Source organism: Paenibacillus sp. PAMC21692, from assembly GCF_014303795.1.
Classification (GTDB): Bacteria; Bacillota; Bacilli; order Paenibacillales; family Paenibacillaceae; genus Pristimantibacillus; species Pristimantibacillus agaridevorans.
Genome location: NZ_CP060293.1, coordinates 225343 through 456028 on the forward strand (window position 1 = coordinate 225343; position 230686 = coordinate 456028).

The 230686-nt window shown below is 53.0% G+C and carries 175 protein-coding genes, 1 pseudogene and 1 other annotated feature (2 of these 177 running past the window's edge); of the genes and pseudogenes, 56 read left to right on the plus strand and 120 right to left on the minus strand.

Going from position 1 to position 230686, the window contains the following annotated elements:
- A protein-coding gene (locus H7F31_RS00990) for an MMPL family transporter (RefSeq protein ID WP_187102620.1) crosses the window boundary here: on the minus strand, positions 1 to 1711 show its 5' portion. Its footprint begins 1487 nt before the window's first position; 1711 of the gene's 3198 nt are visible here — the first part of the coding sequence; it begins with the start codon at positions 1709 to 1711; its stop codon lies beyond the left edge, outside the window.
- A gap of 27 nt (positions 1712 to 1738) precedes the next feature.
- Positions 1739 to 2221 carry a MarR family winged helix-turn-helix transcriptional regulator gene (locus tag H7F31_RS00995; protein ID WP_261800256.1) on the minus strand — a complete coding sequence of 161 codons (483 nt, stop codon included), beginning with the start codon at positions 2219 to 2221 and terminating at the stop codon, positions 1739 to 1741.
- A gap of 190 nt (positions 2222 to 2411) precedes the next feature.
- Here H7F31_RS00995 and H7F31_RS01000 point away from each other — a divergent pair, with 190 nt between their 5' ends.
- Complete coding sequence (locus H7F31_RS01000) at positions 2412 to 5039, plus strand: EAL domain-containing protein (RefSeq protein WP_187102621.1); 2628 nt, start codon at positions 2412 to 2414, stop codon at positions 5037 to 5039.
- A gap of 182 nt (positions 5040 to 5221) precedes the next feature.
- On the plus strand, positions 5222 to 6889 hold the full coding sequence (locus H7F31_RS01005) for a carbohydrate-binding family 9-like protein (protein ID WP_187102622.1): 1668 nt from the start codon (positions 5222 to 5224) through the stop codon (positions 6887 to 6889).
- A gap of 1111 nt (positions 6890 to 8000) precedes the next feature.
- On the opposite strand, the gene H7F31_RS01010 is transcribed toward H7F31_RS01005, so the two are convergent.
- From H7F31_RS01010 to H7F31_RS01025, 4 genes are all read right to left on the minus strand, one after another.
- A complete protein-coding gene (locus tag H7F31_RS01010) occupies positions 8001 to 9809 on the minus strand; it encodes a glycoside hydrolase family 20 zincin-like fold domain-containing protein (RefSeq protein ID WP_187102623.1) in 1809 nt (602 codons plus the stop codon).
- A 77-nt stretch (positions 9810 to 9886) separates the two neighbouring features.
- Entirely contained in the window at positions 9887 to 11458 is a 1572-nt protein-coding gene (locus H7F31_RS01015) for an extracellular solute-binding protein (RefSeq protein WP_187102624.1), read from the minus strand.
- 88 nt (positions 11459 to 11546) lie between these two features.
- A complete protein-coding gene (locus H7F31_RS01020; RefSeq protein WP_187102625.1) occupies positions 11547 to 12416 on the minus strand; it encodes a carbohydrate ABC transporter permease in 870 nt (289 codons plus the stop codon).
- A 16-nt stretch (positions 12417 to 12432) separates the two neighbouring features.
- Complete coding sequence (locus H7F31_RS01025; RefSeq protein ID WP_258235230.1) at positions 12433 to 13290, minus strand: ABC transporter permease; 858 nt, start codon at positions 13288 to 13290, stop codon at positions 12433 to 12435.
- 452 nt (positions 13291 to 13742) lie between these two features.
- Between H7F31_RS01025 and H7F31_RS01030 the strand changes: the two genes are divergently transcribed.
- The 5 genes from H7F31_RS01030 to H7F31_RS01050 all read left to right on the plus strand — a co-directional run bounded on the left by H7F31_RS01030 (position 13743) and on the right by H7F31_RS01050 (position 19005).
- Positions 13743 to 15995: a helix-turn-helix domain-containing protein gene (locus H7F31_RS01030; protein ID WP_187102627.1), complete on the plus strand. Its 2253-nt coding sequence runs from the start codon at positions 13743 to 13745 to the stop codon at positions 15993 to 15995.
- A 118-nt stretch (positions 15996 to 16113) separates the two neighbouring features.
- Positions 16114 to 17031 carry a decaprenyl-phosphate phosphoribosyltransferase gene (locus tag H7F31_RS01035; protein WP_261800257.1) on the plus strand — a complete coding sequence of 306 codons (918 nt, stop codon included), beginning with the start codon at positions 16114 to 16116 and terminating at the stop codon, positions 17029 to 17031.
- Between the two features lie 17 nt (positions 17032 to 17048).
- Entirely contained in the window at positions 17049 to 17375 is a 327-nt protein-coding gene (locus H7F31_RS01040; RefSeq protein WP_187102629.1) for an EamA family transporter, read from the plus strand.
- Entirely contained in the window at positions 17365 to 17682 is a 318-nt protein-coding gene (locus tag H7F31_RS01045) for an EamA family transporter (RefSeq protein WP_187102630.1), read from the plus strand. Before H7F31_RS01040 ends, H7F31_RS01045 begins: the two co-directional genes overlap by 11 nt.
- A 30-nt stretch (positions 17683 to 17712) precedes the next feature.
- Entirely contained in the window at positions 17713 to 19005 is a 1293-nt protein-coding gene (locus H7F31_RS01050; RefSeq protein ID WP_187102631.1) for a DUF6080 domain-containing protein, read from the plus strand.
- 86 nt (positions 19006 to 19091) lie between these two features.
- On the opposite strand, the gene H7F31_RS01055 is transcribed toward H7F31_RS01050, so the two are convergent.
- From H7F31_RS01055 to H7F31_RS01065, 3 genes are all read right to left on the minus strand, one after another.
- On the minus strand, positions 19092 to 21161 hold the full coding sequence (locus H7F31_RS01055) for an ABC transporter ATP-binding protein (protein WP_187102632.1): 2070 nt from the start codon (positions 21159 to 21161) through the stop codon (positions 19092 to 19094).
- Between the two features lie 32 nt (positions 21162 to 21193).
- A complete protein-coding gene (locus H7F31_RS01060) occupies positions 21194 to 22939 on the minus strand; it encodes an ABC transporter ATP-binding protein (RefSeq protein ID WP_187102633.1) in 1746 nt (581 codons plus the stop codon).
- A 1400-nt stretch (positions 22940 to 24339) separates the two neighbouring features.
- Positions 24340 to 26925 carry an ATP-dependent DNA helicase gene (locus H7F31_RS01065; RefSeq protein ID WP_187102634.1) on the minus strand — a complete coding sequence of 862 codons (2586 nt, stop codon included), beginning with the start codon at positions 26923 to 26925 and terminating at the stop codon, positions 24340 to 24342.
- Positions 26926 to 27137: 212 nt separating this feature from the next.
- Here H7F31_RS01065 and H7F31_RS01070 point away from each other — a divergent pair, with 212 nt between their 5' ends.
- From H7F31_RS01070 to H7F31_RS01090, 6 genes are all read left to right on the plus strand, one after another.
- Positions 27138 to 27413, plus strand: coding sequence for a hypothetical protein (locus tag H7F31_RS01070; protein WP_187102635.1), 276 nt, complete (start codon positions 27138 to 27140; stop codon positions 27411 to 27413).
- Between the two features lie 19 nt (positions 27414 to 27432).
- Complete coding sequence (locus H7F31_RS01075) at positions 27433 to 27612, plus strand: hypothetical protein (protein WP_187102636.1); 180 nt, start codon at positions 27433 to 27435, stop codon at positions 27610 to 27612.
- Positions 27613 to 27771: 159 nt separating this feature from the next.
- Positions 27772 to 27975, plus strand: coding sequence for a DUF3885 domain-containing protein (locus H7F31_RS34090; protein ID WP_261800258.1), 204 nt, complete (start codon positions 27772 to 27774; stop codon positions 27973 to 27975).
- 51 nt (positions 27976 to 28026) lie between these two features.
- Entirely contained in the window at positions 28027 to 28971 is a 945-nt protein-coding gene (locus H7F31_RS01085; RefSeq protein WP_187102638.1) for a copper amine oxidase N-terminal domain-containing protein, read from the plus strand.
- Positions 28972 to 29125: 154 nt separating this feature from the next.
- Positions 29126 to 29233 carry a DUF5946 family protein gene (locus tag H7F31_RS34525; RefSeq protein WP_397374627.1) on the plus strand — a complete coding sequence of 36 codons (108 nt, stop codon included), beginning with the start codon at positions 29126 to 29128 and terminating at the stop codon, positions 29231 to 29233.
- Between the two features lie 263 nt (positions 29234 to 29496).
- Positions 29497 to 30708, plus strand: a complete 1212-nt coding sequence (locus H7F31_RS01090; protein ID WP_187101916.1) for an IS4 family transposase — start codon at positions 29497 to 29499, stop codon at positions 30706 to 30708.
- A gap of 515 nt (positions 30709 to 31223) precedes the next feature.
- On the opposite strand, the gene H7F31_RS01095 is transcribed toward H7F31_RS01090, so the two are convergent.
- From H7F31_RS01095 to H7F31_RS01115, 5 genes are all read right to left on the minus strand, one after another.
- Positions 31224 to 31409 (minus strand): hypothetical protein, encoded by a 186-nt coding sequence (locus H7F31_RS01095; protein WP_187102639.1) that lies wholly within the window; start codon positions 31407 to 31409, stop codon positions 31224 to 31226.
- A gap of 137 nt (positions 31410 to 31546) precedes the next feature.
- On the minus strand, positions 31547 to 31771 hold the full coding sequence (locus H7F31_RS01100) for a hypothetical protein (protein ID WP_187102640.1): 225 nt from the start codon (positions 31769 to 31771) through the stop codon (positions 31547 to 31549).
- Positions 31772 to 32071: 300 nt separating this feature from the next.
- Entirely contained in the window at positions 32072 to 33382 is a 1311-nt protein-coding gene (locus tag H7F31_RS01105; RefSeq protein WP_261800259.1) for an ABC transporter substrate-binding protein, read from the minus strand.
- A 178-nt stretch (positions 33383 to 33560) separates the two neighbouring features.
- Complete coding sequence (locus tag H7F31_RS01110) at positions 33561 to 34394, minus strand: carbohydrate ABC transporter permease (protein WP_187102642.1); 834 nt, start codon at positions 34392 to 34394, stop codon at positions 33561 to 33563.
- The gene (locus tag H7F31_RS01115) at positions 34394 to 35311 is read right to left on the minus strand and encodes a carbohydrate ABC transporter permease (RefSeq protein ID WP_187102643.1); all 918 of its coding nucleotides are present in this window, start codon (positions 35309 to 35311) and stop codon (positions 34394 to 34396) included. Before H7F31_RS01115 ends, H7F31_RS01110 begins: the two co-directional genes overlap by 1 nt.
- A 185-nt stretch (positions 35312 to 35496) precedes the next feature.
- Here H7F31_RS01115 and H7F31_RS01120 point away from each other — a divergent pair, with 185 nt between their 5' ends.
- Entirely contained in the window at positions 35497 to 37410 is a 1914-nt protein-coding gene (locus H7F31_RS01120) for a cache domain-containing sensor histidine kinase (RefSeq protein ID WP_187102644.1), read from the plus strand.
- Positions 37407 to 39092: a response regulator gene (locus H7F31_RS01125; protein ID WP_187102645.1), complete on the plus strand. Its 1686-nt coding sequence runs from the start codon at positions 37407 to 37409 to the stop codon at positions 39090 to 39092. The genes H7F31_RS01120 and H7F31_RS01125 overlap by 4 nt, the downstream gene beginning before the upstream one ends.
- 290 nt (positions 39093 to 39382) lie before the next feature.
- Here H7F31_RS01125 and H7F31_RS01130 read toward each other — a convergent pair whose 3' ends face one another.
- The 4 genes from H7F31_RS01130 to H7F31_RS01145 all read right to left on the minus strand — a co-directional run bounded on the left by H7F31_RS01130 (position 39383) and on the right by H7F31_RS01145 (position 43152).
- Positions 39383 to 39598, minus strand: coding sequence for a cold-shock protein (locus H7F31_RS01130; RefSeq protein ID WP_087571338.1), 216 nt, complete (start codon positions 39596 to 39598; stop codon positions 39383 to 39385).
- Positions 39599 to 39954: 356 nt separating this feature from the next.
- A complete protein-coding gene (gene yidC, locus H7F31_RS01135) occupies positions 39955 to 40872 on the minus strand; it encodes a membrane protein insertase YidC (RefSeq protein WP_187102646.1) in 918 nt (305 codons plus the stop codon).
- On the minus strand, positions 40797 to 41165 hold the full coding sequence (locus H7F31_RS01140; protein ID WP_187102647.1) for a hypothetical protein: 369 nt from the start codon (positions 41163 to 41165) through the stop codon (positions 40797 to 40799). The genes yidC and H7F31_RS01140 overlap by 76 nt, the downstream gene beginning before the upstream one ends.
- Before the next feature lie 115 nt (positions 41166 to 41280).
- Positions 41281 to 43152, minus strand: a complete 1872-nt coding sequence (locus H7F31_RS01145) for a leucine-rich repeat domain-containing protein (RefSeq protein ID WP_187102648.1) — start codon at positions 43150 to 43152, stop codon at positions 41281 to 41283.
- A 175-nt stretch (positions 43153 to 43327) separates the two neighbouring features.
- Here H7F31_RS01145 and H7F31_RS01150 point away from each other — a divergent pair, with 175 nt between their 5' ends.
- The gene (locus H7F31_RS01150; RefSeq protein ID WP_187102649.1) at positions 43328 to 44509 is read left to right on the plus strand and encodes a DUF4062 domain-containing protein; all 1182 of its coding nucleotides are present in this window, start codon (positions 43328 to 43330) and stop codon (positions 44507 to 44509) included.
- Positions 44506 to 44775, plus strand: coding sequence for a hypothetical protein (locus tag H7F31_RS01155; protein WP_187102650.1), 270 nt, complete (start codon positions 44506 to 44508; stop codon positions 44773 to 44775). Before H7F31_RS01150 ends, H7F31_RS01155 begins: the two co-directional genes overlap by 4 nt.
- Before the next feature lie 64 nt (positions 44776 to 44839).
- On the opposite strand, the gene H7F31_RS01160 is transcribed toward H7F31_RS01155, so the two are convergent.
- On the minus strand, positions 44840 to 45643 hold the full coding sequence (locus tag H7F31_RS01160; protein ID WP_187102651.1) for a phytanoyl-CoA dioxygenase family protein: 804 nt from the start codon (positions 45641 to 45643) through the stop codon (positions 44840 to 44842).
- Between the two features lie 114 nt (positions 45644 to 45757).
- Here H7F31_RS01160 and H7F31_RS01165 point away from each other — a divergent pair, with 114 nt between their 5' ends.
- Positions 45758 to 46561: an AraC family transcriptional regulator gene (locus H7F31_RS01165; protein ID WP_261800260.1), complete on the plus strand. Its 804-nt coding sequence runs from the start codon at positions 45758 to 45760 to the stop codon at positions 46559 to 46561.
- Positions 46562 to 46636: 75 nt separating this feature from the next.
- On the opposite strand, the gene H7F31_RS01170 is transcribed toward H7F31_RS01165, so the two are convergent.
- The 10 genes from H7F31_RS01170 to H7F31_RS01215 form a co-directional block, all read right to left on the minus strand.
- Complete coding sequence (locus H7F31_RS01170; protein ID WP_397373664.1) at positions 46637 to 48193, minus strand: extracellular solute-binding protein; 1557 nt, start codon at positions 48191 to 48193, stop codon at positions 46637 to 46639.
- A gap of 67 nt (positions 48194 to 48260) precedes the next feature.
- Complete coding sequence (locus H7F31_RS01175; RefSeq protein WP_187102652.1) at positions 48261 to 49121, minus strand: carbohydrate ABC transporter permease; 861 nt, start codon at positions 49119 to 49121, stop codon at positions 48261 to 48263.
- Complete coding sequence (locus H7F31_RS01180; protein WP_087571389.1) at positions 49115 to 50029, minus strand: ABC transporter permease; 915 nt, start codon at positions 50027 to 50029, stop codon at positions 49115 to 49117. Before H7F31_RS01180 ends, H7F31_RS01175 begins: the two co-directional genes overlap by 7 nt.
- A gap of 157 nt (positions 50030 to 50186) precedes the next feature.
- A complete protein-coding gene (locus tag H7F31_RS01185; protein WP_261800262.1) occupies positions 50187 to 51968 on the minus strand; it encodes a cache domain-containing sensor histidine kinase in 1782 nt (593 codons plus the stop codon).
- A gap of 34 nt (positions 51969 to 52002) precedes the next feature.
- Complete coding sequence (locus tag H7F31_RS01190) at positions 52003 to 53556, minus strand: helix-turn-helix domain-containing protein (RefSeq protein ID WP_261800263.1); 1554 nt, start codon at positions 53554 to 53556, stop codon at positions 52003 to 52005.
- 235 nt (positions 53557 to 53791) lie between these two features.
- Positions 53792 to 54667 carry a carbohydrate ABC transporter permease gene (locus H7F31_RS01195; RefSeq protein WP_187102653.1) on the minus strand — a complete coding sequence of 292 codons (876 nt, stop codon included), beginning with the start codon at positions 54665 to 54667 and terminating at the stop codon, positions 53792 to 53794.
- A 19-nt stretch (positions 54668 to 54686) separates the two neighbouring features.
- Positions 54687 to 55646 (minus strand): ABC transporter permease, encoded by a 960-nt coding sequence (locus H7F31_RS01200; protein WP_087571328.1) that lies wholly within the window; start codon positions 55644 to 55646, stop codon positions 54687 to 54689.
- Between the two features lie 394 nt (positions 55647 to 56040).
- The gene (locus H7F31_RS01205; RefSeq protein WP_187102654.1) at positions 56041 to 57588 is read right to left on the minus strand and encodes an extracellular solute-binding protein; all 1548 of its coding nucleotides are present in this window, start codon (positions 57586 to 57588) and stop codon (positions 56041 to 56043) included.
- A 172-nt stretch (positions 57589 to 57760) separates the two neighbouring features.
- A complete protein-coding gene (locus tag H7F31_RS01210; protein ID WP_187102655.1) occupies positions 57761 to 58318 on the minus strand; it encodes a hypothetical protein in 558 nt (185 codons plus the stop codon).
- Between the two features lie 38 nt (positions 58319 to 58356).
- Entirely contained in the window at positions 58357 to 59880 is a 1524-nt protein-coding gene (locus H7F31_RS01215; RefSeq protein WP_261800264.1) for an extracellular solute-binding protein, read from the minus strand.
- A 148-nt stretch (positions 59881 to 60028) separates the two neighbouring features.
- On the opposite strand from H7F31_RS01215, the gene H7F31_RS01220 reads away from it, so the two are divergent.
- A complete protein-coding gene (locus H7F31_RS01220) occupies positions 60029 to 62353 on the plus strand; it encodes an AraC family transcriptional regulator (protein ID WP_187102656.1) in 2325 nt (774 codons plus the stop codon).
- A 219-nt stretch (positions 62354 to 62572) separates the two neighbouring features.
- On the opposite strand, the gene serS is transcribed toward H7F31_RS01220, so the two are convergent.
- From serS to H7F31_RS01245, 5 genes are all read right to left on the minus strand, one after another.
- On the minus strand, positions 62573 to 63859 hold the full coding sequence (serS, locus tag H7F31_RS01225; protein WP_187102657.1) for a serine--tRNA ligase: 1287 nt from the start codon (positions 63857 to 63859) through the stop codon (positions 62573 to 62575).
- A 540-nt stretch (positions 63860 to 64399) separates the two neighbouring features.
- The gene (locus H7F31_RS01230; protein WP_261800265.1) at positions 64400 to 65368 is read right to left on the minus strand and encodes an ROK family protein; all 969 of its coding nucleotides are present in this window, start codon (positions 65366 to 65368) and stop codon (positions 64400 to 64402) included.
- Between the two features lie 38 nt (positions 65369 to 65406).
- Positions 65407 to 66600, minus strand: a complete 1194-nt coding sequence (locus H7F31_RS01235; RefSeq protein WP_187102658.1) for a glycoside hydrolase family protein — start codon at positions 66598 to 66600, stop codon at positions 65407 to 65409.
- 11 nt (positions 66601 to 66611) lie between these two features.
- A complete protein-coding gene (locus H7F31_RS01240; RefSeq protein ID WP_187102659.1) occupies positions 66612 to 67487 on the minus strand; it encodes a MurR/RpiR family transcriptional regulator in 876 nt (291 codons plus the stop codon).
- A gap of 10 nt (positions 67488 to 67497) precedes the next feature.
- Complete coding sequence (locus H7F31_RS01245) at positions 67498 to 68214, minus strand: N-acetylmannosamine-6-phosphate 2-epimerase (RefSeq protein WP_187102660.1); 717 nt, start codon at positions 68212 to 68214, stop codon at positions 67498 to 67500.
- A 282-nt stretch (positions 68215 to 68496) separates the two neighbouring features.
- Between H7F31_RS01245 and H7F31_RS01250 the strand changes: the two genes are divergently transcribed.
- Entirely contained in the window at positions 68497 to 70089 is a 1593-nt protein-coding gene (locus H7F31_RS01250; protein ID WP_187102661.1) for an FAD-dependent oxidoreductase, read from the plus strand.
- Between the two features lie 66 nt (positions 70090 to 70155).
- Positions 70156 to 72717, plus strand: a complete 2562-nt coding sequence (locus H7F31_RS01255) for a TIM-barrel domain-containing protein (protein ID WP_261800458.1) — start codon at positions 70156 to 70158, stop codon at positions 72715 to 72717.
- A gap of 69 nt (positions 72718 to 72786) precedes the next feature.
- Here the strand turns inward: H7F31_RS01255 and H7F31_RS01260 are convergent, their stop codons facing one another.
- On the minus strand, positions 72787 to 74361 hold the full coding sequence (locus tag H7F31_RS01260) for an extracellular solute-binding protein (RefSeq protein ID WP_187102663.1): 1575 nt from the start codon (positions 74359 to 74361) through the stop codon (positions 72787 to 72789).
- A gap of 154 nt (positions 74362 to 74515) precedes the next feature.
- On the opposite strand from H7F31_RS01260, the gene H7F31_RS01265 reads away from it, so the two are divergent.
- The 6 genes from H7F31_RS01265 (at position 74516) to H7F31_RS01290 (ending at position 85071) form a co-directional block, all read left to right on the plus strand.
- On the plus strand, positions 74516 to 76768 hold the full coding sequence (locus tag H7F31_RS01265) for a helix-turn-helix domain-containing protein (RefSeq protein WP_187102664.1): 2253 nt from the start codon (positions 74516 to 74518) through the stop codon (positions 76766 to 76768).
- Positions 76769 to 77011: 243 nt separating this feature from the next.
- Positions 77012 to 80791, plus strand: a complete 3780-nt coding sequence (locus tag H7F31_RS01270; protein ID WP_187102665.1) for a DUF4838 domain-containing protein — start codon at positions 77012 to 77014, stop codon at positions 80789 to 80791.
- Positions 80792 to 80819: 28 nt separating this feature from the next.
- Positions 80820 to 82301 (plus strand): ABC transporter substrate-binding protein, encoded by a 1482-nt coding sequence (locus H7F31_RS01275; RefSeq protein ID WP_261800266.1) that lies wholly within the window; start codon positions 80820 to 80822, stop codon positions 82299 to 82301.
- 125 nt (positions 82302 to 82426) lie between these two features.
- Positions 82427 to 83377, plus strand: coding sequence for a carbohydrate ABC transporter permease (locus H7F31_RS01280; protein ID WP_261800267.1), 951 nt, complete (start codon positions 82427 to 82429; stop codon positions 83375 to 83377).
- 13 nt (positions 83378 to 83390) lie between these two features.
- Positions 83391 to 84227, plus strand: a complete 837-nt coding sequence (locus tag H7F31_RS01285) for a carbohydrate ABC transporter permease (RefSeq protein ID WP_187102666.1) — start codon at positions 83391 to 83393, stop codon at positions 84225 to 84227.
- Between the two features lie 34 nt (positions 84228 to 84261).
- Complete coding sequence (locus tag H7F31_RS01290; RefSeq protein WP_187102667.1) at positions 84262 to 85071, plus strand: alpha/beta hydrolase; 810 nt, start codon at positions 84262 to 84264, stop codon at positions 85069 to 85071.
- Between the two features lie 212 nt (positions 85072 to 85283).
- Here the strand turns inward: H7F31_RS01290 and H7F31_RS01295 are convergent, their stop codons facing one another.
- The 4 genes from H7F31_RS01295 to H7F31_RS01310 form a co-directional block, all read right to left on the minus strand.
- Positions 85284 to 85541 (minus strand): DUF2164 domain-containing protein, encoded by a 258-nt coding sequence (locus tag H7F31_RS01295; RefSeq protein WP_187102668.1) that lies wholly within the window; start codon positions 85539 to 85541, stop codon positions 85284 to 85286.
- A gap of 35 nt (positions 85542 to 85576) precedes the next feature.
- Positions 85577 to 87718: a GTP-binding protein gene (locus tag H7F31_RS01300; RefSeq protein WP_187105160.1), complete on the minus strand. Its 2142-nt coding sequence runs from the start codon at positions 87716 to 87718 to the stop codon at positions 85577 to 85579.
- A 345-nt stretch (positions 87719 to 88063) separates the two neighbouring features.
- Positions 88064 to 88597 (minus strand): YceI family protein, encoded by a 534-nt coding sequence (locus H7F31_RS01305; protein WP_187102669.1) that lies wholly within the window; start codon positions 88595 to 88597, stop codon positions 88064 to 88066.
- A gap of 1024 nt (positions 88598 to 89621) precedes the next feature.
- Positions 89622 to 89870 carry a hypothetical protein gene (locus tag H7F31_RS01310; RefSeq protein WP_187102670.1) on the minus strand — a complete coding sequence of 83 codons (249 nt, stop codon included), beginning with the start codon at positions 89868 to 89870 and terminating at the stop codon, positions 89622 to 89624.
- A gap of 421 nt (positions 89871 to 90291) precedes the next feature.
- Between H7F31_RS01310 and H7F31_RS01315 the strand changes: the two genes are divergently transcribed.
- From H7F31_RS01315 to H7F31_RS01345, 6 genes are all read left to right on the plus strand, one after another.
- A complete protein-coding gene (locus H7F31_RS01315; RefSeq protein WP_187102671.1) occupies positions 90292 to 92436 on the plus strand; it encodes a multicopper oxidase family protein in 2145 nt (714 codons plus the stop codon).
- A gap of 86 nt (positions 92437 to 92522) precedes the next feature.
- Positions 92523 to 93026 (plus strand): hypothetical protein, encoded by a 504-nt coding sequence (locus H7F31_RS01320; protein ID WP_087572182.1) that lies wholly within the window; start codon positions 92523 to 92525, stop codon positions 93024 to 93026.
- 30 nt (positions 93027 to 93056) lie between these two features.
- Positions 93057 to 93557 (plus strand): hypothetical protein, encoded by a 501-nt coding sequence (locus H7F31_RS01325; RefSeq protein WP_187102672.1) that lies wholly within the window; start codon positions 93057 to 93059, stop codon positions 93555 to 93557.
- Positions 93558 to 93620: 63 nt separating this feature from the next.
- Positions 93621 to 95930 carry an ATP-binding protein gene (locus H7F31_RS01330; protein WP_187102673.1) on the plus strand — a complete coding sequence of 770 codons (2310 nt, stop codon included), beginning with the start codon at positions 93621 to 93623 and terminating at the stop codon, positions 95928 to 95930.
- Between the two features lie 20 nt (positions 95931 to 95950).
- Entirely contained in the window at positions 95951 to 96790 is an 840-nt protein-coding gene (locus tag H7F31_RS01335; protein ID WP_187102674.1) for a futalosine hydrolase, read from the plus strand.
- Between the two features lie 693 nt (positions 96791 to 97483).
- A complete protein-coding gene (locus H7F31_RS01345; protein ID WP_187105161.1) occupies positions 97484 to 98377 on the plus strand; it encodes a 1,4-dihydroxy-6-naphtoate synthase in 894 nt (297 codons plus the stop codon).
- 172 nt (positions 98378 to 98549) lie between these two features.
- Here H7F31_RS01345 and H7F31_RS01350 read toward each other — a convergent pair whose 3' ends face one another.
- The 4 genes from H7F31_RS01350 to H7F31_RS01365 form a co-directional block, all read right to left on the minus strand.
- On the minus strand, positions 98550 to 98786 hold the full coding sequence (locus H7F31_RS01350; protein ID WP_187102676.1) for a small acid-soluble spore protein H: 237 nt from the start codon (positions 98784 to 98786) through the stop codon (positions 98550 to 98552).
- A 95-nt stretch (positions 98787 to 98881) separates the two neighbouring features.
- Positions 98882 to 99220, minus strand: coding sequence for a VOC family protein (locus tag H7F31_RS01355; protein WP_187102677.1), 339 nt, complete (start codon positions 99218 to 99220; stop codon positions 98882 to 98884).
- Positions 99221 to 100120: 900 nt separating this feature from the next.
- Positions 100121 to 100510, minus strand: coding sequence for an ArsR/SmtB family transcription factor (locus tag H7F31_RS01360; RefSeq protein WP_187102678.1), 390 nt, complete (start codon positions 100508 to 100510; stop codon positions 100121 to 100123).
- 5 nt (positions 100511 to 100515) lie between these two features.
- Complete coding sequence (locus H7F31_RS01365) at positions 100516 to 100944, minus strand: SRPBCC family protein (protein ID WP_187102679.1); 429 nt, start codon at positions 100942 to 100944, stop codon at positions 100516 to 100518.
- Between the two features lie 273 nt (positions 100945 to 101217).
- Here H7F31_RS01365 and H7F31_RS01370 point away from each other — a divergent pair, with 273 nt between their 5' ends.
- The 5 genes from H7F31_RS01370 (at position 101218) to H7F31_RS01390 (ending at position 104186) form a co-directional block, all read left to right on the plus strand.
- Complete coding sequence (locus H7F31_RS01370; protein WP_087572175.1) at positions 101218 to 101796, plus strand: beta-class carbonic anhydrase; 579 nt, start codon at positions 101218 to 101220, stop codon at positions 101794 to 101796.
- 308 nt (positions 101797 to 102104) lie between these two features.
- Complete coding sequence (locus H7F31_RS01375) at positions 102105 to 102959, plus strand: lipase family protein (RefSeq protein WP_187102680.1); 855 nt, start codon at positions 102105 to 102107, stop codon at positions 102957 to 102959.
- A gap of 100 nt (positions 102960 to 103059) precedes the next feature.
- Positions 103060 to 103509 carry a hypothetical protein gene (locus H7F31_RS01380; protein ID WP_187102681.1) on the plus strand — a complete coding sequence of 150 codons (450 nt, stop codon included), beginning with the start codon at positions 103060 to 103062 and terminating at the stop codon, positions 103507 to 103509.
- 6 nt (positions 103510 to 103515) lie between these two features.
- Positions 103516 to 103974 (plus strand): hypothetical protein, encoded by a 459-nt coding sequence (locus H7F31_RS01385; RefSeq protein ID WP_187102682.1) that lies wholly within the window; start codon positions 103516 to 103518, stop codon positions 103972 to 103974.
- A gap of 17 nt (positions 103975 to 103991) precedes the next feature.
- Positions 103992 to 104186, plus strand: a complete 195-nt coding sequence (locus H7F31_RS01390) for a hypothetical protein (RefSeq protein ID WP_187102683.1) — start codon at positions 103992 to 103994, stop codon at positions 104184 to 104186.
- 181 nt (positions 104187 to 104367) lie between these two features.
- Here H7F31_RS01390 and H7F31_RS01395 read toward each other — a convergent pair whose 3' ends face one another.
- The 10 genes from H7F31_RS01395 to H7F31_RS01440 form a co-directional block, all read right to left on the minus strand.
- A complete protein-coding gene (locus H7F31_RS01395) occupies positions 104368 to 105555 on the minus strand; it encodes an anhydro-N-acetylmuramic acid kinase (protein WP_261800268.1) in 1188 nt (395 codons plus the stop codon).
- Between the two features lie 355 nt (positions 105556 to 105910).
- A complete protein-coding gene (locus H7F31_RS01400; protein ID WP_187105163.1) occupies positions 105911 to 106825 on the minus strand; it encodes an N-acetylglucosamine kinase in 915 nt (304 codons plus the stop codon).
- A 606-nt stretch (positions 106826 to 107431) separates the two neighbouring features.
- Positions 107432 to 108577, minus strand: a complete 1146-nt coding sequence (locus H7F31_RS01405; RefSeq protein WP_187102684.1) for an exo-beta-N-acetylmuramidase NamZ family protein — start codon at positions 108575 to 108577, stop codon at positions 107432 to 107434.
- 276 nt (positions 108578 to 108853) lie between these two features.
- Entirely contained in the window at positions 108854 to 109561 is a 708-nt protein-coding gene (locus H7F31_RS01410; protein WP_087572756.1) for a PIG-L deacetylase family protein, read from the minus strand.
- Positions 109558 to 110529 (minus strand): GNAT family N-acetyltransferase, encoded by a 972-nt coding sequence (locus H7F31_RS01415; protein ID WP_187102685.1) that lies wholly within the window; start codon positions 110527 to 110529, stop codon positions 109558 to 109560. The genes H7F31_RS01410 and H7F31_RS01415 overlap by 4 nt, the downstream gene beginning before the upstream one ends.
- Before the next feature lie 211 nt (positions 110530 to 110740).
- Positions 110741 to 111601: a carbohydrate ABC transporter permease gene (locus tag H7F31_RS01420; RefSeq protein WP_187102686.1), complete on the minus strand. Its 861-nt coding sequence runs from the start codon at positions 111599 to 111601 to the stop codon at positions 110741 to 110743.
- Between the two features lie 18 nt (positions 111602 to 111619).
- Positions 111620 to 112519, minus strand: a complete 900-nt coding sequence (locus H7F31_RS01425; protein WP_187102687.1) for a carbohydrate ABC transporter permease — start codon at positions 112517 to 112519, stop codon at positions 111620 to 111622.
- Between the two features lie 321 nt (positions 112520 to 112840).
- Positions 112841 to 114289 (minus strand): ABC transporter substrate-binding protein, encoded by a 1449-nt coding sequence (locus tag H7F31_RS01430; RefSeq protein ID WP_187102688.1) that lies wholly within the window; start codon positions 114287 to 114289, stop codon positions 112841 to 112843.
- A gap of 156 nt (positions 114290 to 114445) precedes the next feature.
- Entirely contained in the window at positions 114446 to 115360 is a 915-nt protein-coding gene (gene murQ / locus H7F31_RS01435) for an N-acetylmuramic acid 6-phosphate etherase (RefSeq protein WP_187105164.1), read from the minus strand.
- Between the two features lie 1073 nt (positions 115361 to 116433).
- Positions 116434 to 117297, minus strand: coding sequence for a MurR/RpiR family transcriptional regulator (locus H7F31_RS01440; protein ID WP_087572761.1), 864 nt, complete (start codon positions 117295 to 117297; stop codon positions 116434 to 116436).
- A 323-nt stretch (positions 117298 to 117620) separates the two neighbouring features.
- Here H7F31_RS01440 and H7F31_RS01445 point away from each other — a divergent pair, with 323 nt between their 5' ends.
- Both H7F31_RS01445 and H7F31_RS01450 read left to right on the plus strand, forming a co-directional pair.
- Positions 117621 to 118910, plus strand: a complete 1290-nt coding sequence (locus tag H7F31_RS01445; RefSeq protein ID WP_187102689.1) for a 6-phospho-beta-glucosidase — start codon at positions 117621 to 117623, stop codon at positions 118908 to 118910.
- A 23-nt stretch (positions 118911 to 118933) separates the two neighbouring features.
- Positions 118934 to 119929 (plus strand): N-acetylglucosamine kinase, encoded by a 996-nt coding sequence (locus H7F31_RS01450; protein ID WP_187102690.1) that lies wholly within the window; start codon positions 118934 to 118936, stop codon positions 119927 to 119929.
- Between the two features lie 167 nt (positions 119930 to 120096).
- Here the strand turns inward: H7F31_RS01450 and H7F31_RS01455 are convergent, their stop codons facing one another.
- The 7 genes from H7F31_RS01455 to H7F31_RS01485 form a co-directional block, all read right to left on the minus strand.
- Entirely contained in the window at positions 120097 to 124842 is a 4746-nt protein-coding gene (locus H7F31_RS01455; protein WP_187102691.1) for an InlB B-repeat-containing protein, read from the minus strand.
- Between the two features lie 389 nt (positions 124843 to 125231).
- The gene (locus tag H7F31_RS01460) at positions 125232 to 126176 is read right to left on the minus strand and encodes an NAD(P)/FAD-dependent oxidoreductase (RefSeq protein ID WP_397373682.1); all 945 of its coding nucleotides are present in this window, start codon (positions 126174 to 126176) and stop codon (positions 125232 to 125234) included.
- 174 nt (positions 126177 to 126350) lie between these two features.
- Positions 126351 to 126974, minus strand: a complete 624-nt coding sequence (locus H7F31_RS01465) for a flavin reductase family protein (protein ID WP_187105166.1) — start codon at positions 126972 to 126974, stop codon at positions 126351 to 126353.
- Between the two features lie 133 nt (positions 126975 to 127107).
- On the minus strand, positions 127108 to 127728 hold the full coding sequence (locus tag H7F31_RS01470) for an alpha/beta hydrolase (protein WP_261800459.1): 621 nt from the start codon (positions 127726 to 127728) through the stop codon (positions 127108 to 127110).
- Positions 127729 to 127737: 9 nt separating this feature from the next.
- A complete protein-coding gene (locus tag H7F31_RS01475; protein ID WP_187102692.1) occupies positions 127738 to 128721 on the minus strand; it encodes a VOC family protein in 984 nt (327 codons plus the stop codon).
- An 88-nt stretch (positions 128722 to 128809) separates the two neighbouring features.
- The gene (locus tag H7F31_RS01480) at positions 128810 to 129295 is read right to left on the minus strand and encodes a MarR family winged helix-turn-helix transcriptional regulator (protein ID WP_187102693.1); all 486 of its coding nucleotides are present in this window, start codon (positions 129293 to 129295) and stop codon (positions 128810 to 128812) included.
- 419 nt (positions 129296 to 129714) lie between these two features.
- The gene (locus tag H7F31_RS01485) at positions 129715 to 130923 is read right to left on the minus strand and encodes an IS4 family transposase (protein WP_187100809.1); all 1209 of its coding nucleotides are present in this window, start codon (positions 130921 to 130923) and stop codon (positions 129715 to 129717) included.
- Between the two features lie 419 nt (positions 130924 to 131342).
- On the opposite strand from H7F31_RS01485, the gene H7F31_RS01490 reads away from it, so the two are divergent.
- The 3 genes and pseudogenes from H7F31_RS01490 to H7F31_RS01500 form a co-directional block, all read left to right on the plus strand.
- Entirely contained in the window at positions 131343 to 132554 is a 1212-nt protein-coding gene (locus tag H7F31_RS01490; protein WP_187101916.1) for an IS4 family transposase, read from the plus strand.
- Between the two features lie 438 nt (positions 132555 to 132992).
- Positions 132993 to 133409 (plus strand): hypothetical protein, encoded by a 417-nt coding sequence (locus H7F31_RS01495; protein WP_187102694.1) that lies wholly within the window; start codon positions 132993 to 132995, stop codon positions 133407 to 133409.
- An 18-nt stretch (positions 133410 to 133427) separates the two neighbouring features.
- Positions 133428 to 134204, plus strand: a pseudogene (locus tag H7F31_RS01500) (IS4 family transposase); the annotation flags it as partial.
- Positions 134205 to 134833: 629 nt separating this feature from the next.
- Here H7F31_RS01500 and H7F31_RS01505 read toward each other — a convergent pair.
- From H7F31_RS01505 to H7F31_RS01525, 5 genes are all read right to left on the minus strand, one after another.
- Positions 134834 to 136249 (minus strand): MATE family efflux transporter, encoded by a 1416-nt coding sequence (locus H7F31_RS01505; RefSeq protein WP_261800269.1) that lies wholly within the window; start codon positions 136247 to 136249, stop codon positions 134834 to 134836.
- A gap of 102 nt (positions 136250 to 136351) precedes the next feature.
- Positions 136352 to 137458, minus strand: coding sequence for a GerAB/ArcD/ProY family transporter (locus tag H7F31_RS01510; RefSeq protein ID WP_187102697.1), 1107 nt, complete (start codon positions 137456 to 137458; stop codon positions 136352 to 136354).
- Complete coding sequence (locus H7F31_RS01515; RefSeq protein WP_187102698.1) at positions 137455 to 137706, minus strand: hypothetical protein; 252 nt, start codon at positions 137704 to 137706, stop codon at positions 137455 to 137457. Before H7F31_RS01515 ends, H7F31_RS01510 begins: the two co-directional genes overlap by 4 nt.
- Positions 137707 to 137713: 7 nt before the next feature.
- Positions 137714 to 138913, minus strand: a complete 1200-nt coding sequence (locus H7F31_RS01520) for a Ger(x)C family spore germination protein (protein WP_187102699.1) — start codon at positions 138911 to 138913, stop codon at positions 137714 to 137716.
- A 21-nt stretch (positions 138914 to 138934) separates the two neighbouring features.
- Positions 138935 to 140512, minus strand: coding sequence for a spore germination protein (locus H7F31_RS01525; RefSeq protein ID WP_187105168.1), 1578 nt, complete (start codon positions 140510 to 140512; stop codon positions 138935 to 138937).
- Positions 140513 to 141036: 524 nt separating this feature from the next.
- Between H7F31_RS01525 and trpS the strand changes: the two genes are divergently transcribed.
- A complete protein-coding gene (trpS, locus tag H7F31_RS01530) occupies positions 141037 to 142026 on the plus strand; it encodes a tryptophan--tRNA ligase (RefSeq protein WP_187102700.1) in 990 nt (329 codons plus the stop codon).
- Positions 142027 to 142103: 77 nt separating this feature from the next.
- Here trpS and H7F31_RS01535 read toward each other — a convergent pair whose 3' ends face one another.
- The 3 genes from H7F31_RS01535 to H7F31_RS01545 form a co-directional block, all read right to left on the minus strand.
- The gene (locus H7F31_RS01535) at positions 142104 to 143999 is read right to left on the minus strand and encodes a helix-turn-helix domain-containing protein (protein ID WP_187102701.1); all 1896 of its coding nucleotides are present in this window, start codon (positions 143997 to 143999) and stop codon (positions 142104 to 142106) included.
- 26 nt (positions 144000 to 144025) lie between these two features.
- A complete protein-coding gene (locus H7F31_RS01540) occupies positions 144026 to 145138 on the minus strand; it encodes an MBL fold metallo-hydrolase (protein WP_187102702.1) in 1113 nt (370 codons plus the stop codon).
- Between the two features lie 574 nt (positions 145139 to 145712).
- The gene (locus H7F31_RS01545) at positions 145713 to 146456 is read right to left on the minus strand and encodes a MerR family transcriptional regulator (protein WP_187102703.1); all 744 of its coding nucleotides are present in this window, start codon (positions 146454 to 146456) and stop codon (positions 145713 to 145715) included.
- A gap of 188 nt (positions 146457 to 146644) precedes the next feature.
- Here H7F31_RS01545 and H7F31_RS01550 point away from each other — a divergent pair, with 188 nt between their 5' ends.
- Entirely contained in the window at positions 146645 to 146944 is a 300-nt protein-coding gene (locus tag H7F31_RS01550) for a hypothetical protein (RefSeq protein WP_187102704.1), read from the plus strand.
- A gap of 1040 nt (positions 146945 to 147984) precedes the next feature.
- Here H7F31_RS01550 and H7F31_RS01555 read toward each other — a convergent pair.
- The gene (locus H7F31_RS01555) at positions 147985 to 149283 is read right to left on the minus strand and encodes a glycosyltransferase family 4 protein (protein ID WP_187102705.1); all 1299 of its coding nucleotides are present in this window, start codon (positions 149281 to 149283) and stop codon (positions 147985 to 147987) included.
- A complete protein-coding gene (locus H7F31_RS01560) occupies positions 149234 to 151204 on the minus strand; it encodes a CotS family spore coat protein (RefSeq protein WP_261800270.1) in 1971 nt (656 codons plus the stop codon). The genes H7F31_RS01555 and H7F31_RS01560 overlap by 50 nt, the downstream gene beginning before the upstream one ends.
- 351 nt (positions 151205 to 151555) lie before the next feature.
- On the opposite strand from H7F31_RS01560, the gene H7F31_RS01565 reads away from it, so the two are divergent.
- Positions 151556 to 152644, plus strand: a complete 1089-nt coding sequence (locus H7F31_RS01565) for a Gfo/Idh/MocA family protein (RefSeq protein WP_187102706.1) — start codon at positions 151556 to 151558, stop codon at positions 152642 to 152644.
- A gap of 103 nt (positions 152645 to 152747) precedes the next feature.
- On the opposite strand, the gene H7F31_RS01570 is transcribed toward H7F31_RS01565, so the two are convergent.
- The 10 genes from H7F31_RS01570 to H7F31_RS01615 all read right to left on the minus strand — a co-directional run bounded on the left by H7F31_RS01570 (position 152748) and on the right by H7F31_RS01615 (position 168511).
- Positions 152748 to 154118 (minus strand): SH3 domain-containing protein, encoded by a 1371-nt coding sequence (locus tag H7F31_RS01570; protein ID WP_187102707.1) that lies wholly within the window; start codon positions 154116 to 154118, stop codon positions 152748 to 152750.
- On the minus strand, positions 154105 to 154650 hold the full coding sequence (locus tag H7F31_RS01575; RefSeq protein WP_256975639.1) for an RNA polymerase sigma factor: 546 nt from the start codon (positions 154648 to 154650) through the stop codon (positions 154105 to 154107). The genes H7F31_RS01570 and H7F31_RS01575 overlap by 14 nt, the downstream gene beginning before the upstream one ends.
- A 166-nt stretch (positions 154651 to 154816) precedes the next feature.
- Positions 154817 to 155911 carry an NAD(P)/FAD-dependent oxidoreductase gene (locus tag H7F31_RS01580; RefSeq protein WP_187102708.1) on the minus strand — a complete coding sequence of 365 codons (1095 nt, stop codon included), beginning with the start codon at positions 155909 to 155911 and terminating at the stop codon, positions 154817 to 154819.
- Positions 155908 to 156906 (minus strand): ABC transporter substrate-binding protein, encoded by a 999-nt coding sequence (locus tag H7F31_RS01585; RefSeq protein WP_187102709.1) that lies wholly within the window; start codon positions 156904 to 156906, stop codon positions 155908 to 155910. The genes H7F31_RS01580 and H7F31_RS01585 overlap by 4 nt, the downstream gene beginning before the upstream one ends.
- 109 nt (positions 156907 to 157015) lie before the next feature.
- A complete protein-coding gene (locus H7F31_RS01590) occupies positions 157016 to 158695 on the minus strand; it encodes a helix-turn-helix domain-containing protein (protein WP_187102710.1) in 1680 nt (559 codons plus the stop codon).
- 264 nt (positions 158696 to 158959) lie between these two features.
- Positions 158960 to 162202 (minus strand): DUF6259 domain-containing protein, encoded by a 3243-nt coding sequence (locus tag H7F31_RS01595; RefSeq protein ID WP_187102711.1) that lies wholly within the window; start codon positions 162200 to 162202, stop codon positions 158960 to 158962.
- Positions 162203 to 162243: 41 nt separating this feature from the next.
- Positions 162244 to 163944: an extracellular solute-binding protein gene (locus H7F31_RS01600; RefSeq protein ID WP_187102712.1), complete on the minus strand. Its 1701-nt coding sequence runs from the start codon at positions 163942 to 163944 to the stop codon at positions 162244 to 162246.
- A 99-nt stretch (positions 163945 to 164043) separates the two neighbouring features.
- Positions 164044 to 165702 (minus strand): response regulator transcription factor, encoded by a 1659-nt coding sequence (locus H7F31_RS34450; RefSeq protein WP_187102713.1) that lies wholly within the window; start codon positions 165700 to 165702, stop codon positions 164044 to 164046.
- Complete coding sequence (locus H7F31_RS01610) at positions 165702 to 167453, minus strand: sensor histidine kinase (RefSeq protein ID WP_187102714.1); 1752 nt, start codon at positions 167451 to 167453, stop codon at positions 165702 to 165704. Before H7F31_RS01610 ends, H7F31_RS34450 begins: the two co-directional genes overlap by 1 nt.
- Before the next feature lie 98 nt (positions 167454 to 167551).
- Complete coding sequence (locus tag H7F31_RS01615) at positions 167552 to 168511, minus strand: alpha/beta fold hydrolase (RefSeq protein WP_187102715.1); 960 nt, start codon at positions 168509 to 168511, stop codon at positions 167552 to 167554.
- Between the two features lie 143 nt (positions 168512 to 168654).
- On the opposite strand from H7F31_RS01615, the gene H7F31_RS01620 reads away from it, so the two are divergent.
- The 5 genes from H7F31_RS01620 (at position 168655) to H7F31_RS01640 (ending at position 175309) form a co-directional block, all read left to right on the plus strand.
- A complete protein-coding gene (locus H7F31_RS01620; RefSeq protein WP_187102716.1) occupies positions 168655 to 169527 on the plus strand; it encodes a helix-turn-helix domain-containing protein in 873 nt (290 codons plus the stop codon).
- A gap of 142 nt (positions 169528 to 169669) precedes the next feature.
- On the plus strand, positions 169670 to 171319 hold the full coding sequence (locus H7F31_RS01625) for an extracellular solute-binding protein (RefSeq protein WP_187102717.1): 1650 nt from the start codon (positions 169670 to 169672) through the stop codon (positions 171317 to 171319).
- Between the two features lie 93 nt (positions 171320 to 171412).
- Positions 171413 to 172324 (plus strand): ABC transporter permease, encoded by a 912-nt coding sequence (locus tag H7F31_RS01630; protein WP_187105170.1) that lies wholly within the window; start codon positions 171413 to 171415, stop codon positions 172322 to 172324.
- Between the two features lie 15 nt (positions 172325 to 172339).
- Positions 172340 to 173221: a carbohydrate ABC transporter permease gene (locus H7F31_RS01635; RefSeq protein WP_315970546.1), complete on the plus strand. Its 882-nt coding sequence runs from the start codon at positions 172340 to 172342 to the stop codon at positions 173219 to 173221.
- Between the two features lie 30 nt (positions 173222 to 173251).
- Positions 173252 to 175309 carry a TIM-barrel domain-containing protein gene (locus H7F31_RS01640; RefSeq protein WP_187102719.1) on the plus strand — a complete coding sequence of 686 codons (2058 nt, stop codon included), beginning with the start codon at positions 173252 to 173254 and terminating at the stop codon, positions 175307 to 175309.
- Between the two features lie 131 nt (positions 175310 to 175440).
- Here the strand turns inward: H7F31_RS01640 and H7F31_RS01645 are convergent, their stop codons facing one another.
- From H7F31_RS01645 to rlmN, 6 genes are all read right to left on the minus strand, one after another.
- Complete coding sequence (locus H7F31_RS01645; protein ID WP_187102720.1) at positions 175441 to 176868, minus strand: glycoside hydrolase family 32 protein; 1428 nt, start codon at positions 176866 to 176868, stop codon at positions 175441 to 175443.
- 116 nt (positions 176869 to 176984) lie between these two features.
- Positions 176985 to 177413 (minus strand): DUF1801 domain-containing protein, encoded by a 429-nt coding sequence (locus H7F31_RS01650; RefSeq protein ID WP_187102721.1) that lies wholly within the window; start codon positions 177411 to 177413, stop codon positions 176985 to 176987.
- Between the two features lie 191 nt (positions 177414 to 177604).
- The gene (locus H7F31_RS01655; protein WP_315970547.1) at positions 177605 to 178777 is read right to left on the minus strand and encodes an aminotransferase class I/II-fold pyridoxal phosphate-dependent enzyme; all 1173 of its coding nucleotides are present in this window, start codon (positions 178775 to 178777) and stop codon (positions 177605 to 177607) included.
- Positions 178778 to 178833: 56 nt separating this feature from the next.
- Positions 178834 to 179073, minus strand: a binding site (T-box leader).
- A gap of 190 nt (positions 179074 to 179263) precedes the next feature.
- Positions 179264 to 180613, minus strand: a complete 1350-nt coding sequence (locus H7F31_RS01660) for an ABC transporter permease (RefSeq protein ID WP_187102723.1) — start codon at positions 180611 to 180613, stop codon at positions 179264 to 179266.
- On the minus strand, positions 180610 to 181356 hold the full coding sequence (locus tag H7F31_RS01665) for an ABC transporter ATP-binding protein (RefSeq protein ID WP_187102724.1): 747 nt from the start codon (positions 181354 to 181356) through the stop codon (positions 180610 to 180612). The genes H7F31_RS01660 and H7F31_RS01665 overlap by 4 nt, the downstream gene beginning before the upstream one ends.
- 2201 nt (positions 181357 to 183557) lie before the next feature.
- A complete protein-coding gene (gene rlmN, locus H7F31_RS01670; RefSeq protein WP_187102725.1) occupies positions 183558 to 184619 on the minus strand; it encodes a dual-specificity RNA methyltransferase RlmN in 1062 nt (353 codons plus the stop codon).
- A gap of 210 nt (positions 184620 to 184829) precedes the next feature.
- Here rlmN and H7F31_RS01675 point away from each other — a divergent pair, with 210 nt between their 5' ends.
- Positions 184830 to 185693, plus strand: coding sequence for a pentapeptide repeat-containing protein (locus H7F31_RS01675; protein WP_187102726.1), 864 nt, complete (start codon positions 184830 to 184832; stop codon positions 185691 to 185693).
- A gap of 6 nt (positions 185694 to 185699) precedes the next feature.
- Here the strand turns inward: H7F31_RS01675 and H7F31_RS01680 are convergent, their stop codons facing one another.
- The 22 genes from H7F31_RS01680 to H7F31_RS34530 all read right to left on the minus strand — a co-directional run bounded on the left by H7F31_RS01680 (position 185700) and on the right by H7F31_RS34530 (position 212858).
- Positions 185700 to 186824, minus strand: a complete 1125-nt coding sequence (locus tag H7F31_RS01680; protein ID WP_187102727.1) for a TlpA family protein disulfide reductase — start codon at positions 186822 to 186824, stop codon at positions 185700 to 185702.
- 23 nt (positions 186825 to 186847) lie between these two features.
- Entirely contained in the window at positions 186848 to 188035 is a 1188-nt protein-coding gene (locus H7F31_RS01685) for an S-layer homology domain-containing protein (RefSeq protein ID WP_187102728.1), read from the minus strand.
- Between the two features lie 145 nt (positions 188036 to 188180).
- Positions 188181 to 188531, minus strand: coding sequence for an MmcQ/YjbR family DNA-binding protein (locus H7F31_RS01690; protein WP_187102729.1), 351 nt, complete (start codon positions 188529 to 188531; stop codon positions 188181 to 188183).
- A gap of 114 nt (positions 188532 to 188645) precedes the next feature.
- On the minus strand, positions 188646 to 189389 hold the full coding sequence (locus tag H7F31_RS01695) for a Bax inhibitor-1/YccA family protein (protein WP_187102730.1): 744 nt from the start codon (positions 189387 to 189389) through the stop codon (positions 188646 to 188648).
- A gap of 794 nt (positions 189390 to 190183) precedes the next feature.
- Positions 190184 to 190750 carry a hypothetical protein gene (locus tag H7F31_RS01700; RefSeq protein ID WP_187102731.1) on the minus strand — a complete coding sequence of 189 codons (567 nt, stop codon included), beginning with the start codon at positions 190748 to 190750 and terminating at the stop codon, positions 190184 to 190186.
- Between the two features lie 5 nt (positions 190751 to 190755).
- The gene (locus tag H7F31_RS01705) at positions 190756 to 191415 is read right to left on the minus strand and encodes a hypothetical protein (protein WP_187102732.1); all 660 of its coding nucleotides are present in this window, start codon (positions 191413 to 191415) and stop codon (positions 190756 to 190758) included.
- 633 nt (positions 191416 to 192048) lie between these two features.
- Complete coding sequence (locus H7F31_RS01710) at positions 192049 to 192918, minus strand: carbohydrate ABC transporter permease (RefSeq protein ID WP_087568251.1); 870 nt, start codon at positions 192916 to 192918, stop codon at positions 192049 to 192051.
- A gap of 42 nt (positions 192919 to 192960) precedes the next feature.
- Positions 192961 to 193833 (minus strand): carbohydrate ABC transporter permease, encoded by an 873-nt coding sequence (locus H7F31_RS01715; protein WP_187102733.1) that lies wholly within the window; start codon positions 193831 to 193833, stop codon positions 192961 to 192963.
- Positions 193834 to 193871: 38 nt separating this feature from the next.
- A complete protein-coding gene (locus H7F31_RS01720) occupies positions 193872 to 195203 on the minus strand; it encodes an extracellular solute-binding protein (protein WP_087568249.1) in 1332 nt (443 codons plus the stop codon).
- Positions 195204 to 195639: 436 nt separating this feature from the next.
- Entirely contained in the window at positions 195640 to 197184 is a 1545-nt protein-coding gene (locus tag H7F31_RS01725; RefSeq protein ID WP_187102734.1) for a response regulator transcription factor, read from the minus strand.
- The gene (locus tag H7F31_RS01730) at positions 197184 to 199067 is read right to left on the minus strand and encodes a sensor histidine kinase (RefSeq protein ID WP_187102735.1); all 1884 of its coding nucleotides are present in this window, start codon (positions 199065 to 199067) and stop codon (positions 197184 to 197186) included. Before H7F31_RS01730 ends, H7F31_RS01725 begins: the two co-directional genes overlap by 1 nt.
- Positions 199040 to 199186, minus strand: coding sequence for a hypothetical protein (locus H7F31_RS01735; RefSeq protein WP_187102736.1), 147 nt, complete (start codon positions 199184 to 199186; stop codon positions 199040 to 199042). Before H7F31_RS01735 ends, H7F31_RS01730 begins: the two co-directional genes overlap by 28 nt.
- On the minus strand, positions 199173 to 199940 hold the full coding sequence (locus tag H7F31_RS01740) for an HNH endonuclease (RefSeq protein WP_261800271.1): 768 nt from the start codon (positions 199938 to 199940) through the stop codon (positions 199173 to 199175). The genes H7F31_RS01735 and H7F31_RS01740 overlap by 14 nt, the downstream gene beginning before the upstream one ends.
- Before the next feature lie 166 nt (positions 199941 to 200106).
- On the minus strand, positions 200107 to 201798 hold the full coding sequence (locus H7F31_RS01745; protein WP_187102738.1) for a ribulokinase: 1692 nt from the start codon (positions 201796 to 201798) through the stop codon (positions 200107 to 200109).
- Positions 201799 to 201903: 105 nt separating this feature from the next.
- Positions 201904 to 203622, minus strand: a complete 1719-nt coding sequence (locus H7F31_RS01750) for an extracellular solute-binding protein (protein ID WP_187102739.1) — start codon at positions 203620 to 203622, stop codon at positions 201904 to 201906.
- 33 nt (positions 203623 to 203655) lie between these two features.
- Complete coding sequence (locus H7F31_RS01755) at positions 203656 to 204555, minus strand: carbohydrate ABC transporter permease (RefSeq protein ID WP_187102740.1); 900 nt, start codon at positions 204553 to 204555, stop codon at positions 203656 to 203658.
- Positions 204556 to 204584: 29 nt separating this feature from the next.
- Positions 204585 to 205487, minus strand: coding sequence for an ABC transporter permease (locus H7F31_RS01760; protein WP_187102741.1), 903 nt, complete (start codon positions 205485 to 205487; stop codon positions 204585 to 204587).
- The gene (locus H7F31_RS01765; RefSeq protein ID WP_187102742.1) at positions 205484 to 206581 is read right to left on the minus strand and encodes a glycoside hydrolase family 172 protein; all 1098 of its coding nucleotides are present in this window, start codon (positions 206579 to 206581) and stop codon (positions 205484 to 205486) included. The genes H7F31_RS01760 and H7F31_RS01765 overlap by 4 nt, the downstream gene beginning before the upstream one ends.
- Positions 206582 to 206674: 93 nt before the next feature.
- Positions 206675 to 208312 (minus strand): response regulator transcription factor, encoded by a 1638-nt coding sequence (locus H7F31_RS01770; protein ID WP_187102743.1) that lies wholly within the window; start codon positions 208310 to 208312, stop codon positions 206675 to 206677.
- 10 nt (positions 208313 to 208322) lie between these two features.
- The gene (locus H7F31_RS01775; RefSeq protein WP_187102744.1) at positions 208323 to 210062 is read right to left on the minus strand and encodes a sensor histidine kinase; all 1740 of its coding nucleotides are present in this window, start codon (positions 210060 to 210062) and stop codon (positions 208323 to 208325) included.
- A 124-nt stretch (positions 210063 to 210186) separates the two neighbouring features.
- A complete protein-coding gene (locus H7F31_RS01780) occupies positions 210187 to 212658 on the minus strand; it encodes a fibronectin type III domain-containing protein (protein WP_187102745.1) in 2472 nt (823 codons plus the stop codon).
- Between the two features lie 131 nt (positions 212659 to 212789).
- Complete coding sequence (locus H7F31_RS34530) at positions 212790 to 212858, minus strand: AraC family transcriptional regulator (RefSeq protein ID WP_187105171.1); 69 nt, start codon at positions 212856 to 212858, stop codon at positions 212790 to 212792.
- Between the two features lie 218 nt (positions 212859 to 213076).
- Between H7F31_RS34530 and H7F31_RS01790 the strand changes: the two genes are divergently transcribed.
- Positions 213077 to 213943: an AraC family transcriptional regulator gene (locus H7F31_RS01790; protein WP_187102746.1), complete on the plus strand. Its 867-nt coding sequence runs from the start codon at positions 213077 to 213079 to the stop codon at positions 213941 to 213943.
- Positions 213944 to 214404: 461 nt separating this feature from the next.
- Here H7F31_RS01790 and H7F31_RS01795 read toward each other — a convergent pair whose 3' ends face one another.
- The 8 genes from H7F31_RS01795 to H7F31_RS01830 all read right to left on the minus strand — a co-directional run bounded on the left by H7F31_RS01795 (position 214405) and on the right by H7F31_RS01830 (position 224252).
- A complete protein-coding gene (locus H7F31_RS01795) occupies positions 214405 to 215613 on the minus strand; it encodes an IS4 family transposase (RefSeq protein WP_187100809.1) in 1209 nt (402 codons plus the stop codon).
- Between the two features lie 560 nt (positions 215614 to 216173).
- Positions 216174 to 217334 carry an ABC transporter permease gene (locus H7F31_RS01800; RefSeq protein WP_187102747.1) on the minus strand — a complete coding sequence of 387 codons (1161 nt, stop codon included), beginning with the start codon at positions 217332 to 217334 and terminating at the stop codon, positions 216174 to 216176.
- Positions 217335 to 218510 carry an ABC transporter permease gene (locus tag H7F31_RS01805; RefSeq protein WP_187102748.1) on the minus strand — a complete coding sequence of 392 codons (1176 nt, stop codon included), beginning with the start codon at positions 218508 to 218510 and terminating at the stop codon, positions 217335 to 217337.
- Between the two features lie 30 nt (positions 218511 to 218540).
- Positions 218541 to 219485 (minus strand): ABC transporter ATP-binding protein, encoded by a 945-nt coding sequence (locus H7F31_RS01810; protein ID WP_187102749.1) that lies wholly within the window; start codon positions 219483 to 219485, stop codon positions 218541 to 218543.
- Between the two features lie 122 nt (positions 219486 to 219607).
- Complete coding sequence (locus tag H7F31_RS34535; RefSeq protein WP_397373704.1) at positions 219608 to 221032, minus strand: sensor histidine kinase; 1425 nt, start codon at positions 221030 to 221032, stop codon at positions 219608 to 219610.
- Positions 221032 to 221646 carry a response regulator gene (locus tag H7F31_RS01820; protein ID WP_397374633.1) on the minus strand — a complete coding sequence of 205 codons (615 nt, stop codon included), beginning with the start codon at positions 221644 to 221646 and terminating at the stop codon, positions 221032 to 221034. The genes H7F31_RS34535 and H7F31_RS01820 overlap by 1 nt, the downstream gene beginning before the upstream one ends.
- 663 nt (positions 221647 to 222309) lie before the next feature.
- Positions 222310 to 223188, minus strand: coding sequence for an N-carbamoylputrescine amidase (aguB, locus tag H7F31_RS01825; protein WP_187102751.1), 879 nt, complete (start codon positions 223186 to 223188; stop codon positions 222310 to 222312).
- A gap of 29 nt (positions 223189 to 223217) precedes the next feature.
- The gene (locus tag H7F31_RS01830; protein ID WP_187102752.1) at positions 223218 to 224252 is read right to left on the minus strand and encodes an agmatine deiminase family protein; all 1035 of its coding nucleotides are present in this window, start codon (positions 224250 to 224252) and stop codon (positions 223218 to 223220) included.
- Positions 224253 to 224431: 179 nt separating this feature from the next.
- Here H7F31_RS01830 and H7F31_RS01835 point away from each other — a divergent pair, with 179 nt between their 5' ends.
- A complete protein-coding gene (locus H7F31_RS01835; protein WP_187102753.1) occupies positions 224432 to 224866 on the plus strand; it encodes a hypothetical protein in 435 nt (144 codons plus the stop codon).
- A 315-nt stretch (positions 224867 to 225181) separates the two neighbouring features.
- Positions 225182 to 225949, plus strand: coding sequence for a class I SAM-dependent methyltransferase (locus H7F31_RS01840; protein ID WP_187102754.1), 768 nt, complete (start codon positions 225182 to 225184; stop codon positions 225947 to 225949).
- 293 nt (positions 225950 to 226242) lie between these two features.
- Here H7F31_RS01840 and H7F31_RS01845 read toward each other — a convergent pair whose 3' ends face one another.
- The 4 genes from H7F31_RS01845 to H7F31_RS01860 form a co-directional block, all read right to left on the minus strand.
- On the minus strand, positions 226243 to 227268 hold the full coding sequence (locus tag H7F31_RS01845; protein WP_187102755.1) for an SGNH/GDSL hydrolase family protein: 1026 nt from the start codon (positions 227266 to 227268) through the stop codon (positions 226243 to 226245).
- Between the two features lie 158 nt (positions 227269 to 227426).
- Positions 227427 to 228200, minus strand: a complete 774-nt coding sequence (locus H7F31_RS01850) for a hypothetical protein (protein WP_187102756.1) — start codon at positions 228198 to 228200, stop codon at positions 227427 to 227429.
- A complete protein-coding gene (locus H7F31_RS01855) occupies positions 228190 to 229479 on the minus strand; it encodes a hypothetical protein (protein WP_187102757.1) in 1290 nt (429 codons plus the stop codon). Before H7F31_RS01855 ends, H7F31_RS01850 begins: the two co-directional genes overlap by 11 nt.
- Before the next feature lie 123 nt (positions 229480 to 229602).
- On the minus strand, positions 229603 to 230145 hold the full coding sequence (locus H7F31_RS01860; protein ID WP_187102758.1) for a LemA family protein: 543 nt from the start codon (positions 230143 to 230145) through the stop codon (positions 229603 to 229605).
- A gap of 145 nt (positions 230146 to 230290) precedes the next feature.
- Here H7F31_RS01860 and H7F31_RS01865 point away from each other — a divergent pair, with 145 nt between their 5' ends.
- Positions 230291 to 230686 carry the start of a DUF3137 domain-containing protein gene (locus tag H7F31_RS01865; protein ID WP_187102759.1) on the plus strand. Its footprint extends 684 nt past the window's final position, so 396 of the gene's 1080 nt are visible here — the first part of the coding sequence; the start codon lies at positions 230291 to 230293; its stop codon lies off the right edge, out of view.

Below are 230686 nucleotides of genomic sequence, written 5' to 3' on the forward strand. Positions count from 1 at the left end.
GGGCGCTCGCCCGCGCCTGTTCCAAGCCCGCCGTCAGCTCCCGGGCGCCAGCCGAGCCGTCTTTCAGCCCCTGCTCGATGGCGCGCAATCCCGCCGCTAGCTGGTTCAAGCCCTCTCGCAGCTCCTCCGTGCCCGCTGCAAGCTGACCTGCGCCGTCCGCCGCCTCCGCAAGCTTCGGCGCGTTATCTCCCAGCGCGCTGCGGGCTTCCGCCAGACCGCTGCTGATCTCGCTCAATCCGTCTCCGCTCTTGCCGAGACCATCGTCGAGCGTCAGCACCTGATCGGAGACGAGGAAGTCCTCCAGCACTTGCCCCGTCGGACGAGTCGCGCTGCGAACCGTCTGCACGCCTTCTACCTTGGAGAGCTCGCGGCTTACTTGCTCGAGCGCCGCAAGTCCTTCCGGCGTATCCAGCGGCCGCTCCGACTTTACGATGACGTCCGTCGGCAGCGTCTCGCCGGGGCTAAAGCCCTCTGCTATAACATTAAAACCTTTGACAGAATCGTATTTCTCCCCGATCTCGTCAAGCGAGTTAAAGGAGATCGTGCCCTTATACGCCGCGAGAAACGGCACGATCAGCACGAGCAGAATGACAAGCGCCCATACCGGACGGCGCAGCGAGAAGCTGCCCACCGAGCCCCAAAGACGGCTTTGCTTGTGCTCCAGCGACCCCTTTGCCGGCCAGAACAGCGCGTTGCCGAGCGCCGAGAGGAAAAACGGCACCAGCGTAAACAGCGCCAGCAGCAGGATGACGATGCCCACCGCGACCGCAACGGCGGACTGGTACAAGACGAACGTCGAGAAGCCGATGGAGGCAAATCCGACGAGGACGGCCAGCCCGGAGAAGAGTACGGTTTTGCCTGCCGTCTTGTACGTATGAATGATAGCTTCGGTACGGTCTCCGCGATGAGCCAGCTCCTCCTTGTACCTGCTGATCAGCAGGATGCAGTAATCCGTCCCGATACCGAATAAAACGGCCACCAAGAAGATCTGGGTGAAGTTTGACAGCGGGAAGTCCGCGTATTCCACAAGGAAGGAAACGATGGACTGCGACACCAGATAACTGAAGCCTACCGCCAGCAGCGGCACGAGCGGCGCAGCGGCGGAACGGAACACGATAAACAGGATGACCAGAATGAAACCTACCGTAATATACTCCGTCTTCTTAAGCCCTTCCTCCGAGCTCTGCACCACGTCTTCGCTAATGATCCACTCGCCCGTATAGTAGTGGTCCAGCGATACGTTATCGATGGCCGCGTACAACTCGTCGCGCACGGTCCCGAGCCCGCGGTCGCCCGCGCTGACATTCAGCAGGGCCAGCACGGTACTGCCGTCTTCCGACACCATCTGATCCGCCAGCTCGGGAATATCGAAGTGGGTCGTCAGGTCGAGTATGCCGAGCGCCTTGCCCTCTTCGCCTGCCAGTCTTCCGATGGTGGCCTTCGCCTCCGCCAGGCCCTCTTCGCCAAGCCCTCCTTCCTTATGGAAGATAAGCACCGTGGACATGCCTCCGGCCTCTCCCTCCGCTCCTGCCGCTGCTCCGATCTCCGCAGCGAGTTCGCCCGCAAGCTTGGAGGAATAGCCGTCCGGCACCGTAATCTGCCCCTTCGTCCGGACCAGCTCCGCCATGTTCGGAGCGGTAAGCATCAATCCGGCCGCCGCGACCACCCATAACGCCAATACAAGCCACTTGAATTTCAGTACATACCTCATGTTTCCACTCCCTCTCCCTCTATCTTTCTATTCCTTGCCCTCATTGTTCCCGAGTCCCGCCGTGCCCGCCATCACGTCCGCCAGCTTCTCGAAGGTAGAGATGAACCGCTCAGCCTCCTCCCCCTCAAAATGATTCATAATATCCGCCAACATTGCTTCTACACGCGCATCTATCGACTCGCACAGCATCTTCCCTTCCTCCGTGAGGGTCAGAATGACGATTCGGCGGTCGCTCTCTTCGGATAATCTGCGGATAAACCCCTTATCGGACAAACGAGAGATGATCGCCGTGATGGAGCTCTTGCCCACGCCGAATACCTCGGCCAGCTCGGAAGGCGTGCTGCGCCCGTTGAATTGCATAAACCTGATCATGTTGAATTGATCCACGGTGAGTTCTGCCGGCATCAAATCCTTGAGCAGCGCGTACAATTTCCGTTCTACGGTAAAGTGGGCGCGTTCGTACCTGTGGATCAATTCTTTGATCATGTCGCCATGACAGTTATTCGACAATTTTTCTTACCTCCACCATTTAGTTCTACTGTCTAACTATTCGATAGTAGAACTATACCAGATGATCGTCCCATCATGCAACTTCCACATTTGTAGGGAGGATGCAGGATTTTAGAAAATTTTGTCGAATTATAGGTGAAATTAGCGGATAACTCTACATTTAAACACTAACCCGCATCGGAGGCCGCAAGTGACTAATTCCTCATCTAATCATCCCGGACAAGGGCTGTACATTCCGCTGCTTTGCCTAATGACGGCACTAGCCATTTTGAGCGAATGGGGCAAATTTCAATTTATATATGGAATTATTTTCACATTTACCAGTCTGTTCACCCTGATTTCCTTGCGCATGTTCGGTCCGGGGAGAGGCATAATCGTCGCCGCTATCGCTTACGGCATCGGCTCTATTTGGCTGGGACAACCCTTCATTAACCTTCTGGGCATTCTGGAGGTTGTCATTGTCGGCCTCCTGCTGCGGCGTTATCCGGGACGATTATTCGCGATGGATGCCGTTTACTGGTTTATTCTCGGCATCCCGCTAACCTATGCTTTCTACGCGCATGAATATGCCGGCGGCTTTGATAATATTCGCCTATTCGTTGGTATTGTCGTGATTAACGGACTGTTCAACGCTTTGTTCGCCGAGATAATTCATCAATATTCGCCCAAACATCGACTTCTCGGATTTCTCGATTCCGGCCGCAAGCCAAGTACATTCAGCCAGATTCTCCTCCACTTTGCGGTTGGCATCGTTATGATCTCTTTCCTGCTCAATATGATGGTCAACACCGTCAGTTCCTTCAAGGAAGTCGGCATGAACGTGCAGATTCGGGCCAAACAAACCATCTACGCGCTCTCGAAAGAATGGGAACACGCCTCTTCCGATATCCCTTGGATCGAACAGCGTACGGAGCAGTTGCAAGCCGCCATGGACCGTTATTCGTCAAGCTTCTTCAATATCAGTCTGGTCGATAACAAAGGGACCGTTATCGCTTCCAACGTCCATTCGCTGCTCGGAAACAGTCGAATACCCGAGAGCAACCGCACCTATTTGCGAATCTCGGACAAGCTTAAATTTTCCGAGCATACTCCCCGTGTCCACAGTCTGGTCGCGACGACATGGGGCGATGAGCACTTTCTTTACGAGGAAGCGCTGCTTGATGGCTCCGGCCGTATCCTGATCGAAGTGCAGCTTAGCAGCTACCAGAACTATTTGTATAACAAATATGAGGCTCATCTTCTATTTCTGGCCATAGCCGGCCTCGTCGCCGCCCTATTCTCTCTGTTCATCCAACGCACAATCTCCGGAAGCTTGCAGCGACTTGCCGGGGCGACTACGAATCTGCCGCTTAAGCTGAAGGAGCATCATGAGCCCGACTGGCCTCGCAGCAACATTTTGGAGATCCATTCGCTCATCTCGAACTTCAAGCATATGGCGAGCAACCTGCGTCACTTGTTCACCGAGACGCAGATGAGCAACGAGCGGCTGCAGGCGCAGGCGGAGCTGCTGCAGCAATCCGAAGAGCGGCTCCATCTGCTCGCTTACTACGATGTGCTGACGGGACTGCCGAACCGCTTGCATTTCACTAAGCATCTGCAGGAATTAATCGATCTCGAACACGCGACCGGCAGCGGCCTTCGCATCGGCGTGTTTTTCGCCGATATTAACCGATTCAAGCAGATCAACGATACGCTCGGTCATTCTGCTGGCGACGAGCTGCTAAAGCTCGTGGCGCATCGATTTATGAATTACCCCGGCAAAAAATGCGACGTCTTCCGCCTCGGCGGCGATGAATTCGTGTTTATCTACGCCTACAAGCACGAAGCGGAGCTTGAGCTAGGGGCGCGCGCCATCTGCAGCTCCTTCGACGAGCCGTTTATTGTTGAAGGGAAACCGCTGTTCGTCAAGATCAGCGTCGGCATCAGCAAGTATCCCGAGGACGGCGCCGATATGGACACCGTAATCCGCAACGCGGATATTGCCATGTACCATGCCAAAGAAGAGGGCAACGGCTATTACCGATTCTTTAAGCCAAGTCTCGCGCCGCTAGTTGAAGAGAAAATGCAGATCGACAACGGATTGTACAAGGCGCTCAAGGAGGAGCAGTTCTCTCTCCACTACCAGCCCAAGATGAACGCGGCAACCGGCGAGCTATGCGGCATCGAAGCGCTCATCCGTTGGAGCCATCCGGAGCTTGGCATGGTTCCTCCCGACAAATTTATTCCGCTTGCGGAGGAATCCGGCTTCATCCTTGAGATCGACAACTGGGTATTCCGGGAAGCATGCCGGCAGAACAAAGAATGGCAGGATGCGGGGCTTAAGAAGATCAGCGTATCCGTTAATATTTCCGCTCGTCACTTCTTTCAGGGCAACCTCAAAGAAATGGTGGAGCGCGGCCTTGCGGATACAGGACTGGATCCGCAATATGTCAGCCTGGAAATTACGGAAGGCGTGTTCATGCGAAATATGGAGCAGGTCATCGAGACGATTTTATATTTGCGCGGGCTGGGGATCCAGATTTCCATTGACGACTTCGGCACGGGTTACTCCTCGCTGAACCAGCTCCAGCGTCTGCCGATCTCCGACGTTAAGCTGGACCGTTCGTTCATACGCGGCATTACAAGCGACGAGAAGAAGTCCTCCATCGTCAAAGCGATTATCGATCTCGTGCACAGCATGAACATGAAAGTCGTCGCGGAAGGCGTCGAGACGGCAGACGAGTCGCAATTCTGCAAGGACCTTCGCTGCGACGAACTGCAAGGGTATTTGTTCAGCCGTCCGCTTCCCGCGGAGCAACTGAAGGAGCTGTTGAAGTAGATGAGGTCAACCATGCGCTCGCACGGAGCGCTGCTAAATGACAGCCAGGCAGCCGATTGCCCGGCTGTCATTTTCCTTAAACACGGCATATAAATCACTAAATTAGCCGATAGGCAGGGACGACTCTCCATGATAAACTATTGGCATTGATGCACAATCAGGTACTGGGGGAGTACGTTACTATGACATATCGGGTAGCGCTGGCAGGATGCGGCGGAATTGCGGTAAACCATTTGGACGCGTTAAGACAGTTAAATGAATCGGGCGGCAGGGTTGAAGCCGTTGCCGCTGCGGACCTGGACAAAGGCCGCCTGCAGGCCGCATCGGAGCGTTACGACTCCGAGCTCAAGCATTACGAGGATTACAAAGAAATGATCAGAACCGAGCGGCCGGACATCGTCATTGTAACTCTTCCGCATTACTTGCATGCGGAAGCCGCTTGCTTCGCCGCGCAGGCGGGCTGCCACGTTCTTCTGGAGAAACCAATGGCGCTGAATACCGAGGAATGCAGCCAAATTATGGTGCAGGCCCGGCTAAGCGGCGTTACGATCCTGGTCGGGCATACGCAGCGTTACTTGGCCCATAACCTCCATGCCCGCCGCTTGATTCGGGAAGGCGGTCTGGGACAGCTGTTCATGGTGCACGACGTGAGACATGCCGATTATTTCGCCGAGAGTCGGCCGGACTGGTTTCTCCGCAAATCCTTGTCGGGAGGCGGCATGGCGTTCAATCTCGGTTCGCACTCCATAGACAAGCTCGTCTGGCTGGCGGACAGTCCCGTTGCCTCGGTCACGGCCAACATGACCTACCATGGAAATCGGGGGGACGTAGAAGGAAGCGTCATGGCGTACCTGCGGCTTCAGAACGGCGTAACGGCCACAGTCGTACAGTCCGGCTACAAGGGAGCCTCCGCCAACTATACGGAGCTGCTGTTCACAAACGGTTCGTTGCGGCTGGAGACGGGACAAGCCCTCTACAAAAGTAATGGAGGGGTCTACGAGCTTTTGGACACGCCTTCGGATTCCGAACCGTTTATCCTTCAGCTGGAGGATTTGCTGTCCGCTATCGAAACAGGCACTTCCCTCTCGTGCACAATGGAAGAGGCTGCGCATATCGTCGAGGTGCTTGAGGGCATATACCGCTCCCACCGGAGCGGACAAGAGGAGCGTATTGGGAATACTGCCACAAGGACGCCGATATCGGGGGCGGAGGCGTTCGCGACCATCCCTCCGGCTCGCCTGTCGGCTCACGGCGCCTGGTCGGATGCCCATGATGGCGGAGAGCTCGCTATACTGCACTACCATTGGCTTCCCGATCAACATGGACCAAAGGCTCGCGCCAGCGTGTCCTACACGGAGGATGAGCTGCAGATCTGCCTGCGAGCGTACGAGCGCGATCCGCTCGTACGCTATAGAAAGCAGAACGATCCGGTCTACACGGACAGCTGCCTGGAGTTTTTCTTGCAGCCCTCTCCCGATACGGACGATCGTTTCTTGAACCTGGAGTTAAACGCCGCGGGAACGATACTGGCCGGCTTCGGCAAGGATCGGCATGACCGTGTCTATCTGGCTCCCGGCGAGATGCCGCCCCTGCATATCCGCGCGGAGACGAACCTCCGCGACCCGATTACCGGCGAGTGGTATTGGAGCGTCAGCATGCGCTTGCCCATGTCCTGGCTTACAAGCTTGGTCCCGAGCTTCCGGCCCATTTCCGGGGCGAGGATGCGCGGCAACTTCTACAAATGCGGCGATGAAACCGCACAGCCCCATTACGGCAGCTGGTCCCGCGTCCGTTCGGACACGCCCGATTTCCATCGCAGCGAGGACTTTGGCTGGCTCATATTGGGCTGACGGCATACTCCAGCCTCGGCCTCGGCTTCAGCTTCGGAGCGGAGCAGCTATGCTGGATTGCGTGGCATCCTTCTCGCTTGGGTCAACCTATGCCAATCCTTGCAAGCAGCACAATAAGGGGGCTGTCCCGAAAGCCGATTTGTGATTTTCGTGCCCTTTTGAAGTTTGATTTTTTCAAGAAAAAGGACCTCATTCCCGACTTTACAGTGGAATTCGAGGTCCTTTCGCGTATAAACTGGAACGTTCCCGTTTTTTCTTTTGCGGGAGCCGTTAGCTGTAACCCGAAAAAGTCGGGTTACTGAGCCGCACGGAGCGACTTTGCGAGCTGTAACCCGAAAAAGTCGGGTTACTGAGCCGCATGGAGCGACTTTGCGAGCTGTAACCCGAAAAAGTCGGGTTACTGAGCCGCATGGAGCGACTTTGCGAGCTGTAACCCGAAAAAGTCTGGTTACTGAGCCGCATGGAGCGACTTTGCGAGCTGTAACCCGAAAAAGTCGGGTTACTGAGCCGCACGGAGCGACTTTGCGAGCTGTAACCCGAAAAAATCGGGTTACAGAGCCGCAAGGAGCGTCTTTGCGAGCTGTAACCCGAAAAAATCGGGTTACTGAGCCGAGCGGAGCGACTTTGCGAGCTGTAACCCGAAAAAGTCGGGTTACTGAGCCGAGCGGAGCGACTTTGCGAGCAGTAACCCGACAAAGTCGGCTTACTGAGCCGCACGGAGCGTCTTTGCGAGCTGTAACCCGAAAAAGTCGGGTTACTGAGCCGCACGGAGCGACTTTGCGAGCTGCAACCCGAAAAAGTCGGGTTACTGAGCCGCACGGAGCGACTTTGCGAGCTGTAACCCGAAAAAATCGGGTTACAGAGCCGCATGGAGCGACTTTGCGAGCTGTAACCCGAAAAAGTCGGGTTACTGAGCCGCACGGAGCGACTTTGCGAGCTGTAACCCGAAAAAATCGGGTTACAGAGCCGCACGTAGCAACATTGCGAGCTGTAACCCGAAAAAGTCGGGTTGCAGAGCCGAGCGGAGCGACTTTGCGAGCTGTAACCCGAAAAAGTCGGGTTACAGATCCGCTCGCGGCGACATTGGGCGCTCTTTTTGCAATTGTCCCCGTTAATCCTCCATATTCATGCCTATCTCCCGGTAGATTGTACGTTCCAAGTAATCGTGCAGGTAAAATCGCGACAATACGAAATGCGCGGCCATATCCGCGGGCTGGTAACGCTCCAGCGCGGCCTGCATTCGCGGCCTGACATCCTCGCGGTCCCGCCTGTTGCGCTGATAATTGTTCAGCAGCGAGCGGCGTTCGGCTGCATCGCCGGGAAAAATCTCCCAGCGGTAGACGTACTTGTGAATCGCCCGCGACCGATCCGTCGCTGTCTCATAATCACGCATGACCGCGATCAGCTCCGCATAGTCACGGTTCAGCCGTACTTCGTCAAGCAGCTTCGGGATCATATCGTAATAGTCCTCAAGCCTGTAGTTGCCCAGCTTCGCATGGCCGGCGGAAGGCTCGATGCCGTGGAACGCATGGAGGAACCGATCGATAAACGTCTCAGAATCGCCGCCGCCGCTTCTGTTCCAGAACAAATCGGCATGCAGCAGCATGGGGTACCACGTCGTCTCGAACACGCCGTACGGCACCCCAAGGCTGAACGGCCCGGTCCAGTTGGTCGCGACCACACAATCGAAGTCGAGCTTTTCCGCCGTCCCGGCCCATTGCAGTAGATTATCGGTCCGATTTCCGATCACGGGGTAATTCTGGTGCTCCGCCCAATCGAAGCTGCGGACGGCCGGCGCGCCCATAACCCCGACGCCCAGATTGCGGAACTTATCGGCGATCGCTGAGACTTCCGCCTCGATGTTGCGGCCGTTGTAGATCCAGATCATCGCAACGCCGCGACGGTCCAGCTTCCGCAGTTCTTCTTCGGGACACTTGGCCAGCATGTCGTGCCAGAAGATCGGAATGCGGCCGCGGTCCGCCGCGAACGCGATCAGCCGGTTCAGGAAAGCGATGAACGCCCGCTCGCGCACGCCTTCGAAACGCTCCAGGCAGGTCTCGCATTCGCATAAGCTGTACACCTCGTCGCACCCGAGATGAATATAGCGGGAATCCGGATGACGATCCATCATCTCCCCGAGCAGACCCGTCACCAGCTCGTACGCTTCCTCTCGGGACGGGCACAGCTCCCCAATCGATTGCTCCGTTTCGCGCAAATGCTTATAGCGGTCGTGGCGCAGCACGTATTCGAGATGGCCGAAGCACTGCTGCAGCGGAATAATCTCGATATAATGCTCCTCCGCCTCCCGCTTCAACTCCTCGAACCGGGCTCTGCTTAATGCGTGTTTCGGATGCACCAAATGCGGATAGGTCTCGAACGGGAATTTATCTTCATATTCGATCAAAATCGCGTTGATCTTAAAGCGGGCGAATTCCGCTAAATAGGAGACGAGACGCTCCGGCTTGGAATACGTCTGCCTCAGATCATAATTCATGCAACGGATCGCCGTGTCCGGCCAATCTTCGATGAGCGCGGAAGGGACGGGATTGCCCTGCTCCATCATCTGGCGGAATGTCTGAAGCCCGTAATACAAATGGGGAGCATCCGCAGCCCGGATACTGGCGCCGTCCACGCCTATTCGCAGGGAGTAGCCCTCTTTTCTCACGGATGCCGTCCCTGCCTCCATATCGGTATCCAAGGCGCAGGGCGTCTCCCCTTCTGCGCGGGAGATCCGGACCTTATAGCCTGGAGCTCCCGTTTCTACTGTAACAGCCGCACCGGGCAGCAAGCGTCGGCAATGCCTCTCCAGGCGAAGATCCTCCTGCTCCATCGACAGCTCGACGAGGAGCGGGCCCTCGCATGAAAAACCCGCCTCCCCTTTGTATTCCAATCTCTTCACTTGAGGTAGTAACGATATCATGCCAGGTCTCCTCCATTGCGCCTTCTATGCCGGCCCTGGCGCAAACCGTCTACACGACAGGGCCGGCGTCATTCACCTTATTTCAGCTCCACGCCTTGTACGCGATCGTAAGCGATTCGATAAGTCTCCAGCAACTTGTCGACGCCGAGGTTCTTAATCTCCTCCACATACTTATCCCACTCCTCCAAGCTTCTGGAGCCGGTAATAAACTTCGCGAGACTCTCATCGCGGTGCTTCTTGATCGCCTGTCCCGTCAGCGAGATAATTTCGTTTTCGCTCTCCGTAAAGGCCGGACGAGGCTGCATCGCCGGAAGGTCGTATTTGGCCGCTTCCGTATAGGCCTTCTGCAGATCCTCGGAGAACAACGACAGATGCGCATCGTAATCGATCCACGTATACGTTCCGCTCGTCTGCAGCCCTGTCGCCTTGCGCATTTCGGTAACGTCCGTAAATTCCGGCTTGAACTTGTTCGCTCCGCCTTCCTTATCGAACGTTTCACCCTCGACGCCCCAGCTCGTGAGCGTGCGTCCTTCCTCGGAATAGAAGAAGTCCATGTACTGCATGACGCTCTCGATATTTTTGGATGTCGACGCCACTGTCAGGCCGCCTTCCATGTAGTGGAAGTACGGATTCTGCTGCTTGCCTCCCGGCAATCCCGCCGGCGGCGCCATAAATTGCATGTTGAATTCCGGATTCTCCTTCTGCATGGCATTGTTAAAGAAGTCAACGCGGCTGATGTAGTCGATCGTCACGAACGCTTGGCCGGTCGACATCATGTCCTGCCACTGCTTCGTCTGCAGAGAGAGGAAGTCCGGCGGAATGAGTCCCTCGTCGTAGAACTTTTTCCACATGCCGACCATTGCTTTGTAGTTGTCCTCTACCGGACCGTAACGCCACTCCTTCGCATCGAAATCGAAGTATGCGCCTTCGCCCGTCTCGAAGTTAACCGTCATATTCGTATTCATCTCATCCGGGATTTGGCCGTAGCGGATCGACAACGGGTAGCTGTCCGGGTACTTGGCTTTCAGCGTCTTTAGCGACTCGTAAAGCTCGTCGTACGTCTTCGGAGCCGCCAAGCCTTCCTTCGCGAATACATCCTCGCGATACAGCCAGATCATGCGATTCGTTTCGCCGAATCCTTGGTTCGGGAACATGTACATCTTTCCATCGTGGGATAAAGCGGCTTTTGCTTCCTCCGGATATTGCTCAATCCATTTCTTGAGATTCGGCATCCCGTCGACATATTGCATAATGTCCACGAGCGCTCCGTCCTGCCCGAATTTATTGGATTCGCGGCGGTTCGGCATATACATCAAGTCGGGCATTGTCTTGGATGCAACTACGAGGTTTAGCGATTCGCCCAGTTTGCCGGAAGGCGTCTGCACGTTGAGCGTCACGCCGGTTTTCTCCTTGAGCCACTTCCAGATCGGCCAATCTTCCGAATACGGGAACGTTGCGTTGTTGTCGAGCAGCGCGGTAAATGTCTTGTCAACCGGCGCGGACTGGCCCCCGTCTGCCGTAGCGGACGGTTGTGAGCTTGCGTTGCCTCCCGTGGCGCCGTTGCCGTTATTGCTGCCGTTGCTCGAGCATGCAACGAGCGACGAAGCCGCTAAAAATGCGGATAGAATGAGCGCTAACGATTTTTTCATAGTACCAACTCCCCTTAAATAATGGTTGATAGATTGCGAATGCCAAGCGCGGGTTCCCCCGCACCTTGCCAGCCGGAGCAAAGGAACGTCAGCCTTTGACCGCCCCGATCATGGCCCCCTTGACGAAATACTTCTGAATAAAAGGATACACTATGAGAATCGGAAGCGTCGAAACCATAATGGTCGCGTACTTTAACGATTCCTCAACGATTTGATTATCACCTCCAATTCGGGTTACGTCTCCCGAGCTGACGCTACCGGCCAGGACCAGGTTCCGCAGGAGCACCTGCAGAGGGAAAAGATCCGGCGTACGCAAGTACAGGAGCGGGTAGATGAAATTATTCCACAAGCCCACCGCGTAGAAAAGGGCGATTGTAGCGAAGGAAGCCTTGGACAACGGAACAATAATGCGCAGGAAGATGCCTATGTCATTAAGGCCGTCCATGCGGCCGGACTCCTCCAGTTCCTTGGGAATGCCGGAGAAGAAGGTCCGCATCAAAATCAGGTTCCAGGTGCTGACGGCTCCCGGAATAACCATGCCCCACAACGTATCGACGAAGCCCAGCGAACGAACGACGAGAAAGGTCGGGATCATGCCGCCTCCGAAAAACATCGTGAACACGATCATCATCATAAGTCCTTTGCGAAACGCCATATTCGTGCGCGACAGCGAGTAGGCGCCCATCGAGGTGACGATCAACGCGATGGTTGTGCCAACCGCCGTATAAACAACCGTGTTTTTGATGGCGTTCCACATCTTGGGGTCGCCAAGCACGATCTCGTACATGTTGAAATTCAAGCCTTTGGGCAAAATCGTTACTTCGTTTCTCATCACGTACGCGTCGCCGCTCAAGGATACCGCAAGCATGTGAAGGAACGGATATAACGTCACGACGACGACAAGCAGCAGCACGGCCGTGCTGACGACATGATATAAACTTAATCGCTCCAGCTTCATTTTCGTTCTCCCCTCGCTACCATAAGCTCGTCTCGCTGACGCGGCGGCTTACGAAGTTGGCCGTATAGATGAAGATCAGGCTGATGATGCCCATAAACAAGTCTATCGCGGCGCCATAACTGAAGTTGCCCTGCTCCATGCCGATCCGGTACACATAAGTGCTGATAATGTCGGCCGTCTCGTAGATGGCTGGATTCTGCAGAAGAAATACCTTCTCGAAGCCGATCTCGAGCACCGAACCGATATTCAGGATGAGCGTGATAACGATCGCAAACGAGATGCCCGGCAGCGTGACGTGCCACAGCTTGCGCATACGGCTCGCGCCGTCGATGCTGGCCGCCTCGTAGAGCTGCGGATCAACAGCGGTAAGCGCGGCCAGATAAATAATCGTCTCCCAGCCGATATGCTGCCAAATCTCCGACAGCACGTAGATCCACCGGAACATCCCCGGCTCGTTCATGAAGTTGATCGGCTCGAAACCAAGCGCCGTTATCAATTCATTGATCAGACCGCCCGTCGGCGACAGAAACATGATGACCATGCTCGCGACGATGACGTTGGAGATGAAGTGAGGCAGATAGCTGACCGTCTGCACGAACCGCTTGAACGCCGCCTTCCGCACCTCATTAAGGAGAAGCGCGAGTATGATCGGGGCAGGAAACCCTAAGGCCAGATTCATGATCCCGAGCAGGAACGTGTTTTTCATTAGCAGCAGGAAGTCTGGATTTTCCAGAAACATTCGGTAATACTTAAAGCCAACCCAATCGCTTTCCCATACGCCCCTGAACAGATTATAATTTTTGAACGTAATCACGAGCCCGAACATCGGCGCGTAACGGAAGACGAGATAATAAATAAGGCAAGGCAGGAACATCAACCACAAATATTTGTTGTTCCGCCACAACCGCCTCAGCTTGCCCGGCCGACGCCGGTTCAGCACAAGAGCTTCCTCCATGCCGGACGTAACACTCGTATGAGCCATACACATTTCTCCTCGACTTTTGATGAATGTAACGCTATCTGACACAAGCGTCGTGGACCTTGTGATTGAAGTATACTTCCCGTCGACAGGTGAAATAAATCCTCACATTAGGCTTGAAATCACCATTCCATCGAATATCGGCAGAGATGAGTATAAATGATGAAAAGTGCATATTGTCCGCTTAAGCTCAGAACCAGTATGATAGAACTTATTAAAGCGGGTACCCGCCCTTATCGCTTCGTCGCAATGCCCGGCATCCGCGGCAATCCAGCAAGGAATTCATGCAATAGAGGATAGATCCGCAAATCTGCATAGTCCGCCGTTGCCAGGAGGTGCGTTTAACGATGACCCTATTGTTCAAGCTCAAGCAAGGTTTTGCATCCAATTCGCTGCTCGTCAAGCTGATGATCAGCTTCCTCAGCGTCATCTTGGTGCTCGCGGCCTTTAACGCGTTCTCCTTCCTTTATTTGCGCAACAAACTTTATGACGAGATCGTCCGTTACAATGAGCTCGGCATCAAGCAGACGGTGGAGAGCTACGAAAACCACTTCCGCTTGACTCAAAATATGATTCTTTCGCTCACCCAATCCGATCGCTGGACCGCCAACATCGGCATTTTGAGCGATGTATCCAACAATCGCCGCTACGACAAGGTCAACGAGGTCAAGAGCGACCTCTTTGAGCTGTACAGCAACCCGTTCCTTCATTTCGACAACTTCATTCTCTACTTCAAGGAAGGCGGCTACGTCCTCGAGAAGGAGGGCACAAGCAGCATGGAGGATATGTTCGGGAGCTATTATGCCAGCGAAGCTTACCCGCCGGAATTTTGGAGCTCCTTCGCCGCCGACAACTATTTCATGCGGATCTTGCCTGCGGCAGTTTTTACGGAACGGTCCATGAACAATGTCCGCTCGCTTGGGCTGCAGCTGCCCGTCGTTATCAAGGCCGCGCCGTACAAGGAAGTGTACTGCATCATCATGATGAATCCTCGCAAGCTCAATACCGCCTATGCGAACACGGGAGAGCCCTTCTACATCCTCGACGAGGAAGGCCGGACGCTGTACGCTTCTCATCCTTCCGTTGAGGTGCGCAGTCCCGCTTCCTACGAGAAGGGCAAGCGCCACGAACGAAGCGGAGGGCATTATTACTTCTATGAGCAAGGCGCGGACACCGGCTTCACCTACGTGCGCGTCGCGCCGATCGAGAGCATTATGTCGGAGATGATGAAGCTGAATATCCTTCTCGTAACGCTTCTCGCCGCGGCCGTGCTCGTCAGCGTTTTCGGCTCCGCGCTGTTCAGCCTCCGGCTGAACCATCCGCTCAAACGCATTATCGCCACGCTCGAGCGCAAGCAGACGATGCCCGTGCCCGCCAGTTCGATCAAGGAATTCGCGATTATCAGCGACCGGATGAGCAGTATCATGAACGCCAACGAGCGGATTCAGGAGGACCTCGATAAAAAAAATTCGCTGGTTCGCCAATACGCGTATACGAACAAAGTCAAGAACATTCCGATGAACCTGAACCTTACCGAGCTCGAGGACGCGGTGCAACTGAACGAGCCTTACGCCGCCGTCCTGTATGAAATCGGGTTTACGAACACGGATTCCGAATACGATCAGGAGATCCAGCTGCTACGGAAGCTCGTCCACGGACTGTTCGCCGGACTCGGCGAGGAGCCCGTCACGCTGCAGATCGAGCACAACCAGCTGATGTCTCTGCTCTTCCAACCGGGCTCCATCAATGAAATCCACCGCGTGCTGAATTTGCTGAAGGAGCTGCTGCAGGTCGAAGACTATCTTTGCCTGACGATCGCCGTCAGCCCGATCTATCCGGAGGATATGCCGATTACGCTCGCGTACGAGCAGCTGTTGCAGTTGTTGAAGGAGAAGAGGCTGACGGGGGAAACCCAAATCATCGCCGAACCTCGTTCCCCGGGCACGCGTGCCCTTCCGTTGAAAGTCACGCAGCGCGAGGAACTGCAGTCCCGGCTTCTGTCCGGGAGCGAGGACGCCGTATTCGAGTGGGTGGAGCGACATCTGGAGCAGCTTACGAAAAAGGATGCCCCCGCAGCGGACTTTCTGTCCTATGCGCGAGGAGTGGCGGAGCAGGTCGAGAAGGCGCTGGCAAAGCTTAACGTGCCCGAGTCCGCTGTCGACGGCAAGCTGCACGATTACGATGCCCTCGGCCGGTTCTACTCCGCCGATCAGTATAGGCAGTGGTTCCGCGAGCTTATCCGCCCCGCCATGTTCGCCATCCGGGCGAGGACGGAGACGAAAGACCCTATCACGAGCTTCGTCACGGATTATTTGAACAGCCATCTCCGAGAGGATATCAATCTTGATCTCGTCGCCGATAAGCTAAACATTACGCCCGGCTACCTCTCCAGCTACTTCAAGGAGAAGACGGGCACGAACTTCAGCGATTACCTGAACGATCTGCGGATCGGGCGCGCCAAGGAGCTTCTCCTGAATCTGGAGCTGCGTATCCAGGATGTGGCGTCCGAAGTCGGATACCATAACGTCAATTCGTTTATCCGCATGTTCAAGAGATATTCCGGCATTACGCCCGGGGAATACCGAAAGCGGAACATCTGAGGCCTCTTGCGAGGTAAACATAGACAAGCATGCTTTTTTTTGATAAAGTACCTAGAGCTATCGCCAATCAATTATTTCCATTTCGCATATGAATGCCATGAGACAGGAGGTTCTCGTCTTGCAACTATCGAATTCCAACACAGCGAAGGCCGAACGCTATCATAGAAGCTCTAATCCCGCAGCTCTGCTCGTCCTGCAATTAAGACCGAGACAATGGACCAAGAACCTCCTTATTTTTGCCGCTTTATTATTTTCCTATCAGACTATGAATCTCTTTTCTATACTGAATACGATTTTGGGGTTTATACTATTTTGCTTCGTTTCCGGTTGCGTGTATATTCTGAACGACTATGCGGATAGGGAATCTGATCGCAATCATCCGATCAAACAATTTCGTCCGATGGCATCGGGAGCATTAAATCCGAATGTTGCGCTGATCTTCGGAGGGGCTCTGCTGATTGCCTCTCTGGTAATCTCTTATTACCTTAATCCGCTGTTCACTTTGCTTTTAGCCGCCTATTTTATTATGAACGTCCTTTATTCGTTTAAATTGAAACATGTCGTCATTATCGACATTATGATTATCGCCGCCGGATTCGTGCTGCGCGCGATCGCGGGCGGACTGGTCATTCATGTCCCTTTTACGCCATGGTTCCTGATGTGTACAATGCTGCTGTCCCTGTTTCTTGCAATCGGCAAGAGACGGCATGAGCTGTTCCTCCTTCAGAACGACAGTACGACACATCGGAAGGTGCTTGACCACTATTCTTTTGCGTTGCTTGATCAATTGATCGGCATCGTTACTGCCGCCACCATTATCAGCTACTCCCTGTTTACTTTCACATCCGGACGAACGATTCACTTAATGTGGACCATTCCATTTGTGATCTATGGAATCTTTAGATATCTGTATTTAGTTCATATCGAAAATAAGGGCGGGGCGCCAGACCGTATATTATTAGAGGATAAACATATTTTAGTCACGGTTATTTTGTATGTGATCAGCGTGGTATGCATTCTGGCGTTTTTGGAATAGCTTCTGGAGGTCGTACGATGCTTCACGACAGTCCCTATATGGGGAGAATACTAATGATTGTCTCCGCCTTATTAACGGCTACCGGACAGTTTTTCTGGAAACTCGGAATCTCCCATCTCATCTATATGATTCCAGGCTTCTTATGTTACGGCGCGGGGGCTTTGTTTATGATCAAAGCCTTCTCGCTTGAGAAACTTTCCGTTTGCTACCCTTTGATGTGCACAAGCTATCTGTTCGCTTTGGCTTACGGAAGTATTTTTCTGGGAGAGACGATTACTTTTCAAAAAGCTATAGCAGTCGTTTTGTTGGGGATTGGAGTGACTTTGACATCCTATGATAAGTAATTGGCTGTACGTCCTCCTTCTGGCGATGACTTTCTGCGGAGCGCTTGGGGCAGCATGCTTTAAATTTTTTGCCGTCAACAAACGAAAGCTTTATGTGCCGATCGGTCTTCTGTTTTACGGCTTAGGCGCCTTAATCAACATCTACTTATTAACCGAGCTCCCTTATACGATTGTTCTGCCGGCCAACGCGCTTACCTTCATATGGACATTGATCTTTGCGAAATGGATCTTTAAAGAATCGATTGGTCGCTACAAGATGATCGGCATGATTTTCATCGTTTGCGGGTTAATCATCTTGCTTGCATGACATTACTATTACAACGAATGGTGGGCCGTTATGAGCTTTTGGAGTTTCCTGTTCAGAGATCGCAACCATAATTATTACGCTTTGGGGCTGTTCGTCAGCTTCTTTCTTTTTTATCTCGTTATCAATAGTCCCTATATCTTATATATGGAGCAGAATGAGTCGGAATTGCTCGCCCGAAGTCCGTTTTATGGCGTACCCTTTACGCTGAATTTGTTTAATTTCGATCCCTCTCTCTACTACGGATACGATAATGCTTCTATTATCCATCCGTTCATCAACTTTTTATCCGGTTCGTTGTCTTCCTTATCCGATTATCTATCCGGCAATCGCTTCTTCCTTGTTATTCATTCGGTCATCAATGCGCTGAGCGTGGTTTTGATCTATTATTATTTGCGTAAAACGGATACGATCAATATCATCGCCTTGTTGTTCGCTTTATTTTTTGGAATGAGCTCCTACACGATCTATACGGCGCTGATACCGGATTCCTACATCTACGCGCAGTTTGTCATTTTGCTGTCGCTGCTCTATTTGTTCTATAGCCGCAAGGAGGACCGGTCGCGCATACTTCCTACGGCGTTGCTGGCGGTGACCAACTTCGGCATTACATCCACCAATATCGTTCCGTTCTTCGGAGCTTTGTTCGTAAATATGTTCCAAAAAAGAAAGTACGGCTTCTTGGCGAAATTCGCCTGGATCGTGGTTTATTTCTTGATCGGCGTTGCTTCGCTTACCTTGCTTCAAGTCATCATCGGCTCGTCCTGGATTCACAATTGGCTGCAAAGTCTTAACAACGGCGGCTTTAGTTACACTGCTCCGTTCTCCTTCAGCCAACATTGGAAAGCTATTTATATGCTGGTGATAAGTCCTGTTCTAACGCCGGACATCACTTTGGTCAGCCCGGGCATTGTAGCTTTTGCAACCGATCTGCTGCAGCCGTATCCTCTCTACGTTACCATCATAGGAGCAGCCCTTATTATTATGGCTATTTTGGGATTCATTCGCAGTATCGCAACAAAGGAACCATGGGTCCTTGCGCCTTTCCTGCTTTTCGCGTTCGGCCTTCATATCGTAACGGGGTACGGCCTGGCTACCTTTAACAATGATCTGTATTTGTACGCGGGACATTATTTATTCGTCTTCTTTCTATTAAGCGCCAGATTCGTGACTTCGATCAACCACAACCTGACCAGGAACCTCTTTATTGGCATAATCGCGGTGTTTATTCTGGCAACTGCTGCGAATAATATCGTGAAGCATGGGGAAGCTCTGGAAGTAATCCAGTCGTCCTATTCCGAATTGAAGGATACAACTGCGGAGTAGCTTTCGAGTCCATGAATTCGAAGAAGAGGCTGTCACTTTTGTGACAGCCCCTTCTTGGCGCGTTGGCATGAAGTTGTACACGTATGCTAAGCCGGCTGAGCCGCCCCGCCCTGCTGCAGCTGATACATCGCGTAATATTTGCCGCGATGCTCCATGAGCGCGTCGTGGTTGCCTCGTTCTACGATAACGCCGCGGTCAAGCACCAGGATTTGATCCGCTTGGCGGATCGTCGACAGCCGGTGCGCGATGACAAACGTCGTGCGGCCCTTCTTCAGAACATCAAGCGCTGCCTGAATAATGGCCTCCGTCTCCGTGTCGATGCTCGCCGTCGCTTCGTCCAGGATCAGAATCGCCGGGTCGTAAGCAAGCGCCCGCGCGAATGAGATGAGCTGGCGCTGTCCGGCGGAGAGCGTCGCCCCCTTCTCGATAACCGGCGCGTCGATCCCCCCCGACAGACTCATGAACATATCGTACGCGCCGACGTCCTTGAGCGCCTGCACGATCTGTTCCCGGCTGATGGCCGGATTGTCCAGGCTGACGTTCGAAGCGATCGTGCCCGTAAACAGGAACGGATCCTGCAGCACGATGCCCATATGCTGGCGAAGCAATTGCTTCGGAATGTCGCGTACATCTTTGCCGTCGACGACAATTCGCCCCTGGTTCGTGTCGTAGAACCGGAACAGCAGGTTCAGGATGGAGCTTTTGCCCGAGCCCGTGTGACCTACCAGCGCCACCGTCTCGCCCTGGCGGGCGTGGAAGGAGATGCCCTTTAGCACGTAGTCGTCCTTCTTGTAGGCGAACGTGACGTTGTCGAACTCGACGTCGCCCTTGTACCGCTCCATCCTGCCCGACGTTACGTCGATCCCTTCTTCGTCCATCAGCTTGAACACGCGCTCCGCCGAGACTCGTGCCGTCTCCAGATTGGACAGCTGGTTGACGATGCCGACGATCGGCGCGAACATCCGGTTCATATAATCGACGTAGGCGTACAACACTCCGACCGTGACCAGCGCGCCAAGCGTGCCGCCCCAGAACATCCAGATCACGATGAGGAACAACACGTTCCTTACGACGTTGACGAGGTTGTGGGACGTGATGGAGTTGAGGCTGAGCAGCTTGTTCTGGTACTTGAAATAGTAGTTGTTCAGCTCTTCGAATTCCTTTGTCGTCTCCTTCTGACGCCGGAACGCCTGGATGATCGTCATCCCTTGGATGGACTCGTTGATCATCGCATTGATCTCGCTGAGCTTCGTCCGGATAATGCGGTTGTATTTGGCCGCGAACTTGCGGTAGACGATAATCCACACGATCAGAATCGGCACGAGCGGCAGCGTGATAAGCGCCAGGCGCGTATCCAACAGGAACAGCGCTCCGAAAATGCCCACCATGTAGATCGTCCCCGTGAAAAAGTTCGCAAGAACCCCTACGTACAACTCGCGGATGGCCTCCGTATCGTTCGTCACGCGGGAGACGACTTGGCCAGCTGCCAGATTGTCATAATATTGCACCGGCAGCCGCTGCGTGTGCGCGAATACGTCGCCGCGCATGCGACGCACGATGCGATTCGCTGACGTCTGCAGCAGCAGACGCTGCCCGTAAGCGAACATCGCAACCAGAATAAGCAGGCCGAAATACATCGCAGCGAGCCGAAGCAATCCCGGCACCTCCGGCTTGTAGAAGGCGTACAGTTCCTTATTTGTCAGCTTCTGCACCGGAAAGTGCGCAGATGCGCCCGTATCGGGATCGGTAACGGTCATGAGGCCGCCGTCTACTTTCTTGGCGCCGTTTTGCGTCAGCTCCCCATCGAGGAAATAATAGCTCCGACCGACTTGCAGGACGCGCACTTCCTTGCCGGCTGCCGCCGCTCCGGTCGCTTGCCCTTGCGACTCGCCGCCGGTTCCTCCGCCGTCCGACTCGAGGCGATCTTCCCTGACGTACCACTTGCCCTTATATTCAACGGCGTAAGCCCGCTCGCCCTGCACCTCGTGCCAAGGCTTCTCGATGCCGAGGATGTTCTGGTCGATCATCCGCTTCGCGATCAGCGGACCCGTCAGTTCGGCTGCCACGGCCAGCACGAGCAACAGCATCGCTAGCAGGATCGGCTTCTTATATAACATGGCGTATTGAAACAACCTCTTGCCCGTTGGTGTGCCCATCGTTTTTCACGCCTCCCATCTCTTCGTAAAATTTAATTCTCGATTGTCGCCTCAAGCTGCTGACGATCATATTGCTCCTTATACCAGCCACCGCGCTCCAGCAGCGTCTCATGCGTGCCTTCCTCTACGATCCGTCCATCGTCCATAACGATAATCCAGTCCGCATGCTGCACGGCCGACAGCCGGTGCGTCGTAATAAGCGTAGTCTTGCCCGCGCGTTCCGTCCGAATGCCCTCGATAATCTCGGCTTCCGTCTTCGCGTCAACCGCCGACAATGCGTCATCCAGCATCAGGATGTCAGGATCCGCGATCAGGGCGCGGGCAATGCTGACCCGCTGCTTCTGACCGCCGGACAAGGCGACGCCCTTCTCGCCGACCATCGTATCCAGCCCCTCAGGCAAAAATGCGATATCCTTCGCGAACGAAGCCCGCTCCAGCGCCCGCTGAAGCTCCTCCTTCGTCGCGCCCGAGCGCCCGAAGAAGATGTTTTCTCTAATCGTCTTCGAAAACAGAATCGGCTGCTGCGGCACGTAGCCGATCCAGCCAAGCACTTTGTCTTTCGATAATCCTTCGATTGGTTCGCCGGACAGCTTGAGCGCCCCCTTGCCTACGGGGTACTCGCGAAGCAGCTGCTTCAGCAGCGTCGTCTTGCCGCTGCCCGTACGTCCCACGATGCCAAGCGTCTGTCCTTGCTTTAGCTCGATTGCAACGCCCGACAAGTTGTCGGTCTCGGACGACGGATATTTGAACGTCACGCGGTCGAACTCGATTTCCGTCGGCTCGCTTACCTCGGCAAGCTCCGAAGCATCCTTTACGTCCGGCTTGTAGCCGAGCGTCTCGTTGACCCGGTCGAGCGAGGCATTGCCGCGCTGCATGATGTTGATCAGCTCGCCAATGGCGAACATCGGCCAGATGAGCATCCCCAGGAAGATATTAAAAGAAACAAGCTCGCCGAGCGTAATTTCGTTCCGGAACACGAGGAAGCCGCCGTAGCAGAGGCCGATCAGGTAACTCGTGCCGACCAGAATTTTCATTGTCGGTTCAAAGAGCGCGTCGATGCGGGCTACTGCGATATTTTTGCCCATTACCTCATCAGTCTTGGCGCCGAAGCGGGCTTCGCTGGCTTCTTCCTGCACGAAAGCGCGGATGACGCGAACGCCGGATACGGATTCCAGCACGCTGTCGTTCAGCTCGCCGAACGCGTCCTGCGCGTCCGTGAACCGCTCGTGAATCTTCTTCCCGTAGTATGACATCGCGATCGCCATTAGCGGCAACGGCAGCAACGCCGCCAAGGTCAGCTTAAAGCTGATTCCCACCGCCATCACAAGCAAAATGGTGATCATGAACAAGGTGGAGTCCACGAGCGTCAGAATGCCGAAGCCCGCCGTCGTCGCTACCGCGCCAAGATCGTTCGTCGAGCGCGCCATCAGGTCGCCCGTCCGGTTGCGTTCGTAGAACGTCGGCGTCATTTTGAGAAAATGTCCGATCAGGCTGGAACGCAGCATCCGCTCCAGCACGAAGGCGCCGCCGAACAGCTTGTAGTGCCACACATAAGTAATCAGATACCCGACAACCGTCAGCCCGATCCACAAGTACATGATGCGGTTGAATTCCGGCGTCCCAAGCGTGCTCTGGCTGATGCCGTCCACGATGTAGCCGAGAAGCCATGGCGGGATAATGTCGATAATGCCCGTCAGCACGAGCAGCGTGATCGACAGCGTGTATCGCTTCCAGCTTAGCTTGAAAAACCAGCCCAATTTCGTTAATACGCTGAACATTGTTAACCTCACACCTTCCGTTCGAACCTCTTGAATATAAAAAAAGCATGCCGCCGTAAGCGACACGCTTCCTCGTCTAATGGAGTCCGCACCCGCATAGCGGGTTCGCGAAAGCTCCTATCGACGCAGAAAAGGCGCATAGTTACGGCAACGTAACCACACGCCTTCGATCCAGGGGGAACCCCCTATGTATCAAAGAGACAACGCGCGCGAGTAGATTACGTCCATGAAATATAGCTGATGCAAATGCGCATCATGATGGATGGCGTTAAAACGTCCATTGTTATCCATAGCTCGTAATCCCCTCTCCCGTTATCTTCCGTTCGTATAGTCGGTTCACTCAAGCACGCTATGCCTCTCGGACATCAGCCGTTGCTTGAATCCACTTTGTCACTTTAACATCGGAAGAAAACACTGTCAATTGTAATCTTCGCTAAAATTATTTTTTACCGAATTGGCAATCGGAAAGGCCGAGGGCAGAGGTTTGCTCAAATTATAGGGATCTAAGCTCCCTCTATACTTGACCTATAATGCACGGAAACGTTACGAGTTCCTCCACCATAGGAGGGCGTAGCCGTTTCGCCTTGCCGCATAGGAAAGTATCCATTTCTAGTCGCTACAGGGCTTGAAATAGGACACCTTAGAAACGAGAATTAAGGAGTCCAAGTGCTCTGACGGTAGCGACGGCTTGTTTACGACGCTCTCAGATGCAGATTAGTTTTGCGTAGTTTGCGCTGATATAACGGCTGCGTGCTAGGCACGAATTGGAGGCGGATGGTGGTGCTGGTGCTGGTGCGGACCCTTGGGTATTTTCACGAACGGTACAACAATTGTGCTAAAATACACAATTTAGATGAGGTTAGAGAAATTTATTCGTACATTTGTACATATATACACAAATTTTGGTTCAGAGAGGTCCCGAACGACGTTGTGAAGCGAAAATTTGTGTATTTTTGCACAATTCGCTGTGCAGGGGTCCTGTTTGTTCAAGAAATTGGGGATAAATGCACAAATATTCAGAGAGGCCGATGTTCGGGGCATGCCATGTTCAAGCCCGGCAACGAGATTTTCTAGGGGAGATGACGAAACTTAAAACGTTGTCCTCATATAGGAAGCATTTTGCCATACTTGTTCTATATCCGTACGGATTGGTAGTGGGGCTATTCAAGAGTTCGTAGGTGGGACGCAACTGGCTGGGACAGTGATCCATGAATGCAGATAGGCGGGCAATGAGGAGCGTTTTGGATTAAAGTCTGTATCATCTTGTTCAAGAGTCGCAAAAGTGTCCCCTCGAAAATCCTGAAAGAGAATGTTCGAGGGGACACTCCAACCGTATGTGACGAGCCCGTTATGTCTACGCTATGTGGCCAAACTCGAACGTAAAGGACCGTCAGGGTGGTTTATCCCTGACGGCTTTTTCCACTGGCGAGGCTTGCCAGCCACTCCTCCGGCAGCAATCTGCGATAGGACGGCTGCAAATATCGATCGTCCACGAGCGTAATCGTGCCGCTGTCCGTCTCCGTCCGGATGAGTCTTCCTCCCGCCTGCAGCACCTTGTTCATGCCCGGGATGACATAGGCGTAATCGTAGCCGCTCTTGCCCTCGCGTTGGAAAAAGTCCCGGAGCAGATTGCGCTCCAGTCCGAGCTGCGGCAAACCAACGCCGACCACGATGACCCCGATCAGCCGATCGCCCGGCAGATCGACCCCTTCGGAGAATACGCCGCCCAGCACCGCGAAACCGATCAATGTCCGGTCGCCTCCCGGCTGGAAGTCCGCCAGGAACGCGTCGCGCTCCTCCTCGCTCATGTCCGTGCGCTGCAGCTTGACGACGGCTCTCGAATCCGTTCCCTCAAGCTTGGTATATGCATCGTAGACGTCCTTCATATACGCATAAGAAGGGAAGAACACAAAATAATTGCCCTTGCGCTTGCCGGCCGTATCGGCGATAAGCTCCGCTATTGGTCCGTAAGAGTCGTTGCGGTCCTGGTAACGCGTCGAGATGGGACGCACGTCGACCTGCAACCGTTCGCTCTCGAAGGGGGACGGCAACGCCAGCGTATAGTCCTGCTCGGAAGCGCCGAGCATGTCCATGTAGTAACGGACCGGGGTTAGCGTAGCGGAGAAATACACATGCGACCGGTAACCCTTGGCGGTCTCCTTGAGCAGTTCGGACGGGTCCATGCAGAACAGCTTCACCCGCATGTCGAGGCGCGTCACCTCCGCGAACGTGGCGAAGCGCTCGTCGTAGAGCTTGGCCGTGCGAAGGAATTGCTGCACGGCGAAATACGCGTCCAGCAATGTAGTATCGCCGTCACCGCCCCCGTTGCCGCTTAAGGCATTCGCGCCGGGAGCACCCGGAATTACGCCGGTGTGGCCCGCGCCTAATGCGCTTGACACGCCTGATGCGTCTGGCGCGCCTGGTGCGCCTGCCAGCGCAGATGCCATATTGCCGCTGCCGACGCCGAAGCCTCCCGTTGCCCCTTGGCCGAAGGCTCCCCCATAACCGCCCTCCAACACCTGCTCGGCTGCCAAGGCGAAGCGCTCCGCATGTTTTACCAACTCGTCCGGCAGCATATCGGATACGATGGGCTTGTCCTTATTGTCCTCGATCGACTTGCGAAGCGCGACAAAATATTCATTGATCGCCTTCGAAGCTTCGTATAGGCCGCGATGGCCGCCCTTCTGCTCCCGCTGCAGCGTCTGGAACGGCCATCTCGTCAGCTCCGCCGAGAAGATATCCCTTGCTCGATCGACCAGATTGTGAGCCTCGTCGACGAGCAGAGCCGTCGCCTTTTTTCCTTCGGCGTATTGCCGCTTAAACGAGATGCGAGGATCGAACACATAGTTGTAGTCGCAGATGACCGTGTCCGAAGCGTACGCGGCATCAAGAGACATTTCGAAAGGGCAGACGGTATGTTTCCTGGCGTATTGCTCGATCGTGGCGCGCGACATGATCGTCTCATGCTCCAGCATATCGAGGATCGCGCCGTTAATGCGGTCGTAGTAGCCGTCGGCGAACGGACAATGCTCCTTGTCGCAGCGCACCTCGTCCTGGAAGCAGATCTTGTCCTTCGCGGTAATGGTGACGGAATGGATGTGCAGCCCTCTGTTCTGCATATGCCTAAGCGCATCCTCCGCCGCTGCCCGCGTCGTCGTACGCGCGGTCAAATAATAAAGCCGCTTCAGCAGCCCGCCGCCTATCGCTTTGATGGCGGGGTACGTCGTCGAAATCGTCTTGCCGATGCCCGTCGGCGCCTTCGCGTAAAGCGACACGCCCTCCCCGATCGTCTTGTAGACCGCCCCCGCCAGCTTGCGTTGTCCTGCACGGTAATGGTCGAACGGAAAGGCGAGCGCATGAATGCTGGCATCCCGCGTCTCCTCGTGTCGCTGCTTCAGCTTGGCGTAAGGCGCATATTGCCGAAGTATATGCATCACTTGCTTTTCCAGCTCGTCGAAGCTTGTTTCCCGATGGAACCGCCGCGTCTCTCCCGTATCCTTGTGCACGTAGGTGAGCTGAATGCCGATAGTCGGAAGCCCCTCATCACGCGCATACATATAGGCGTAAAATAAAGCCTGCGCCCAATGGACCGGCTTGTCCTCCAGGGTTGCGAGGTCGGCCCGCGTCGACTTGATCTCGTCGATCGTCGGCGCGGGTTCCGTCGCAAGCAGCCCGTCGCAACGGCCGTCCACCGCGAACATCAGACCGTCGCAAAAAATCTCGGTGCTAAGGTAGACTTCCTTCCGATCACCTTCGCCGTATGTTTCCTGTATCCGCTGATGCGCCTTCGTTCCCTCTTGCAAGGACTCCATGGATTGCATCCGGGAGTCGATGCTGCCGCTCAGGAACACATACTCCACAAGCTGTCGGACCGGCAGCGCCACCGAGTACGGAGGCTTCCCGCTCTGCTTTTCGTCATCCCGACGCTCCGGCTCCCGTTGAACGGATTCGCGCTCCTCTGCCGCCTTCTCCTTCGTCTCGTCCATTGCCAGCCGCCCCTCTAGAACATTTGTTCCGCCATTGTACCATACTTTTAAAGAGGAGAGGGTAATTTAACATTGCGTTTTCCAACTAATTACTGGAAACTATAAGAGGGGTGAATTCGTTGAGGCGAAGCGTTTTTTTATTGATTTGTTTAAGTCTGATTCTGGCAGGATGCGGGGGGACGACTAAGTCCATCAAGGGAGACATTGACAGCATGGCAACCGGTACGATGCAAGTGGGCTGTTCCGATGAAGCGAACAAGGGGAAATTGGGGGTAAATGACATCGGTTACTTGTGCTCTGTTACCATTACAGATCAAACTAATTTCCGAGATGAAGAAGGCAATTCATTAACAGAGAGCGACCTATCAATTGGATCAACCGTCAAGATTATTCTTACCGAGCCCGTCAATATCAGGCGCAGCTTCGAAAAAGAAGAGCCGCTCAATCTTGCAGCAAAGGAAATCATATTGATCCAGCCAGACGTTTAAGGAGGGAATTCCACCTGCTATGGACAGAGATAAAAATAAAGAAATCGACGAACTGAAGCAGCGGATCGCTACACTCGAGAATCAGGTTAACAACACTCCTCGGAGATCGAATCTTTGGAGATTCGGCATAACTTTTATCATTGTTTTATTTGCTTTAATGGTTTCTATTGGCGTGTTCCAGTTTGTTGCCGTCAAATGAGCATGGCACAAGGTCGCTACACCATACGCTATCAAGAAGGAGACACCCACATGCACCAAGCACCAAACTATTATCGAGTGGGCTGATGACGAGGAAGATGGATGGTCTGCCTACCGATATGTATTAGAGTGCAAAACATCCGATCTTAAACCGGCAAACTTGCTTTCCTCAGATTATAGAATCTATATCTTCAACGCGACACGGGATACCATCTTTCACTTTTACGACAGCAGAGGCTTGGACATCGTGTCGAACGCAACGGGACCGCTTCAAGCGTTATATCATACCTATAATGACTGGATTCTGGATTATGACCGGGAGAGGGTCGACCATGTGTTCCACCGTTATTCATTCGGAATATGAGGATTAAAGAGGATTTTACAGGCTGAATACACAAGTAGAGGATGAGTGCTTATGTTTAAATTATTCAAACGCCCCGCAGGGTTACTATTAATCATGACCATGTTATTTGCAGGGTCCGGGATTGTTCATGCTCAAGCTTCAACAACCTCTCATCCCCCCGTCCGCGTTGTATTAGACGCCAACACCATGACTTTCGGCGAACAGCCGTTTATCGAAAAATCCACAACCCTCGTTCCCTTCAGGCCGATCTTCGAGAAGCTGGGACTTACCATTGGATGGGATCCCGACACTCGCACGGTTACTGGGGAAAAAGAAGGTATACATATTGAATTACAAATCGACAATCCGGTTGCCAAAGTTAACGGCAAATCCATCACATTGCCAGTAGCGCCTAAGCTGAAGAATAAAACGACCTTCGTTCCCCTTCGCTTCATCTCGGAATCCGTTGAATCCAAGGTAGAGTGGGATTCAGCGAATCGAACAGCGGTCATCTATAGCAAAAATCGCTATGCCAGCGCAGATGGCCAATTCCAGTTTAACGCCTATGGTCTTTGGAGAAACATGTCCGGTCTCGAAAACATCGTTGCTGAAGACGACGAATTGGTTCAAGATTACATTAGCGTGGAAGAGGCCGGGCAATTGCAATTGGCATTGCGTTACTTTAACCACACGATGTTATTTATTGCCGCCGACCCTCTAACCGACGAAACTAGGGATATGAAGCTGGACTCCTACTTAGATCGTGCCAAAGACACGGCATCCCTATCCAGTAAAGATATCGTGGAGGAAAAACAAATCGAGTTATTCGGTTACGATGCTCTGCAATTGACCTACGTTAACCATCTAGACTGGGACAAACGTATCGACACTCTCGTCGTGTTCAAGACAGGCTCCCGGTTTTATAGCATCCGAAACTCCTCGTACGAGGTAACCTATAAAAATTCGATTCAAGATTTTGAAGATATCCTGGAAGACATGGAATTTCGGGAGCAGTAATCGTTAAGTCGACGTTAAGTCGATTTCAACTCGTTCTTCCATCCATGGGTAAGGAGTACAACCATGTCCGAAAGCAAGGGTTCTAATCAAACTTGTCAGGATGCGGAGCCCCGATGAATGACAGATTGGTTGCTGAGGCAAGCTAGGGATCATTATTTCATGGGAATATGATGATCCCGCTTTGCAACGCGAACATTTTTATATCGTCGCTTGTTATAAGCTTCAACACCCTGCCAGATATACGGAAGATGCAATAACGTGATCTACGCAACGCATACACAATCCATCCATTTCCACAAATTAATAGGAAATGTTCCCTCTATTTAAAACACGCTAACTGATAAAAGGAACTTAGACGGACAAACTCCACTAGCGTTGCATCAAAGCTTACACTGCAAATAAATTTTCTAAAAGTAACTAATTTTGTAATTTTGTGTTCCTTTTTCATGGACAAAGCATGAAAAAAACTCCATTGTAATGAGGTAGGATACCGATCCATACACCCAATACAAAGGAGTAGCCGTAATGAGTGTATCGGATAAACAGGTCGTTCGTCAATGCCTTTCTCTTTTACCTTTGCAAGATTTTGTTGCCCCTTTTCTGGATTACCGGAAACAGTTCAAAACGGTTCAGCTGCTCAAACTTTTTATCACCGGGCAATTGCTGAACTGGGACTCCCTTCGTACCATAGAAAGCGCTATTCGCTCGGATGAAGGGTTTCAGGCTGAGTTTCAAGTGAAAAGCATCAGCAAGTCTCAGCTTTCACGTCGCATGAATAGCCTGCCCGTCGAGATTACACAAGCTTTGTTTGCTGCCGTGGTGCATGCCCTTCGAGAGCCGATCAAACCTTCTTTAAAGGGAAAGAAGCCCGTGTTGGCTATCGTCGATTCCACAAGCCTTCGCATGCCGCCTGTCTTAGGCGATTGGGCGTATGTGACGGAGAAACAAAACAGTGTAAAGGTCCATACTCGCTTGGTGTTTATCGATGAGCATACCGCGTATCCTGACCATATCGTGCCCTCCACGGGCAACATAAGCGACTTTTCAGGGTCGGATGATCTTGTTGTGGTCGATCCCAACGTGCTTTATGTCATGGATCGCGGTTACGTTTGTTATGTCAGGATGGAGAAATGGGTGACGAACAAAATCGATTTCGTCATTCGGCTTGCGAATCATCACTACGCCGAGGTTCAAAGCGAAAGACCGTCCACGGGTGAACGCTCTACCATCGTTCGCGATGCCGTGGTTATCCTCGGTAACCAGCCTAAAACTAAAATGAGAACACCACTACGCCTCATTGAGTTCTACGATGATCAAGGCCGGTTTTATCGGATCGCAACAACCAGACATGACCTACCTGCAGAAGAACTGATGGACGTCTATCGCAATCGCTGGCTAATTGAACTGTTCTTTAAATGGCTGAAGCAGCATCTGAAGTTCGCCAAACTCTACAGCTATCAACCGGACGCGGTGTGGAATCATATTTATCTAGCATTGGTCGGATACGGATTATCGTATCTGGTTAAACGTGAGCTCCATACGACGCATTCAACATGGGATATTCTCCGACTCATTCGCTTGTATGCGACGAAGAGGTGGTCGGCCTTTCTGACAGAAGTACACAGAATCCCAAAAGCCTGTAAGGTAACCAAACGAAAGACGGGTCCACCTAAGCTGCGAGAAGCCACGGAAACGCCTGGTGTGCGAGTACAACAGCCAAAGAAAAGAAATAGGTAATTTTTTTTGGAAAGGTAGCCTACGCTTAGGTGGAGCTGTCTTTTAATTGCAGGTAACATAAAACTTTGTGAAAATCAGCACGTTGTAGTGTTACAACGTGAGTGTGGAAGCATTAATGCAACGCTAGTGGACAAACTCCCACTAATATCGCTCAAAGTGCTCCACCTATACCGCATTCAATCAATTAGATGGCACATTTCCCTTTATTCAAGCCAAAAACCCTCATTCGGCGGATTTAGCGGGAGGTTTTCCCTTTACTCAACCAAATCAACAAAAAACTGGATACTCAACTGCGTTTGACATCAGCCTTTCACTCCCCGCTACTTCGACGGCATGCTCACAGCGAGTATTGCAAAATAAAAAGCGGCAAGGTGAAACGGCACCGTCGTCCTTTGGCGGCGTGGCGCGTTTCATTCCGAGAAATATAGAGATAGTATGGCGAAATCATATACTTTCCTATATTTCAAAGAAAAACACCGATCTCGGCAGTAAGCGCAAGGTCGGTGTATCGGGCGTTATTGGCGCCGCTTCTTGGCAATTCTTGTGTAGACAATGAGTGCGGCTACAATCATGGCAATAAAACCGATACTCTCTGCCGACTCCGGCTGCATCCCGAAAACCATGCACAGATTGGTAACCAGACTCTTCACGAGAAGAGCTGTCGCAATCAAAAGAATTGGACGAATAAAATTGTATTTCATGGAATGCAACACTCCTGCCAACGAATGTTCTAGATTCTAATCACACTAGAAAGTTGAAATCGCTTTATTCTAGTGCAACTGCGGCAAGTATACCAGCTTCTTGGCAGATAGTCCAACTCATTCGAGCTTATTCCCCATCACATTTCTTCTCGCGACTGCTTTCGATGCTTCGGCAGTGGAACCTCATCCTGAAACAAACCGAATTCCGCGTCAATATCCCGCTCTGTCACGAGTCCATTGTGACCGACACCATGCGGGCCAAACCGATCCTGTCCTTTCCCGTCTATCCCGGATTTCCGTCGCCCATGCGCACGTTCATTTTCCTCCGCCATACCGGCATCAACTCCCTCATGCAGATTCACCAAGGCTCCTTCATTACAGATTCACCAAAACTGCTTCACCAAGCTCCTTCAATACAGATTCATCAAAGGGGTCATCAAAGCTCCCTCATCGCAAAATTATGCGTATAGCCTGCCCTACCCAGCCATCCTTTATAAGCAAGCCATCCATTATTCAAACCAAGCTATCCTTTATTAGCAACCCAAGCCTTCCTCCAAAAACCGTCTTCCAGCAAACCAATAAAAACCCGGCCCCGAAGCACTGGCCTAAGCCCATACTTCGTTGCCGGGATATCCCGATTGCGGATTGCCAATTGCCGTTGCTTACTTCTTCACAATATCCTGCACCGCTTTATCCAGCTTGCCGAGCAGGTCGTCGGCCGAGATTTGACCGCCGAGGTACTCCTGCATCGCCGCGCCCCATTGCTGCGTGATGCCGTCCGGCAGATGATCCCAGTGCCAGCCCAGAACCCGATCGGGATGCTCCTGCGAGAAGGCCGCGAAGTCGCCCGCGATATCGCCGATGGCTTCCGCGTTCGCCTCGATGGACGTCAATGCCGGCACGAATTTAAAGTCGGTGGAGATGTAACGTTTGCCCGTCTCTGAGGTCACCATCCAGTTCAGAAACGCTTTGGCTTCCTCGGCCTGGTCGGACTTGCTGTTGACGATCCAGTTGTTCGGCACGCCCGTAAATACATTTGCCGTGTCGCCCAGCAGCGGCACCGGCATCATGCCGAGATTAAGATCCGGGTCCACTTCGTCGATCATGCCTTGAATCCAGTTGCCATGCTGGATAATGGCGTATTTGCCGGTTGCAAATTCGGCAACCTGCGTGTTGTAGTCCGTCGTCAGCGCATTGGCCTGGCCGTTCGCAAACATAATGTCGACAAGCTTGATCCATTCTTTCATGGTCGGATCATCCTTCAGCGTCGCTTTGCCTTCCTTTACGTCGGAGATGAACGCCGCCGGATCTTCATGGTTCGCCAGCGCCATGTTCAGTGTGTGAATGCCCATCGACCACCACTCGGACGTAAGCGCGAACGGCGTAATGCCCGCCGACTTAAGCTTCTCTACCGCAGCGGACAACTCGTCTACGGTCTTAGGCAAATCCGAAATACCCGCCTGCTCGAACAAATCCTTATTATACGTGAAGCCGTAAGCTTCCAGGTTCATCGGCATGCCGAGCAGCTTGCCGTCGCGCGAAATTTGCGCCTTCGACGCTTCCACGAGATCCTTCGCCCACGCCTCGCCGCTCAGATCCGCAGCGCGATCCACGTAAGGATCGAAGCCCGCCCAGCCGCTGGAATTGAAAATTTCCGGTTCCTCGCCGGCCGCCAGCTCCGCCTTGAGAAGCGCGCTGTAATCCTCGCCTCCGCCATGCGTCTCCACGTCTACCTTTACGCCGGTCTCCTTCTCGTACTCCGCCGCCAGCTTCTCCAGCGCTTCGGCGATTTCGACTTTAAATTGGAAGATCTTGATCGTGACGTCTTTCTTCGGCGCCTCGGTAGCCGCGCCCTCGCCCGCATTCGTATTGGTTCCGGCGTTCGCGCCGCCGGCATTGTTGTTGCCGCAACCGCTTGCGAGTCCCACCAGGAGCGCTGCCGAAGCCAACGCCATCGTCATCTTTTTCTTCATCTTCATGACCTCCCATGAAATAAATGTGCGTGACCTCATACCCTATTGTCCAGTTGCTTCGCGATCTACTTACATCGTCATTATAAGCCTCTCCGTTCCTCGCCAGACACCGACAAAATTGAACGGTTAGGGGTAAAATCTTGATTACTTCGGGCGGAAAACTTTGATTAGTTACCCGTTACCCTTTTACGGAGCCTGCCGTAATGCCTTCGATAATATGCTTCTGCAGCAGGAGGAAGAATATAACGACCGGAATCGTGCTCAGCGTGAGCGCAGCCATGGCCAGATCCCACTTTCGTAAATATTGGCCGAAAAATTTCTGCACCGCAAGCGGGATGGTGGTCATCGCGTCGTTAATGACGAGCACCGGCAGCAGGTAGTCGTTCCAGATCCACAGCACGTTCAGAATCATGACCGTGACCGTGATCGGCTTCAGCAGCGGGAATACAATCCGCCAGAATACGCCGTAGGGCGAGCAGCCGTCGACGACCGCGGCCTCCTCGATCTCAAGCGGCACGGACTTGATGAAGCCGTGATAAAGGAACATCGACAAGGAGATCCCGAAGCCCATATAACAGAGCACGATGCCGTACAGCTCGCCGCGAAGTTCGAACAGCGACGTGATTCGCATCAGCGGCAGCATGACCGACTGGAACGGAATGATCATGGCGGCGACCAGCACCGTCAGCAACAGCTTGTTGAACATTGTCGGCCTGCGTACGAGACGATAGGCCATCATAGAGCTGATCACGACCAGCGCCAGAACGCTGATAGACGTAATAATAACCGAGTTCATAAAGACGACGGGGAAATCGATGGCGACCCACGCTTTTTTGAAATTCGTGATGGCCCAAGTCTCGGGCAGCGAAGCCGCATTAAGCAAAATGTCCTTGAGTTTCTTGAACGAATTGACGATCAGGAAGTAGAACGGCCCCAGAAAGAGCAGCGCTGCCAACACGCCGGCAATCTCTAGCAGCAACGTGGCGGAAGTGTATCTCGATCTCGTCTCCATCAGGCTTCCACCTCCCGTTTCTTGGTGAACCAGACCTGCGTAATCGTGATGAGCGCGACGCAGAAGAAGAAGAGCATCGCCTTCGCCGTCCCCAAGCCGTAACGATTGTTCACCAGCGCCTCGCGATAGATGTTCAGCGCGATCGATTCCGAGGAGTTGCCGGGACCTCCGCCGGTCAATGAGAGGTTAAGGTCAAACATTTTAAACGCATTGGACGTCGTCAGAAATAAACAGATTGTAATCGCTGGCATGATGAGCGGAACCAGAATGGAGCGCAGAATTTGCCAGCGGTTGGCCCCGTCGATGCGTGCCGCCTCCATAAGGTCCTTGGGAACGCCGATAATCGCCGCAATGTAAATGATCATCATATAGCCAGCCGTCTGCCATACGAAGACGATGACTATGCCCCAAAATGCCGTCTCCGGCGTCCCCAGCCATTGAAGCTTGAAGAAGCCGATGCCCGTAGCCTCTCCGATCGCGCCGAAGCCGCGGACGAAGATGAAATACCAGATGTAGCCCAGCAGCAAACCGCCGATCACGTTGGGCAGGAAGAAGATCGTGCGCAGCACGCCTTTGCTCCTAAGATTCTGCGTTAGCAGCAGCGACAGCAGGAATGCCAGCGCATTCGTCACCGTGACGGCCGCCAGCGTGAACTTCGCCGTAAACCAGAAGGCTTGCCAGAATCTTGGATCATCGGTCAGGATACGCGTTATATTGGTCATGCCCGTCCACTTGGCATTGCCAAGATCAAGGCCGTTCCACTCCGTGAACGTATAATAGAATCCCATGCCGAACGGGATCAGCACGATGATGATAAATGCGATCAGTCCCGGTCCGACGAATACGGTCTGCTGCAGCCACTCGCTCCAGTTCGCGCGCTTCGCGGCCGGCTTGCCGATAGTTTTGCCAGATGCCATAGGTCATCGTCCCTTCTTTCGTTGTGTGCTCTTAGTATAGAACTTAAAGCGGCACCCGGAGACGGGCAATGATGATGAGAAGGGTGGAATATATTGACCGGAATACGTTCATTCGGTTACTGTTTATTCAGGCAAAAGTTATGGCGGTCCCCGACCATCATGCCCGAAACGAGGTGAGCTGCGCAATGTTAAGAAAGCCCTTCCATACGATTCGCCAGAAGTTGATGGCGCTGCTGCTGATCGTGACGATTCTGCCCATTGCCACATCTATGTTCATCTCTTACAAGGCAACTACGGAATCCGTCACTCGGGAAGCCATCTCGAATAACAACAGGCTGCTTTCTCTCGGCAAGACGAATACGCTGAACTATATGAGCAATATTAACCAGAAGTCCCTCGCCGTATACAACGCCATGAACGTGCCGCAATCGCTGTACTACATTCTGGAGCACGGCATGGAGGACGAGGTGTTCCCTAATGATCTCACCGACGTCATCCGAAATCGCAATCTGCTGAAGGATCATCTCTACAATATTTTTCAGAGCGTGAGCGAATTCCATAAAGTGCGGCTGTACGTGGTCAAGCAGAATACGACCTATCTGCTCTGGGCTGACGATCTTAAGGTTGGCCGGCATCCCGAGCCGCTCGACATCGAGACGACCAAGGCGTATATCGAGCCGGCGCATGCCAGCCATAATTACGGCTTGGACCTAAAGTCTTCGCCGGACGACGAGCCCGTGTTCACGCTCCACCGCCCCATTATTCGCGCGCCAAGCGATGAGCTGCTCGCGGAGCTGTCCATCGATGTGAGGCTCAGCGTCCTGGCTTCGCTTAATGCGCAGCTGTACGATGCCGGCAAGGAGGCATTCTACATCGCGGACAGCGAGGGCAAGCTCGTATTGTCCTCCCCCATCGGGGACAAAGGGACAAGCATCGGCGTTCAAGAAGAGTCGGAGAAGACCGCCGATAACAAGGAGAAAGAGCCGGCAGGACCCGGAACGGCGCTCATGGACACCATCTTGTTGTCCGGAGCGGATACCGGCCACTTCGAATGGAAGCAAGACGGCTTCGACGGCATCGTCTTCTATGATCGGATCGTGACGCCTTTTATGGACTGGTACCTTATCAAGCAAACGCCTTACCAGCATCTCTACGGCACCGCGAACAGCATCGCCAAGCTAAATACCGCCGTTGGCGCCGCATTCCTCGGCATCGTCGTCATCGCGACGCTGATCATCTCCATCCGGTTTACCAAGCCGTTGCTGCGGCTGATCGGCTATGTAAACAAGATCGAAACGGGCAATCTAAACGTCTCCATCGATATCGAGACAAATGACGAGATCGGTCTGCTTGCCAAGCGGTTCCGCTCCATGATGGGCAAGATCAATCACCTCATCATGACGGAATACCGCCTGGAGATCGCCAGCAAGACGAACGAGCTCAAGGCGCTGCAGGCGCAGGTCAATCCCCACTTCCTGTACAACGCTTTGCAATCCATCGGGACCGTATCGCTCCAGAACGGCGACACGAAGGCTTATTCGCTTATTACGTCGCTCGGCAAGCTGATGCGCTACCAGATGAACAACATGGACGACTCGGTAGAGCTCAGGAGCGAGCTTGATTACGCCGCCGCTTATCTCGAGCTTCAAAAGCAACGCTTTGATACGACTCTGGAGATAGAACTGCGAATCGACGAAGCCAGTCGTGACATCCATGTGCCGAAAATGATTCTCCAGCCTCTACTCGAAAATTTCTTTAAGCATGGCTTTCAGCATTCGTTCGAAGAACCGTCGCGGCTGTTGGTCTCAAGCTCCTTGCTGAACGAGCCAAAGCGGCTTGTCCTCACCGTAAGCGATAACGGCGGCGGCATGGACGAGGACCGGCTGCGAGAGCTGCAACATGAGCTTTCGATGGCTGGCCTGCAAGCCGCAAGCCATCGGAAGGGCGAGGATGGAGACAGCGGCATCGGGCTTCGCAATATTATGGCGCGGCTGCGGCTGCAATCCCATCCCGAATCGACGATGACGCTCTCCCACGCCCAGCCGCACGGCCTGTCCATCACCATCCAAATTCCGCTTGAAGGAGGCCACGAAGCATGAAAGCTCTCATCGTCGACGACGAGAAACATGTACGCGAAGCGATCAAGCTGCTCGTCGATTGGAATTCGTACGGCATCGAAGACATTTACGAAGCGCGCGACGGCATCGAAGCGAGTGAGCTGATCGGAAGCCTGCAGCCGGAACTGGTCTTTACCGACATGATGATGCCGGGCATGGACGGCTCGACGCTGCTCTCCTGGGTCGCCAGCCATCATCCCGGCAGCAAGACGATCGTCATCAGCGGCCACGATGACTTCCAACTCGTTCGGGGAGCCGTCAAATCCGGCAGCGTGGACTATATTCTAAAGCCGATCGATCCCGAGCAGCTAAACGGAGCGATTGCCAAGGCCATCGAGGCTTGGCGCGCCGAGGAGCGGGAGCGGGCGATGAGCCGGGCCGTCCATATAGAGCTTAACCAACTCAAGCCCGTTTATCTGGAGCAGTACTTCTCTTCGGTGCTCAGCGAGCCCGGAGCCCAGGGAGGCTGGCCCCCCGCGGTGCTTCGAGAGCTGCGTCTGGCGGCGCCGGTCCCGCTTGTTCGTGCGGCCGTGGCCAGCCTATCGCTGTCCGCGCCCGGCATACGCGAGAAGTTCCCCGGCGATCAGGAGCTGATGTTTTTTGCGCTAACGAATATTTGCAACGAGATCCTTCTGGAGAGGGAGGCTGGTTATGCCTTCCGGTACTGGGGCAAGGAGCAGGAGCTGGTCTTGCTCTTCTGGGGCGAATGCGCCGGGGCGGCGGTCTTGCTTGGGGACATTCGAGAAGCTATGCGGCTGGCTATGAAGGCGTCCTTCGACTTCGGGCTGGGGCAGCCTGCGGCGTTCCCTTCGGAAGCGCTGACCTCCTACCGGCAAGCGAGACTAGCCCTGCTGCGCCGCAATGTCCTGAGCCGGAGCAGCGATCATGTCGTCTCCTTCGACGATACCGGGAGTAAGCGCGGCGCAACCTTGCTCTCCTTCCACGATCATGAGGAGCAGCTCCGTTTCGCGGTCCAAAGCGGCAACAGGGACCAGCTGCGGCGGGCGCTCGACGCATGGTTCTCGGTCATCGAGGGGAGCGGTTATCTGTCCTTCGAGGGTTTGCTGGACTGGCGTGAACACTTCGAGCGGACGAAGGCAATCTGGCTGGGGGAATCCGATGGTGGCGACACCGTGCTGGCGGAGAAGCCGGCTACCTCGGAGGAGAAGCTGCTTCATGGAAAGGAAGACGAGACTAAGAGCAGAGATAACGGCCTCTCGACGACGAGACCGCTTCCGCTTCATCCTTCGGGAGGTTTTCACTACGAGGCCTGGAAGGAAGCAGTGACCGAGGAGATGGAGACGATCTCCAAGCTGCTCTCGTCGGCCGACAAGGAGAAGGGGATCATCCACGAGATCGCGTTGTTTCTGGAGCAGCATGCCCATGAGGATATTACGCTGCAGGACGTCGCTAGCCGCTTCTTCCTTAGCCGCGAGTATATCTCCCGCAAGTTCAAGCAAGAGATGAACGAGAACGTCTCCGATTATATCGCGGGCATCCGGATGAAGCGGGCCAAGGAGCTGCTCGGCAATGCCAGTCTGCGAATATCGCAAATCGCGGAGCAGGTCGGCTTTCAGGACGAGAAGTACTTCAGCAAGGTGTTCAAGAAGTGGACCGGCTGCACGCCCGGCGACTATCGCAAGCAGCACTACGGCGGGCGGTAGGAGCGACGGCACGAATGACGACAAGTCCTGGCCAATACCGTGGGTACTCCGCCTGCGCATCTAAGGCCTGTCCGATGCTGCTGGGCCACTCCGACTACGCATCTGAGGCCTTTCATGCCGGGGCCATTACCCATCCGCGCAAGCGCAGTCCGTCATGCGATACGCGGCCAGCAACCGACCATAGCCGCTAAACCGCCTATACGACAACAACCCCGGGCCGTCGGCATCGCCGCGTTCCGGGGTTGTTCCTGCTTACGTTGCTAATGCATTCTTCGCCGAACCAATGCTTGCTAGCCTTTCATCTCGGACACAACTGCCGTCGAATTGACGATCGCAGGCAGCATTCTTTCGCTGCTGACCATCGGCGCGTTACACATCAGGCAAGTCGGAGTACGATCGAACGAAAAGTTGTCTCTCATCCAGCTGTTGCAGCCTTCCGTCTCGCATGCCCATATTTTCGTGTTTTCCTGCGGGATTTCTTCTAGCGGTTTTTTACGATTATACATGGCCAAGCCTCCTTCGCGCTTTCGCATTGACTCATGCCCGGTCCGGACGAGCAACACCGCCAAAAAACGGAAAACTGCCCCCACTTTTGCGGGTAGGGCAGTTTTCGTCTATAAGGCCGGCCTCGTTTGTGGAAAGGTCATGCCTAGCATTTTCAAATATCGATTATTGTACCATGTTCGCCCATAAAAGGCAAACGATTCGGCCCCGGCCCCGACTCCGTAATGACTTGAACCTCGGGAGCAGGATTAGCAGGCTTTATACAACCGGACAAGTTATTTATACGCAATTCGGGGTGAAATTATGTGGGACTTTAGGCATATATCCCCATTTTGCTCCATCCCTTCACTTCCGCCTATCAGGCCTTGCCGCTTTCCGCCGCAACGCCTTTCTTTTTCGTAGCACCTTTGCCGTTGCCAGGGTTGCCAGGGTTGCCCGAGTTGCCCGGTCCATCCGGGCCGACCTTCGTCTCCGGCTTAAACAGCTTGCCCAACAGAAAGGACTGGGCGATCATAAACAAGCCGCCCGTGACCCAGTACAGCGAGATCGCCGCCGGCGCGAACATCGCGAACGCCCCCATCATAATCGGCGAGAGATAACCCAGGAAGGCCAGCTGTTTGGCCTGATCATTCGTATTGCCGGCCTGGGTGACCTTGAATTGTATGAAATAGACGATGGCGGCGATGATCGGCAGAAGCATATCCGGTTCGCCGAGCTTGAACCACAAGAAGGAATGGGTGGACAGCTCCGGCGTCATCCGTATCGCGGAGTACAGCCCCATCAGAATCGGCATCTGGATCAGCATGGGCAGGCAGCCGATCGCGAGCGGATTCACGTTATGCTTTTGATACAGCGCCATCATCTCTTGCTGCTTCTTCGCCAGGCTGTCTGCGTCCTTCTTGTCCTTGTATTTGGCTTCGAGCTCTTTCAGCTCCGGCTGAAGCGCCGCCATCTTGCCCTTCATCGTCATCTGCGACTTATACTGGCGAAGCATGAGCGGGAACAAGACAAGACGGATTATGATCGTGATCGCCATGATCGCCAGCCCGTAACTGTCCTGGAACAGGCCAGCCATCCAAACGATGAACTCAGACAGCGGATAAATGACGTAGTGGTTAAACACGCCAGGCGTGTCTCCGTTAATTTCGCCCGTCGTATTGCCGCAGCCGGTAAGGGCGAACAGGCTCACGAGCAGCAGCGTTATACCGATAATTCGTATCGTCTTGGAACGGGACGGGAATGCGGCGGTTGATCCGGTTGATTGATTACTTGGCATATATAGCCTCCTCGTTGGTTGTGTGGTTGCGTCTCCAACGAGGACGTGCAGGCCGAATCGTCATCATCCGGCGCCGACTTTCGCTTCACATAGCGGATCAGCCAAAGGCCGACCGCCATGACAAAGGTCGCCAGCTGCGGCAGGGCGATGATCCATATTTGCATCTTTGCGGTGCCCTTCGCGTATTCCGCGCTTGCTTCCCGCAGATGGATGCTGTACGAATAAGCGATCGTGCATAACAAGCTGATCGAAAATAAATACGGCAGCCAATCGTGCAGCTCCAGTTCCAACATCTTCGCATTCCCTCCCTTCCGTATTCGTTAATTCCATTCTAAAGCATCTCTGCCGATAATCATACGTGACGATTATGGAATGGCAACAAAATTTCGGCAGTCTGCTTCATCAACATTAATAAATCAGGATTCCTTTATCCAGAACCGACTTGTTCTGCGCTTGATTGCCCAAAAGATATACTTTCTGCAGATGGGGCAGATGCGCTAGAGGCTCTACATTGGAGATGGCGTTATTCTCCAAATGAAGCACCTCTATTCGTTCCCAGTCCTTCATGAAATCCAGCGTTTGAATGGAATCGTCCTGCATGGTAAAGGATCGCAAAGCCGCCATATCCGCGAAATAATGCATCACGTTCTCCGCATCGTTCAACCAGTCGCCATTGCCTATGCGAAAGGACGGCTGATTCAACGTTAAATGCTCTAGCGTGTTATTGGCAAAGGATTCCTGATCATCGAATTGAAAACTGCATTCCGTGCAGGTAATCGCCTTTACATGCTGCAATTGGAATAACGCGCTTGTTTCCTCAAAGAAATAGGTCTCGTTGAAATGCAACGTGCGCAGATCCGTCAGTCGATTTAACGATGGAATACCTGTGAAATTCCCGCTCTCCTTTAACGAAAGCTGTTCCAAACGCGGGTATTTCGCCAAATCCGCTCCATCCAGGTCTTCGCTGAATAGATCAACCGTTAACGATTGCAAAACAGGCGCGGTTAATTCCAATAGGAGCTTGCTTTGCAGTTCGGCCTTCTTCAAATTCGGCAAAGAGATCGGCGATTTCGCGCCGTGATAACCCGTTAAGGACAGCTCGGTCAGCGAAGTCAAACTATTAACGGCTTCAACCGACTCCAGCTTGTGCGGAGACGTTAATCGCAGGCTCGTCAATGACGTTTTATCCCTAAGGCGTTCTAAATTCGTGATAGGAACATAATCAAGATCAAGCGATTGCAAGTTAGGCATGTTTTGCATAAAATCGATCGTTTTTAAATTTTCCACCATCGACAGCTTTAGTTCCTGCAATTGACTCAGCGAATACAACGCGCTGAAATCCGTCTCCTTGCTATAGTTTACGGACAAGGATTTCAAACCGGTCAGCGAGGACAACCATCCCAAATGATCGACCGCCGTCAAAGATAAGGATTGCAACGGAAGCTGATTCAGCAAGTGGAAATCCGTAACGGTTTCGTCGACGTAAGAAATTTCGAGCGTTTGCAGCTTCGGAAACTTTAATAATAGGGCCAATTCTTCGTTGCTTCGAATTTGCGTCGAGAGTTTTACGATTTGGGAGTTATCGCCAAAGTAGTTCGCGATTCGCCGAAAGGATTCATTAAAGCCGCCGGCATATGCCTTTATTCCTTGCAGATGGCGGAAACCTACATCCGTTCCTTGCGAAACCTCGTACTCGTTCATCAGATTCAACTCGGCTAGTCCGCTAAAAGCCTCGAAGTCCTTTTGCTCGATCCTTTGCGTATTCAATAGCTTGTCGTGAATCGCGTAGTCGATGAATTCAGCCTGCCCGTTGGTGAACGGATCGTCCATGCTATAGGTGAACCGCCACCGGTCTTCTTCATCATGGCGAACCGACAAATAACGGATCTTCGCGATTTCTTCCTCCGTAGGCATCGCATCGCCTTTATCAAACACATCCCTCAAAAAGAAAAGAAGCACTTCGCTTTCCGGCATGGTTCGGACCGTGGATGTTGTTGCGCCGCTTTGCTCCGCCGGATTGCCGTTCAAGAAAAAATAGCCGGCTATTAACCCGATGAGCATAATGGGCATGATCCATAGCTTCCTTAGATTCGTGCCGGGGCGGGCAGCTCCGGAGGAAGGAGCCGTCCCGTAATAATGATTAATCGTTTGGTCCACATAGTACACGTTGTTTTCCTTCAACAATAACTCCGCATCGCAAAATAGGCATTTATAGATCTGCCCTTCCTTATATTCGATCTTCCCGTTGCAATTCGGACAATTCAGTTTGATCACATTCACCCGCGGCCCTCCAATCTTGAAGACGTTACTTTAAATCAAGTTTATTATTACGGAGCCGAAATTCCAATAGTTTCAGGAATTAGATGCGGATTTCAAGCGTCTATTCTCGTTTTTCCCGCGCTCAATCTATGATATGATGGGACAAACTACTTTTTTTAACAAGGAGAACCAATTCGTGCCCACATCATCCAAAATTTTCATTAGCTCTGTTGCTCAAGATGCCATCACGCATCTTCGGATAGGTGCATTTGAGGAATTGTCGAGATTGGGACACGATCCTCAGATGTTCGAAAAGAACTTCGGCCCATGGCCGAATTTCCAGACAGGCGTTGATCATTGCTTGAAAAAGGTCAGCGAATGCGACTTGTACTGCCTGTTTATCCATACCAAGGGCGGCTCCATGACGTCGAACGGTTATACGGTTACCCATCTGGAATATTTGCGAGCCGTCTCCGACAGCAAGATGATGATGCTTTATTGCGAAAGCACGATCATGGATGCCTACTTCAAATTCAGATGGATCATCGCCAAATACATCGAAGAGTTTAAACTTTCCCAGGGTAGAATGCCGCACAATAACGAGGTCGTGGATTTCCTGGAGATGGAGTCGGAGAAAAATCCGGCGTCCGGCATCCCGTCCAAACATCAAATCGATACCTATGTCTGGGTGCTGCTGCATGATATCGTCATGGTCAAAGGCCATTATGTCGAGAAGCTCTCGTGGGGACATACGGTTCCATGGGCATCCTATCTAAGCGATCTGCTCCAGCAAGGACTTCAGCTTCTTCCGAAAAGATCGTTGTACGAGGAAAGCTCCCAGCTCGCCCTCGCCTTCGGGGATTTCACTTCGTTCGCGAAACAAGTCGTATCGGACCATGTCCGAATCAGCGAATTGCTGGAAGGGCGCCGGCTGCTAAACCGTTCCATCCGCATGCTTACACGCTCGGAGATTACGGCCGGCCCGGTTAACGGAAGCATCGGGAGCGTCAAAGCCTGCTCCGCCATCTGCTTGTTTCATCACGAAGGGAACTCGCTGACGGTGCAGTACTACGCAGGAGACACGAACGGGAATTACGACTTCGAGGTAGGCGACCCCAGCTCATTTGTATCCTATACGTACAATAACCTGCAGGACGGTGTACCGGGGTTGTTTTATTGGGAGTCGAGGCGGCTATTCTATCTGACTTACAAGCTGGGGGAATACGTGATCTCGTACCATTTCCCGGAGGATACCGCCTGGAGCTCGCAGCTGTACGCCGACTACACGGATGATATCATTAATGGTATACTGAACACACACGCTAACGGAATGATCATCGAATTATTGAATTCTCTTATAGGGGGGTTACAGAAATGAGCAAAAAACCGACTCGCTTGCCGGCCGCGCAAGACGGATGGCATGCCCAAACAACTGCCAACGCCCTGTCCCCTGATAAAACCGTCATCGCCGTCAACAAACAAGGAACCGTCCTGCATATGCAGAGAAACGGCATGTCCGCCATCGGCAAGGACACCTTGCTGTTCGTCCCGACCACTCGTTATACGGACAACATCATCCATCATAAGCATCAACGCTTGAATGAGCTTAACAATACGTTGACCGGTCTGACCGTAGAAGGTTAACGGCTCAATCCGCACGCCTAATACAATGGCCCTCGCCTGGAATCCAGGGAGGGCCATTTTACATTCAGTTAAGCATGAATGACTTGAGTGGTACCATGGATTCCTCGGGAACGTAGTATTTAAATTTATTATCACTTATTTGACCAAGCAACTGGCGGCGAATAGGATCAGCATCCTTAAGAAGCTCCTCTGAAGCAACATGATAGTCTATAGGTCTCATCCATATTGGGCTGTAGCCTAAGAACAGCTGTCTTCTCGTATATTCCGATGTGTTGGGCGAACCCGCATGCCATAAATTTTGGGCAAATATAAACACATCTCCCGGTTTTCCGCATACTTGCTCCTCACCGTCCAGCTGTTGACGCACATCCCTGTGATTGGGGTCATACGGCTTTTTATGGCTGCCCGGAATTACTTTTGTATTGCCTCGATTAGGCTCCGACATATCACTCAATATATAGCAGGCTTTGATGTAGTAAGTCGCGGTCAGCCTTTCTATAACCGGAAACTTTGGATTGGGTCCGTCCTGATGCCAGTCGATAAAGCTCTGGGATGTTGTTTGCACGTCATTTGGATTTGGTTTTCGAATTGTCAGATGTGATATATGAAGTTGGATATTATAGCCTAGCAAATTAACAATCAAGGGGAGAATGGTTGGCTCATCGATTAACGAAGCTATTTCTGGATGAAGCTCGACGCTATTATAAATATTATAAGCTAGCGACTCCGGCTCATTCTCGATGATTGTATCGATGACGGAATTCAAGCGAGCAACCTTCTCCTGTGACAGAACGCTTGGTATAACCAAATAACCCTTCTCGTTAAATTGATTCATTAACCCTTTGATGTCAAGCTGTTTGATACTCATTTCCTCGCCTCCCACTTGTAATTAGTTTCATTATATTTGATTGTATTTCCTGTTATAATGGATAAAATAAATAATTTTCTTGTATATAATTTCAATGCTCAAGGGGGCCAGCCAATGGTGGAGCGCGATCAGTTTCAAGAGCCGAATTTAATTTATCATGTGTATATTAAAGATGCTGTGCAATTTCAAAAAACACATGATACTTATGATCATTGGGCCTTATTTATTGTCGAGTCCGGCGGCTTTGAATATAGGCTGGGAGAGCAAAGCGGCAATGCCGTTCAAGGCGATATGGTGCTCTGTCCCCCTGGCTTAACCTTCTATCGCGCTACTGATGGACTCTCTTTTCATCTAATCGGTTTTCATTGGCTTACTGCTGCTTATGAGGTGGATTTAGACCCTCTCGCATTTCCTTATACAGGTAAGCTCCGCCTAATGAATAATAAAAGATTAGTATCCACAATTGCACAATTACGCGAAGCTGGTTACTTAAATTCGAATGTAGTTCTTCCTTATAAAAAACATTTGCTGCGAGATTTACTTTATACGTTGCAAATAGAGCTATACGATCAAAACTTAAATCAACTGTTTACCGAGGACCCGCTTCTCCAGCTTGTAGTCCATAAGATTAAGCAGAATGCCGAATTCGGTGTATCGTTAAAATCAATTGCATATGAAATAGGAATTAGTCAGGTACAGTTAACAAGGCTATTCAAGCAGGAATTTCGAATTTCGCCTAATGCCTACGCAACGAATCTTAGGATGGATAAAGTGAAGAAACTACTGATTAATTCGTCGCTCACTCTTGAACAAATCTCGGAGCATTGCGGCTTCGCCGACGAGCATCATTTGAGCAAAAGCTTTAAGAAACAATTTGCCATTAACCCCTCGGCTTACCGTAAAACTTATCAAGTATAGTCAAACTAAATTCTTAGAATTAGAAGAAGACAAGCAGAATATGAATACCTCCGCTTGTCTTTCTAGTTCAATTCGTTAGCTGCCGTAGCCTAGCTGATTGAGTTGCGCTTTAGCGCTATCTAATAACAATGTATAATTCATCGATGTCTCTAATGTTTTGAGGAAATCTTCATACTCTGTTAGAGGACGCTTGTCATAAACAAATTTTGCGATTTCTTCTTCGATAAATCGATCGGCATCTGCCGCGTTAAAACCTTCAGGAATATCAATAAACCCGTTTAACGCCTCAATACGCTTCTGGTCATTGGCAAATTTTATCGATTCCGACTGAAGCGCGAACTTCGCTTGCAAATATTCCATCTCCGGCCTTCCAGTAAATTGGTAGAGCCAAGAGTGTCCTACCTCGCCCGCTTTATCCGTCATTTTCAGCGTGCCGTCTTCTAATGTGAAATGAGTGTCTTTCACCCCGAATTGGACAAGAAGCGATCCTCCGTCAGGATCCGAAATATAGTTCAACAGATCAAAAACTCGCTGCAGCTTCTCAGGGTCCTTCTCGATCGCTTTCGGAATAGCAAATCTACCCGCAGTGGCCCCTATATCCCATGAAGAGTCGTTTTGTCCTCCAGGTCCAACCGGTGCTTCTATTTGCAGCCACTCGGCATTTGGATTTACAGTCTTAATTTGCTCTACGAATTGTTCCTTTGTCATATTAGGCCAATCGATGTGTACGATGCCGGCTTGGCCTTTAATGGATTTCTCCTGATGCTGCAATCCGGTGTTAGCCAATAGTTCAGGGTCAACAGATCCAGAAGAGATCATTTGTTTGATAAACGCCAAAGCATCTTTCATTGCCGGATCGTACAAAGCATTTAATACTGATCCATCCTTAACATAAAAGTTTCCTGGGGATCCAACGCCGAATGCTCCGAACACGGGTGCAAAGGCGCTTAATTTCCCTCCGGTTAGACCGAAAGTGTCTTGTTTACTATTGCCGTCAGGATCATTTTTAGTAAATGCTTCCGCAACTTTTGCCAGCTCTTCAATCGTTGTTGGAACTTCTAATTTTAATGTATCCAACCAATCCTTGCGAATCCAATAGGTGTTGTAAGGGATTTGGGGCGATTTCGAGATAGCATATACTTTCCCGTCAACCATTCCCTTCTTAACCGTTTCTTCTCCAATGAAATCAATTGTTTTCTTTAACTGATCCATGTATGGCGTCAAATCAAGCAGGAGTCCTTGTTTCGAGAATTGAAGCAGCTGTTGACGGCTCAACATAAACAAATCCGGAAAATTACCCGACGCCATACGAACGTTTAATTGATTCGTATAATCGTCTCCTGAAGGATATACCGTTAAATTCAAATCGATATTTAATGCTTTGTCCAGTTCTTGTTTGATACTGTCTTTGTCCGGGGCCGGCAGATTATTTCCGGTTTCGATAATTTCAAGCTTGATCGTTTTATTGCTTGCTTCAGTTGGCGCTGCTGAGGCTGGAGCACTAGGCTTCTCCGTATTTGTAGGCGCGGTTCCTGTATTCTTGTTCGAATTACTCCCTCCCGAGCACGCAGCGAGCATCACAATTAGAAGTGTTATGGATAAAAGAATGGATAAACCTTTTCTCATTTTCATATCCCCTATCTTTAATGTGTATATTGAATAGGCGCGCATAGCTGGCCAGTTATCTATGCAGCCTAAATCAACCTTTGATAGATCCGAGCAGCATTCCTTTTGTAAAGTGCTTCTGGAGGAAAGGATATATGACAATAACGGGCACGCTTGCAATCATTACCGCAGCCATCTGCATGGTCTGCGTCGGCATCATATTCTCTGCGTTCTCAAGCGGCTGTTGGCTTTGCATTAATAATTCTCTAACGATAACCTGCAGCGGGAACAACGTACGATCCGTCACGTAGAAGATAGCTTGGAAAAATTCATTCCAATGCCCGACTAAATAGAACAGGCCTACAGTTAGCAATACCGGTATAGATAGCGGCGTCACAATCTGAATCAGAATACGAAACTCCTTGGCTCCATCCATTCTTGCGGATTCGAACAGTTCCTCGGGTAATCCCTCAAAAAAGCTTTTCATAATAAGCACATTAAAGCTCCACACCGCATTAGGAAGAATCATGGCCCAAATCGAATCCAACAAACCAACGGATTTGACTACCAAGTATGTGGGGATTATACCTCCGCTGAATAATAAGGTGAAAACAATCATCAGAAGAAAAAAGTTTCTTGCAGGCAAATTTCTTCGTGATAAAGGATAGGCCATTAAGCTGGTTAAAATGATATTAACAGCCGTCCCTACTACAGTGATCCATATCGTTATTTTGAAAGCTTGCGGAATATTGGATTCTGTAAGCAATGTTCGATAAGCCGTAAATGTAATTTCTCTCGGAAATAATATAAAGCCTCCGTTGCGAAGCACTTCGCCAAATGGGGTTATCGATACGGATATGACATACAAAATCGGTAGAATGGCCGCCAGCCCGCAAATAATGAGTATGAGATATACGAATGAATCAAAAAGCTTGTCATCCAGCCTCTTTACCAAATTGCTTCACCCCATTTCTTCGCGATCTGATTAGCGATAACGACAAGGACTAATCCAATGACCGACTTAAACAAACCGACTGCCGAAGCCAGACTAAAGTTCAATTGCTGTAAACCAGTACGGTACACCCATGTATCGAGAATATCCGCGACGGGATACACTTGAATATTGTATAAAATATAAATTTGATCGAAGCCCGCATCAAGTAAATGGCCGAGCTTAAGAATAAAGAGAAGAACGATAATGCTTCGAATTCCAGGCAACGTTATATGCCAGATCATACGAAGACGATTTGCGCCATCCACTTTGGCGGCCTCATAAAGCGTAGGGTCGATTCCGGACATTGCCGCCAAATAGATAATCGCCCCCCAACCCAAATTTTGCCATACCTCTGAGCCGACAAGAATACTTCGGAAGTAATCGGTTGATGTTAAAAACGGGATAGAGGTTCCGCCCGCTTCTACAATCCAACGATTGATTAATCCGCCATTTTGCGAAAACAACGTTAATAAAATTCCGAAAATAATGACCCATGATAAAAAATGCGGCATGTAAGTCAATGTCTGTACAATTGATTTCAACCAACGCACACGACACTCATTCAATAAGATTGCCATAATTATGGGAGGCAAAGTGCCCCAAACAAGCTTGTAAATGCTGATTAATAAAGTATTGCTTAACAATTGACTGAAATAGGGGGATTGATAAAAAGTTTGAAAATGTTTGTACCATGGGTTTATCCACGGACTTCCCGTTATTCCTTCCATAATTGCATAGTCCTTAAAAGCGATTATGACGCCATACATCGGAAGATATCGGAAAATAATAAAGTAAATGACGCCAGGGAGCAACATGATGTAGAATGCCCGGAAACGCCAGATGACTCGCATCATGGATTGCAATTTCATTAGTGGAACAAGCTGCGCCCGCGGGGATTGTTTAAAACCGGATTTGGCTTCCATTGCTTCCCTCCTTCATGTATGCGTTTTCATTTTATGAATTAAGTATAGTTTTTTTACAGGGAACACCGATATACATAAAATCAGTAAAAATGTTTGAATTTAGTTAATCCCAAATGCCCAGATTTTCTTCATTCTCACTTAGCAGCGGTATGTCTAATCGGATAATGGTTCCTTTTCCTTTAACACTTCTTATACGCATGCCATACTGCTCGCCATAGTGAATTTGAATTCTCTCATGTACATTTCGCAGACCAATCCCTGTAAATCTAAATCGTGATCGTTCATGTTCATTTGAATCATCTAACAGCTTCTTCACTTCATCACTCGAAATACCGACTCCATTATCACAAACATAAAATCTGACAACTCCCTTTTCCAGCCTTCCTTTAATTAGAATGTGGCCGCCATTTTTCGGCGTAAGTCCATGGAATAAAGCATTTTCTACTAAAGGTTGAAGCGTTAGCTTTAAAATACGGTATTGTAAAAGGCTCTCCTCGCAATGAATCTCGTATTGATACTGATCCCCATATCTAATTTGTTGAATATACATATACATACGTAGACATTCGAGCTCCTCCTCAATTGGAACAAACTCAGATTGCCTATCGAAGCTGAAGCTAAGCAGCTTGATTAAAGATCGAATCGTCTCGCGAACCTCATCGATCCTTTGCTGCTTCGCCAAGCTGCTAATACAACCGAGCGTATTGTACAGAAAATGAGGAGCGATCTGGCTGCGCAGCATTTTAAGCTCGTATCCCTTCTTCGATTCTTCCGCTGACTTCGTTTTTTTAAGTAAAACTTGAATTCTCTCCAGCATGGCATTATAGCTTAGCATTAACCTTCCAATCTCATCTCTTCTCGTTACCGGCAGCTTCGTTACGACCTGCAAATCGTTGAGCCTATCCATCCTCTCAACAAATCTGCGAATAGGCATCGTAAAGGAACGGCTCATTAAATAGGCGCTAATCAGCAATATGATAATCCAAATGAAACTTGCCGTTCTGTAGTTGTCATTTAACCTTTGCAAATCCTTGTAGAAATAATCCTCCTCGATAAAAGCCGCTAATGACCAGCCTAATCGATTCGAGGTCGATTTCACAGCAACTAATGACTTCATATCATCCAACAGGATGCTGCTTACCCCCAACTTAAGAGAAACAAGCTGCTCCTGAAATTCCGACTGTAATACTGGCGGGTAGGTCGCATGTTGATAGGGCAGCAATTTATCGCTAATTCCCAGTCGATTAATAACATTTCCATCCTTCGTAAACAGCACATAGGATTGATTGTTCTTGGGTGTAATTTGCATGGATAACATTTCCAAATCCACTTCCGCTACTACAACGCCTTTAAATTTTGTTTGGGCATCCAATATTGGGAGAACATAAGCCAGCGTGTGTCCAGACAAAGGAGAGTAATACGGCTCACTGACATTTATTCCGCCATAATTTTGCAACGCAAGCTCGTAAAGCTCCTGCAAATGAGGATTGCCTATTATGTCGTAAAAAACCTGTGAGCTAGCATATACCTTGCCATCCGTTCTAATCATATATAGTGATTTGGCTATTGTATTATTTCTAGAAGCAAAGGTCCGCAGTGTCTCAAGAGCTTTTTCTTCGTTATTCTCCTCAAGCAACTCAGACTGGGTTGATAGAAGCAATAAAATGTTTTCCACATTGTCCAGACTGGCATCTATATATTGGTTCGTTCGACTCACCAACAGCTCGGCGTCATTAATCATTTGATTACGGAGCAAGCTCTCGGATTCATGCAAATTTCTCCATGCCAGCAGCATAAAGAGGGTTAAAGTCACAATAAACATATAAATGAACTGCTTCGTAGCTAAGCCCAAGCTACCATACCAGCGTAACAGCCTCAGCATCATTCTCTCCCCCGAACTTGTTTTTTAGGAATGAACTTTATACTTTGCGCTTATAGTCAGTCGGAGAAACCCCTGTCCAATTACGGAACATGACTGTAAAGTACCTATAGCTGGGAATGCCAACCTCTTCAGCGATTTCATACACTTTCATATTCGTTTGTTTAAGAAGCTCTACAGCCTTCTCCATTCGCATTTGCGTAATATATTGCGTCACCGAGGTCCCTGTTTCTTCGCGAAACAATCGACTGACATATTGCGGACTTAAACCAACCTGCTCGGCAATAATTGGAAGGGATATTGGTTGCTTCATATTGTCTTTTATCCACTGAAGCGCTAATCGAATTTCATGACGCGAATGTGTTTTCCCATTCTCGATCTCTATGATTCTCCTGCATACTATGTCAATAAGCTGAGATAAGCTTTTGACTTCCAGCATGGACGTTATATTCAAAAGAAGCAGTTCCCCTCCTCCTTGCTGATTGATCCACTCAACGAGCCAGCCTATTAAATATTGCTTTAACTGTTCTGGTTGAACCCGCAGAAACATACACCATTCGAAAAACGCATTCTTCATGCACTCCACTAGCGACTCCGAATTCCAAGCAGCTTTTCTAAGCATCTCGGTCATTTCCTTAATATGCATCTCTGTCATAGCTTGTAATGGCTGCGGATGACCGTAGTAGACAAGGTTATCTTCTACACGATCGTAGAATAATGCTTCTCTCCACAGCGTAGTATTTTCGACCGATTGGACGAGCTCGTCGCTCGAAGCAAAAAACTCGCTAATAACAACTTGAATACGATGCTTATCATCAACTAAAGAAGCCCCATCAGTCATTAAAGATACTAGTTGTTGTACTCGTGCCTCAATAGAAGGTAAGAGAGGCGTAATTTCCTTTCCGGATAACGTCATCATCACAAAATACTCTTGCTTGCGTACGGTTAACCATGTTATACAATTTGAATCAGAACTCTCCATGTCAGAAAACATTTGTTCCATTTGTGGTTGAGCTGCTAAAAACACAGAATCCGGCGCATCAAACATAAAGTGAACCAACACATAGGTAGTCTGGCCATCTAACCGAATTGCGCTCCAATCTGCGTAATGCAATGGATGGCCTTGGAGCAGCTTTTCGAAAAGCGCGGCTTGCAGTTGTCTTAACTCGGATTTTTCATTATCCAGAGACTTTCGTTCTTTTGCGACAGCTTGCCTAACTTTATCCAAAGCTCGTTTCATTTCCTGCTCATCAATAGTAGCCTTCAACATATATTCAAGAGCGCCTATGCGGAGCGCCTCCTGTGCATAATGAAATTCACTATGACATGTCAGCAAAATAATTTGTACAATTGGGTATCTCTTTTTTAGTTCGCGTATAAGTATGATTCCATCCATAACCGGCATTGTTATATCTGTAATGACAACATCCGGGACAAAAGTCTCGCAAATCCTTAACGCCTCTTCTCCATTGCTAGCTTCCCCAATAAGTACAGCGTCGCAATCCTCCCACGGAAACATCCGAAGCTCCTGTCTTAATGGCAACTCATCATCGACAATTAAAACATTTAAGGGCCTCATGGACATAAATGACATAGAACCATCCTCTCCTGATCCTTCATTTCCTGTAAGCGCAATCATAGTATCGAATATTATAGCTTATGCCCCTGTGCCCGACAATCAATCGATTTTCAACAAAAAAACAAGCTACCTGGAAGCTTGCCGGTAGCTTGTCTATGCATCTACTTGAACATCACACGAAAGACTCGTCATCATTCACTTGCAGCATTCCCTTCCTATTTCTAGGTACCCTCCCGCAACTCGCTGACCGTTATCCCTTAATGGAACCCAGCATGGCGCCCTTGGCGAAATGCTTCTGCAAGAAAGGATATACGAGCAAAATCGGCAGCGTCGCCACGACAATGACGGCCATCTTGATCGTCTGATCCGGCGGCGGCACCGCGGAGTCCAGATCGGAGCTGTAATCCATGCCGCTGGCAAGCACGACAATCTGGCGAAGAAGAACCTGAATCGGCCATTTCAGACTATCGTTGAGATACAGGATGGCGCTCAAGTAGGTGTTCCAATACGTTACTGCGTAAAAAAGAGATAATGTAGCGATCGCCGGCATGGACAACGGGAGCACGATCCGGAACAGGATGCCGAAGTCGCTGCAGCCATCGATCTTCGCCGATTCTTCCAATCCCTCGGGGATGTTCTGGAAGAAATTGCGCATGATAATGAGGTTAAACGCGCTGATCGATGTAGGAACAACTAACGCCAAATAGCTGTCGATCATGCCGAGCTCGCGTACCACCAGGAACGTTGGGATAAGCCCGCCGCTAAACAACATCGTAAATACGACGAGGAACATAATGCCTCTGCGTCCGTCCAGGTCGCGCCTGGAGAGCCCGTAGGCCATAAGCGCCGTCAGCAGCATGCTGAACAGCGTACCAAATACCGTAATGCCGATGGAGACACCCATCGCCCGGAAGATGGTGTTCGTCGAGAAGATGAACTTGTAGGCGTCGAAGCTCCACACTGTCGGGAACAAGATAAACTTCTTGACCGCCATCTCGGCGCTCGTCGTGAAAGAGCCGGCTACGACGTGCAAGAACGGAAGCACCGTCACCAGCGCGATGATCGCGAGCAACGTATAGTTGACGGCGGCGAACACGCGTCCGCTCACCGTTCTGTCTTCCACCATGGGGTTAGCCTCCTCTACTTTAATAAACGCCCTCTTCGCCCATGCGCTTCGCCAGCTTGTTCGCCAAGACGACCAGCACGAGCCCGATAAATGACTTGAAGAAACCGATGGCCGTGCTGTAGCTGAATTGGCCTTGCTGCAGCGCCGCCGTGTAGACATAGGTATCGATAATCTCCGCAACGTCGCGGTTCATGGAATTCAGAAGCAGATACACATGCTCGAAGCCGAGCTCGAGGACATCCCCGATCTTTAGGATGAGCAGGATAATGATAACGCTCCGGATCGCCGGCAGCGTAATATGCCAGACTTGCCTGAGCCGGCCGGCGCCGTCCATGCGCGCAGCCTCATACAGCTGCGGGTCGACCGACGCGATCGCGGCCAAATATATGATCGTTCCCCAGCCCGCCTCGCGCCATATCACCTGGATGATATAGGTTGGCCGGAACCATTCGGTGCTGAGCAGGAAATTGATTTTTTCGAAGCCGAGGTAGGCCAGCATTTCATTAATGATGCCTCCGTCCATGGTCAGCATGACGAAACCGATGGACACGATAATGACCCACGACATGAAATGGGGCAAATAAACGAGCGTCTGAAAAAAACGTTTGAAAAACGTGATTCTTACTTCGTTCAGCATCAAGGCGAGCAGGATCGGAATCGGAAAATAAAAGAGCAGGTTCATGCCGAATAACAGAAGCGTATTGGTCAGAATCTTCATAAAATCCGGTTCGGTGAACAGTCTTTCGAAGTGCTTGAGGCCAACCCACTCGCTTCCCGCGAAGCCCCAATGCGGCTTGTAGTCCTGGAACGCGATGGTGAGTCCGAACATGGGAACGTACTTGAATGCAATGAAATACAGAATGCCCGGCAATATCATGACATAAAGCCATTTGTTCCGCCAAAGGCGTCTCTTCAGTTCGCTGCTGCTGCGGGGCTTTGCCGCTCCTTGCTTGATCTCCGTTGCTGCTGCGTGCTGCATGCTGGTTCTTCCTTTCCTGGGGAGTGGTTGCGGCCGCCCTTGAGAAACAAGGGAGGAGGATAGACGGAGCAAAAGGCTCGCCATGTCGGCCATGGCTTCGCGACATCAGGGCTCGCCGCCCGTTTGCGGTCCGTTAGCGACATCATGACTCTCAGTCCGCTTGCGGTCCGTTCGCGACGCCATGACTCCCAGTCCGCCTGCGGTCGTCCGCGACATCATGGCTCGCGGTCCGCCTGCGGTCCGTTCGGGACGCTATGACTCCCAGTCCGCCTGCGGTCGTCCGCGACATCATGGCTCGCGGTCCGTTTGCGGTCCGTTAGCGACACCATGACTCGCGCCTCGTCATCCTCCTCTTTGCCCCTACTTGCTTAATGTCCGCTTATCCGCTTATTGCTTATTGCTTGAACGCCGCCGAGAACTCCTCGATCATTTGCGCGCCGCCGCGGCCTTTCCAATCTTCGATGGCTTTGTCGTAGCCGGCTCTGTCGATGTCTCCGTAGATGTACTTGTACGTCGCGTCCTTAATCAGCTCTTGCAGTTGCGTGCCCTTCTCCGTAAATGTCGCGGAATCCAGCGGCGCCGTCGGATCGTGCACCGCGACCTTCTCGCTCTCCACAATAAGCTGCTCCGCATGGACGCGAACCGCCAAGTCGTGGAAGCCCTCCAGCATGCCGTTTGTCTCCGGCTCGCCAATGACGCTGTCCTTGTAACCTTTGACTTCGCGCTCCGTCAGCTCCGCGTTGTCGGAAGCCTTGGCCTTGCCATCCTGCACGTTATAATGCGTGCCTTCGATGCCCCAGTACATCAGGTTGGCCACTTCCGGCGTCATCATCTTGTCGAAAAACGCCAGCACCTTCTTAAGCTGCTCCTCGTCCTTGATCGCACCCTTAGGGAACAGCACGACGTTGTTATAGCCCGGAATCGCCCAAGACGCATTCTCGCCGTTCGGTCCCGTCACCACGTTTTGCACCTCGATGACCGCATCTGGAACGTTCTTCACGAGATCCTTGTTCAGCGAGTTGACGTCTTGCAGAGAACCGATATAGACGCCGGCTTTGCCGCTCGTGAACAGGTTGATCTGGTCCGTCTTGCTCGTCGCCGCGAAGTCGACGTTCATGAGTTTGTTGTCGCGGATTTTCTTCATGAAATCCATCGTCGCCACGTACTGGTCGAACGCGAACTCCGGCTGCAGGCCGCCGTCCTTCTCGCCCCAGTTGTTAGGCGTTCCGAAGTAGGCGGAGAGCGTCTTGAACGCGCCGTAGATGAGATCGTTGCGGTCCGTCAAGCCCAGCGTGTCGTTCTGGCCGTTTTTGTCCGGATCGCCATTCGTAAACTTCTCGATCATCGCGTACAGCTCGTCGATGGTGGTCGGTGCGCCAAGGCCGAGGTTATCCGCCCAATCCTTGCGGTAGATGATGCCTTGGCGGGCCAGCGGACGTCCGATGTAAAGAGAATACAGTTTGCCGTCGACCTTCGTATTGTTCAGAATCTCCGGCTTCAGCTTGTTCAGGTTCGGGAATTCGGCGAGGTAAGGACCGATCTCCCAGAACTGGCCGTCGCGGATCGCGCCTTTCATCTGCAGGAAGGTCGCCTGGTTCTTCAGATACGTCACTTGCGGCAGGGAGCCTGTCGCGAAGGAAGCGTTCAGTTTCTCTTCGTACGTGTCCGCAGGGAAAAATTGATAAGTCAGCTTCGTGTTCGTCAACTTCTCGAGTTCTTTCTTGATCGTGTCCGGCGGCGTCTCCGAGATATTAAGCGGTAGCATGATCGTGATTTCGGTTGGTTTCTCCGGCTCGGCCGGTTTTTCCGTCGCCTGTGTCGCGCCTCCGCTGCTTTGAGTCAGGTCTGGGGTGCTTGCGTTATTGCCGTTGCCTCCCGAACATGCGGTTACTATCATGCTAAGCGTGAGGATGCTGCCCAATGCAATGGCTTTTTTGTTCATTCGCCTTGACCTCCGATTTGTTTGGTTGGATGCATTGCCCCTAACTGGGACGATTAGAGCGTAGCATCGCCGCAATCGGTGCCGAAACAATCATTTGCTCATATCGCCGCTTCCCGCCCGCGCCTCTGAGGTAATGATTATCGGGCAGCGGAGATGACACTCCGACCAAGCTCTAACCCGACTTCCCCGGGTTGCAGCTTCCAAAGTTGCTCCGGCGAGGCCTGGAACCCGATTTTCTCGGGCTATTGCGCTCGGCAGCGCCTGCTCTGCTCCTATAGCCCGATTTTCTCGGGCTATTGCGATCGGCAGCGCCTGCTCTGCTCCTATAGCCCGATTTTCTCGGGCTATTGCGCTCGGCAGCGCTTGCCCCGCTCCTATAGCCCGATTTTCTCGGGCTATTGCGCTCGGTAGCGCTTGCCCTGCTCCTATAGCCCGATTTTCTCGGGCTATTGCGATCGGCAGCGCCTGCTCTGCTCCTATAGCCCGATTTTCTCGGGCTATTGCGCTCGGCAGCGCTTGCCCCGCTCCTATAGCCCGATTTTCTCGGGCTATTGCGCTCGGTAGCGCCTGCCCCGCTCCTATAGCCCGATTTTCTCGGGCTATTGCGCTCGGCAGCGCTTGCCCCGCTCCTATAGCCCGATTTTCTCGGGCTATTGCGCTCGGCAGCGCTTGCTCCGCTCCAATAGCCCGATTTTCTCGGGCTATTGAGATCGGCAGCGCCCTGCAGCATACGAAAAGGCCCTCCCATACACCCGGGAGGGCCTTCTATCATTTCGCGTTATACGCTTCCGTATATTCCTTTATAATATCCGATCCGCCCTGCAGCTTCCATCGCTCCACTTCCCGGTAAAAGCCATCCTCGTCCAGCTTGCCCAACATATAGTTGTAGGTGGCGTCGGAGATAATCTTGTACAGCTCCACGCCGCGCTCGTCATAGGTCTTGGACTCCAGCCCGTTAGTGGGATCCGGCACGATAAACTTCTCGTTGTCCGCCGTATACCTCTCGGCTTCCTCCTGCAGCGTCTCTTGCTCGCTAACATCCTTGACGTTGGGATTGCTGAGATCGGCGATCATGAGCACATACAGTCCGCCCGCCTCTGTCGTACGTATCTGCGTCATCTCCTCGGGTAACAGCACCTTGCCGTCCTTCAACAAATAATGTTTGTCCTCCATGCCGTATTTGAGCAAATTCGCCACGTCGCCATCCATCGTCCGGTCGTAGAACGCCAGAATGTCCAGCAGCTCTTCCTCGGTGCGGATCGCCTTCTTCGAAAACAGATACAGCCCAAAATAATTCGGAATCGACCAAACCCTGTAACCCTCTGGACCCTGAATACGGTTCACCAGCGTAAATTTTGCCTTCGGATTAAACAGTTGGGCCTCATCGGACAAACGCTGCACGTCCTGCATGCTGCCAATGTATACGCCCGCCATCCCGCGAATGACGAAGTCGCGCTGCATCTCCTTGCTGGTTACCGCAAAATCCTTGTTGATGAGCCCTTCATCATACAATCTTTTCATATAGTTCATCGTGTCGAGGTAAGCGGCGGATTCGAATTCCGGTACAAGCCCGCCCCCCGCGCCATCCGTTCCCCAATTATTAGGCGTGCCGAAATAAGAGCCCAGCGTCTTGAACGCGCCAAACACAAGGTCGTTCCGGTCCACCAGACCGAAGGTGTCGTGCTTGCCGTTGGCATCGGGATCGTTGTGCGTAAACTGCCGGATCACCTCATACAGCTCCTCCAGCGTAGAGGGTTTGGCCAGCCCCAGCACGTTCAGCCAATCCTCGCGGATGATGATGCCCTGTCTGGACGAAGGCCGCTCCGTGTATAAGCCATAAAGCTTGCCGTCCACGGCAGTCTGGGCAAGGATACCCTTGTCGAGATGCTTCAGGTTCGGAAAACGCTCCAGATAAGGACCGATCTCCCAGAAGGCGCCGGATCGGATCGAATTCTTCATGAACATGTAGTCCGTATGTTTGGCGAATGTTACCTTTTTGAGCGAATTCGTCGTCAGAGCGGTATTCATCTTGTCGGTGTAGATGCCGTCCGGTACCCAGTTGATCTCCAGCTGCGTGCCCGTCAACGTCTCCAGCTCGTTCATCGTTTCTTCACTCGGCGAGTGGGGAAAGTGCAGCGGCGCCATAATCGTTAAAACGGGTTTGTCGTCTTCGCCGCCGCTCGACTTTTTGTCATCGCCGCCGGTGCAAGAAGCGCATAATAGAAGCAGCGGCAATATTGTCAGCATGAGCTTGCGGAAGCGGCAGACAGCTGGTCTCTGTAGCCCTGACATCGAAATCCCCCTTGTACTTGCGGCCTGCAGCCGACATAATCTAAGCTAATGATCATCGCCAGAGAAGATGATTATTGTCCCGCATGTATGCGTTTACTAAAATAGTGGTAACAGCGACGCAATCTAGAGAGAGAAGGTGGAGAAGTCCGTGCGTTCATTGTCCTTTCTTAGCAAGTTGACGATCTTCGGCTGCCTGCTTGGCACCATTCCGGTTATCTTCATCGGGTCGTTCTCCTACATGACGTCGTCCAAGGAAATTCAGGAAAACGTCGCCAGCGGCAATCGCCAGTTGCTGATGCAAATTAACTCCAATGTAGAGCAGAAGCTCACGACTGTCAACCACACGCTAAATCAGGTGATTCATTCCACCGTCCTGAAGCGGGCCATTCAGGGGCCGCTGTCGGCGGACGACTTCATGACCTATAACGATATCCAGAATGAGATCCGGTATATGCAATCTTTTGACACGAAGCTGGAAGATGTCATTCTGATTAACGAGCGCCACAACTGGATGGTTAAAAACTCCGGTCTCTATGCGTTCGACCGCTACCCTTTCCAGGAACAGCTGGCTTCGCTGCGAAATACGCCGGAGGGCGTGTCCTGGGTGCTGACGCCTTCGGAATGGTTCTACTCCGAGGAGAATGCCCGCGGCACCGCCGCTTGCCCATACAGTATCAGCCTGGTGAAGAAGTTGCCAACGTCGGGTTTGGAGAAATACGGCCTCGCCGTCGCCAATATTCCCGCCTGCAGTTTGCAGGATCTCGTTGAGCTGGAGACGTCGGACGCCACGCTCGCGCACATGATCATTCTGGATGAAGAGAACCGGATTCTGCTGCATAGCGACCCTTCCCTCATCGGACAACCGGCCGAGGCCGCGGGAATGCCCGCCGAGCGCCTGACCGACGCGGCGGGGGACTTTGTCGTCGCCGGAGAGCAGGGCAAACAATCCGTTACGTATTACCGGTCCGAACTAAACGGCTGGCATTACCTGTCGGTCTCCTCCATCTCGGCCATGACCAAGGAATCCGTCAAAATCGGCGCCTACACGCTGTACATCTGCCTGTTTATGCTGCTCGTGTCGCTGCTTCTTGCCTGGATCGGATCCCGCCGCATGTACTCGCCCATCCAGCTTCTGCTCGCCCAGGTCGGCGAGCGCATGACGGACGGGCGCGCAGATAGGCGGAGCCGCAACGAATTCCAGGTCATCAGCGAACGCGTGCAGGGGTTGTTCCAGTCCAAATCCCAACTGGAGAAAGAGGTCCAGCAGCACGTGCAGCAAGCGCGCGCCTTCTTTCTGATGCGCGCGCTGCAAGGCAACGTTCGGGGAAGCTCCATGCCGGAGAAACTTCGGCAGTTCGGCTACGGCGAGCAGCTCGAGAGCTGGCGGTCTATGGCCGTCATGGCGCTGCAGATCGACTTTCAGGAGGACAGCCGTTATACCAAAAGCGATCTGGAGCTGCTGCTCTTTGCTGTCCAAAATATCGTAGAAGAGCTGGTGCCGTTGCAAGGCCGGCTGGCTCCCGTTGCCATGGACGGCACAATCGTCGTCGTGGTTGGGAGCGCCACCGAGGATGCCACGGGGTTCTCCGAGGAGATGTATGCCGTTACGGAGCAGGTACAGAGCCAGGTTGCCGGTTACTTGAACGTGCAGATCAGCATCGGCCTCAGCCTCTCTTTCACGGCCTTCGATCATCTCTCCGTCGCATGCCGCGAAGGGATCGAAGCGCTTAAGCAGCGGATGAAGCTCGGTACGGGCATTATTATTCAATACGAGCATTTCGAGCAGCAGGAGGGCAAGCCGTTTTGGGGGATTGGCTACCCTTCGTACATCGAGAACGAGCTGCTCGACGCGATCAAGCTGGCCGAGAAAGACACCGCCAAGGAGCTGCTGAAGCAATTCCTGCAAGCCGTTTTCGCGGAGGAGCACAGTCCGCAGGAATACCAGATTCCGCTCGCGCGGCTGCTGAACAGTCTGCTTGTCGTCATGCAGGAATCCGGCGTCGGCCTCGGCCAGATTCATCCCATGAAGAGCTCGCTGCTGGAGGAGCTGCTCAAGCTGCCTACGCATGCGGAGATCGAGGAATGGTTCTGGACCGGAGTCGTGCATCCCATGGTGAAGGTGTTCCGGGACAGACGCGAGGCGCAATACCATAACATTTCGGAGAAAATCATCGATCTCGTCCAGCATCATTACGATTCGGATCTGACGCTTGAGGAATGTGCGGCACGTCTGCATTACAACGCCAATTACTTGAGCAGCGTCTTCCGCAAGGAGACAGGCCATTCGTTCAGCGAATATTTGACGATGTACCGGTTCAACATGGCGAAGCGCTGGCTGTCGGACAGCGAGATGCCGATCAAGGATATCGCCGCTCGGCTGCGCTACAACAACCCGCAAAATTTCATCCGCTCCTTCCGCAAGCAGGAGGGCGTCACGCCGGGCCAGTACCGCGAGCGGAAGCGGAGCGGGTAAGGTGCGAGTAAGGTGCGAGTAAGGTGCGAGTAAGGAGTAGGCAAGGAGCCGGTAAGGTGCGGGTAGGAAACCCGCTAGGGCAGAGGGATAGGCATATGGCCTTAACGAAACGAGCAACGTAGAAAAGCCAAAGAGCCCGGACGTGCAGGTAGACAAGCCTGCCCGATCCGCACCACGCGCAGCTCTCGACCCTTGGCGGTGCCAGCTACCGCCCGCCTCTTACCTCTCCGGAGCGGCCAGCTCCGCCCTCCCGCCCATATAGGGTCGCAGCGCCTCCGGAAGGTAGATCGAGCCGTCTTCGCGCTGGTGATTCTCCAGCAGCGGGATCAGGATCCGCGGGCTGGCTACGGCCGTGTTGTTGAGCGTATGGCAATAACGAAGCGTCCCCTCCTGGTCGCGGTAACGAATGTTCGAACGACGAGCCTGAAAGTCGAGCAAATTCGACGACGAATGCGTTTCGCCGTAAGCGCCGCGGCTCGGCATCCAGGTTTCCAGATCGTATTGCTTATACGTCTTTTGCGACATGTCGCCCGTACAGACCGCCATCTGGCGATAAGGCAGCTCCAGCATGCGGAGCACCGTCTCGGCATGCCCCGTAATTTCTTGAAGCATGGTCTCCGAATGCTCCGCGTCCGCTCGGCAAATGACTACCTGCTCCACCTTGGCGAATTGATGCACGCGATAGAGACCGTGCACGTCCCGCCCTGCCGAGCCGACCTCGCTGCGGAAGCACATCGAAGCCGCGGCCAGCTTGATCGGCTGGCCGACATCCACAATCTCGCCCGCATAGAACATGACCAGCGGCACCTCCGACGTCCCCACCAGGTAACGCTCTTCTTCCGCAATCCGGTACGTCTGATCCTCCCCTTGCGGGAAGAAGCCGGTCCCCTTCATCGCTTCCGCCCGAGCCATCAGCGGCACATCCAGCGGAGTGAAACCTCGCTCCACCAGCAGGTCCAGCGCCATCTGCTGGACGGCGCGATGCAGCAGCACGCCCGTCCCGGTCAAATAATAATGCCGGCTGCCCGCCGTCTTCACTCCTCGCTTGACGTCGACAAGTCCGTGCAGCTCCGCAAGCGCCATATGATCCCGCCATTCGAAGTCGAAGACCGGCGGCTCTCCTACCCGCTTCAGCTCCACATTGTCCTCATCCGACTGCCCGATCGGCGTATCCGGCGATACGATATTCGGCACACGTTCAGCCAGATTCTCTAAAGCGAGCAGGACGTCTTCCAGCTCTCGCTCCAGTTCCCCGATGCGGCCGTTTAATTCCCTCACTTCGGCGCGTCCTCGTTCCGCGTCGTCACGATTGCCGCCCCGCATCCATCCGCCGATCGACTCCGACAGCTTATTGCGCCGCTCTCTGAGTCCATCCGTCTCGCCTTGCGCCCTCTTCCTGGCGTCGTCCGCCTCCAGCAGCTCCGCAATCGACAATTTGATTCCCTTGAGATCCGCCGTCCGCTGTACTTCAGCCGCATGCTCCCTGATCCACTTCATGTCCAACATCGTGACACCGCTCCTTTGTTTGTTAGGGCGTATCTGAAAACCCGCTCAGGGGCATCTTTCACCGCCTTTCCGCCCCCTGCTTCGTCACTTTTGCTTGACGTACCCCCGGTACGCCTTCACAAAAGTTCCTTGTATGGAACGAAAATTCGGCAAAATCTGCTCCCCTCGGAGTATTCAGACACGCCCTAGCTATGCCTCAAACCTTCAAAAAACACAAAAAGCGCCCTCATCCCACTGGGACGAGGAGCGCTTATACTCGCGGTGCCACCCAAATTGACCAGACAGACAATGGCCATGTCCGATCCTCTTTGTTCCGCGGTAACGGGCGGATTCCGGTAAACTTAGGAGGACGCTTGACCAAAGCGGCGAGGGATCAACCACGCCTGCTCCGCTCCTTGCGGTACTCTGAGCTGCTATCCTCTTGACGAATACGCCTCCGAGTTGGATTCTCTTCACGGGCATAATGTCGAATTCGATTTTTACGTATTATAGCTTATGCGATCGGTCTTGCGCAAGTCTTCGAACCGAATACGGCTTCGACTACGACCATCCTGCGTTCCACTCGTCCAACGCCAATCGGGCGGCCCCAAGCAGTCCCGCTTCATTGCCTAACACTGCGGGTCTTACGCTAATCGCTTGCTCCGTGCAGGAGCCAAGCTGCGCCAACAGATCCCTCCACCACAATCGATGCGTATCCATAATTCCGCCGCCGATGATGATTAGCTCCGGATCATATAGATTCTGCAGAGAGACCAGTCCGGTTGCCAAATCGGACACAAATCGGCTAATAACGGCTCGCGACTGTTCATGTCCCAGCTCCAGTTGCCGCAACAGCTCGCGACTGTCCCATCCGCGGTCCACGAGCTTCGCCGAACGGTTGAGGGCCGTTCCGGAAGCATATTGCTCCAGACAGCCGGACTGACCGCAGTTGCAAGCCGTGCCGCCGGGATGCAGGATCATATGTCCGATTTCTCCCGCTCCGCCGCGCGGGCCCGAAATCAGCTTGCCGTCATGCACGAGGGCTCCCCCTACTCCGGTACCCAATGTCAGCAGCACATAATGCCTGGCCTCCCGTCCAGCACCAAGCCAGCCTTCTCCCAGCGCAGCCGCGTTGACGTCGTTGTCCACGAATACAGGCAGCGACAGCCTGGCTTCCATTACCGATTTCAACGGCGTGCCCATCCAACCCGGCAAATTATCGGTCGCATAAAGCACCGCCCCCGTTCGCCTGTCGATTCGGCCGGCCGCGCCGATGCCAAGCGCTCCGATTTCCCCTCTATAATCGTTCCGAAGCTGACCGACCACTTCCTCCATGCAGGCGAGAATAGCCTCTTTGCCTTGGCTCACGGGCGTCGCAGCTTGAGCCAGTCCGATTATCCCGCCATCCGGGCTTATGATGCCCGCCTTGATGTTGGTACCACCGACATCCATCCCTATGACATGCATCCCGTCCTTGCCAGCCGCCGCGCGCTCCTGTGCTTCAACCATTGAATCATCTCTGCCGCTCAACTCTCCGCCCACCTTTCACTTGCCTTAACCGGACTGAACTATTTTTGCGAAAGCTCAAGCAAGCGCAGCAAACCAAACATATTATTCGTCGCGGTCCAGCCGGTATAAACCGAATACATGCCGCCTTCGTCGATATGGTTGTTCTGGTCGGCCCTGCCGTCCCATTGCCGGGTTGCGGCATTGTAGGAGCCACGCCAAGCCCCGTCCCACAGCGGCGATTCGCCTTTGCACTGGATGTCCGTCAAGAAGTTTGCCAGCTTGCGCGCGCCTTCTTCATAGTTAACATCGCCGGTAGCCTGCCACGCCTCTATGAGCGCCATCAAAGCGAACCCTTGCGTATAGACCAGATCGCATAGATTTTCGTTGTTTTGCAGTGCGGCATCTTTCGTCTGGGCGTCGTTGTTCAAGATTCCGCCGCTTCCATGCTGCAAGGAGAGCGTATAGGCGCCCGCCTTCTTCAGCGCTGTTGCAAAACGCTCATCCTTCGTCAGACGGTACGCCACGCTGAAGCTATATAACGCTTTGGCCGTCTCGGAGGACAGAGGTCTCCAATCTTCGGTCAGTTCCAGCTCGTAGGATGTCTTTATCCTGCCGTCTTCAAGCTGAAGCGCGAGCAAATAATCGTAAGCTTTCAATGCCGCCGTTTTGTACTTCTCTCCGCCTGTAGCTTGATGCAGAAGCAGGAAGCCGGCCGCAAGCCACAGCACAAAGTCCGGCCCTTTCGCAAGCTCCCACGTTTTGCCGTCCTTCCGCACAAAATTGCCTTCGGAACGCTGGATGCCTATCCAGTAATCAGCTACTTTCACCGCGCTTTCCAGCAGGCGCGGATCCCGGTCGATTTCGTAGGCATGGAGCAACGCGATCATAATCCGGCCGTTGTCATTTTGGTAAAGCTTTTTCCCCGAATCCGTTACGGTATTCCCCTCTACCAAAAAGAACGGAAAACTCCCGTACCATACAGACAAAGGATCGTTATCCTGCGCGCGCAGCACCCATTCCTTGATCTTCGCGGCCAGCTTCGCGTAACGATCGGAGCCGGTGATCCGCTCGTACACCGTTAAAGTTCTGAGCAGCTCCGTATTGCAATCTGGCCTGACCCAGTTGACCCTTATATGCTCATTGATCCGAATCCGTTCGTACATGCCGTGATAGCCGCCGTCGAACGTCAGCATTTGCGACTCGATCCACTCCATGCACGTTTCTACGCTTGTCAAATACGTTTGACTGTTCATGTCCTGCCTCCTTAATATAGCTTGTCCGCTACGGCATTGGCCGTCTTCATGATCGCTTCCGAAGTCCTCTCCTTGGAGAGAGACTCTACAATGGCGGACAACATGTCAATGGCCTGGATTTGCGCGATTTTCGTCGAAAGCGCCCCTCCCTGAAGCGGCGATTCCTTGGTGGGCACCAACAAAATCGCATCGGCAACCTGCGTAATCGGCGACCTGGCGTGACTGGTCAGGCAAATGACGGTGGCGCCGCCCGCCTTCGCCTTCTTGATCGGATCGACCAGATCCTTAGTGCTGCCCGACGTTGAGATGCCGAACACAATATCGTCTTTGCCTAGCAGCGACGCCGACATCGCAATAATATGCGCGTCTTGTTGCACCGTCACGGGCAAGCCGAGCCGCATGAACCGGTAATACGCGTCTTGGGCGGTGATGCCCGACGAACCTACGCCGATAAAATGAACGCGCTTGCCCGACAGTAACCACTCTGCGGCCTGCATCAGCGATCCCGGGTCCAGCAAGGCTCTCGTATCCGCCATGACCTTCGTATGAATGGCGGTGACGCGGTTCATGATGGAGAGCGGGTAGTCGTCCTCCTCCTCCACCTCCTCCTCGGTCTCCGCTTTCACCGCATTTAGCACCGTAACGGTGATAGAGAGCTTGAACTCATGATATCCGCTAAAGCCCAAGCTCCGACAGAAGCGAATGACCGAGGTTTCGCCAACGCCGGCCTTCTCGGATAGATCCGTTACCGTATAATGAACGGCCGCTTCCGGATCGTTCAGCACCGTATCCGCCACTTTCTTTTCGGCTTTCGTCATGGACGAATATAAGCTTGAAATCGTTAGCAGCGTGTTGGCATTCCCCTTAATTGATGTTTTTTTCTTCATTTCCCGCCACCTACTTCTTCCGGGCTGGTTGCGAATATTCGCCGAAACCACGGATCACATGGACAAACTGTTTCGTAATCTCCCGCGGCCGCGTAATCGCCGTCCCGACGACTGTCGCGTACGCGCCGGCGCGCAAACATTCGAGACATTGGTCCGGCGTCCAAATCCGCCCCTCCGCCAATACGGGAGTGCGGTTCAAGTCCGCGAGCCGCTTAACCAGCGCAAGATCGGGTTCCGATTGTTGCTCGCTATACGGCGTGTAGCCGGATAATGTCGTCGATATCAGATCGACGGCCAATTCCATCGCATGGACTCCCTCCTCGAACGTAGAGATGTCCGCAACGATTGGCACCTGCGGATAAACCGCCTTGATCTCGGCAATAAATTCGGCAATGCTTCTGCCGTCCGGCCTTGGCTGCGAAGTTGCGTCTATGGCGACCATATGGGCTCCGGCTTCAACGACAGCCTTCACTTCTTCCATCGTTGGCGTAATATACACATCGGAATTGTCGTAATCGCGCTTGTATAGTCCGATCAGCGGCAAAGACACCGCTTGCCGGATTGCCGCGATATCCGCCGGCGAATTGCAGCGGATCGCGACAGCGCCCCCCTGTTCCGCCGCCACGGCCATTGCCGCCATATGCGATGCTCCGAATAACGGCTCATCCTCCAGCGCCTGGCACGAGACGATACATCCATGCCTGAGACTTTTGATCATTGCATTCATGGGTTCACCTGCCGATTATGATTTGGTCCTATTCTAGCATATACTCCTGCAATAAAAAAGAACTTTTCTCTTTTTCATAAGTTATAAAAAGAAATTATTTTTATTTTGTTCACCCCTATCCTCTGCCAGTAGCCGCCGTGAGAACTCTCGCTTCGAGAATGAAAACTACATGATTCCAAGGTCATCAAAGTATCATTTTTGGTCATCATCTTCACTTATTCCAGGATCTTGTCGGAGATATAATGTAGGTGCATTGACTTTATAAATTCGGAGGGTGAGACTATGTTACGCGAAACGAATGCCGATGTCGTTATTATCGGGGGGAGTCTGGGCGGCTGCGCTGCCGCTCTTGCAGCAGCGGCTATGGGGAAAACGGTCTTGATGACGGAAGAAACGGCCTGGATTGGAGGACAACTGACCAGTCAGGCGGTTCCTCCCGACGAGCACCAATGGATCGAACAGTTCGGTTGCACGTCGAATTACCGTAAATTTCGTAATGGAGTAAGGGAATATTACCGAAGGAATTTCCCGCTGTCCGATCAAGCTGCCGCGGATCCGCTCCTGAATCCGGGCAACGCCAAGGTTAGCCGCATAAGCCATGACCCCCGAGCAGCGCTTGCAGTGCTTCTGGAAATGCTTGCACCGTATATGCACAGCGGAAAGCTGGTCGTGATGACGCATTGCCGGGCGGAAGCGGCGGAGACGGATGGAGATCGCATACGCTCCGTCACATTGCGGAACGTATTATCGGGAGCAAGCACGATCGCTGTAGGGCAATATTACCTGGATGCCACGGATTGCGGGGATCTGCTTCCGCTTACCGGAACGGAATACGTTACGGGGTCGGAATCCCGTTCCGAGACAGGAGAGCGGCATGCGCTTGACGGCCCTGCCGATCCCCAGGACATGCAATCCATCACGCATTGTTTTGTCGTCGATTATTTGGAAGGCGAGAATCATACAATCGACAAGCCCGCCGATTACGAGTTTTGGCGATCGTATCGTCCCGATTTTTGGCCGGATCGATTGCTAAGCTTGGCCGGTGTTCGACCGACTACCCTGGAGCCCGTTTATTACGATTTATTGCCGGGAGGCAAAGGTTTGTCGTTCTGGGAAGGCTTCTCTTTGCTTACTTATCGGCGTCTTGCGGACAAAAACAATTTTTTGCCAGGCACTTTTCCCGGGGACGTTAGTGTTGTCAATTGGCCGCAGAATGATTATTTTCTGGGTTCGATCATAGATGTCAGCGAAGAGGAGAAATCCCGTCATCTTTATCAAGCCAAACAATTGAGTTTGTCGCTTTTATATTGGTTGCAGACGGAAGCGCCGAGACCGGACGGCACATGCGGATATCCGGGATTTCGTCTTCGTCGGGATGTCTTCGGAACAGAGGATGGTATGGCTCTGTATCCATATATTCGCGAGTCGAGAAGAATCAAAGCGGAATTTACTATACTGGAGCAGCATATTAACCCGCAAGACCGATCTAATGGCCAGGCGGAGAATTTTCACGATTCTGTTGGCATCGGTTACTATGCGATGGATCTTCACCCGAGCACCGGGAACCGGCATTATATTCATTTGCCGGCTCTGCCATTCCAGATCCCGTTAGGCAGCATGATTCCTGTACGAATGAACAATTTGTTGCCTGCCTGCAAAAATATTGGCACGACTCATATTACGAATGGCAGCTATCGTCTGCATCCGGTGGAATGGAACATCGGGGAAGCGGCAGGCGCTCTTGCCGCGTTCTGTCTGGAAAGGAATGAGACGCCGCGCAACGTGCGCAACAACCAAAAGCTGTTGACGGAGTTTCAAACCGTATTGCAACAACACGGGGTCGAGCTTGCCTGGCCGGAAAACATTATGAATTGAAATCGCATACTATTGGAAATGTGCTAAAATGAACAAAAAACCGTCGGGGGGATTTTTGTGAAAAGCATGTTGACTTCGGAAACCATTCTAACCGGAGAAGGGATGTATCTGCAGATTGCAGCGGCAGCTCCGTTCGCCTTCCATGTTCGAGTGAGCCGGACAGACTGCTTTGACGCAAGTCCCCCTTTGACTTGGCTCGACACGGATCGTTTGATTCCGCAAGTTGCCTGCCGGGTTACGGAGCAAAATGAGGAAAGGGTCAGTCTTAGCGTGGAGGAGGCTGTCATCCAGGTCAATCGGCGCACGGGGGAGATCGCGTTTCGGGACAAAGGGGGCCGTCTGCTGACCCGACAGGACCAGCCGGCTTATGGGGGCGATCCGGATGGCTTCGAAACGGCGTTTGTTTTGGCGGAGGAGGAGCGCCTGTACGGATTGGGCGACCAGTATGACACCCCGTTGATGAAGAGAGGTCATAAGATTTCTATTCGTTTGCGAGACAATCGTGTACATGCCCCTATCCCCTTCATTATGTCAACCGCCGGCTGGGCATTGCTTGTCGATAGCGACCGGGAACATGAATTCGATGTCGGTTGCGACTTGCCGGACATTCTGCGCGTTCGCGGGAAGCAGGAAGAACTGGCCTTTTATTTGATAGCCGATCGCGATCTGGCCGGCTTGCTCGACAAGTACACGAAATTGGTCGGCTCTTCGTATATGCTGCCGATCTGGGCATATGGGCTATCATTCGTCTGCAACCGGCAGACGACGGCGCGCGATATGATTGAGGACGCTTTGAAATTCAGACGCGATCATATCCCTTGCGATATGATCGGGCTGGAGCCCACCTGGATGGACAAACCTTTCGATTACGGGACATCCATCAATTGGCACCCCGATCGATTCTATATTCCGGCATGGATGCCGGAGGGCGCGCACACGTTTCTGGGAGTTCTGCAGACGATGGGTTTCAAATTAAGTCTTGGTCTTCCGCTCCGAGAAAATTCCGATATCGGGGAACCATCCCGCCGAGATGCAAAGTGGTACAAGGATCTGGAGCGGTTTGTCGCTCAAGGCGTAGACGGGTTCAAGCTATGCACGGAGGTTCAGATAGGAGAGCAAACGTATCATCCTTCTCTCCCGCAAAAGCCGGAAGATTCTTCTAGCTTGACACATCCGGGTTCAGTGAGCCGCATCCTATTCGAAGGATTCGCGGGACAAACGGGTCGTCGGCCGATGATCTATTCGCCAATCGGATATACGGGCATTCAAAAATATGCGGCGATGTGGTCGGGAGGAAGAAGCTCGCCGCATTTGACCGTTCTCAATATGGGTTTATCGGGTATACCGCATATGAGCGTCGCTATAAATCTGCATACGCCCGAGGGAATTCACTTTGGTTTTTTGCAGCCGTGGGCGAACGTGAACAGTTGGGCATATTGGCGCCATCCTACGCTTCTCGATCAGAATCTGCTGGACATTTTCCGGAAATACGCTGTATTGCGTTATAAGCTGATACCTTATATCTATTCTGCGGCGCGCATCGCCGTTAGTAACGGGTTGCCGATTGCCCGGGCGATGCCGCTGGCGTTCCCGCACGATTCCCGTTCGGATTCTCTGCCAAACCAATATATGTTTGGAGACAACCTGCTCGTCGGGGTATACACGGACCGGGTGTATTTGCCTGCCGGCGAATGGTTCGACTTTTGGACCGACGAACGATATTTCGGATCAAGCGAGGTTGTCTGTCGCCTTCCCGCTCATGCGGGTGGTCCCCTGTTCGTACGTGCCGGGTCGATCATACCGATGTGGCCGGAGATGGACTATGTCGGGCAGAAACCACTCGATCGGTTGGAACTGCATGTGTACCCTGGCAGAGAGGGCGAATTCACCTTATACGAAGACGATGGGCAGACGTTTGGTTACTTGCAGGGGGAGTCGGCGATTACAAAAATGACTTGCCATGTCAACGAGGAGCGCATATTGCTGGAGATTGACCGGCGGAAAGGACAATATGCCGGAATGCCGAAGCAGAGAATCTGGAGCGTTGTTTTTCATTCTGCGGAAAAGCCGTCCGCAGTGACCGTTGACGATTCGGAATGGCGCGAGACGACAGCCGGGCGCAAGGGGCTCCCTCCCGACTGCTGGTCCTATCAACGGAAATCGAGTACGCTCCGGATGACTCTGAATGAACCGGAAAACCAGTTGACCGTGCGTGTCGAATTGTTGTACGGCGCTTTGCAAACGACGAAGGAGAAACCCCGGCGTGACCATACAAGGCGTACGGCCACGGAATTGGAGAATAAAGTCGAGGTCGGACAAATATATAAACTCGCAAGCCAGGTAACGGATATGATCAAGCTCGAAATTGACCGTGAATTAAGGTTGCATGAGATCGCTTCGCGCTTGCATGTCAGCCCTGCCTATTTGAGCCGCTGTTTCAAGAGAGATGTCGGGTTATCCTTTTCCGACTATGTGCTGGGGCAGAAGATGGCGCTGGCCAAGGAACTGCTGTTGTCCGGGTCTACTGTCGCGGTTGCCTCGAACCTCACCGGTTACAAGGAAACAAGTTATTTTATTCGCGTGTTCCGCAAATATTGGGGAATGACTCCCGGCGAGATAAAATTGTAAGTACTTATTGCAAATGCGGGTCGGGAGCCATACGTTTGGAGCTTCGTCCCGCGACAGTTCCCCGCCATGTTAGCGATTTATGCGCGCTGCCCGAATTTTCTCCTCGTACTGACGAAAAATTTGATGTCCTTCGTAGAAGTCCATAATTTCCTGACGATATTCCGACCAGTATTCCCCCGATTTGTCGGAGAAAAGCATCTTGACCTGCAATTCATTTTGCCTCGAGCGCATAGCGTCAACATCTATACCAAGAGGGGGAGTGAGCGTAGTTCCCAATCCTTCGCGTACAGGAAAGGATACAAGCGAGCGGTAAACCGACTTATCCCGCTCGGTGATCCGAGGGTCTAAAACGGTAAGCCCCAACACTTCGGGAGTTCGGGGAGTAAAAAAACTCCATATTTCAAATATATCCCCCATTTCTTGCACGTCTTTTTCAATAACATCCGTCATTAATGTAATCGTGTTTCCTTTACGCGTGTAATGTTTTCCTTCCATGCCGTAATGGGTCAGCAAAAATCCTTCTTCGCCTGCCATCCAGTCAAGAATATCGACGATCCTCTTTAATTTTTCCGGATTCTGACCTGCGGCGTTATTGGAAAAAACAAACGAATAGTCGGGTGTGACGCTTGTTCGCAACGGCTGATTGCCGAACGGATTAAAGGGCACCCAATCCGCGGCAGGGTTGCTCTCCTTACTGCGCGCCTGGACGCTTCTTGGGTTGGAATCAAAAGCGAAATCCGCCGTTTCGCCCATTATGACCCCCACTTTGCCCTGAATGGCTTTCTCCACGGGTTTGTTTCCCTTATTTAGAAACCAATCCGGGTCGACCACTCCTTCGTCAATCACGTTAAGAATGTCATCGACAACTCGTCCGACACGCAGGTCCGTCTGCATATCCACCAGATGATCGTCCCCGTAGTACGACGGGAATAACAATCCGTTCTTGACATATTCCGGCCATTCCAGCGAGATGGATACCCCGTTCCCGGCTGTCGAAAAACCGTAGGTATCGTCGAGGCCGTTCTTGTCCGGATCGTTGAAGGTAAACGCTCTCAAAACATCGACGTATTCCTCGTAATGGTTCGGAATGTCCATGCCGAGATTGACCAGCCAGTCTTTTCGTATATAATAAGCCCGGTACGATTGTTTGTCATAAGGAACCGGAGCACGCGCAAATTTATTCTGCATCTGGTATTCGCGCAGTTCCTTTTCACTGATCCAGTGCTTAAAATAGTTTGGCATGGTATCCGGCGAAATGTAGTGCGTCATGTCCGCCAATACGTTGTCCAGTATATATTTGGCGCCCCCGTCCGGTCTGGAGACCAGCCACATATCCGGAGGATCGTTGGAAGCGAGCAATGAAGCGATGGTTGAATTGTATTCATCGCCAGGCGCCATCACGGTAACATCAAGGTCGACATTAAATCTCTTTTCGATCTCCTGCCGCACGACATCGCTCGCCGGATCAGGCAAGCCGGCCGAGGATGGAGCGTCGATAAAAAGATTCAAGGAATGTTTGTCTAATGAATGGTATGCCGTCGGGGATACGGGAGTCTGGGCATTGCCGCTGTCCTTCATCCCGAAATTGATCAGGATAACGCCAAGAATCGTGAACAGGGCAAGACTCATTTTGACAAATTTCACTGTATCTCCTCCCACTTGCCATGCTGCTATAATCATACTCATTATAACAGACAAAATAAACAAAATTTCAACCATAGCAAAGATTATTCGTTGCAGGGCTATATCATTGAAGGTAGAATGTGACCTAATAAACTACGAAGCTCCGGAGGCTCCTATGCGAATCAATCGGTTAAACCGAATCCAGTTGTCCTATTTGCCGGTTTTTTTCGTCATCTGCTTAAGCCTGTTGTTTATCGCATATTTGACTCTGAGCGAGGTAAGCAAACAATCTGCGCACAAGGCCAACAACATGTTAGCCCACAACGTGATGCAGATGATCGACAATTCGTTGCAATCGATTGATCTGGCAATAGATCGGCAATTGCTCGAGAATGATATGATCTCTCTTTTTTTTCAAGAAACATCTATTCGGGACAGGCAATATTGGGATTATCGTACGGCAATCGTATTGAATGAGCTGCTGGAAAGCCATCCGCTTATTGACTCTATCTATTTGTACCGGACAAGGGACAATATGGTTTTAAGTCCCACAACTTTTATCAGGCTGGATGAATTCGGAGACAAGCAGTTTGTTGGCCGGAAGCTTTCTTCGCTGCAGCCGTTCCGCTGGACGAGTAACCGCGAATATCGCGAGCAATCGGGAGATTCGACCGTTGATGTGGTCAGTTTGGTCAAGTATGCCAATCTATCCGACCGCAGTTTGGTCGTGGTCAATGTCAGCACGGAACGATTAAGCCATTTGATTCGCGGGATGACGCCGTCAGGGTTAAATTATTTCGAGCTGTCGGATGTCGACGGCGGGGTTGTTGCTACGCGTGATTGGCCGAATGCGATGAAAGAACGATGGAGAGAACGCCCGGAGAGCGGCGCGGAATGGTCCAATGCCCAATCCGAGTATACGGGGTGGACGGTTCGCAGCGGCGTTTATGAAGGCGGCATCATGCAGTGGGTGTCGACCCTGTTTTACGTATGGATAACGCTCGGGTTTCTGACTATTGCCGGGGGAATAATATGGCTCATCTTTGTAACGCGCCGGAATTACCGGCCGATTCAAATGATTTCGCAGCGCATGACCGAATACTTTCAGCAGAAGCGGCAGGAACTGACGCTTCCCGACCGGGACGATGAATTGAAGTATATCGAGACAGCAGTCAACAAACTGCTTGATCAATCCAGCTTGCTGCTTGAACAGAACAAAGAAAATCTCGCTTACCGCAAGCGGCATGTGTTCCTGCAATTGCTGGAAGGAGCGGTTTCGGGACAAACGAATGAATGGCGGCAAGAAGTCGAGCAGTTCGGCGGGGCGATCGATCATGGCAGATTGCTTGTTGCCATCGTCGAAATCGACGGTTACCAGGACATTTCCGGCAAATATACTTCCCGGGATCTGTACTTGCTAAAGCATGTCATGTACTCGGCGCTTGATGAAATGGCGGAGACGGAAACATGCCGTGTATGGTCGGAATGGATAGAGCGCCATCAGCTAGGCGTGTTGTTCATTATGGAACATGGCGGGAATGCAGACGAACAGGCGCTAACGCTATTGGAGAGATTAAAAGCATGGGTTAATCGGCATTTGCCTTACACGGTTACGGTAGGCGTAGGAAACTGGCAAGAGGATGCCGCCAATGTGGTCGAATCGTACGAAAGCGCGTTGGAAGCGCTGAATTATAAAGCCTCTCTCGGAATGAACCGGATTATCAAACACACGGATATCGCCGCCAAACCGCCGCTTGAAATACTTAAACAATCGCAGCGCGTCCGTGCCGTCGGCCAATCTTTTCGGTCAGGGGAAGTGGACTGGGAACGTCATTGGCACGAATTGTTCGAGGAATGGCGCGAACAGTTATTTACAAAAGATGAGTTGCTCGGGATGTTAAATTACCTCATCTACCAGTTGCACAAAGAAATCTCGGAACTTCCCAAAGAATTTCAAACGATCTGGAACGATGGACCGCATGCGCAATTAAACGGAATTATGGGACGGCAGGAAACGTTGGATACGATACAAAAAGAATGTTTTGGAGTTCTTCAGGATACTTTCAGAAGAATGAGCGATTTGCGGGAGAGCAAACATAATCATCATTTGATTCGCGGCGTAAAGCAATATATCCATGAACACTACAATGATTCGAATCTGTCCCACGCCCATTTGGAAAAAGAGTTTGGTTTGACTGCCAGTTATTTGAGCCGGTTGTTCAAGGAGGAGTTCGGGGTAAAATTTATTGACTACTTGTCGCAGACCCGGATCGAGAAAGCGATCGAGCTGCTGAAGGCATACCCGGACAAGACGGTTCAGTCCATCGCGGAGGAGGTCGGCTATATGCATGGCATAACGTTTATCCGGGCGTTCAAGAAATATACGGGAAGCACGCCGGGCAACTATCGGAAGGACTTGATTCCATAGATTTCAATTAAAGTCGCACCGGTCAAAAAACGTCGCAGAAACGGCTTCGAAGCTTTCGAGGCCGTTTTTTAATTTTTGTCGATACGGTCAAAAAGGCTATATATACGGGTGAAAATGGAGGTGTTATGGTTAGTCCCGGGTGACGGAACTGCATTTGGAAAGCGAAGGGGGAGCGCCGTTGAATTGATATGAAAAGGCTTTCGGCTTTAGAAGAACATACTTCTGCTTCAAGGAGGATGATCCATGCTTTACGTTAAACGGTATGCACGAAACGTTATAACCAAGCTGCTTGTTGTCTTATTGTTGACTTCCACTCTGTCGCTTGGAGGTTTTCAAGCACCCGGGAAAATATACGGGGCTGCGCCGCAGATAACGGACATCGATTCTTCTTATGCCCGGAAAGAAATTGAGCAATTAACGGCGGCAGGCATTATCAATGGGTACAAAGACGGTACGTTTGCTCCTCTAAAGCCGATTACGCGAGCGGAGCTGGCGAAAGTCATGGCGCTTGTATCGGGTTTGCCGGAACAGCCCGATGAAGCCACGCGGTTTTCCGATGTTGCGGAAGGCAGTTGGCATCGCGGCTACATTGGCGCTCTTGTCGCGGCAGGCATTGTCCAAGGGACGTCGGCTTCGACTTTCTCGCCGGACTCTTATGTGACAAGAGAACAATTGGCCGTTTTGTACATTCGCGCTTTTGGACTGGAAAAACAAGCGCTCAAGGAACGGAACGCGGTTAAGTGGTCCGACGCCGAAAGCATTGCCGATTGGGCGAAACCTTATGTCGCCCTGGCTTTCCGCATCGGATTTTTGAAAGGGATCGCGGGTAACGATGGATCGCTCCGTTTCGCACCGCAAGATTTTGCGGAACGCCAGGCGGCGGCCCGGCTCGCATTCGAATTTATGACGAATTACGAAGCTTACAGACAAGCGGGAGAAGGGCAGAACGAACAAAGCCCAACAACGGCTCCCACGTCCACTCCGGAACCGTCCCTCAATCCGTCGCCGACTCCTGCATCATCGTCTGGACCGGCCAACGAGCCGACACCGGCGTCAACGCCCGCACCCACGGATGAGCCGACATCAGAGCCGACGACGACACCTACGCCGGAGCCGACGTTGCCGCCGCTGGAGATTGTTCGTAACGGACAGGCCAATGCGGTAATCGTGGTGGACGACACGGTTTATGAGAGAGAAGAAATACCGGAGCCAAACGGCATCCGGGGCTGGAAACAAGAATACGGGACAGGAAGTATTGCCGTAAGCGATGAGCGCAGCCACTCCGGCATCAAGAGCCTTCATATCCAAGCCGCGGATAACGGGTCCTACGGGATAATAAGCGATCCCGTCGCGATAACCGGAGGCGTCTCCTATACGCTCTCGGCAGCCGTCTATCGCGAATCCGGCAGAGATCCTCAAGTCTTTATTCGTTACTATGACGCCAATAAAGTCAGGATCGCCCAGCAAGGATCAATTCGGGCAGTACCTTTGGCCGAATGGCAGGACGTGTCGTACACCGCCGCGGCGCCGCCGTCGGCAGCCTACGCAGCGGTGATCCTGTTCACCAGCATGGCTCCTGCCAATCTCTACTTCGATGATGTAACGCTGAAGTCGGCCAGCGACGAAAACATGCCGATAACGAATCCGGGTTTCGAGCCGATCGTTTCCAGCAGCAGCCCTGCCATTGATACGCTTGTCGAATACGTGCATAAATCGACAAACACCCTTTTGCCCGTTCTAACGGAAGCGGAATATTTGAGCGAAGGAGTCGATCCGGATACGATCGTGATCCGTCTCGGCACCGCCCAAAGCGTTTCAGGCAATGATCCGGCGCTGGATGTTTTGCTGGTGGGGCTGAATCGCGACGGCTTTGTTATCTATCCGCAAGAACATCAGGTCGTCATTGCGGGAGCCGGAGTTTGGGGAGCCGTCAACGGCGTCAACAACTTCTTGGAGCGATATGCCGGCGTGCGCTGGCTTATGCCCGGACCTGACGGCGAGGATGTTCCGCAGCGCAGCGACCTGTTGGTTGCCAGAGATATCGTACGCGAAGAACCGGCATTCGATTTTCGGGTGTTCAGTCCTCTGCATGCCAAGCCGAACAACAGCGTAAGCGTGTGGCAGGAGCAATACAAATGGGCGCAGAGAAACGGAATGCAAGGTTTCTATAACGCTCCGATCAGCTTTCATCACAATATGTATAATTTATTCCCAATATCCAAGTACGGGGTGAGCAATCCGGAGTTTTATCCGAATGGCATACCTCCGGCAGCGAATTCGATACAAGGATGGCAGCCGTGCTTTTCGAATCCGGATACGATCGAAGCGGCGGTTACGGAGATTCTTGCCTATTTCGAGGCGAATCCAAATTCGCAATCGTATTCGCTCGGTACTAACGATGGAAACGGTTTTTGCGAGAGCGACCCGGTTCCCGTCTACTTCAATTGGGTCAATCAGGTTGTAGAGCGCGTGCTGCAGGTTTACCCGGACAAGTGGTTTGGATTTCTTGTTTACCAGGCGATTGACAGACCTCCATCGTTTCCGTTGAACCCGCGCGTTATTCCTTTTATTACGAAGGACAGGACTGCTTGGCTTGATTCAGATCAGAAGGCACAGGATTTGGCGGATCATGACAGCTGGCTGGAGGTTACGCAGCAGGTCGCATACTATGATTATATTTATGGCAGTCCCTATCTTGTGCCGCGCGTATACCCGCATTTGATGGCAGACAATTTCCGAATTGCCCACAATCGGGGAGTGACATCGCTATACGCCGAGCTGTATCCGAATTGGGGCGAAGGAGCAAAGGCATGGGTAGCCGCGAAGCTGCTTTGGGATCCCGAACTGAACGTCGATGCACTGCTCCAGGAATGGTATTCGCGGGCAGTTGGCGCAGCAGCGGCTCCTTATCTGGAAGATTATTATGAGCATTGGGAACAATTCTGGACGGAACGGGCGATCGAAGAACCGTGGTTTTTGCCCGGCGCCATTTATCAAACCTTTCATAATCCGTCTTATCTGGAGGCAGTCACAGCGGAAGACATCGCGATTAGCAGAGGACTGCTGGAACAGGTCGTTGCGAACGCGGGCACGGATAAGCAGCAAGCCAGAGCAAATCTGCTTATGAAAGCCTTCGAGTATTACGAAGCGTCCGTCCTGAGTTATCCGCAAGCCAATGAGCCGCCTGCCGATACGGCCGCAGCGCTTGTCTTGCTGGAAGAAGCTGTAGACAACTTTGAAGAAAGGCTGCAGATGGCCGAAAAACGGGTTCTGTTACTGGAGCAATTTAGAAGCGATCCTGCGCTCTTTCAACCTTTCGATGCCAGATCGTTTAACCAGTTGATGTGGTCGGGCTGGAATGTCGCCGAGTTTTGGCAGCTCGTCGAATACATGAAGGAACAGGAGCCAAGCGGCGGACCTGTGCGGGCTCGCGCAGCCGATCTATCGGCGACACATTCCTCCATCCGTGCCAGAGAGTTTGCCGCCATGCTGCTGCAAGCGGTATCCGAGCCCAATCTGGTGCTTAACCCCTCCTTCCAGAATAGCGAGCCGGGTGATGCGACAAAAGCGCCGCCGTGGGAGCTGTTGTCCCGATCGACATCGTCCCGAGCCATTAAGCGCGTGGAAGGAACGGGATATACGGATAACGCGAGCATGATGGTTTATGGAAAAGGCTGGGGCGGCCCAAGCCAGGTGATTTCCGTCCAGCCGGGTTTGGTAGACTTCTCGTTCCATTACCATATACCTACAGGCGGCAATACGTCGACGAGCATGCAGTGGGGATTCGATTTGCTGGATGATCAAGGCAATTGGCTCAATTTCAGCACCGTGCGTTCTCCCGTGACTGCGCTGGAGAATGCGGAGGGCGTATGGCTGGAAGCCCGGCTTACAGGAGAAATCCCCGCAACGGTTAACGGTATAGCAGTAGGTAAAGTGCGTCTGAATTTCCTGGTTGAAAGCGCGCAGCCGATAGAACTCTATATTGACGATGTGCAATTTTATAATGCGGCGAGCGGCAATTGACTAATAGAAACGATTAGGGGGACTTTCAATGAAGGCAGTTAAAATGAAATCGATTGTGGTTGCGCTCCTTGCTTTGGTGCTTGCGATGTCCATGGCAGCCTGCAGCGGCAACGGGAATGGCAAAACAAATAAAGAAACGAATGGGGCAAGCGGGGCGCCGAATACAAGTTCCCCGACGGCCGCGGCTCAGGATGACGTATATCCGGAGAACGGATTGCCGAAGGACGAGGCCGTGACGCTGAAATTCGGTTTCTTTGAAGGCGGTATGGGTCGCGAATATATCGATTATGCGATGGACACATTCAAAAAGAAATTCCCGAATGTCAGCTTTGAGGTCGTATATTCTCCGAAGATCGGCGATATAATCAATGCCAAAATATCGGCCAATGACGACGACGATATGTTTGATCTGTTCAACGGAACTATTCCGGGCGGAGTAACGCCGCTTGTCCTGGCAGGCAAGCTGGAGCCGCAGGACGATCTGTGGGACCATGTTTTATATGATGGAAACGGCAAAACGCTCAAGCAACTGGTAATGCCGGGAGCGGTTGAAGCTTCGGTCAATGTCGTCCAGGGTAAACTTTATGCGTTGCCTGTAGCCGCCAGCGGATCCGGCCTGTTCTTTAACAAACTATTGTTCGAGCAGAAGGGATGGAACCAGTCGCCGAATACTTGGAGTGAATTTGTCGAACTGCTGGCCAAGGTCAAAGCGGACGGAGTCATTCCCATAACGTATCCGGGCCAATATCCGAATTATATCGAGCATGCATTCGGCCCGGTCAAAATGTTCGAACTTGCTGAAATCAACGGCAATTTGGAGGAGTTTACAAAGAACTTCCGCAACTTTGATTTGCCCCAGCATCTTTCGCCGGAAAGCACCGAAGTATGGAAACGAATCTATGAGCTTGGCCAAAAAGGATATTTCCCGGAAGGTGTGGCGGCCTTGTCGCACACTCAATCGCAAATGCAAATGATCCAGGGGCAGGCGGCGATGGTAGCGACCGGCGTGTATGTGGAAAACGAAATGAAGTCGGCGTTGCCGCCTGAGTTCGTCTGGGGTTATATGTCGGTTCCTATGGGCGACGACCCGGACAGTACCAGATGGATTCGCTCCACGGCAAGCAATGGTCACTACATCTGGGCGGGCAAGCCGGATTTGAACAAGCAATGGGCCAAAGAATTTAATGTTTGGATGTGGAATCTGGACGTACAGGAGGTCATCGCCGAGAAAGGCGGACAATTGCCGGTGCGCCAGGACTTCTCCGATGACGAAACTCGAGCCGGCAAGTTGCAGAATGCGCCGAAAGCGATGTTCGAGTACATGAATGCCAACAACACAAAAATGGAGGGGGCCGTTCGGGATCGGACGTTAACGGACCCGAGCGTCTCTCAAGCGAACAAGGTCATTCAGGAAGGCACGATCGGCATTACATCAGGAAATAAGGAACCTCTGCCTATTCTCGAGGAGGCGGAAAAGTTAATCGAAAAGGCGATACAGGCACAGAAATAATAGCTTTTGCAAGGAAATGACTCCCCGCTGCTATTGGCGGCAAAGTATTCACGGTTAATCATCCTTTGTCGTCAATACAGCGGAAACATGCATAAGCGATTCTAATACAGAAAGGAGTTGCCGAATTGAATCGACTGTCGCGCGTCAAACGATCCCCAGCTTCCGGTTTGTGGAAAGATGGGTTGAAAAATGCGAAGATGCAGCGAAATCTCTTTTTGCTGTTGGCGCTAACTCCTGCCTTTGGGGGATATTTGCTGTTTACGCTCTACCCGAATATGTTGTCGGTCTATTATTCTTTATTGAACTGGAATGGCATCTCCGAGCCGGAATTTGTTGGTTTGAGCAATTTTGTGACATTGTTTCAAGATAAATACGTGTGGAGGGCGTTGCTGAACAACCTGTTCTACATGGCGACCGTGCCGATCGCCGTCATCTCCATCTCGCTGTTATTGGGATACTTGCTTGCCAATAAAGGCTATAAAGGAACATCCTTTTTTAAAGTGCTGTTTTTTTTCCCGAATGTGCTCTCTACCATCGTGATTGCCCTGCTCTGGACATTTATCTATGACGGAAGTTTTGGGTTGTTAAACGATTTCCTGCGGCTGCTGGGTGTGCCGATCGGAAATTTTTATTGGCTTGGCGAAGCCAGAACCGCGCTTGCCGCGATTGTACCGCCTTACGTATGGGGAGGCGTGGGCCTTTACGTCATTATTTTCATGAACGCCATGACAACCATTCCGAAGTCGCTTTATGAATCGGCCATTTTGGAAGGGGCACGCCATATGACGATTTTATTTCGCATCACGATACCGCTAATTATGCCGATTGTCCGCATAAGCGCGCTGTTCCTGATTCTGGGCACCCTGAAAGGATTCGAGAAACAATTGATCCTGACGAACGGCGGTCCCGCGGGAGCAACGGATGTAGTCGGGCTATATATTTTCAATCTTGCTTTTGGAACAGAAAATCATAACTATGGTTACGCTTCGGCTGTGGGCATGCTTCTGTTTGTCATTTTGGTGACAGCAAAATTGCTGATGGATAAATATATGCCTGACCGGTCGGTTGAATATTGAGAGGATGGAAGGCATGCGAGAGAAACGTACGATCATCGATGTTGTTTGGTGGGTTTTGCTGATCGCCTGGTCCATGGCGATATTGTTTCCGCTTTTATGGGTGTTTTATCAATCGCTGCGATCAAATCCGTCGTTTTTTCAAGATGTGTGGGCACTGCCCGAATCGTTAAACTGGATGAACTATAAAAATGCCTGGATCAAATACGGCATCGGAAACGCGATGCTGAATACGCTCTATTATGTCGGAGTCAGTCTAGTGTTGGGTACGTTCCTGACAACGATTAACGCCTACGCGCTAACCCGCATTTCATTTAAAGGCCGGAAGCTGATGTGGGCGCTCATCATGCTTTCCTTGTTTTTGCCGGGAATCAATGCGTTGATTCCGCAATATGTGCTGATGCGGGAGCTGCATCTAACGAACAGTCTGACCGGACTCATCTTGCTCGACAGTCTAGGGGAAAATGTATTTTTTCTTATGCTTCTGGGAGGTTTCATGCGATCGTTGCCCAAGGAGCTGGAAGAAAGCGGATTTTTGGATGGAGCGTCGATTCTCCAGGTCTTCATGCGGATTATATTCCCTTTATCGATTCCGGGCATCGTGACGGTGGCGATCTTTAAATTTTTGGGACTGTACAATAATTTCCTGGGACCGTTCATTTATTTGAGCGATCAGTCGAAATACACGATCGGCGTCAGTATGTACGCGGCTAATCAAATGATGCAGTACACATCGGATTGGGTGACCATGTTTGCCGGAGTGATGATTGCGATGGTGCCTTCGATCATCATGTTTATGTTCTTTCAACGGTGGATTATGGAAGGCGCAACGCTCGGCGCGGTTAAAGGTTAGATCATTTTGAATTTGATAATGGGGGGCAGGGAGTATGGAGCTAACGACGCTGTATCTGGATCAGCCCATTGTATGGAAAAGAGCTGTGGATATTGCCGCTCCCTATGGTACTGCGGGGCCTACGGCCTTGTTTTATATTCACGGCGGCGGTTGGAATTCCGGGAACAGGGATCTGTTCCATTATCATCTGGAGCACTTCTCTTCCCGCGGGTACTGGTGTGCCAGCGCCGGTTATCGTCCTGCGCCCGAAGTGAACTGGAAGCAGCAGCTAACCGATGTAACGGGAGCGTATCTTGCCTTCCTGCGCCATCTGGAGCGCAGTCAGGAGGCGGTCCGCAATATAATTGTCCTGGGCAGCTCGGCGGGGGCGCATCTTGCTTCCTTGCTGGCGCTTGTCTCCCCGGAGGCTCTGGATATTGCGCAGACAGATCGAGACCTGTGGCGGAAGCCCGATGCATGCGTATCGATAAACGGTCCTGCAACGTTGGAGGAGTGGCCGGATATGAACGCGGACATAAGAGGCAGTATCGAGCAAACTATCGGGTATCGTTATGACGTTCTCGATCGTGCCGATATGTTTGCCCAAGCCTCGCCGGTTAACCATGTTGGTCGGGATAGTCCTTCCTTCTTGTTCCTGCTTGCCGAGCGTGAGTATTTTTTTCCCCACGCGCATATTCATCTCATGAGCGAGAAGATCAGAAGTTACGGAGGAGAATCAGAGGCCGTTTTGATCGAAGGAACAGAACACGGTTTTTTTTATCGCTTGGAGACCTCCGAACAACAACGGGCATTGGGCTTGCTGGAGGCTTGGTTAGACCGCCGGAAAGAAAAAAAGATGAAGTAAAGACGACCTTACTTCCGTCAAAACCGCATAGAATAGGCGGAAATGCACCAAATAGCACGTGAAAGGACCTCGATTTCCACTGTAAAGTGGGGGATGAGGTCCTTTTTTTCGAAAAAAATCCGAATTACCATTGGGGCTCGAAAAATTACAATTTGGCTTTTGGGACAGCCTCGTTTTATGTTTAAGCGTTCATGCGCGTGCAGGAAGCGCACTTACCTTCTGCCATTCAAGAACGGTTTCTTAAGGGCATACAGATCATCGTCCGCAGCGGCCATTCTTTCCTCCAGCAGCTTGCGGGCGTCGTCGATCGCCCCGTTATAAATATGCGGGGTCAACTCGCTTAGCAAATAGTCCAGGAATTGCTCCCCCGCAAGCTCTCCGATCTCCTTGTCCAGCTCCGTCTCCAAATACTGCCGGATACTTGACACAAGCAATTGCTTCGTTTCTCTCGGCATTCTCGTCACTGACATGATACGCACCTCCTTTCTGCTCCATGCTCCGCACGTTATGATTGCGCCAAAGCCTTCCGCATATACAGAATGAAGCGGGATTGATCCAGCGGGTTCACGCCCCTGCGAGGCCGCTCCGCTTTGACGTCCGGCGGGCTTTCGCGGTACTCGGCGAACGTCGTCGAGAGGATGCCCCTGCCCTTGGTCATGGACCCGAATCTCGCGGGAAAATCAAGCGAAGTCGCCACCGGGAGCTTGCCCGTCAGCTCCATCCGTTCGCCTCGCAGCTGCGGAGCGTCGAATTCTCCGCGCATGGCGATCAGCTCGTTCATGATCTTGCCGCCATGCTCTTCCGGCACGGAAATCTTGAACGCCAGCAGAGGCTCCAGCAGTTTGACGCCGATCCGGTTCAAGCCGTCCATAATGCCCATTGGCGTAGCCAGCGCGAAGTCCAACGGATGCGTGTGCCACACATGATGCTCGCCCTCGACAAGCGTGACGCGCAGATCGGTAACCTCCCAGCCGAACAGACCCTGCTGAAGCGCTTCCGGCACACGACGGGCCACCTCGTTCTGGTAGCTCTCCAGCAGCCGTTCCGTACGTTCCAGCGATTCGTAATGCAAGCCGCTGCCCCGTTCGCCCGGCTCGATGCGGAATCTCAGGATGGCCCAGCAAGGCTTCGGCATCGTATAGGCGATGAAGCCCTCTCCCATCTCCGCCGGCGTCTCCTTATAAATAACGGAAGGAGCGCCGAACTCGATATCGAGATCGAATCGGCTCTTCAGCACCTGGCTCAGCACCTCGATCTGAACGGGTCCCATCACCTTAACATGCAGCTCTCGCTGCTCTTGCAGCCACTGCAAGTCGAGGTGGGGGTCCTCTTCCGTCAGCTCGCGAAGCGCGGTCACAATGGCGGGGTAGCGCGATTCATCGGTCCACTTCGCCTGCACTGTGAGAAGCGGAACCGCAAGCCTCGCCTCTCCTGGCACTCCTTCCGCGCTTCCGACGATGTCCCCGATACGCGCCTCGCTCCAGCCGTACACGGCCGCTACGTCCCCGGCTCGCAGCTCCCCGACATCTTCCGTCCGGCGGCCGCCGTCGATGCGCCGGATCTGCGTCACCTTCTCCTCCACCTCTCTCGTCAGATTGAGGACGGAATCCCGGTTGCGAATGACGCCTCCATATAATCTCACGTATGCAATCTTGCCCATGGCAGCATCCCGCTCCACTCGGAATACTACGCCGGACAACGGAGCGTCCGCATCGCCCTTGGGAGCAGGCAGAAGGGCAATCAGCGCGTCCATCAGCGGCTCAATGCCCAAGCCTCTGGCGGATGCACCGAACAGCACAGGATGGAGCCGCGCCTCCTTGGCCAGACGAGGGACGGCTTCCGCAAGCTCTTGCTCCGTCAAGTCGCCCTGCTCCAGGTATCGAAGCATCAGTTCCTCGTCGGCATCCGCGACAGCTTCGGCGAGCGCCTGCCGGAACAGTTCCGCGAGCTCGCTGTTGCTTGACGTATGCTTCTTCTCGCCCTGCCGTCCGCCATCGATCTCCTTGCGTGATGCGAACTTGCGTGAGCTGAAGGCACTCGCTTGCGCGTTTGCAGCGCCCTGACTGGCTGCTTCGGCGCTCTGGCTTTCGTCCGCTGCCAAGGATCCGAACGATACGATCGGCACGACTCCGTCGAACGTCTCTTCGGAGCCGACAGGCGCCTGCACTGGCGCTGCATTCGGTGTCAGCAAGCGCCGGATCTCCGAGAGCGTTCGTTCGGCTGAGGCGCCCGTGCGATCCATTTTATTCACGTACAATAGGGTCGGAATTTCCCTCTCTTGCAGCGCATGCCAGATCACCTCCGTCTGTGCCTGCACGCCCTCCGCCGCCGACAGAATCAGCACCGCGCCATCGATGACGCGCAATGAACGCTCAACCTCCGAGAGAAAATCGACGTGGCCCGGCGTGTCGATCAAATTGATCGTTGTCCCGTTCCGCTGGAACCGGGCAGAGGCCGCACGCACCGAGATGCCTCTCGTCCGCTCGACTTCCATAGAGTCGGTCTGCGCCGTTCCCTCGTCCACGCTTCCAAGCTGGCGGATGCGGCCGCTTAGATACAGCAGACCTTCCGTCGTTGTCGTTTTGCCTGCATCGACATGCGCGAAAATGCCGATATTGCGGAGAGACTCCGTCTCGCTCCTCTTCATCTGCAGAAACTCCTCTACCATGCCATGTCCATGCTTCCCCTCAAGCGGGACATGGCATGTTAATTGGTTCATGTGCAGCACACTATGTGCTGACCCTCCATCCGTTCAAGCAATCTGTACACAGGAAGCTTACCAAAGTACCGGAGCTGCGTCCAGAGCACAAGCCGCATAGCCTACGCCCGCCGTTGTACTCGCTTTTTCATACACATTTGCTCGCCCACGTCCGTCTGCGCCCCGTTGTACTCGCTTTTTCATACACAATCCGCCGCTCTCTGCTCTCCACAAGGCAAAAAACGGTCTGCCGGAGCATGCTCCGACAAACCGTTTCCCGTTTCGTTGTCTCAATTACGCTTGTTGCAAAGCTTCGATCTCGATGGAGATTTTCACTTCGTCGCCGATCAAAACGCCGCCTGTCTCCAGAGCCGCATTGTAGGTCAATCCGTAGTCGCTGCGGTTAATAGCGCCTTTTGCGCTAAAGCCCGCTTTAGTGTTGCCCCATGGGTCCTTGCCGGAGCCCTCGAACGATACTTCGAACGTCTCGGAGCGCGTTACGCCGTGCAGCGTTACATCGCCAGTCACTTCGTATTCGCCTTTGCCGGATTTCGTGATCGATGTCGCTTTGAAGTCAAGCGTTGGGTGCTTCTCGACGTCGAAGAAGTCGCCGGATTTCAGATGCGCGTCACGGTCGCCATTGCGAGTGTCTACGCTGCTCAGATCGATCTTAAATGTGATGTCCGCTGTCGTCAGATCATCCACGTCTGCCTCGATGCTCGCTTCGAAAGCGTGGAAAAAACCTCTTACCTTCGCGATCATCATGTGCCGAACGGAGAACTCTACCACACTGTGGGATGCGTCTACTGCCCAAACTGCTTTTGTCATTGTGAACAACCTCCATATAATGTTTTATTTTTATAGCGCTCTGCTTGTCGCAGAAATGTCGTCTCTTGATGTTTCCTGCCGATTACTAACCTTTAATAATTAACTTACTTATGTTTCGTTCATGTGATTTATCTTAAACTAAAGATATCTCAATGTCAACAGCTTTTTTTCCGCTTTTCTCTTAAAGCTAATAAAGCTAAATAACTTACAGCATTCGGCGCAGCATAACAGCTAACCTTGCTGCCCATGTTTAGAACGATGCTGTATGTTGTATTGCTTGAACCTCTGAGTTCCGTAACAATTGTACATTTTCACTCAAATCCACTAGCCTTCGCTTCCCCCAACCGGCAAATTGTACAAATGTACACAAATCCTTGACTCACATCGGCGATTCGAGCCTTTGCAAACCTAAATTTATGTATTTTCGTACAATTAAATCGATATGAAGCACATACGGCGCTATATTTGTGTATATTCGCACAAATATTATCGCTACTCAAAAACCCTTCATTGGAGCAACTATCCGCCATTATAAATTGGTTTGTCGCTATATGCATTCCGGACTCCCGTACCTCAATGACTTTCAGATTGAACTACGCAAGGCGTGGGAAAAACGCCGGTCTGCGATCTTGTTTGCCCCGTACAAGGGGATGGACATTTATAAACTCAATAATTACAAGGTGAACGTGCTGTCGCCGTCCTTTGGCGCCGCAGCGCGTTTTTATTTCGAGAATGATGGCCCTCAAGTATGGAGGAATATCATTCAATCGAAAAAGCCGCCCCGGCGGCTGATTACATTCAGCGCCAGAGCGGCTTGCGGTTGCAGGCTTGCTAACTGCGCGCAAGGACGTTGCCTTGTCACGCGCGAGAGCCCGCGGCGTCGAACCGTGGCTTGTCCGCCAGAAAACGGCAAGATACGATTGCAACGCATGTATAGGTATAAACTTCTGATACGAAGTACGGGTTTCATTCCACGGATGCGGCCAGCCCAAGCGCGAGCCTGGCTGCCTGCGTCCTTGACGCCTTATTCCTCTTCCTCTGCCGGAGCTTCCTCCGCCTCTTCGTCCGAAGCAGCGGCAGCTTCTTCAAGCTCTTCCTCCAGCTCGGCTTCCGTAACGGCTTCGGCCTCCGCTTCGGCTTCTTCTTCCTCCGCTTCTTCCGCGAGCACCGCCTCGACCTCGATAGCTTCCGCAGATTCCTCTGCAGCAGCCTCTCCTTCGATCAGCTCCACGATTTCGTCATTTTCTTGAACCACGTCTTGATCTTGGCTCATGTCTATCACCTCCTGTCCTATTTCTTATCTTAATTGTAGCGCTTTCACGCCGAGAGACAAGAGGTGTAAATTGTCGGATCATAGGAAGTTTTCGCCATGATTCGAGCACTTGTCATCTCGAAGTTCCGCGAGGATTCGACAGCAGGCTGGACGTAGCACTCCATGTTCGATTACGAAGCTATTCCCTCCCGCTTCTCCCCCCGACCGAGGTCTAGGTTAGCTTAAGCCTCTCGCCCGTTCCGATGAGGAACGTCGAAGGATACGATTAATACAGTCAAGTTGAAACGGCTAAGCCGTCCTTTGACGGTACAGCAAGTTTTATTACGAGAAGCCGGCTTCATATCCCAGATGAAGCCGGCGCTCGCAGCTGAAGTGCATGACAGGCACGCATCATTTCTCGAATAACCGGGGGGTTTATCAGATGTACAGCTTAATCGTCAATACGGGGCAAGGGGCGCTCGCGATCCTGTTAATTATGAGCCTGATTGCCGCGAACAAGTCATCCAAGCTGATATTCAGCAAAAATGAACAAGAGCTTAATCGCAAAACGCGCAAGTTGATATTCTGGAGCTGGAGCCTGCTCCTGCTCGCGCTTCTATCCTCGGCGGCGGACGTCGCGCTGGCCACAGCGTATCACCCCGCCTTCTGGCTGGATCGGCTCCTGCTGAGAACGCCGCTGCTGCTGCTGACAGCCATCTCCATCCCGCTTTCGGCGCTGCCTCGGATCCGCAAGCTCGCACAGCGCACGCAGGCGGGCTCGGACCAAGAGCTGGATGTCGCGAGAAGGCGGCACGCCACCGAGACCGGGCTTGTCATGCCGTTCAAGCTGACGGCTCTGGCGGCGACAGGCGCCTTCTACTTCTTCCTGGCTCCTCCCCTTCCGTTCGTCTGGTTCAAAGTATTGATGCCGATTACGATTCTTGTCTTCCTCGGCGGTCTGCTCTGGATGCATCAATCCAACCGGAATCAGGTAGCCGCCGCTTCCCCGGAAGCTACCGTCTACCGCCCTTGGCGAAGAAGATTCCGCATTAGCGGCTCCGCCATCGCGGCAGCCGTAATCATCAGCTTGCCGGTCCTCATCGCGGCCGACAAAAGCCGCCTTCCCGACCGTATGCCGATGATGACGGGTACGCCGGATTGGGGTCTCTCAGGGACTGCCTCCAAGCAGCACAGTCACTCCGCCTTGGGCGGCCTGCTGCACGCCAGCCATCTCCCTGGCACCGAAGCCGGCCAAGAAGCGTCAGGAAGCCCTTCAATCTCGGTTGCAGATCTCGCCGGTCCAAGGGACGGCGAAGCAGATCGCGTCTTCGATCTGGTCGCGAAGCAGGCTGAGGTGAAGCTGTCATCCGGCAAAACCGTGCAGGCTTGGACCTACAACGGCGTCATTCCCGGTCCCGAGCTCCGAATGAAGCTTGGCGAATTAATCGAAGTGCGACTCGTGAACGAGGATATCGCAGACGGCGTTACGATCCACTGGCACGGTCTCGACGTGCCGAACGCCGAAGACGGCGTCGCCGGCGCCACGCAGGACGCGGTCATGCCAGGCGAATCCCACACGTACCGTTTCCGCGCGGAGCAGATCGGCACGTTCTGGTATCACTCCCACCAGCATTCCAAGGAAGCCGTCGAGAAGGGACTGTTCGGCATGTTGATCGTAGATCCTCCATCAACAGAGGATGAGCCGGGCGAAGACATTACGGTTGCGACCCATGTCTGGGAAGGAGGGGGTCTCGCCATCGGAGACGACGATACGTTGCAGCGCAAGATAGTAGCGCCCGGCACGCCCGTAAAGATCAGGCTCCTGAATACGGACAACTGGACGCGCAAGGCGCATCACGTGACGGGAACCCCCTTCCGGGTAACGGCCATCGACGGCGTCGAATTGAACAAACCCGGCGAGCTTCGCGGCACCGCGCTTTACTTAACGACGGGAGCGCGATACGACCTCGCATTCGTCATGCCGGACAATCCCGTCTATGTGAGCGTAAACGGCAGCAAGAAGCTTGGCGTGCTTCTGGCTCCTGATGGCGGAAAGGATTACGATGTGCCGGACATCGACGGCAGCGGCGGCCTCTTCGATCCTTCGCATTATGGCGAGCCTGCCGACACCCCGTTCGGTCCGGACAGCGTCTTCGACAGAGAATTCACCATGCTGCTCGATAACGGATTAGCTTTTTATAACGGCGTTCCCGGCTTATATGATACAATTAATGGGAATGTATTCCCCCACACGCCGATGTTCGTCGTGAAGGAAGGGGAAGTGGTGAAAACTACGATCATCAACCGAAGCGCCGTCGATCATCCCATGCATCTGCATGGTCATCATATGCTTGTCCTAAGCCGGAACGGCGAAGTCACGACCGGCAGTCCCTGGTGGTCGGATACGCTGGATGTCCTGCCCGGCGAGGTGTATGAAGTCGCATTTCTCGCAAACAATCCCGGACTCTGGATGGATCATTGCCACAATCTTGTACATGCGGCGGCAGGCATGACGATGCACCTTATGTACGACGGAGTCTCCTCCCCCTTCGAGATCGGCAGGGAGGTGCTCAACCATCCCGAATAATCTCTGGCAAGTACAAGATTTCAAGCGCATTGAAGATTGGAATAAGGGTTACAGTTGTATATACTAATAGAACGGAGTGTTTAATCATGAATATCAAAACAATCGGAGGCGCGCTCGCGCTCCTGCTAGGTGTCGTCCTGCTCTTGAATCAAGGGGAGTCGTTTGGTCCCGGCAAAATCTTTGCCTACTTCTGGCCATCGCTTTTCGTTATGCCGGTTGGCCTGTTCTTCCACTGGCTGTATTTCAGCGTGCTGGGGCGCAAGGGCATCGGCGTACTGATCCCTGGCGGCGTGCTCATCACAGCGGGCATCGTTTGTCAGATCGCCATGTTATTCGGCAACTGGGAGTATATGTGGCCCGGCTTCATCCTCGCGCCTGCTGTCGGCTTGTTCGAGTTTTACTGGTTCGGCAACCGCAACAAGTGGCTGCTGATTCCGATCAACATTCTAACTGTGCTGTCCCTGCTCTTCTTCGCGGTCTTCTCCTTCGGCGCCTTGATGGGCGAGATGTTGAAAGGCCAGCCTTACTTCGCGATTCTGCTCATTCTGGGCGGTGCCGCGCTGCTGACGCTGCGGAGGAAAGCCGACTAGGGCAGCCAACCAAGGAGGCCATCTGTCGTCATGCTAACGTTCCAACAGAAAATTGATATTATCGCGTCCTTTCCTGAGCTTCAGCGGAAGGACGTTTCGCTTGGGCGGGTCAACTTCCACTTCGAAGAGAGCGTCCATGACAAAAAAACCGTCGTCTACCACCTTCATCCCAATGGCAACGGCTTCGTCTACGCAGGTCTTCTCGGCGATGTGCACGTGGATTCCAAGGGTTTGGTGAATATACGCGACTACTCCGAGGAAGAGCTCCGGAGACTGGTCGCGCGCTCCATCGCTTCGCTATCGGGGGACGGGCCTGCCGACGCCGAAACCTCCGGTTCGGAACGCGCTGCCGCGAACAGAAGGCCCCTCCCGGTCACCGAACGGTGGCTGAGCCCTGGCGGCGAAGCCTACACGCTTCTCTTTGATGAGGAGATGTGGTACCTGTACGCGGGCGACGCAATCGACATGGCCTTCGAATCCTATAAGGAGGCTTTGGAATATTTGGCAGAAGAGGAGTTTCGACGGGGTTAAAGGATTTTGCCCTGTTATTGTCTAATTGTACTAGTTACAACTTAGATAGCAGGGGGAACCTCCGTGTCCATAAAAGCCAAGTTATCCTTATCGATCTCCGGTATCGTGGCGATCATTTTGATCCTGAATATCGGGTTTTCTTATTACACGTCGAAGCTGGCGCAAGAGGTTGCACTGGAGAGCCAGATGCGCAGCATCGCGGAACAGCTCGTCGTATCGGTCGATTCTTTCGAGAATGTTCGCGTCCAGATCGACATCGAGCTGGCCGAGCAGCTTCGGTTCGCGGCTCTAGCCGCAAAGGGGCGTCTGGATCCCGATATCCGCAATATTAGCAATGAAGACTTAATCAACCTGAGCAAAGAGCTCGGACTGCATGACATTACGTTATGGCAACGAATCGACGATGAGATCGTATCCGTTCGATCCTCCAATAAGGAAGAATTGAATCTCAATTCAAGCTCATGGGATTACTGGAATACCGCATTCCATCAACTAATGGACTTAAAGCCCGTCACCGTAAAGGAAGGACTGGCGATGGAGCACTTCTACTCCGGACCGATCAACTACGCCGTGTCCAATCCTAACGAGATTAACAAGTGGGGGTATTATTACGACGGCTCCACCAATTACATGATTAATACAATCGTCAACGCGCAGCAGACAACGAAGTTCAATCTCGTGGACGGTACAAATACTCTGGTGAAACAGCTGGTTACGTTCCAAAATAGCTTGCTTGAGATCACGGGATTCAACCCCGACTTTTTCGGAAAGAAAAAAATCATTAAAATGAAAAAGGATATTCCCGTCTACAATCTGGATGTCAGGGATATTATGTTCGGCGAATATACCTACAGCCATCCGGACGAAGACGCCGTGCACATTCAGACCGCGCTCAAAAAGAACGAGATGGTCTTCGACAAGTTCGAGGCGAACGGCAAAAAGGTGATCCGAAGCTTCATCCCTATCGTAACGGGTTCTCCTTATGTCATTGGGGTCGCATTCGACGAAGAAGAGCTCATGAAGCCCTTGCGCCAACAATTGCTTGTCCACTCGCTCATATCTCTCGGCCTCGTGCTTCTGGCGATGGGAGCGAGTTATGTCATCGCGGGATATATGCTGCGTTCTCTGCATGAGATTATGTCCAAGGTAAACGCCATGTCGATAGGCAACTTCAGCGACCCCATCTCGATCCGCAACAAGGACGAGATCGGCCTGCTGGCCGCGAGGGTCAATTCCATGGGCACCAACCTGCTGAAATATACGACCCAGCTCAAGGATACGGCAAACGAGCTGCAGAGCACGAAGCAGTATCTGGAGTCGTTCGTCAATAATACGTCGGACGCCATTCATGTCGTCGACCTGGACTATAACATTATTCAGGTCAACAATGCCTTCGAAAGGATGTACGGTTGGAAGATGGACGAGGTGCTTGGTCATCCAACTCCTAATCTTCCCGATGAATATGCAAGCGAAAAGCTCGCCATCATGAACAAGGTGCTATACGGCGATTCCGTAACGGATTACGAGACCGTCCACCTTACCAAGTCAGGTGAGCGGATCGATGTCAGCATGACGGTATCCGCCATCCGCGACGAGGAGGAGCAGATCGTCGCCATCGCCACGATCTCACGTAATATTACGTCACGCAAGCAAGCGGAAGAAATGCTGAGGCGCTCCGAGAAGCTGTCAATCATCGGACAACTCGCGGCCGGCGTAGCCCACGAGGTTCGCAACCCGCTTACTACGCTGCGCGGATTCGTGCAACTGCACAAGCAGACCGGCACCTTGTCGGAAACGCATCTGGACCTCATGTTGTCCGAGCTGGACGACATCAATATGATCGTCAGCGAATTCCTGGTGCTCGCCAAGCCGCAAGCCAACCAATATGCGCGGGTCGAGATTGTCCCCATCATCAGAGACATCGTGATGATTATGGAGTCGGAGGCGCGGTTGAACGGGGTCATGCTATCTTATGAGGCTGAGGAGAATATACCGGATGTTTTCGTTGTGGGCAGCCAGATCAAACAAGTCATGATCAACCTCATCAAAAATGGCATCGAGGCGATGCCGGGCGGCGGCGGCAAGCTCGATATACGTGTTGCCCTGGTGGATACGGATGAGGTCGTCATTCAAGTCATCGACCAAGGCTACGGCATCTCCGAAGAGGATTTGCCGCGACTGTGCGAGCCGTTCTTTACGAGCAAGAGCCAGGGCTACGGACTGGGCCTTATGGTATGCCAGCAGATCATCGACAATCACAAAGGCAGCCTCTCCTTCTGCAGCACGCTTGGAGAAGGAACTTGCGTCGAGGTGCGGCTGCCCGCAGCCCCGCCCCTGGATACCGATGCGACAGCGGCGCCCGAAGACGCGTAAGAGCAGGAGGAATGAGATAGATGGATTCCTATCACCTAACATGTAATAAAGCTTCTTCTCCGGCGAACGTAAAGCGAACGCTTAACGTGCTCATCGTAACCGCAGTCGACGCCGAACGCGATGCCGTGCTGCGCGGTCTCTCCTCAAGTTGCGGAGCCTCGCCAAGAGATGGAGATATTATAGCGACTGATGAGAGACACGAAAGACAGGCCTCTGTTAAGGACGAAATAGACGGCGGCACAGCCGTTCGCTTCGAGGTCATCGCCGCTGGCGTCGGACCTGCCTACGCCGCAGCCGGCACGGCTAAGGCACTCGCGCGCGGCAATTACGACCTCGTCATCAGCACAGGCATCGGCGGCGGTTTCCCAGGCGCAGCCGCCATCGGGTCGCTGGTCGTCGCCGATGCCATCGTCGCAGCGGATCTCGGCGCCGAGACGGCGGAAGGCCAGCTCACGCTCGACGAGCTTGGTTTCGGCACGTCCCGCGGGCTCGTCTCCGCCGAATGGAGCGCCAGAATCGCAGCTGCGCTCCAGGACGCTGGGCTGGAAGCGGCGCTGGCCCCGATTCTGTCCGTCTCTCTGGCGACGGGCCGGGCCGAGACGGCTCAGTTGCGCGGGCGGCTCGTACCGGGCGCTGCCGCCGAAGGTATGGAAGGCTACGGCGTCGCGGTCGCCGCAGAGAGCTTCGGCGTCGCATGCGCAGAGCTCCGCGCCATCTCCAACGCCGTCGGACCGCGCGACCGGGAGGCTTGGCGGATCGGCGATGCTCTTCGCGCGTTGGAGCATGCTTTTGGCGCCATTGCATCCGCTTGGCGCAGATTGGACAAGGCCGCGGCGGAGAGCGGCGGCCAAGGGGTATAATCGAGCCCGCCGGCATTGGCGAGGGTTGTGTTTGCCGCCTGAGGCAAGGCAACCGCCTTGCGGCTGGCGCTAACGGCAGCCTGAGGCAAGGAGAACCAGCCGCCCTGCTGCTGGTGGCTGGCGCTAACGGGCGCCTGAGGCAGGCAACCAACCGTCCTGCGGCTGGCGCTAACGGGCGCCCGAGGCAGGCAACCAACCGTCCTGCGGCTGGCGGTTGGCGCTAACGGACATGAGAGACGCTATTCGCCGAATATTGGCCGATTTCAAATTCTAACGGACATAGGCGACCTTATTGGCACGTTTCCCATCACATTTCGACATTGTGGGGCCCAATAACGTCGCTCATGTCCGTTACGTTTCTATAATTGGCCGAATCGCCAATATAGAGTCGCTGATGTCCGTTAGATTGGCTGAATCGCACACACTGAGTGTTGATGTCCGTTAGATTGGCCGAGTCGCCGATGTCCGTTAGATTGGATAAATCGCACCCAAAGTCGCTGATGCCTGGTAGGCATCCCGCCAGATTACGGGCTGCCACTGCAGCCTATGTTCCGCAGTCTGGTGTGTTGCTTCATTATCGCGAAACGACGAGATGCGTGACCGTCATCGTCTTCCATCCAATAGAGCAAGAAGCCTCGGCGCTTAGCGCGCAGGGGCCATATTTCCAGCTTGAGAGGAGCTTGCAAAACTAACATGAATATCGCATATTCTCCTTGTCCGAACGACACTTTTATCTTTCATGCATGGGCGCATGGCCTCGTACCCGGTGCGCCGGAACTCAACGTTACTTATGCGGATATCGACATTACCAATCACCTGGCCGCGCGGCGCGAAGGGCCCGAAGTGATGAAAATCTCCTACGCCGCCCTCCCGTGGGTGCTGGAGCATTATCGGCTGATCCCTTGCGGCGGTGCCTTGGGACGAGGTTGCGGTCCGCTTGTTCTGACGAGAGAGCCGATTGCGGGCTCCGCCGAGGGCGACCAAACAGCCACTGATGCAAGCCCGCTAGACGCGGTCGCCTTCCGCGGGGACAGCCTCGCCGGAAAAACAGTCGCCGTGCCGAGCGATCGTTCCACCGCCTATATGCTGTTTCGGTTATGGGCCGATCAGCAAGTGCCCGGTGGCGTAGGAGAGATCGTCGTCATGCCCTTCCACGAGATTATGCCCGCAGTGCGCGAAGGTCGCGTCGATGCCGGGCTAGTGATTCACGAAGCCCGCTTTACCTATGGCGACTACGGCCTGTCCATGCTGGTCGATCTCGGCAGCTGGTGGGAGTACGACACGGGACTTCCGATTCCGCTCGGCGCCATCATCGCCCGCCGCGATCTGGATGCCGATGCAATCGGCGATTGGATTCGCGCCTCGCTCGATTATGCCTGGAGCCGCCCGGACGCTTCGCGCGACTATGTAATGGCCCATGCGCAGGAGCTCTCCCCCCAGGTTGCGCAATCGCATATCGAGCTTTATGTCAACGAATTCAGCCGCGATCTCGGCGAGGCAGGTTTTTCCGCTATCGAGTCGCTGCTGGGAAGGGCCGCGAAGCAAGGCCTTGTGCCGGAATTCGATCTCGGTTTGCTAAGAAGATAGCCTATTCGTGACCTAACGGCTGTCGCCGTCCTTTAGCAGATCAGCAAGTTGCATTCCATGAAATGTAAAGGAAGTATAGCGAAATCTTATACTTCCCTATATTTGCACAAAGACCGTCAGGCTCAAACCGCCTGACGGTCCTTTCCGTGCCCGCGGATATCGAAAGTGCCGATTAACCCTCGCTTTGAACCCTGCACGCGATTTCCTCGATCTCCATGGCTACTTGAGAATCAGGTTCGCTGAGAGTTCGTACGGGAACTTCCATTTCTTGCTCCGGCCGATCGAGCGGATAGATTCTGGCCGTCTCGTTTTGCTCATCCACATGCTGGATGTAAATGCGAACGCCGTTGTACACCACATGTTCCATTATGGGAGAGTCCGCGATTTCCTGGGCTCGTTGAATATTCACCTGATATTCCCTCCTCTGCTTAATCATTAGATTGTTTGCTTGGAGGGAAATTTCTATACGTCGACAACCAGCCCTCTTGCGATCCGGCATTCTTGTCAAGCAAGAACCTCTACAGTAAATCCTCCTGGAGCATCTACATAGAACGTCCAGCCATGCGATCTTTGGGGAGGCTCGACGTCGAAGCCGTCGCTTTTCAATCGTTGATTGATCTCGTTCACTTTCTCCTCGTTCTCCTGTATGAATCCAATATGGAATGTGCCAGGATAGCTGACTTGCGTCCCTCTCATCAACGTGAGCACTAATCCGCCGTCATCGAATAGAGCCGCAAACGAATTCCCGCGCCCTCCCCCGTCTTTTAAACCAAAGTACTTCTGCAGAAAATCCCTTGCGGCCGCTACGTCGGTAACTGTGAGGTTAACATGATTCAGTTTCATAAGCCACTCTCCCTTCTATTCGCACCCTTTTCATGATAAGCCTATCACATTGATGCAAGTGGGAAGCTTTTCATCGCAACTTATTGAAAGAGCCACAGAAACCCGTCACATATCTCTAAGGATTCTTACTTCACGACCGGTCCGCTCACTACCATGAAGGAGCTTTACGCTTTCTCCCAACCGCTGAAATCAACGCAATAATGGGAGCGCAGGCTACTAAAGGCAAGACGAGCAGGGATGCAGAGTACGGTAAAGCACAGTGGTTGCAAAACTTGTACTTTTTGGAGCCATAGGCGTTACCAACACCTATAGCTGCTAATCAGAGTTACTTTTCGGTCCATCGGCGTTTTCAACGCCTATGGCTGCTCGTTCGGCTACTTTTGGGAGCCATAGGCGTTACTTAAGCCTGTGGACGCTAATCAGAGTTACTTTTCGGTCCATCAGCGTTTTTAAAGCCTACAGCTGCTCGTTCGCTTACTTTTTGGAGCCTTAGGCGTTACCAACGCCTATAGCTGCTAATCAGAGTTACTTTTCGGTCCATCGGTGTTTTTAACGCCTATAGTTGCTCGTTCGCTTACTTTTTGGAGCCATAGGCGTTACCAACGGCCTATAGCTGCTAATCAGAGTTACTTTTCGGTCCATCGGCGTTTTTAACGCCTACAGCTGCTCGTTCCCCTACTTTTTGGAGCCATAGGCGTTACTAACGCCTATGGACGCTAATCAGAGTTACTTTCAGGTCTATCGGCGTTTTTAACGCCTACAACTGCAAGTTCATTATCCACAGCCTGGTATGTCGCATAATTTCCTAAACGATGAAAAAACCGCGCATCCTCGGGGAATCCCCTTCGAATGCACGGTGTTTTTTTGCCCTGCAAAGGTAAAAAGCTTCCTGCACGGCTGCTAAAAGCCTGATTCGCTTTTGTCGGTGTCACCAACCGCGACGGATTTCGGTCCCGCGGCAATGCTCTCTTCTCCCGATTCCACGTAATGCTTCAGCACGGACAGCTTGTTCTCCCAATAACGGTCGAAGTAAGACAGCCATCGCTTCAGCTCCGACAACGGCTCCGCGTTAAGCCGATAACGCGTCTCGCGGCCCACCTTCCGGTCTTGCACCAGTCCGGCATCGGACAGCACCTTTAGATGTTTCGACACGGCCGTCCTGCTAATAGGAAAGTGGCCGCTTATCGCTCCTACGGGCATCTCTTCCGCGCTCAGCAGATGCAACAGCTCCCGCCTGGTAGGATCGGCAATGGCCTGGAATATATCAGCCTTAGGCTGCGGCGCCCCCATGTGATCTATTGTCCTGCGTACTCGGCCAGCTTCTTAACGATGCCGACCCAGCCGCCAGCCATGCGTTCACGGACGACAGCATGTTTCTCGCCGAAGGATGTTGCCGTATTCTCGTCCCAGCCGCCATGCGTCAGCGTGAAGTTCGTGCCGCCTGCCGTCTCCTCCAGCTGGAACGTCACCGTCCAGTCCTTGTCCCACGTAAACGCAAGCCGATTAGGAGGATCCAGCTCGATCACCTCGCAGCGCGATTTCCCGAAAGGACCCGCCTCCAGATGGAAGACATGTCCCAGCTCCGCCTGGAAATCATTCGGCATAAACCAAGCCGCAATCCCCTCCGAGGTCGCTACAGCTTCCCACACCTTGGCTGGCGGCGCCGCAATAAAAACCTGCTGAACGACGTCTTCCAGTTTCGTTAAAGATCCATTATTGTCCATGAACATTCCTGCCTTTCGTATTGTAATGCTTCATCATTTCGTCCAATAGGAAACCTTAAGGTTTCACATTCGAATTATATGACACCCAAAGGTTTCATGTCAAGCATGCCCTATAAACAGAACTTTCCAAACCCCGCAAGCACGGGCAAATTCGCTCATTCATCTCAAGCCGTTTACAATTGGCGATTGACGTATGCGCTTACGATATGAATAATAAAAGACAGCCTATTCTAACATCATGCCTAAATATCTACAGAATCGAGGAGATGCTCCATGTCTATCGTACCTCAGCTTATGGAGTTTAATAAGCAATTCGTCGAGGAGAAACAATACGAGGCCTACTTAACCGATAAGTTCCCGGAGAAAAAAATTGCCATTCTCACCTGTATGGATACACGTCTTTTTGAGCTGCTGCCCAAAGCGCTGAACCTTCGCAACGGCGATGCCAAATTCATCAAGAACGCCGGCGCCATTTTGACGCAGCCGTTCGGAAGCGCCATGCGCAGCATTCTGGTAGCCGTCTACGAGCTTGGCGCAAGAGAAGTGCTCGTGATCGGCCATCACGGCTGCGGTATGACCAATCTGGATGCTAAAGGCATGATTGCCAAGTTCAGCGAGCATGGCATCGATCCGCTGGCCGTACAGACGCTGGAAAATGCCGGCATCCGCATGGAACGTTTCCTCAGGGGCTTCAGCAGCGCGGAGGAAGGCGTCATGCACAGCGTGCGTATGATCCGCAATCACCCGCTGTTCCCGAAAGCCATTCCTGTTCACGGATTTGTGATCCATCCCGAGACGGGCGAGCTGGAAGTCATCGTGGAAGATTACAGGGAAGAAACTCCTCAATTGTAAACCCGCCGCCTTTTCTCACATCTGCATAACGACAGGCGAACGTTGACAGTTGCCCGTCCTATTTAACCACCGGTTCGCCATTTGGCGGACTTTTTTTTTGCTAAAAGAGGATCACTCCTGTTGGCGATAATACCTACCTCAGCCTCATGCTTCCGAAGCGGCTTTGCTTTGCAAAGCTGAAGGTGGCTCATCTTCGAAAGGCTTCGATAGAGGTTTTCTCGCCTTAGGACAATTCAGAACGGGAGCATTCGCCCATCCCCCGCATATGTTGAACGATAACGGTTCTGCTTATGACGAGGGGGATGGGGATGAGAATCGCGGTTGGGTTCATACACGGCATAGGCAGGCCTAAGCCGGATTTCCACGAAGAGCTGGCTGCCGCGCTGAACAAGCGTCTATCTCTGATCTGCCCCGATGTCGAGCTTGTGACGGAAGGCATCTACTGGGGAGATATTACAGAGAGACTGGAGGAGAAGCTCCTCTGCAAGCTTGCACCTTATAAGCTGCGCTGGGACGATTGGATCGATGCCCGCGGGTTCATGGTCAGCTTCGCCGGGGATGCGATCGCTTACCAGCCTATTCCCCGAGCCGACAATCCGCTTCCTCATGAATATATTTACACCGACATCCACGAACGCGTCGCTCGCAAGCTGCAATGTCTTGCCGAACGGGCGGGGGCGTCCGCTCCCCTTTGTCTCATCGGCCACAGTCTGGGAACAGTCGTAGCCAGCAATTATCTCTACGATTTGCAGAACCGCAAGCTGCCTCCCCGCATTCAATCCATCATTGCGCATGGCAATTCTCCGCTCGTCAAAGGCGAGACCCTCTCCCATCTCTTTACGATGGGAAGCCCGCTGGCGTTGTGGACGCTTCGCTACGACGATTTCGGCAAGCCCGTCTCCGTCCCTGCCGCCAAGTTCAGGCTGAAGCACGTAGGCGAATGGGTCAACTTTTATGATAAGGACGATATGATTGCCTATCCGCTCAAGCCGTTAAGCCCGGAATACGATAATGCCGTCGTCGAAGATGTCGAGGTTTGCAATCCAGGGCTCATGGCCTGGACGCCGCTTGGCTCCCATGGCGGATATTTCCGTTCGAAAGTTATTCAGGAGAGAATCTGCCAATCGCTGGCGAAGATGTATCGCAGCTTGAATCCTCAGTAGACGATGGGTATCCGTGTACAATTGGGAACAACTTATCCCTTGTTACATGCGTCTATTCTTTTGAACGGATTGGATAGAACGGAAACGGGAGACGAAGCTAATGAAGAAATGGACTTCGGTATTTTTGTTGGCTTTCGTGCTGGTATGCTGCGGCTCGTCTTCCAACGTATTCGCTGATTGGAATTCGAGATTCGTCGTGTATGACGGAGGCAGTTATACGGTAACGGATGCAAAGGTCACGGAGGATCGGATTGGCAAAAAGATAGGCAAAGTGACTCATTACTCTGACCGCGAGGATACGTATCGAGGCAATTTCTCCAATACGATGCCTAAGGGCACGGCTTACTATGCCATAATCGGCGAGGATACGAGAGACACTATTGCCGTTCAGACGCCGGAGGGCGACTACATTGCCGCTGTTTATGATGGCCGCTATGCGGGGGCGGGACCTTGGACTTCGGCTTATGTGTGGATGGGAGCGGCTGCGGTCGTAGTCCTTGCAATCATATCGGCCATGCGAGGTGCGCACTCCAAACAAAAGACGAGGTGATGTCGCGTGTATATGCTTCTCCGAAAGCTGATCAGCTCGTTTGCGGCAGGGAGCGCGTGCGTGCTGTTCTTTGCAACAGCAATTAACAATGGAACCCCCGACCAGTTCATCTCCACGCTTGGGGTCGTATCGTTCGTCGCGTACCCTGTCGTATTGATGTACGGTACAATCGTGTCGCTTGCGCTAGAATATGTAACGGACAAATGGGTACCTCATCGCGCAGCAAGAATAGGGCTGTCGGCAATTAGCCATACGTTTTTTGGCGCCTTGTTCGGTTGGCTTACGCAGTTGGACCCGCTCGCGGTATGGGTGGTAGCGATTTTTGCCGTTACGGCGCTGCTGTACTTTGGGGTGGACATGCTGCTTCGAATAGCGGAGAGGAAGTCTTGGCGCAGACTGGCGATCATTGTGATGGTGGCGATGCCGGCGCTTGCCGTCGTGGGGTTTGCGGTTGTATTTTCATAAGAGGGAGCGATGATGAATTGGAGGCATTTATCGGTTTTTCAGGTACATTGTTTATGCCAATTTATGCATTTGGTTTTATCGTAAGCTTTGCCGGGCTGCTTCGCGCGATAAAGAAAGACGCGACTATTGACAGGTACGTTTTCTCTTCCGGTATTTTCTTCGCTCTCATAATGTGGACGCTCAGCGGTTCGATCCTGATGGCAGGGGAGTAACGAAGCTAACGACAGGAGTGGCCGATCCACCCGAAGGCAAGGCTGGCGCTTTGCTTTCCGACTGATGGCCGCAGGGAGAAGGAAAGCTTGGTTGCAGCGGCCTATTTCATCCGCTCTCCTCTCTCCGTGCGACGACAAGACAAGGGGAATCTTCTTGTCATGCTTCCCTAATCTTGCTCCGTTATGGCAAAGCCAACTTGCCCATGACTGTCGGTCGGGAGGCTCCCGTGGCTGCCGTCACATTGTTGCTGATTCCTCTCAGAAAGTCGTTACCTAGCAAGGCGAAAATAACGGCTTCTTTCGCATCGTCGGCTAAGCCCAGCTCGCCGGAAGTCAGAATCGCCTGCTCTGGCAGCAGCTCCGCAAGCTGTCTCAGCAATGTGCGATTATGGGCTCCGCCGCCGCTTACGATGACTTCGTCCAGACGGCAGCGGGGCATGACAAAATCGTGGCACGCATTCGCGATGGATCGCGCCGTAAAAGCCGTCGCGGTCGCAACCATGTCAGCCGCCTCCAGCTCGCGCGCCTTTGCCATCTTGATGAACTCGGCTGTATAGCTGGCCCCGAACAACTCGCGTCCTGTCGACTTGGGTGGCTGCAAGGCAAAGTAAGGATTCGACAGCATCCACTCAAGCAGCTCCTCATCAGTTTGGCCCTGAGCAGCCCAGGCGCCCTCGGAGTCATAACTCATTTGACCGTCGGTCAACGTAAAGACCACCTGATCCATAATCATGTTGCCAGGTCCGGTATCGAACGCGAACAAGTCATCTACTCCTGCACCCGCCGGAATAGCCGTGCAGTTGCCGATGCCGCCGATGTTCTGGAGCAGTCTCCCCTTGGACGGATGGCGGAACAGGATCAAGTCGCCATAGGGCACAAGAGGAGCTCCTTGTCCGCCAACGGCCATATCGGCCGGACGGTAATCCCCGACCGTCAGGCATCCCGTCCGCTTGGCGATGACGGACAGATCGCCGATCTGCAGCGTCGAACGAGTCAGGTACGGATCGGTCGGCGACGTCTCCGGCATATGCCAGATCGTCTGACCGTGCGAGCTGACGAAAGCGATATCGCTCATCCGAAGTCCTGCTTCTCGCACGGCTTCGATCGCCGCCTCGGCGAACCGTTCGGCGATGTAAACGTTCATGCCTGCGATCTTCGCCACATCCGATGACACAGGATCGCATAGCTCCTTTAGACGCCCCCTTAGCGCATCATCATAAGGACGGCTATAGTAATGCACCAGCTCGACCTTCGACTCCAAGCCGCAGCCTTCAATCCGAACGACAGCGGCATCCACGCCATCCAGCGACGTACCGGACATCAATCCCACTGCGTAGACGTACGACTTCTCTTGCTTCCACTGAAACAAACCCAATCCACTCCTTCCGCACACTCGGTTGTCAGGCGAATTTGTCGGTGGCGCCGACATTTTGCCTTGTTTCTGCAACTTTTTAGGCGAGCTTGCCCAGTTTGCCGGTGTGAACGACATTATGCCTTGTAATTGCGACTTTGCAGGCGAATTTGTCCAGTTTGCTGGCATGAACGACATTCTGCCTTGTTTCCGCGACTTTTTAGGCGAGTTTATCCAGTTTGTCGGTGTGACCGACATCCCGACTTGCTTAAGCGGATTTTTTAGGCAAGTTTGCCCCGGCGATGCTGACATCTTGCCTGGTTTATGCAACTCGCTTATGCGGCGGCTGCTACTCGCGCACAGCAGATGCGCCTCATAGCTCCGAAAGCGCGAGCAGCATGGCGCCATGCGCCGCGTCGCGCCGCGCATCGATACATCGCAGCCGCGGGTGACGCGCCGCCATGCCCGCCTCGAACGCTGCGCGCACCTGGCTGCTCTGCAGCAGCACGCTGCCGAGCAGCGCAAGTTCGCCGCTCTCGGCGAGGCCAAGCGCTTCCGCGACGGCAGACGCCGTGTCGACGAGCGCCAGCGCGTTCCGCTCCGCGATGCGCAGAGCGGATGCGTCGCCCGCCTCGCAAGCGGCGGACAACAGCGGTGCGAGCGCGGCGATGTCGGCTTTGTTGCGCTCCTTGGCGTAGACGAAGCCGACGAGCTCCTGCACCGTCGACAGGCCGAGCCGCGCGTAGACCAGCTCCGTCACGACGGTCGGAGCTTCGCGGCCATCCGAGGCTCTTACGACGGCGGATAGCAGATCGCGGCCGATACTGTAGCCGCTGCCTTCGTCGTCGATCAGATGGCCGAAGCCGCCGGCGCGATGCACGGTTCCGTCCGCGTTGCGGCCGTACGCGATGGAGCCGGTTCCCGCGATCAGAATCATCCCGTGGGGTCCTTCGTGGGCGCCCCACAGCGCCGTCTCATGGTCGCCCACCAGCACCAGTCTGCCTGCGAAGCCCCCCTCTCTTAAGCCTTCCGTCAATCGCCCGCTTACGGTAGGGTTGCTGATGCCGGCTGCTCCTACAGCCATCGCGACACAGGCTCCGAGACCTCCCTCGCAGACATGTCCGACATTCGCAGCAATCTCATGCAAAGTCGCCTTCACGCTGGCTTCGTCCTGGCCGTTCAAGTTCAGCGGACCCGCGGAGAACCTGTGCACAACACGTCCACTCTCCTCCGCCACCGTTACGGCCGTCTTGGTACCGCCGCCATCCAGTCCCGCCACATAACGCATGCTCGTCAACCTCCGCTTATCCAATCTATTATGAGAAGAAACGCCTGACAGCGATCTCGTTTACCCCGTACGATAGCCACGCCTGGCTGCCGAAATTATAACGGACACCAGCGACCCTTAGAGCGCGAAATCGAACAAATTGAGATTTTAACGGACATCAGCGACTCTTACAGCTTCGAATCAAGGGCATTTCTCCCCTTTTAAGCTTCTAAGAGTCGCGTATGTCCGTTACAATCGCGGCTAACAAAAAACAGGCGGCTAAGGGTCGAGAATGTCCGTTACATTTCCGCCCCCATCCGCCAGCACGCCGCCCGTTTTGCAGCAAGAGGAAAATCGCCCTCTAATATCCTCGTCTCCGCCCTTGCTTGCAATTCAAAGGGAAATCCTACCTCTAATCCAGACCGAAACGCTGTATTTGAATAGAATCCCCCGATTAAAGGGAGCTTTTTCCTCTATGCCGAGCTCATAGCTCGATTTATCCAAATCAGAGGGAGCTTTTCCCTCTATTTTCCGATGCGATATGCGATTGGCCTCTTCAAGCCTCCCAGTCCCGGTCTATCGCGCAACTCCCGACTCCCGATAAGAACAAGGAAGCAGCTGCAGCGGCTAATACAAATGAAAGGCCTTCTTCCGCTCGGCAAACGCCAGGCTTTCCTCGGAGAACCTTCCCAGCAGTCCGGTCAAGTCGCCCCCACTCTCCCGCACGCCCGATTCGCCGCACAGCAAATCAATAAACGGCCTGCCGTTTTCCCGCACCGGCGGCAGGAACGAGAATGCCGGAAACATCTCCTTGATCGTAAACAGCAGCGTCAAGCCAAGCTCTACCGGCCGCAGCGCAGCCTCGTCCAGCACATGGACGTACACGCCCCGGCACAGCTCTCCTTCATGTTTGGAGAACGTCGGCTTAAAGTACGTCGGCCGGAAGTACGAACCCGGCAGTCGCTTCGCGTTCATCTCCGCTGCAAGCTTATCGGCGTCCACAAACGGCGCCCCGATGATTTCGAACGGAGCCGTCGTGCCGCGCCCTTCCGACAGATTGGTCCCCTCGAACAGACAGGTACCCGGATACAGCAAGGCCGTTTCGTAACGCGGAATGCCCATCGACGGCGGAATCCAGACGCCCCCGGCACCCGTGAAACGTTTCTCTCGATCCCAACCTTCGCAAGGAACGACATACAGCTCCGCGCCGAGTCCCTTCTCCGCATTCGCCATGACCGCAACTTCCCCCGCGGTTAACCCATACCTCATCGCAAGCGGATAATTGCCGACGAACGACGTGAACCCTTCCTTAAGTACATTTCCCTCAACCGTCACGCCATTCAGCGGATTCGGCCGATCCAACACGACAAACGGTTTGCCTGCCGCCGCGCAATCCTCTAGCGCATAAAGCATCGTATAAATAAACGTATAATACCGGGTGCCTACATCCTGGATATCATAGACGACCATATCGACGGCGTCCAGCATCTCCGGCGTCAATCGCTTGGAATCCTTGCGGTACAAGCTGTATACGGGAACGCCCGTCGCTTCATCCACGTACGTGTCGACAAGCGCCCCTGCGGCCAAATCGCCTCTCACCCCGTGCTCCGGAGAGAACATGGCTGCCAAGTGAAACTTCTCATGCAATGTATCGATCGTGGAGCGGAAGTCCGCCCCGAGCCCGGTAGGCGACGTAATAAGTCCCAGCCGCTTCCCGCGGAACCAGTCGGCGTACTCGTCCACCCGATCAACGCCAAAGCGTATCGTCCCCATTCAGGTCTTCCTCCTCACTGCCCGTTCTCCACAAACGTCTGCTCACGGTGAAATCCGTCGGCCTCTGGCCGCACCTCGAGCATCCCTTGACTCTCTAAGACGCCCTACGGTTCTCCTTCTGCCATCGGCCGTGCCTCAAGCATCTCATGACTCTCTAAGCCGCCCTACAGCTCTCCTTCTGCCTTCAGCCGCACCTCGAGCATCTCATGACTCTCTAAGCCGTCCTACGGCTCTCTATCAGCCGTAGGCCGTGCTCCAAGCACCTTATGCCGCGCCCTACAGCTCCGACTGGCGCAGACGCATCGTCTCCGGCGGGATCATAAACGTCTCGGCGTATTCCTTGCGCGCCTCCAAACCGCGAACGCGGGCCAGCGACTTATAGTAGTCCATGTAGTTAAACGACTTGCTGCCCGTCACGAACCAATGCGTCGACAGCGCCTCGATCCACAGGTCGAACGCCTTCTGGTCGAAATCTACATACACGTAAGGAACATAGCCGACCGCATCCTCCCAATTCTCACCATAATACAGCTTAGCCGCAAAATGTGGCGGAAGCTCGCGCTCCATCGCGCCCAAGCCGGCGAAAAACCTGGCGTCGTTTACGATCCGATGCGTCGTGGCATGATCCTTGTGCATGCTATTGCAATGATGCGTAATAATAATATTCGGCTTTACCTCGCGAATGACGTCGCACACGCGCAGCCGGATCTCCTGATCGTCCGGAATTTCGCCGTCGGGAATCTCGAACACGCGCGCCTCGCCGCCCAGCATGCCGGCGAAGGTATGCGCCTCGCGGATTTTTTGCTCCCGGTACTCGTTAACGTCTTGCCCCGCAGGCACGCCGCGCTCCCCGGCGGTCAGCGCCAGCGTCGCGATCTTGTCGCCCTTCAGATAGTGGCTGGCCAGCACGCCCCCTGCCACCAGCTCTACGTCGCCTACATGCGCGCCAATCCCCAATATCGTAATCGGTTGTCTATCGCTCATCGTCCAAGCTCCCCTCTCATCGTGGCGAAGGTTTTCGCCGTCCTGAATCCCGCCCGCTCGTAGATGCGCAGGGCCGGGTTGTTGCTGCCTGTATACAGGGACATGTAATCCGTGCCAATCTCCTGGAAAGCCTCGCACAACCGGAAGAAGAGGCTCGAGCCGAGGCCGTGCCCTTCATGCTCCGGATGCACGCCGATACCCGCAAAATAACCCCGGCCGTTCTCCTGTCTTACGACCGGCCCCGCAAATCCGACGGCGCGGCCATGCTGAGCTGCGACAACGACCGGCGTCCCGTCCGCGAGACTCTTGCCAATCTCCGCACGCCAAAGCGGATTCCCTAGTACTTCCAACATCTCTTCAACGCCAGTATGCTTTGTCGCATCCAGCATCTCGATGCGATAACCGGCCTTAGCCGCCGTCTCTTCCTTCGCAAGGATGCTCTCCGGCACCTCGAAGCCGCCAAGCGGCAAATACATCGCGCACTGAACGGCGCGTTCGATATAACCGAGCCGCTTCAACGTCTCGTGCAGCAGGCTGCCGGCAGGCACGCCCGGAGCATTGTTATGCTCGTGCCCCGGCGTACTCGGAACGTACCATGGCAGCTGCATGGGATTAAAAAACAGCGTATCCGCATGTTTTTTCCCCAGCTCCGCAAATCGCGCTTCCATCGCGCGCACAAGCGTTTCCGCCTTACTCTCGTCCGCGTATTCGTCCGCAAGCAGGACGCAGGTAATATAACCCGCAACATCGCCAAGCGGCAGATCGTTGCCGGAGCAGCCGCAGGCAAAACCGACGACGCGGTTCTCCTCCAGCCATACGAACGTGCACAACGGATCGAAATACGGGTTCTCTGTCAGGATTGCCGCGAATGACTCCGCTGTCATCTCCTTATAGCCGTCTCTCGCGGCCACAAGATTCCATAACGCAATAACCTCTGCTGTATATCGGTCGTTCCATGTTTGAAGCATCGTAATTCCTTCCTCCTCGGCTGAGCAGCAGAATCCGCTTTCCTCGCAATGATTCGGGGACCGTTCTTGACGATTCACATATCGCCCGATAGCACCGCACAGTACTCGCAGTTCCCGCTATTCCAACAGCATCCGCCGTTCTCCGCGGTTCTCGCCATCGCCATTCCAACAATTCCGGTAAGCTCCGCCAGTAGCCAATAGCTGTTGGTCGTTACCCCTTCACCGCGCCTACCGTTACCCCTTCCAGGAAGTAGCGCTGAAGGCTGAAGAACAGAATGAACATAGGCACAGCAGAGATCGTTGCCCCCGCCATCATCGGTGCGAAATACGTCGTATTGGCGAAGCGGAAGTTTTTGAGTCCCACCTGGATCGTCTGCATATCCATCGTGTTCGTGACCAGGAACGGCCAGAAGAACGTGTTCCACGTCTCCATAAAGGTCAGGATCGCCATAACGGCCATAACCGTCTTCGAGAGCGGCATGATGATTTTCACGAAAATCTGGAATTGGTTGCAGCCTTCCACCTTGGCCGACTCCAGAATTTCTTTCGGAATCGTGCTCATAAATTGTTTTGCCAAGAAGATGTTATAGACGGTAACCAGCGTCGGCATGATAAGAGCGCCGTACGTATTCTGGATTTCGAATATATTCACGATCAAAATATAAAGCGGTACTTGCGTGACCTGATAAGGGATCATCATCGCCGCAAGCAGTATGGCGAACAGCACGTTGCGACCGCGGAACTGGATCTTCGAGAACGCATATCCCGCCATCGTGGCAAATACAACGTTCGACACCATGACCACGGTAGCTACGACAAGAGAGTTGAGAATCCAGCGATACGAATATTCGCTGAAGGCGAAGAAGAACTTGTAAGACTCCAGCGAGAACTTGCCGGGCCAGATGGAATAGCTGACCGCTCCCGCTTCGACGGGATCGCCAAAGGACGACATGATCATGAAGTAGATCGGGAATAGCGTCGCCATGGCGAACAGAAGAAGGAGGATGACTAGAATGGTGTTGCGCGTATATTTCGCTGTACGATTGCCTAGATGATTGTTAAACAGTGCCAAAGCAGGTCCCTCCTTCTCTTAATATTCCACGTCTTTGCCCAGGAATTTGAATTGAATGAACGCGATGACGCCGATAATGGCCGCCAATACGAGCGACTGAGCCGCCGCTTTGCCGAATTCGAAATACTTGAATGCCGTATCGAAGATCAGAAGGCCGACCATCGTCGTGGAATGATCCGGGCCGCCGCCTGTCATCAGATAAGCGTTCTGGAACACCTGGAACGACCCGATCACGCCGGTGACCAGCAGGAACAGCGTCGTCGGCTTCAGGCAAGGCAGCACGATATGCCACATCTTTTGCCAGAATGTCGCTCCGTCGATCTCCGCCGCCTCGTAGTAGCTCTCGTCGATGCCGAGCAGCGCCGCGACATAGATAATGATGCTGGTGCCGTGGCTGGACAACCAAGACATGAGCACAAGCGAGAACATGGAGGTCGAGCTGGAGCCCAGCCAGTTTTGACTTGGGATACCGAACATCCCGATCAACTGGTTCAAAATGCCGCCGGGAAGCGGATCGTAGATCCAGAGCCATACGACGGACAGGGCGACGCCGGAAGCGACCGCCGGCAAGTAGTAGATCGCCTTGAAAGTCGTCTGCGCCCACTTTTTGAGCGGCATGATCGCGATCGCGACCGCGAACGATATGATTAATGCAACCGGGACAGTCAGCACCGTATAAACGAGCGTATTCCAGATCGCTTTCCAGAACAGCTCGCTGGCGAAGATGCCCGAGTAATTGTCGAATCCAATGTATTCCGAGCCTAATGGCCGGTATTCTTGAAAGCTGACCAAAAAGGCGCTCACGACCGGATAAGCCGTAAACAGCGCATAGACAACGAGCGCAACGGCGATGAAAGCGTAGGCCCATGCCCCATCTCCGCGATTAAGTCGATTCTTGACGTTTGACGCACGAGCCATAGTAAGACTCCTTTCCCTTGCCGCGTTACTTCTTTTAGAGGTAGTTCAAAAAGTCCGCTTCCCATTACGAAGTAATTCTAGAAGCTTACTCGACGTCGAATATTGAATTCAGCCGAACCTTCCGGTGCTCACGTAGCTTCCACTACGCTCCGCTCCTCAGGTCCTGGCTTCATCCAATCTTCTCGGTACTGATAACCGAACTTTTTGAACACGTACTTTAAGAGATATTTCAAAAAGTCCGCTTTTGATCACGTAGTATCCCTACAGCTATAAATTCGGATAGCCGCCTCGGCATGAGAGCGGCTATCCGAGCGAAATTCATTAATCTTGCACGATTCCGTCCGCTCCGAAGGCCTCAATAGCTCCTTTTTTCACGGCATCGTACATCTCTTGAGGCGTAATCTCGCCTGCAAGCAGCGCTTGCAGCTTCGGAATAACAACCTCGTTCTCCAGCTTGATCGCCTTGGAACCCAATTCTACAGGGATGTCAGGACGGGCAGGAGCTGCATGCTCCAACATTTTATCGACAGCTGCGATATTGTCCGGATTGCGATTCGACTCCATGCTGGCTGCCGCTTCGCGGGCGCTCTTGGTAATATGCGCTGCAAACAGGTCATTATTCGTCGTTGCGGCTACCTGACCGCTGGACAGGAAGTAAGCTGCCTTCGCGATATTCGCTTTATGCTCGTCTGTTGGATCCTTTTTGCCGCGGAAGGCGACATAACCGTCAACGACCGCATGGGAGACCGGCTCTTGACCTGCAAAGGATGGGAGCGGCAACGCGATATAGTCCACTTTGATGCTGCCTTCAACCGCGCTTCCGTCCTTCGCGTCGATCTTCGCGTTGTTTTTGTTCGCGGAGTTTTCGAAAACGGCAAGACCTTTGCCCGTAATCATCGTCTGTCCCGTCAAGAACATGTTCCAGCGTTTACCGGCGTCAACGGAGCTGAGCTCCTTCGGCATGGAGCCGTCGTCGATCAATTCGCGAACCGCGTTCAGAACGGTCAAATAGTTTTTGCTTGTGTATGCGTATTTCAGATCCGTTGTAAATGGAGACGGCATGCCCGCGTTTTTCACCAGAATGCTGAGGTAATCCTTGGAGGCTACGCCAGCCGTTGCGAATACGAAGCCGTAACGCGACGTCTTGTCGTCTTCCTTTACGACGCCTTTTTTGATGGCCTCGCGGAATTCATCGTACGTCCAACCTTCTTGCTGCACTTTCTTCCAGTCGACGCCGGCTTCTTCGAGGAATTGCTTGTTGCCGCCGATGGAGTGTACTTCCATGTAAGCCGGCAGGCCGTACAGACCGTCGCCGTTCTTCATGTAAGCAAGCGCCGCTTCATCGTAGTCCGCGATCATGTCCGCGCTTACCAGATCCTTGATGTCCAGCAGCATGCCCATCTGAGCGTATTTCGAGATGCCGTCGGAGCCGATAAAGGCAAGGTCCGGAGGGCTGCCCGCGTTTACTTGCGTATCCAGCTTCTGGGTCATGTCTTCCCAGCTGGCAGGTTCGATTTTCAAAGTCAGGTTCGGATACAGCTTGTTAAAGTCGGCTTCCATCTGCTTGAAGTTTTCTTGATACGTTGGGGATACCGGCGGCAGAAGCGCCGTGATGGTGTCCTTCGCCTCCGATGCTCCGCCGTTCGCAGTGTTAGACGGCTTCGCCGATGGGGCGGGCTCGTTGTTGTTGCCGGAGCCGCAAGCGGAGAGCGTTCCTAAGGATAAAGTCAGAGCAAGCACAGATGCAGCAATTTTAGTTTTACTTTTCATTGCCAAGATCCTCCCTTTATTTGAAATTCTATATATACGATCCGTCCCAGGCGAACCGCTGTACCCCTCTGATAAAAGAGCAGCGGGTCCGTATGCTTAAAAGATGAAGAACATTATAAGGATAAATCTATAACGTTCTTCCCCTTCGCGCAAACCTTACTTCACTTGGGAACAGGCACGTATAGCCCTCTTAAGGTTGCCGCCGCAGTTCGCCAGCACTTTCTTCGCCTCTTCGGCTCCAAGCCCGGACTTGATCATCATGATCGCCAGCTTGCAGTCGAGTTCGGACTGTCGCAAGTATTGCTCCGCCGTAGCTTCGTCCGTCCCAGTCGCCGTCCTGATGATTCGGAGGGATCGGTCGAACAGCTTCTTGTTGCTGGCCTTGAGGTCCACCATCAGATTGTTGTACGTCTTGCCTAGCTTCACCATCGTGGTGGTCGTCAGCATGTTCAGTACAAGCTTCTGGGCCGTTCCCGCCTTTAATCTCGTGGAGCCTGCGATTACTTCCGGGCCCACCACCGGAGCGATAGTAATTTCCGCCGCTTCCGACAGCTTCGTGTCCTTGTTGTTTACGACGCCGATCGTGACAGCTCCCAACTCGCTGGCTCTGCGAAGCGCTTCGATAACGAAGGCCGCGCTGCCGCTCGCCGAGATTCCGATGACCGCGTCTTTGCCCGTCACGCCGATCTGATCGATCAGCGCCCTGCCTTCATCGCCGTCATCCTCGCAACCTTCCACGGGGATTCGCAGCGCCTGATCGCCTCCGGCAATATAGCCCTGCACGAGCGATGGATCCACGCCGAACGTCGGCAGACATTCCGAAGCATCCAGCACGCCTAACCTTCCTGACGTTCCTGCTCCGATATAGAACATTCTTCCGCCAGTCGACAGCGCATGATGAAGCGCTTCCACGGCCAACGCAATGCGAGGAATTTCCTGCCTCACCGCCACGTGTACCTTGGCATCCTCCTGGTTCATGAGCTCCAGCATGCCTTCGGTGGACAATTCGTCGATCATCCCGGTCTCGGGGTTGATCCCTTCCGTCGTCAAGCTTGCAAGATAGTCCTTCATCGTGATTCCCCTTACGTGATCATGTTTGGACAAGTTGCTGTCCATGTGATCGAATTCCACCCTGTTGTCGACGCTGCCCATATTGCTAGTATGGTTATTGTCTTCAGTGTCATTCGTGATGCGTTTGTTGTTGTTGTTCATGACTCTATATTAAGAATTTATTTCAGCTCCGTCAATAGTTTTTGAAATATTATTTTATACTGTCATAAAACATTGGCATTTTATATCACAATTTGCGCGAGAGGCACAAATGCCGTCGAACCTTTGGCGGTGCGGCTTTCCGGCCATCTTCGGGGTAAGCGCATTCATCATCTAAAGTTTAAAATTTCCAACTTGTCCTTAAGAAAATACGGAGCTGGATTCGCCGACAACAGACCATCCCGAACGAATGTAGGGGCGGCGGGACGGGACGCCGGCACGTGAGGACGCTAGGATGACGGGACGGGTCGCTTCGCCAAGACGGGGCGCTAGGATGTTGTAGGGACGGGACCGCCGGGACGACAGGATGACGGACGGGTCGCACAACATGGAAGCTAAACTCCGCTAGGCTACTCTAGCAGCTACTTTACAGCAGGTCACTTCAGTATGAATTGTGCAAATATACTCAAATATTTATACTGAAGTCTCTCCCTGGAGGTAAATTGTACAAAGATACACAATTCACGTTCCATTTCGCCTATTTAGGCACTTCTCGAGACTAAAATTAGGGATAAATGTACAAATTCACGAATCTCTAATCCGTATGTAGACTAATTTGTGTATTTTCGTACAATTACCACTTTGAACTCCTCTTTGATTACCTCACTGACCAGGTCCACCAACATGCGCTAATCCTTTTCTTTTAGAACACCTCCTCCTCTTCCGGCTCGATCAAGTAGCGCTTCTGAAGAATTAATTCAGGCTCTGCTGCCAAGTATTACTCAAAAGCCCGAGCAGCAAAACACTCCAGACCGGAGTGCCGTTCATGCTCGTTAATGGGGAGCGTTACCCTCTGCGCTTGTTGGATAGCCCGAACAGCAAAAACACTCCAGCCCGCGAGCTGGAGTGTCGTTCGTGGTCGCTATTGAGGAGCGTTACCTTCTGCGCTTGTTGGAGATGATGCTTCTGCTCTTGGAGAGATACTTCTTGACCTGCTGATAATCCGCGCTTGCCACGCCGGCGAACAGCATATCGATAATCGTGAGCATCGCGATGCGCGATCCCATGGCGCCGCTGCGAATGGAAATCTCCGGCGTCGATATGCTCAACAAAGAATCCGCCTTATCGGACAGCTCGCTTTTGCTATATTTCGTGATCGCCACAATATGAGCACCATTTTTTTTGGCTATTTCCAGCGAATCGAGTATTTCCACCGTGTCTCCGGAATTGGAGATAAAGATGGCGACGTCCTCCTTGGTCAGCAAGGAAGCGGCCGTCAACTGGCTATGACCATCCGTAAAAGCATGACAAATCTTGTTGATCCGCGTAAACTTCTGCTCGGCGTCCTGAGCCACCAGCCCCGACGCGCCAATGCCGAAAAACATCAGACGTTTGCTGGATTGCAGCGCCTTGATGGCACGGGCTACCGCAGGGCGGTCAAGCACGCTAAGCGTATCCTCGATGGAACGCACATTGTTGCGTCCGATGTTGGAGATGATCGTACTGAGGTCGTCGCCAGGCTGAATGTCGCTATATTGTTCGCCGCTGTCTTCGTCCATGGAGCCCAGCGACGCAGAGATGCTGACGATAAAGCTGCGATAGCCGTTATACCCCATCGTCTTGCAGAAGCGCAGCACCGAAGCGTCGCTTGTTTTGCTGCCTTGCGCAAGGCTCTTGATCGACAAATGCGGAATTTCTTCCTTATTCGCAAGGATATATTCCGCCACTAGCCGTTCGACCGGGGTCAGACTATCCTTTCTGTCGCGGATCTTGATTAATACGTTATCGTTTATCGCCATATGACGTTACCTGCCGTTTCGTAGGTTTTGTCGCCACTAAGAAGCTGATCTGGATAGTCTGGCCGAGAGCTCGGAAGCTCGGAAATTCCATTGTGGTTACATAGTATACGGATTCCTGCCAAATTACAAGTGTTTGCATCGGATATATGGACATATATCGAGTGACGAGTTTCATAAAATATTATTTTAAAATATTATTATCATTTTGAAGTAAATATTGCAAATTTTATTGCCCGAAATTCTTTTAGCATGTTATAATGGGCACCAATTGACGTGCATCTACGCCATTATGATGAATCATAAACGAGCAAAGGATGAGGGACATGGGAACAGCATTAAAAATTGCCATTATCGGGGCAGGAAGCACCTATACCCCGGAATTGATGGAAGGCATTATTAAACGCAAAGACAATCTGCCGCTGACAGAGTTGGCGCTTATGGATATCGACGCGCGCAAGCTCGAGATCGTTGGCGGGTTATGCGAACGCATGGTGCAGGCAGCGGGAATGAACTGCAAGGTCGTTAAAACGATGGAGCTGGATGAAGCTCTCCAAGGAGCTAGCTTCGTGCTCGGCCAGATTCGCGTCGGCAAGCTGCCCGCTCGTGTGCTGGACGAGAAGATACCGCTCAAGTACGATCTGATCGGTCAAGAAACCTGTGGAATCGGCGGCTTCTTTAAGGCGATGCGCACGATTCCCGTTATGCTCGACATCGCGAAGCGCATGGAGCAGCTATGCCCCGACGCTTGGCTGATTAACTTCTCCAATCCCGCGGGAATCATTACGGAAGCGATTCTGAATCATACAAATGTGAAAATGCTGGGACTATGCAATGTCCCTTACAATATGTACAAGAGCATTCGCGAAACGCTTCAATTGCCAAACGCGGATCTGACTTACGTCGGACTCAACCATCTGAGCTGGATTACGGCCATCGAACAGGACGGCAAGGACTATCTGAAGGACGCGCTCGAGATGGGACTCAACAGCGAAGCAATGAAGAACATTCCTTCCAGCGGCTTTAGCCAGGAACTGGTGCAGCTCGTAGGCGCTATTCCTTCCTCCTATATGGAATATTATTATTTCAAGGACAAAAAGCTGAAGCTATTGAAGGACAGCGAGCAATCCCGCGGAGAGAAATGCATGGACATCGAAGAAGAGCTTCTGGGCATCTACTCCAATGCAGAGCTGCATGAAAAACCCGAGCTCCTGGCCTCGCGCGGCGGCGCCAACTATTCCGAAGTCGCGATCAGCCTCGTCGATGCCATCTACAACGACAAGCAGGAGGTCCATGTTGTGAATCTGCTAAACGGCGGAGCGCTGGACTTCATGGAGCATAACGACGCCATTGAGGTAGCTGCAGTCATAGGCAAGGATGGCGCGAAGCCGCTTGTTATCGAAGACTTCGACAACCGCCATATTATCGACTACATGCGAATGGTGAAGGCATACGAACGCGAGACAGTCGCCGCGGCCGTCGAAGGCAGCGAAGAAGCCGCCATGCGGGCGCTGATGATGAATCCGCTCGTTGGCGATTATAATACGGCGCTGGCTTGCTTTAGGGAATTGAAGGAAGCGCACAAGGAATATTTGCCCCAGTTCAAATTCGAATAACGCAGGGAGGAGTGGGAATCGCCATGAGCAAGTACGTCATCGGCGTCGACGGCGGCAATAGCAAGACGGATTATTATTTGTTCGACCTGAACGGAACGCTTAAGGATCATATCAGGTCCGGCACCTGCAGCCACGAGCAGTTCCCGGAGAGCTACGCCAAATCTTACAGCGTTATGCATGAGCAGATATCGATACTGCTTGCACGCGGCGGGTTGTCCATGGCGGATATCGCGGCAGGAGCGTTCGGACTTGCAGGCGCGGACATTCCTTCTCAGAAGGCGCAGCTGAACGACGTTATCAAACGTCTCGGCTTCACCCGCTTCGCGATGGACAACGATGCCTTCCTCGGCATCAAAGCCGGGACGGCGCACGGCTACGGCATCTGCTCTATCAACGGTTCAGGCGTCTCTACCTGCGGCATCTCGAAGAGCGGCAAACGTCTCCAGGTCGGGGGAGTCGGCAGCGAGCTCGCCGGCGACGAGGGCGGCGGCTTTTACCTGACGAGGCGTGTTCTGCGCGCCATCTACGACAGCTTCTATCGCCTGGGCCCGGAGACGTCCATGACGGAGCCCGTCATGGCGCTGATCGGCGCATCTTCCAAGGAGACGTTTATGGATCGGGGCCTGGAAGGTTTGGTGGCCCGAAGCTTGCCGTATACCGAGATCGTGACGACGCTTCTGGCGGCTGCTGAGCAAGGCGACGCTGTCGCATCCGGCATCGTCGACCACTCTGCCCGCCAGCTTGCCTATTCTACGGTCGGCTGCTTGGGGCATCTCGACTTCGACGACGATATGCCTGTCGACATCGTGATGGCCGGCTCCGTCTGGGCGAAAGCGGCTTCGCCGATTATGAGGGATCGTTATATGGGGTTCGTCTCGGGCTTGACCGGCCGGGAATGCCGATTTATTTTGCTGCAGGAACCGCCAGCCGCAGGAGCCGTACTTTGGGCGCTTGAGCTTGCGCTCGGCGCACCTGCCGATGACGGGCTTCGCTCGAAGGTGATCGAGGCGGTACGCTGACTTCAAGCAAACATACAAGGTAAACCGGCTGTCGCCGTCCTATGGGGGCCCGGCGCGTTTCATTTCGAGAAATATAGAGAAAGGTTATCCTGCGTTCGTTCACCGAAATGAACGAATGCTGAGGATAACCTTTTTTTGCGGCGATTGCTCGTGCTCATTACATCTGGTTAGATGAGTCCCGACTCCTTCAACAAACGCTGGACCATGACGGCCGCTTGCGCGCGGGTCAACTTTGCCCCAGGCGCGAGCTCTCCGTTCGGCGTGCCGGAGAGAATGCCGGTCGCAAGCTCCATATTCAGCGAAACCTCTGCCCATGCCGACGCTTGAGTAGCGTCCGGGAATCCGCTCAATGGATTAGCTCCAGCGTTTGCCTTGTCAGTCAATCCCGTCCACCTCATTACATTCGCAATCATTATCATTGCCTGTTCGCGCGTTACGTCATCGTTCGGACGGTACGTTCCGTCCTCGAACCCTCCGATTAAGCCATATTCGTATGCCGTCCCTATTGCCCCGGCATACCAGTCTCCTTCGCGGACGTCGGAGAACTTGCCGATACCGGCTTGCGTATTTTGACCAAGGCCTAGCGCCCGCACCAGAATGGCCGCAAATTCCGCGCGCTTAATGGAACGATCCGGAGCGAACAGCCCCTCTCCTATACCTTCGATGATCAAGCGCGATCCCATATCAAGGACGGCGCTGCTCGCCCAATGCCCCTTCATATCGTCGAATGCCGCCTTGTATCCGATCAATGCGTAATCGCTATTGGTCAGGCTGTTCATCGCACCTGCGTATATCCCGTTATTCACAAGCATCCGGGTCGGTACATGCCTAACCGTTCCGTCGGGATCGATAACAACGCCCGTAGACATCAACCTGCGGTTAACCCCATTTGGTATGGAAATGGTCCGCTCAACATAAGCTGCAAAGTTGTTCGCTTCGATTTCCAGGTCGCCGGCTTTGACCCATACTGCGAAATGAACCGGAGGCGCGATGACCTGAAAGTTTCCAACTTCAGCCCTTTCCCTTAGCAGACGGACGATACGGTCATTCGAAGGGGCGATTTCGATACGCACGACGGCATCCTTCGCCCGAACGTTCGGCCCCAATTGCTCCAGCAAGGCTTCCAGGCCCAAAAGAGACGTATCAATGGCATACGTTGCAAATGCCGTGCGCAATTGGATCTTGCCGCCTCTGTCGATCAATGCCTTCAGAAGTTCCATGCTCAGCTCTGCTGCAAGTACGTCGCTCTCCGCATCCGCTTCAATCTCGAGGACGGTCCCCTGCGAATCACCGGCCAGCGTCTGATTATCCTTGTTCCAATCGATGGTCACCGTTGTTACTTTTCGGCCTTTGCCGTCCGTAGTACTGGTGATGTCCGCATGTCCCTGCTTGCCGTTGATGAGCAAGCCCTTCTCTTCTCCGGCAGCTGGAGTCGGCGTTGGCGTTGGGTAGACCGTCCCGCCTTCGTTAGGAGTCTCTGTCGCCTGAGCCGTCCACTTCGCGTACAGCGTCACATGGCCCGTCACCGCTGTCGTGAACAAGTACGACTCCGTCAGCTCCTCGTCGGTGTACCAACCTCCGAAGGCATATCCCGTTCTTGTCGGAGCTTCTGGTGCTTCCACAGTATCGCCGTGCTCCACCGTCACTGCCTCCAATGCACTGCCACCGTTGCTCTCGAAGCTCACCGTGTACACGCTTTTCGTCCACTTCGCGTGCAGCGTCACATGGCCCGTCACCGCAGTCTCGAACACATACGGTTCGGTCAGTTCTTCGTCGATGTACCAACCTCCGAGCGCGTATCCGGTTCTTGTCGGAGCTTCTGGTGCTCCCACAGTATCACCGTGTTCCACCATCGCTGCCTCCACCGCACTGCCGCCGTTGCTTTCAAAGCTCACCGTGTAGACGCTTTTCGTCCACTTCGCGTACAACGTCACATGGCCCGTCACCGCTGTCGTGAACACGTACGACTCCGTCAGCTCCTCGTCGGTGTACCAACCTCCGAACGCGTATCCCATTCTGGTCGGAGCTTCTGGTGCTTCCACAGTATCACCGTGTTCCACCATCGCTGACTCCACCGCACTGCCGCCGTTGCTTTCAAAGCTCACCGTGTAGACGCTTTTTGTCCACTTCGCGTACAACGTCACATGGCCCGTCACCGCAGTTGCAAACACATACGGTTCCGCCAGTTCTTCGTCGGTGTACCAACCTCCGAACGCGTATCCCGTTCTGGTCGGAGCTTCTGGCGCTTCCACTGCCGAACCATGCTCCACCGTCACTGGCTCAACCATGCTGCCGCCGTTGCTCTCGAAGCTCACCGTATAGGTGTTCGACGTCCATTTCGCGTACAACGTCATGTTTCCCGTCACCGCTGTCGTGAACACGTACGACTCCGTCAACTCCTCGTCGGTGTACCAACCTCCGAACGCATATCCCGTTCTTGCCGGAGCTTCTGGCGCTTCCACAGTATCACCGTGTTCCACCGTCGCTGCCTCCACCGCACTGCCGCCGTTGCTTTCAAAGCTCACCGTGTAGACGCTTTTCGTCCACTTCGCGTACAACGTCACATGGCCCGTCACCGCTGTCGTGAACACGTACGACTCCGTCAGCTCCTCGTCGGTGTACCAACCTCCGAACGCGTATCCCGTTCTGGTCGGAGCTTCTGGCGCTTCCACTGCCGAACCATGCTCCACCGTCACTGGCTCAACTATGCTGCCGCCGTTGCTCTCGAAGCTCACCGTATAGGTGTTCAACGTCCACTTCGCGTACAACGTCATGTTTCCCGCCACCGCTGTCGTGAACACGTACGACTCCGTCAGCTCCTCGTCGGTGTACCAACCTCCGAACGCGTATCCCGTTCTGGTCGGAGCTTCTGGCGCTTCCACTGCCGAACCATGCTCCACCGTCACTGGCTCAACTATGCTGCCGCCGTTGCTCTCGAAGCTCACCATATAGGTGTTCAACGTCCATTTCGCGTACAACGTCATGTTTCCCGTCACCGCTGTCGTGAACACGTACGACTCCGTCAACTCCTCGTCGGTGTACCAACCTCCGAACGCATATCCCGTTCTTGCCGGAGCTTCTGGCGCTTCCACAGTATCACCGTGTTCCACCGTCGCTGCCTCCACCGCACTGCCGCCGTTGCTTTCGAAGCTCACCTCATACGTCGATGGCGCGAACTTCTGCACCCGATGGTTGCCCGTCTCGGTCACATAGACGTTGCCGGCACGGTCCACCGCGATGGCGGCAAGTCCATCGAACTCGCCTTCACCCTTCCCAGGAACCCCCCAGCTCGCTATCAATTCGCCGTTGGGATTAAATTTCTGAATTCGGCTTTTACCTTCGTCCGTCACGAACAGATTGCCTTCGCTATCCACCGCCATGCTGGAAATATATCCGAAAGCTCCGCCCTCCGGCTCGCCCCAGCTTTCCTGCAGATGCTCCCCGTCCGTTTTGAAGGTTTGGATGTTGGTCGAATCGCCCGAATAGACAATCCCTCTTGCGCTATCCACCGCGATGGTAGTTGGGCGGAAGTAGAAGCTGCCCGGGCTCATCACGCCCTCCATCTCCAGCACTTTGTCTCCTGATGAATCGAACTTGACGATCTTATAGCCGCTTGTATTAGCTACATAAATAAAGCCGTCGGCATCCAGCGCAACCTCGCCCGGGTTCGATAGATACGAAGTCTCGTTCAAATGCGTGACCCCATTGCTCGCTGGATCAAATCGCAGCAGCGCGCTGTCGCTTGTCATATACAGGCGTCCCGCTTCGTCGACCGCCAGGCCGTATGGCGAGAAGTAGGAATCCTCTCCGTCTCTTGCTGCAATAAATGCAAATTCACGGTCGAACAGTTGAATGCGCTCGTTGCCCTGATCGGCGATATAGATATGTCCTTCAGCATCGACGGCTATACCTTCCGGAATGAAGAACTGTCCTTCAGCGGAGCCGTACGACCCCCATACGGCTTGCGGCTCGAGCGTATCCGCATCCAGCTTCTGTACGCGCCGGTTGGAAGTATCGGCTACATACACCGAACCGTTCGCGGCAACGGCAATCCCCTGCGGCGAATCGAATTCTCCGGCGCCCATACCATAAGAACCGTGAGTGGCCAACACTTCGAACGATGCATTCATGGCGATGACCGCATTCTCATCGTAATCGGTGGCGTAGATACGGCCCATTTCGTCTACCGCTATACCATGCAAGCTCCCGAACTGCTCCCCTCCCTCCAGCATGCCGAGATAAGCGCCATAACCATTCATTTTTATAATGCGGTTACCCCGGTCCATGACGAACACATTGCCTTCGCCATCCAAGGCGACATCGACTATGCTGTCGAAATGACGCTCCACCTCGCTCGAGTCGTAGAAGCTCGTCCATTCTTCTACATGATCGCTCATCGTATCCAGTATCCGGATACCGCCAAGACTATAGTCGGCTACATAGACATTTTCGCCATCCGCATCAACGGCCATCCCCGAGACGTCCATATCGGCAATATGCCAAGTGTTCTCGACGGTCATGGCAGTCATATCGATCTTATGTACTTGCTCCTTGCTTCCAACATATACGAATCCTTCGCCGTCCACCGCAATGGCACGCGGGGAAATCGAGCTGTCGCCCTGCCACTCGGCCATCACCTCTCCATTAGGACTCAGCTTGACGATTCTGTGGCTGAACTGCTCCGCTGCATAAACATTGCCTTCGCCATCCGTTGCCACATCCATCACTTGATCAAAATAATACGCGCCGCCCGGAAACATGCCATCGAATACATATGACTCCTGCGGCACTGGATCCAGCTCCGGCTCCGGTTCGGCCATCGCTTTGTTCGGCACTCCCCATCCCATGCTTCCCGCCAGCAGCAAGACGAGCGCCCATTTCCCCGCTTTTTTCAATCCTCTTCCCAGCTTCAATTTCGCGCACAACCTTTCCCGGTTTCCTATTACCCTATTCCACATACTAGCACCTTGAATTCCGGGAAAATATTAACCAAAGTTAATTTTCAAACAAAAAAAAGGCTCAAACCAAAATCAGCGCTTGTCTCAGATACATGTGCAGTCGGCCTACCGGCTTTGTTTTCATACGATATTTCGCTCAAATTACACCAATTACTATGGATATCAGGTTGATTGGAGTGGAAAATCGTACAAAACTCTTTGAGGATTTGTGCTGCCTATGCCCCATTGGTCTCCCGGACCTTCTCATCAAATCAAGCAATGATTTTGAGATAGAGCCAAAAAAAGATCTCCAAACCCGCTTTTGACGCCGGTCTGTAGATCTTCGTTCGCAGGCGGGTTGTTCACTATCCCCCGAAATCCTCTCTTACGAGATCAGAGTTGATGCCGATCGCCGCACGACTGCCTTCTCCGGCTGCGATAGATGTCTGGGCCGGCGCGATTACCGAGGTATCGCCCGCCGCATATACGCCGGGGATGCTTGTGCGGCCCAAGTTGTCCGTCTCTATGCCCCCTTGCCCGTTTATGAGACAGCCCAGCATTTCGCCGAACGGCGCAGCCTGCCGCCAATAAGGCGAGATGAAGCCTCCCGAGCGCTTCGCTTCCGTCCCGTCGTGGAATCGGACTGCTCGCAGTTTGCCGTTGTCTCCGACCAGCTCGGCGATTTTTTTCTCCGTCACAACCACTCCTCTGCCGTTTAGCGCCTGCACCTCCGTCCTGTCAAGCGATCTAGAGGAGCCGTTCGTGCAGACAAGCAGGTCACGGCTCCATTGATACGCTAGACGAGCCAGCGAGAATGCGTTCGATCCTTCTGCGATGACGACGAGCGGCCCATCCCGGAGCTCCCAACCGTCGCAATACGGGCAATTGAAGAGACTGCTGCCGTAAAACTCCGTCACTCCCGCAATTTTCGGCAATGTCTCCTTCAGTCCAGTCGCGAGCAGCAGTTTCCTGGCCCGGTAGGTTGCTCCGCCTCGGTCGCGCAGGAGAAAGCCTGAACCATCCAGCGGAGCCACCGCCTCGATCCGGCGGTCAACCGGCCAGACGGAAGGATAACGGGTGAGCTCCCGCCGAGCGAGCATCCTCAGCTCTTGCGGCGTAGCGCCGTCCCGTGTCATGAAACCATGCGTATGTCTTGTCACCGCGTTGCGCGGCGAATGGTCGTCGAACATCAGGACGCTCCGCCTGGCTCTGCCGAGCATCAGCGCCGCATTCAGTCCTGCCGGCCCTCCCCCGATAATGGCGCATTCCGCTTCCACTCCGCCACCGCCTTCCTTCTTCCCATCCGTCATCTGCCATACAGCAATCTCTTATGTATATCGCGAGAAGGCTGCCGACATGCATGCATACGAAGGGAAGGAAGCCGCAATGGCTGCTGTCGGTCCCGCTGGAAAAGCGAGGCTGTCATCTCCGGCTGATCAAATGGATCACGATCCGTCCAATCCCGACAAAACCTTCGCAGAGTTTCAAGTAGGCCGTACCAGCGTAAATCTCTCGCCTAACTTGGCGTAGTCGTTCCCCGCCAATCGGCTTACGGGCTTTAACGCTTCCGGATCGATACGCCCGTTATTGTACAGCTTCTCGTCAATATGGAACCTGACGACGCGGCCGATGAGCAGGTCGGTCGACGGTACGCCGGTATCTCCCATAAGCGTACCGCCAAGGGGGATGGCTTGCTCCAGCACGCATTCCAGACGGATCGCCGCCTCGGATACGCCGGGCACGGAGATGATCTCGCTGGCGACTGGAGTCAATCCCGCCAGCTCGACCTCGCTCACATCCGGAGGCGCGGGCGCCGCCGTCACGTTTAACGCTTCCACATAACACTCATCCGCGATATGCGTCACGAATTGCCGCTTCGCAATGGCATTGCGGGCGGTGTCCTTCTGTATGCCGCCTTTACGCTGCACCGATACCGCAATCATCGGAGGATCGGCCGCGACAATATTGAAGAAGCTGAAAGGCGCCGCATTTAACACTCCCTCCTCCGACAACGTTGTAACTAACGCAATCGGCCTCGGAATAATGCCTCCTATGAGCAGCTTATAATTATCCTGGGTGCTCTGTCCCTCCGGATCAATCGAAATCATCGTCATATCGTTAATCTCCCTTCATTAAGCGCGATGCGCGAAAGGACGACTGTCTCCCGGTCGTGCCGGGATGAGCCGTCCTTTTTATCGTAACCGATTATAGGAATGCCGAACATCCCCTGCCCTGGATGCCTCATTCGAGCGCAAAAGTTTGTTTAAACCACGCAGCAGCGGCATGCGCCTCCGCGCTCGTCAATTGGTGGCCGAACCGATCCCATCGCACTTCCACAACCGCCCCCGCTTCGCGTAGCAAAGCATCCAGCTCCTTCGTCTCGGTAGGCGGGCAGAGGGGGTCATTTTCGCCTGCCGCTATGAAAACAGGCACGCCCGATAAATCCGGCAGCTTTATGCCGCGAAGAGGAACCATTGGATGAAGAAGGATAGCGCCCTTGAGCGAATCCTTATAATGGAACAGCAGGCTTCCCGCTATGTTGGCTCCATTAGAGTAGCCTGCCGCCACGATATTGCTCCGATCAAATCCGTACTCCGTCGCCGCTTCCGCCAGGAACTCATGAAGCTCCCCAGTCCGGTATACCAGATCCTCGATGTCGAACACGCCTTCGGCGAGTCTGCGGAAGAATCGCGGCATGCCGTTCTCCAGCACGTTCCCTCTTACGCTGAGAACGGAGGAGCCCGGTGAGATCAGCTCCGCCAGCCCCAGCAGGTCGCGCTCTGTGCCTCCCGTCCCGTGAAGCATTAGCAGTATAGGCGCTTCCTCATTTTTGCCCTTGATATAGAGATGCTTCATCTTCATCGTCATTGTTCAGATTCCCTCCAATTCGCGCACCTCGAACGGTGTCAGCAGCTTCTCGATCTCCGCGCGGTTCTTTTCGTACCATTCGGGCAGCATCAGCTTCTCGCCAAGATGCTCCGCGTCTTCGTCTCGAGCGAAGCCCGGGGGATCCGTCGCGATCTCGAACAAAATTCCGCCTTCTTCCCTGAAGTACAGCGCGTTAAAATATTGTCTATCCACAATCGGTGTAGGCTGGTAGCCGCTCGCGGCTACGTGGCTTCTCCAGAGCGCGTGCTCCGCGTCGTCTTTCGCTCTCCATGCGATATGATGCACCGTACCGTGACCTCCATGGCCCGGGGCCATCGCGGTAGCGTTAACGTCGATGATGTTGCCGATGTCGCCGAAAGAACGATAGCGGACGTAACCGACATCCTCGCCAACTTTCGTTAATCCCATGACATCCTGGAGCAGCTTGCCTGTCGACTCTGGCGCTCCGCTAAACAGAACCGCGCCTCCGAAACCTTTGATCGCTTTGTCCGTTGTCACGCCTCCGAACGACCATTCGCTATTGGCTCCTTCCGCCCGGGCGACGATTTCGCCGCGCAGCCCGTCTGTGTCAGCGAAGCCCAGGTACGTCTCGCCGAATCGCTGCGTCTCTTCCACTTCGACACCCAGCTTAGTCAAACGCTCGCGCCAAAATGGCAGCGCGCCTTCGGGAACAACATACGTCGTGATGCCGACTTGACCCGCTCCGATCCGGCCTCTGCGGGATTCTTCCCAAGGGAAAAACGTGATGATGGTGCCGGGGCTGCCGCCTTGGTCGCCGAAGTACAGATGATAGACTTCCGGAGCGTCGAAGTTGATCGTTTTTTTTACCAGACGCAGTCCCAGTATCCCGGCATAAAAATCGGAAGTGGCCTGTGGATCTCGTACGAATGCCGTAATGTGATGGATGCCTGCCGTTTGTGCACGACCCTCGAAGCTCGCTTGCCCTTGCGCGTTTTGGATTGTCATAAGAATCTCTCCTCTTTTTGCATAATATTTGTGAATCTTAAAATTAAGATATATGTTCGATAGAAGCAGTCCTTCCTGCCTAGTGTGGCTACTTGTAGGACTGCTGGGCGTACTTTCCTAATTTCTTGAGCAGAATGCTGGCCTGCGCCTTCTCTTCGTCGGTCAGACCGCCAGTTGCTTCTTCGATGCATATAGTATGCGCCGGGAACACTTCTTCTATAAACTTGCTGCCTTCATCCGTAATTTCGCCGTAGATCAACCGCCGATCTTCCTTGGATGCGCGCCTGCGGCACAGTCCCTTTTTCTCCAGCTTATCGATGACGTATGTGATGTTGCCGCTGCTCATCAGCACCTTACCGCCAATCTGCTGCAGGGGCTGTGGCCCGCGATGGTACAACATCTCCAATACGCCGAATTCCGTTCTGTTGAGACCGTGGCTGCGAATATCCCGATCAATGTGGGCATTTACCCACTGGGTGGCCCGCGAAAGCGCAATGTAAAGGTCCAGAGAGACATTGGATTTAGCAGCGTTGCCTGGTGTCGATTGATGGGTTGGATGGTTGTCACTGCTCATATTCATCCGCTCCTTTCCTTCAATTTGAATTATCTTAAATTAAAGATATCAGAAGACGCGGCTATTGTCAACTGCCGATTGAAAGATCATTCGGTTTGGGAGAAGCGCTCCGCTAATCCTTATATGGATTGCCGCACGTAAGACATACATCGTGCACACCGACTTAAAGACCACCACTGGGCAGAAACCCCTGGGAAAGCCGGTCTAGACGTCTTAACTACCGCCAACCAAGCGCATCTGCAAGTTTAAGTCGGTCTCACCCATGAGGGTTGCAACAAACGTTACATCAACAGTGCGATTGGATGTTTCTCATAGTAGATCAATTATTTTACAGCCTCTTTTTGAGAGAGTGAGCCAAAAACGCAATCCCTACCTAGTTGTAGTCACATTCTCCCAATAATTGTGTTAATTACTTTTTTCTATGTCACTTTACTTTTCTTGAACATGCCTAATTCCGTTCGCAACGGGGGTACTTCTCTTGATGAACCCCTTTTCTTTCCTGTGGATGTTCGTGTAGGCGCTCGGAATAGAGCGTTTAGGAACTGGATCCAAGGATGAAACATATGAATACGGAACAACTCGAGGACGCGCCAAACGCTTTTCTTCGTTTCTAAGTGTAACTGCATGTACTGTGCAAGCATAAAAGTGATCAGCGTGAGGTAAATCTGGTTCCAAATCGCTTGTGGTTTGTAGCTATGCAGTTTCTTCAGCCTTAGATGTTGTTTGATCCATTTGAAAAAAAGCTCGATTAACCATCTGCATTTGTAGATATGAGCGACTTCTTCGGCCGTGATGTCTAGTCGCGAGGTTAGCAGACGGTAGAAACGCCCCTGCTCATCATAAAACTCCACGAGTCGAATGCGTTCTTTCATGGAGCGGAAATCGCCGCCTACGCTAACGATCGCATCTCGGGTGATGGAGCCATCTGGCGTTACTTGCCTTTCTTCTACAACGGTGGTCAGGGCACGATCCCGCATACGCATGACGAAACGAATGCCTCGCCGGATCCAGTTATCCATGTTTTTGTAGTTATCGTAGCCACGGTCCATGACATAGGTCACGGTGGACTCGGTCACAAGCTCAACGGTAGCCGCTCGATCTCCGACGTTTAACGTCGATGGGATCACGGCATCGGGATAAACGACATCAGGCGAAGCAGTCAAGAGACGTACGTGCAGTTTGACACCGCTGGACGTAGACGAAACTCTGGCCCAGTCTCCAAGCACAAGCGGCAATTTCACCTTGGATGAGTCAATAAGAGCTAGGCGCCCAATGCTAGGTGAAATGCCCTTCAGATTTGCCGTCAGCTTCTGGATATGAACCAAGCCATGGAGGAAGAGTTCATGCAGCATTTCCGTTGGAATCTGGGCCAATTTACGCGAAAGTTGTGCAGCGCTAATGCAGGGTAGATCGAGAACGGATCGTAATTCGGAGTGCGCGTAGATTTGTTCTTCCATCTCGACATAACTCTGCCAATTATTGAACTGAGCAAGAACGAACACCAAGATGCTTTTGCTAATCGTAAGCTTCTTCGCATAGCGATCGGCGTAGAGTAGACGATCCTGTACATCCAAAGGCAGTAAAGAAAGTAGTTGACGAACGACAGTGTTTTGGGTTACGTTATCCATGGTTTGGACTCCTTGTTTAGAGGTCGTGGACAACGTGCTACGTCTCTAAATGTAGGAGCCTTTTTCTGTTTTGTCCATGAAAAACGTGCAGGTAATTACAAATATAGTAACTTCTGTTTGAATCATGTGAGGTTTACTGCAACGTTAATGGGTCTCGTCGACTTAACGGCCGCCAACCGAGCTCATCTGCAAGTTTAAGTCGGTCTCGTCGACTTAACGGCCGCCAACCACGCGCATCTGCAAGTTTAAGTCGGTCTCGTCCACTAGCGTTGCATCAAAGCTTACACTGTAAATAAATTTTCTAAAAGTAACTAATTTTGTAATTTTGTGTTCCTTTTTCATGGACAAAGCATGAAAAAAACTCCATTGTAATGAGGTAGGATACCGATCCATACACCCAATACAAAGGAGTAGCCGTAATGAGTGTATCGGATAAACAGGTCGTTCGTCAATGCCTTTCTCTTTTACCTTTGCAAGATTTTGTTGCCCCTTTTCTGGATTACCGGAAACAGTTCAAAACGGTTCAGCTGCTCAAACTTTTTATCACCGGGCAATTGCTGAACTGGGACTCCCTTCGTACCATAGAAAGCGCTATTCGCTCGGATGAAGGGTTTCAGGCTGAGTTTCAAGTGAAAAGCATCAGCAAGTCTCAGCTTTCACGTCGCATGAATAGCCTGCCCGTCGAGATTACACAAGCTTTGTTTGCTGCCGTGGTGCATGCCCTTCGAGAGCCGATCAAACCTTCTTTAAAGGGAAAGAAGCCCGTGTTGGCTATCGTCGATTCCACAAGCCTTCGCATGCCGCCTGTCTTAGGCGATTGGGCGTATGTGACGGAGAAACAAAACAGTGTAAAGGTCCATACTCGCTTGGTGTTTATCGATGAGCATACCGCGTATCCTGACCATATCGTGCCCTCCACGGGCAACATAAGCGACTTCTCAGGGTCGGATGATCTTGTTGTGGTCGATCCCAACGTGCTTTATGTCATGGATCGCGGTTACGTTTGTTATGTCAGGATGGAGAAATGGGTGACGAACAAAATCGATTTCGTCATTCGGCTTGCGAATCATCACTACGCCGAGGTTCAAAGCGAAAGACCGTCCACGGGTGAACGCTCTACCATCGTTCGCGATGCCGTGGTTATCCTCGGTAACCAGCCTAAAACTAAAATGAGAACACCACTACGCCTCATTGAGTTCTACGATGATCAAGGCCGGTTTTATCGGATCGCAACAACCAGACATGACCTACCTGCAGAAGAACTGATGGACGTCTATCGCAATCGCTGGCTAATTGAACTGTTCTTTAAATGGCTGAAGCAGCATCTGAAGTTCGCCAAACTCTACAGCTATCAACCGGATGCGGTGTGGAATCATATTTATCTAGCATTGGTCGGATACGGATTATCGTATCTGGTTAAACGTGAGCTCCATACGACGCATTCAACATGGGATATTCTCCGACTCATTCGCTTGTATGCGACGAAGAGGTGGTCGGCCTTTCTGACAGAAGTACACAGAATCCCAAAAGCCTGTAAGGTAACCAAACGAAAGACGGGTCCACCTAAGCTGCGAGAAGCCACGGAAACGCCTGGTGTGCGAGTACAACAGCCAAAGAAAAGAAATAGGTAATTTTTTTTGGAAAGGTAGCCTACGCTTAGGTGGAGCTGTCTTTTAATTGCAGGTAACATAAAACTTTGTAAAAATCAGCACGTTGTAGTGTTACAACGTGAGTGTGGAAGCATTAATGCAACGCTAGTGGAGGTTTTCCTATTAATTACTTTAATCAGAATTATGAATCCGTGTTAGAGGGCGTTTTTCCCATTAAACCATAATGATTGGCTGCTTCGGAAAAGAGGTTATATGTTTCTTCAGACGTCAGACCGCTGGCCACGAATAACGGGTTCATCTGCACTAGCGTTGCATCAAAGCTTACACTGCAAATAAATTTTCTAAAAGTAACTAATTTTGTAATTTTGTGTTCCTTTTTCATGGACAAAGCATGAAAAAAACTCCATTGTAATGAGGTAGGATACCGATCCATACACCCAATACAAAGGAGTAGCCGTAATGAGTGTATCGGATAAACAGGTCGTTCGTCAATGCCTTTCTCTTTTACCTTTGCAAGATTTTGTTGCCCCTTTTCTGGATTACCGGAAACAGTTCAAAACGGTTCAGCTGCTCAAACTTTTTATCACCGGGCAATTGCTGAACTGGGACTCCCTTCGTACCATAGAAAGCGCTATTCGCTCGGATGAAGGGTTTCAGGCTGAGTTTCAAGTGAAAAGCATCAGCAAGTCTCAGCTTTCACGTCGCATGAATAGCCTGCCCGTCGAGATTACACAAGCTTTGTTTGCTGCCGTGGTGCATGCCCTTCGAAAGCCGATCAAACCTTCTTTAAAGGGAAAGAAGCCCGTGTTGGCTATCGTCGATTCCACAAGCCTTCGCATGCCGCCTGTCTTAGGCGATTGGGCGTATGTGACGTAGAAACAAAACAGTGTAAAGGTTCATACTCGCTTGGTGTTTATCGATGAGCATACCGCGTATCCTGACCATATCGTGCCCTCCACGGGCAACATAAGCGACTTTTCAGGGTCGGATGATCTTGTTGTGGTCGATCCCAACGTGCTTTATGTCATGGATCGCGGTTACGTTTGTTATGTCAGGATGGAGAAATGGGTGACGAACAAAATCGATTTCGTCATTCGGCTTGCGAATCATCACTACGCCGAGGTTCAAAGCGAAAGACCGTCCACGGGTGAACGCTCTACCATCGTTCGCGATGCCGTGGTTATCCTCGGTAACCAGCCTAAAACTAAAATGAGAACACCACTACGCCTCATTGAGTTCTACGATGATCAAGGCCGGTTTTATCGGATCGCAACAACCAGACATGACCTACCTGCAGAAGAACTGATGGACGTCTATCGCAATCGCTGGCTAATTGAACTGTTCTTTAAATGGCTGAAGCAGCATCTGAAGTTCGCCAAACTCTACAGCTATCAACCGGATGCGGTGTGGAATCATATTTATCTAGCATTGGTCGGATACGGATTATCGTATCTGGTTAAACGTGAGCTCCATACGACGCATTCAACATGGGATATTCTCCGACTCATTCGCTTGTATGCGACGAAGAGGTGGTCGGCCTTTCTGACAGAAGTACACAGAATCCCAAAAGCCTGTAAGGTAACCAAACGAAAGACGGGTCCACCTAAGCTGCGAGAAGCCACGGAAACGCCTGGTGTGCGAGTACAACAGCCAAAGAAAAGAAATAGGTAATTTTTTTTTGGAAAGGTAGCCTACGCTTAGGTGGAGCTGTCTTTTAATTGCAGGTAACATAAAACTTTGTAAAAATCAGCACGTTGTAGTGTTACAACGTGAGTGTGGAAGCATTAATGCAACGCTAGTGGGTCTAATCGACTTAACGGCCGCCAACCAAGCGCATCTGCAAGTTTAAGTCGGTCTCGACGTCTTAACGGCCACCGACCGAACTGGACCGGCAGTAGTCCGTTCTCATCGACATTCGCCGCCCTCGCATCTCCAGAAAAGTAAAATCCCCGCCACCGCACCTCATATGGCACAGTCGCGGGGAATGCACATTCTCTTCTTAAGATTCAAAAAGCAGATGGCGTAGGGGTTGTCCAGCCACCCCGTACGCAGAGCCTAATCTGCAACGGCTCCCCCTGGCTTACGCCTGCAACGGCTCCCCAGACTACGCCTTCAACAGCTCCCCACGCTACGCCTGCACCGGCTCACCTAGCTTACGCCTGCAACGGCTCCCCAGGCTACGCTTGCATCGGCTCCTCAGGCCACGCCTGCATCGGCTCCCCTGACTTACGCCTGCAACGGCACTCCAGGCAACGCCTGCAACGGCTCCCCGGCTACTCCCGCAACGGCTCTCCCCTGGCTTACGCCTGTACCGCGGCGGCATGTCCATCCGCTGGCGGCGAGTCCGGTCTGACCAGCGCGTGTTTCTCCCACTTGCGGCTGCGCCAGCGGAAGTAGAAAATAATCGCGCGGACCCACTCGTCTGCGGCGATCGCCAGCCAAACGCCCGGCAGCCCCATATCCAGCTGGAACACGAGCAGATAGCCGAGAGGCAAGCTCATGCCAATCATCGAGAAAACACCGACATAAAGCGGATACTTCGCATCGCCGGAAGCCCGCAGCGAGTTTACGATGACGATATTAATCGTACGCCCTGTCTCCAGAATGAAGCTATAGAGCAGCACCTGCGCCCCTAATCTGAGCACATCGGGATCATCCGTAAAGAAGCCGACGAGTTTCTCGCGGAACAGCATCACAATCACGACGACGATCAGCGTGCCGATGCTGGCGGAGCGAACGCTCATCCAGACGCGGCGGTACGCAGCGTCCGGGCGCCCTTCGCCGACAAGACGGCCGACCATGATGGACGTGCCGATGCCGATCGCGAATGCGAACAGATAGATCAACATCGAAATATTCGATGCGTATTGCTTCGCCGCCAGCGACGCCTCGCCCAGATACGTCGTGTAAGCGAGGAAGACGATCTGGCAGCTATGGTACATCACCTGTTCCAGCGCGGAAGGGATGCCGATTTTTAAAATTTTGCCTACAAATTCCTTGGACAGATTTAAATAATAGCGGAACTGGATACGCACTTCCATAATGCGATACAGCAGCCAGAAGAAGACGACAACCGCGATAAGGCGGCTGCCGATCGTCGAGATCGCCGCGCCTTCCACGCCCAGGGCCGGCATGCCCCAGTTGCCGAAAATCAGCGCATAGTTGCCGATTATATGGATAACGTTCATGCCCAGCGCGACAAGCATCGCTTCCTTTGTAAATCCGTGCACGCGAATGATCGCTGCCAGCGAGTTGATAATCGCTTGCAGAAAAATCGCTCCGCCGACAATTTGCAGATAACTTTGGGCGTAGTCGTACACTTCGCCTTGCAGATTCAATGAACTCAGCAAGTAACCGTTAAATGCTACGAATCCGATACTCAGCACCACGCCGACGATCAGATTGAGCGTAACGGCGAGCGCCGATATTTTGGCCGCTTCAAAAAATTTCTTCGAACCGATATACTGAGCCACGACGATGGACGCCCCGTTGCCGATGACCTCCAGCAGCAATATGGCGATGTGCAAATACTGATTGGACGCGCCTACGCCGGACACCGCATTGTCCGAAATCTCGCTCAGCATAAACGTATCCGCGATCCCCATCATCATGAACAACGCCACTTCAAGGAAAATCGGCCACGTCAAATAAAACAACTTAAGATCCTTGGCCTTCTCTCCTCCGCCAAGAACCTGTTGTCCAGTAGGTTCACTCAAACTCTTCACCTTCATCCTATGTCTATTCTCTATTTGAGTCTGTCGTATCGTAACATAGAATGGGGGCTTACGCATACGGGAATTTGCTGGTTAACGAAACTTTCACGTTCCTTGCTTCGGAGAGAGGCTGCCGCCACGGATAGCCCCCACGGTCAGCAGTAAAAGCGAGGTTCCCACACCCAGGGTCAAATCCATGTACGGCCAATATTCATTCATCTGCTGGAAGTGATTGATATTCGGAGAGATCAGCACGGACATAGACACAAGAAGGACGCCTGACGGCAGTACCATCGACCGGTATTGTTGAAGACGGAACAAATGGGCGAGTGTCATATGGAACACATAGAAGTACAAAGAGGTCTTGATGAAGCTCGTCAGCAGCCACATAAAAGCCAGGATAACCTCGATTCGCTGAAGGAATTGGCCCACGTCGATCTTCTTCGCCAACGCGTAGCTGGGATACATGTTTCTTGCGGCCAGGTCTTGACCCAGAATGGAGACGGACAGAAAAATAATGAGCGCTATTATCACTCCTCCGAACAGTGCTCCCTTCAAGAAGCTGCCCCGAATGGCTCCCGAATTACTGACATGGGGAATAACCATTAGCAGCACGCTCAGCTCCGCAAACGGGTAGGCCGTCGTCGACACGGCGCCTTGCACGACTGGAGCAAGCCCATTCTCCATAACCGGAAGCAGCTTGCTCGTCTCTATACTTGGCACCAAGAATAGAACGAATACAAACAGGAACAGAATCAGCACGGGAAAAAAAAATTCGCTTGTCCTTGCGATGCACTCTAATCCAAGATAAACCGCCATAAGGACGACGGCCGCATAGAAGATGTGGATCGCATGAATCGGCGTCTCCGGCATCATCTGAGTCGTCATGAAGTCGCCAATCTCCCGCACATGGGCAGCAGACGATAAGAATATATATACGAGAAAGGCACATGCTATGGCGCCCCCCAGCCATCTCCCAAGCACGGTCTCCGCATAGTCCACAAACGTCCTTCCGGCATTGCGCTTTCCAACCGCGCTGTACAGCAGCACGACACCGATTCCGAAGACGATGCCCAGCAGTGCGGAAATCCAGGCATCTCGCCCCGCCGCTTGCGCCGGGACAGCCGGGAGGATCAGAATCGTGTCGCCGATCGTGATATAGATCGCAAGAAGCGCGAATTGTCTGCCGTTAATCAGCTCGAGGTTCTTCATCCCTCATTCACTCTCCTCAGGCCAAACGTCGTTTCTACCAGAATGTCGATCGGACGAAAAATCGCGGCAAGCCAGTCCATGGGATTAGGCAGCCCCGCGTCCAAACCAAGTCCCACCGAAATTCCCGTGCCGAGCGCAAGCAAGAAGCCGAACAGCCCCAACTCCTTCCACTGCTTGCTCCGCCACATGCGCGGTACCTCCAGAACGCATATACAAGCGGCTATCGCCGCGATTCCCGCTATCGCCATCGTCTTCCTACTCCTTCATCTCGTCGAGGAATGACTCCCCTACCGTTCCGATTCTTCTGATCTTCATATCGACTTTGAATGAAACCTTCAGCTCTTTAAAAATTTGGTCCCATTCATTCTGGACGCGGTTCCAATATGACGGGTTTGCACGATGAATCGCTTCGCCGAAACCGAACACGTCGGTTCCCAGCTTCTGCGCTTTGGCGACAGCTTGTTCCGCGTTCAGTCGCATCGTCTCCTCCGCTCGCTTCTCAATCTCCTCCAGCGAGTTCCTTCCCGTAATACGCATGTGGCATTCGACGTCCACGACATTCGCCTCCGAGCGCATAGTGACGACGACCTCGGGCTTGCCGTTCTTCACGCTGCCCTCCATTTTCGACTTCGATCGGATGACCTCGACGGCAAGCTTGCCTCCCTCGGGGCATGTTGTCTCCACCATGGTACTGTTGAGACGATTCGTGATATCACTGAAGCCCTTGCTCTCCGATTCATTTAACCATCCGATCAGCTTGTCGGAGCGAAACACGGCAATGCCTTGGTACTGCAGTCTCGTTGGCGTATCCGGCGTTTTCAGATTTTGGAGCTGGCGCCCGACAATGGGATCACCTTTAATCGTGATGCCGGTCAATGCGGGCTGTACGCCCTTATCGACGATCTCCGTGATGAGATCATCCAGCTGCACCGACACGGTTGGCGCCCAGGCACTTTCCGATACTTTAAGCGAGGAATACAGCTTGGCGGCCGGAATTTTCTCCATAGGCGTGAGAATGCGCAAAACGTCGAACGCCTTATGACCTTTGGCCACAACGATATAAAAGTCCGTCCGCCCTTCCTGATCGCGAGACAGCAGGTCGAGCGGCTTCCCCATCCCTTCCCGGGCAAGCTCCTCTCCAATCACATAGAGGCGCAAATGGGCAAAATACAGCTTTCGCGGCGTCACCGTCGTCATTCTGCGGATCGCCTCCGCCATTGTATCGCCTGTTGCGTCGTAAGTGGTCACCGGAGAAAAACTGCCGCCGGACGATCCGGCCGCAACCTCGGACGGATCGACGACTTGCACCGATACATGGTAGCCGCGTTCCGCCTTGTCTACGCCGATCGCCGTGACAATCGCAAGGTCGTTTAGCTCCCGGCGATTCCAGCACCCCGTCGCCGTCGCAAGCGAAAGGATGAGCAGAAGCGTGCCTAGCGTCCTGCCTCTTCGCATAGTGATTGCTCCTTCTCCTGGCTATTTGCCCGGCTTCGGCTTCGCCGCCTTCGCCGGCTGCTGCCGTTTGCCGTTGGACCCCGTCATCAAACTCGGCCTTTTGGTCATCATCCAGTGCGGCAACCGGAAGATCGCATCCTTCTGATCTTCAAGCTTCATGGGGGCAAAAGGGGTCAAATAAGGAACCCCGAACGTACGAAGACTGGTAAGATGCAGCACGATCGCGAAAGTTCCCAAAATGATGCCAAACAACCCGAACGACGCAGCAAGTCCCATCAAGGGAAACCTGAGCATCCGGATGGCATTGGCCATGCTGTAAGCAGGGAACACAAAGCTCGAGATCGCCGTCGTTGATACGACGATGACCATCGCAGCAGATACGATTCCGGCATCTACGGCAGCTTGTCCAATAACGAGAGTGCCGACGATGGATACGGCAGGACCGATCGTCCTCGGCATTCGGAGCCCAGCCTCCTTCAGAATTTCGAAAGCGACCTCCATCATTAAAGCTTCAATAAAGGCCGGGAAAGGAATGCCCTCCCGTTGAGCGGCGAGACTTATTAGCAGCTGCGTAGGCAGCATCTCCTGATGGAAGGTTGTAATGGCCACGTAAAGCGATGGAAAATACAGCGCGATAAAGATGCCTACGTACCGCAGAAGCCGAATCAATGTGCTGATGTCCGAACGGTGATAATAATCTTCCGCCGCGTGCAGAAAAGAGACGAACACGGCGGGGACGATCAGCACGAACGGCGTTCCGTCGACCAGTATCGCGACCTTTCCCTCCAGCAGTTCGGCGGCGATCACGTCGGGACGTTCCGTATTGTAAACCGTCGGGAACGGCGTGAACGTCTCGTCCTGAATCAACTCCTCGATATAGCCGCTCTCCAGGATGCCGTCGATATCGATGTTGTCGAGACGCTTTCGTACTTCCTCGACGATTTTGTCATTCGCGATTCCCTGCATGAACATGATGGATACGTCCGTCTCGGTTTCTCGTCCGATCCGGCGCGTCTCCAGTCTTAGCCGCGGACTTTTGATTCTGCGTCTAATCAGTGCCGTATTCGTCCTCAGCGTCTCCGAGAAAGCTTCTCTCGGCCCCCGTATGACCGATTCCGTGTTCGTCTCCGATACGCCTCTGTCCTTCCAGCCCTTGGTCCCCGCGGCAATGGCGTGGTCGAGGCCGTCCAGCAGCACAATCGTGTTTCCCGACAACAGGGCGTGGAACAGCGACTTGAACACGTGCACGAACTCCAGCTCTCCCACGGCCAGGATATGCCGCTCCAGCTCGGATACGACCTCCTTGGCGCCCCTCCCGGTCCGTTCGTGCTCCTGGTCGGCGTCGTCCGACATCGCTCTATCCAGAATAAATTCCGCTACGAATTGCTCGCTCGCCAATCCTTCGGTAAACACGATGGCGGCCGCCACGCCTCCGCTCAGCCGGATTGGCCGAATGACGATATCGTCGCTGCCTCCGAGCACTTCCCGAATCGTGTCCAGATTGTCCTTGAGCGAAGCCGACAACGGCCTTGGCGTTTCTTCCGCATCGTTCCCGTCCAAGCCATCCTGGCGTGCCGATGAACGCTTCCAGCTTCTCATCCTGCTCATTGGTTCCATCCCCGATTGTTTGGCATTGTCTTTCCTATAATATGGTCATTTCTCGCCAATTTTAGACAAAATTTTCAACACAAAAAACTCGAAGATCCGCTTGACTAGACGCCAAATTGCCGTTATGCTTATGAACAATATATCGTTACAGCCATGAGTGGAAGTAGTACCTTGGGGCGGATGTCCGCAGCGAGCCGGCGGTTGGTGAAAGGTCCGGCGCAGACGTCTAAGGGAATGGATCCGCTCGCTTCGGCCCGAACCTCGAATGCGAGCAGTAGGCCCCGACGGCAGCTCCCCCCGTTATTCCAGGGAGACATGAACGAAAGCACGCAAGCGGCCTCGCGCTGTTTTGCTCCGTTCGTGTAAGAGTGCGGCCCTTATGGCCGAATTCGGGTGGTATCGCGGAGTTCACGCTTCGTCCCTGTTACAGGGGGCGGAGCGTTTTTTTGCGTTTACCGGAGCGGCTGCAATTACGCGAGCACACGACCACTATCCCAAAGAAATGAGGTTATCCCATGTCCAACAAACGATTCCTGTCCGGCATCAAACCCAGCGGCGATCTCAACATCGGCGGCTACATCGGCGCCTTGCGCCAATTCGTTATGATGCAAGAGGAGGGCGAGTGCTACTTCTTCGTGCCCGACCTTCATGCCGTCACCATTCCGCAAGATCCCAAGGAGCTGCGAGAGCGCTCGCGCCAGATCGCGGCATTGTACATCGCCGCGGGGATCGATCCCCGCGGCAGCGCCATCTTTATGCAGTCGCATGTATCCGCCCATGCGGAGCTCGGCTGGTTGATGGAGACGCAGGCTCACTTCGGCGAGCTTAGCCGCATGACGCAATTCAAGGATAAGTCGGACGGCAAAGATACCGTCAGCTCCGCTCTTTTCACTTACCCGGCGCTTATGGCCGCCGACATCCTGCTGTACCAGGCGACGCATGTGCCGGTCGGAGACGACCAGAAGCAGCATCTGGAGCTGACGCGCGACCTCGCCACCCGCTTTAACAATCGGTTCGGAGAGACTTTTACCGTGCCGGAGCCGATCATTAGAGAAGTTGGCGCCCGCGTCATGGGCCTTGACGATCCTTCCAGCAAGATGAGCAAAAGCAACCCGAACCAAAGCAGCTACATTCTCCTGCTCGACGAGCCGGGCGTCATTCGCAAGAAGTTCTCCCGCGCCGTCACCGACTCCGACATGAACGTGCGCTACGACTGGGAGGCGAAGCCGGCCGTCAGCAACCTCATCGAGATCTATTCCGTCTTCGCGGATATCGGGATCGCAGAGGTCGAGCGCAGATTCGAAGGGCAAGGCTACGGCGCATTCAAAAAGGATCTCGCCGAAGTCGTCATCGCCAAGCTCGAGCCGATCCAGCAGAGATATGCCGAGCTCGTCCATTCCGAAGAGCTCGACCGCATCCTGAAGGACGGCGCGAACCGCGCCGCGGAAGTCGCGAATCGCACGCTGAATGCCGCCAAAAAGGCAATGGGCTTCTTGACGTTCTAGGTTCATAAAGGAAGGGGATGCCCCAAGTCATCGCGACTTTCGGAGCATCCCCTTTTTAATTCATTGTTCAATGCCATTTACTGATTGCCTTCGACCAGCAAATCGACGATGATATCCAGCTGCTGCTCGACCGAGATCGGATCGCTGAACAGAAACTCGTCAAAATCGATCGGGTATATATAACCGGCTTTGCCTGCAGGCGTATTCTGGATAAACTTATCCACCCTCTTCATGTCATCCTCTGCGCCGTCATTTACGGCGAGCAATAAGCGATCGCCTACGAATTCGGGGATCACTTCCATCGATATATCCCATGTCTCTCCGTCAATAACGTCCTTCTTTACTTTCTCGGTCGGCTTCAAGCCCAGATACTTGTAGATGATGTTGCCCCCCATATTGGTATCGCCGTAAATAAAGATCGAGCCGGGGCGCACATTCAGTATCGAGAAAGTTTCATCCGCCCCAATAACCGGGCTGATCTTTTCTTTGTATTGCGCGATTTTTGCCGCAAACGCCTCATTCCATTGCTTCGCTTCTTCCTGCTTGCCAAGAATATCGCCGAACATCTCGACATCCTTGATCGGATCGTTGTGCTGCTCCACGACAATCGTCGGCGCAATCTGGCTCAGCGCTTCGTACCCGCCTTCCACGACCTCCGCGAACGGCTCCGTTGTCACAATCAGATCGGGCTCCAGCAGCAGAATCTTCTCCAGATCGGGAGGATTCCCGATATTCGTAATATCGGAGGTATCGCCAATCAGCGGATTATCCAAAATGTGTGGCGTTGCGCCAACCGGCCTGACCCCTACCGCCATCAGTTCGCCCAAATGGAAGAGACTGACTACGCGCTGAGGTTTCACCGGAATTTCCGTTTCGCCTTTCAAATGCTTGTACATACGTGTCTCTGCAGCTCTACTTTCTGCAGTTGCCTCTGCCGAAGCTGACGGCGAGGACGGCGCCCCCGTATTGTTGTTGGCCTGGCATGCGCTCAGCAGCAAGGTTGTGCATAGCAGCATCATCGCTCCGAACGTTGGTCTTGAAAATCTAAACATTGATGTTTCCCCTTCCCCCATCCATTGATAACAAGTCTCATTCTCATTATGGGAATAGGGCTCAGAGGATACAATAGACGATTTTAACAGCCTCAATGGATTATTCTGAACTGCCTGCCGACGCTCCTCCCGGTATTGCAGCGGGGAGCAGCCCGTATGTTTCTTGAACAAACGGCTGAAATAATAGACATCCGCATAGCCGACGCTGCCCGCGACCTCCTGGATACGAGCCTCCGAATGCACCAGAAACTGCTTCGCTTTGCGAATGCGTACATGAATCAGGTATTCGATCGGGCCGACGCCGATCTGGCTTTTGAACAAGCGGGACAAGTAGCTGGCGCTGCAGCCGTACATGCCGGCCAGTTCCTCGGCTGTCATCGGCTTCCTGTAATGTTCGTGAATATAATGAATCGCTTCGGTTACCAGGTTCGGTCTGCCGTTCTCCTTTGCCGACATTCGGAGCTGCCGCATAATCTCGTACACCAACGGAAGGAAGGCAGACTGCGCCTGAAGCTTCTCCATCGGTGTTGTTTGCTGCCACAGGCGATGCATGACCAAACACTTTTCCTGTAGAACCAGAGACGCGCCGGGATGGAACGCATATGGCATGCGGAAGCTCTCCTCCTCCTCCGGCGAGTCGCATTCCGCCCTGTACAGAATTACATAACAGGCATAATCGCTTCCTAGCGGCGCCATACCCAGCTCCGATTCCTTCCCTCCATGCAGAATGTGAGGCGCACGGGCTTGATAGACCGTCCCCGACAGAGTCACCCTTGCCTCCCCATGGGTCGTAATGATAAAAAAGCTGGCTGGCGTTACATAACGATCAGGGAGCGTTCCCTTCTCCGCGCTATACTCCCGAATATCCAGCAGTCTAACGGCGGCCCGGCTCCACCGTTCGATGTGGACTTCCCAATCCATACGTTGCCCCCCTCTCGCTTTTTGGCTTATGCCTCCCACCATTTCCGGTTCGGATAACCCCCCTCCGTTCGCAGAATAATGCTCTCTCCGATCATCGGGGTCGTGATCGCAACGCCTCTACGCTCCGCTTCCTTCGTCACGCGAATGGCAGGATCATCCCAACTGTGCATCGCGAGCGTAAAGCCTCCCCAGTGAATCGGCAGCAGCAGCCCGCCCCGCACGTCGAGATGCGCCTGCACCGTCTGCTCCGGCAGCATATGGATCGCCGCCCACTTCTCGTCGTATTGCCCGCATTCCATCAACGTCAGATCGAAGGGACCCAGCCGATCCCCAATCTCCTGGAAGTGCGGACCATACCCGCTGTCCCCGCAGAAAAATATATTCCCTTCTCGGCCCCGCAGCGCCCAAGAGCACCATAAGGTGCTGTCCCGAGTCGTCGTTCCCCTGCCGGAGAAATGCCTCGCAGGCGCGCAAGCCAGCTTTAGGCTGCCGACCTCGCGTTCCTCCCACCAGTCCATCTCGGTTATTCGATTACGGGAAATTCCCCAACGCTGCAAGTGCGCTCCTACGCCCAGCGGCACGAAAAAGTGTCCGACCTTCGCTTCCAGCCGTTTGATAGAGGGATAGTCCAGATGATCGTAATGATCATGCGAAATAAAGACGTAATCGATTTTCGGAAGAGCCTCCAACTCCATAGGCAGCTTGCCTCCATAACGCTTGCCGCCGACGATGGGAAACGGCGATGGCGCCTTGCCGAACATCGGATCGAACAGGATCGTCAGCCCATCCATCTGCAGCAGCGCCGCGGAGTGGCCGAACCAGATAACCCTTGGTTGCAGGCTCGGCCTAAGATCTTCTTCGCCGAGCGCAACATACGGAACTGCTTCGCGGGGATTACGATCGGGATTGCCCCGAATGAATTCCCAGGCGGCAGGCAGCATTTCTTTGAAGCCCATCAGCACCTTCGATTCGAGGGGATAACGAAACTTCCCGTTGTCATAATGCGGAAGACTCGCATATCTCCCGAGTTCTTCGCGGGAGGGTCGGCCTCCGAAGACGGGGACGACGATTTGTACAAGCGGAACGGCGACAACGATAACCAGCACAATCAGAATAATAATCGCAAGCGTTAACCACATCTCGGTTTCTTCCTCCATCCTGGCTTCGATTCTCGCGTTTCGCGCGGTCGAAGCCACTCCACCTATCATATACTACCATCGTAGACCGATCGCAGGGCAAAAGTAAAGAGCCCCCACATCGTCCTATACAGGTGGTCATCGTCCTTCTTGGATAAGAGGAAAATCACCCTCTAATGGCCCTCTCCTCGTCATCCCCTGGGTCATAGAGGGATTTCCTCCCTCTAATTTAGGCCGAATCCCTACATTTAAACAAAACCAATATGATTATAGGGAGGTTTTCCCCTTAAGATCGGCAATCAGCTCAATTCAGTATGATTAGATGGAGCTTTTCCCTTTATTTCTAGATTAGGCATACGATTGGCTTCTTCTCCCATTTGGTCGTGCAACAATGCAATGTTACCGTAGGTAGAAAGTCAAAAATGAACTGGCTGCGCCGTTTTCGCGCAAGATTGCTGGTTTCATTCCGAAAATGATGGGGCAAGTATGGAGGAAAACTTATGCTATCCTATCATCCGAAAAGAGACAGCCGGGCTCCAAGAGCCTCTGCTGCCTCCGTTCTTCCGTTCGCCGCATTTTAGCCAAGCCGACTGTCTGAGTAATGTGCCATCGCGTCTCGCATGAACAGGGCGAGACCTTCTCCAAACTGGTCGATATTACGCGCAAATCGTTCGTCATCGACATACATCTGTCCGAGACCTTTGAACGCCTCCGGCGAATACGAACCCATTTGGTTCAGCAGCGTGTACCATTGGCCGATCGCCTCTTGCGACGCTTCCGATGTCGGATCGTCATGGCGGACGGCCGCCAGCTTCCTGTACAATTCGTTCATCTCGTCCTGGAAAGCCTGCATTTTGCCGTCTTGCTTCAGCTTCTCCATCTTCGCGTTCGATTCGTCGACGGCCTTGTCGCCCCAGCGCTCTCTTGCCTCTTGTTCGTATGGGTTGCTGCCGAAATCGAAGCCTTTGAATTTTTCTTCGTTTGTCATGGTTACCTCTCCCTTCGCGTGTCTGATCGTCTGCTCCACCGTTCGGAGCAATTGCTCCAGCTGGCTTCGCTTCTCGTTCAGCATCTCCCGATGCCGCTCCAGCGCTTCCAGCCGGTCGAACGATTTGCTTGTGACGATTTCCTTGATTTTTTTCAAAGAAAAGCCAAGCTCCCGAAAAAATAAAATTTGCTGCAGAAGCTCAAGGTTTCGCTCCGAGTAGTCGCGATACCCCGCCTCCGTGGTCCCGTCGGGAACTAACAATCCGATCTCATCGTAATGATGCAGCGTGCGCACGCTGATCCCGGTCAGATCCGCAACCTCTTTTACCTTCATGGCGCCTCGGCCTCCTTTCAAGCTTTACTCTAAAGTATCACGCAACGTGAGAGTCAATACGTTTTTTAATGCTTTCTTATATTTCTAGAAAATCGACGAATAACCTGTCTCATTAACCCAATCCAACAGCCTTCGCCGCTTATACAATATATGGAGTGCCAATAATGCACGGACGGAGGAGTGATAAGTTGTCCAGCTTAAAGAAACAAAGCAAAGAAGTGCTCCAGGAGAACACGGTGATCAGCATGAGCCTCGTATTCGAGGACGGCAGCACGAAAGTAATGAATCTGGAGGGGCAGGAGCTGTCCAGCAAAGCCGCCAAACGGCTGCTCGAATCGATCAAATGGGATTCGGTCGCGGAAGTCACGTTCGAGGTCGATGAGGATGAGCGCGACGGCGAAGAAGGCGACGATGATGAGGACGACGATCTAGATTACGATTTGGATGATTATTTGGATGACGAAGAGGATGAAGAAGAGGACGATTAGGAGGAGGTTTAAGAGGAGGTATAAGAGGACGTTTAAGAGGACGTTTAAGAGGACGTTTAAGAGGACGTTTAAGAGGACGTTTAAGAGGACGTTTAAGAGGACGATTTATTCTGACGCCTATGTCCTCTAGTCCTCAAAAGTTTGGGGCTGTCCAATAAGTCTCAAAAATAAAAAGTTGGGCGGAAACGCCGTCCAACTTTTCGTATTATAAGGTCAGCCAGAATGTTCTGGTTGGCCTTTTTGTGCACCTGCTTTTTCAGGAAAGTGGCGAGGTGGATGCCTGCCACTTAACATTCAACCAAAACGGGGCGTCCAGCATTCCGTTTTCACTGATTTATTGAAAAGTCATTTGCCAGGTGCAGGCCAATTGGGTGAAATGTGTATGAATTTTCATACACGTTTGGCCAGGTGCAGGCCTATTTGGTGGATTGTGTATGATTTTTCATACACGTTTGACCAGATACCGGCCTGTTTGGTGGATTGTGTATGAATTTTCATACACGATTGACCAGATGCAGGCCTGTTTGGTGGATTGTGTATGAATTTTCATACACGATTGACCAGATGCAGGCCTGTTTGGTGGATTGTGTATGAATTTTCATACACGTTTGAACAAGCCCCCATATAATCGAGCCATAAGGACAACGGGTACCTTAAAAGTTCACTTCTCGGACAGCCCCTTTCGGCGTTGCTTCCCAAGAGAGCAGAGTACGCAACGACGATCGGAATGCAGTATGCAGCGCAGCACAGTCGGCGCAATAGTCCGAAAAAGTTGGGCTACAGGGCCCGATAAAGTAACTCCGAGTTAAGCAATAGCCCGAAAAAGTCGGGCTGCTGCGCTCTGAGAAGCCCAACGAGTGCCATCCTTGGACGGAGAACCTTGCTGTTAGGGAAAAGCAAAAAAAGACTGTTCCTCTCCCTGCGGAGAGAATGCAGTCCTTTTTTTGACGGCCTTGATTACGAATCTATAACCAGCCTTCAGCCTCGCCGTGCCCAAGTTGATTACCTCTTATCGACAAAACATCAACCTTTAGGAGTGACTATAGAGACTCGTCACCCGAAGGATCTGCCCCGTCCATATCGTAGGCCTCTCCCTCTTCGGGAGCATCTTGCTCGCCAGCCTCTTCCGCTTCGAAAGCTCCTTGCTCGCCCGCAGAATCCGATGATGCCTCGACAACCTGGCTCGACGGTGCCACTCTCGGACTATTCCACACCTCAAGAATGTTGCCCGCAACGTGACTCCAGGTAAAGTTATCCTCCGTCAGTTTGCGGCCGTTAAGCCCCATCTGCCGGGATTCTCCCAAGTTGGACAGCATCGCGTTAATTTTTGTTGCGTATTCCGCCGGGTCCTCCGGATTCTCGACGATCACGCCGTTATTGCCGCGGATGATCTCCGGATTGCCGCCGCGCGCAGTCGTAATAAGCGGCAGCCCTGCCGCCATCGCCTCGTAGTGAACCCTCGCAAGCGGCTCCTCCCAGATCGACGTGCAGACGAACATATCCGCCGCGCAGAACCACTTATGCACGTCGCTTGCCTGCACGTATCCCGTCGTCATAACGGGGAGCGGCGACGTCTCCGCCATTGCCCGAAGATAAGCGATATAATCGCTGATGCGGTCATCACTGTACCAGGCCGCTCCCACGATGACAAGCACGGCATCAGAATGTTTGACCTGGGACATCGCGCGTACGAGTACATGCGGTCCTTTGTTGCGTGACAACCGACCGACGAATAGAATAACTTTTTTGTTGCCAAGTCCGTGCTGGGCACGAATATCTTCCCTGTCCTTGAGCGCCGCCCTCGACTGCTTCCACGGGGCGAATCTGCCCAGATCGACGCCGGAATAGACCGTGCGGATCTTGGATTCCGCCTGCGGATAGTCCTTGCAGATGGCGGCACCGATGTAGTTGCTGATCGTAATGATCGTATCGACCCGCTCCACGACGGCGTCGCCTTCCTCCCTGGCCAGCTTGTGCGGGTTAAACATGTCGTTATGCATGCTAAGCACGATTCGGGCATTCGGCATGATCTCCGAGATAGGCATGACGAGACGCGGCCGGTTAAAAATATGAACGACATCGTAGGAAGTCCCGCCAGCCGCTAAATACGGGAGCATATTGCTCATATAGGTCTCCAATGCCCCGTTTGATTCGAAGCGCAAATAACGTACGCCGTCCACCCGCTCGTCGCTTGCCAGTTCGGGATCGTCCCTGCCAATAATCGTGATGTTGTGTTGCGCCTTCAGCAGTCCGACCGCACCGCCGATATACGTCTGAATGGCTCCACCCCTAATATTCGGTACCGGCAGCTTCTCCGTGCAAATCATCAAAATGTTCAAGCCCAGTCCTCCTTGCCGACTTACTGTCACGGTAAGCCGAGAGATACAGCTTCACGCCGACCTTCTTCTTTCCTTTGTTCCAAGCTGACCTCGTACGGCTTCCGCCCGCTGCCTTTTTCAAACTATCCCTGACAGCAGCTCCCGACTTCGAAGCCGAAGTGGAACGCTTAGGCGGCTGGCCCCCAGCGGCGGTACCTCTGGACTTCTGCCCGCCGCTGGCCGCGCTCGGCTTGCCGGACTTCGGCTTTCCTGCGGCAGGCGATGAGGCTGGCCCCGTTCTGTATTTGTAGCGTTTCATGCGTTCTCGTTCTGGCGACACGGCTTTCCCCGGCTGGCGCAACGGCGATACGGCCTTTTCCGGCTTGCGTACGGCCAGCCCCTCTTGCGAAGGCAGTTGCTCGGATCGCTGAAGCTTGCGGAGCTCCTTCTTGGATAGCTTCTTTAACTCTTTCTTGGACAGCTTCTTTAACTCTTTTTTGGACAGCTTTTTTTCTTCTTTTTTGATCAGCTTTTCTTCTTCTTTTTTTGTCAGCTTCTTTAACTCTTTTTTGGACAGTTTCTTTAACTCTTTTTTGGACAGCTTCTTTTTTTCTTTTTTGGACAGCTTGCGCGGTGTTTCTCCGCCCGGAATGATCTTCGCCTTCCCGTCCGGATTGAGGACAATACGAATGGCATCGTCCTTAACCTTGTCCTTGCGCTTGCGTTTGGAGCCAGGTATCTCCACGATCGGCGCCGCGCCTTCCTTGGCATAATCTTTGTAGCGGTACGGTCCGCTCGGCGCAGCCGTCACGTCCGGATAATCTCCGGCCGCATACTTCGTTTTGTCTTTCTCCAGCTCGCGCAGCACATCCCACTTGTTCGTCTCTGTCGCGACGACGCGGTCGAGAATGGCGTTCAGCTCCGTATTCATGAACTCGACGGGCGTAAACACAACCTCTTTGACGTGCTTATAGAATTCATTCGGGAACGCCATGTCTATCCAGAGCAGCTCGAATGTCTCTTGATCCAGCGGGTTCGCGGAGTGATACGCGTCGATGACTCCTCTGATCCACTCCAGATCCCAAGCGCCCATATCGTCCATGGTGCTGGTAATGATTTTGCGGAGATCGCGGATAGGGAGGTCGAAGGCGACCCCGTCAAGGTCGATGACCCAGATGCCGCCGGGACCCATCTGTCCGTTGGACCAGCCGTAATCCTGATGGGCTAGCCCCCAGTGGGCCTCGCCTTTCGCGACCATTCTTTTGTAAGCCGATTCCTGGAACCGTTTGAGGATATCGCGCGCCTGCCCCTCGAACGTATCCAGCACGGACAATAGATGTCCGCTCGCTTCCGTGTTGGGATAAGCATTGGCAATATGGCGGAACCAGCCAATCTTCGTCATGATCTTCTGGTACTGGCTCTCCCACTTGTAAATACGGGACGATTTGCCCGCCTCGGCAGGCGGCTCGTAACCCTTCGACCATTGATGAAACTCCCCGAGACCGTGGCACAATGTCCGCGCTCCCTCCAGATCGATCTTCATGACGGGCGTCAACGTATCGATCCAGTCCGTTACGATCCACAGCTTCCCTCCGGCTACAACGGAATTGCGACCATCCTTGGTGAGAATAATCCCTGGCACTCTGGCTCCCTTGCTGACTACGTACTCCTGCGCGCCGACGCTGAACAGGCTTCGCTGCGGCGTCCGATGCAGCACCTTCAAACTCCTTGGTCCGCGGTTTGTCTCAATCCGCCAGATGGCGCCGCCTTTGTCCGGCTTGGACGTTATCAACGTCATTCCGCTGACGCTCATATCGTAGGATTTCATGACCTCATACGCGAGCTTCTCCACTTCGGGCGGCACGTATTGCTCCAGGTTATAGGAACGCATCGATTCGTCCGAAGACAGATCATCCCAGGGCACAATTTGATATTGTTCCAACTAGGCTACCTCCACTCTAGTCAAGCTAAATAAGCGATGTCCTCTTATCTATATGCGCCGCTACAGTCTATCGATTGGACATGAGTGGAGATGAAGGCGCCCTATTGCCTAGGACTGGCCTATCGTTCATATTTAGTAGAAGCGGAACTCTACCAAATTCCGAACGTGATAGACGCTCGATTGGCGGCAGGCCGCGGCGCTATCGGGAACTCGCACGATTGCCGAATCGCGATGCCGATGTCGCGAATTTGCAGTATGAGAGTGACGCAATCATCGACTACTTCGCCGCTCACAGTAATGTTACGATGAGGGTACTGTCACGATTATCGAATAGGGAGATGAATGCAACACATGAGCAAAATCATTCGCATCGGCATCATCGGAAGCGGCGGCATCGCCGGCGGCCACCTGCGTGCCTATCAGAACATGGAGAACGTCGAAATCGTAGGCGCGGCGGATATCGTGCCTGGGAGAGCTCGGCAATTCCTTGACGCCGCGGGCCTGACGGAAGCACAGGCATTCGAAGATCATCGCCGGCTGCTGGAGCTGGAGTTGGACGGCGTCAGCATCTGCACGCCGAACGTCTCCCACTACCAGACGACGCTCGACGCGCTGCGGGCGGGCAAGCATGTGCTGTTGGAGAAGCCGATGTCCGTGACGCTGGACGAGGCGATTGAGATGACGCAAGCATCGCGGGATACCGGCAACATGCTGACGATCGGCTTTCAGCCGCGTTACGACCCCAACATGAAGCTGATTCGTCAAGTCATTCAGGAGGGCAAGCTGGGCAAGGTGTATTACGTGGAGGTTGGCGGCGGACGCCGCAGAGGGATGCCCGGAGGCACCTTTATCCGCAAGGATCTTGCCGGCGCGGGCGCCATGGCGGATATCGGCTGCTACTCGCTCGACTTCGCGCTGCAGGCGCTTGGTTCTCCCAAGCCGCTGACGGTGTCGGCGGTGACTTCGAACTATTTTGGCACCAATCCTGCGTATCATTCCGAAGCAAGCCGCTTCGACGTCGAGGATTTCGGCGCCGCCTTCATTCGCCTGGAGGGAGGCATTACGCTCCAATTCAAAATCTCCTGGGCTATGCACATGGACACGCTCGGCGCCTCCATGTTCCTCGGCACGGATGCGGGGCTTAAAGTAACGCCTGCCGGTCAAGGTCCATGGTCGGGCGTATGGGATGGACAGGTCGGCAGCATGACGCTGTACCACGATCTGCTGGGCCAGCATACGCAGACTCCCCTTCCCCGCATTGAACATACCTTGAACGTGTTCGAGGAGAAGGTGAAGGACTTCGTCCGGGCCCTGCGCGACGGAAGCGCCGCCCCGATCCCTGCTTCGGAAATTCTGTACAACCAGGCCATCATCGACGGCATCCTGCGTTCCTCGGCGGCAGGCAAGGAAGTCGATATCGAGCTGCCGAACATGGGCTAACAGGGAGGAACGGCCATTCTCCGATTAGATTATCGAGAGAATGGCCGTCATCTTTCCCATCGTTTTCTATTATTCACACGAGGCACCGATCTGACTTCGCCTTCTACTGCATGGGCAGCCAAGCGACCTTCCAGATGCCTGCTTTATTACGCAGTAGTTGGAAGCCCCGCACCTCCTCCTCAGTTCCACCGAACGTTGGCCTTATCGTAATCGTCGCTTGATCTGACTCGACCTCCTCGCCCAGCCTATAACCCATCATGAGCCTATCCCACATCCGCCAAGTCCGTTGCGCAAGCCCCTGATCATTCGAAATTTCATTGATATAGGTGTCGTAGTCGGGAACCGTAAACCCCTCTTCTTGAATCAACAAGGCGTAAACGGTTTTCTCATCCCTGTTCAACTGAGCCTGCACGTAATAACGGAAAATCCCGATCGGGGGCAAGTCTTTCAGCAGACTCTCATCGCGACTTGCCGCGTACCGCTCGTAACCCTTCATTTCGTCGGAGGTCATTAGCCAATTCTCGGTCATCGCGGACAACAGCAGCCTTCGCCTCTCGTTCTCCGCAATGAAAGGATTGGGCACAAAATCCCTCGCTTCGACAAAGCCCGCAACGCCATCCTCGGATCTTATCCGATAACGCCCGTTTGCCATCTTCTCTTCGACAAACACGCTGTTAAACCATGGCACCTCGATCTCTCTGCCGCTTATATCCTTGATCACGGCTCCTTGCCTCAGAACGCCTTCCATTGCCATTGCCGGATCCCAATCCATTAATTCGGTCTTCCGCAGCCATAACTCGCCCCCGTAAGGCTGATCATAGGTTACGATATCGACGCCCACCCAGTCTTGGAATTCCTTTACGACTTTGACGACTTTGCCAGCGTCGACCTCAGGACCCGACGGCTCCATCTCCTCCGGATTCACGCTCATCGTCACCGCGCTCTCTGCAAACATCAAATAGGGCTCGACGGCATCGACCGGCGCCTCATCCTTGTCCTTCGTCAAATACCACGCGTTCATCCATCCCACATCGCCCCCCTGGTTCACCTTGGCGTATTCCCCCGAAATATCCAGCACCTTTAACGGGACGCCTGTCGTTACCGTGTATACGGCCGCTTCCTTTGTATAAGGATTCGGTACCGTATACAAACCCGTTTCCCCCTTCGCATAAAAATCGCCGACCATGGGTTTCGGACCTTCCGTTGGCCGGGGAGTAGTTTGGGGCGTTTCCGTCGGCAGGGTCATAGAAGGCTCCGCTCCGAACCAACCGGCAGGCCGCAAGACGAGAATGAGCGCCAGGACGGAAGCAACCGCCAGCCCGGACGCGGCATACATCCACATCCCGCTCCGGCTTCTCCATCCGCCGTCCCGAGCCCTACGGCCGATCTCCTTCATGCGTTCCTCCGTAAACGTGCGTTCGCGGAACGGCCCCGCCTTCATCCGTCCATACCAATCCGGCCTATGCTCGCTCATGGACGCCGCCTCCTTCCCACATCTCCGCGGCTTTGCGCCGCGCTCTCGACAACCTTGATTTCACCGTGCCGACCGGCAATCCCGTCAGCTCGGCCATCTCCTTGAGGCTCATCTCGTATTTGGCATCCAGTACGAGGAGCTCGCGGTATTTGGCCGGAAGGGCCATGACGGTCTCCCATATTTCGTCTGCCAGCTGGTTGCCCATCGCCACGGCCTCGGCGGAGGGCTCTCTCCCCGGCCGTTCGGGTTGCCCCACCGGAATGACGCGCCTTAGAAACGCGGATCGCCGATAATTAAACGCGCAGTTCCGCGTAATCGCGAACAGCCACGTCTGCATGGACGATTCGCCCCGGTATCGATTCGGGCTTCGGAACACCTTCAGGAATGTTTCTTGCGCAATATCGTCCGCCCAATCCTTTCTTTTGGTCAGGAAATACGCATAATTCCATACTTCCTGGCCGTGTTGCCGCATCAGCTCGTTCAGATCCTCAGGCGAAAATCGTTCGACGAACCTCCAGTAATCCTGCTCCATTCCGACCACCTCTACCCAATTAGACACAGGATATCGTCGTTAGGTTCCACCAAGCAGCAGAAATAGCGCTCAAGTATAGTGAAAACTCATACTTGAACGCTATTTGCAAAAGCACGGGTCATCCGCCTTGGCGCGGACCTGTTTTAAAAGCCGGCCTAAACATCCGCTATTTCCGTTTTGATTCGTTAATCAGCGCTTTGTTCTTTTCGTTAAAAACGCCGTTGTGAGAAGAGACATACGCCATAGAAGAAGCCTTGGGCTCGATGTGCAGCTTGGCGCCGTTAACAGCTAGAGCCGCATCCGTAAACGCTCCCGCGATCAGGTGAAGCTTGTTGGCATACGTCGCAGAATCACCGGCCGTGAAGATGCCGGGGATGCTCGTAGCCATACGCTCTCCGGCGACGAACTGGCTCCATTCCATCTTCAGGCCCCACTCGGTCATCGGTCCCAGATTGGCGGGATGGCCATGGTTAATGATAACGGCATCCACTTCCAATTTGACCTTCTCGTCCGTAGGCTCGCCTGCCGCATCCGCCTTCGCAAGCGTCACTTCCCGAATGCTGTCTCCATCGCCATGGAGCTGGGAGATGACGTAGGGATTCATGACCGCGATGTCGGATTCCATAATGTGGCGGACGTTTTTTTCATGGCCCCCCAGCTTTTCGCGCCGATGGACCATCGTGATGCTGGCCGCGATGGATTCCAGCTCCATCGCCCAATCCACCGCCGTGTCGCTGCCTCCGGATAACAGCACCCGCTTGCCCCGGAAGCTCTCCAAATTCATGACCGTATAATAGAGGTTCGTGATCTCGAACCGTTCGGCGCCCTCTACCTCCAGCTTAGCCGGACTGGGCACGCCATATCCCACTGCCAAAATGACCGTGCGCGTCCAATGCCGCTCGCCGCTCGTCGTCGTAAGCATCATTGTCCCGTCGTCCAAATGCTCCAGATACGCGATCTGCTGTCCTAAAACGATATCAGGCTGGAACGTGTTCGCCTGCTGGATCAGCTTTTCGATGAGCTCAGAGCAGCGTACGGGCGTGACGCCTCCGACGTCCCAGATCATTTTCTCCGGATAAATAAGCATTCTGCCGCCAAGCTCGTTCTGCGCTTCGATAAGCTTTGTTTTCATATCCCGCATACCGCTGTAGAAAGCCGCGTACAATCCCGCCGGTCCGCCGCCTATTATCGTTGTATCAAAGAGCTCGATGCGATCCCCTGTTATTGGGTCAACCGTCTGAACGCTCTTATCCGAACTCATGATTTTTCGCCTTCCGTAAGCAATTTAACGGCTTCGTCCAGCGTCACTTGTACAGAAATAGGGTCGTAATTGAACCATATGTTGGCAGGCAGCTCATAAACCTTGCCATTCTTCACGGCAGGCAGGTTTGACCAAACGGCCAGTTTCTGGGCCTCTTTATACGCCCGGTCGCCTTCTTCATCCGTAACCAGGACGAAGATGCGATCAGCCGAGTAATCCGGAATATTTTCCAGGGAAATGTCCTCCGTGCTCGTAAAGTTCGGATTTTTGGCCACTTCCGCCTCAATGGCGGCCGGCATTCCCAGCTGCAGTCCCTCATAGAAGGCATGCCCAACGTCGCGTCCGCCGTACACCCGGATGGAGCTGCCGAAGAATCGGATAATGGATACCGTCTCTCCCTCCGCGACATGCCCCTTCACAGCTTCTCTTGCAGCGATTGCCTTCTCTTCGTAGTCGCTAATATAAACTTCTGCCTCTTCTTCCTTATCCAGCAGCGCGGCAACGGCGCGAAGCTTCGCCCATACATCGTCGGCGCTCCATGGAATGATGACCGTAGGCGCAATCTTGGAATAATCGACGTAATCCACTTCATCGAAGTCGGTAGCAAGGATCAGATCCGGTTCCAGCGCTACGATGGCTTCCTTGTTGGGAGGGAATTGTCCGATATCCGCCGATCCCGACGTAAATTCGCTCAAATTCGGGCTTTGATCGGGCAGCAGTCGAGTAGACGCGCCCGCAGGCTTAATGCCAAGAGCCGCCAGCTCGCCAACATAATATGTAGCCGCAATCCGCTCAGGCTGAGCTGGTATGGAGACATCTCCGTTTACGGTCGAAACGACGCGCGCTTCGGGTTTTGTTTCATCTGAGGCAGTCGGACTTGGACTTGCAACCGATCCCGTTGCGGCCTTGTCTCCATTTGCCGGCGCATTGCCATTTCCTCCGCAGCCTCCTATAATCAACATCGCCGCTACGATTATGGACAAATACAACTTCATTTTCTTCTTCCCCCTGTTAGTCACTATGGATAATGATAATCATTATTATAGGGACGCGAGCAGCAGGCTGCTAGAGCGTATTATTAGAGGTTACTGGTCATATTGTTAACTAAAATGAGCTTACTCCTAAAATATCAGGAATTTTTTTCAACTGCGCTTCTATATAAATGGGATCGTAGTGCAGCCAGTCCCGATAATCCAGATAGATGAGACGATGGGACGACGCCACCTCGAACGATCGCCAATGCTCGTTGGTTTGCAGGAGATGGCTGTGTTGATCGCTGTCCGGCGACAGAATAACGACATTGACGTCGCCCGCGCATTCCGCCATTTGGCGCATCGGAATCTCCATGCTATGCAAGTTCGGTTCCCCGGTTAATTTGTTCTTTATTTGAGCTGGCGGCTCGAACCCCAGCATCTCGTAGAAAATACATCCCACATCGCGTACCCCGTACAAATAACAACGGTTGTTCTCGAGCTTGAACACGCTGACCGTCGTCCCGGGTGCGTACCGCCCGCCGATTTGGCGCCGCACCTCATCCGCGATGCCGTCCAGCCTGCTAATCAAAGCTTCAGCCGCTTGCTCCCGCAGAAGCAAAGAGCTGATCGCGCGCAGATGCCCCCGCCAATCCGTTCCCAGCCAAGGGATATAGATGACAGGCGCAACGCCTCTCCATCTGGCCTGCTTGTCCTCCGTATCGTACGTCAAAATAAGCTGTGGACGACTGTCGGAGAGCAGCTGTCGCTGTCCTTCGATGGAGAGCAGCGCCGGAAACCCATTGGTTTCTTTGCGAACGTCGGGCGATGGCGCATCCATTCCCTGTCCAAATCGGGCCGCGACCGGCATGACGCCCAGTGCCAGCAGATGATGCGTGTACGGATACTGCAGCGACGCGATCCTCTCCGGTACGAAGGACGTCCGGAACAACGAAGGACCGACTCCCATTACTCCCTTAAAACGTTTGCTCATATACCAGGAGTCGCGAAATCCCGATGCAAGAGCCACTTCCGTCAGATCCCCTCTATTCTCCCTGCCCAGTAGAAGCAGCTCCGCTGCCCGATGCGCACGCAGACGCTCCAAATAGACGGAGGGCTGAACACCCGTCATTTTCTTGAAAAGGATGGAGAAATAGGCGTCGGCCACGCCTGCCATGCGAGCGAGCTGCTCTCTCGTCAAAGGCTCCCCATAGTGATCCTCCATATAATGCGCAACGCTCATGACGGATTGCTCCGTCGTCGGCTGCTCAACCGATCTGTTGCGGCGCATGCCTTCGCCATGCCACCACACCATCATTTGCTGCACGAGCATGTGGGCGATCAAGCTCTGCTGAGGATGGTCTGCCTGCATATGCATGGCGTAATAGAGCCGTTCGGCCAGAGGTGCAAGCTCGTCGGCTTGAGCGGCAACAACAATCTCGCCTTCCGGCAGCCAGGAGGCCCCCTTAGTCGACATGTGACTTGTGGCACTTAAACTCGCAAGCACATCTGTATTCTCGTGGATTCGAAGCTCCAGAAACTCCATCCAATAAAGCTTCCACTCGCCTTTCGAAAGCTCCGGCTGCAAGATGATACCCTCCGAAGCCGTTCCGGCAGCGCCAACGAGCGCACTGCCTGGCACCAACCTCGTAACGGCATCCCCTTCGGCGCTCGCGTGGACATGCCCCGAGCCGGCGATGCCCAGCAGCATCCAGGGAAAGCGCGATTGCAATTTCCGCTGAATGGGCTCGCGGCTGACCGTAAGATGTGTGATGGATCGAAATGCGTAGATCAGGTTCACGCTCGTGTCCATGTCCTCAGCTCCTTCTATTTCCAAGTCCATTATACGCCCCCGCAAGCCGAAAATCCTAGCATAAAAGGTGAAGGGCCTGGGCTCCCCCTGCCTTGCCAGCGCCTTGCTCCACGCAAATAAAGGCGAGCCGCAATCGCGGCCCGCCGTCCCCAGTTCTGTAATTCGCCCGCGGGGCGGGCCGAAATGCTTAATCCTGTATTACGCGACTGTCTGGCAAGGTTTCAACGGTCGGCATCGGCCACTGCCTCATTGCGTATTGACGAATTAGTCGGCAATCAGTTGAGGTTCGCCCCAAAATGCCCAGTCGTAACCGTAGTCGCCCATGGAGTCCGTAATCAAGGTCAGAACGACACTCTCGCCTGCATAATCGGCCAAGGAAATATGGAACGGCTCCCAAGCCGCGCCTGGCATCATGTCTTCCGACCAAACGATGTTCCCGTTTACCGCAATACGGAATCCGACGCCTCCGGACTCGTCCGCTCCATCCTTGATCCCGGCAAACCCGGTGAGCGCAGCATCTGTACCGACGGGCAATCGCAGAGCGTATTCGACATGCGTTTGACCTCGCTGAGGCGGATGCGCGTCCAGCCCCTGCTTGTTAACATTGTTGACGGAGCCGGTTCCCGCAAACCCTCCGAAGGGAGCCTGCGCCAACCCTTCCATGCCATTGTCGAACCATAGACTGGTGTCAAATGGAGCGCTATCCAGCGATAGCGGAAGCGTCGCCGGCGTCAAGGCGTCATAAATCAGATAGACCGTATCCGATGCCGGCGCCGTTATCACGAATTTGCCGTTGCCCAGGTCGGAGAGCCCCGCTTGACCCGACACCGATTTTATTTCCGCCACTGCCTGAGGACTAACGAACTTCAGCTCTACCATTCGCGCTTGTTCGCCATTCGGCTCCAGCACAACACGAGGCTCCACCCATACGGCGGAATCATTATCTACGGTTGCTCCCGGATGCGTCTCCAGCCTGACGGTTACGGTCGTGCCGGCGAAGGAAGACAGATCAAGCTCCATAGGGGCTGCAGTCGCGCTTCTGCTAAATTGCTCTTCGCTCAGAACGACGCGCGTCCCCGGTGCAGCCTCCTTCTCCCATGCGAGAGCCTTAAACGTCACCCCGTCGCTGTGCAGCACATTTTGCTCGGACCCGAGCTGTACGCCAACCTGGAAGCTTGCTGCCACATCGGCCGGAATGTCCACATCGAACTCCAGCCAGGTGTGGCCATCTTGCCACTGCCCGATATAAGGCGGATGAGCCAGCATGCGATCTCCCCAGTGCTGCACCGTGCCGCCCCCCGCGAATGAGAAGGAAAAGCCGTTCGTGGAAGAGAAAGACGTATCAGTCTGATGGACCGTGTCATCGCCCATCGTTTCGCCTGCGCGAATCGGTCCCGCATAGTTCAGGAGGTTGATTTCGCTTGCCTGAAGCAGGTCCTCCATACGAATTACGGCATGGTTGGTCCGGAGCGCCAATTGCTTGAGGCTTACATTCTCCGGCCAGTCATAAATATGAAAAGCGTTTAAATCGCGAGGTTCGCCGTTGTACAGATACGTTTGACCGGGATTGAGCCCGTACAGTCTCGTAGCGTCATACAAACGCCAGCCCGGAATCGTTCCGGACAGTTCATAGGCTTCGGAACCGTACAAGTAACGTACAACATTGGTCCCTTGCCACGGGAAACCCGATGAACGGACATGCAGTTTCTCGCCAAAAGAATCTCTCACATATTGCGCGGTCTTGCCGTCCTCTGTACGGAAGGCGAACAGCGTGTTGCCCGTCCAGCCTGTAAAGCTCGCCTCCGGCCTTGCGTCCTGATACCAATTGGCCTCCGCGAACAACTGCTCCATGAGCGGCGTCGGATTCGCCACCTGCCCGTAGTTGGGTCTGGATAACATCGGAACGGCCCCCAGCCTGTTCTGAACCACTTTATGCCAAGCCATATAATAATCTTCCGTCATCGGATTGGCGTGATCGGGATGCCCGTAAATCGTCGTATAAGGGGCAAAGATGGCAGAGCTTGCCGGGACGACCTGATCGATCTTGCTGTTGTCCCAGGTGCCCGTACCGGAAAAGATGCCATACGCATGTCGCTGCGCAAAGGACTCGTAGCGCGTTGTAATTTCATTAAGGCTCTCTCCTCCCAACGCGATATGCGCCGGAAGCGCCTGCCTCAGCTCGCGATGCAGCGCGAGATTGCCTTGCATCATATTTTTGCCGTCAATAAGACCGTTCGCGTCATTGTACATGAGCAGGGATTGGTCCAAATGAATCGCGTCGGGACCGACTTCATCCACCAGATCCGCCATCTTGTCCACAAACATCTCGCGCCAGGCTTCCGCCGCCGGATTGATGACGGCAAAAGCAATCTGCTCCGAGCCCGCCGAATACTCCCATTTCTTCGGCGTCAGCGTATAGGGGTCCTTGACCTGATAGGCTTGCAAGGCCGCATAGGCTGGGTTGTCGAACGACACGCCGAATATATTGACATACAGCATGACCTTGAAGCCGAGTGCCTGCGCCTCTTGCACCTTGTTTGCCATATCCGCCTTGGGCGCGTAATTCGGGAAGTTGACGTCATAGGGATCCTCGCGCCATCCGGGCACCACCAGCAAAGTCTGATCCGCCTGCACCTTCTGGGCCAACTGATCCAGCATATCCGGATCTTCCAGATCGGTCAGCACAGTAAAACGAATATCGTTGGCCCATGCAGGCTCCAGCGCGGAAAGCTCGGACAGACGGAAGGTTTGATCCGCCCAATCGCGATACATTAGCGCTCCGTTGGTCCAATCCCCGGCATAAGCTTTCAGCCGCCAGTCAGTGGATGCTGCCGTTTTGGTCTGCTGGAACGGCGCCGGTGTATGCGTTTCCAATCCAATATGGAAATATCCGTTCTCATGTTTGACATGCAGGGTTTTGAAAAACATCGCATCGTCATTCGCATGCACGAGCATGCCTCCGCCATCGCCTTGAATCAACAGCATTTGCGCTTCCCAGACATCCGGATAGGCAAATTGGCGGAACCCGTAAGCGGCATCGGGAGATTCCGCCGTCAAACGAATGCCCCCAAGAACGGGAAGGATGAGATCATGCGTATCCGGCACGATCAATCCCCATTGGATGCCCGTAATCCCCTCCGCGGCGGACTCGGCATACTGGCTAATCGTCAGCGTTCCGTCATATTTGCGGGCCACCGTCGTCTCCAGTTCGGCTTTCGCCGAGCCTTCGCCCCATACATGCTCAACAGTGGCATGCCCTTTTTTGCCTGTTACGACGGCGTCGGCGGCGTTATTCCACAATGCATTTAGGGTAAGATGACGAATGCCGGTCAGCTCGCCGCTTTCGCCATAAGCCAATTGAGCGTTTCCGTAAGTAAAATCAATGTTGCCCGTTGCGGAATTAAATCCGACACGCTGGCCTTCCGCCGCAGCCCTGCCCGGAGCCCATTGACACAGAAGCAATACAGCCAGGCCGGCCAGCCACATTTTTTTGCTTGCCGATCTCATAACACGATCCCTTTCTCCTCTTGATCGGCCCGTCCTTCCTCTTATTGCTGAGCCGATAACCAATCGTTAATTTCTTGCAGGATCGTTTCTCCGCCAAGCTTATGCCAGTCTGAAACAAACACATCGAATTCATCAATGGATGCGGCGCCCATAATGATTTTGGTAAAGGTTTCCCGTTCCATCTTGTCAAGCGTTGCCCACTTGTCGATCATCGTCGGCGTCTGTCCGCCAAAAGCCGTCATGAGCAGGCGATCGCCCGTATAATGATCCATCGTCGTCACAAATCCGAAATATTGATGCGCCACCGCCCAGTTGTCGATGCTGCCGGTCTTCAAGTAGTTAACGGTAGGCCCGTATTTGTCGCTCTCCGTCAGCGTATCCCCAAGCAGGCTTTCATCCTCGTTTTCTATAGCGCGCCGCAGCAGCTCCAACGATTCCAGCACGCCTTCATTGGACACGCCGGATTGCACAAGGGACAAACGGGATGTATTGATTCTCTCGCCGTTCTCTTCCACCGTAATAAATTCGCCTTCGTCTCTCCTCGAACCGTGAACAACCTCCTCGTGCAAGTTCAGCATCTTGACGACTGCTTCGGGATGCGCAAAACCTTTGCGCACAACGACATAACCGCTCGCGGAAAAGCTTGCGCTGGCTCTGGTCGGCGTTCCGTCCACGGATGGAACCGGGTACGACTTCCACTCCATGTCCGGATTTTTTTTTACGGCGTCGATAAACACATAGGGATTCCAGTTCGCGCCAAAAGCCATGCCAATTCGGTTAGCGGCGATATCCTCCGCCACTTTATTGCTGTCTTTGACGCCGAAGTCTCGATCAAGCTGACCGTCCCTGTACATCTCGCGCAGCTTAGCCAGCGCATCCTTCATTTCCGGCTGAACCGAACCGTATACAATTTGTCCGGTTGCAGCTTTAAGCCATATTTGGGGATAAGCATGGTAAGCATTAAAAAAACCGGTTGTCGATACAATCGGACCGTACAAATAATTGCCGACCCCAAGCCCGTATGTGTCCCGCTGATGGTTGCCGTCGGGGTCCCGTTCGGTAAAGGCCTCGGCAATTTCAAGCACATCATCCAGCGTCTCCGGCTCGGACAAACCCAGCTTATCCAGCCAATCCGTTCGCACCCACAGCAGATTGGACTCATAGATCGGAGCATTGACAACCGGAATGGCAAGCAGCTTGCCATTAAACGTCGCCGAAGCGAGCGCCGCTCCTCCATCGCCCATCTGCAGCTTCTTCGTATGATCGGAGGCGTACTTCTCGTAGGCGTCCGTCAGATCCTCCAATTGACCGCTGTCCGCAAGCTGCTTGAGTTGACTGGATGATACCGAGAATACATCCGGCAACTCTCCGGAGGCGATCGCCACGTTAAGCCTGCGGTTGTATTCCCCCGTCAGCGCGGTCCAGTCATGTACAACCTGGATGCCAAGCAAGCTTTCATATTCCCGATACCAGATGTTGTTGTCGATACTGTCGCCTTGCGGATAAGTCCAGGTCTGATCAACCGGACGCGCAACACGAACCTTGACCGGCGGATCGTATTTCCCGAAAGGATTGGCACTGGCAGCGGCCTCCTTGTCCACAGCGGACGGCTCTTCCTTCGTCGCGTTCCCTCTGTTCCCACTCGTGTTGTCTATATCGTTATTCGTCGCGTTGTCGCACGCTGTCAGCAGCAGCGATACCGCGATGCAGGCTGCCAGCACGGATAAACATGTTCGATTCATTTCCCTCACCTCTGACATATGGATATATACAGATGCGCGGCCCGTGCTGCCCGAATCTATTATAAAATTGTTCGGCACAGCCGCTCTACTTGCCATTTTTCATTTTTCATTATCCTTTTTGGATACGCTTTGCCGTTCCCGGTATTCCTGGGGCGTCAGTCCCGTAGCCTTCTTGAAAAAGCGGTAAAAAGAATGTTCCGTCATAAATCCAATCGATTTCGAAATATCCTGCACGATGACGTCCCCTTGCTCCAGCAGCTTCCGGGCTTTGGCCAATCTGACTGACGCGATAAAATCGGTCAACGCTTCATTCGTGATTCGCCGGTAAAGCTTGGTCAAGTAATAGGGGTTGTAGCCCACAACCTCGCCGATTCGCGTCAATGACAAATCGCCTGCCAAATTATGCTCCACGTAAAGCCGAATGTGTTTGACGAGGTCGTCTTCACTGTAGATATGGTCGTTATGCTTCTGTTCGAACAGGCATTCGGCCAATCGCGACAAATAGCTTAACGCTTCGTGCCAGGAGCCGTGGGCATCATATTTAACCAATTTGGCCAAATCGATCATACGTCCGATTACTTTGTGCAGCTCCCAACGATTCATATAGGATAGAAACAGCGTTGCCGTGGAGTAGTAGATTTCCAGCTTCAACGTATCGTCCTGATTGACGGCGGCAGGCAATGCCGCCAATTTATCGAATTCGATCATAAAATGCTCTTTCTGACCATTTTCCAAATAAGCCGCCATTGCCGGCAGCTTGCCAAGCTGACTGCGCACCTGATGGAATTGCACCTCTACCTTGTCCATCCTTGCGCGGCGGTCATCGAGCAATATCAATTCTTTGCCCATGCCAAGCCCTCGGCCAAGCAATTGCGTCAGGGCGCTAAACTGCTCCGCAACTTGATCCCATGGAAGAAATGACGCGCTTGCCGCCAGCGATACGCTAAGCTTAAGCGTCTGCCGACAGGAAATCTGCACGGTCTCCATCGTTCTGTGCATATGACGCAGTGCCGATTCAATGGAAATGTCGTTCTCTCCCGAAGGCTGCAATATCCATAGCAGCTTGTTTCTCTCGAATCTTACGGTCAGGCATCTGGCCGACGCCGTCCATAACTCCTCCGCTATGTTCTGGATCGCATACAACATCAGCTCCCGGTCGGATACGCCAAGCTTGTCGCGCCAGTCGTCCACGCGCCCCATCACCAGCAGCACGTCTTGCCGGGCGTCCAGCGGGCACTCCCATTGCGCGAACTTGTCCGACATGCCGCGAAGCGATTGCCTGTCTCCTTGCAGAACCTCGAGCAAATAATCGTTGATCAAAAGCGGTCTTGCCATACGCATCTGGCTTTCCGCTCTCTGAATAAACGCCTTGGATTCCCCAGCCGCATACAATTGTGCGGAGGCCTTCTCTACAGCGCGAAGGATGGCGTCCGGCCCCTCCATCTTGAGCAGATACTCGACTCCGCCATTGCGCATGACCTGCTGAATATATTGAAATTCATCGTAGCCGCTCAGGAAAATGATTTTACACCAGGGCCATTGCCTGACTATTTCTTTCTGGAGCTCCAATCCATCCAAACCAGGCATACGAATGTCGGACAACACGATGTCAAACTTCATTCTCTCCAGCATTTCAAGCGCTTCTTGCCCCGAATAAACGCCGAAAGCCTCGATTTCGAGCTCGTCCGACTGCCTGAACAGGTCCAGCAGACTTTCTACAATGAACCGTTCATTATCGACAATAAGCAATCTGATCATCACTCTTCACCTTCTTCTCTTCGAATCGTCAATCGCGCTTGAAACCCTCCAAGCTCGCTCCTCGAAACCTGCAAACCGCAATCCTCGCCGAATTTCAATTGCAGCCTGCGATGCACGTTCAATAGGCCCGTGGTCTCCATCGCGCGATCGGCGGCGGCAATCGCTTTGCGCATTTCTTCCAGCCGGCTGTCACCCAGCTCTTCTCCATTATCATCCACTTCGATCATGAGCCGATTTCCTTCGACTTCCCGGAAACGAAGGGTCAGAAGGCCGTCGGCTTGTTTGTTCTCCAGGCCGTACTGGTAGGCATTTTCGATTAAAGGCTGGACAATCAATCGCGGTACCATGACCGACTCCCAGGCAATGGGCACATCCTCCAGCTCGACGAGCACCGTATCGGAGAATCGGATTTTTTGAATTTCCACATAAGCCCGGGCATGTTTCATTTCCGCGGCAAGGGTTACGTTCTCCGCCCCGCTCCTCGTAATAAACTGAAAGTAACTGCCGAGATGATGAAACATTTTATCCGCCAATTCATGTTCCCTCATCTGCACCAGACCCTGCAAAATAAAAAAGCTGTTATAAAAAAAATGAGGATTTATTTGCGATTGCAGCTGCTTCAACTCGGACTGCTGGGAACGAATTCGCTGCTCGTACACCTCGTGAATCAGCGATTGAATCTGGCCCAGCATCGCGTTGAACTGATTGTATACGTAATGGAATTCATCCCGGTTGACGTGATAAACCCTCACGCCGAGATCGCCTTTCTCGACTTTGCGGAATGACCCGATCAGCCTTTTGATCGGTTTGTGTATCAGTTGATGAATCCAATAGGAGAACACAATGACGAGCAGCAAGGCGATCACCGATACAATCCCGATCCAGTTGCGATGTTCGCTGAGCGGCTGCATGACCGTCTTCGCCGGGGTAAACACGGCAAGCGTCGCCCCCAGCGCCGGTGAATACTCATGCGCAGTGAAATAGGCTACACCGCCGGAAACCACTTGTAGCTGCCCTCTTTGCGGCCATTCGTTGCCTTCATACGATCCCAGGCCGTCCGTCAGCAGCTCCAGCAGCTCGCTATCGGTATTTGTCGAAACCTGCCACCGTCCGCTGGCATCGATCCATGCCACGCCTCCCTGCCCGCCCTCCGACATGCTGGACAACGTCCGAACGATCTCGGCGCGCGACAATTCGATCTCCATCGCCAACACCGGGGCGCGATCCGCGTAGACGGAATCGGGATATGCGCCGCTCATCAGCAGCCGGCCCTGTATCCCGAATAACGCTGATCGCATTCGCTCCGAGTCGGTAATCGCATCCAGTTCACCGTCGGTAATCTGATAATCAAAGTTGTTGGCATTAATGCTTCTGTTCAAAGCCGGTATATAGAGCGTGACATTTTCTACGAACGGACTTGAACTTTTTAGCAAATAGAGCTTGTTTTTGATGGACAAAATAGCCTGCGTCCGCTCAAAGTCGTCCAGCCGCTCCGGCGTATTGGCAAGCGCCAGCAAATCGTCGTCGTTGAGATATTCCCACTTCAGACGGGTAAGCCGGGCGAGCTCCGTCTCCAGGGAAACCGTATAAAAGTGCACACGGGACGCCATGGATTCGGATATTTGCGTCTGTACGATGTCTTGCCCGGAACGATTCATCATCAGACTGGATATATAGATCGGCACTATAACGAGCAAAAAGGACAAAACCAGCTTCGGATAAATCGTAAGCGATTTCAAAAAATCAGGCATGCGGCACCTTCCTTCATACTACTTGACCTTGCTTAGGCTAAAGCATACACCGCATTGCTTCGAGAGGACAACAAAAAGAGAGGCTACTGCCTCTCCTGTTACATTTCCAACAAAAACTGTATCGTTTTGTCTTCGAAATCCGGCAATCTCTCGTGAACAAAGTCAGGATAAATTTCCATTCGTTTCTCGGAGCCAATGGCATTGTAAGCGGCAAATTGCGTCGACGGCGGACAGACGGTGTCCAGCAATCCGACTCCCATCATCACTTTGCCTTGAATACGCGGCGCAAGATGTCTCACATCAATATAGCCAAGCCTCTCGAAAATTTCGGTTTCGCGCAAATGCTGGGGATCGTGATGGCGGAAAAACGTTCTCAGCTCCTCATACGCATCCCGCGCCAGATCCATCTCCCACACTCTTCTGTAATCGCAGAGAAAGGGAACGCTGGGTGCGGCACGATTCACGCGGGGCTCCAGAGCCGCGCATGCCAGTGCGAGTCCTCCCCCTTGCGAACCGCCGATCGCAGCCACGCGTTCGGCGTCGACCTCCGGCATATTCATGACAATGCCCGCGAGCTGCGCCGTATCGAGAAAAATTTGGCGAAACAGCAGCCGATCGGGATGATCGTCCAGACCTCGTATAATATGGCCTTTATGCGTCGTACCTTTGATGCCGCCCGTATCTTCGGAATTCCCCCCTTGGCCCCGGCAGTCCATTGTAGCCACCGTAAAGCCCAGTGACGCATAAATCAGCTTATCCGCCCAATCCGCCGAATGATGCGCATAACCATGGAATTGCAGGACTGCAGGATGCGGCTCTTCCACATGAAGCGGTCGAACCAGCTTCGCATGGATGCGCGCGCCTCCCGTCCCGTTAAAGTAAAGATGGAAACACTCGGCATACGGAACCTGAAATTCGCTCCGGACAAGCTCGACTTGCGGATCTGTTTCTTGCATGGCTGCAAGCGCCCGTTCCCAATATTCGTCAAAATCATCCGGGCGCGGATTGGTCCCGGTATATTTTTTTAATTGATCGAGCGGCATGTCGACCAGCGGCATGGGTATGCACCTCCATAACAAATGATTGCGGATCAAAGCCCGACATATAGTACAATATTTGCATCAAATTTGATTTACATTGAATCTAAAACATTTCCGCTATCGTGACAATAGCAAAATATTGAACGGGAGGTAGTATTATTTTGCTCAAAACCAATTATGAATTTCGGTATAGCGATCAAAACAATCCGTTGATGGCCATTCGACCGATCGGCTGGGAAAGCACGGCCAGCGAAACTTATCGCTGGGACGGCATGGCAAGGGACGACAAATTCGTGCTGTTCCAATATACCTTGGCGGGCGAAGGGCATCTGATCTATCATGGCCGTCATTACACGGTGCCGAAAAATCACGGCTTCTTCCTGCACATCCCCGATTCGCATTGTTATTATTACAACTCCGCTTCCAAAACGCCATGGGAATATATATTTCTGGTCGCAAGCGGCACGCATGTTTTTCCGCTCTGGCATGATCTGATGGCAAAAGCGGGCCCTGTCGTCAGCTTCAAACCCCAGGCTCGTCCCATCTCCATGCTGTGGGATATGATGCAAATTGCCGGCGACAACGGATTAAGGGACAAATACGAAATCTCGCTTACTTTATACGATTGGATTCTGTCCTGCTTGCGGCTCATGGACGGCATGCCCGACGCCGGCAAACCGCTCCCCGAATCCATTCAACGCGCCTTGCAGCTCATGGAGACCCAGTATCACCGTTTGCTAACCCTCGATGAAATTGCGGCAGCCGCCGGCGTTAACAAACATCATTGCTGCCGATTGTTCGCCAAACATATCGGCGCCACGCCGATTCATCAGTTGACGAAAATCCGTATCGCGGAAGCTTGCCGACTGCTGCGACAGACGAATGAAACCGTGGTCGCCATCGCGGCTTCCACCGGATTCGACAACAGCAGCTACTTCGGAAAAGTATTCCGCAAAATGGTCGGCGCGTCGCCGCAGCAGTTCAGGGAGCAGGACGGAAGCCTCATCTCCGACAATCAACTATTCATCAACTAGTAAGGTTGAACTTGATTAAAACTAAAAAATGTCCAAATCGGATAATCGAATGTTCAAATCGGACTCTAGCAGCGCGTTTCGCCAGTTGTTATTCTTGGCATGTCAAGGGATATCAAGAACAACTTAAGGGGGAAACAACGCGATGAAAAAACAGGCAGCAATTGTTCTGAGCTCGATTCTTCTGTTGATGACGGCATGCAGTTCACAGCCGAATGCAACGGCTCCGGAAACCGCCAGCCCGGGACCGTCCGAGTCCGGCAGTGTCGCGCCGGAGAAGAACATTGATTTAAAGGTAGGACGTTATTCATTGCCTACATGGGGTTATCCGGAAGGAGACGACTTCGCCAATAATATCTGGTACAGACATTATGCCGACAAATTCGGTCTCAATGTCACGCATGAATGGACGTCCTTGCAAAGCGAGTATAACGAGAAGCTGAACATCGTCATTGCCTCGGGCTCCATTCCCGACATGCTGATGGAAATTTCGACCAACCAGTTGGAGACGTTGGTGGAGGCAGATATGGCGGCCGATTTGACAGATGTATTTAACGAACACGCCTCTGATTTGACCAAAGAAATTTTGTACGGAGACGGCGGCTTAGGCATGAATTCCGCTACCTTCGATGGCAAGCTTATGGCTTTGCCTTACATGACCTCCGTTATTTACGAGCCCAGCTTGCTGTGGGTACGGCAGGATTGGCTCGACAATCTGAATTTGCCGGTGCCCCAAACGATCGACGATGTAATGGCCGTCGCCAAAGCCTTCAAGGAACAGGATCCGGACCAAAACGGCGTCAATGATACCGGCGGATTGGCATTCAGCAATTGGCTGTTCGACGGCATTACGTCCCTGACCGGCTTCTTCAACGGTTATCACGCCTATCCTCAAACATGGCTGAAAGGCGATGACGGGAAAATTACGTACGGCAGCATTCAGCCGGAAATGAAAAATGCAATTGCAAAGTTAAGCGAAATGTATAAGGCCGGACTGCTGGACCCTGAGTTCGGCATGAAGGACACGCCGAAAGTCGTGGAGGAAGTGACCGGCGGCAAGTACGGCATCACATACGGACGCAACTGGAATGTGTACATGTACGGCGCGGGCCTCGAAGGCCAGCCGGAGATGATCTGGACGCCGCTTGTCGCCCCGAGCGCCGACGGCAAAGAGGTGTTTGCCAATGTAGGCACCACCGTAGTCAGCTATTATGTCATCAACAAAAACTACGAACATCCGGAAATCCTGATTCAATTGTTGAACGAATACAACGAAATGGCTTACGGTCCAAAACGCAATGATCCCGAAGTGAAAAAATTCTTTGCTTTCGAAGACGGGCAAACGATTGTAGAACAAGGTCACTTGTCGCTTGTTCGGACTTTGACGACCGATGAAGCTACCTTAAAATCATTGGAATACGTCATTGAAGCCATCGAAAAACGCGATCCCAGCAAGCTGGACGAAGCGCTGACCGAAACGGGGAAATACGAGCCAAGCGTCGCTTATCTGGACGGCAAGGGCACCGGCTACATGGAGTACCATCAAGTCAAGGGCTTCCAGACAACGATCGAAAATTACGGAACGGATCGACTGATTCCCCAAGCTTATAGCGGAACTACGGACACCATGAGAGACAAGATGGGCATTCTGGGCGATTATGAGCGTGAAATGTTCACGAAACTAATTATGGGCGCGGAACCGATCGATGCGTTCGACACTTTTGTTGCCGAGTGGAATAAGCAGGGCGGCGGGCAAATCCTGGATGAAATTAATGCCGCAACCCAATCGAATTAACAGCAAAGCCAGGTCGGCCTTCTTCGTTGCAAGGAGGCCGGCTTTCGATGAAAGAGGTGACATCTTGTGAAAACATCGTCAGATACAGCGCGAATGCCTGTGCTTGATCGCCTGAGGATGCGGTTTAAGCGGGAACTGCCGTATCATCTTTTTTTAATTCCGGGCATTCTTTTAGCTATTTTGTTTTGTTATATCCCCATGATCGGAATCGTAATGGCCTTCCAGAAATTCACCGTGTTCAAAGGGTGGTTTGACGCTCCCTGGGTGGGATTGGCCAATTTCAAATATGTTATATCGATGCCCCGCTTCGGGCAAGTCATGTTTAATACGGTGTATATCTCCGTACTGAAAATCGTTTTCTCCTTGCTCGTTCCTATCGTTGTTGCGTTGATGCTGAACGAAATGCGAAGCCGCAAGATGAAGCGCGTCCTTCAAACGGCCATGTATTTGCCCCATTTTCTTTCCTGGATTATTTTAGGCGGCATTATTCTGGATATTCTCAGCCTCGAGGGCGTCGTTAACGGTATCATTAGCGCTCTGGGAGGGCAGCCGATCGGCTTCCTGTCCAGCAACAGTCTATTCCCTGGCGTGCTGATTACGACGGAAGTGTGGAAAAGCTTCGGTTTTAATACGATTATTTATATGGCTGCCCTGACTTCTATCAATCCGGATTTATATGAAGCGTCCGAGATCGACGGCGCCAGCCGCTGGCGGCAAATCTGGCATGTCACCTTGCCCGGCATTCGCCCCACCATCATTTTGCTCGCCACCCTCAGCCTCGGCAACGTGCTCAACGCAGGGTTTGAGCAAGTGTTTATTTTGCTGAATCCATTAGTCATGGACTCCGGCGATATATTGGATACGCTGGTCTACCGACTGGCCTTCAATCAGGCCCAATACAGCGTAGCTACGGCGGTAGGTCTATTTAAATCGATCGTATCCGGCGTGCTTATCGCTGTGTCCTATTATCTCGCTTACAAGCTTGCCGATTATCGCATTTTCTGAGCAAGGAGGATCATGATGAACTATCGTATGGATGGCAAAAAAATGTTCGCCATTTTCAATTATCTATTTCTTATTGTATTGGGCTTGATCTGTGTCGCGCCGCTGCTTAACACCTTGGCGATCTCTCTCAGTTCGGCGTCGGCGGTGGCTATGGGCGATGTGCTGTTTTTCCCGTCCAGCTTCTCGCTCGACGCCTACACCTTCATCGCTACCCGTTCGGAATTTCTGACGGCATTAAATGTTTCCGTGGTGCGCGTCATCGTAGGCAGCATTTTGCAAATGCTTGTCACTTTTATTTCGGCTTATCCGCTTTCCAGGGAAAACCGGGATTTCAGCATGCGTACCGTCTACGTCTGGTTTTTTATGTTTACGATCCTTTTCAGCGGGGGCATTGTTCCTTTGTACATGCAGGTGAAAACCCAGGGCATGCTGGACAGCATGATGGCGCTTGTCCTGCCAACCAGCCTGGCCGTCTTTAATATCGTACTGATGATCAACTTTTTCAGAATTCTTCCGAGGGAGCTGGATGAGTCGTTTCGCATCGACGGAGCCGGACACTGGACCCTTTTATGGCGACTGTACTTCCCCTTGTCCCTGCCTGCTTTCGCAACGATTTTGCTGCTTGCCATGGTAGGACACTGGAATAGCTGGTTCGATGGCATGTTATTTATGAATCAGACCGAAAACTACCCGATCGCCACCTACTTGCGATCGATTATCGTCAGCTTTGATTTCAGCAATGTACGGTCCGAGGACGCCGCGCTGCTGGCCAGCATTTCACCTCGTACGACCAAAAGCGCGCAAATCATATTGGCTACGCTGCCGATCTTGTGCGTATATCCGTTTTTGCAGCGTTATTTTGTCACCGGTCTCGTTCTGGGCAGCGTCAAGGGATAGTCTAACCTACATGATGAAGGAGCAAGAAAGATGAAAAAAATAGCCAGCGGAATTTATAAAATGACCTTCGGTACGCCCGAAGCCATTACGCCTGTTTCGGTACTGCAGCCCGGGACCCGCTTCGAGGCCATAAATGTTTTAAAGGATCATCCGCTTCCATTTCTGCAGGAGGACATTGGATTCGAGCCGCGCAAAGGTTCGGTTCTATTGGACATTCCTCTGGAGCCTACTGAAGAGGTGTACGGTCTCGGCTTGCAGCTTAAGTCGTTCAGGCAAAGCGGCAGCAAAAAGAAGCTTCGCACCAATTCCGATCCGGCAGCGGATCTGGGAGATTCCCACGCGCCCGTCCCTTTCTATGTCAGCACTGCCGGCTACGGCGTTCTGATCGACACCGCCCGTTATGCTACCTTCTTCTGCGGAGGCTGCAAGCGGGTCGGCAGTCGGCAGGATGAGGAAGGCTTTAAGTCCGCCGGCACGGAGAAGGGGCACTGGGAGGTCAAAAAAGGGAGCGGCAATATGCTTGTCGACATCCCGGCGGCCGAAGGGGTCGACATCTATATTTTCTGCGGCGACGATATGAAGGACGCGGTCTCCCGCTACAATCTGTTCAGCGGCGGCGGCGCATTGCCGCCCATGTGGGGACTTGGCGTTTTGTACCGGGCCGATTGGCATGCCAATCAAGAGGATGTGCTGAAGCTCGCCCGTCAGATCAGGGAGGATGACATGCCTTGCGACATCTTTGGTTTGGAGCCGGGCTGGCAAACAAACGCCTATTCCTGCACCTATGTTTGGGACAAAAGCCGCTTCCCGGATGAACAGTCGCTTATTCGCGATCTGAACGAAATGGGCTTCAGGCTCAACTTGTGGGAGCATGCTTACGTGCATCCCGACAGTCCGATTCACAACGAATTGAAGCCCTATTCGGGAGACAGCTATGTGTGGGACGGCCTGGTGCCGGATTTCACGCAACCGCAGGCCAGAGAAGCATTTGTCGGCATTCATCAATCGACCATCGATGCCGGGTTATCCGGCTTTAAGCTCGACGAATGCGACAATGGCGATTACATCGGCAACTGGGGATTTCCCGATTTTGCCCGGTTCCCGGGAGGAGCGGACGGCGAGCAGATGCACAGCCTGATGGGGCAGCTTTATCAGCAGACGATGCTGGACCCGTTCGTAGCCGCCGATCGCCGCACCTACGGACAAGTGCGCGCTTCGCACGCGCTCGCGGCTCCTTATCCCTATGTCCTCTACAGCGATCTGTACGAGCATAAGGATTTTGTGCGGGGCATGGCGACGGCCGCATTCTCCGGACTGTTGTGGTCTCCGGAAGTCCGGCAAACCGCAACCAGAGAAGAGCTTCTGCGCCGGATTGGCGCCGTCATCTTTTCGCCATTGGCCGTCCTTAACTGCTATATGATCCCATCTCCCCCGTGGAAGCAATACGATCACGACAAAAACCATGCGGGAGAGTGGCTGGAGGATTGGCCCCAGTTGACGGAGCAATGCCGCCAGCTGCTGCAGCTCAGAATGCGTTTGATTCCTTATCTCTATGCCGCCTTCGGCAAATACAGTGAGCAAGGCGTCCCGCCCGTTCGTCCCCTGGTGCTCGATTATCCCCACGATCGAGAGGTGTTCGATTGCTTCGATCAGTTTATGGTCGGAGACGATATATTGGTTGCGCCCGTTGTCTATGGCAGCGGAGATATCCGCAACCTTTATTTGCCGGAAGGCCGCTGGTACGAATGGTCTGCGGGAGAGTGGATCGATGGCGGCCAATGGATTACGCGCCAGGTGCCGGTAGATCAGGTGCCGATGTTTATTCGAAAGGGAGCGCTGATTCCTTGGGCGGCGCCTGTCTCATACGTGGAGGATGGCGGCATGCTGGAGCTGCATCCCATATTATACGGTGCGGACGAGGGGAGCTGTTCCCTGCTATGCGACGATTCCACGAGCTATGCCTATCGAAGCGAAGGATTAGCCTTCGGCACAATCAACGTAACCGGAGACCGTACAGTCAGCGCGGATGCCATCATCTCCAGACGGTACACGATCGGGGACGTCACATTCGTCAAGGACGAGGCGTAAACGAAAGGCGAATCGGAATACCGGAATTGATCACCCGATCTGATTTCCGGATCCACTCATTTACGAAGCGGGCACCCTCACAAGTCTTGTAGACTTGCAGGGTGCCCGCTTCTTACATCTGTATGATGGCTTTACTCCATAACCGGCTCCAACTGCCGGAGGTCGAATCTCGCGCTGCCTTCGCTTACGAATAGGCCCCATCCGCCGCTTTTGAAGTCGTACAGTCTCGTGCTCATGGCAACCTCTCCATTGATATAGACCACACACACTTCGCCTTCCAGGTAAACCTGCAAGGTACACGGCTTATTCGGCCCCAACTGCACGGGACGTTCCATGCCAACCGCATAGGGAACATCGCCCTTTCGCGGCCACTGATCCACAACGATTCGGCTTCGCCCCGGCTCAAGACGTATCATGTAACCTTGTTCTAACGTTTCATCCGTCCGAAGAACAAATCCGCAGCTTCTCGTGTTGCCGTCAAACTCAATCTTGGCCTCCAGCTTGATCGCTTCTACCGGCAGCAGGCCGCCATAAGAACAAGCAAAATGATCGGGAGCGTCAACCGTTGCGGAACCTTCGGCAAAAGCCCACTGCCCGAGAACCTTGCGCAAAACAATGTCTTTTTCCAGGGAGAACATCCCGTCCACCGTGTCCGGAGCTTTCACCGTCAAAGCGCCGTCCGGCTGCTGCTGTATTTCGTGCACGACCAGATTGCCGCCCCATTGCCAGGTGCCGCCATCATGCTCGCCTTCCCGGGTCGGGTTCCACCCGAATGCGTATCGCCGCTCGCCATCGCTCCATGTCTTGGCCGCATAGAACGCCCGCGTGTCCAGCGCGTCGTTGTCCGGCGCCAGCCAAGGCCCCTTAAGCGACTTGCTCATCCGGTAGTGGGTTACCGTACGATCGGAGAAGGTCGAATAGATCAGATACCACCAATCTCCCATGCGGAACAAATCGGGGCATTCGTGAGTGGTATACAGATACGGCGCCCAAAACGGATCGCGCACCTCCCAAGCCGTCAGATCCTTGGAGGCGCACAATGCGACACAGCCGCGGCGATTGGCCGGTCCTTCCTTAAGCCGGGCTGCAAGCAGCATCCAGTATTCCCCCGCCTCCTCGTTCCAGAATACAAAGGGATCTCGCCAATCATGCACTTCATAGCGGTCCTCAGGCGCAAAAAAAGCATCCTCCGGTTTCTTCTCCCAGTGCAGCATATCATGGCTGACCGCATGCATGACCGCTTGTTGCTTCTTGCCTTGCGCCGGATAATGGAAGTTGTTGCCCGTATAGAAAATATGGTAAAGGTCGCCTGCCTTCAGAATGCAGCCCGTATAAATATATAAATCCTGTTCCGACTCGCCGCCTCGCGGCAACACTTCGCCATACTCCTTATAATGCACAAAATCTTTGGTTCCGAGCAAGAACCACGGCGTGCCTTCGCCATACTCCTCCTTGTTGCGCCAATCTTTCAAATACAGCAATCTGAATTCCCCATCCTCATAAAAGGGAATCACATCAGCGAGCCAGCCATCCTCCGGCTTGTAAAATAGATTGTTCATTGTTCGTCTTCACTCCCCCATATTGGCTTAAAGCCTATTATAAATAGGGGGGAACAGGCTATCTACTCGCCAATCTTCACTTTTGACTATCCGGTTTGGACCTGCTTTACTTCAGATCAACCCTCAGCGGGATACATTGCCTGCACATATTCGACGGTAGCGACGATCAGCCGCTTTAGCACATCGAGATCGATATCGGCCAGCTTGTTCACGTAGACGCAAGCCGCCCCGGTCGTATGTTTGCCGAGCGCCTTCAGCAGCTCCTCGCGTTCCGGCTCGCATGCCGTCAAGTAGAGGCTGATCTTCGCCTTTCGCGGGGAGAAGCCGGCAAGCGGCGCATCCCCTTCGTGGCCGCTCGCATATTTATAATGATAAGAGCCGAAGCCGATAATGCTGGGTCCCCACATCTTGGCCTCGTAACCCGTCGTCTCAGAAAACAATTCCAGCAGCCGGTAGGCATCCTCCCGCTTCTTGGGACTTTCGACCGCTTCAATGAATTCAATTACGCTATGTTCGGTTTCCTTCATCTTCGGCTCGTAAGCCATCTGCTTCATCTCCTCATTCCTGCATTGCAACAGGTCGTCTCATGCATTCAAAATAGCAAAAATAACGGCGAACCGCAATCGCGGCCCGCCGTTCCCAGTTCGGCAATTCGGCTCGGGGGGCGAGCCGAATTGCCTAACCCTGTACTACGCGACGGCCTGACGGGGGTTTCACTTGTCTGGCGCACGCTGCGCTACAGCGTTCTAAGGAACTGCCCCATCCGCTCCAGCGCCTCATTAATTTTCGAGAGCGAAGTCGCGTACGAGCAGCGGAGAAAACCTTCGCCGCCTTGCCCGAAGACGTCGCCCGGCACCGCAACCACCTTAGCCTCGCTCAATAGTCTCTGCGCAAATTGCTCCGAGGTCAGTCCCGTATGCGCGATAGAGGGGAACGCGTAGAACGCGCCAAGCGGCTCGTGACATGGCAGGCCGATTTCCTGCAAGCCTTTAACGATTACTTTGCGCCGCTGGCTGTACGATTCGACCATAAAGTCCTTCTCCTCCCGCCCGTTCCGCAACGATTCGATCGCCGCGATCTGCCCCAAAATCGGCGCGCACATAACCGTATACTGATGGATCTTGAGCATGGCCCCGATCAATTCCCGATGTCCGCACGCGTAGCCTACTCTCCACCCCGTCATCGCGAAGGACTTGGAGAACCCCCCGACAAGAATGGTCCGATCCTTCATACCGGGAAGCGAGGCGAACGAAACGTGTTTGCGATCGTAGGATAGGTCCGCGTAGATTTCGTCGGCAATGACCACGAGATTATGCTCCTGCACAAGCCTCGCGATCGGCAGCCAATCCTCGTAGGACATAACGGCCCCCGTCGGATTGTTGGGATAACACAACATAAGCACCTTGGAGCGCGGGGTCAGCGCTTTGGCCAGCAACTCGGCCCTTAGCTTGAATCCTTCCGCAGCGAGCGTCTCTACGGCCACCGGCACGCCGCCGCCAAGTTGCGTAATCGGAGAATAGGAGATATAACATGGCGCCGGAATGAGAATCTCATCGCCTGGCGTCACGATGGCGCGCAGGGCCAGATCGATCGCCTCGCTGCTGCCAACCGTAACGAGCACCTCGTTTCCCGGCTCATATTGCACCTTGAATTCGGCGTGCTGGTATTCGGCGATGCCTTCCCGCAGCTCCGGAAGTCCCGAGTTCGGCGTATAGGACGTTCTGCCCTTCTCCAGCGCGGTGATGCACGCATCCCTGACCAGCTTCGGGGTGGCGAAATCGGGTTCCCCCACTCCCAGCGAGATGATGTCTTTTCTGCCGTCAATCAAGTCGAAAAACTTCCGTATGCCCGAAGGTTTCATATCGCGCACCGCCTTGGATACGAAGTCCCCCATGTTAAGCTCTGCCATTGCCATTCTCCTCTCTTGTCATGTATCCCATAGACAACAAAAAAGACCCGTCCCCATAAAGGGACGAGTCTGCACCCGTGTTACCACCCTAGTTTCGCTTCCAAATGAAGCGACACTCCGCTCACGTATCCATCAATACGCGTTCCTTGTAACGCCGGAATTGCGGCAGAGCTTACTCTAGGTTCAGCCTGCTTCTCGGAGATGGCTTTCTGTTAGCGCCCGAACGTTGGTTTGCACCAGTCCCAACTCTCTGCGGATCGTTCGCTTAACGTACTCTTTCTCGTCGTCGAATTTCAATTGCATATGAAATTAGTAGCAATCATAATTCACGACGCGATGATCTGTCAATGACAATCGACTGACATCAGGAAAAATGGGCGCTCCGGCCTGCCATGAGTGTGCCGCCGATGTAAAAGCCGAGACGCTGCTGCGCTCGCCCTTTGCTCATCTGCCATGAAGGGAATGGAACAGTCAGAGCCGAGTCCCTTACACTTCGCGCCGCAGCGCGCTCAGAACGTCGATGCGAGTCGCCCTTCTCGCCGGCCGCTGGCCGGATATCAAAGCTACGCCAAGCGCGATCAAGCAGGTTAGCGCTGCCAGATACGGAGGAATGACCGAGAACTTGAAGTCTGCCGGAAGACTCTCCTCCATAAGCACTTCGATCATGATGGGCAAGCCTGCGTTTACCGCAATGGAGATGGCGTACGACACCACGGTGCCGATAATCGCCCCGAACAAGCCGATCAAGCTGCTCTCCAGCAGGAACACTCGTCGAATCACGGACGGATGCGCGCCGATCGCCTTCATAATGCCGATATCCTGCGCCCGCTCCGTCACCGCCATCGTCATCGTATTAAAGATGCCGATGGATGCGATCAGAACGGCAATCGTTCCGACGAAGATGAGACCGATCTTCATAATGGTAAAGAGCATGTTCACCTGCTTTAGCTCATCCGCAATGGAATGGTTGAAGTAACCTTGCTCCCGGATCTTCTCCGCGATGCCCTTTACCTTCGAAGCATTTTCCGCAACGACGGTCACATCCTGATATTGACGCTCGCCGGTCGGCTTGGGAAGCTGCTCGATCAGCTTCTGCACCTGCTCCTTCGTCGGCTCTACCTCAAAGTACGGCAGTTCGCCGAGCTGCGTGCCGGTAATGGCTTCGATCTGCGTCAACATCTCTTCGCCCATGTAGATGTTGCGATCGCGATTCCACTCTTTGGTCGGCTGCTCCGCGACGCCGACAATGACGGTTTCCAACGGCTTCTTCGCCAGTTCTCCGTCCTCGTAGTAGCTCACCTGCAACGTCATTGTTTTGCCAAGCCACTCCGAGGCAGCCGGCAGCTCGCTGGACGGCCTACCCTCCTCGTCCATGACTTCGCGAATATGGTAACCGATGACGATTTCATTATTCCCTTCGGGAAGCCGGCCTGCGCTGAGGCCAAAGCCCGCTTGCTTCTCCGCTTCGAAATCCATGCCGATTCTCTGATTGACGTTGACCGGATTGCCATCGATGGAAGGCTCCATATACTGCTGGATATAATTGCGGTAAGTGACCGCCTTGACGTTAGGGAGCGACTGGAAGTAATCGATGTCTCCTTTTTGAATGCCTTGCGAATCGAACTTGTCGGGATTTTTGCCGTAGATCGTAATTTCCGTTACCAGCCGGTCGCCGGTAATCTCCTCGACCATGCTCTGCTGCAGCCCGAAGCCGACAGAGGCGAGTACGGTCAGGAATGCGCAGCCCATAGCCGTCGCCAGCACGGTCATAAACAGACGCGTTTTGTTGCGTTTCATGTTCTGTCGTACAAATCGCAGTTGATCGCCAAACTTCATGAGTGATGTCCTCCTTTCGCCAGGTCAATCGTTTCCTTGATGCTTTCCACCGAAACGAGCGGCGCTTGGCGAGCCAGCCTGCCGTCCTGCAGACGGATTGTGCGATGAGCGACGGAGGCAACCTGATCGTCATGCGTAATGATGACAAACGTGATGCCAAGCTCATGATTGAGCTGCTTGATCATCGTCAGCAGCGACTTTTCGTTTTCGCTGTCGAGACTGCCCGACGGCTCGTCCGCCAGCACGATCGGCGGCTCCAAAACCAGCGATCTCGCGACCGAAACCCGCTGCTGCTGCCCGCCGGACAGCTCGCTCGGATAGTGGCTGGCGAATGCCGCGATATCGACGTTCTCCAGCATTTTCTCGACCCGCTTCCGTCGTTCGGACTGCCCCACTCCCTTGAGCACAAGCGGCAGCTCGACATTCTCGTAGGCGGTCATGCTCGATATAAGCTGAAAGTTTTGAAAAATAAAGCCGTAATGCGCCAGTCTGAAATCCGCCCAAGCTCCCTCGTCCAGCTTCGTGACCATTCGTCCCGCTACCGTAATTTCCCCAGCCGTAGGCCGGATATAGCCGGACATGAGATTCAGCAGCGTCGACTTGCCCGATCCGCTCCGGCCGACGATAGCTACGATCTCTCCTTTCTCCACGCTGAGATCGATATCATGCAGAACCGGTACGATCCGCTCCTTGCCTTTCTTGCCTATCTTGAATTGATGACTGATGCCCATCATCGTGATCATAAATTTCCCATCCTTTCGCATTCGTTAATCCGATAGCTCAAGCATAACTCTCATTTTGTAAGGCAACCGTAAGCGAAGCTAAAGAAAACCTTAAGATAGCTTTAGAAACCTCTAATCTCTCCTCACATGCCCAAAAACACGATGCAACTTTTGCAATTTTTGCATTCCCAAGCCCTCTCCAATATTTTGTACAAATATGTATATACACCTATTTGACTCTACAAAAAAAGGACCCACTGCAATGTGAAGGGCCATCGATTTTGGGTCTGTTGCCTCGGGTATCAGACTAAGGTTTTGTTTGGTTCGAAAACTTTCCAATCAACCACTCAAGAATCTTTACCTGATGGGCTCCTGATGCACGTCAACGTCGAAGCTGAGCAAGCAACTTCTCCTAAGAAGGCCTTTCGAGTGTCATATTTGCAGCCCCTTCGTTACAAGCGGAACTGAGCGCACATAGATTCCTGTTCATTCCGAAGCTCCCCAACTCTTCTTCCCCACTCACTGCTATCTGCTACTTCTCTTAATGTACCAGAATCTGTTACCTTACCTACATTGTCATAGAAGTATTGTTTGAGCTTCGCTTTTGCACCTTGCCTTTTGGTGATCAAGTCATGCTATTTCCCTCGCTTTGGCTTACGCCGACTTAAATCTCGAAATGCAGACGGGCGGCGAACTTTAGATCGATGTCGCCGACTTAAATCTTGAAATGCAGACGGGCGGCGAACTTTAGATCGATGTCGCCGACTTAAATCTTGAAATGCAGCCAGGCAGCGAGCTTTAGATCGATGTCGCCGACTTAAATCTTGAAATGCAGCCGCGCGGCGAGCTTTAGATCGATGTCGCCGACTTAAATCTTAGAATGCAGCCGCGCGGCGAGCTTTAGATCGATGTCGCCGACTTAAATCTTAAAATGCAGCCGGGCGGCGAACTTTAGATCGATGTCGCCGACTTAAATCTTGAAATGCAGTCGGGCGACAAGCTTTAGATCGATGACGCCGACTTAAATCTCGAAATGCAGCCGGGCGGCGAACTTTAGATCGATGTCGCCGACTTAAATCTTGAAATGCAGTCGGGCGACAAGCTTTAGATCGATGACGCCGACTTAAATCTCGAAATGCAGCCGGGCAGCGAGCTTTAGATCGATGTCGCCGACTTAAATCTTGAAAAGCAGACGCGCGGCGAGCTTTAGATCGATGTCGCCGACTTAAATCTTAAAATGCAGCCGGGCGGCGAGCTTTAGATCGATGACGCCGGAGAATCTTCCTTTGCAGCGATGAGGAAAAACCGCAGGTCGTGGCATCCTTCGTACACCAGCACCATAGACCCATTTGCAATATTTTCGCATTCCCGGAATTTCTCGACTTCCTTCAAGACATTGAGGCGTAGCTTCCCTTTATGCTTTTCTGCGAATCGATCCCAATGCCCATGTTCATCAAGAAGATGTGTTTCAGAATGTTGGATTCCATACTTTTATCAAACCCAAAAAACAAAACAAGGCGGAATACATCCCACCTCGAAAATTTTATAAAATCTAAATTTAAAAAAGGGCGACATTTTCATTTCTCCCCTTTGCGGGAAAAATCGAAAAAATGTCTACCCTGCTCGCTAGAACGGGGGCGATGTGCTCGAAATTTCATACTCAATCGAACACAGCCCCTTCGACGATCCATTGTACTCGACATTTAATACTCAATCGATCACTTGGACCTCCAGACGCGCCATTGTACTCGATACTTCATACTCATTCGAACGCACAGCCCCTCCGACGCACCATTGTACTCGATATTTCATACTCATTCGATCGCCCGACCCTTCAGACGCGCCATTGTACTCGATATTTCATACTCATTCGAACGCACAACCCCTCCGACGCGCCATTGTACTCGATATTTCATATTCATTCGATCGCCCGGCCCTTCAGACGCGCCATTGTACTCGATATTTCATACTCATTCGAACGCACAACCCCTCCGGCGCGCCATTGTACTCGAATTTACATACTCGTGCGTGTCGGTCGTCATATCCGCCAGCTAATTAACCGCCCGTTCAATCCCCGAATCATATAAATTCTATATAAAGAACAACGGCTGAAATAATTCATAATTTCCTAATCAATGAAAACCCCTCGGCGGGGAGCCATACGCTTTCGCTTACGGTCTCGCCCGCCGAGGGGTATCGGTTACCTATATGGGTTGCGTTTTTTAATTCGCCGCTTTCATCTGCTTGCTTCGCAGCTGACCGCAAGCCGCGTCGATATCCGCGCCATGCTCCAGCCGCACGCTTACGCTAATGCCTTGTTTCTTCATGACGTCGTAAAACGCGCGGATGGAATCCTGTTCGCTCCGTTGATACTGGCTATGCTCGTCGACGGGGTTGTACGGAATCAGATTCACGTTAACGAGTCCCTTGCGCGGCTTCATCAGCTCAGCCAGCTCCAGCGCCTGCTCCGTTCCGTCATTGACGTCCTTTAGCAGGATGTATTCCATTGTCATTCTCCGACGGGTTTTTTCCAGGTAATAATCAATGGCATCCATCAGCTTCTCTATCGGAATCGCCTTGTTGATCTTCATGATGCGCGTACGCAGCTCGTTGTTCGGCGCATGGAGCGATACCGCCAGATTGACGCCTAGATCGCCGTCCGCGAATTCCCGAATCTTGCCCGCAAGACCGCTCGTCGACACCGTAATATGGCGCGCGCCGATGGCAAGCCCCTTGTGATCCTTAACGATGCGGATGAAGTCGGACATATGCTTATAGTTGTCGAACGGCTCGCCTATGCCCATGACGACGATATGGCTGACCCGCTCCCCTTTGCCGGCCGCATCCAGATGCAGCTGCACGTTCGCGATCTGCTCCACAATCTCGGCGGCAGTCAAATCGCGGCTCTTGGCCAACAGCCCGCTCGCGCAGAAGCTGCATCCGATATTGCAGCCGACTTGCGTAGTCACGCAGACGGACAGACCAAACTTATGGCGCATCAGCACCGTCTCGATCAGATTGCCGTCCGACAGGCGGAACAAGAATTTTACGGTACCGTCGACGGACTCCTGCTTTACATGCTCTTCCATCGTGCCGATGACAAAGTGTTCCTTGAGCAAGGCCACGCAGGTCGGATGCACTTCCTCCATGCGGTCAAAGTCCGTTATGCGTTTGCGGTACAGCGATTCCCACACCGCCGTGGCCCGGAACTTCTTATGTCCGTGCTCCGCCAGCCATGCCGTTAATTGTTCTATAGTCAGTCCATAAATGGATGGTTTGCTCATTTTGCTTCCTCTCTTCATGCCCTTGTGTCGGCCGCAAAATCCTTTGGCGCTGGACATACAGCCTTATTGTCCCAAAATTCCAAGCGGAATACAAGAGCAAGGAACCGCAAAGAGAAATGGTATAAAATAACTAAAACGATTATTTCCATTGAGCATCGGCCAATCGAAGGCTAAAGTGAAAGAAAACCAGAACGAAAGCAGGCAAACGAAATGGATACAAACATTGGCGCCAAGGCTTCTCTTCCAGACAGAGAGCTCCGGGCCCGCTGCGAAAGCTGCTTCGGTCTCTGCTGCACGGCGCTGCCATTCGAAGCCTCCGCCGACTTCGCCGCCACCAAGGCGGCCGGAACGCCCTGCCGGCATCTGCAAGAGAATTATCGATGCGGCGTTCACGACAGGCTCAGGGACATCGGCTACCGCGGCTGCACCGTATTCGATTGCTTCGGCGCGGGACAACGCGTATCCCAGGAAACCTACGGGGGAGCAAGCTGGCGAGACGAACCCAAGCTAGCCGGGAACATGTTCGAAGCCTTCCATGCGATCCGTTTGCTGCACGAATTGCTTTGGTATTTGGGAGATTTGTTAGCAAGGCAGGAGACCGCAGACATTCACGAGAAGCTTCGGCAATATGCCGCAGCGACGGATGCCCTGGCATCGCTGCCCGCCGAAAAACTGCGCCAACAGGATATCGCGGCACATCGAATGGACATTAATCTTGTGCTCATCCAAGGGAGCGAGCTTGTGAGGAAGGGATTCGTTCGCGGAGGCAAAACTGCCCTGCCGAAATATAAAGGAAAACCGATCGGTCCCAGAATCGACCTCATGGAAGCAAACTTAAGGGGCATGGACTTGCGAGGCTTCAATCTTAGGGGAGCCTATCTCATTGCGGCTGATCTGTCCGGCGCTGATCTACGTTTAGCCGACATGATCGGGGTCGATCTGAGAGATACGAATTTATGCGGGGCAAATCTGAGCGACAGCTTGTTCCTCACGCCATTTCAGATCAATGCCGCCAAAGGAGACAGGGACACGTTACTGCCTCCGGCATTGGAACGACCATCGCACTGGAGATAAGGCCCTTTATTGCTCTGCAGGATATTTGTCGCGTACGCGCTCAATACGCTTCTTCATGTCATCGTAGCTGATCGCGCCAAGAAAACGCTCACGAATGATGCCGTCTCCGTCTACGATGAAGGTAGCCGGATAGGCGGCTACACGGTAATCGTCCGCGGCCCTGCCTCGCCGATCCAATACGATCGGAAAGTCCAGCGACCGCTTTTCTACGTATTGCCGCACCTGTTCCTCGCCCTGCTCCTGGCTCGTCACGTTGACGGACAGAATCGCTACATCCCCGCCCTGCTCCATATAATCTTCATGCAACTTCTGGACATGCGGCATCTCCGTCATACAAACCCGACACCATGTCGTCCAGAAGTTGACGAGCACCGTCCGCCCCTTGTAATCTGCCAGCGCGACTTCTTCTCCAAATAAGTTATTCAATTCAAAAGCGGGTGCGATATTTCCCGCACGCGCTCCAACGCCCGAATTACCGTTACGGTTCTCGATCCGCTCCATCAGCCGCTCCGTCTGATCGAACGCCATATAGCTGACTAACACCAGCAGCAGCGCCAGCCCGGCGCCAGGAACAGCCATTCGCCGCAAGCTGCTATCCGCACGGGCGCTTTCCTCGCTCTGGTCCTCTTCTGCAGCTTTCCTTGGCCTGATCCGCCATATTCCGGTCAGCAGGAATACGCTTGTCGCAGACACAAACAGGCCCAGCCAGTGCGCATACCCCGCCGAAGCCCTGTCCAGAATGATGATCGCCATCAAATACACCGTACTCCAGCCTGCCGCGAATGCACCGGTAATTCTCCAAGCATCGGCTGCTTCATATATTTTGCCATAACGATATTGGAGGTAGGTTAACCCGCACACGCACGCCAGCCAGAAGCCGATCGTTCCGCCGTCATAATAGAGCAAAGAAAGAGGCTGCCGAATAACGGCAACCGCATCAGTGAGAAGGAGGCTTCCCTTCCAGACCGCAATCCATATCCCTATCGCGTTCCAGGCAGGTGACGTATCCCGCTCGCTTCGCCCTCTAAGGCGCAATCGGACCGCAAACAACCCCATAAGACCTGCGGTCAATACGACCAGAAGCTCCGCATTGAGCACCAGCGAGCCAAGCTGCAGATTCGTCACTGCCATTCACGTCCTTCCCGTTTCCTTGTCTACTTCCTAACGTACACGCCATCGCCGTGCGAGCCTACGGCAGCTGCCTTGTAGACGCCTTGGTCGTCCACGAGGACGAATAGTTCGTAAAATTCGAAATCATCCTCGAATCCAAGCGGAAGCTCCATAAGCACATAATAAGGCGTTACCTTTTTGCCGTCCACCGTAACCGTCCCGTATTGCCATACGCTAAGCGTCTCGGCTTCGAGGTAGTCGTTTCCTTCCGTCGCTTCAATCGTGCCGGCAAATACGCCATCTGCAGTCAGCTCGGCACGGGTAGATCCGTAGTATCCGAACTCTCCCCACTCGCCGTCAAGCTCAAAGGAGCTCCACTCGTAGGGCAGCGCAATAGATGATTTGCCGCCGGAAGCCAGCTTAAAGAAAGCATCGAATGCCGCTTCTTCTCTTGCCCCTTTGTACAGCTCCAGAACTTTGGCAACCTCGGTCGTGTATGCAAACTGTCTCCGGGAAGCCTCGGCATATCCCTCATCGTCGCCGGAGTAACTGTCGGCAATCGGCTCGTAAACAAAATCTTGCATCATCGGGTTGTATAAGTAAATGTTCGCGTCGCTCATGAGCCAGTCGCGATGCTCTTGGCTGATGGACGGAATCAAATGGAAGAAGTACAATTCTTCCTCTTCATCGATCGACAACGCGAGCGTGGATAACATCAGCTCGAATACATCGCTCCGATACAGATTTGCCGTTGCCGGCTTATCCGCGTCCAGCCAAATCCCCAGATCCCAACCTTCTTCGACCGCGTTTGCATAATCGATTTCGTAGCCGGCCGTGCGAGCCAGCAGAGTAACGGCTTGCTGGTGGGTGATTTTGTTGCCCACGCCGAACTTGCCTTGCCCGATTCCCGTCGTGACGCCATTTGCGTACGCCTTCTCGATATCCGCATACGCCCAGTGCGTCTTCGGCACGTCGGAGAAGGTCGGCACGGCCGGCGGAGCGAACGGCTTGTCGCCTTCGCGCTCGCTCAGACGGTTCACGATCGCGATCATCTGGGCGCGGTTGACCTCCTGATCTTCTTGCAGCCCTTCATTTGTTCCGTTAATCAAACCTAGTTCGAACAATACTTCCCCGTGAGTCATCGACTTCGCTTCGCCTTCGGCGGCGTAAGCAGCCGTCCCCATGCTCATCAGCAATAGAACAGCCGTGAGCAGCAACCATCTCTTTAACAACTTGTCCACCTCTACCGTCTCGTTTTATTTTCGACATCTCTTTCTTCATTCGACAAATTCCTCATTTTCCCTTCTAACATATCACGGGTTCTTTCCAATCCAGTAACAATGATCACCGACATCAGCTATAATCCCTTATCCAAACTTAGACAAGCTCCGCCCGCTGCGCTTTCGTCAACCCTTTGACGACCAGTTCGTAGGAGTGGCGGATCATCTCTCTAATGTCGTTATCCGGGACCGAACCGTCTATTGTAACGGTATTCCAATGTTTTTTGTTCAAATGGTAACCCGGCTTCACCGCTTCATGTTCCATTCGCAGGAGCTCCGCCATATGAGGCTCGCATTTCAGCGAGATATTATCCACGCTCCCATTCGTCCCGATCAAAGCAAACATTTTGCCGCCGACCTTCATGACCAGCGGATCCGGTCCGAACGGATAGTCTTCCATCGCGCCATTTAACCCTTTGCAATACGCCGCCAGTTCCGCTCTCTTCATTCCCGCACACCTCTGCTTTCAATATGATTGGATACTACATGGTCAAAACGCCAAAAAAAGCGGGACCGCCGTCCCGCTTCTTCGCTCCATATGTACGGCTGGCTGCCGCCGTAATTAGTCTCTGCTCGCCAGCTTCGAAAGCAGACGGAGAATCTCAATGTACAGCCAGACGAGAGTCACGAGCAAGCCGAACGCGCCATACCATTCCATATACTTCGGAGCGCCTTGCTCTGCGCCGGATTCGATGAAGTCGAAGTCCAGCACCAGGTTGAGCGCCGCGATAATAACGATAACGACGGAGATGCCGATGCCGATCCAGTTGCTTTCGTGCAGGTAAGGAATCGTGACGCCGAAGAAACCGAGAACGAAGCTCAGCAAATACAGCAGCATAACGCCCATCGTAGCCGCGAATACGCCAAGCTTGAAGTTCTTCGTCGCTTGGATGATGCGGAAGCGGTACGCGACCAGCAATGCAATAAATACGCACATCGTCAGCGCCGAGGCTTGCAGCGTAATGCCGTTGTACAGGCTCTCGAATTGCGCGGAGATCGCGCCAAGGAACAATCCCTCGCAAGCCGCGTAGATCGGTACCAGATACGGGGCCGCCGTTGGCTTGAAGCTGATAATGAGCGCCAGGATGAAGCCCGCGATCGCGCCGCCGATGGCCAGCGCCATAATGTTCGTTTGTCCGTTCGCGTACATGCTCCAGGAAGCGAATGCGCCGCCCAGCAGGATGGCGAGCGTAATGAACATCTTGTTTACAGTGCCTTCGATCGTCATGCGTTCTCCGCTGACGAGCGAGCCTGTCTTTTCGAACGTTGAATCTCTTAACGTGGGATTGCCGCTGCGTCCTAACACGCCATGATCACCTCTTCGGATAGATTAGTCCTATCGTATCATATTCTTACAGTTCTGACATCATGTCCTTATGCGACTTTTCCTTCAGGAAAACCATATCCTTGGGAGACTATTTCAGGAGTAACGATCTCGTCGCCCGCAGTTGCATGCCTCGTCCGGACAAAGGATGCGTACAAACCGAAATTAAAATCGAAGTGTTATTAACAACTTCGGCGGCTTGCGCGCCTTCACGAAGCGGGAGTTGAGCGTTTTGCAGGCTGTTGGCCTCACCAACTTGCTTGCAGTGCGCTCCTAAACCATCTTAACTATTCTACTACCTACTCCGGAGTTGCAAGGCTATCTTAGCACGGCGCATCCTCTAACACGAAGCAGCTACCCCTGCATGGCGTAACTCCCAGCACGATGCGGCTACCCTAGCACGTAGCGAGATTTCGAATGCTAACGGACACAGAAGGAGCTATGTCTGCGAAATCCGCCAGGTTCGAATTTTGTGAACGTCAAATAGCCCCTACCTACTCGCCGTATGGAGGGGCTCGACTTTGAATTAGCCATGGAGATGATCGCTTCCTTCCGAACGGACGAAGCCGATCGCGTCTATGTGCGTGCGGGCAGTTGGTACACAAGTCACGATCTACTTGATTCCTGCAACGCTCGTGGCTTTCATTTTTGCAAGAGTCAAGTTACTATACATTATAAAAATCCGTAGGAGTGTGCCATAGCTTGGAAATCCACCCATGAAGGCGTCTGCTCACTATCCATCTAAAATAGTGGGCTGAAGGATTAATATGTAAAATTCACTTCGTAGCCTCAGTTGCACCGGTTATATCACTGCTTGTTGGTACGGTTGTAGTTCTAGTACTGTAACCATACATTAACTTCCCACTATTAGGACTGCCGTATAAATCATTTAGTCCGATAGCGTGTCCAAGTTCATGAGCTGCGGTACCATTATTTGCTGAAGCAGTCCTGCCATCCATTTTGCTTTTGTTATTTTTGATTCTCCATGTAGTAAGATGTCCGCTTGAGTTAGAAGAGTAATCATAAAATGCAGCTACAGTACTAGTATCAGGATCTGAATAAGTAGAATAATAACCTTGTGCAAGTATTGAAAACGACGAATTAATAGTAACTGTTCCTGACCAGGAACTTGCGCCAGTAGTTGTGTAACCTAAATAAGTTGCGTCTAGTCCAGTAGCATTGTAATTAAATGTTGAACTAGACTGATGATTGTTACAATCTACAACATATCCCAACAATTCTGATCCCAAAAAACAAGATACTCCGGAAGGATGGGCTGAGACTGCAGGAGTCGTTAATGATAAAAAGCATAAAAGCAGTGAAAATGTTACGATCTTTTTCATTTGATTCATTCACTCCTATTCTTGTTAAGTTGTTCAACAATCTTATTCATAAATTTGTTTTCATATAGAATTTGAATATCTTTTACTTCTTTTTGATTTTTCTTAAACATTTCCGTAGAGACCTTGTCTTCTATATCCGTTAATTCATCTAAATAAAGAGATTTCTTCTCTATTCTACCATCGTCTATTACTTCATACATTCCCGTCTCTTCACCAAGTATCCAGTAGGTATTTGAGACAGTAGCTTTGTTTAAGAATAGAAAATATTCATCACCTTGCCCAAACATTGTATTATTATTAAATGACCAGGTACTGTTCCCTTGTTGAAGGATATCAATCGTGCGATTTACTAAACCTTCATCTCCCTTAAGAAGCTCCAGAACACTTGCTTGATAAAGTGTCTTAGGACTAGGCTCATCTATTTCTTTGATCGCCCGTTCAATTTGAACTTTCGCTATTAGATCTGCTCTCGTTACAGCCTCATCAAAATTGAATACTTCTAACTCTGCACGAATGTTTCCTTTCAATTTGTTAGTGGAAGAGGCTTGATCTGGGATTCCATTTTGATTGAGTTCTCTCTTGGCTTCCTCCTGGGATCCCAATACAAAAACTAAAGCTATAAGTAGACAAACAGCCCCGCTCAAACTATATATTTTTTTTGACATGCCTTAACCTCCTCTGAAAATTGTAGCCTTTCGACATCTGTCGAGGCTGATGGGCAAAAGGTTTCTTCAGATCATCATTACAACCGTTTTCTCCCCTTTTTGACACAATCTAAACAACCAGTAAAATATAATATTTACCAGATATTAACATGTTTAATTTTAACTTTTTTATCGCGAAACGGAATAGGTTCCTTGAACTAAATGAGTCTATCGTAATTTGACTGATCTTGAAAAATAGTGAAGCAAAACACACAATGCCATGTTTCTTACACCGCACCATGGTTGTTGATTGCGTGTTGGATCTATTCCCCATATGCTTCATGCGTTGACTTTATAACCCACATTCCGCATGAACAAATCCCCCGGGTAGACCTCATATTGGTGAAATAGCGCTTCTCTTGTCCGTTAGCTTTCGCATATGCCCCATTTGCCCCGAATAGAGTCGTCTGTGTCCGTTACACCGCGCGCGTTTGCAGTTGCCATCGAGTAAGGTCGGACGCTGCTTGCCAGCATAGCGCATTCGACACGCCGCAACCTGCCATTATAGCACCTTCGCCTCGGCGTACCCCCAGCACAACGAGGCGCCTGCGAGCCCGTATCCCCGCACAAAAAAAAAAGCCCGGACAAAGGCGATTAACCTTTGACCGAGCCTGCGACCATACCCTTCATGATCTGCTCTTGGAAGATCAGATAGATGACGATGGTCGGGATGACAGCAATAAACATCGCGCCCATGGTCAAGCTGTAGTCCGTGCCGAAGCCGTCCGAGAAAAGCGACAGGCTAAGCGGCAAAGTCTTCAGCGCTTGCGAGTTGATAAACACCAGCGCGAAGGAGAAGTCGTTCCAGAAGCGCAGAAACGCCAGGATGGTAACCGTCGATATAACCGGCAAGCATAGCGGGAAGATGATGCGTCCGAATACGCCCCACCAGCCGTTGCCGTCAATCATGGCCGCTTCCTCTACTTCTCTCGGGATCGAGGCCAGGTACGCCATGCCGAGGAAGATCGCGATCGGCAGCTCGAATGCCGTGTACGGCAGAATAAGCGACCAGTACGTATCCAGCAAGCCGATCTTGTTCATAAAGATAAAGAGCGGCACGAGCGTACTGTGAATCGGGATCAGCATGCCCAGCAAGAAGATTCCCTTTATAATGTTGTTCATCTTGAAAGTGAAACGCTCCAGCGCGTATGCCGCCAGCGTGCCCAGCACGATGGTCAGCACGACCGCCGCCAAAGTTACGATGGTCGAGTTGATTAACGCTTGACCCATCTTTCCCAGATCCCAGGCTCTCGTTATGTTGTCAATCTGGAAGTTCTGCGGCCAGGCATAAGGACGGTTAAAAAATTCCTGATTCGACTTGAACGCGCTGATCATCAACCAATACAGCGGGTACAAAGTCACAGCCGCATATACGAGCAGCAATGCTTTGACCACGCCGGAGACCGGCTTCCGCCAGAGCGAACCGTTCGAATCCGAGGACCGGACGTCAGTCGTTCCTTGCATCGTCTATCACTCCTTCATCCGGGTGCTGATTAGCCATGCCCATTACCCGCGTCTCTTCGTAATGATGTAGTTAAGCCCAATGAGCAAGGCGCTGATCAAAATAATCATCGTGGATACGGCAGAACCGTAACCGTAGCGATAGATGGTGAAGCTGTTGTTGTACATGTACGTTGCAAGAAGTTCCGTCGATTGCGCCGGACCGCCGCCCGTCATGACGATGACGTGGTCGAACGCCTTCAGGCTTCCGGAGATGCACAGCACGATCGTAACGACGACCGTTCCCCAGATGATCGGCAGCGTAACGTAGAACAGCTTTCTCCAGCCAATGGCGCCGTCGATCTTCGCCGCGTCGCCGATCTCCGAGGAGATGTTCTGCAGAGCGGCGATGAAGATGATCAGATAAGGGCCGATATTCGCCCAGTTAATCGGAATGGACACCGCAAACATATTGATCTTCGGATCGTCGAGCCAGGCACGGGTCCAGGAGTCCAGTCCCAGCACCTCCAACACTTGGTTCAGAAGGCCGATCTGCGGATGGTAGATATACCCCCAGATGAGGCCGACCACGACTGTGGACAGCACCATCGGCAGGAAGAAGGCAGACCGGAGAATCCGGTTGAACCAGGAGTTTTTCAGGAGCAGCAGGGCAAGCAGGAGGGCGATGGGCACTTGGCCGATGATCGCCGACGCGACGAGAATGAGGTTATTCTTCAGCGCCCTCCAGAATATGGGATCCTGCAGCATCATTTCGTAGTTATTCAGCCCGATGAACTTGGCGGCGCCAAGCCCCTTCCAATCAAAGAAGCCGTAGTAGGCGGACCAGAAAATCGGGATGATGGCGAAGACCAGGAATATCAGCAGTGCAGGAAGCAGCGCCAATACGACGAAGCTTTTACTGCGCAGGGATGCAGGCATGACAGCAGCCTCCTTGGATAGCTAGAGTGTGATTGATACTATTGCTGAGTGGAGCGAACTTGCGCGTCTTGCAGCTTTTTAGCAATGTCCTCCGGTTTGTCGCCCATCATCAGCCCTTGCAGACCATTGTTGATGGCTTCTCCCGCTTCCGCGGAGAGGTAAGCGTCATAGACCGGCGTGATGCCGGATTCTTTGGCCAGGTTGAACGCTTTGAAGTACAGCGGGCTGACTTTGGACTCGTCCAGCTCCATCTTGTACATAACCATGGAGTTGCTCTCCGCGATTGCCTTTTGCCCGTCCGGACCGCTGACCGCGTAGATCAGATCCAGCGCCGCGTCTTTGGCCGCGCCTGTCGTTTTCTTGCTGAGCGCAAAGCCTCCGCCTGCGCCGCCGGAGATCGTGCCTGCCGCGCCTGCTCCACCCTCGATGGCTGGCAGCGTCGTCACTTCGATCGGAGCGATCTGCTCATCCGTTGCGGATGCCGCCAGATTTGTCAGCGTCCATGCGCCGGATACCATCATAGCTGCTTTGCCTTGTACAAAATATTGCTCGGCCTGCGTATTGTCGATACTGTTTGCGCCTTCTTGGAACGCTTTGTTGTCTACAAGCTCCTTAAACTTGCTTAGAGCCTCTACGAACTGCGGATCCGTGAACGAAGCGCCATCGCCCTTAACCGCTTTCAGGAACCACTCTGTTCCCGTAACGCGGTCAGCCAGGGAGCCGATGATCGTCGATTGCGCCACCCACGGCGCTTTGTTGCCCAATGCGATCGGCGTGATGCCTTTGTCGTTGAATGTCTTAACGGCAGCCATCAACTCTGTCCAAGTCGTCGGCACCGTCACGCCGTTGGCGTCGAACAGGTCTTTGTTATAGTACAGGAACGAAGTCGCGGACATCGCGAGCGGAGCGGAGTAGATTTGGCCTTCTTCGAAGGAGAAGCGGTCGAACGCGCCTTCCATGAAGTTGTTTTTCCAATCCGGGTTTTCGTCCGCCAGCTCCGTAATCGGCTGCAGAAGTCCGGCATCGTAAAATTCTTGCGATTGGCTGCCCGCGTAAACGAAAAACACGTCCGGCATTTCGTTAGCTGCGGCAACCGTGCTCAGACGTTGACGGTATCCGTCGACCGGAATGGCCTGCGCGTCCACTTCTACGTTCGGGTTGTTTGTTTTATAATTTTCGATTAGCTCTCTAACCGCTTTGGCGCGCAAGTCGTCGCCAGAGAAGTTGTGCCATACCGTAATTTTCGCCTTCTCGCCGCCGGCGTTGCCGCTGCCTCCGTTGCTGGATGGCTCATTGGCGCCTCCGCAAGCAGCCGTCATTAAAGCTAACATCGTGGTAACGCTGACAATTAAGGAAAGTCGTTTTTTCATATCGTTTAATCCCCCTCCATGTAATGTAATCTAAGTATAGTGGGCAAATCCTCATCGGCGTAGGGGGGAATCTTCAGTCCCAATAGGGTGAAAATTCACCTTGCCCCAAATATATGGCATCGCTTCCAATGCTGAATAATCAACCTTTAGACTATCGAACGCTCAGAGTCCACCTTATCCGTTGTCCCCTTTCGACCTATTCCCTCGCATGAAAGATCCTTATTATGGATGAGCAAAAACCTTACACACAAGTAAACGCAATCATCTTATTTTTTCTTATACTGAAGTATTATTACGCAAAAAAACATCTAACATCCAGACGAAAATCGTTTCGCCTGATCGATTAGATGCATGGGTACAAGACATTTTTTATATTTCTTGCCAATTCGCTGCTCCCTATCCGCTTCAATGCCCCGTAACCTGATCACTCGTTCGTTCACCCTTGACGAAACTGCGAAGGCGTTACGCCGGTATGCCGTTTGAACAGGTGATTAAAGTGCTTCATATCCTCATAGCCTACCCGCTTTGCGATTTCGCTAACCTTCGCGGGCGTTTCCCGGAGCAGCTTCGCGGCCCATTCCATACGGGCCTCCGTCAAGTATTCGATATACGTTTTGCCGGTCTCCTGCTTAAAGAGCTTGCTGAAATAATTGGGATTCATATGAATGTTCGCCGCGACCTGGGCAAGCGTCAAGCTCTGGTCCAGATGCTCCCGGATGTACGCGAGCGTCCGCTCGATCGCATCGCTTCGCCCGCCGTTTAGACGCTTGTATTCCGCGAGGACCTCTGTCAGCACCCGAATCATCGACTCTTCGGGGCATTCCGCAAGCCTCTTCTCATTCGTGTCTTCCATGCTGGATATGGACGGCGTCGGCCGGCCGACGGATTCCGCCGCGCGCTCCAGCCAGCGCACGCCTGCGACGAGCAAGGAATGCAAATACGATGTCATCGTGCCCGGGGTCGCTTCGGGGTCTCGCAAAATGGCCGCAAGCATCTCCCGAATCCAGGTCCGCAAAGCTTCCTCGTTGCCGCCGCGCAGCACCGCGATAAGCGCCGCTTCTTCCTCCTGGGAACAGACGGCGCGCATCCCCTTGCGATCCTTGATTTCCTCGTAGTCCAGCACGCCGCTTCCGCCGGCCAGCCAGCGATACGCCACAGTCTGCTCTGCGGTTCTGAGCGACTCGCGCAGCTCCACGAGACCCGCGGCTCGTTTGCCGATGACCGCAAAGACGGGCGCGTCGGCTGTCCGCCCAACAGCGTCAATCGCCGCGCGCACCGTTCTTCCCGCTGCCGGCTGCCCTGATCGGAAGAAGATCAGCCAGCCGTTGTTCCAGTCCAAAATGGCGCAGTTTAGCGAATCCCTGAGCTTGTCTCCGATCAAGCGCAGCGGTTGCTTAAGCTGTTCTTTCATATGCAGCGATTCTCCCGGGCTTATCATCCAGAGCTCCAGCGTCTCCCAATCCGATCCCAGCCGCAGCTCCGGATAATGGGACAATACTTCATCGATCTCCGCTTCCTCCGGCGTATGCCCTCCCCGGAGCAGCCCGTCCAGCAGCTTCCAGCGAAACGCCGTCTGATGGGCTTGCCCTTCCTGTACGGCAGCCCTGCTGCTGACGATCTTGCCCCGGGCTTTCATAACCGCGGACATAATATCTCCCGGACGGCTTGTCTTCAGCAAATAATCACCGATCCCGTTCCGGATCGCTTGCTGGGCATAGGAAAAATCGTCGTGGCCGGACAGGACGACAATCTCGATCCACGGATAATCGCGCTTAATGGCATTAGACATCTCCAGTCCCGTCATGCCCGTCATTCGTATATCGGTCAGCACGATATCCGGCTTCTCCAGCGGAATGCGCATCAGCGCTTCCTCGGCGGATGCGGCAGGCGTCAGCAATGTAATACCGTTCTCCTCCCATTGGATGACGGTGCTTAGTCCCGTTCGTATAATAACCTCGTCGTCCACGATAAGCAGCTTCATTAACGCTCCCCCTTTCCCTCGGATTGCCCTGTTAACGGCGCTGCCGATTCACCGGCCTCCAGTTGCCTCTCCCGCTCCAGCTCGCGCTCCTGCTCTCGCGCAACATACGATGGCTTGATCGAGAACGTCACCTTCGTGCCCACGCCTTCTTGACTCTCCAAAATCAAGCCTGACTCAGGCCCATAATGCAGCAGCAGCCGGTTATGGACGTTGCGAAGGCCGTAACTGCTGCCCGTCGAGGCAGGGGCGTTCTCCATCGACCCATCCGGAGAATGCACGGCGGCCCGATGATCGATTCTCTCCCTCAGCTCCTCCAACTTCCCGGGGCTCATGCCAACACCGTTATCCGTGACGGAAAACGTAATGATCTCGCCATTCTCCCACGCTTTGACCCCAATGCGGCCCTTGCCCTCTCTCGTGAGAATACCGTGCAGCATCGCGTTCTCGATCAGCGGCTGAAGCAGCAGCTTGAGCATTCGGCGATCCAGCAGTTCCGACGGAATGTCGGCTTCGTAATCGAACTTGTCGGGGTAGCGGATGCTCTGAATATTCACATAATGATCGATGTGCAGAATTTCCTGGCTGATCGCGCAATATTCCTGCCCTTTGTTTAGACTAAAGCGCAAGAAGTCGCTAAGCGAGCCTACCATGTCGGCGATCTTGGATTCGCCTTTCATCAGGGCCATCCAATGCACGGACGATAAGGTATTGTACAGGAAATGCGGGTTGATCTGCGCCTGCAGCGCGGACATGTCCGCTTCCTTCTTAAGCGCTTCGTTCCGCTTTACCTCATCGGTCAGATTTACGATTTTCGAGCTCATCCGATTGTACGTAATAATGAGCTGTCCGACCTCGTCGACCGTCTCGACCGGCAGCGTCGGCAGCGGCTCGTCCGGGCTTGCATGCTTTAAAAACCGCGTGAGCTGCGACAGCGGGTTCGTCACCTTTTGAATAAGGAATAAGACGAAGGCAATGACGAAGACCATCGCGACGCTGACGGCTATGGCGGTAAGCGTCAGGAAGTAGCGATTCTCGGCCTTGTACGACTGCACGGGCGTAATTCCGACAAGCTTCCACTCCACTGCTTCCATAGAATGATGCAACACAGACTTGCGGTCCGCATTCTCGCCATAGTAGAAAGAACCCGACAGATCATGGAACGGGCTGATCCCGGGATAATAGTCTTCCAATCCAAGCTCCGTGGAATACCCGTCCGGACCAGCCAGAATTCGATTGTTGCCGTCGAGCAGCAGCACGATACCGCCGCCCTCCAGACCGGCCTGCTTGAGATGAGTGGAAATGACGGATTGCAGCAAGCTGATCTTGAGCATGCCGAGGTCGAAATATCTTTGCGTGCTGCGAATGGGACGAGACATCGTAATAACTTCATTGCTGCTATCGGAGGTTACCTGAAGATGAACCGCCGACCACCACTTGGGATGCGTCGCGTAATAGTTCGGAATGCTTTCCGTAATATCCTTGAATTCGGAGCCCACCACCGACTTAAACGAGACGGGCGGCTTGTCCGCGTCAGGTTCGATAATGACGTTCGCGATATACGGCTTCGAAATGGACAACGTAGTCAACAAACCGATGATGGAGGTCTGCTTAAAGAGATCCTGCTCCGGTGTCCTTAAGTAGTTCTGTACGTCAGGATGGCCGATGAGGAATAAGGATTGGTTCTCGACGTCGGTGACCATGTTCTCCAGATAGGCGCCGATCTGGCGAAGCGTGTTCATCCCCGAGCTCTGCGCCTTCTCCTCCGTCAGCCCCGCGGCTATATTGTAGGAGAACAACCCGAGAGACAGCACCGGGACCAGCACCGAAATAATAATCAATAACGACAGCTTGTGCTTTAGCGAGCGTCCCAGCCAATTCTCCATAGCCATCCTCCGTTTCGTCGCTTCAAGCCATTGGCAAACAGGGCGCCACGCAACTCCCATGACGCCCGCTTGCCGATTGACGCGCACAACTGCAGCACGACGCCCTTATACGAATTCATCCTCCAGCGAGCTTCTGAATTCGTCAACGTCCCTGTTCGCCTTGCGCTGATTGCATTCGTAACACGCGCAGATGCAGTTGGACGGCGTCGTGTGTCCGCCCTTCGCGCGCGGCAGCTCGTGATCGATCGTATCGCCGTATTGGCCGCAGAAGCGGCACGTATAGTTGTCTCGTGTCAGGATCAGCTTGCGGAATTCCTTATTGCTGTAGAGACGCCTGATCGTCGAACGATTAACGACGACGGCCGCGCCTTCCCGCACCAGAATTTGCGCCAGCTCCAATTCGACCTCCTGATACCAGCGGCGGCCGTTATCCGTCTTGCCGCGCATGCGGATGAAGCCGCTGGCGGTCGTTCGCAGGTAGGAGGCGTCCGCGGGATCATGCGTGCCGCGCTTCGGCGGCTCCGCCAGCAATCTGGGCTGGGCGGCGGGCCGCCTCTTATGCCCGCGTCCTCGCTGCTTGCTCGTGGCGGGGTCGCTCGAGGAAGCCGCTTGAGAGCCTTGGCCGGCAGAAGGCTGGGCCGCTTCCGCTTTCGGCGCATGCTGCGGATGCCGGACCGCTCCTTTGGCAGGGAGCGATTCGACAGACTGCCGCCCGCGGCGGCAATCCCGGCAAGTGCCGCGCCGGCCTTGTCCGCCCGCGCGTCGCCCCGTGCGGCGCAAAAACTCGTTAAGCGGCTTCATCTCGCCGCATTGCGCGCACAACTTCGTGCCTGTATGTGGATGTTGGTTGGGTTCGGAATGTTCGGTAGTCATACGAAGAGTATAGCATATGGGGGCCGTTTCCTGCATGTTCGGGAGGCAAGGGATTGGAGGATTTGCGGGAACCTCAGAGAAATACCGAAGCTCTGAGGACCTGCCTGCGGACGGCGATACGCCCTCCGACATCTATCGTTGCGAGTTATGGATTCGGATTTCACATTTATTGTACATACGTACGGTTTCCTCCGACCGATTCTCTCACCGCTTTCAACCGTTTCATAACATCATTGTCGCCGCGTCCGAAGTAGTCATGAAGGCGGTTGTATTCCTCGTACAGCTTGTCGTAAAGCGCAACGCTCTCCGGGATCGGCTTGAACGTTTCCTCGCGCACGCGCGCCATCGCCGCCGCCGCGTCGACAATGCTGTCGTAGCCGCCCTTCTCCGCGCCTGCAGCCACCGCGCCGAACATTGCCGCTCCTAAGGCCGGCGTCTGCTTTGATGCCGCGATCTTGATCTCGCGGTTCGTCACATCGGCGTATATCTGCATCAGCAGACGGTTCTTCTGCGGCAGCCCTCCGCAGGCGTACAGCTCGTTCACCTCGACTCCGCTCGCATGGAACGCCTCCACAATTTTGCGCGTGCCGAACGCCGTCGCTTCCAGCAACGCGCGGTAAATTTCCCACGGCTTCGTCTGCAGCGTCATCCCGAGCAGCACGCCCGTCAGGTCGGTATCGACGAGTACGGAGCGATTGCCGTTCCACCAATCGAGCGCCAGCAAGCCGGATTGTCCCGGCGTAAGCTCCTCCGCCTTGCGGGTCAGGTACTCATGTACATGTTCGCCAGCCGCTTCCGCTTCCTTAAACACATAAGCCGGAGCCGCCTCCTCCACATACCATTCGAAAATATCGCCAACCGCCGATTGACCGGCCTCATAGCCGTAGTAACCGGGAATAATGCCGTCCTCCACCACGCCGCACATCCCTTCGACTTCCTTCTCCTCCGTTCCGAGCAGCATATGGCATAGCGAGGTGCCCATTGCCATGACAAGCTTGCCCGAAGTTACGACGCCGACGCCCGGCACGCCGGCATGCGCGTCTACATTGCCGACCGCAATCGCCGTTCCCGCCGCAAGCCCCATACGCGCCGCGAAAGCCGGCGTCAGCTCGCCGGCTTTCGTGCCGAGCGGCTCCACCTTGCCGCGCAGCTTCGTCTCCGTCAGCTCCGCCAGGCGCGGATCAAGCGCTGCGAGAAATTCGCGGTTCGGATAACCTTCCGCCTTGTGCCAGATTGCCTTGTAGCCCGCCGCGCAGCTATTGCGGGCAAAGTTGCCCGTCATTTGGCCAACGACCCAATCCGCCGCTTCCAAGAATTGATCTGCTTTTTCATAAATTTCCGGCGCTTCGTTCAGAATCTGCCAGACCTTGGCGAGCATCCATTCGGATGAAATTTTGTCGCCGTAACGCGCCAGCCACTTCTCGCCCCGCGCCGCAGCGACCTCATTGATCCGATTCGCCTCGTCCTGCGCCGCATGATGCTTCCACAGCTTCACCCAGCTATGCGGATTGTCCTTGTGCGCCTCTTGCAGGCACAGCGGCTGCCCCGCCGCATCGATCGGCAGCATGGTGCATGCCGTGAAGTCGATGCCAAGCCCGATCACATCGGCGGGATCAACCCCCGATTCCTCCATAACCGCCGGAACCGATGTCTCCAGCACCTCGATATAATCCAGCGGATGCTGCAGCGCCCAGTCATGCTCCAGCATGATGCCGCTTGCCGGCAGTGCCTCGTCGATGACATGATGTCGATATGGCGTCACATGCTCCCCGATCTCCGCCCCGTCCGCCAAATCCACCAGTACCGCCCTGCCCGACTGCGTGCCGTAGTCGACGCCGATTGCATACTTGTTGCCCATTCTATCTTCCCCTTCTTATAAAAATATTGAAGCCCCTAATCGCATTTGCCAGCTACGCACCCGCAGTGCATATCCGACGTCTACGATTAGGGGCTCGTCCTGAACTTAGTGAATGATATCGTCTCTGGTTTTCGCTTTCTCGTTCATGAATGTTTCGTAGTCCTGAACGCCGCCCTTGATCAATTGACTGCGGTAATCATTCAAGATTTGGAGCGCTTTCTCGTCACTTGCGGCGAAATAGGCGCTTTCGATGACATCGCGTTGCGTATTGCTGTCTAGCAACGTTTGAATTTTGTCGAATTCCGGATATTCGTTATTGAAATAACTCAAACGGTAGCCGTCCACAACCGTCAGCCCGTAAACCTCTTTCGATGTCTCGTACAGCTCGTCAACTTGAGCCGCATCGCCGGCCGCCTGGAACATCCGGTTCGGCAATCCGTATACGCCGAGCGTATAAACGCTGCCAATTCCTTGGTTGACGGCATAACTCGGATCGCTCTTCGCGCTCTCCAAAAATTTCTCCGTATGTTTCGGCTGACCTGCGGCATCCTTCGTCCAGTGCTCTCCTTCAACGCCAAGATACACCAGAAGTTTGCCTTCTTCGCTGTTAATAAAGTTCAGATAACGCATGGCCGCTTCCGCATTTTTCGAATCAGCTCCAATGAACATCCCGGGCACGCCGGATTGTCCCTTCAGAACTTTGGATTCGACCATCGTATTCTCGCCGTTGGCATCCGCAATCGGCCCTACCGGCACATATTCCATCTCCGGATGGTCCACGTATAGCGACTGACTCAGCACGGTATTCATATGCGGATAATGAGCGCTCACCACCGCTACGCGGCCTGTCGCCATCTTTTCCTTCGCGACCGTGTCGTTCTGGCGGAACGCCTCGGGATCAAACAGTCCCTCTGTCACAAGTTTCCGCATGAATAACACTCGTTTGTCGGTCAATTCCGAGAAAATGCCAAGACGATATTGCTCATCAATCTTGGTGAATGCCGTAAAGTTGTTCTCCGTAAAGGAGTTCAGCATCGAACCGTAGTTCCAGCCGTTCTGCCATGCTCCGGACGGTATAACGGGTCGTCCTGCCGTATCGGTAAAATTGCCGTCCTTAATTTGCTTAAGCAACGGATACAGATCCTCGGAATGGCGAATATCGGAAGGCTTCACGTCGAGCGCCTCGAGAATATCTTTTCTGACGAATACATTGTACGCCCATTGCGTCGTATCTTCGGGGCTTAGCGGCGTGTGCATCGGCAGCAAATAACGCTCCCCGTTGAACGATGCGTCTTCCAGATCGTTTTCCCTGAAATCGGAAGCGACTCCAACATTGAAAGCATCCTTCATATTGGAACCGTGCTTCTCAATCAGGTCGTTCAACGGCATAATAAGACCTTCGCGCGCCGCTTTTTTGATCGCGACCGTATGGACATCCTGGCCGCCCCAATAAGGAGCCATGACCATGTCCGGCATGTTGTTCGTGGCGAACAGCAAGTTGAGCCGTTCGATTTCGGGAATCGTAATCCACTCGACATCGAGTGTAACGCCCGTTTTTTCTTTAATAATCTGAGCCACCGGATTGTTCGCAAGATCGGACGGCGCGAGGAAGGACAACCCTTGCCAGGCCACCAGCAGCTTCAGCGTCACTTCCTCCGGTTTCCCCTCTCCGCTTGCGTTGTTTTGCGAACCCGCGCCGGGGGAAGCAGACGCCGAGGGGTCATTGTTTTTGCCGTTGTTTGTGTTCGTGCAGCCTAATATGGCAACCGAGCAAATCAACATCGCAAGGCCAAGCGAGAAGCTTTTTTTCAACCAACTTTTCATGGACCGTACCTCCTGAAGGGATGAATGTCTCCCTTATTCTTTGATTGAACCGATCATAACGCCCTGCACAAAGTACTTCTGCAGAAACGGGTAGACACATAGAACCGGAATCGTCACGATGATGACAAAAGCCATTCGGAGCGCTTCGGGCGTCGTATTCGAGACCGCTTTGGCCATCAAATCCGAATTCATGCTTTGCTGCATCGCATTGGCCTCGAACGAAGTTTCGGCAAGCACCTTCTGCAGCAGCGTTGCCGCAGGTATCAAGTCGGGATTGTTCACGAAGAACGCCCCCGTCACCCAGTCGTTCCAATGCGCGACCGCTACGAACAAGGCGATCGTAGCCAGTACGGGCTTGGAGAGCGGCAAGTAGATCTGGAAGAAAATGCGCAGGTCGCCTGCGCCGTCCATTCGTGCCGATTCCGACAAACTGTGCGGAATGTTCTCGAAGTACGTTCGAATAATAATGATATTGAAAAAGCTGTACATACCCGGAATGATGTAAATCCAGATCGAGTTGATAAGTCCGATTTCCTTGTACAGCATATAGAGCGGTATGATGCCGCCGCTGAACAACGTCGTAAAGAAACAATAGAAAATAATATATTTTCTGCCGGGCAAATCTTTTCTAAGCAGCGCGTACGCCGCCATGGACGTCAGCAAAACCGACAGAAACGTTCCCACGCCTGCGCGAAGCACCGAAAGGCGGAAGGCGCTCATAATATTCGGATTGCCGAATGCGGTCTGGTAGTTGGCCAGCGTAAATTCTCTCGGCCAGAAATAGATGCCGCCCTTGAGCGCGTCTACGCCGTCGTTGAAAGAAAGAACGAGAATGTAAAAAAACAAATAGACGGTACTGCATCCGAACAAAATAAGAAACAGGTAGTTGCTTATCGTAAACCACTTTTCGCCGAGCGTTTCTTTGTAGACCAATTAACGATCCTCCTCCTTTCCTTGGGCGCTTACCATAGGGAAACTCCCGACGCGCGCCTGGAAATCGAGTTGGCCGCAAATATAATGACGAGGGAAACGACTCCCTGAAACATGCCGGCAACCGTAGCCAGGCTATAATAGCCCTGCCGCAAGCCCATATGGATAATGTACGTATCCAGAATTTCGGATACCGCCAGATTGCTTGGCTGCCGCATCAGATAGATTTGCTCGTAGCCCGCGCTCATCAGCCCTCCCATGGACAAGATCAGCATGATGCCGATAATCGGCCGAATACTTGGCAACGTGATATACCACATACGCTGGAACCGTCTGGCGCCATCCATGCTGGCAGCCTCATAAAGCTCGGGATTGATTGCCGATATGGCAGCCAGAAATATGATCGTGTTCCACCCTACGTGTTTCCATACGTCCGACAATACCACAATCGAGTGAAACCATGACGGATCTCCGATAAAGAAAATGGGATCTCCGCCAAACCATTTTGTTTTCAGCTCATTGATAGGGCCGGCGTTCGGCGACAATATTTTCGAAAAAAGCGTCATGACCACGACCCAGGACACGAAGAAAGGCAAATAGGATACCGTCTGGATCATCCGCTTGAACCAACGGCTTCGAATTTCATTCAGAAGCAGTGCCAGCCCGAGCGCGGCGGGAAAACCGAACAGCAGCTTCAGGAAACTGATAAACAGCGTGTTGCGAATCAAATCCCAAAATTTGTAATAGTTGACGAATTGGTCAAAGTATTGCATGCCCGCCCAAGGCATCTCCCATATCGACTTATTGAATTGGAATTCCTTGAACCCGAGCGTAATGCCGTACATCGGAATATAGGCAAAAATAAAGTAATAAATGATTGCGGGAAATAAAAACAGATACAAATATTTGTATTTCCACAATTGCTTCAATCTCATACAATCTCAACCTCGTTACGCGACGGGTAAGGCGGAAATTGCTTGGCCGGCTGGGCCTGGTACCAGAAGGCGACAGAGCTGATATCATGCGTTCCCGGATAGAAGCGACCTTCATCCCGCCAGCCGAGCGCCTGTATGGTCACCTTCAGATCGTTCCGGAAGCGGATCGGGTCTACAACATGCCAGCGATACATGGCGTGCCGGTGCTGCGATTGATAGAGTCCGTCCGGAGCAAGCACTTGATGCATGCCCATATAAGGCGTCGTATACGTCCGGTATTGACCGTCGACATCCCAATTGAATGCGCCTCCGAAATAATCTTCCGTTCCCGTTCCACAAATCGTGGGAAAGGCATCGTCTCCGTCCATATAAAACTTGATTTCCCCTTCGCCCCACCATCCGTTGTTGTTGATGCCCCAGCCCATAACGGTACCGACGTAATGCCCCTGTCCTTCAATGCCGTCCACGATCGTGTATACCTCTCCGTAAGGCAGCGGATTTTGCCGTCTGAACTGGGCGTGGAAATACGCGGCATCGTCCGGCACATCGGTCAGCGCATAGTTGATCTGGTAGTAGATAACCTGATCCCGGGAAGGATGAATATTTTCCAGCGTCATGTAGCAACGCTTGCGGAAAGGCATTTCCCAGAAACAATTCATGCCCCGATTCGGATTGACCGCAACCATCATCGAGCTGATTTGCGCGAATGGCCCCTTGGTCGGGACTGCCGGGTCCATGAAGGCGAACGGTGTTGCAAAAAAGTCCGACAGCGGGCATTCCACGGAAGGCTGCTCGTTGTCATCCCAATAAATGCGCAGCACAAAGTCCCGCCCGATCGTCCCGGCGCACCACATGCTCTGAATGGCGCCCTGATCCTGAATATCCGCCAGAACCAGCGTTTCGCCCGGCTTCACCCATATACAAGGCCTGCATTTCCAGCCCAGCCCAAGCTCGCGAGCGGGTCCCTTGGGATCAGCCTCGGCTTTGGCTCCGCCGGCAACCTCTCCTGTCGGGTTCTCCGGTGAAATCGATCGCGACCTCGCGTCGGACAATTTCCATAAGTTGTTCGGATGCGTTTCCAGGCCGTTAAACATTTACATCGCTCCTTCTGTCTTCTGATGTATCTATCATAATGTTTGCCGGCCCGGCGCATAATGGAGGAATCTTTGTTGTGGATTGGACGAAACTCAATTGTTGCGGTATTCCAGCGGCGTGATGCCGAAGCTTTGTTTGAATTTTCGGTAAAAGTACTGCACGTCGTCATAGCCTATGCTCGTTGCGATTTGCGATACCGGCATTCCGGTAAGGCGCAGCAATTGCTGCGCCTTCTCCATTCGTATACGCGTCAACTCTTTCACGAAAGTTTCTCCCGTCTCCGCTTTGAACAAGGTGGATAAATAATTTGGATTAATGGCAAACTTGCGGGACAGCTCCTTCACTGTCAGGTTTTCGGCATAATTAGCCCCCATATAGCTCCTGACGTTGTGAATAATGGCGCTGCAATCCATCGGCAACGAATGGCCCGGCCTGACAAGCGTGGCGATCGTCGTCAACAAATATTGCACCAAATCCTCGGTCCGATCAAAGTGTCTTGCCACATCCATATTTAAAAAATCAAAATCAAGGGAATCTGGCAAATCCAGCTGCTGTTGTGAGCTTATCCGCATCAGCGTCCGTATAATCTCCATATAAACGAGTCGAAAATCCAGCAACGACGCATCTTTCAGCTTTTTGTTCGCAAGCAGCTCCGACAAGATAACTTCTACATTGCGAAAATCGGACAGCTCAATCGCTTTGCCGAGCAGACTGAGCTGCTCCACCGGAATCTCCATTCTCGAAGATACGAAGGCGTCCTTGGCATAAAACACGTTATGGTTGCCTTTGATCAAACGCAAATCCAATGCCGCTCGCGCCTGCTTGTACAGTTCTTCCGAAACCCGGTCCAGCGGAGAGCTGACCCCTATCGTTACCGTTATTTTCAACAGCTTGGTTACGGTTGTAAACAACCGAAAAATAAAAGGATCGGTATTTAGACCGCTTTCATCCGACGGGTCAACTTGCAGCAATATATGCACCTGGTTCAAATCCTGCAAATTGTTGCCGATTAGAAAAGGGCGGTCGGACAGCAAATTTTCGGCGATGTTTTTAATCGCAAATTTGATCAAACCCAGATCGTCGTAATGGAACCGTTCGCTATTGTAGTTGGAACGATCAATATGGACGATAACCAGCGTGTATTTCATATCGGCACGGTCAAACTGACGTAGATGCTCCGGCAACTGCGCGTCGGCATACCCCCACTCCTCGAGCAGCCCTTTGGGAAACGTCTCCTCATGCCGCGCCCTGCTTTGGGACAAGACGTGATTCAACATTTTCTCCTCGACCAGTTGTCTCGTCTTCTTTATTTGAATGTCGTGTCTGGCCTCCGACTGCTGCCGCTCCCGGCTGCTCCTCACATCCTCGCAAAGCTTGAAGAACACCGCCCGGAACTGTTCTTCCTTGATCGGCTTCAGCAAGTACCCCATAACGCCCATATTGAGCGCCTGCTCGGCATATTCAAATTCCGCATGGCCGCTAATGATCATAAAGCGCAAGTCGAGCCCCGTCTCTCTGACCGCCCGAATCAATGAAATGCCGTCCATATCGTCCATTTTGACATCGGTAATGATAATATCGGGACAATCCGCATCTATCATCTCCAGTGCGGCCCTGCCATCGTCAGCCTCCCGAATCCATTCGTACGGCATATTCAATTGCTGCAATTTAAACACGATTCCTTTGCGAACCCACTTCTCGTCATCCACGACAAGCACCTTGTACATCATTGCTCCGCTCCTATTTCACATATGGTACAACGATCGCAACTTTGGTCCCGATACCCGGATCGCTTTCGATCCGTAATCCGTACGACTGACCGAAGGTCAGATTGACCCTCGAATGCACATTCTGCAATCCGATACTGTGACCGTGACGCTCCCCGGAGAGAAGCGTATCATTCAGTTGCCGCACCTCTTCGCGGGACATGCCCGCGCCGTCGTCCGTCACAATCAGCCACAGCTGCCCGTCCCGCTGCTCCGCCGTCACTTCCATATGGCCGACGCTTCTGCTTCCGCGAAAGGCATGCAGTATCGCATTTTCAATAATCGGCTGCAAAAGCAGCTTCAGTACCTTGGCGCTTTGGAGTTGTTCTTCCACCTGGATGGAAAGCAGAAAACGATCGTCGAAGCGAACATTCTGAATCTTGACATAATGGACGATATTATTCAGCTCTTCGCGAAGCGGAACCAGAGAGTCGCTTATGTTGATGCTGTAGCGCAGCATGTCGCCGAGACTTTCCGTAACCGCGCTGATTTCTCGCGCGTTCATCACCGTGGCCATCGCATTGATGGATTCGAGCGTATTGAACAGAAAATGCGGATTAATCTGATTTTGCAGCGCCGACAGCTCCGCCTTCTTTTTGGACAGGCTCTGAATATAGTTTTCCTGGATCACTTCATCCAACCTTCGAACCATCGTGTTGAATTGGCTGTCGATAATGGCGATCTCGTCTCTGCCCTCGATATATTCGGCTATTTCCAGCTTTCCTTCTTTAACTCTGGCCATCTTATTGATAAAACGCCGCAGCCGCTTCATCAGAATAAGCGACATCAAGTAGCTCATCATCAGCGTAAAGATGAGGATGAGAATGACAAAGAAGATCACTTTATTGAACACAGCCTTGGTTTTTTTCTCGATTTCGAAGTCGGGAAACAGAAACAAAACCTCGCCGTTCAACGCTTCGATCCTCTCGCGCACCAGAACCTCACCCGAATCCAAAAATTCAACCATGGCTTGACCAGACACGGCTCCGCTGTCGAGACGGGCCGCAAACGTTTCATTAGATGCGTACAAAATGTGGTTTCGGCTGTCGCGTATCGCAAATTGAAATTCGTTTGATTGCTTTCTGACCAGGCTTTCCTCGAAAAACAGCTCTGCCTCCACATCGATTTTGAGCCAGGCTAGCGTCCTGATGGATGTGTCTACGGACAGGTCCTTCATCGGATTTGCGAACGATACGATTTTTTTCTTCAATCCAAGCGTCCGGTAGTCAAAAACAATCGGCTCCAGCATATAGGTTTCTGGAACAGAGGAAAACCAGTATTCGTTCTCCATCACATCGAGACTTGCGACATGCCTGCCGTCTCTAGGAAATTCGGGATTTTCGGCGTAAAACATAATATTGTAGATTTCCGGGTAGTCGGAAAAGATGACATTTTTGATTTCGGAAGAAAAGAGATTGCTGATGTAAATCATATCTTGGGCATCATAGCGGTACTGATTTTGCATAACGGTCTGAAACGTCTGATTGGCTAATAATGTTTCTTGCAGGTTTTTGTAGATATCAAGCTTGTAATTCAAGTTGGCGACATATTGCCCCGTGACATGAACGTAATTCGAGCTGACCTCGTGCCTGATGGACAGTTGCATTTCCTTGACAAACAACCAGCTCATCAGAAAAACGGGAATCATGACCATGGTAAATACCATGGCCACGATTTTATTGGAAAGCGACATATTAAGAAATATTTTTCGCATTGGAAAATCCCCAGCATTTTTTTCTAGTATACTAACACATTACACGTTCATATGCAGTAAAATCATCACTCTGTCGGGTGCTAGGCTGAAGGTATTTCGATGACGGATGCTGCCCGCCGGTCGACTACAATGTGCGTAATGAAATTCTTGTCGCTCCCTCGCTACCCCCGTTGCCGTTGATCGCCCTAACTTCAACCTCGTACAGCGTATTGGCTGCAAGCCCGGTAATATAGGCGCCGGTAACTGCCGACACGCTTTCGGGCCAGAGTGTCCATGTGCCGCTGCCATTCGCTCTGAACGCGATCGCGTAATCGGTTACGGCGCTTCCTCCGTTCGAAATCGGAGCCTGCCATGTCAGCGTAAGGCTCGAGCTTGCGGCAGATATGGCCAGGTTTTCCACATAGCCGGGTTTAGCGCTCGCCCGCTGTTGATTGATGCGAATGCTTTCCTTGGCCCATGCCAGATTGGCGTCGCCTCCGCTTCCCCTGGATTTGGTAATGTGGAACCACTCTGTCCAGCCGTTCCATGGGCCGAACGTGACGCCCGCCGAACCCAGCTCCGTTACGGCCAGCGTCTGCTGCAAGGCCCGCCATTGCGCCGTTTTTCCATATACATCGCTGGATGGGAACACATTGGTCGAATCATAGCCGGCGATCATGAACGAAGCAACCGGATAACCCGCGTCCTTCCACGTCTTGAGAAACCGTGTCGCCCAGCGCGTTCTCTGCTCTTCGGTACTGCCGTCGACTGTCAGCTCCCAAGGATGAATGAGCAGCACATGCGCATTGCCGGCCAAGTCTGCAGGTTTCGGCCCATAAGCTCCCGGCAGTATACCGCCTTCCGTTTCTTTCGGCAGTCTTGTCGGATCCAGAGCAAAACCGATCTCCATATCGTAATCCGATGCGACGGCTTCCGCTATGTCTGTTAAATTGTTATCGAACAAGGATGACGCATACGGCTCCATCTTGACGGATTCGATGAAGGATACGACCTGCTTCGCCTCGCCGTCCACGTTGTACAGCTTCAGCCAGCTCGGCGAATCGCCCCAACGCTCGGCCCAATAGCCGATTCTGTCCACTAGCTTTTGATTGGCGACGCCAAAGTCCAGATAAAAGGACATGGTGCTTGACGTCTCGATCAGCGGGTAGAAATAAAGCCCTTCTTCCTCAATTAAAGCAATGAGCCGATCGTAATCCTCGAAGATTTGTCCATCCGTACGATTGCGCCAAGCATTCATTGGAAGAAATTTGGAGCCGCTTAACGTGTCCGCTCCGAAGAAGCTGATTTGCACCGCATTGATGCCGATCTCCTTCATGCGCCGAAGCTGAACACGAATGTCTTCTTCCTGAAAGCCCATTTCGGTTTCCAGCGGCGACGCAGTATAGGCGCTCAAATAATTGCCGTTCGGTATGCCCGGGAAATACAAGGTGGACGCCAGCACATTGGAGGCAGCGGAGTCGTCCGCGATTTTGCCCCAGGCATTGCCCAGCTTGCGGGACAACACGTCGGATTCCAGTCCCGTACCGTAGCTGTTGACGGCGCGAATCCGGAAGTCATACCATTGGTCTACCATCATGCCCGAAATGGTCGCCGTCCTGGCCGAGGTTGTGCTATGGAGCTGCCAAGCACTTGAGGACGCTAGTTTGTACTCGACCCGGTACCCTGTGACCGGCTCGTAGGAAGAGAGCGGCGCCGACCATTTCAGCGTGACTTGATTGCCGGCAACAGTTGCCTTCAGCTTCCTCGCCTTGTTAGGCGCCAAATAATGCCCGGTCTGATCCGCTTCGATCGCCGACCGCTCCACGGAGCTTAACGCATCGCCGAATATGAGCGCCTCCTGCAAGTAGCCGACAAGCCCGACGCCAACCGTATTGCTGCCAAGCGTAGCCGTAGACGTCAGCCCCTTGCTGCCCATCGTGCCGGCAACGACTGTTCCGTTCAGGGATAGGGAGGAAGAGGATCCGTTTATAATAGCAGTACTCACAAAGCTTTCCCGGAAATCGAGACCCGGCGCTTGCAGCAGATGACCGGCGTTCCCGACCCGCATCTCATTAGCCGCCGGCGCTACGTTCCAGCGATACAGCTCGGCGCCGTTCGGGTCGAATAGATAGCGGCTGCCGTTGCCGAACGTCGTTCTGCCGACCATATTTATGGAGAGCGGAGCAGGCACATTGATGCCGCTTAAAGCCAGCTCATTGTACTCATCGAAGTAAATAGCCGCCCTGCCGTCCAGTGTCTGCAGCACGCCTCCGCTCACGATGAGCGGCTGCCGGGCGGGGATGGCCTGCACGGCATTGGCTGCATTGCCGCTCTGGTCATACCAGACGGCAACATGACCGTTCGCGCGTCCCACAAATTCCAGAAGCGCTTCAAGCTCAAGTTCGCCTTCTGCGTCGCTGTAAATATCCATTGTCGTATGGTCGTCGGATCGTCTGACTTGAATGAGCGGTCCATTGTAATCGCTTACCAATTGACGCAAGCTGAACAAGGCCTCTTGATTGTCTGCGTCTTCCACACCTTGTGCCGCCGCGTTGCCCGCATTCGGTACCGCGATTATTCCCAAGCCGCAAATCAGGCAGACAAGAACCAATTTCAAATGATGAACCACCATTATCCACAACCTTTCGCCATTAATACCATCTATTTTACCGAACATTGCCGTTCGGCATAATAGACAAACGTTAGAAGGCAGGTGGACATATCTCGATTATGCCGGCACTTGAACCGCTACAGTTCCTTGTACTGGTTCGGCGTCAAACCCGTCTGCTTTTTAAATACTTTGTAGAAGTATTTCAGCTATATCGAACCGGATACGATAAAAGGAATGGAATACCTGGAGGCGATCCGGGCCGTGTTCAAGCCGGAAAGGATTTCTTAGAAGAAGAATCGAATACTAAGCACATTCCCTCTTCTGTATCGCAAGTTTCCGATAACCTGTTCGAGAAGCGCACGCAATGACAGGATTTTCGGCAGCCCGCTTGATAAAATAACAATCGAAGGAAGGTGACGCGCAGGTGGAAGCGCTCATTCGCATGATGAACGCTCTGGATTACATGGAGACGAAGATGGAAGAAAAGCTGGATATGGAAGAGATCGCGAAGAAGGCGCATTCGTCCACGTTCCACTTCCAGCGCATGTTCCACTTCCTAACGGGCATGTCGGTAGCCGAATACGTCAGGAAGCGGAAGCTTACGCTTGCCGCTCAGGAGCTGGCTGCATCAAGCGCCAAGGTGCTCGACGTGGCCCTCAAGTACGGCTACGATTCGCCGGAATCGTTCGCGAAGGCGTTCCGCCGCATACACGGCATTACGCCGTCGGAGGCCCGACTGCCCGGCGTTCAGTTGAAGGCGTTCCCCCGCCTCTCCTTCCACTTATCCTTGAAGGGAGACCAAGACATGGATTACAGAATCGAAGACAAGGAATCGTTTACGATCGTAGGCAAGTCGCTAGCCGTATCCTGCGTGGATGGCGAGAATAACAGAGAAATACCGAAGTTCTGGGGAACCAGCCACGCGGATGGCACGGTTAGGGCCCTCGAGGAGCTGGCTCCGGGCGAACTCTGTCTTGGCGTCTGCCTCGACATGAAGCCCGAGACGGGCGACTTCAACTATATGATCGCCGTGAAGGCTGACGAGGACAAGGCAACGGGCGATCTGGTCGCGCGCGCGGTTCCAGCCTTGACTTGGGCGATCTTTACGTCCATCGGCCCCATGCCGGACGCCATCCAAAACCTCTTCGGGCGCATCTACTCGGAGTGGTTCCCCGCCACGGGCTATGAACATGCCGGCGGACCGGAAATCGAAGCTTATACAGACGGCGATACGACATCCGACGAATATCGCTGCGAGGTATGGATTCCTATCGTGAAGAAGGCCAAGTGAGAAAACCTCTATCGAGGCCTATCAGAGATGAGCGACCTCCTGCTTTGCAAAGCAAAGCAGCTTCGGAAGCATGAGGCAGGTAGGCAGCGTCATGAATGTTTTATCGCCAAATAGATTTTCGGTTTTCGAATGCTTTAGATCGATGACGCCGACTTAAATCTTGAAAAGCAGCTAGTCAGCTAGCTTTAGATCGATGACGCCGACTTAAATCTTGAAAGGCAGCTAGTCAGCTTGCCTCAGATCGATGACGCCGACTTAAATCTTGAAAAGCAGCCATTCGGCTAGCTTTAGGTCGATACCGCCCATGAGGGTTGCAACAAACGTTACATCAACAGTGCGATTGGATGTTTCTCATAGTAGATCAATTATTTTACAGCCTCTTTTTGAGAGAGTGAGCCAAAAACGCAATCCCTACCTAGTTGTAGTCACATTCTCCCAATAATTGTGTTAATTACTTTTTTCTATGTCACTTTACTTTTCTTGAACATGCCTAATTCCGTTCGCAACGGGGGTACTTCTCTTGATGAACCCCTTTTCTTTCCTGTGGATGTTCGTGTAGGCGCTCGGAATAGAGCGTTTAGGAACTGGATCCAAGGATGAAACATATGAATACGGAACAACTCGAGGACGCGCCAAACGCTTTTCTTCGTTTCTAAGTGTAACTGCATGTACTGTGCAAGCATAAAAGTGATCAGCGTGAGGTAAATCTGGTTCCAAATCGCTTGTGGTTTGTAGCTATGCAGTTTCTTCAGCCTTAGATGTTGTTTGATCCATTTGAAAAAAAGCTCGATTAACCATCTGCATTTGTAGATATGAGCGACTTCTTCGGCCGTGATGTCTAGTCGCGAGGTTAGCAGACGGTAGAAACGCCCCTGCTCATCATAAAACTCCACGAGTCGAATGCGTTCTTTCATGGAGCGGAAATCGCCGCCTACGCTAACGATCGCATCTCGGGTGATGGAGCCATCTGGCGTTACTTGCCTTTCTTCTACAACGGTGGTCAGGGCACGATCCCGCATACGCATGACGAAACGAATGCCTCGCCGGATCCAGTTATCCATGTTTTTGTAGTTATCGTAGCCACGGTCCATGACATAGGTCACGGTGGACTCGGTCACAAGCTCAACGGTAGCCGCTCGATCTCCGACGTTTAACGTCGATGGGATCACGGCATCGGGATAAACGACATCAGGCGAAGCAGTCAAGAGACGTACGTGCAGTTTGACACCGCTGGACGTAGACGAAACTCTGGCCCAGTCTCCAAGCACAAGCGGCAATTTCACCTTGGATGAGTCAATAAGAGCTAGGCGCCCAATGCTAGGTGAAATGCCCTTCAGATTTGCCGTCAGCTTCTGGATATGAACCAAGCCATGGAGGAAGAGTTCATGCAGCATTTCCGTTGGAATCTGGGCCAATTTACGCGAAAGTTGTGCAGCGCTAATGCAGGGTAGATCGAGAACGGATCGTAATTCGGAGTGCGCGTAGATTTGTTCTTCCATCTCGACATAACTCTGCCAATTATTGAACTGAGCAAGAACGAACACCAAGATGCTTTTGCTAATCGTAAGCTTCTTCGCATAGCGATCGGCGTAGAGTAGACGATCCTGTACATCCAAAGGCAGTAAAGAAAGTAGTTGACGAACGACAGTGTTTTGGGTTACGTTATCCATGGTTTGGACTCCTTGTTTAGAGGTCGTGGACAACGTGCTACGTCTCTAAATGTAGGAGCCTTTTTCTGTTTTGTCCATGAAAAACGTGCAGGTAATTACAAATATAGTAACTTCTGTTTGAATCATGTGAGGTTTACTGCAACGTTAATGGATACCGCCGACTTAAATCTTGAAAGGCAGCTAGTCAGCGAGCTTTAGATCGATGTCGCCGACTTACGGAACAAGCCGCAGGTCGTGGCATCCTTCGCAAACCAGCAGCTTAAACCTATTGGCTATGTTTCCTCAATTCCGAAACTTCTCGACTTCCTTCAAGACATCGGGGCTTAACTTCCCTTTATGCTTTTCTGCGAATAAACCCCAATGCCCATGTTCATCAAAGAAGATGCGTTTCAGAATGTTGGGTTTCATACTTTTACCACATCAAAAAAGAGGCGGGAGACATCCCACCTCGAAAATTTTATTTATTCTATAATTATGAGAAAAACTTCTATCTAAAGTACTGCGGTGGAGCGACCTCGTTTATGTGGAGAAACGGCCTCCTTCCGCCGCTACCGCTATGCTTAAATAAACGTCCTCGTATCCCGATTGCGGCCGAACTTGTAGGCCGCGACGAGGCAGAAGGTTAACGCGAACGCCGCCAAAGTGAGGCCGTTCAGAACCAGCGTCGCTGCAGGCGCGCCGGATTGTAGCCCGTCAATGCCCTCCAGCAGCCATCGCTGCGGCAGAAACTCGGCAATCGCCCGCAGCGGCGTCGGCATGGCCTCCACCGGGAACATGCAGCCTGCGATCAAGCAAGTGGGGATGATCAGCAGGTTCTGCAGCGCGTTCGCGTTTATGGCGTTCCGCGAGAACGCGACGATGACCAAGGACAATCCCACCGCCACCCATGCAAATAGCACGAGCGCAAGCGCAATGCTCCAGACGGGGGCCCCGGGCCGGATGCCAAAGCCCGCCGTCATGACCGTCAGCACGATGGCTACCTGAAGCATGAGAAGCAGGACATTGGCGGCGACGTTCGACGCCACGTAAGCTCTCGAGGAAGAGGGGGCGGCCAGCAGCCTGTAATACGTCCGGTTCTCCCTCTCTTTGATCATATGGGTCGACAAGCTGACGGCGGAGAACATCATGACGATCACGAGGTAACCAATGGATCGGTTCGTCATGTTCCGACCCGCGGAGAGATCCTCCGACGTTTCCTTCCGCAGTCCGAATTCGGCCACCGCATCGAGTTGGGCATACCGTTCCTCGAAGGCAGCGACGTCCCCGGACGTTGCCGCCGCAAGCGCGCTTACGTTTTCGACGTACCGATTAAGCATAAGCTCCACGTAAGAAGCGACTTCCGAACCTTCCAGAGCCATTAACTCCGCTTTCGCATCCGCGCTCCCCTCGATCAGAGCCTGCGCGTAACCTTCCGGTATTGCAATCGCGACATCCAGCTCCCCCGACAGCACGACTTCTTCGGCCTCGCCGATGGACGGAAGCGTCACGATTTCCATAGGTTCGATGTCTTCCAGATAGGCCAGGATGCCATCCGATACCGGCTCCCCCGCGTCCAGATTCACGACTCCCACGTTAAGCGGGCTGGGATTGGCGCTGCCTCCGATGATAAGGAAGGCCAGCACGATGCCGATGACCGGCGTAATCAGGAAAACCAGCAAGCTTTTATATCCCCGCAGCATGGACCGTATCGTCCTTCGCAACAACCAGATCATATCCTTCATCTATAACCCTTCCTTTCTGCGCATGATCCCAATCGCAGCGGCCAGGAACAGGACGGAGAAGCCCATGTTTAGAAGGATCGCCGCGTATTCCGCGGACATCCCGCCAATGGGACTTTCCACGCCGCCGTAAATGACCGAAAGCAGCCCGTCGTTGGTCCAATCCAGCGGCGAGAATCGCGTCAGCTTGCTGAAGAAATCCCCGTTATCCACGTTTTGGAAGTACGATCCGCCGAAGAGCGCCGCCAGTTGAATGATCGTCATGATGACGGCGCCGGACGCCTTCGATCCGAGCATATAGCTGCTGCCAAGCCCCAAGCTGATCGCGAACACGATTTGCGAAGCCAGCACCAGCAGCACCATAACGGGATTGTCTCCCCAATCGGCTCCGTACATATATTTGCTGAGAAGCACGATAAGGATGACGAAGAACATATGGAGCAGGAGCGACCCCGTTATTTTGCCGGCGAAAATCTCCGCCTTCGTCACCGGCGCCACCAGCAGGCGATTAGCCGTATGGCGAACGCGTTCGTTCTCGATCAGAAGGCCCGCCGTCATGGAGATGTACATGATGATCATCGTCGTCACGGCTACCGAATAATAATCGATGGCGTTCGGCTTCGGCGGCGCTTGCAGCATCCTTGTCTCGAAATGTTCCCCCGATGATGCGGCTCCCTCGGCCGCGCCCGCAGCTTCCGGCAAGACGAGAGACAGCTTGCGATGGTCCGCGTATGCCGATAACAAGCCCTGGACGATCGCGTTCTCGGCTCCGATCCGGTCGTTGCCGTAATAGCGGATGCCCTCGTCGCCAATCGTTGCATAGCCGATGTAACCGCCGTTTTGCACCTCGTCGATCGCCGCTTGCTCTCCCGTTCTTGCTTCTTCGAAGGCGATCCCCTTTACAATAATCCCACTGTCGCCCCGCTCCGTGCCTTCGAGCCCGCCTGTCTCGTCGATAGATCTTCCGATCCAGGACTCCCAATGCTCCTTCGCTGCTTCGTCCCCGCCTGCCGAGTACAACACGCGGACGGATCCTACGGCCTCTTTGCCGTTGAAGTTGCCCGACAGCACCGAGCCGAGAATGAGAATGAGCAGAACGGGCGTAGCCAGCATAAAGATCAGCATCGCCGGGTCTCTCGACGTCATCAATTCCTTCATCGCAATTCGCCAAACGTTCACGCGGTTCTCCTCCTTTCTTCTCCTGCCATTCTAATCATCCCTCAAGCTGCGGCCGGTCAGCGTCAGGAACACCGTCTCCAGACTCGGCTGTCTCTCGTCGACCGAGCGGATCTCCATGCCGCCCTCCATTATGCATTGAAGAACCCGGTTCAGGTTGCCCACCTCGGCGTCCGATTCTACGCGAACCGCGCTCCCTTCAACGTCTACGGCCACGGCCCTCACTCCGGCGATGCCGCGAAGCTTATCCTCGTTCAGTCCTTCCGCGGATTTCAGCTCGATCATTAACGTCTTTCGATCGGTAATGATCGACTTGAGCTGCGCCTTCGTCCCTTCCGCGATCATCTTGCCATGATCCATAATGGCGATGCGGGTGCAAAGCTCTTCGACTTCCTCCATGTAATGGCTCGTGTAGATAATGGTGCAGCCCATCTCGTTAAGCTTCCTGACGGAATTCAGAATGTAGCTGCGCGACTGCGGGTCGATGCCGACCGTCGGCTCATCCATCATGATCAGCTTCGGACGGTGGGCGATGGCGCACGCGATGTTCAGCCGCCGTTTCATGCCCCCCGAGAAATTCCGCGGGAAGCTCTTGTGCTTGTCGTCGAGCCCCGCGAACGCGAGAGCCTCTACCGTGCGACTCTTCAATTCCGCGCCCCTCAATCCATATAATCCGGCAAAAAAATGAACATTCTCATATGCCGTCATATCCTCGTAGATGGCAATTTCCTGCGGCACGAAGCCGATGTTCGACTTCGCGAACCTGCCGTTCCGCGCTATATTGCGATCCAGCAGCCGAATCTCGCCTTTGCTCGCCGGAATCAAACCCGCGATCATGTGGATCGCCGTGCTTTTGCCCGCGCCGTTGGGGCCCAAGAGTCCGAATATTTCGCCCTCCCTAATGCTGAGCGACAATCCGTCGACCGCCGTAAAGTCGCCAAACGTCTTCGTCAATCCCTCCAGTTGCAGTACGTTCATCCGCATTCCCTCCCGTAACTCTTTCGTCTTGCCCTTATCGTACAAAAAAAGATGAACCCCGCGGAAGTGCGCAAGTTCATCTTCTGACATGAGAAATCTCATGTTTATGAATATGGCGATACTCATGCCTTGCCGCAAGGAAGGAGCGTCGTGACGGAGAAACCCGCCGAGCCGTCTACGATGACCTTGCCGTTCGCGGACGCCGCCCGCTCCTCCATGCCGGCGATGCCGAGTCCCTTCACGATCTTCGAAGCTCCGACTCCGTTGTCGGAGACGCCGGCCTTTACCATCGTGTTCAGCACCTCGATATGGACCGATACGGTGGTTGCCCTGGCATACTTCGCAGCGTTCGTCAGCGCTTCCGTCACGTTGCGATGGATAATTTGCCAGTGCAACTGCTCGATTCGGCCCACGTCCCCCTCGAAGGTAAGCGCGACGCGCAGCCCCCCGTGCGTGGCCGCAAATTCGTCGATGAACAGCCGCAGCCGGTTCAGCCCAAGCTGCTCGGCCAACGGCTTCATGTCCCGGAGGACGAGGCGAATGCTCTCGATGCCTTCCTTGGAAATGGCGATCGCGTTGCCGAGCAGCTCGGCGGAACGTTCCGGATCTTTGGCCTGCAGCCGTTTGGCCGCCTCCATCTGAATGAGCGCTCCCGTCATGGAATGCCCGATCTTGTCGTGAATATCCTGCGAGAGACGGTTGCGTTCCTCCAGCTTGAACGTATACTCCGATTGGCGGATGTAGTCGTTGCTCTCGCCAAGACTCCTTTGCAGGCGATGGATGTCGGCGCGCAGCGCCTCCATCGCAGCCTTAGCCGTCGCGGATTGACGGGCGTGCCTGTCCAGCAGCAAATGGAACAGCAGCGAGAGCAAGGCGATTAGTCCGTAGGAAGCCTGCAGGTCGCCTTGAAGAAGCGGCAGCGGCGCCAAGGCAGGCAAGTATAAGAGAGCATGCCATTGCGAGAATCCGGTATTGTCATGGACGCCGCGTTCCGCTGTCGGCTGCAGTGTGCCGGAAAGCGGCGGACCGCCGGGGGCGTCCGTATACCGCTCGCTCCCGTCCGGCCAACTCAAGCGCGTCATCGTATACGCCGCTCCGGATGCCTGCCGCGCCGGGCCGCTCGTTTGGCTATACGCCGCTTCGGAGGCTTGACGCGCCGAGCCGCGCATTTGGCTATACGCCGCTTCGGACGCCTGACTCGCCGGGCCGCGCGATCGGCTGTATGCCGGTCCTTGCACTCGCTCTGACGACCGTAAATCTGCCATGCTCGCGGCTATTCCATACAGCTGAATCGGCAGAAACAGCGTCATCGCCGGCTCGACGAAATAGGCAGCGGCGGCGATGAACAGCGTTGCAAGCGTCTGAGCGGCTCCTTTCCACGCTGGCCCGCGCTTCATATACGCCAGCAAGTCAAAGCTGATGTACAGAAGGATCGCGATCGTGTCCAGGGCCTGCCGGCCATCCCCGTAAGTCGTGAAAACGACGTATAGCAGCAGGACGAGCTTGAAGCCGATCAGCCATGTTTCGGGCCGCAGATCGCGCCCCATCAGCGGCGCCCCTCTCCGGTCAAATAATAGATCGCGATTTGCGTACGATGTTCGAGCCCTGTTTTGCCCAGGATGGATGTGATGTGGTTGGCGACCGTACCCTCCGACAAGAAGGCTTGCTTCGCGATCTCCTTGTTGGACAGTCCTTTCGCGATCAGCGACATGATCTCCAGCTCCCTCGCCGTAAAGAGGTCCCTGTCGATGTTCTTCCCCGCGCCGTTCTTCGCCGATTTCTCATTCTCCGATGGGCTCATCAGACCGGCGGCAAGCTTCTCCATTACGACGTCCTGCAGCACATGATGCCCGTTATGTACCGTGCGGATCGCATCGCGGATTTCCTCTGGATCATTGTTCTTCAAAAGATAACCTTTCGCCCCGTTCCGCACCGCCTCCGAAATGAAACGATCCTCGTCGAACGTCGTCAGAATAAGCACCTTCGTCCGCGTCCGCTGCGTGATTCGGCCCGTCGCCTCCACGCCGTTCATATTCGGCATCTGCACGTCCAGCAGCGCGACATCCACCTCATGCTCTTCGCAATAGGCCACCGCTTCCGCCCCATCCTGCACCGTCGCCAGCACCTCGAACTCCTCGAACGTGGACAAGATGATCTTCATCCCTTCCCGGATGAACGAGTTGTCGTCCGCTATCAATACGGTAATTTTCAATGTCTCCGCTTCCCCCTTCTCGATGTCCCGCTCCCGCCTCGATTTGTTTTGATCTTATCGCATGCCGGTGGCGTTGTAAACGAATAATGCAGGCAGGTTACTCAAACATTCTAACGGACACCGGCGGCGCTATTCTGCCTCAAATCGCCGATCTTGAAATCCAACGGACACGGATGACCTTATTCGTGCGAATGAGGCTGGGAGCAGCTTGTTACTGGCCAAATAGCGCTTCTCCCGTCCGTTAGAATTCGAATAGCGGCGTTTCCATCCAAATAATGTCGTCTATGTCCATTAGGCTCGGGATGCAGGTGGGTCTTCGTACAGGGAAGCGGAAACGGGACAAAATAAGGAAATATTAAACTTTTCTTAATGGGCGGGAAACGTTTGTCGGGTATAGTCGTGAGGTTGGTAAGCCCAGCATGATGTTCATATTTTGAACGGCGACTCCTGCGGCGCCTTTTCCAGATTGTCGAAGCTGGCGACGAGCAGCGCCTGGTCCCTGTTGCCGAACACAACGATAGGAGCCCGTCCATGTGAAATTGAATGAAAAAACTCCTTAACCGGGAGGTCAAGGAGTTCTCAAAAGCATGTTAAGACTTCAGCTTCGATAAATTAGCGAACCCGAATCTCGCCGTCGTAAGAAGCGATGACGCCGTACAGATCCGGACGCCGGTCGCGGAAGATGCCCCACTCTATGCGCTGCACTTCGAGCTGGTCGAGATCGAACTCGGCGACGAGCACCGTCTCTTCGTCGCGACCCGCCTCGGCCACCATGTTGCCCTGCGGACCGGCGATGAACGAGGATCCGTAGAAGTTGATCGAGGAATCTTCGTCGCCCTCTTCGCCGATGCGGTTGGACGCGATGACCGGCATAAGGTTGCAAGCCGCGTGGCCTCTCATGCACATCTGCCAGTGGTCCTTGGAATCGATCGTGCCGTCCTGCGGCTCGGAGCCGATCGCCGTCGGGTAGAACAGCAGCTCCGCGCCCATTAACGCCATGCTGCGCGCCGCTTCCGGATACCACTGATCCCAGCATACGCCGATGCCGATCTTGGCGTAACGCGTCTTCCATACTTTGAAGCCCGTATCGCCGGGGTTAAAATAAAACTTCTCCTCGTAACCCGGTCCGTCCGGGATATGGCTCTTGCGGTATTTGCCGAGCACCTCTCCGTCGGCGTCGATGACCGCGAGCGAGTTGTAGCGCGCGTAGTTTTTCTTCTCGTAAAAGCTGATCGGCAGCACGACGTTCAGTTCTTTCGCGATTCCGCGGAAGTGATTGATTGCCTTGTTCTCTTCCAGCTCCGTCGCGTAGACGTAGTAGTCGGCTTTCTCCTTCTGGCAGAAATACGGCGTCTCGAACAGCTCCTGCAACAGAATGATTTGCGCGCCTTGCGCCGCCGCTTCGCGTACTAGTTTCTCTGCTTTGCGGATGTTCTCTTCTATATTCGTTGAACAGCTCATTTGAGTAGCTGCTACTTTAACGGTTCTCATGGGTATGTTGGCCCTCCTTGTTTTTTCTGTTACGCCCGGCGAGCGGGCATTTGCTGTGTCGTGCAATGGACGTTGCCGCCCTCGCGAATGATGGCCATGCCGTCAATCGTGCGGATCCGGCGATCCGGGAAAGCCGCCTTCAGCTTCTCGATCGCCTTGCGGTCGGTCTCCTCCGCCGCTCCGCCGAACACTGGCAGGATGATACCGCCGTTTACGAAGTAGAAATTCAAGTAGCTCAGCGTAAGACGAGACTCCTCGTATTCGGCGTAAGGCGGCTGCTCGAGCTCGATAATCTCCAGCTTGCGGCCCTTCGCGTCTACCGCTTCGCTCAAAATGCGGCGGTTCTCCTGCGTAATCGCGTAGTTGTCGTCGGATGGATCTTCGCATACTTGCAGGATAACCTTGCCTGGCGCCGCGTAGCAAGCGATGTTGTCGACGTGACCGTCCGTCTCGTCCCCGCTAAGTCCGCGCTTTAGCCAGATGATGTTGTCTACGTTCACGAACTCTTTGACATAACCTTCGATCTGCTCGCGGCTAAGCTCCGGATTTCGATTCTTATTCAGCAGGCACTCTTCCGTCGTGAGCAAAGTGCCTTCGCCATCCGTATGGATAGAGCCGCCTTCCATAACCAACGGGGCGTCGAATTGTTTTACGCCGACATGCTTCAGAATTTGCGGCGCTACGGCATCGTCCAGATCCCATGGCGAATATTTGCCGCCCCAGGCGTTGAACTTCCAGTTCACGCCGGCCAGCTCTCCATCGCGGTTTACGACGAATGTCGGGCCATTATCGCGCAGCCAAGCATCGTTATGCGCGATAGGCAGACATTCCACGGCATCGTTGCCCGCAAATAGCGCGCTCACTTTGTCGAGATCCAGAGGATTTACGACGACCGTGATCGGCTCGAATTCCGCGATGGCGTTTACCAGCTCCGCATAACCGGCGCTGACTTCCTCATAATGCTCGGGATAGACCATCGAGGCCTGCACCGGCCAGCTGATAAACGTACGTTCATGCTCCGTCCATTCGGCCGGCATTGTATAATTCAATTGTTTCGGATTCATATGAATTGGTTCCCCCATTATCGCAATCGCAAAGTACTTCAGACGTTCCTTACCGCTGAAACCATCCTTATCATATAACAAATCAACCTTGGTCTCAATTGTCGGATTATGAAGGTAATCCATTGCCGCAACTTCAATATCAGGCTTAGCGTTACATTCATTAGAAAGGCGGGAGCACTATGCGGAAAAAAGCGCTCATTTTCATCGGCTGTTTTACTATTATGGTTGCTTTGGCAATCGTAGGCGCCAGGGCTGTCTACAACGATCATCCCGGCTTTTTTAATATGTTCAAAAGCTTCACCGTTCGAATCGACAATCAATCGGACTTTGATCTTGTAAAGATCGAGACTGGCATTCTTCAAAGCGATGCGCAGGGAAATACGATAGAAACCGGCTCAACAGACGTCGTAAAGGATACTCTCGTCAGTGGCGGAAAACGGACTTTCAAGCCTAATCTAAGTATTCAAGGCGAGGGCGGGGTGTATATGAAAGTGACTGATTCCCGCGGCCAAACAGAAACTTACAGCGTATGCTCATACACGGAATCTTTGTCTGGGCAGACTGACGTTACTGTAACCAATGACGGTGTGAAGATCGACCAGGATTGTTACTGAAAATCGCGGAAAAAGGCTGTTGGCAGTCCGTGACCTTTGGCGGTGCAGCGCGTAACATTGTCGAGAATAATAGGTCAAGTAGGGAGAAAACTTATACTTTCTTACTATTCACCGTGTCTGTAGCGGCAAGTTTTGTTTAAATTGTTTTGTCCCGTTGACCGGATTTTGCCTGAAACCTATTATTGAGATAATTAACATGAAGGTGAGTGATTCTCATGCAAATGCTTAAATCCAATAAGTCCATCAATACGGTGCGGAAGGGATAAATCTAAATGATCCCTTCCGTGGTAAATCTAATTCACGGAGGGAAAGTAAATGTCTTTTAGTTACTATGGAGAACTATGTACGGAGGTCTATGACCTTACTAAGAAAATCGGTCAATCTTTTGGCGGTGATATAGAATATTACCGTGACAGACTTAAACATTGCAAGGGTCGTATTCTTGAAGCAATGGTCGGGTCTGGACGTGTAATCATTCCGCTTCTCGAATCAGGTCTTAATGTAGATGGAATCGACTATTCTCCTGAAATGTTGGCTTCTTGCCGTCAACGTTGCGAGGAACGAAACTTAGTCGTCAATTTGTACGAATCAAATCTCCAAGAACTTTCTTTGCCCGATAAATATGAAGCTATTATTATTCCAGGCGGTTCTTTCTTGTTAATTGAAAAACGAGAAGAGTCACTAAACGCTTTGAAGTGCCTCTACAACCATCTTCAGCCAGGCGGGCGTCTAATTCTCGACCTGTTTCTACCTGACAATAACTTTGATCGTGGTCAGTTTGGTGAAACGTCAACATTCAACTTAGCGAATGGAGACATTATCACAATGGAAGACAAGCTTGTTGAAGCAGATTTATACAATCAATACAAAGTTTCATATCTAAAATACGAAAAATGGCGTAACGGTGCACTTATCCAGACCGAATTACAACGTTTCGCATTACGTTGGTATGGTATCGAAGAATTTAAACTCGTGTTAGAAAGCATCGGCTTTTCGGATGTGGTTGTATCTGCTGATTACGAATACGGCAAGGCACCAACAAATGGGAAGCAGAAATTTGTTTATGAAGCGATACGACAGTGAATAGACCACAGGGGTTCTTGGTTGTAAGCACAGCAACGGGAAGAACATATGAGTCATGCTTGCCGCGCTGAAGCCGTTGGACGTAATCGATGCCTTTTCTTGGCCAAGCATGCTTCTTCAAGTTCACGAGTGAGATTCACAACGATCGGAATGATTGCCAGCTCTTCAACACTTTTGCCCTACTCGTTAGTTCCTCTACCTTTCTAACTTAAGGAAAATGCAAAACACAACCCGCGACAATATTCGTCACGGGTTGTATTCAGTTGACTATTGGGCTGCTGCACGGGATTTTTTTATACCGTGGTCTCCGTGGTCTGCCGGTTCCTCGCAGCTACCGGCACATCCCCTAACACCCGCTCCGCGAACCGCGCGCCCATCAGCTTGTAGCCTTCCGCGTCAGGATGCAATCCGTCTGGCAAAAGGCCGGCATCGGCTTCTCCGAACCAGTCCCTTCCGTCCCTGTAGGTTAAGTAACAATCGCCATGGCGTTGCAGGATATCCGCCGCTTCCGCCACCTGATTCCGGTAATCCTCGACTGTCATGCCCAGCAGATTCGGCCTCGTCTCCCGGTCGGTCGCGAAGATCGGAGACACCAAAATAATCGGCGTGACGGGATGCCGCTCCCGAATGGTTTGCACTAGACCGATGACGGCGGGCAGAAACGTCCGCGCGCTAAGCGTGTTCGCGCCATGTACGTTAATGCCGACGCACAAGGTGATAAGATCAGCAGGTAGATCCCGGATCATACGGGCAACCATGGGCTCAAGCGCGCAATTGCCGGAGAATCCTAGGCAAGTCAAATTGAGGTCAAGCTGCTTGGCCGCGATAGCCGGCCAAGTCTGCGTCGGGCTGGCCGCCGATCCGCATACCGTGATGGAGCTTCCATACGTGACCCATTTCGGCCGGGCGTCCTGCGGTTGTGGCGAAGCCGACTTGCCTTCCTCGAGCTCCAAACCGGTTATAGTCATGTGGCCGCGTTGGGGCAGCCAAATTTCGATGTTTTTGCCACCGCCGGGGAGATTCGCCCATTCTGCTGCATCCGTACCCTCTGGCAAGTCCACAGTGCCATGCAGCTCTCCGTTAACGACACAGTCGATCCTCAGAACGAGATCGACGGGGAGGAAACGAAGCGTTATCGTCGGCGAGTCCGTTCGGAATCGCAGTCGAACTCCCGCGCAGATGCCCGCCTGCCCGTCGATGCCGTTAGGCGGGAACAGCTCGTACTCTGTATGAGGTATGCGCCACGGCTTGACGCCATCCTCTCGCCGCTCCACCGATACTGTGCCTGCGAACCAATCTTCCGTTGGAATGATCTTCACTGGGTTGACCCCTTTCTCGAACATGAAGGAAATATCTTGCGCTCTACTGTTGCCAGTATAACGCTCACTATTGCCCTCCCGCCATTACAGATGCAAAGGAAATCATGATCTTTTCGCGCATTTTGCTTGCTGTAAGCCGAAAAAGCCCCGCTACAGCATCAAAATATTTTTTGATCCTCGGAAGTTTTGTATATCCGCTCAAAACTCCATTCATTTTTCGTACAAACTTGTTCCCATAACGATTCTGGCAGCTCATCGCAAGGGCACCACAAATAATCGGCCACATTTGTTTCTGCAGACGTCCACATGTCACTGACACATTCCAGACTGTTTTTTTCAATGATAGCAAACCTGATGGATCTTCGATCTTTGGCGGACTTGCCCTGCTTCTCGGAAAGCTCGTCCAACCATTTCAGTTGATCCCTAGTTTCTATCATGCTTTTCTTCAAGTCTTCCCCCAGTTGTCCGGGCAAGCCGTCCGCAACATCCAGCATCATGTCATGCAGCTCTTCGGAATTATAAATGCCGGTATGCAAAACCTTGTAATAGGAGTCGCTGTCGCTATATAGTTCTTCTCGGTCTCCTTCTTTGCCATACCCGTCCGTCCCCACAACACCCCAGAACGTATCGGTGTATAGTTCCTGAGGAATATCATAAATGTCTTTAATTTGGGTCAGATAAAACCCCAGAACATCCGATTCCGTAGCATCAATGGCTCGGCTTACTTGCCGCACTCGCTCCCCATGATATGGATTAAAGCTATGTCCGCCGGCAGCTCCGACCTGTTTATATTGCGCCGTGATGATAAACTTGTAGCCGGGATTAAAGTTTTCTTCGGTCAAGAAGGTATCAGAGGGCTCCACTTGAAGAACAATATGCTTTACATATCCCCATCTTAAGTCATCCCACACCTTCACGAACTTAACCTTCATAATGGCCCTCCGCAAAAATATCCGTATAATATCGTTCGAATGTTTGAGTATAAATACTATCAATAAACAGCATCGTCGAGCCATTGTCATAATAGTTGTAGGCGAGAAATTTTTCCGTAAACTTGTACAGCCTCTTCCTGAGATGATGAACATCCAACGAAAACCTTGCCGCCAGCTCGGTATCGAGAATCTTTTTGTTATCGTAAATCGCCTGGATCAGCTTCGCATTTTCTTTGTCCATCAGATTTTCGATATGGCGACGCAGATAACGATGCATCTCATCGCTGACTTCTCTGTCCATCTTCTCGTAATCTCTGTCTTTCCATAATTCGTCCAGAACGCCGAGCGATAGCGACATAAAGGAAGAGAGGTTATACATGATACATCCGTATATGCTCTCTTCGGAATTGTCGTTAAACAATCCCAATGCGCCAAGTGATATATAATACGGCACATCTTTCGCCAGATACCCCTTTATGCATGCGAGAGTAGGTAGAATCTGCTTGTTATAAAATTCATTTAATGCAACAGACAAATCCGGGGCCAATTTCCTTACCATAAGGAACAATGCTTCGATAGCATGATCGCTGTCTGCTCCGGATATCCGATTGAGTTCCTTGAGGTTAATCAGAGATCCAAGCATGTTCAGCCTTAACACGATATCCTTCATTGTTGCCCCTGTAATAAAGTCGCCACCCACATCCGTATGCCACAGATTTATGTTCAGATGCTTTAGCATCAACGAATTAATCGCATTGCATTTGCTTATGATTGCGTTGCTAAGCGCCGGATCGGCGTAGCCGTTTGGCCTCGACAGTTCTTCTTTTAGCGCATCCAGCTTCGCGTCAGTCGATTTTTGCCCATCCTTGATTGTTTTCATAATTAATTTTGTATCAAACGTCAGGTTTTCATTGATATAGCCGTTGAGCCGGTCAAGATACTCATGCAAGATCGAGACAATTTTCTCTTTTTCCGTAAATTGAAGCTTGGGGTTTTTAAGAAAAAAATCTTCAATGACGCTTTCGCGTTCGTCGTTCGAAAACAACTCCGAAATCGATGAAACGGAAAATTGGGATGCGTTGCCGGAAATATACTGATCCAGCTTCTCTTCCGTAAATTCATCGTTTAGATTGCTTAAAAAGGTTTCTCTAAATTCCAGGCCAATGCGATCAATTTTTGTTTCCTTTCTGTAATCCTTCCAGTTACCCGCTTGTTGAATAATCCAAGAATGTAGCGTGGCAAAGCTGCTTAATCCGCTCACAAAACTCAAAAGTCCCAATGTTCCACTTCCCGTTCATCTATATAGTCGTCAATCCCTCATCTAATCTCCCGTGTTTCCTGAACCATCAACAAAACGCCGCAACCCGGATCCAGGGTTGCAGCGTTCTGTTGCCTGCCGATCCTATCGTTGAAGAACTTCTTTCATGCTGAGATCCGCTTTCTTCGACTCTTCGACTTCGAACAAGCCCTGCTCCTTGAATCCGAACAAACCCGAGATCAGATTCGCGGGAAACGAAGCGATCGCCGTATTAAACGCGACCACGTTCGCGTTGTAAGTACGACGGCCGGCCGACAGCTTCTCTTCCAGATCGGCGGCGGTGTGCTGCAAGTGCAAATAGTTGTCGCCGGCCCGCAGTGCGGGGTATTCTTCGGCAAGCGCCACGATACCGCCGAGCTTTCCGTTAAGCTCGTCCAGGGACTTAAGGTTGTTGTTCCCCCCGATGTCCGCTCTTTGCCGGACGATTTCCTTGAGCGTGCCTTCTTCGTATTTGGCATATTCCACGACCGTATGCGCAACCTTGAGCAACGCGTCATAACGTTGCTGCAGATAGATTTCGATAGCGCCTTGCGTCTCCTTGATTCTGTTGCGCATACCAAGCAGGCTGTTGTATTTCACGATGATGTATAAGACGACTGCAGCAATAAGGATGATAGCCCAAACCATGATATTCCTCCCATGATCTTATTCGACTAAATATAGGCCTATTGTAGAATGGATTTTGAGGAATAACAAGGAAATTTTACTCATATTGTCGAATGATTCTACCCATAGACCTACTACTTTATTAACGAAAGAAGGCTACTTGATCATGCTCCCTTCCTATGAAGAGGTTACCAGAAACATTTCCGCGCTCGATGCATGGGAGCGGCTGCGCCACCATCGCAACCGCAGCATCGTTTGGCGAGGCTGGGGCATAACGATCGGGCTTGCCATAGCGGCGATCGGGATCGCTGCCATGTGGTACGCTGTCGAAGCCTCCGAATCCGTCAGCAGCGGAACCGACGAAGAATTCGAAGGCTACTTCTACCTCTTTCTGTTCGGTATCCTTATCGTCATCTGTTCGCCCATCTATATTCGCCAGGCCTTCCGCAAAGCGCACAAAAGATACAGCCGCTTTTACAAGGAGCTGATCGTACCGCCCATGGTCGCCAATATGGTCAGTCAGTCCTCCTACCCCGAGCTCAAAGGAGGGCGCTTCAACTGC

Excerpts from the sequence above, each read along its gene's own strand:
- H7F31_RS01675 (WP_187102726.1), top strand. The coding sequence starts at position 184,830 with ATGGATACAAACATTGGCGCCAAGGCTTCTCTTCCAGACAGAGAGCTC.
- H7F31_RS01700 (WP_187102731.1), bottom strand. The coding sequence starts at position 190,750 with ATGAAAAAGATCGTAACATTTTCACTGCTTTTATGCTTTTTATCATTA.
- H7F31_RS01485 (WP_187100809.1), bottom strand. The coding sequence starts at position 130,923 with ATGGATAACGTAACCCAAAACACTGTCGTTCGTCAACTACTTTCTTTA.
- H7F31_RS01750 (WP_187102739.1), bottom strand. The coding sequence starts at position 203,622 with ATGAAAAGTTGGTTGAAAAAAAGCTTCTCGCTTGGCCTTGCGATGTTG.
- H7F31_RS01085 (WP_187102638.1), top strand. The coding sequence starts at position 28,027 with ATGTTTAAATTATTCAAACGCCCCGCAGGGTTACTATTAATCATGACC.
- H7F31_RS01320 (WP_087572182.1), top strand. The coding sequence starts at position 92,523 with ATGAATATCAAAACAATCGGAGGCGCGCTCGCGCTCCTGCTAGGTGTC.
- H7F31_RS01730 (WP_187102735.1), bottom strand. The coding sequence starts at position 199,067 with ATGGAGAATTGGCTGGGACGCTCGCTAAAGCACAAGCTGTCGTTATTG.
- H7F31_RS01140 (WP_187102647.1), bottom strand. The coding sequence starts at position 41,165 with ATGTTGGAACTGGAGCTGCACGATTGGCTGCCGTATTTATTTTCGATC.
- H7F31_RS01635 (WP_315970546.1), top strand. The coding sequence starts at position 172,340 with ATGAACTATCGTATGGATGGCAAAAAAATGTTCGCCATTTTCAATTAT.
- H7F31_RS01130 (WP_087571338.1), bottom strand. The coding sequence starts at position 39,598 with ATGTATAATCGTAAAAAACCGCTAGAAGAAATCCCGCAGGAAAACACG.
- rlmN (WP_187102725.1), bottom strand. The coding sequence starts at position 184,619 with ATGAGCAAACCATCCATTTATGGACTGACTATAGAACAATTAACGGCA.
- H7F31_RS01725 (WP_187102734.1), bottom strand. The coding sequence starts at position 197,184 with ATGAAGCTGCTTATCGTGGACGACGAGGTTATTATACGAACGGGACTA.
- H7F31_RS01745 (WP_187102738.1), bottom strand. The coding sequence starts at position 201,798 with ATGGGCAACAAGTATGCAATCGGCGTCGACTACGGCACGCAGTCGGGC.
- H7F31_RS01310 (WP_187102670.1), bottom strand. The coding sequence starts at position 89,870 with ATGAGCCAAGATCAAGACGTGGTTCAAGAAAATGACGAAATCGTGGAG.
- H7F31_RS01165 (WP_261800260.1), top strand. The coding sequence starts at position 45,758 with ATGGTGGAGCGCGATCAGTTTCAAGAGCCGAATTTAATTTATCATGTG.
- H7F31_RS01075 (WP_187102636.1), top strand. The coding sequence starts at position 27,433 with ATGGACAGAGATAAAAATAAAGAAATCGACGAACTGAAGCAGCGGATC.
- H7F31_RS01575 (WP_256975639.1), bottom strand. The coding sequence starts at position 154,650 with ATGGAGCAGGATTACTGGAGGTTCGTCGAACGATTTTCGCCTGAGGAT.
- H7F31_RS01545 (WP_187102703.1), bottom strand. The coding sequence starts at position 146,456 with ATGAAGGTAAAAGAGGTTGCGGATCTGACCGGGATCAGCGTGCGCACG.
- H7F31_RS01840 (WP_187102754.1), top strand. The coding sequence starts at position 225,182 with ATGTCTTTTAGTTACTATGGAGAACTATGTACGGAGGTCTATGACCTT.
- H7F31_RS01015 (WP_187102624.1), bottom strand. The coding sequence starts at position 11,458 with ATGAAAAAATCGTTAGCGCTCATTCTATCCGCATTTTTAGCGGCTTCG.
- H7F31_RS01540 (WP_187102702.1), bottom strand. The coding sequence starts at position 145,138 with ATGTGGTTAACGCTTGCGATTATTATTCTGATTGTGCTGGTTATCGTT.
- H7F31_RS01050 (WP_187102631.1), top strand. The coding sequence starts at position 17,713 with ATGAGCTTTTGGAGTTTCCTGTTCAGAGATCGCAACCATAATTATTAC.
- H7F31_RS01375 (WP_187102680.1), top strand. The coding sequence starts at position 102,105 with ATGAGAATCGCGGTTGGGTTCATACACGGCATAGGCAGGCCTAAGCCG.
- H7F31_RS01430 (WP_187102688.1), bottom strand. The coding sequence starts at position 114,289 with ATGAAAAGTAAAACTAAAATTGCTGCATCTGTGCTTGCTCTGACTTTA.
- H7F31_RS01125 (WP_187102645.1), top strand. The coding sequence starts at position 37,407 with ATGAAAGCTCTCATCGTCGACGACGAGAAACATGTACGCGAAGCGATC.
- H7F31_RS01030 (WP_187102627.1), top strand. The coding sequence starts at position 13,743 with ATGACCCTATTGTTCAAGCTCAAGCAAGGTTTTGCATCCAATTCGCTG.
- H7F31_RS01470 (WP_261800459.1), bottom strand. The coding sequence starts at position 127,728 with ATGAAGATGAAGCATCTCTATATCAAGGGCAAAAATGAGGAAGCGCCT.
- H7F31_RS01480 (WP_187102693.1), bottom strand. The coding sequence starts at position 129,295 with ATGAGCAGTGACAACCATCCAACCCATCAATCGACACCAGGCAACGCT.
- H7F31_RS01060 (WP_187102633.1), bottom strand. The coding sequence starts at position 22,939 with ATGTTCAGCGTATTAACGAAATTGGGCTGGTTTTTCAAGCTAAGCTGG.
- H7F31_RS01640 (WP_187102719.1), top strand. The coding sequence starts at position 173,252 with ATGAAAAAAATAGCCAGCGGAATTTATAAAATGACCTTCGGTACGCCC.
- H7F31_RS01055 (WP_187102632.1), bottom strand. The coding sequence starts at position 21,161 with ATGGGCACACCAACGGGCAAGAGGTTGTTTCAATACGCCATGTTATAT.
- H7F31_RS01770 (WP_187102743.1), bottom strand. The coding sequence starts at position 208,312 with ATGATGTACAAGGTGCTTGTCGTGGATGACGAGAAGTGGGTTCGCAAA.
- H7F31_RS01460 (WP_397373682.1), bottom strand. The coding sequence starts at position 126,176 with ATGACGGATGGGAAGAAGGAAGGCGGTGGCGGAGTGGAAGCGGAATGC.
- H7F31_RS01445 (WP_187102689.1), top strand. The coding sequence starts at position 117,621 with ATGGGAACAGCATTAAAAATTGCCATTATCGGGGCAGGAAGCACCTAT.
- H7F31_RS01240 (WP_187102659.1), bottom strand. The coding sequence starts at position 67,487 with ATGAAGAAAAAAACATCAATTAAGGGGAATGCCAACACGCTGCTAACG.
- H7F31_RS01380 (WP_187102681.1), top strand. The coding sequence starts at position 103,060 with ATGAAGAAATGGACTTCGGTATTTTTGTTGGCTTTCGTGCTGGTATGC.
- H7F31_RS01710 (WP_087568251.1), bottom strand. The coding sequence starts at position 192,918 with ATGCAAGGAACGACTGACGTCCGGTCCTCGGATTCGAACGGTTCGCTC.
- H7F31_RS01190 (WP_261800263.1), bottom strand. The coding sequence starts at position 53,556 with ATGTCATTTATGTCCATGAGGCCCTTAAATGTTTTAATTGTCGATGAT.
- H7F31_RS01665 (WP_187102724.1), bottom strand. The coding sequence starts at position 181,356 with ATGATCACGATGATGGGCATCAGTCATCAATTCAAGATAGGCAAGAAA.
- H7F31_RS01520 (WP_187102699.1), bottom strand. The coding sequence starts at position 138,913 with ATGCGAAGAGGCAGGACGCTAGGCACGCTTCTGCTCATCCTTTCGCTT.
- H7F31_RS01850 (WP_187102756.1), bottom strand. The coding sequence starts at position 228,200 with ATGAAGGTTAAGTTCGTGAAGGTGTGGGATGACTTAAGATGGGGATAT.
- H7F31_RS34535 (WP_397373704.1), bottom strand. The coding sequence starts at position 221,032 with ATGGGGCGCGATCTGCGGCCCGAAACATGGCTGATCGGCTTCAAGCTC.
- H7F31_RS01065 (WP_187102634.1), bottom strand. The coding sequence starts at position 26,925 with ATGGACGAGACGAAGGAGAAGGCGGCAGAGGAGCGCGAATCCGTTCAA.
- H7F31_RS01680 (WP_187102727.1), bottom strand. The coding sequence starts at position 186,824 with ATGGCAGTGACGAATCTGCAGCTTGGCTCGCTGGTGCTCAATGCGGAG.
- murQ (WP_187105164.1), bottom strand. The coding sequence starts at position 115,360 with ATGAAGGACTATCTTGCAAGCTTGACGACGGAAGGGATCAACCCCGAG.
- H7F31_RS01335 (WP_187102674.1), top strand. The coding sequence starts at position 95,951 with ATGGATTCCTATCACCTAACATGTAATAAAGCTTCTTCTCCGGCGAAC.
- H7F31_RS01600 (WP_187102712.1), bottom strand. The coding sequence starts at position 163,944 with ATGAATCGAACATGTTTATCCGTGCTGGCAGCCTGCATCGCGGTATCG.
- H7F31_RS01245 (WP_187102660.1), bottom strand. The coding sequence starts at position 68,214 with ATGAATGCAATGATCAAAAGTCTCAGGCATGGATGTATCGTCTCGTGC.
- H7F31_RS01405 (WP_187102684.1), bottom strand. The coding sequence starts at position 108,577 with ATGGGGACGATACGCTTTGGCGTTGATCGGGTGGACGAGTACGCCGAC.
- H7F31_RS01570 (WP_187102707.1), bottom strand. The coding sequence starts at position 154,118 with ATGAGCGAGCATAGGCCGGATTGGTATGGACGGATGAAGGCGGGGCCG.
- H7F31_RS01070 (WP_187102635.1), top strand. The coding sequence starts at position 27,138 with ATGGCAACCGGTACGATGCAAGTGGGCTGTTCCGATGAAGCGAACAAG.
- H7F31_RS01295 (WP_187102668.1), bottom strand. The coding sequence starts at position 85,541 with ATGTCAGTGACGAGAATGCCGAGAGAAACGAAGCAATTGCTTGTGTCA.
- H7F31_RS01525 (WP_187105168.1), bottom strand. The coding sequence starts at position 140,512 with ATGAGAAGCTGGAAGCGTTCATCGGCACGCCAGGATGGCTTGGACGGG.
- H7F31_RS01535 (WP_187102701.1), bottom strand. The coding sequence starts at position 143,999 with ATGGATTGGGAAGTCCACATCGAACGGTGGAGCCGGGCCGCCGTTAGA.
- H7F31_RS01510 (WP_187102697.1), bottom strand. The coding sequence starts at position 137,458 with ATGAAGAACCTCGAGCTGATTAACGGCAGACAATTCGCGCTTCTTGCG.
- H7F31_RS01810 (WP_187102749.1), bottom strand. The coding sequence starts at position 219,485 with ATGAACGTACTGCAACTGGAGGGATTGACGAAGACGTTTGGCGACTTT.
- H7F31_RS01740 (WP_261800271.1), bottom strand. The coding sequence starts at position 199,940 with ATGACTACCGAACATTCCGAACCCAACCAACATCCACATACAGGCACG.
- H7F31_RS01660 (WP_187102723.1), bottom strand. The coding sequence starts at position 180,613 with ATGAAGTTTGGCGATCAACTGCGATTTGTACGACAGAACATGAAACGC.
- H7F31_RS01275 (WP_261800266.1), top strand. The coding sequence starts at position 80,820 with ATGAAGGCAGTTAAAATGAAATCGATTGTGGTTGCGCTCCTTGCTTTG.
- H7F31_RS01580 (WP_187102708.1), bottom strand. The coding sequence starts at position 155,911 with ATGAGTTCGGATAAGAGCGTTCAGACGGTTGACCCAATAACAGGGGAT.
- H7F31_RS01655 (WP_315970547.1), bottom strand. The coding sequence starts at position 178,777 with ATGGCAGAGCTTAACATGGGGGACTTCGTATCCAAGGCGGTGCGCGAT.
- H7F31_RS01565 (WP_187102706.1), top strand. The coding sequence starts at position 151,556 with ATGAGCAAAATCATTCGCATCGGCATCATCGGAAGCGGCGGCATCGCC.
- H7F31_RS01110 (WP_187102642.1), bottom strand. The coding sequence starts at position 34,394 with ATGGAGACGAGATCGAGATACACTTCCGCCACGTTGCTGCTAGAGATT.
- H7F31_RS01760 (WP_187102741.1), bottom strand. The coding sequence starts at position 205,487 with ATGAGATTGAAGCAATTGTGGAAATACAAATATTTGTATCTGTTTTTA.
- H7F31_RS01345 (WP_187105161.1), top strand. The coding sequence starts at position 97,484 with ATGAATATCGCATATTCTCCTTGTCCGAACGACACTTTTATCTTTCAT.
- H7F31_RS01650 (WP_187102721.1), bottom strand. The coding sequence starts at position 177,413 with ATGGCTTACGAGCCGAAGATGAAGGAAACCGAACATAGCGTAATTGAA.
- H7F31_RS01835 (WP_187102753.1), top strand. The coding sequence starts at position 224,432 with ATGCGGAAAAAAGCGCTCATTTTCATCGGCTGTTTTACTATTATGGTT.
- H7F31_RS01615 (WP_187102715.1), bottom strand. The coding sequence starts at position 168,511 with ATGCCGCTGGTCGACATGCCGCTCGATCAATTAAAAAAATATACCGGG.
- H7F31_RS01495 (WP_187102694.1), top strand. The coding sequence starts at position 132,993 with ATGAGTGTATCGGATAAACAGGTCGTTCGTCAATGCCTTTCTCTTTTA.
- aguB (WP_187102751.1), bottom strand. The coding sequence starts at position 223,188 with ATGAGAACCGTTAAAGTAGCAGCTACTCAAATGAGCTGTTCAACGAAT.
- H7F31_RS01425 (WP_187102687.1), bottom strand. The coding sequence starts at position 112,519 with ATGGCTCGTGCGTCAAACGTCAAGAATCGACTTAATCGCGGAGATGGG.
- H7F31_RS01105 (WP_261800259.1), bottom strand. The coding sequence starts at position 33,382 with ATGAAGAAAAAGATGACGATGGCGTTGGCTTCGGCAGCGCTCCTGGTG.
- H7F31_RS01830 (WP_187102752.1), bottom strand. The coding sequence starts at position 224,252 with ATGAATCCGAAACAATTGAATTATACAATGCCGGCCGAATGGACGGAG.
- H7F31_RS01800 (WP_187102747.1), bottom strand. The coding sequence starts at position 217,334 with ATGAAGGATATGATCTGGTTGTTGCGAAGGACGATACGGTCCATGCTG.
- H7F31_RS01715 (WP_187102733.1), bottom strand. The coding sequence starts at position 193,833 with ATGCCTGCATCCCTGCGCAGTAAAAGCTTCGTCGTATTGGCGCTGCTT.
- H7F31_RS01290 (WP_187102667.1), top strand. The coding sequence starts at position 84,262 with ATGGAGCTAACGACGCTGTATCTGGATCAGCCCATTGTATGGAAAAGA.
- H7F31_RS01490 (WP_187101916.1), top strand. The coding sequence starts at position 131,343 with ATGAGTGTATCGGATAAACAGGTCGTTCGTCAATGCCTTTCTCTTTTA.
- H7F31_RS01020 (WP_187102625.1), bottom strand. The coding sequence starts at position 12,416 with ATGAAGCTGGAGCGATTAAGTTTATATCATGTCGTCAGCACGGCCGTG.
- trpS (WP_187102700.1), top strand. The coding sequence starts at position 141,037 with ATGTCCAACAAACGATTCCTGTCCGGCATCAAACCCAGCGGCGATCTC.
- H7F31_RS01025 (WP_258235230.1), bottom strand. The coding sequence starts at position 13,290 with ATGTTCCTGCCTTGCCTTATTTATTATCTCGTCTTCCGTTACGCGCCG.
- H7F31_RS01410 (WP_087572756.1), bottom strand. The coding sequence starts at position 109,561 with ATGAGCGATAGACAACCGATTACGATATTGGGGATTGGCGCGCATGTA.
- H7F31_RS01595 (WP_187102711.1), bottom strand. The coding sequence starts at position 162,202 with ATGAGATCGGCAAGCAAAAAAATGTGGCTGGCCGGCCTGGCTGTATTG.
- H7F31_RS01115 (WP_187102643.1), bottom strand. The coding sequence starts at position 35,311 with ATGGCATCTGGCAAAACTATCGGCAAGCCGGCCGCGAAGCGCGCGAAC.
- H7F31_RS01355 (WP_187102677.1), bottom strand. The coding sequence starts at position 99,220 with ATGAAACTGAATCATGTTAACCTCACAGTTACCGACGTAGCGGCCGCA.
- H7F31_RS01285 (WP_187102666.1), top strand. The coding sequence starts at position 83,391 with ATGCGAGAGAAACGTACGATCATCGATGTTGTTTGGTGGGTTTTGCTG.
- H7F31_RS01860 (WP_187102758.1), bottom strand. The coding sequence starts at position 230,145 with ATGGTTTGGGCTATCATCCTTATTGCTGCAGTCGTCTTATACATCATC.
- H7F31_RS01440 (WP_087572761.1), bottom strand. The coding sequence starts at position 117,297 with ATGGCGATAAACGATAACGTATTAATCAAGATCCGCGACAGAAAGGAT.
- H7F31_RS01040 (WP_187102629.1), top strand. The coding sequence starts at position 17,049 with ATGCTTCACGACAGTCCCTATATGGGGAGAATACTAATGATTGTCTCC.
- H7F31_RS01180 (WP_087571389.1), bottom strand. The coding sequence starts at position 50,029 with ATGAAATTGCAATCCATGATGCGAGTCATCTGGCGTTTCCGGGCATTC.
- H7F31_RS34450 (WP_187102713.1), bottom strand. The coding sequence starts at position 165,702 with ATGATCAGATTGCTTATTGTCGATAATGAACGGTTCATTGTAGAAAGT.
- H7F31_RS01010 (WP_187102623.1), bottom strand. The coding sequence starts at position 9,809 with ATGATATCGTTACTACCTCAAGTGAAGAGATTGGAATACAAAGGGGAG.
- H7F31_RS01185 (WP_261800262.1), bottom strand. The coding sequence starts at position 51,968 with ATGATGCTGAGGCTGTTACGCTGGTATGGTAGCTTGGGCTTAGCTACG.
- H7F31_RS01170 (WP_397373664.1), bottom strand. The coding sequence starts at position 48,193 with ATGAAAATGAGAAAAGGTTTATCCATTCTTTTATCCATAACACTTCTA.
- H7F31_RS01120 (WP_187102644.1), top strand. The coding sequence starts at position 35,497 with ATGTTAAGAAAGCCCTTCCATACGATTCGCCAGAAGTTGATGGCGCTG.
- H7F31_RS01625 (WP_187102717.1), top strand. The coding sequence starts at position 169,670 with ATGAAAAAACAGGCAGCAATTGTTCTGAGCTCGATTCTTCTGTTGATG.
- H7F31_RS01630 (WP_187105170.1), top strand. The coding sequence starts at position 171,413 with ATGCCTGTGCTTGATCGCCTGAGGATGCGGTTTAAGCGGGAACTGCCG.
- H7F31_RS01095 (WP_187102639.1), bottom strand. The coding sequence starts at position 31,409 with ATGAAATACAATTTTATTCGTCCAATTCTTTTGATTGCGACAGCTCTT.
- H7F31_RS01300 (WP_187105160.1), bottom strand. The coding sequence starts at position 87,718 with ATGAAGAGGAGCGAGACGGAGTCTCTCCGCAATATCGGCATTTTCGCG.
- H7F31_RS01325 (WP_187102672.1), top strand. The coding sequence starts at position 93,057 with ATGCTAACGTTCCAACAGAAAATTGATATTATCGCGTCCTTTCCTGAG.
- H7F31_RS01735 (WP_187102736.1), bottom strand. The coding sequence starts at position 199,186 with ATGAATTCGTATAAGGGCGTCGTGCTGCAGTTGTGCGCGTCAATCGGC.
- H7F31_RS01160 (WP_187102651.1), bottom strand. The coding sequence starts at position 45,643 with ATGAGTATCAAACAGCTTGACATCAAAGGGTTAATGAATCAATTTAAC.
- H7F31_RS01515 (WP_187102698.1), bottom strand. The coding sequence starts at position 137,706 with ATGGCGATAGCGGGAATCGCGGCGATAGCCGCTTGTATATGCGTTCTG.
- H7F31_RS01690 (WP_187102729.1), bottom strand. The coding sequence starts at position 188,531 with ATGAAGAGAGCGGAACTGGCGGCGTATTGCAAAGGGTTAAATGGCGCG.
- H7F31_RS01250 (WP_187102661.1), top strand. The coding sequence starts at position 68,497 with ATGTTACGCGAAACGAATGCCGATGTCGTTATTATCGGGGGGAGTCTG.
- H7F31_RS01270 (WP_187102665.1), top strand. The coding sequence starts at position 77,012 with ATGCTTTACGTTAAACGGTATGCACGAAACGTTATAACCAAGCTGCTT.
- serS (WP_187102657.1), bottom strand. The coding sequence starts at position 63,859 with ATGTTGGACATGAAGTGGATCAGGGAGCATGCGGCTGAAGTACAGCGG.
- H7F31_RS01195 (WP_187102653.1), bottom strand. The coding sequence starts at position 54,667 with ATGGTGGAAGACAGAACGGTGAGCGGACGCGTGTTCGCCGCCGTCAAC.
- H7F31_RS01415 (WP_187102685.1), bottom strand. The coding sequence starts at position 110,529 with ATGCTTCAAACATGGAACGACCGATATACAGCAGAGGTTATTGCGTTA.
- H7F31_RS01645 (WP_187102720.1), bottom strand. The coding sequence starts at position 176,868 with ATGAACAATCTATTTTACAAGCCGGAGGATGGCTGGCTCGCTGATGTG.
- H7F31_RS01720 (WP_087568249.1), bottom strand. The coding sequence starts at position 195,203 with ATGAAAAAACGACTTTCCTTAATTGTCAGCGTTACCACGATGTTAGCT.
- H7F31_RS01400 (WP_187105163.1), bottom strand. The coding sequence starts at position 106,825 with ATGCGTTATGTGGCGGGACTGGATGGCGGCGGTACCAAGACGGCCGTA.
- H7F31_RS01045 (WP_187102630.1), top strand. The coding sequence starts at position 17,365 with ATGATAAGTAATTGGCTGTACGTCCTCCTTCTGGCGATGACTTTCTGC.
- H7F31_RS01820 (WP_397374633.1), bottom strand. The coding sequence starts at position 221,646 with ATGAAGATCATCTTGTCCACGTTCGAGGAGTTCGAGGTGCTGGCGACG.
- H7F31_RS01365 (WP_187102679.1), bottom strand. The coding sequence starts at position 100,944 with ATGGACAATAATGGATCTTTAACGAAACTGGAAGACGTCGTTCAGCAG.
- H7F31_RS01005 (WP_187102622.1), top strand. The coding sequence starts at position 5,222 with ATGACATATCGGGTAGCGCTGGCAGGATGCGGCGGAATTGCGGTAAAC.
- yidC (WP_187102646.1), bottom strand. The coding sequence starts at position 40,872 with ATGCCAAGTAATCAATCAACCGGATCAACCGCCGCATTCCCGTCCCGT.
- H7F31_RS01210 (WP_187102655.1), bottom strand. The coding sequence starts at position 58,318 with ATGCTGCAGGGCGCTGCCGATCTCAATAGCCCGAGAAAATCGGGCTAT.
- H7F31_RS01590 (WP_187102710.1), bottom strand. The coding sequence starts at position 158,695 with ATGGACACGAGCGTGAACCTGATCTACGCATTTCGATCCATCACACAT.
- H7F31_RS01315 (WP_187102671.1), top strand. The coding sequence starts at position 90,292 with ATGTACAGCTTAATCGTCAATACGGGGCAAGGGGCGCTCGCGATCCTG.
- H7F31_RS01235 (WP_187102658.1), bottom strand. The coding sequence starts at position 66,600 with ATGAACAGTCAAACGTATTTGACAAGCGTAGAAACGTGCATGGAGTGG.
- H7F31_RS01215 (WP_261800264.1), bottom strand. The coding sequence starts at position 59,880 with ATGTCAGGGCTACAGAGACCAGCTGTCTGCCGCTTCCGCAAGCTCATG.
- H7F31_RS01765 (WP_187102742.1), bottom strand. The coding sequence starts at position 206,581 with ATGTTTAACGGCCTGGAAACGCATCCGAACAACTTATGGAAATTGTCC.
- H7F31_RS01450 (WP_187102690.1), top strand. The coding sequence starts at position 118,934 with ATGAGCAAGTACGTCATCGGCGTCGACGGCGGCAATAGCAAGACGGAT.
- H7F31_RS01155 (WP_187102650.1), top strand. The coding sequence starts at position 44,506 with ATGAGCAAAAAACCGACTCGCTTGCCGGCCGCGCAAGACGGATGGCAT.
- H7F31_RS01795 (WP_187100809.1), bottom strand. The coding sequence starts at position 215,613 with ATGGATAACGTAACCCAAAACACTGTCGTTCGTCAACTACTTTCTTTA.
- H7F31_RS01090 (WP_187101916.1), top strand. The coding sequence starts at position 29,497 with ATGAGTGTATCGGATAAACAGGTCGTTCGTCAATGCCTTTCTCTTTTA.
- H7F31_RS01205 (WP_187102654.1), bottom strand. The coding sequence starts at position 57,588 with ATGAACAAAAAAGCCATTGCATTGGGCAGCATCCTCACGCTTAGCATG.
- H7F31_RS01200 (WP_087571328.1), bottom strand. The coding sequence starts at position 55,646 with ATGCAGCACGCAGCAGCAACGGAGATCAAGCAAGGAGCGGCAAAGCCC.
- H7F31_RS01775 (WP_187102744.1), bottom strand. The coding sequence starts at position 210,062 with ATGCGAAAAATATTTCTTAATATGTCGCTTTCCAATAAAATCGTGGCC.
- H7F31_RS01305 (WP_187102669.1), bottom strand. The coding sequence starts at position 88,597 with ATGACAAAAGCAGTTTGGGCAGTAGACGCATCCCACAGTGTGGTAGAG.
- H7F31_RS01585 (WP_187102709.1), bottom strand. The coding sequence starts at position 156,906 with ATGAAGTTGTATTTGTCCATAATCGTAGCGGCGATGTTGATTATAGGA.
- H7F31_RS01465 (WP_187105166.1), bottom strand. The coding sequence starts at position 126,974 with ATGATTTCGATTGATCCGGAGGGACAGAGCACCCAGGATAATTATAAG.
- H7F31_RS01265 (WP_187102664.1), top strand. The coding sequence starts at position 74,516 with ATGCGAATCAATCGGTTAAACCGAATCCAGTTGTCCTATTTGCCGGTT.
- H7F31_RS01475 (WP_187102692.1), bottom strand. The coding sequence starts at position 128,721 with ATGACAATCCAAAACGCGCAAGGGCAAGCGAGCTTCGAGGGTCGTGCA.
- H7F31_RS01705 (WP_187102732.1), bottom strand. The coding sequence starts at position 191,415 with ATGTCAAAAAAAATATATAGTTTGAGCGGGGCTGTTTGTCTACTTATA.
- H7F31_RS01255 (WP_261800458.1), top strand. The coding sequence starts at position 70,156 with ATGTTGACTTCGGAAACCATTCTAACCGGAGAAGGGATGTATCTGCAG.
- H7F31_RS01610 (WP_187102714.1), bottom strand. The coding sequence starts at position 167,453 with ATGCCTGATTTTTTGAAATCGCTTACGATTTATCCGAAGCTGGTTTTG.
- H7F31_RS01370 (WP_087572175.1), top strand. The coding sequence starts at position 101,218 with ATGTCTATCGTACCTCAGCTTATGGAGTTTAATAAGCAATTCGTCGAG.
- H7F31_RS01360 (WP_187102678.1), bottom strand. The coding sequence starts at position 100,510 with ATGGGGGCGCCGCAGCCTAAGGCTGATATATTCCAGGCCATTGCCGAT.